This window comes from Streptomyces sp. NPDC014861 (genome assembly GCF_043081625.1).
In the GTDB taxonomy this organism is placed as follows: domain Bacteria; phylum Actinomycetota; class Actinomycetes; order Streptomycetales; family Streptomycetaceae; genus Streptomyces.
In genome coordinates this window covers 281,530-512,215 of the sequence record NZ_JBIBWV010000002.1, presented here as the reverse complement: position 1 = coordinate 512,215, position 230,686 = coordinate 281,530, and the positions used below count along the sequence as shown (strand labels likewise).

The window sequence follows — 230,686 nt, the reverse complement described above, 5'->3', positions numbered from 1 at the left end:
GCCCTGCCGCTCGTCGCGCTGGGCGCGTTCCTCGCGCTGAACGCCCCCCGGGGCCCCTACGCGGCGGTGTTCTGGCTCCTGACCCTGGCGGCCGCCGCCGGGGGCGGCTTCCTGGCGTACAGGGCGCGGCGGAGGCCCTGACGGCCCCGGCGCCGGGGCCTCCGGGGCGGGGCGGGCCGGGGGCGCGGAGCCTCGGGAAGGGACTGACGCCGGCGCAGGGCCGCCCGTACGATCATGCACATGTCGAGACCACTCCCCTCCTTCCCCGTCCTCCGGGGCCGCGACGGCGCCGTCCTGACCGCCGAGGACGCCTACCTGGTCCTCGACCTCCCCGTCGAGCAGATCACCTTCACGGCCGACGGGCTCGGGCGGCTGCGGGCGGAGGGGCGGACGCTCCTCATCGAGCTGCGGGCCAGGACGGGGACGACGCCGATCGTCCACCGGATCGACGACGTCGACGAGGAGGACGCGCGCCGCTTCGCCGACCGGATGAACGAGGCGCTGGCGAGGCGGGTGGACGACGACGACGTCGACGGGGCCCGGTTCGCCGTCATCCGCCACCTGGGCCCGACCTGGCGGAAGGGCTTCCACCGGCGGCTCGGGCGGGGCCTGCTCGCCCACCTGCTGGCCCTGCTCGCCCTGGGGGTGGCCGGCGCCGTGACCGGCCACGGGGACGTGGTCGCCGCGGCGGTCGTGCTGGGCGGCTTCGGCTGGCTGTGCCTCGCCATGGGCTGGTACGGGGCCGCGCGCAGCCGGCGCGAGAGGTGGCTGCGCCGGCACGGCGTCCTGGCGACCGCCGTCCGGACCACCGGCCGGGGCGGATACATGTACCCCGACGGGACCGGCGCCTACCGCGGCTTCCTGCACGGCGACGACGACCCGGCCCTCACGGTGGGGTTCCCGGCGGACGCCCCGGAGGACGTGCTGGTGCTGTCCAAGCCGTTCACCGATCTGGTGAACTCCCTGGCCGGCCCCTTCCTCGTGTTCGCCGCGGCCGTGCTGACGATCGCCCTCGGGGCGCTGTCGGCCGCCCTCTTCTCAGGAGCGCTTTGAGAAGTCATAAGTCTGCCTTATGGGGGCATAGACCGGGGTCGGGTACCACTCTTCGCCGGATGTTAATTAGGGTGGCCTAAGTGTCGGCGGCTCCGCCGCACGCCGTATGCGAAGGGAACCCAGTCATGCCCCGCCCCCTCCGGGTCGCGATCGTCGGCGCCGGCCCCGCCGGCATCTACGCCGCCGACGCGCTGCTGAAGTCCGACACGGCCACCGAGCCGGGCGTGTCCATCGACATCTTCGAGCGGATGCCGGCCCCCTTCGGCCTCATCCGGTACGGCGTCGCCCCCGACCACCCGCGGATCAAGGGCATCATCACCGCCCTCCACCAGGTCCTCGACAAGCCGCAGGTCCGCCTCTTCGGCAATGTGAACTACGGCACCGACATACACCTCGACGACCTGCGCTCGTTCTACGACGCCGTGGTCTTCTCGACCGGCGCCATGTTCGACCGCGAGCTGAAGATCCCCGGCGTGGACCTGGACGGCTCCTTCGGCGCCGCCGACTTCGCCTCCTGGTACGACGGCCACCCGGACGTCCCGCGCACCTGGGACCTCTCCGCCGAGAAGGTCGCCGTCCTCGGCGTCGGCAACGTCGCCCTCGACGTCGCCCGCATCCTCGCGAAGACCGCCGAGGAGCTGCTGCCGACCGAGATCCCGGCCAACGTCCACGAGGGCCTGAAGGCCAACAAGGCCGTCGAGATCCACGTCTTCGGCCGCCGCGGCCCCGCCCAGGCCAAGTTCAGCCCCATGGAGCTGCGCGAGCTGGACCACTCGCCCACCATCGAGGTCATCGTCAACCCCGAGGACATCGACTACGACGAGGGCTCGATCGCCGAGCGCCGCAAGAACAAGCAGACCGACATGGTCGCCAAGACCCTGGAGAACTGGGCGATCCGCGACATCGGCGACCGCCCGCACAAGCTCTTCCTGCACTTCTTCGAGTCCCCCGTCGAGATCCTCGGCGAGAACGGCGAGGTCGTCGGCCTGCGCACCGAGCGCACCGAGCTCGACGGCACCGGGAACGTGAAGGGCACCGGCGTCACCACCGACTGGGACGTCACGTCCGTCTACCGCGCCGTCGGCTACCTCTCCGACGAGCTGCCCAAGCTCCCCTGGGACACCGTCAGCGGCACCGTCCCGGACGAGGGCGGCCGCGTGATGGAGGGCGAGGAGCACATGGCCTCCACCTACGTCACCGGCTGGATCCGCCGCGGCCCGGTCGGCCTCATCGGCCACACCAAGGGCGACGCCAACGAGACCGTCGCGAACCTCCTGGAGGACTTCGCCGCCGGCCGCCTCCTCACCCCCGCCAGCCCCGAGACCGACGCGATCGTCGGCTTCCTGGAGGGCAAGGGCCTCACCTACACGACATGGGAGGGCTGGTACGCCCTCGACGCCGCCGAGAAGGCGCTGGGCGAGCCGCAGGGCCGCGAGCGCGTGAAGATCGTCGAGCGCGAGGACATGCTCCGGGCGAGCGGCGCCATCGGCTGACACGGCGCGACACCGCGAAGCGGGAAGGGGGCATCCACCGGGTGCCCCCTTCCCGTGTCCGGTCCTGGGCCGGAAGGACGGGACGAGTCCGGCTCGACCGGGACGTCGCGCCTGAGGCCCCGGCTCAGGAGACCGTCCGGGCGGAGGCCAGCAGCCGCAGGACGTCCTCGGGCGGGAGGCCGAGCGCCGTCCCGACGGTGCCCAGGACCTCCTGCTCGGCCGGGCTGTAGCCGCCGTCGGCCAGGGCGATCCGGGCCGCCTGGAGCAGCAGCGCCTCGCGTCCGGCGGGCTCCAGGTGCGGGCTGAGCGGGGCGACGGCCTCGTGGATCTCGATGGCGAGGAGGGCGCCCTCGGGGTTGATCTCCGGCATGAAGCGGCCGGTGTCGGCCTCCAGCGCCTCGACCAGGTCGACGAGCTGGACGGCCGTGCAGTCGGCGTAGCCGGCGGACCGGACGGCGCGCACGGCCCGGTCGAGGACCTCGCGGGAGCCGGTGCCGCCCGCCGCCAGCACGGCGAGGGCGACGGTGTGGACGGCGTCCCGCAGCATCCCGGAGAAGCGGCCGGTGGTCGGCCGCTCCAGCACCTCGGTGCCGAAGTGGGTGTGGCAGGCGGCGCACTCCACGACCGGCCCGGTACAGCCCCGGGGCAGCAGCGGTACGCCGAGGACGGCGAACCGGCGGCGGCCGGTGCGCCGCCGGTAGCCGCGGTCCCCGCCGCACTCCTCGCAGAAGAACTCGCCGTCGCCGATGGTGTTCCAGGAGGTGCGGATCCCGCAGACGGTCAGCTTCCCACCACGTGTTTTCCTGGCAGAACGCACGCGCACCTCCTCAACGGCCCGGCTGCACTGCCGGTGCGTTGGCGTGATGTTAGCCACATCCATGATGTGACGTCAGCACCTCGTCCGTACTTCGCACCGGAGATGGCCGAGACACGACACCGGGGTTTCAGGCCCGGCGGCGGCGCTTGGCGAAGGCCAGGAACCCTCCGCCGAGCAGCAGGGCGCCGACGGCGGCCCCGATGACACCGGGCCCGATGGCCGAACCGGTCGTCGCGAGATCACCCTCCGGGGTGGTCGCGGAGGGGGCCGGCGTCGGCGCGGTCCCGTCCGGGGTCCCGGCGGGCGCGGTGCTTGCGGACGGGGTGCCGGAGGGCTCCTCCGAGGGCGCCTGGGAGCCCGTCTCGGAGGGCGCCGGGGCGGTGGTCTCCGGGGTGCCGGGGGCCGAGGTGGTGGGCGCCGGGGCCGAGGTGGTGGGGGCGGGCGGCTCGGTGGTGGCCGGCGGGGTCGGGACGGGGGTGTCGGTCGGCTTCGGGGTCTCCGGGGTGACGACCGGGCCGGGGGTGGTCGTCCCGGGGAGGCAGCCGGCGAAGGTCATCTGGTGGGTCTCGGCGCCGGGCACGGTGACGAGGTTCTTCGCGATGACGGCGCCGTTGACGTGGCCGGGGCCGACGCCGGGGCCGCCCATGTGGACGGTGGCGCCGGGCGCCAGGATCGTGCCGGGCCAGGAGGTGTAGTTCTTCTTCACCGTGGTGGCCTGCGGGAAGTTCCACAGCAGCTTGGAGCGGATGGTCCGGTAGGCCTGGTCCGGCACGTTGTAGTCGTCGACGACGGGCAGCCCGCCGGCGAGGTTCTTGTAGTAGACGCCGTAGGTGGCGTTCGCGTTCATGTCGTACGTGGCGCCGAGCACGTTCACCAGGGTCGAGGCGCCGACCGGCACGTCGAAGGTGATCGCGCGGGCCTTCTGGAGGTCGGCGGCGTCGACGGCGAAGACGTTGAGCGTGGCGTCGGTGCCGGTGAGGAAGAGGCCGTCGCCGGAGGCGGAGACCGAGCCGTTGGGCTTCTCGCCCGCCCAGCCGGCGGAGAGGGTCCGCAGGTTCGCGAACTCCTTGCCGAAGTCGACCGGGGAGGCGCCCTCGGTGATCGGGCCGTCGACGCCGAAGTTCTTGCCGCCGGAGGCGTTGACCACCTTGCCGGCTGTACCGGTGCCCTTGGTGATGACGACCTGGTTGGCGGAGAGGGTGCCGCCGACGACGAGGCTGTGACCGCCGGGGAGCTTCCCGAGGTCGCCGGGGGTGAGCTGGTAGCCGACGGAGAAGCCGGAGGACAGCGCCGGGTCGCCGAAGGTCGCGTCGCCGCCGACCGCCACCGCGCCCTCGGAGTCCGAGTGCCGCACCGAGTCGCCCTCGACGAACTCGGCGTAGAGACCGGCGGTGCCGAGCGGGTTCGGCGCGCACTGCGCGGGGGCGGCGGAAGCGGCGGGGGCCCAGGCGAGGGCGGCTCCGGTCACCGCGAGGACGGTGGCGACGGCAGCGGACGTGCGCATGCGGAACTCCAGGTCAGGGAGTACGGGGGAGGATGGTCCGTACCATCCGTCAGACCTTGATGTGCCGTCAACTGCCCTCATATGGCAAGGATTCCGGCATGTCCCCATGATCTTCCTTAAGTGCATCTGAAACCGTGACGCACTTCACAAAAAGACGGCGCCCCGCCCCCCTCTCGGAGGGGCGGGGCGCCGGGAGCGCGCGAGGTCAGCGGGCCGCGCGGTTGACCGCCGAGATGACCGCCTTCAGGGAGGCGCGGGTGGTGTTGGCGTCGATGCCGATGCCCCACAGCACGCGTCCGTCGATGGCGCACTCGATGTACGAGGCGGCCTGCGCGGAGGCTCCCTCGCTCATGGTGTGCTCCTGGTAGTCCAGCAGGCGGGCGTCCACGCCGACCGACTGCAGGGCGTCGAAGAAGGCGGAGATCGGGCCGTTGCCGGCACCGGTCAGGACGGTCTCGACGCCGTCGACGACCGCCTCGACCTTCAGGGTGTCGGTGCCGTCGGTGTCGGAGGTGGACTGGTTGGCGCGCAGCTGGATGCGGCCCCAGGGGTTCTCCGGGTTGGGCAGGTACTCGTCCTGGAAGACGGACCAGATCGCGGCCGGGGTGACCTCGCCGCCCTCGGCGTCGGTCTTGGCCTGGATGATCCGGGAGAACTCGATCTGCATCCGGCGGGGCAGGTCCAGCTTGTGGTCGTTCTTCAGGACGTAGGCGATGCCGCCCTTGCCGGACTGCGAGTTGACCCGGATGACGGCCTCGTAGGAGCGGCCGACGTCCTTGGGGTCGATGGGCAGGTAGGGGACGGCCCACTCGATGTCGTCGACGGTCTTGCCCCGGGCGGCCGCGTCGGCCTCCATCGCGTCGAAGCCCTTCTTGATGGCGTCCTGGTGGGAGCCGGAGAAGGCGGTGTAGACCAGGTCGCCCGCGTAGGGGTGGCGCGGGTGGACCTCCATCTGGTTGCAGTACTCGCTGGTGCGGCGGATCTCGTCGATCTGCGAGAAGTCGATCTGCGGGTCGACGCCCTGGCTGAAGAGGTTCATGCCCAGGGTGACCAGGTCGACGTTGCCGGTCCGCTCGCCCTGCCCGAACAGGCAGCCCTCGATGCGGTCGGCGCCGGCCATGATGGCCAGCTCGGCGGCGGCGACGGCGGTGCCGCGGTCGTTGTGCGGGTGGACCGACAGGCAGACGTGCTCGCGGCGGGTCAGGTTGCGGGACATCCACTCGAAGCGGTCCGCGTGCGTGGAGGGGGTCGACCGCTCCACGGTGGCCGGCAGGTTCAGGATGATCTCGCGGCCGGGGCCGGGCTGCCAGACGTCGCAGACCGCCTCGCAGACCTCCAGGGCGAAGTCCAGCTCGGTGTCGGTGAAGATCTCGGGGCTGTACTGGTAGCCGAAGGCGGTCTCCGGGCCCAGCAGCTTCTCGGCGTACTCCATCACCAGGCGGGTGCCGTCGACGGCGATCTGCTTGATGTCGTCCTTGGAGCCGCGGAAGACGACCCGGCGGAAGGTCGGCGCGGTGGCGTTGTACAGGTGGACGGTGGCGCGCCTGGCGCCGACCAGGGACTCCACGGTCCGCTCGATCAGGTCCTCGCGGGCCTGGGTCAGGACGGAGATGGTGACGTCGTCCGGGATCGCGCCCTCTTCGATGATGGAGCGGACGAAGGCGAAGTCGGTCTCGCCGGAGGACGGGAAGCCGACCTCGATCTCCTTGTAGCCCAGGCGTACCAGCAGGTCGAACATCTCGCGCTTGCGGGCCGGCGACATCGGGTCGATCAGGGCCTGGTTGCCGTCGCGCAGGTCGGTGGAGAGCCAGCGGGGCGCCCGGGTGATGCGCTGCTCGGGCCAGGTGCGGTCGGGGATCTCGACGGCCTCGTAGCGGCCGTACTTGTGGATCGGCATCCCGGACGGCTTCTGCGTGTGCGTCGCGTTGGTGACGGGCGTGGGCCTGCTGACGAACGGAGACTGGGACATTGCGTAGGGCTCCTCGGGTCCTTCACGGGGGACGGCCGACTGTCGAACGCAACACCGAAACCCGCGGGGAGGGGGTCGGCCTACGACTACAGGCCCTCGCCGCGGCAGCTAAGGAGAAGCAGCCCGAAACGCATGATGTGCGTCACCATAGCCCAGGGCCGGGGAAGGCGGACGTCTGTTTCAGTATGCGGGACGGCGGTGTCGTCAAGGCTGAATGGTGACTCATCACTCCATTTCGCCAATCCTCGTCGCCTCTCGTGACAAGTGCGTCACTCACTGCCACATTTCCGAGTATGACCTCCCCCTTCTGCACGATCGTGCCGCCCCACCTCCTGGAGCACCTGGCGGCCTCCGCGAACCCCGCCGTCGCCGCCGCCGCCCGCCGCACCCTGATCGCCGACGCCTCGGCCCGTACCGCCCGGGTCCTCCCCCGCACGGCCGCCGCGCCGTCCGCCGCGCCGGCGGAGCCCGCGTCCCCGCGCCGGACCGTGTACGACGCCCAGCGCCGTACCGAGCTGCCCGGGGTGAAGGTCCGCGACGAGGGCGGTGAGGCGACCGCCGACGCCACCGTCAACCGGGCCTACGCCGGTCTGGGCGCCACCTTCACGCTCTTCCGGGACGCCTTCGGCCGTGACTCGATGGACGGGGCCGGGCTGCCGCTGCTCGCGACCGTCCACTACGACGAGAAGTACGGCAACGCCTTCTGGAACGGCGAGCAGATGGTGTTCGGCGACGGCGACGACGAGATCTTCCTCGACTTCACCCTGCCGGTGGACGTCATCGCGCACGAGCTGGCGCACGGCTTCACCCAGTACACGGCGAACCTGGAGTACTTCAGCCAGTCCGGCGCGCTCAACGAGTCCGTCTCCGACGTCTTCGGCGCGCTGGTGAAGCAGCACGCGCTCGGCCAGACCGCCGAGCAGGCCGACTGGCTGATCGGCGAGGGCCTCTTCCACCCGGACGTGGAGGGGACGGCGCTGCGCTCGATGAAGGCGCCGGGGACCGCGTACGACGACGACGTGCTCGGCAAGGACCCGCAGCCCGCCCACATGGACGACTACGTGCGCACCGGCCGGGACAACGGCGGTGTGCACATCAACTCCGGCATCCCGAACCACGCCTTCTACCTGGCGGCGACCGAGCTCGGCGGCCACGCCTGGGAGCGGGCCGGACGGATCTGGTACGACGTCATGACGAGCGGAACGCTCGCCCCGGACACCCGCTTCTCCGAGTTCGCGGTGGCCACGGTGGCGGCGGCGCGGGCGCGGTACGGCGACTCGGCGGAGATCCAGGCGGTCACGAAGGCGTGGGCGGCCGTGGGCGTGCCGACCGACTGACCCGGCTGGTAGACAGGGCCCATGCGGATTCGAGTGCGGCGCACGGGTGGTTTCGCGGGCATCGAGCGGTCGGCGGAGGTGGAGGTCTCGGGCCCCGAGTGGGAGTCCCTGGCCTCCGCCGTCCTCGCGGCGCCGGAGGCCACCCGGGTCGTCCCGGACGGCTTCTCGTACGAGATCACCGTCGACGGCCGGACGGTCCGCTGCGCCGACCCCCACCTGTCGGAGGCGCAGCGGACCCTCGTGTCGAGGGTGCTGAGGGAAGGCGCCTGATCCCGGCGCCGGTCCGGAAGGGCTAGAAGCCGAGGCGGCGGAGCTGCTTGGGGTCGCGCTGCCAGTCCTTGGCCACCTTGACGTGCAGGTCGAGGAAGACGGGCGTGCCGAGGAGGGCCTCGATGTGCTTGCGGGACTTCATCCCGACCTCCTTCAGGCGGCTGCCCTTGGGGCCGATGATGATGCCCTTCTGGCTGGGGCGCTCGATGTAGACGTTGGCGTGGATGTCGAGCAGCGGCCGGTCGGCGGGGCGGCCCTCGCGCGGGATCATCTCCTCGACGACGACCGCGATGGAGTGCGGCAGCTCGTCGCGTACGCCTTCGAGCGCGGCCTCGCGGATCAGCTCGGCGACCATGACCTGCTCCGGCTCGTCCGTGAGGTCGCCCTCCGGGTAGAGCGGCGGGGACTTCGGCAGGAGCGGGATGAGCAGGTCGGCGACGAGCTGGACCTGCTTGTCGCCGACGGCCGAGACCGGGACGATCTCGGCCCACTCGATGCCGAGCTCGCGGCCGAGCTGGTCGATGGCGATCAGCTGCTCGGCGAGGGTCTTGGAGTCGACCAGGTCGGTCTTGGTGACGATGGCGACCTTGGGGGTCTTCTTGATCTCGGCGAGCTCCTTGGCGATGAAGCGGTCGCCGGGGCCGAGCTTCTGGTCGGCGGGCAGGCAGAAGCCGATCACGTCGACCTCGGCCCAGGTGGTGCGGACGACGTCGTTGAGCCGCTCGCCGAGGAGGGTGCGCGGCTTGTGGAGGCCGGGGGTGTCCACCAGGATCAGCTGGGCGTCCGGGCGGTGCACGATGCCCCGCACGGTGTGCCGGGTCGTCTGGGGGCGGTTGGAGGTGATCGCCACCTTCTGTCCGACCAGAGCGTTGGTGAGGGTGGACTTGCCCGCGTTGGGGCGCCCGACGAAGCAGGCGAAGCCCGCCCGGTGGGGGGCGGTGTTCTCATCGGTCTCATCACGGCGCACGCTCATGGGGGCCATTGTCCCCGATGAGCGGCCCCGTCACGTACTCAGTGTCCCGGCCGGGCCCGGCGGCGCCGGATCCGCCACCCCGTGAGGCCGCCGGCGGCGCCCAGCGCGAGCACGGAGGCGACCAGCCAGGGCAGGGCGAGGAGGGAGACGCCGGCGCTCTCGCGGACGTCCTGGGCGGTGGCGACGAGGGTCACCTCGGCCCAGTCGAGCTGGGGCGAGCCGATCCACTTCTCGGTCAGCCGGATCCGCTGCCGGGGCAGCAGCTCGGACGGCACCTGGGCGAGGTCGCGGTCGAGCAGGGTCCGTCCGAAGAGCCCCTCGGCGGTGAGGACGACCTTGGGGTTGAGGGTGACGTTGCCGCGGTTGTGCAGGGTGTACGTGACGAGCGCGGTGCTCTCCCGGGTGCCGGGGACGACCGGCCGGTCCTGCTCCAGGGTGACGTCCTCGACGGCGAGCGCGGGCACGGCCGGGCCGTTGACCTTGAGGTAGACGCGGGCGGCGACGGCCCGCTGGATCCCCATGGCGACGGCGCCGCCGCCGGGGGTGATCCGCTCGTCGAGGGCGACGACGGCCCCGGGGTGGTCGCCGGGGTCGGCGTCGGCGGGGACGGTGAGAGTGAAGGGGACGGTGACGGCGGAGCGCGGCGGGACGGTGACCGTGGTGCGCTCGGGCCTGATCCAGGCGCCGGCGCCGGTCCGCGGCTCCTTGAGGGTGCGGACGGCGAAGCCGCCGTCGCGCTCGGTGTTGTAGGCGTCGGCGCCGTAGAGGCGGAAGGTCAGGGGCTCGGCCGTCTTGTTGGCCACGGTGACCTTGTCGCGGAGGGTGGCGCCGGGGTCGGCGGTGAGGAAGTAGTAGGGGCGTTCGCCGAGCCGGGCGGCGGCCGGGTAGACGGCCCACTCGCCGTTCTCGGCGGCCTGGGCGGCCGGGGCCCCGAGGAGCAGCAGGGCGGCGCTCATGAGGAGGACGTACAGCTTGCGTCGCACGGTGCGGAACCCCCGGGTGCGGTGGGAGGGAGGGGAGGCGGCGACGGGCCGGCCGGGTGTGCGCCCGGCCGGCCCGTCGGCCGCTGTCAGGACAGGGTCAGCGTGAGCACGCCCGCGTAGCTGCCGGGCGCGGTGAACGCCGGGACGTCCAGCGAGAGCTGGGCGTCGACGGTGAACTCGCCGCCGGTGAGCGTGCCGTTCGCCGTGGAGGCGAGGGTGGCGCCGGCGCCGACGGGTCCGGCGGTGCCGGCCGTGCAGGCGCTGGGGCTGCCCTCCTTGGCGACGCAGGCCGGGGTCCAGCTGAGCCGGTCGGCGCCGATGGCGCCGCCCGGGCCGGCGAAGTCGGTGACCTTGCCGGTCACGGACCAGCCCGCGGGGCCGCCGCGGAAGTCCTTGACCGTCACCGTCCGGAGGGCTCCGGTGGCCGCGCCGCCCTGGCCGAAGTCGACCGCGGAGAGCGCGACGGCGTCCCCGGCCTGGGTCATGGACAGTTCGCCCGCCGTGACCGCGGCGGTGATCTTCTGGCTGTTCGGCGGGGTCGGGGTGTCGTCGATCACCTGGTACGGGATCGGTCCCGCGCCCTTCTCCGCGTTCCAGGACGCGCCCTCGTAGGCGACGACGCCGGTGGTGGCGAGGTCGTTCACCTTGAGCCGGGCGACGAAGCCGCCCTGGCTGTCGGTGGTGACGGTCATCCGGTCGGCGGTCTCCGCGGCGCCGGCGCGGGCGACCACGGTCACCTCGGCGAGCGGGGTGAACCTGGCGCCGGTGACGGTGACCCGGGCACCGGGGGCGCCGGTGCCGGAGCCGAGTTCGAGGGTCCGCTCGTTGGGCACGGGCTGGTCGCCGGCCTGGACCCGCTGGGAGACGGGCGCGGGCGGGTTGAGCACCGTGCAGGGGGTGTCCAGCTCCATGATGTAGCTGGTGTGGATGTTGTAGTCGCCCGGCGAGAGGGTGATCTCGCCGGCCTTGGTGACCGTGAAGCTGCCGGTCATGGAGAAGCCGGGGAAGGCGCCCTTGCCGGGGACCGGCGGGTTCTTCTTGGGGCCGGTGACGTTCACCGCGCCGGTCTGCGCGCCGCCGAGGACGACCTTCCCGGTGGGGGTGAGGATGTCGGCCGGGAGCGCGAGGTCCACCGGGTTCGAGGCCGCCGGCTTGGTGATCGAGTAGGTCACGCCGACGGTGTCGCCGATCTTCGGGTTGGGCTTGTCGACCGAGATCACGGCCGTGGTGACGCCCTCGATGGGCGGGATCCCGGCGATGGGCGGCGGTACGCAGCGGGTGGGGAATTCCACCGACTGTCCGGCGCCGGTCGCCTGCGCCGGGGCGGCGAGCGCGCCGCCGGCCGCGAACGCGAGGGCGGTGGCGCCGAGGACGGCGGTCCAGCGCCGTCTTCGGGCCGCCGCCCGGGTTCGGGTGAATGCCATGTGAGGTCCCCCTCCTGAGGGTCGAGAGGGCGCCATTGACGGCCGGGGGCCGAGAGAAGTCAAGGGAGACGGGAGCCATCGACTGATGACCCATCAGATCATGGCAAGATCGGTCGATCTGCTGACTTCTCCGGCATGTCCGGGAGCACGGCGGAGACCGGTGCCGCCCTCGGCGGCACCGGTCGTGGAGGGTGCGGTGGATCAGCTGATGACGAACGGCCCCGGGGACTGCGACGTGACCGCGTCGCAGTTCACCGTGACACCGAAGATGACCAGCTTGAGGGCGACGCCCGCGAAGTAGGAGTTGAGACTGTCGCCGGCCACCACGTTGGTGGCGGTCAGCGGACCGAGCTTCGCGGTGCCGCCGGCCGGGATGGCGGGGTTCTTCTTGCCGGTGAAGGTCCGGTCCGGGCCCGTCGCGTTGTCCAGGATCAGCGAGGAGCTGATCGTGTCCGCGCCGACGGCGACCGGGGTGGTGACGGGGGCGGTGATGGAGACCTGGCCCGTGCTCCCGGAGTGGGTCATGGTGAGGGTGGCGGTGCCCCCGCCCCACATGCCGCAGTCGTACGTGGCCGTCGCCGTGCCCGGCGACACCGCGGCGGCGGCCGTGGGGGCGAAGGCGAGCGAGGCTGCGGCGAGGCCTGCGGCGAGCGCTCCGGCCGCGCCCAAGGTGCTTCTTCTCATGGTGAGTTCGTACCCCTTCCGATGAAGAACGCAGGGGTGCGGGCGCTGCGTGGAATGGCGCAGATCTGACGGTCCGTCGGGCCGTCCGCCGCCTATTGACGCGCAGACGGCATGGGAAGGCAAGAGAAGTCGCGGAGATCCTTCACAAACGCGCAAGGGTCCGGCCGCGGCCGGACCCCCGCCCCTCGGGTGCGGTCAGCCCGCCGTGACGGCCGAGCGCAGCTGCCCGTCGGGGCCCGCGAGCAGCACCGGCGTCTCCGGCCCGCCCAGGTCCCGTACGGCCGCCCGGTCCTCGTCGGACGCGGCCTCGGCGGCGGAGACCACGGCCGCCGCCTCCAGCGACTGCGCGCCGCTCGCCACGGCCATCGCCACGGCCGTCCGCAGGGCGCTCAGCTTCAGCGACTCCAGCTCCACCGTGCCCGCCACATAGGTGCGGCCGGTCTCGTCCCGTACCGCCGCGCCCTCGGGCACCCCGTTGCGGGCGCGGGCGCTGCGCGCCAGCGTGATGATCTTGAGGTCCTCGGCGCCGAGATCGCCGTGCTCACTGCTGAGTGTCATGGACCGAGCATAGGTCGGGGCGCCGGACCGGCCCGTCGGCGGGCCCACCGCGCGGCCGGGGACGGAGCGCCGGACCGCGACAGCGGGCCCACCCCGCGACCGGGTCGGCGCACACCAGGAGCCGCCCGGCAGCGGGCGTTCACCCCGCCAGCGGGTACAGCGTCCCCCGCCGGCCCTCCGGCGAGGCCAGCCACTCCAGCTTCTCCGCCGTGCCGGCCTCCGGCATCGGGGTGTGCAGCACGATCACCAGGTCCGGCCGGGCCGGCACCCGCAGCTGGGTGGCCTCCATGACGAGCAGGCCGGCCACCGGGTGGTCCATCTCCTTGCGGTTCTGGCCGCCCGGCCGGATGTCCCGGCGCTCCCACAGCTCCGCGAACTCGGCGCTCACCGCCTTCGCCTCCTCGACCACCGCCCGGAAGCCCTCGTCGTCCGGGCACTCCGAGCAGGCCGACCGGAACTGCGCCACGACCTTCGGCGCCAGCTCCTCCCAGCCCCGCATCCGCGCCCGGTACCGCTCGTCGGTGAAGAAGTCGATCAGGCAGTTCCGGCTGACGTCCGGCCGCATCCCGAGCACCGACGCCGCCGCGTCGTTGTACATCACCGTGTTCCAGTACACGTCCATGATGTGCGCCGGGAACGGCATCCAGGCGTCGATCAGCCGGTGCAGCCCGTGGCAGATCTCCCGGTCCTCCGGGGCCGGTTCGAGCGCCGGCGGGTTGAGCCCCGCCAGGACGTACAGGTGGCGCCGCTCGGCCGGGCTCAGCCTGAGCACCCGCGCCACCGCGTCGAGCACCTGCGGGGAGACCGTGATGTCCCGGCCCTGCTCCAGCCACTGGTACCAGCTGACCCCGACCCCGGCCAGGACGGCGACCTCCTCCCGGCGCAGCCCCGGCGTACGCCGCCGGCCGCCGTCCGGCAGCCCCGCCTCGGCCGGACCGACCCGGGCCCGGCGGCTCATCAGGAACTCGCGCAGCTCCGCCAGCCGGTGCGCCTTGCCGCCGGCGCTCTCCACTGCTGTGCCCACGTGTGCTTCCTCCCCCGGACGCTGGTGGTGCGGCCAACAGGATAAGTTCCCGCTCCCCAGCGTTGTTCCCGGCCGAGGAGAGTCGCGGCCATGGCAACCGTGTCCTCTCCCCCGTCCGTGTCCCCACCGCCCTCCCCCGCCCTCGACGGACGGGCCCGGCTCGTCCTCTTCGTGCTCTGCGCCGCGCAGTTCATCGTGGCGCTCGACTTCTCCGTCCTCAACGTCGCCCTGCCCGTCCTCGGCGCCGACCTCGGCCTCGACCGCTCCGCCCTCCAGTGGGCGGTCACCGCCTTCGCGCTCCCCTCCGGCGGCTTCCTGCTGCTCTTCGGCCGGATCGGCGACCTGTACGGCCGCAAGCGGCTCTTCCTCGGCGGCCTCGGCCTCTTCACCGCCGCCTCCGTCCTCGCCACGGTCGCCTGGGACCCCGCCTCCTTCCTCACCGGCCGCGCCCTCCAGGGCCTCGCCGCCGCCGCGATCGTGCCCACCGGCATGTCGCTGCTGACCACCTCCTTCCCCGAGGGCCCGGCGCGCGACCGGGCGCTCGGCGTCTCCGGCACCCTCATGTCGCTGGGCTTCACCATCGGCATGGTCCTCGGCGGCGTCATGACCGAGACCCTCGGCTGGCGCTCCACCATGGGACTGCTCGCCGTCTTCACCCTGCTGGTGCTGCCGCTCGCCCCCGGCCTGCTCACCGAGTTCCGCACGCCGGACCGGCCGCGTCTGGACGTGCCCGGCGCCGTCACCGTCACCGGCGGCCTGCTCGCCCTGATCTACGCCCTGACGACGGCCGCCGAGCGCGGCTTCGGCGGCGCCGACGTCCTGATCACCCTGGCCGGGGCGCTGGTCCTGCTGACCGCGTTCGTGATCGTCGAGTCCCGGCACCCCGCGCCGCTGGTCTCACTGCCGATGCTGCGCCGCCGCACCGTCGCCTTCGGCAACATCGGCGGGCTCGTCACCTTCTCGATGATGTCGACGATCATCTTCGTCCTGACCCTGTACCTCCAGGAGACGCTGGGCCTGTCGGCCTTCGCCACCGGCATCGTCTTCGGGATCCAGGGCGTCTTCTCGGTCCTCGCCGGGACGCTCACGCCGAAGGTGATCGGGCGGCTCGGCGCCCGCCGCACCCTCGTCGCCGGACTCGCCGGGCAGGCGGTGCTCACCGCCGCGCTGCTCGCCGTGGGCGAGCGCTCGGGCGTGGTCGTGGCGACCGTCGCGGTCACCCTCGCCTCGATGTTCCACCTCGGCGCGATCATCTCGTACGGCCTGACGGTCACCTCGGGCGTCCGGGACGAGGAGCAGGGCCTCGCGACCGGTCTGGTGACCACCACGCAGCAGGCCGGACTCACCGTCGGCATCCCGATGCTGGGCGTGCTGGCCACCACCGGGCCCAGCCTCTACGAGGGGGTGCGCACGGTGATCGCCCTGGACGCGGCGATCGTGCTGGGGGCGGCGGTGCTGGTCGCCGCGGGTCTGCGCCGCGCCCGGTGAGCTACGGCCGGTCCAGGCGGAGCCGTACCGCCTTCGGCAGACCCGCGACGACCAGGTCGTACGAGTCCTCGACGAGCTCCCGGACCATCCGGTCCGGGAGCCCGGCCACCTCGACCGTGTTCCAGTGGCGCTTGTTCATGTGGTAGCCGGGGGTGATCGCCGGGTGCTCCTCGCGGAGCCGTACGGCGTCCTCCGGATCGCACTTCAGATTGACCCGCAGCGGCTCGCCGTCCAGCCAGGAGAGCGCGAACAGCTTCCCCGCCACCTTGAAGACCGAGGTGTCGGGTCCGAAGGGGAACTCCTCGGTGGCGTCGTTGAACTCCAGGCAGAAGGCGCGCAGCTGCTCCGGGGTCATGCCGGGTCCTCTCCCTCCGCGCCGACCGGGGCGACCGGCTCGACGAGCACGGTGACGATCTTGTTCCGGCGGCCGGCCGGGGCCTCGGCGGTCAGCCGCAGCTCCCGTCCGTCGGGCAGGGTGACGGGGGCCGAGGCGCCGGAGATCGGGACCCGGCCGAGGGCCTTCGCCAGCAGACCGCCGACCGTCTCCACGTCCTCGTCGTCGAACTCGTCCGGGCCGAAGCCGTACAGCTCGCCCAGGTCTCCGATGTCGAGGCGGGCGGTGACCCGGTGGCGGTCGTCGCCGAGGTCCTGGACGGGCGGCAGCTCCCGGTCGTACTCGTCGGTGATCTCACCGACGATCTCCTCCAGGATGTCCTCGATCGTGACGATGCCCGCCGTGCCGCCGTACTCGTCGATGACGACGGCGACGTGGTTGCGCTCCTGCTGCATCTCGCGCAGCAGGTCGCCGGCGTTCTTGGTGTCGGGGACGAAGGCCGCCGCCCGCATCGCGGTGGAGACCAGATCGGCCTCGGCGTCGCGGTTGATGTGGGTCTTGCGGACCAGGTCCTTCAGGTACACGATCCCGACGATGTCGTCCTCGTTCTCCCCCGTCACCGGGATCCGGGAGAAGCCGGAGCGCAGCGCGAGGGTGAGGGCCTGCCGGACGGTCTTGTACCGCTCGATGCAGATCAGGTCGGTACGGGGCACCATCACCTCGCGGACCAGGGTGTCGCCCAGCTCGAAGACCGAGTGCACCATGCGGCGCTCGTCGTCCTCGATCAGCGACTCCTGCTCCGCCAGGTCCACCAGGGCCCGCAGCTCGGCCTCCGAGGCGAAGGGGCCCTTGCGGAAGCCCTTGCCGGGGGTGAGCGCGTTGCCGATGAGGATCAGCAGCTGCGGGATCGGGCCCATGATCCGGGCCAGCGGGACGAGGACGTACGCGGCGGCGGTCGCCGTGCTCAGCGGGTGCTGGCGGCCGATGGTGCGCGGCGAGACGCCGACGGCCACGTAGCTGACCAGGACCATCACGCCGATCGCGACGAGCAGCGCCTCCCAGGTCTCGGGGAAGTACTCCAGGCAGGCGTAGGTGACGAGGACGCCGGCCGCCATCTCGCAGGCGACGCGGACGAGCAGCGCCACGTTGAGGTAGCGGGTGGGGTCGGCGGCGACCTGGGCGAGCTTCTCGGCCCCGCGCCGCCCGGAGCGGACGGCCTCGGCGGCGCGGAAGCTGGAGACGCGGGCGAGTCCGGCCTCGGCGCAGGCGGCGAGCCAGGCGACGACGACCAGGGCGACGGCGCCGAGGATCAGCTGGATGCTCATCGGGCGCGCGGGCTCAGTTGACGGTGGGGGCCGGGGACGGGCCGGTGAGGCCCCTCTCGGCGCGCCAGCCGTCGACGATGGCCGCCTGGAGGCCGAACATCTCGGCCTTCTCCTCCGGCTCCTCGTGGTCGTAGCCGAGGAGGTGGAGGACGCCGTGGACGGTGAGGAGCTGGAGCTCCTCGTCCATGGAGTGCCCGGTCTCGGCGTCCTCGCCCTGCTTCTTGGCGACCTCGGGGCAGAGCACGATGTCGCCGAGGAGCCCCTGCGGGGGCTCCTCGTCGTCCTTGGCCGGCGGGCGCAGCTCGTCCATCGGGAAGGACATGACGTCCGTCGGTCCGGGGAGGTCCATCCACTGGATGTGGAGCTGCTCCATCGCCTCCGCGTCCACCACGATCACCGAGAGCTCGGAGAGCGGGTGGATGCGCATGCGGCCGAGGGCGTAGCGGGCGATGTCCAGGATCGCCTGCTCGTCGACCCCGGTTCCGGACTCGTTGTTGACGTCGATCGACATGTGCGGTGCTTCTACTTCCCGTTGCGGCCGGTGCGCTGCTCGTTGGCGCTGTCGTACTTCTCGTACGCGTCGACGATACGGCCGACGAGCTTGTGCCGGACGACATCCTGGGACGTGAGCGTCGAGAAGTGGACGTCGGGGACCCCGTCGAGGATGTCCCGGACCTGCCGCAGACCGCTCTTCGTCCCGTTCGGCAGGTCGACCTGGGTCACGTCACCGGTGATGACGATCTTCGAGTCGAAGCCGAGGCGGGTGAGGAACATCTTCATCTGCTCGGGGTTCGTGTTCTGCGCCTCGTCGAGGATGATGAACGCGTCGTTGAGCGTCCTTCCGCGCATGTACGCCAGCGGCGCGACCTCGATCGTCCCGCTCGCCATGAGCTTGGGGATGGAGTCGGGGTCGAGCATGTCGTGCAGGGCGTCGTAGAGCGGGCGCAGGTACGGGTCGATCTTCTCGTAGAGGGTGCCGGGGAGGAAGCCCAGGCGCTCGCCGGCCTCGACCGCCGGGCGGGTCAGGATGATCCGGGTGACCTGCTTGGACTGCAGGGCCTGGACCGCCTTGGCCATCGCCAGGTAGGTCTTGCCGGTGCCGGCGGGGCCGATGCCGAAGACGATGGTGTGCTTGTCGATGGCGTCGACGTACCGCTTCTGGTTGAGCGTCTTGGGGCGGATGGTGCGGCCGCGGCTGGAGAGGATGTTCTGGGTGAGCACCTCGGCCGGGGTCTCTTCGGCGCCCGCGCCGTCCTCGCTCGCCTTGAGCATGGCGATGGAGCGTTCCACTGCGTCCTCCGTCATCGGCTGTCCGGTGCGGAGCACCAGCATCATCTCGTCGAACAGGCGCTGGATGAGGGCGACTTCCGCGGGGTCGCCGACCGCGCTGACCTGATTGCCCCGGACGTGGATGTCCGCCCGGGGGAAAGCCTGCTCGATCACGCGGAGCAGGGAGTCGCCGGAACCGAGGAGGGTCACCATCGGGTGCTTGGCGGGCACCACGAAGTGTGCGCGGGCCTCGCCCGGCGTTCCGTTGGGTGCTGTGGGTGTCTGCGTCATGGGCCGGCCCTCTGGCCTGCGCATACCTCCTGCTGCGGGGTTCTCGCTGCTCGACAACCTCTCGTCCCCAGCCTACGACCTGGTACCGGTGTGCCCGAAGCGGTTTACGGGACGGAAGATCGGAAGCCGATGGTGGGCACCGCGCGGCGGGGCGGCCAGGGACGGGCGGGCGCCGGGAGGAGGTCCTCCAGGAAGGCGTAGCGGGCCCGCAGGGCCTCGGGGTCCTGGCGGTCGTCGTGCTGGACGTGCTGCCACCAGGCGGCGATCTCGGCCCAGGTGGGGGCGGAGAGGGAGCCGCCGAACTCCTGGACGGAGAGGGCGGCGGTGAGGCCCGCGAAGGCGAGCCGGTCGGCGAGCGGCCAGTCGGCGAGGGTGCCGGTGACGAAGCCGGCGACGAAGACGTCGCCGGCGCCGGTGGGGTCCAGTGCCTCGACGCGGATGGCGGGGACCTCGGCGGTCTCGCCGGTGGCGCCGTCCACGGCGTAGGCGCCCTCGGCGCCGAGGGTGACCACGGCGTAGCGGACCCTGTCGGCGAGCGCGCGGGCGGCGGCGCGGGGGCACTCGGTGCGGGTGTAGCGCATCGCCTCGGCGGCGTTGGGCAGGAAGGCCTCGCAGTGGTCGAGGTCGGGCAGGGCCGCCAGGTCCCAGCGGCCGGTGTCGTCCCAGCCGACGTCGGCGAAGACCCGGGCGCCGTCGCGGGCGGCGCGGGCGACCCACTCCTCGGTGCGGCCGGGGGCGAGGGAGGCGACGGCGGCGCGGGCGAGCGGCGGGTGGACCGCGGTCCCGTCGGGGTGGGGGGCCTCGTGGCCGTGGGAGACCATCGTGCGCTCGCCCTCGTAGGCCATGGAGACGGTGACCGGGGAGTGCCAGCCCTCGACGGTGCGGGAGAGCGCGAGGTCGATGCCCTCGCCCTGTTCGAGGGCGTCCCAGCAGTACTCGCCGTAGTGGTCGTCGCCGAAGGCGGCGGCGAGGGAGGTGCGCAGGCCGAGCCGGGCGAGGGCGGTGGCCATGTTGGCGACGCCTCCGGGGCTGGAGCCCATGCCGCGGGCCCAGGACTCGGTGCCGCGGACGGGGGCGCTGTCGAGGCCGGTGAAGACGATGTCGAGGAAGACGGTGCCGGTGAGGAAGACGTCGCAGGCCGGGTCGGCGGGTTCGCGGACGGTCTCCAGCGGGTCGATGCCGGCGTCGGGGCGGGAATCGGGCCGGGCGTCGGGGCGGGCGTCGGGCCGGGCCGTGTCCGGGGACGGCGTCGCGCGCCGGTCCTCGTACGCGTCCGCGGACCGCTCTGCGCGGTGGCCGTCCGCGGACCGCTCTGCGCGGTGGCCGTCCGCTGACCGCTCTGCGCGGTAGCCGTCCGCTGACCGCTCTTCGCGCTGGTCTCCGCTGGCTGTGCTCACGGCGAACTCCCCGGTCGTGGTGCGGCGGGATCGGCACCGGGTGCCGATCCGGACAGTGTGCCCGATGGGGTCGGGGGGACGGCGGTGACGCGACGGACCGGCGCTGGTTACCCCGCCTCACCCACTCCAAACCGATTGTGTCCTGAATCACAGGATGAATCGGGGGAGAGTACCTTCTCCGCCCATTCGGTTGCTTGATACACATGGTGCCGCGACCCCGTGGATCACCGGGCGCCGTCTCATTCCCCCGTTCATTTCCTGGAACGCCCATGCCGTCGCGCCCGCGCGCCCGTGGGGCGCTCGTCGCCCTCGTCGCCCTCTTCACGGCCGGATACCTCGCCCCGTACCTGCTGCCGACCGTCGTCGGCCGGCTCGCCGCCGGACTCGGGCTCGGCCCGTCCCAGGCCGGACTGGTCGGCTCGGTGCTGCTGCTCGGCTCCGCCTCCGCCGGATTCACGCTCGCCGCCCGCGTGGAGCGGATCGGCCCGCGCCGCGCGGCCCGGCTCGGGCTGCTCGCGATGGCCCTGGGGTACGGCTCCGCCGCCTCGACCGGCACCCTGCCGCTGGTGGTGGCCGGAGTGGTGCTCGGCGGCTTCGGCTCGGGCACGGCGACGGCGGTGGCCGCCTCCGGCATCGCCGGGCAGCCGGACCCTCAGCGGGCGTCGACACTGGGCCTGCTGTCGGTCTCGGCCACGGCCGGCGCCCTGTACCTGACGCTGCCCCGGCTCGGCGGCGGCCACTCCCTGCCGCTCCTGGCACTCGCCGGGGCCGCGGTCCTGGTGTGGCCGGTGACGGGCCGGCTGCCGGGCGCCACGCGCGCGTGGCGGGGTGCCTCCGCCGCCGAGCCCTCCGGACCGCTGCCGTACCGCCGGGCGGGGGCCGTCCTCGCCGGCTGCATCCTGTGCTGGTCCCTCGCCCAGAACGCCCTCTGGGGCGTGAGCGGCCGGATCGGCACCGGGCAGGCCGGGCTCTCCGAGGTGACCGTCGGCGCGGTCTTCGCCCTGGCGCTCGGCGCGGGCCTCGCGGGGGTCACCGCCGCCGGGGCGCTCGGCTCGCGGCTCGGCCGGGCGGTGCCGATCGGCGCGGGCACGGTCCTGATCGCGGCCTGCGTGCTGCTCAGTTCGGCCGCGGGCGGCCTGGCGTCCTTCGCGACCGGCGAGATCCTCTGGAACACCGTCTACCCGGTGGTCCTCTCGTACCTCCTGGGCCTCGCCGCCTCCCTCGACCCGCGCGGCCGCTGGGCCGTCCTGGTCGGCTCGGCGTCCTCCCTGGGCACGGCCTGCGGCCCGCTGGCCGGCAGCGTCCTCTCGGAGACCGCCGGCTACCCGGGCATGGGCGCGGTCCTCGCCGCGCTCCTGCTGCTGGTGGCCGCCCCGATGACGGCGGTGGCGCGGCACTCCTCCGGCCGTCCCCTGGTCCCCGGCTCGATCCGCCGCCGGGGCGGCGCGCCCGCGGCCTTCATGGCGGGCGCGGCCCCCGCGACGACGGCGCTCGTCCCCCAGGTCGGCGCCCCCGAGCAGGAGATCGCCCCGATCCCGGCGCCCGCCCTCCGGCGCCCGACCCGGTCCGCCTTCCGCCTGGCCCGCCCGTCGGACCGGGGCTGAGCGGGTCGCGGACGACCGGCCCGGGGCTGGCGGGGCAGGGCTGTGCGCTGTGCGGGTCAGGCGGGGAAGTCGTACGCCTCGACCTCGGCCAGGTACCGCTCCCGACGCGGCTCGTCGTCCTCCAGGAAGGAGGCCTCGAAGGACTGGCGGGCCAGCGTGCGCAGCTGCTCGGGGTCGAGCGACAGCGCCTCGCGCACCGCGTCGTAGTTGTCGCCGGCGTAGCCCCCGAAGTACGCGGGGTCGTCGGAGTTCACGGTGACCAGGAGCCCCGCGTCCAGCATGGCCCGCAGCGGATGGTCGGCGAGGGTGTCGATGACCCGGAGCCGCACGTTCGACAGCGGGCAGAGCGTGAGCGGGATCCGCTCGCGGACGAGGCGTGCGACCAGCTCCGGGTCCTCCATGGAGCGCAGTCCGTGGTCGATCCGCTCCACGCCGAGGACGTCCAGCGCCTCGCGGACGTACGCCGCCGGCCCTTCCTCGCCCGCGTGCGCGACGCGCCGCAGACCGAGCCTCGCGGCCTCCTCGTACACCGCGCGGAACTTGGCCGGCGGGTGGCCGACCTCGGCGGAGTCGAGGCCGACTCCGGTGATCCGGTCCAGGTACGGCTTGGCCGACTCCAGCGTGGCGAGCGCCGACTCGGCGGACTCGTCGCGCAGGAAGCACATGATGAGCCGGGTGGAGATCCCGTACCGCTCCTCGGAGCGGTCGAGGGAGGCGCCCAGCCCCTCGATGACGGTGGCGAAGGGGACGCCGCGCGCCGTGTGCGCCTGCGGGTCGAAGAAGATCTCGGCGTGCCGGACGCCCTGCGCGGCGGCCCGCTCCAGGTAGGCGTCGGCGAGCGCGGTGAAGTCCTCGGGGGTGCGCAGGACCGCCATCAGGGCGTAGTAGAGGTCCAGGAAGGACTGGAGGTCGCCGAAGCGGTAGGCGGCGCGCAGCTCCTCGGTGTCGGCGAAGGGCAGGACGACGCCGTTGCGGGCGGCGAGCGCGAAGGCCAGCTCGGGTTCGAGGGTGCCCTCGATGTGGAGGTGCAGCTCAGCCTTGGGAAGGGGCATGGGTGGTGCTCTGTCTCTTCGGTACGGGGACCCTCATCAGGTCCTGGGCAATGCTCAGCTCGCCCGCGAATCCGGCGGCGCGGGCCTGCCGTTCGAACTCCGACGGGTCGGAGTAGCGCTGCGAGAAGTGGGTGAGGACGAGGTGCCGGACGCCCGCGTCGCGGGCGACGGCGGCGGCCTGTCCGGCGGTCAGGTGGCCGTGGTCCTCGGCGAGCCGGACGTCCTCGTCGAGGAAGGTCGACTCGATGACCAGCATGTCGGTGCCCTCCGCGAGGGCGTGCACGCCGTCGCAGAGACGGGTGTCCATGACGAAGGCGAAGCTCTGGCCGCGCCGGACCTCGCTCACCTCCTCCAGACCGACCCCGCCGAGGCTGCCCTCGCGCTGGATGCGGCCGACGTCCGGTCCCGTGATGCCGTGGGCGGCGAGCCGCTCGGGGAGCAGCCGGCGTCCGTCGGGCTCGACGAGCCGGTAGCCGAAGGACTCGACGGGGTGGGACAGCCGGCGGGCCTCCAGGGTGAAGGCGTCGGTGACGGCGAGGACGCCGTCGTCCGCGACCGGCGCCTCGGTCAGCTCGACGGACTCGCGGTAGGCGGTGGCGTACCGGAGCCGTTCGAAGAAGTGCCGTCCGCTCGCGGGGAAGTGCGCGGTGACCTGATGCGGGACCTGGTCGAGGTTGATCCGCTGGATCACCCCGGCCAGGCCCAGCGAGTGGTCGCCGTGGAAGTGCGTGACGCAGATCCGGTTCAGGTCGTGCGCGGCGACCCCGGCCCGCAGCATCTGGCGCTGGGTGCCCTCGCCGGGGTCGAAGAGGAGGCCGTGGCCGTCCCAGCGCAGCAGGTACCCGTTGTGGTTGCGGTGCCGGGTCGGGACCTGGCTTGCGGTGCCGAGGACGACCAGTTCGCGGACGGACACGTGCTTATCCGGGGGGCCAGTTGAGACCGCGGCCGCCCAGCACGTGCGCGTGCGCGTGGAAGACGGTCTGGCCGGCGCCGGCGCCGGTGTTGAGGATGATCCGGTACCCGCTGCCGTCCACCTTCTCCTGCTCGGCGACCTCGCCCGCCTCGCGCAGCACGTCGGCGGCGACGCCCGGCTCGGCGGCGGCGAGCGAGGCGGCGTCCGGGTAGTGGAGACGCGGGATGACGAGCACGTGGGTGGGCGCCTGCGGGTTGATGTCGCGGAAGGCCAGCGTGGTCTCGGTCTCGCGGACGAGCGTCGCCGGCACCTCCCCCGCCACGATCTTGCAGAACAGGCAGTCGCTCTGCGGCTCTCCGGCCATGCTGCGGGCCTCCTCGCCCTCGGTGGTCAGTACTTGCGCATGCTATCCGGCGGCCCCGGTCAGTCCTTGGGCATCCGCCGGTTGAGAGCCGAGCGACTCACCCAGTACGTGATGACGACGGCCCAGAAGAGCGTGATCCCGAGGAACCCGGTGTCGTAGGTCCACAGCGCCAGGGTGACGGCCGAGTACAGGCCGAGGAGCCCGACGGCGGCGGCCATCGCGAGCACCGGCCGGCAGGTGCGGGCGACGAGCAGCAGCGGGCGGCGCAGCCGCCGCGGGACCCGGCGGGCCATCCACACGGCCCAGCCGCCCCAGGCGCCGACGAGCACGCCGGCCCCGATGACGAAGGGCACGACCGCGTCCGCGCCGGTCGCGCCGGTGCGGACCGGGGCGGCGCCGAGCGTGACGGCGAGGAAGCCGAGCAGGGCGACCCAGCGGGCGCCCGCGGCGGTGCCCCAGGCCATCGCCTCCAGGTTGTAGCGGGCCTTGCGGTCGTCGAGGTCGAGCGCGGCGGAGGCGACGAAGCCCTCGGCGGCCTGCGTCCAGGCCCCGCGCCGGAACCAGCGGCGGCGCAGTCTCAGCAGGGAGAGGTTGTTGTGGGCCTCGCTGCTCTGCGGGTTGAGCCGCAGAGTCGTCTCGTAGGCCTGCCGGGCGGTGGCGTGGTCGCCGCGCCGCTGGGCGGTGAGGCCGACGAGGAAGTGGGCGGCGTCCTCCTCCGGGCCGAGGGCGACGGCCGTTCTGGCGGCCTCGTAGGCGGCGGCGCGGCGGGCCCGGTCGCGGCCGCCGCCGGCCTCGGCCGACTCGGCGAGGGCGGTGCCGAGCGCGTAGTGGCTGCCCCAGAAGTCCGGGGCGAGTTCGACCGTGCGCCGGGCGGCGGCCTCGGCCTCGGCGTACCGCTTGAGGGCGAGCAGGACCTGGGTGCGCATCAGGTGCGCCATGACCAGTTCGGGCTCGGCGCGCAGGGCCTGCTCGACGGCGACGAGGGCGGTGGGATGGTCGCCCGCCCGGTGCCGGCACCGGGCGAGCAGGGTGAGGGCGTCGGCGTCCTCAGGGTCGTCGGCGAGGTGCCGGGCGGCCAGCGTCCCGGCCTGTTCGTACCGGCCGGCCTCGTACAGCGCCTCGGCCCGGGCGAGCGCGGAGGGCGCTGCCGGGGTGGAGGGCGTGGCGGGGGTGGAGGGCCCGCCCGGGGTGCCGGGGGTGCCGGGGATGCCTGGGGTGGTCACAGCTTGCGCTTCCGCTTCAGGTAGGCGAGCAGGTCGTCGTAGAGACCGCCCTCGTTGGCGAACATGGCGACGTTCCTGGCGGAGGCGAACCAGGGTTCGGTGGAGGGCCGGAGCTGCTTGGCGGCGGCGAGCAGGTCCTTGGTGGTGATGAGCCGGACGGAGCCGCTGCGGGCGGAGTCGAGGAGGGTGGCCTCGGCCGCGGTCTCGCACAGGTGGGCTAGGTCGGCGCCGGAGAAGTCCTCGGTGACCTTGACGAGCTTGCCGAGGTCGACGGCCTCGATCGGCCGGTCGCGCAGGTGGTAGCGGAGGATCGCCTCGCGGGCGGGGGCGTCCGGCGGGAGGACGAGCAGGGTGCGGTCGAGGCGGCCGGGACGGCGCAGCGCGAGGTCGACGTCCCAGGGCACGTTGGTGGCGGCGAGGACGAAGACGCCCTCGTTGCCCGCACCGGAGGCGATGCCGTCGAGCTCGGTGAGGAGCTGGTTGACGACGTTGCGGAGGCCGTTGCTGTGGGTGCGGGAGCGCTTGCCGCCGAGGGCGTCCAGCTCGTCGAGGAAGACGACGCAGGGGGCCTGCCGGCGGGCGGTCTCGAAGATGTCGTGGATGTTCTTCTCGGAGGCCCCGATCCACATGTCGAGGACGTCGGAGAGCGAGACGGTGAGGAAGTTCGCGCCGAGTTCGCCGGCGACGGCCCGGGCGATGAAGGTCTTGCCGCAGCCGGGAGGACCGTAGAGGAGGAGTCCGCCGCGGAGCGACTTGCCGTAGAGGCGGCGGAGTTCGGGATTGCGCATGGGGGCGAGGAAGGCGGCTTCGAGCCGGTCCTTGACGTCCGTCATGCCGCCGACGTCGGCGAGGCGCACGGCCCCGGGCGCGTCCACGTCCCAGGCGGCGGCGTCCCCGGCGAGCCCGTCCCCGCCCTCGGCCTGCGGCTCCTCAAGGAACCGCGGCCCGACCACGTCCGACACCTGCTCCTCGGCGGCGGCCCAGTCGAAGAACGGCTTCGGCTCGCCCGACGCCTGCGGGGCCTGAGGGGCCTGAGGGGCCTGAGGGGCCTGAGGGGCCTGCGGAGTCTGCGGGGTCTGCTGTACGGGGGCGGGCGCGGGGGCCTGCGGAGCCTCGGGCCGTACGACCGGGGGCTCCGGCGCGGGCGCGGGCGACGCCATCCCCATGGCGCGGACCATCAGCGCCCGGGCGTCGGCGTCCCCCGGCGCGTGCTGGAGGGCGACGGCCGCCTCCGTGACGGCATCGTCGTTCCGCCCCTCCGCGAGGAGGAGTTCGGCGAAGTGGAGGCGCAGGGGCACGTCGCCGGGCGCGGCGGCGATCGCGGCGCGCAGACTGCGGAGGAGGGGGGACTCGTCGGCCATACGGATCAGCCTAGAAAAGACCTCGGACACATGGACACCGGGTCCCCCACTCTGTGGACAACCGCCTCCGCCGCCCACCCTGTGGACAACCGTTCCCCTCGGGACCCGGGCCCCATGGGGCCCGAGGCCTGCCCCCGGTCCGCCGGACCACCGGACCACCGGTATGCCGGACGGACCACCGGTATGCCGAACCGCCCAACCGCCGGACCGGGAAGGAGTCGGCCTAGCTCCAGCGGCCGGTGCGGCCGAGGACGAGGGCGGTGGCGGCCGTGCCCGCCGTGGAGGTGCGCAGGACGCTGCGGCCGAGCCGGTACGGCTTCGCCCCCGCCGCCTCGAAGGCGGCCAGCTCCTCCGGGGACACCCCGCCCTCGGGGCCGACGACGAGCACGATCGAGCCGGTCGCGGGGAGTTCGGCGGTGGCGAGGGCCCCGCTGGGGTGGTCGCGGTCCTCGTGCAGCACGGCCGCCAGGTCGGCGGTGGCGAGGAGCCCGGCGACCTGCTTGGTGGACATGAGGTCGGCGACCTCGGGGAAGCGGGTGCGGCGGGACTGCTTGCCGGCCTCGCGGGCGGTGGAGCGCCACTTGGCGAGCGCCTTGAGGCCGCGGTCGCCGCGCCACTGGGTGATGCAGCGGGAGGCCGCCCACGGCACGATCGCGTCGACGCCGGTCTCGGTCATGGTCTCGACGGCGAGTTCGCCGCGGTCGCCCTTGGGGAGGGCCTGGACGACGGTGATCCGGGGCTGCTCCGGCGGGTCCTCGTGGTCCGCGGTCACCTCCACGGTGAGCCGGTCCTTGCCCTCGGTCTCCCGGGCCACGCACTCCGCCCAGCGGCCCCGGCCGTCGGTGAGGACGAGTTCCTCGCCGGCCTGGAGCCGCTTCACGGAGACGGCGTGCCGCCCCTCGGGCCCCTCCAGGACGAAGGTGCCGGCGCCGGGGACGGCGTCGACGACGAAGACGGGGGCGGTCATGAGGCACTCCTGGTGGCCGGGTCGGCGAGTTCGGTGAGGGCGGTGTCGAGTTCGGCGGCGAGCACCTCGACGAGTTCCCCGGCGGGCAGCTCACGGGCCAGCCGGTGACCCTGGCCCGCCCACAGGGCCATGCCCTGGGCGTCGCCCGCGGTGGCGGCGGCCTTCCGCAGCGGGGCGGTGAGGTGGTGGATCTCGGGGTAGCCGGCCGGGGCGTACGGGCCGTGCTCGCGCATGAAGCGGTTGACGAGCCCGCGGGCCGGCCGGCCCGAGAACGCCCGGGTGAGGGCGGTGCGGTTGAAGAGCGGGTCGGTCAGGGCCCGCTTGTGCAGCGGGTGCGCGCCGGACTCGGGGCAGACGAGGAAGGCGGTGCCGAACTGGGCGGCGGTGGCCCCGGCCGCGAGGACCGCGGCGATCTGCGCCCCGCGCATCAGGCCGCCCGCGGCGACGAGCGGCAGCGCGGTGGCCTCCCGGACCAGGGTGAGGAGGGCGAGGAGGCCGATGCCGGGCTGCTCGTCGGCCGGGTCGTCGCGGTACGTGCCCTGGTGGCCGCCCGCCTCCACGCCCTGGACGCACAGCGCGTCGGCGCCGGCCGCCTGCGCCGTACGGGCCTCCGCGGCCGAGGTGACGGTGACGATCGTGTACGTACCGGCGCGGGCGAACGCCTGGAGGGTCTCCTGCTTCGGGCAGCCGAAGGTGAACGAGACGACGGGGACCGGGTCGTCCAGGAGGATCGCCAGCTTGGACTCGTACCCGTCGTCGCGGGAGTCGTCGGTCTCGCCGAGCGGCGTCTCGTACCAGCCGGCCTCCCCGGCGAGCTGGTGGCGGTAGACCTCGACGGCCGCGGGGTCCACCGAGGGGCCGGTCTGGGGCATGAAGACGTTGACGCCGAAGGGCTGTCCGGTCAGTCCGCGGACCTGCTTGATCTCCTGATAGAGGCTGCCGGCCGTCTTGTACCCGGCGGCGAGGAAGCCGAGCGCGCCCGCCTCGCAGACGGCTCCGACGAGCGCGGGACTGGAAGCGCCACCGGCCATGGGGGCCTGCACGATCGGGTACCGGAAGAGATCGTTCAGCGCGGTGGTGGACATATGGGCATCGTGTCATGCCCCCTCCCGCACACGGGAAAGGGGCGGCACTCAGAGTGCCGCCCCTCTCACACAGGGGTCATGCCCCTCCAAGGCTCAGCGCCCGTCGAACGCGTCCTTCAGCCGCGAGAACAGTCCCTGCCGGCCCGGCTGACTGTGCCGACCCGGGGGACCACGCCCGGACCCCCGGCACACGGACCACCCGCTCAGCGCCCGTTGAACGCGTCCTTCAGCCGCGAGAACAGCCCCTGCTGGCCCGGCTGACTGTGCCGACCCGGGGGACCACCCCCGGACCCCCGGCACACGGACCACCCGCTCAGCGCCCGTTGAACGCGTCCTTCAGCCGCGAGAACAGTCCCTGCTGGCCCGGCTGGAACTGGCCCGTGGGCCGCTCCTCGCCGCGCAGCTTGGCCAGTTCGCGCAGGAGGCGCTCCTGCTCGGGGTCGAGCTTGCCCGGGGTCTGGACCTCGACGTGGACGATCAGGTCGCCGCGGCCGTTGCCCCGCAGGTGCGTGATGCCCCGGCCGTGCAGCGGGACCGACTGGCCCGACTGGGTGCCCGGGCGGATGTCGATCTCCTCCAGCCCGTCGAGCGTCTGGAGCTGCACCTTCGTGCCGAGCGCCGCCGCCGTCATCGGGAGGGTGACCGTGCAGTGCAGGTCGTCGCCCCGCCGCTGGAAGACCTCGTGCGGGGTCTCCTGGATCTCGACGTACAGGTCGCCGGCGGGGCCGCCGCCGGGGCCGACCTCGCCCTCGCCCGCGAGCTGGATCCGGGTGCCGTTGTCGACGCCGGCCGGGATCTTCACCGTCAGCGTGCGGCGCGACCGCACCCGCCCGTCGCCCGCGCACTCGGGGCACGGGGTCGGGACGACGGTGCCGAAGCCCTGGCACTGGGGGCAGGGTCGGGAGGTCATGACCTGGCCGAGGAACGACCGGGTGACCTGGGAGACCTCGCCGCGGCCGTGACACATGTCGCACGTCTGCGCGGAGGTGCCGGGGGCGGCACCCTCACCCGAACAGGTGGTGCAGACGACGGCCGTGTCGACCTGGATGTCCTTGGTGGTGCCGAAGGCCGCCTCGTTGAGGTCGATCTCCAGGCGGATCATGGCGTCCTGGCCGCGCCGGGTCCGCGAGCGCGGCCCGCGCTGCCCGGCCGCGCCGAAGAAGGCGTCCATGATGTCGGAGAAGTTGCCGAAGCCGCCGGCTCCGAAGCCTCCCCCGGCACCCATGCCGCCGGAGGCGGAGAGCGGGTCGCCGCCGAGGTCGTAGACCTGCTTCTTCTGCGGGTCCGACAGCACCTCGTAGGCGGCGTTGATCTCCTTGAACCGCTCCTGCGTCTTCGGGTCCGGATTGACGTCCGGGTGAAGCTCGCGGGCGAGGCGCCGGAAGGCCTTCTTGATCTCGTCCTGGGACGCGTCGCGGCGTACGCCGAGTGTGGCGTAGTAGTCCGTGGCCACTTACGACTCCGCCAGGATCTGTCCGACGTAACGTGCCACTGCGCGTACCGCTCCCATCGTTCCGGGGTAGTCCATGCGGGTCGGTCCGACCACGCCGAGTTTGGCGACTGCCTCGCCGCCCGAACCGTAGCCGACCGAGACGACGGACGTGGAGTTCAGCCCCTCGTAGGCGTTCTCGTGCCCGATGCGTACGGTCATGCCCGATTCCTTGACCTCGCCGAGGAGCTTGAGGAGCACGACCTGCTCCTCGAGTGCCTCCAGGACGGGCCTGATCGTCAGGGGGAAGTCGTGTCCGAAGCGGGTGAGATTGGCGGTGCCGCCGATCATCAGCCGCTCCTCGTGCTCCTCCACGAGCGTCTCCAGGAGGGTCGCGAGCACGGTCGAGACCGTGGCGCGGTCCTCGGGCTCCTCGAAGGACTCGGGGAGGTCCTGCACCAGCTGCGGCACGTCGGCGAAGCGACGGCCGCCGACCCGGCTGAGGAGCCGGGCCCGCAGATCGGCGAGGGAGGTCTCGCCGAACGGCGCGGGACAGTCGATCACCCGCTGCTCGACCCGCCCGGTGTCCGTGATCAGGACGAGCATCAGCCGGGCCGGGGCCAGCGACAGCAGCTCGACGTGCCGGATCGAGGAGCGGGTGAGCGACGGGTACTGCACGACGGCGACCTGCCGGGTCAGCTGCGCGAGCAGCCGCACCGTGCGGCCCACGACGTCGTCGAGGTCCACGGCGCCGTCGAGGAAGTTGTGGATGGCGCGCCGCTCGGGGGTCGAGAGCGGCTTGACGCCGGCCAGCCGGTCGACGAAGAGCCGGTAGCCCTTGTCGGTGGGGATCCGGCCCGCGCTGGTGTGGGGCTGGGCGATGTACCCCTCCTCCTCCAGCACCGCCATGTCGTTGCGCACGGTGGCGGGTGACACGCCGAGCTTGTGGCGCTCGGTGAGCGCCTTGGAACCGACCGGTTCCTCCGTCCCGACGTAGTCCTGGACGATGGCGCGCAGCACCTCGAGTCTGCGTTCGCTCAGCACGCGCACACCTCCCGCTCCAGCCGTTCCGGTTGCTCCGCTTTTGGCACTCACCCTGTCCGAGTGCCAGGAAACCCCCGGCCAGTGTACGGCCGGGCCCGTCGCTCCTGGCAAGGAGGCGGACCCGCTAGCGTCGGTCGCATGGACATCGAACAGGCGGTCTGGGCGGCTCAGGGGTGGGAACGACTGGCGGCCGGGGTGGGCCGGCGACGGCTTCCCGGCTGGGACGCGACCACGGGACTGGTCGTGGGGGACGGGGCCGTGCTGCTCTACGACACCGGTGCCACGCTCGCCGAGGGAGCCGAGATCCGCGCCCAGGCGGAGGCGATCACCGGCGGCCGGCGCGTGACGCACATCGCACTCGGCCACCCCCACTTCGACCACGTCCTCGGCACCGCCGCCTTCGCCGGCGCGGAGGTCTTCGGCGCGGTCGGCACGGACGAACTCCTCGGCTCCGCCCGGACCCGCGAGGAGCTGTACGAGGACGCCGTGCGCCAGGGCGTCGAGGAGTCGGCGGCGGCCGAGGCGACGGAGGCCCTGGTGGCCCCGCGCCACACCGTCACCGGCGAGCGGACCCTCGACCTGGGCGGCCGGCAGGTCCTCCTGGCCAACGTCGGCCCCGGCCACACCGGCCACGACCTGGTCCTGCTGGTCCCCGGTGAGCGCGAGACGGTCTTCTGCGGCGACCTGGTGGAGGAGTCCGGCGAACCCCAGGCGGGACCCGACGCGATCGGCACCCGCTGGCCCGACGCCCTCGACCGCCTCCTCGCCCTCGGCGGCGAGGACGCGCTCTACGTGCCCGGCCACGGCGCGGTCGTCGACGCGGCTTTCGTCCGACGCCAGCGCGATGAACTGGCACGCCGCTTCCTGGTGTCGTAGCGTCCCCGAAATGCGCAGCTACGACCCGGACCTGACGCCCCGATGGAAGAAGCAGGCCCCCGCCCCCGAGGTTCCCGCCGAGCCGGACCTGGTGGTCGAGGAGGTCTCGACGGGCTTCTGCGGGGCCGTGATCCGCTGCGAGGCGGGCACGGTGACGCTGGAGGACCGCTTCGGCAAGCACCGCGTCTTCCCGATGGACCCGCGCGGCTTCCTCCTGGAGGGGCGTGTGGTGACCCTGGTCCGCCCCGCGTCCGGCGGACCGGCACGCCCGGCCCGTACGGCCTCCGGTTCGGTCGCCGTCCCCGGCGCACGCGCGCGCGTGGCACGGGCGAGCCGGATCTACGTGGAGGGCCGCCACGACGCCGAGCTGGTCGAGCGGGTCTGGGGCGACGACCTGCGTGTCGAGGGCGTGGTGGTGGAGTACCTGGAGGGCGTCGACCACCTCCCGGAGATCGCCGCCGACTTCGCGCCCGGCCCGGACGCCCGCCTCGGCGTCCTCGTCGACCATCTGGTGCCGGGCTCCAAGGAGTCCCGCATCGCCGAGCGGGTCGCCTCCCCCGACGTCCTGGTGGTGGGGCACCCGTACATCGACATCTGGCAGGCGGTGAAGCCGTCCGTCCTCGGCATCCGCGCCTGGCCGGAGGTCCCCCGCGGGCAGGACTGGAAGACGGGCACCTGCCGGGCCCTGGGCTGGCCCGCCGACAACACGGGCGCGATCTGGCAGGCCATCCTGAAGCGGGTCACGTCGTACAAGGACCTGGAGCCGGAGCTGCTCGGCAAGGTCGAGCATCTGATCGACTTCGTGACGGCGGAGTAGCACCCCCGCAGGCCCGAGCCCCGCCGGCCCGGGCTACGTGCGCCTGTGCCCCGCCGGCCCGGCTCCGTGCGCCCGGGCTCCGCCCGCCCCCGGCCCCGGGCTTCGCGCACCCGGGCTCCGTGCACGGCGGGCTTCGTCCGCCCCGACGGACGGAGTCCGCCCCGCCGCTCAGTCCACGAGGTCCCGCACCACCGCGTCCGCGAGCAGCCGCCCGCGAAGCGTCAGCACGGCCCGCCCGGCGGCGTAGGGCTCCGCGTCGAGCAGCCCGTCGGCCAGCGCCCGGCGCGACGCGGCGAGCCCCCGCTCCCGCAGCAGCTCCAGCGGGCAGCCCTCCCGGAGCCGCAGCTCCAGCAGGATCCGCTCGACCCGCCGGTCCTCGTCCGACAGCAGCTCCCGCCCGGCCCCCGGCGACCTGCCGGCGCCGAGCGCGGCGGCGTACGCGCCGGGATGCTTGACGTTCCACCACCGCACCCCGCCCACGTGCGAGTGGGCGCCGGGCCCGGCGCCCCACCAGTCGGCGCCGCGCCAGTACAGCTCGTTGTGGAGGCAGCGACCCGCCTCGGAGGTGGCCCAGTTGGACACCTCGTACCAGGCGTACCCGGCCTTCTCGAAGGCCTCGTCGGCGATCAGGTACCGGTCCGCGTGCACGTCGTCGTCGGTCATCGGCACCTCGCCGCGCCGGATCCGGCGCGCCAGCTGGGTGCCCTCCTCGACGATCAGGGCGTAGGCGCTGACGTGGTCGGGCCCGGCCCCGATGGCCGCGTCCAGCGAGGCCCGCCAGTCGTCGTCGCTCTCGCCGGGGGTGCCGTAGATCAGGTCGAGGTTCACGTGCTCGAAGCCGGCCGCCCGCGCCTCCGCGACGCACGCCTCGGGCCGTCCCGGCGTGTGGGTGCGGTCGAGGATCTGCAGGACGTGCGGCCGGGCGCTCTGCATGCCGAAGGAGACGCGGTTGAACCCGCCGGCCCGCAGCTCCGCGAGGTAGGCGGGATCCACGGAGTCCGGGTTCGCCTCGGTGGTCACCTCGGCGTCGTCGGCGAGCCCGAACTCGTCCCGGATCGCCGCCAGCATCCGTACGAGGTCACCGGCGGCCAGCAGCGTCGGCGTGCCGCCGCCGACGAAGACCGTCCGCACCGGCCGCGGGTCGTCGCCGAGCACCTTCCGGGCGAGCCGGACCTCCTCGACGACCTGCCCCGCGTAGTTGTCCCGCGAGGCGAGTGCTCCGCCGGCACCGCGCAGCTCGCTCGCGGTGTAGGTGTTGAAGTCGCAGTAGCCGCACCGCGTGGCGCAGTACGGCACGTGCAGATAGAAACCGAGCGGTCGCTCCCCGGCCCCTTCCAGGGCGCGCGCGGGCAGCGCCCCGTCCTCGGGCATGGGCTCACCATCGGGCAGTACGGAAGGCATGGGGTCCATTGTCCCGCACCGCCCGCGGTGAGGGGTTCCGCGCCGGTCAGGCCTCGCGGGACCCGGCGTACATCTCCTCGATGAGCTCCTTGTAGCTGCGCTCGACGACGGGGCGCTTCAGCTTCAGCGAGGGGGTGAGCTCGCCGTGCTCGATGTCGAGGTCGCGCGGGAGCAGGCGGAACTTCTTGATCGTCTGCCAGCGCTGGAGGCCCTCGTTGAGCCGGTCGACGTACCCCTGGATCATCTTCTGGGTCTGCGGGGCGGCGACGACCTCGGCGTACGGCTTGCCGGCGAGGTCGTGGTCGGCGGCCCAGCCGAGGATGGCGGGCTCGTCGAGGGCGATGAGCGCGGTGCAGTAGTTCCGGTCGGCGCCGTGGACGAGGATGTTCGACACGAACGGGCAGACGGCCTTGAACTGGCCCTCGACCTCGGCCGGGGCGATGTACTTGCCGCCGGAGGTCTTGATCAGGTCCTTCTTGCGGTCGGTGATCTTGAGGTAGCCGTCGGCGGAGAGCTCGCCGATGTCGCCGGTGTGGAACCAGCCGTCGGCCTCCAGGACCTCGGCGGTCTTCTCGGGGAGGCCGTGGTAGCCCTCCATGATGCCGGGGCCGCGGAGCAGGATCTCGCCGTCGTCGGCGATCCGGACCTCGGTGCCGGGGAGCGGCTTGCCGACGGTGCCGGTGCGGTAGGCCTCGCCGGGGTTGACGAAGGAGGCGGCGGAGGACTCGGTCAGGCCGTATCCCTCCAGGATGTGGATGCCGGCGCCGGCGAAGAAGTAGCCGATCTCGGGGGCGAGGGCGGCGGAGCCGGAGACGCAGGCGCGCAGCCGGCCGCCGAAGGCCTCGCGGATCTTGGCGAAGACGAGGGTGTCGGCGACCTTGTGCTTGGCGGTGAGGCCGAAGGGCGCGGAGGCGGTGCCGGTGCGGCGGAAGTTGTCCTGGGTGACCTTGGCGTACTCGCGGCCGACGCCGGCGGCCCACTGGAAGATCTTGTACTTGGCGCCGCCGGCGGCGCGGGCCTTGGCGGCGACCCCGTTGTAGACCTTCTCGAAGATGCGCGGGACGGCCGCCATGTAGGTCGGCCGGACCACCGGCAGGTTCTCGATGATCTTGTCGACGCGGCCGTCGACGGCGGTCACGTGGCCCACCTCGATCTGGCCGGAGGTGAGGACCTTGCCGAAGACGTGGGCGAGCGGCAGCCACAGGTACTGGACGTCGTCCTGGGTGACGAGGCCGGTGGCGGCGATGGCCTTGGCCATGTACGACCAGTTGTCGTGCGGCAGGCGGACGCCCTTGGGGCGGCCGGTGGTGCCGGAGGTGTAGATGAGGGTGGCGAGCTGCTCGGCGGTGATCGCGGAGACCCGCTCCTTGACCGCCTCGGGGTGCTTCTCCAGGTACGCCGCTCCGCGCGCCTCCAGGTCGGCGAGGGTGAGGACCCACTCCTCGGAGGTGTCCGCGCCCTCGGCGTCGATGACGACGACGTGGTGGAGGCCGGGCAGGTCGGCGCGGCGCTCGACCGCCTTGGCGAGCTGGGTGGCGTCCTCGGCGATGAGCACCTTGGACTCGGAGTCCGAGAGGATGAAGGCGGACTCGTCGGCGTTGGTCTGCGGGTAGACCGTGGTGGTGGCGGCGCCGGCGCACATCACGCCGAGGTCGGCGAGGATCCACTCGACCCGGGTGGCGGAGGCGAGGGCGACCCGCTCCTCGGAGCGGATGCCGAGGTCGATCAGACCGGCGGCGATGGCGAAGACGCGCTGCGCGGCCTGACCCCAGCTGAGCGACTTCCAGTCGTCCGGCCCCGTGCCGGAGGCGGCGGGCACCGGATGGCGGTACGCCTCGGCGTCGGGGGTGCGCTCGACTCGTTCGAGGAAGAGCGCCGCGACGGAGGGCGGCCGGTTGTCGATCTGGGTCTGGTTGTCGCTCACGTCGTCCTCCGGGCGGCGGCAGTGCCTGTTGGCGGTGCGGTGGTCGGTGCAACTACGACTGGGCGCGAGTTCGGGTACGACGACTGCTGAAGCGTAACTAACTCGCGAGTAACCTTCGGGGGGCTTCAGATTAGAGCGCCGAGGTCCGGTACGTAAGGGCCTGTGGATAACGAACGGGTCCGCGCGCCGATGGCACACGGACCCGTTCACTTCGGCCGGGATGGCTACTTCTTGCTCTTGCCGCCGGACTCGTCGCTCGACAGCACGGCGATGAAGGCCTCCTGCGGGACCTCCACGGAGCCGACCATCTTCATCCGCTTCTTGCCTTCCTTCTGCTTCTCCAGCAGCTTCCGCTTACGGGAGATGTCACCGCCGTAGCACTTGGCGAGGACGTCCTTGCGGATGGCGCGGATGGTCTCGCGGGCGATGACCCGCGAACCGATGGCGGCCTGGATCGGCACCTCGAACGCCTGCCGCGGGATGAGCTCGCGCAGCTTGGCGACGAGCCGCACGCCGTACGCGTAGGCGGCGTCCTTGTGGGTGACGGCGGAGAAGGCGTCGACCTTGTCGCCGTGCAGCAGGATGTCGACCTTGACCAGGCTGGAGGCCTGCTCGCCGGTGGGCTCGTAGTCCAGCGAGGCGTACCCGCGTGTCTTCGACTTCAGCTGGTCGAAGAAGTCGAAGACGATCTCGGCGAGGGGCAGGGTGTAGCGGATCTCGACCCGGTCCTCGGAGAGGTAGTCCATGCCGATGAGCGTGCCGCGGCGGGTCTGGCAGAGCTCCATGATCGCGCCGATGAACTCGCTGGGCGCGAGGATCGTGGCGCGCACGACGGGCTCGTACACGTCGTCGATCTTGCCCTCGGGGAACTCGCTCGGGTTGGTGACCGTGTGCTCGCTGCCGTCCTCCATGACCACGCGGTAGACCACGTTGGGGGCGGTGGCGATGAGGTCGAGCCCGAACTCGCGCTCCAGGCGCTCCCGGATCACGTCCAGGTGGAGCAGGCCCAGGAAGCCGACGCGGAAGCCGAAGCCGAGGGCCGCGGAGGTCTCCGGCTCGTAGACGAGCGCGGCGTCGTTGAGCTGGAGCTTGTCCAGGGCCTCGCGGAGGTCGGGGTACTCGGAGCCGTCCAGCGGGTAGAGGCCCGAGAAGACCATCGGCTTCGGGTCCTTGTACCCGCCGAGGGCCTCGGTTGCACCCTTCGACTGCGAGGTGATCGTGTCACCGACCTTGGACTGGCGGACGTCCTTCACACCGGTGATGAGGTAGCCCACCTCGCCGACGCCGAGACCGTCGGAGGCCGTCATCTCGGGGGACGAGACGCCGATCTCCAGCAGCTCGTGAGTGGCGCCGGTCGACATCATCCTGATGCGCTCGCGCTTGTTGAGCTGCCCGTCGACGACACGCACGTAGGTCACGACGCCCCGGTACGAGTCGTACACGGAGTCGAAGATCATCGCGCGGGCGGGCGCGTCGGCGACACCGACCGGCGCCGGCACGTCCTTGACGACCCGGTCGAGCAGCGCCTCGACGCCGAGGCCGGTCTTGGCGGAGACCTTGAGCACGTCCTCCGGCTGGCAGCCGATGAGGTTGGCCAGCTCCTCGGCGAACTTCTCCGGCTGGGCGGCCGGGAGGTCGATCTTGTTGAGGACCGGGACGATCGTGAGGTCGTTCTCCATCGCCAGGTACAGGTTGGCGAGGGTCTGCGCCTCGATGCCCTGGGCGGCGTCGACCAGCAGGATCGTGCCCTCGCAGGCGGCCAGCGACCGCGACACCTCGTACGTGAAGTCGACGTGCCCGGGGGTGTCGATCATGTTGAGGATGTGCGTGCGTCCCTGCTCCGGCCCCTCCGTGGGGGCCCAGGGCAGCCGGACCGCCTGGGACTTGATCGTGATGCCGCGCTCACGCTCGATGTCCATCCGGTCGAGGTACTGGGCGCGCATCTGCCGCTGGTCGACCACACCGGTCAGCTGGAGCATCCGGTCGGCGAGCGTGGACTTGCCGTGGTCGATGTGCGCGATGATGCAGAAGTTGCGGATCAGAGCCGGGTCGGTACGGCTCGGCTCGGGCACGTTGGTAGGAGTCGCGGGCACGCAGGGTTCTCGTCTCGGGCGATGTTCGGAACGGATACGTAGCCCCCATCGTCCCATGCCCACGGCCAGGCGTCCGGTTCGGGCGGCCCGGGCCCCCGTTTGGGCCGCCGCGCGGGCGCCTGATAACGTGGACGGCTGTGTCTCGTGTGCCCTCTCAGCTGCGTGGCACATACCTGAAGAAACATCGAACCTGTAAAGGCTCTCTCAGTGGCGAACATCAAGTCCCAGATCAAGCGGAACAAGACCAACGAGAAGGCGCGCCTGCGCAACAAGGCCGTCAAGTCGTCGCTCAAGACCGCGATCCGCAAGGCCCGTGAGGCTGTCGCCGCCGGCGACCTCGAGAAGGCCACCGTGGCCACCCGTGCCGCCTCGCGTCAGCTCGACAAGGCCGTCTCGAAGGGCGTCATCCACAAGAACGCCGCCGCCAACAAGAAGTCGGCGCTGGCGATCAAGGTTGCCTCCCTCCAGGGCTGAGTCCGGATCTCCTGATCTCAGGCTGTACCCCGGCCGCACGGGACCCAGCGGACCCTCTCTTCCGCTCCCGTCCGGCCACCCGGCCCGTACGCGAGACGCGTTCGCCACGCGTGTACGGGACCACGAGCAGTGACCCGAAGGCCCCGGCCGCTCCTTCCCCAGGACGCCGGGGCCTTCGTGCTGCCCGGCTCAGGGCGAGCGGGTTCCGCACCTCGGCCGGGGGCGGGTTGCGGGGCGCCCGGGGGCGGGGGCGGGGTACGGGGGCGACCTCGGCCGCCGCCCGAGGTGCGGCGCCTGTACGACCTCCGCGCGACGCCGGCCGGAGGCGGCCTCCCGGGTACGGCCGCTGGGGCGCGGCCGCCGGGCCATGCCCGGCGGGAGGGAACCTCGGTGTGGCCCCTGCGGCCTGCCCTGCGGGAGGGGCCCTAAGGGCAGCCCCCGCACCATGCCGACCGGAAGCGACCCCGGGTATGGCCTTCGCGTCCTGCCCACCGGGGACCCCGCGTACGGTCTCCGCGCCATACCCGCCGGGGGCAGCTCGGGTACGGCCTCCGCGCCATGCCCGCCGGGGGGACCTGGCGGCTTGCGCGGCGCCGGACGCCTGGCGCGGGGCCGGACGTCGTAGGCTCGCCGGCATGGCCGAGTTCCTGCCGCTGCTCGTGATCGGCGCCGCGATCGCCGGGGTCCTGGCTCTGCTGACCCGACTGGCGGTGGTGGCGCGCCGCCGTGGCGGCGCCGGTGCGGCCATGGCCGCGGCGATGGCCGCCCACGACGAGGCGTTCCGCGTCACGGCCCACGAGTCCTACGTGGAGATCCAGGCGCAGGTCACCCGCAAGGCGCCACTGCTCTCCCCCGACGGCCCGTGGCACTCCCCGTACCCGGCCGGCCCCCGCGACGGCCGCACGGCCGCGACGCGGATCCGCCGCCGCTCAGGCCTCCGCGGCTCCGGGCTCCGCACCCTGCGGCGCCTGCGCCGAGGGCGCTGACGCGCGCGGATTCATGGCGGCCCGTGATCAGGAGGCCCGCCCCGCACCGCGCGCCCCCGACGGGAACGCCCGCCCGGCCACCACCCGCGCCCCCGGACCGCCCGACGGACGCCGCTTCAGTTCCGCCGCAGCCGCGCGGCTCGCGCCACCGCGACGACCGCCTTCTCCAGGGCGTACTCGGGGTCGTCCCCGCCGCCCTTCACCCCCGCGTCCGCCTCCGCGACGGCCCGCAGGGCCAGGGCGACGCCGTCCGGGGTCCAGCCCCGCATCTGCTGCCGCACCCGGTCGATCTTCCACGGCGGCATGCCCAGCTCGCGCGCGAGGTCGGCGGGCCGCCCGCCTCGCGCGGACGACAGCTTCCCGATCGCCCGTACTCCCTGGGCGAGCGCACTCGTGATGAGGACCGGCGCGACCCCGGTCGAGAGCGACCAGCGCAAGGCCTCCAGGGCCTCCGCCGCCCGCCCCTCCACGGCCCGGTCGGCCACGTTGAAGGACGACGCCTCGGCCCTGCCCGTGTAGTACCGGCCGACGACAGCCTCGTCGATCGTCCCGTCGACGTCCGCCGTCAGCTGGGTGACCGCGGAGGCCAGCTCCCGCAGATCGCTGCCGATGGAGTCGACGAGGGCCTGGCACGCCTCGGGCGTGGCGGAGCGCCCGAGCGTCCGGAACTCCTGCCGGACGAAGGTCAGCCGCTCCGCCGGTTTCGTCGTCTTCGGGCAGGCCACCTCCCGCGCCCCCGCCTTGCGCGCCGCGTCGAGGAGGCCCTTGCCCTTGGCTCCGCCCGCGTGCAGCAGGACGAGCGTGATGTCCTCGACGGGCGCGTCGAGGTAGCCCTTGACGTCCTTGACGGTCTCCGCCGAGAGGTCCTGCGCGTTGCGCACGACCAGCACCTTGCGCTCGGCGAAGAGCGAGGGGCTGGTGAGTTCGGCGAGCGTCCCGGTCTGGAGCTGGTCGGGGGTGAGGTCCCGTACGTCCGTGTCGGCGTCGGCGGCGCGCGCGGCCGCCACCACCTCCCGGACGGCGCGGTCGAGGAGCAGGTCCTCCTGGCCCACGGCGAGCGTGACGGGGCCGAGGAGGTCGTCGCTGGAAGTCTTTCTGGTGGCCATCGCGATCCAGCATCCCACGGCCCACCGACAGCGGACCCCGGCGAGGCTCCCGCTCGGCCCGGGCGAGAATGGGCGGGTGAGCGAACGACACGTACTGGTGCTCCCCGACCGCGACGCCGCCGAGGAGGTGGCCGAGGAGCTGGCCGGCCGCTTCGGGGTGGCCGAGGAGCCGCAGCTGGTCAGGGACGCGCTGGCCGGCGAGGACGACGCCGAGGACGCGCAGTGGCTGGTGGTGGTCGAGGATCCGGACGGCCGGCTCGACCCGTCGGCACTGGACTCCTTCGCCGCCGAGTACGAGGGCTGGCTGGAGGCCCCTTGACCGGCTCCGCCCGCTAGCGGGCTGCCTTCGGCACGATCTGGACGTCCAGGTCGATGGAGATGCTGGAGCCGACGGCCGCGATGCCCCGCGCGAGCAGGGTCTGCCAGGTGAGGGTGAAGTCCTCGCGGTGGAGTTCGGTGGTGGCCCGGCAGGCGCAGCGCGGCTCGCCCTCCAGTCCGCTGCCGAGGCCGAGGTACTGGGTGTCCAGCGTGACCGTGCGGCTGACGCCGTGGAGGCTGAGCGCTCCGGTGACGTTCCAGCGGGCGCCGCCCCGGTGGGTGAAGCGCTCGCTGAAGAACTCGATGGTCGGGTGGACGCCGATGTCGAGGAAGTCGCTCGACCGCAGGTGGTCGTCGCGCATCTGGACGCCGGTGTCGATGGAGGCGGCGTCGATGACGACGTGCATCGCGGAATGCTCCATGCGGTCGGCGATCCGGACCGCGCCGGCGAAGCTGTTGAAGCGGCCGTGGATCCGCGCCAGCCCGATGTGCCGGGCGGTGAAGCCGATCTGGGAGTGGGTGGGGTCGATCTCCCAGTCGCCCGGCTCGGGCAGCGGCGGCTGCGGGGCGACCTGGAGCATGACGTCCCCGAGGTCGGCGTGGGCGCCCTGCTCCACCACGGCGGCGGCGTGGTGCGGGGTGTACCCGTCGGAGGTGACGGCGATCCGGTACTCGCCGGCCGGAACCGTGGCGAGGAGGGTGCCGTACGGGTCGGTCTCCCCGCCCAGCACCTTGCGGCCCGCCGTGTCGGTGAGCGCGAACTCCGCCTGCCGCAGCGGCTCGTGCACGGGGTCGAGCACCCGGCAGCTCAGCACCCCGGCGGAGGCGGGCACGGTGACCCCGGCGAGGGCACCGCCCCGCCCGCCCCCGACGCCGTTCCCGCGCTTCCCGAAGAGACCACCGAACATCCTCAACGCACCCCCGTGCGACTCGTTCACTATGCAACGAGTTCGCATTCGATCACCCTTGAGGTGTTCGAGGCAAACGCACTCTTCCTGTCGACGCGTCCGAATTACGGATTCTGCTTGCCGGGCACCGGTACGACCGGCAGTTCGTCGAGCACGATGCCGAAGAGCGCCCGGTACGCCTCGCGCAGCTCCTCGTCCGTGCCGAACTCCCGCTCGGTGCGCTCGCCGGCCACGGTCCGGTACAGCTTCCGGCCGCCGATGCTGACCCGGCCGTCCTCGGTGAGCAGCGAGCAGATCACCCCGCGGGTGAAGTGGGAATCCGGCGAGGTCCGGTGGTACCAGGCGCCGGCGGTGAAGTCCGCGAGCTCCCGCGGCCGCTGCTCCAGCCGGTACTGCGGCTTGCCGTCCCGCACCACGTCGAGGTCCCCGCCCGCCCCCGGGACCTCGACGATCACGAAGGTCCCCGAGGGGTCGGGCTGCTCCCCGCGCTCGTCGAAGGCGAGCGGATGGTGGCTGTGGTCCCCGAAGCCCACGTCCGCCAGCCACCGCTCCCCGTCCGCGGTCTCCACCCGCAGGGCCATGTGGTCGTACGGGATCCCCACCCGGCCGTCCGGACCGAGGACCCGGGCCTGGAGCAGCTCGACCCGGTAGCCGAGCGCTCGGAGCAGCGCGGCGAAGGCGACGTTCAGCTCGTAACAGAACCCGCCCCGCCGGGCCGCGACCACCTTGGCGACCAGCGCCTTCTCGTCGAGGACGATGTCCTGCCCGAGGTGGATGGAAAGGTTCTCGAAGGGCACGGCGAGCAGGTGCCTCAGGTGGAGGTCCCGCAGCGCCTCGGCGTCGGCCCGGTCCGGCCGTCGGGCACCGATGCGCTCCAGGTAGTGCCGCACGGAGGCGTCCGGCAGTCCCGCGGTCTCTTCATGATCGGTCATACGGGCAGTCTGCCCGGGCGGGCGGCGTCAGGGGGTGGCGGTGGTCGCTTCCGTCTCCCGGGTGGGTAGTTCACGCATCCGCCGGAGTGGTGAGGGCAGCAGCCACAGGACCGCGAAGACGGCACCGACGGTGGCGACCCACAGGGTGGGGCGCACGCCGATCGCCGTGCCCAGCACACCGCCGACGAGGGCGCCGACCGGGCGGAAGCCGTGGTTGAGGGTGCGGAAGGCGCCCATGACCCGGGCCCGCATGGTCTCGGGTATGAGGGCCATCTGGAGGGACCCGGCGGCCACGTCGACGATCATCACTCCGGCGCAGGACAGGAACTCGGCGGCGAAGAGCACCCCCACCACGAGCGGCAGCGGCCCGTCGGCGGCGGGTATGAGGACCAGGGGCAGGGTGAAGCCCAGGGTGCCGGCGACGAGGGAGCCGCCGATGCCGATCCGGCGGACGACCGCTCCGCTGCACGCCGCCCCGAGCAGGCCGCCGACGGCCCCGGTGCCGAGCACCAGACCGAGCAGTCCCGCGCCCAGACCGAGGCCCTTGGTGACGTGGAGGACGAAGAGGGTGTGGAACATGAAGTTGAAGAACTGGATGTGGCCGGCAGCGGCGAAGAGCGCCCGCATCGACGGCTCTCTCACCACCCAGCGGATCCCCTCCGTGAAGTGCCCCTTCGCCACGGGCGCCGGGGCGGGCTCGTCGGGCCGGCGTTTCTTTACAAGCGATTCCTCATAAGCACTGCACCAGCGCGTCCCCGCGGAAGCTGCCCCCAGGGGCTTCCGCACCGGCGGGGCACCGCTCACCACCCCCGCGCCACGGCCACCAGACCGCTCCCCGCACCCGCCACCGCGATCGCCCCGTCCCGGTCGGTCCGCAGCACCCTCGCCCCGCCCGCCCGCAACGCCGCCAGCGTCCGCGGCGACGGATGGCCGTACGGGTTGTCCCGCCCCGCCGACACGAGCGCGAGGCGCGGCCGTACCCTCGCGGTCAGCCCCGGGTCCTGGTGCGCGGACCCGTGGTGCGCCACCTTCAGCACGTCCACCGCGCCCAGCTCCGGATGGGCCTGCCACAGGGCGCGCTGCGCCGGCGGCTCCAGATCCCCGAGGAGCAGCACACTCACTCCGCCCGGGCCCCGGACGAGGAGCGTGACACTGACGTCGTTCGGCCCACCGTCGGGCGGCCCCGGACCGGCCGGCGGCCACAGCACCCGCCACTCCAACGCCCCGACCCGCCGCCGCTCCCCCGTCTCCGCCCGCACCACCGGCACCCCCGCCGCCCCCGCCACCCGCCGGACGAACTCCGCCTGCCCGGGCGGCTCGTCGAGTCCCGTGACCTGGATGGCCCCCACGGACCGCCCCTTCAACACCCCAGGCAGACCGGCCACATGGTCGGCATGGAAGTGGGTCAGCACCAGCAACGGCACCTTCCTCACCCCGAGTTCGCGCAGACAGCCGTCCACCGCCGCCGGATCCGGCCCGGCGTCCACGACCACCCCCGCGCCTCCGCCCGCCGCGAGCACCACGGCGTCGCCCTGCCCCACCTGGCACATCGCGAACACCCAGCCCGGCGGTGGCCATCCGGTCACCCACCGCACCAGCGGCACCGGCCGCACCACCACAAGCACCAGCAGCACCGCCACCCCGACGACCAGCCAGGTCCGGTGCCGCAGCCGCCGCACCCCCGACACCACCCCGCACGTGAGCAGCGCCAGCGCCGCCCCGCCCCACCAGCCTCCGGGCCACGCCACCTCCGCACCCGGCAGCTCCGCTCCCGCCCGGGCCACCCAGGCGATCCACCCGGCCGGCCAGCCCGCCACCCAGGCCGCCGCGCTCGCGCCCCCGGCCCACACCGGCGCCACCGCGAGCGCCACGAACCCGAACACCGTCGCGGGCGCCACCGCCAGCTCCGCGAAGAGGTTCGCCGGGATCGCCACCAGGCTCGTCCGGCCCGCGAAGACCACCACGACCGGCGCGGTCACCGCCTGCGCCGCCAGCGCGGCGGCCAGCGCCTCCGCGACCCGCCCCGGCACCCCGCGCCGCCGCAGCCCGTCGCTCCACCCCGGTGCCACCACCAGCAGCGCCCCGGTGGCCAGCACCGACAACAGGAAGCCGTAACTCCGCGCCAGCCAAGGGTCGTACAGCACCAGGAGCAGCACCACCCCGGCCAGCGCCGGGATCAGCGACCGCCTGCGGCCGGTGGCGATCGCCAGCAGCGCCACCAGCCCGCAGGCCGCCGCCCGCAGCACGCTCGGCTCCGGCCGGCACACCACCACGAACGCCAGCGTGAGCCCCGCTCCCGCCACCGCGGTCCCCCGCAGCGAGAGCCCGATCCGCGGGGCGAGCCCGCCCCGCTCGACCTGCCGAGCCCGCCCCGGCGGCCCCACGAGCAGGAGCAACACGATCGAGAGGTTGCTGCCCGACACAGCCAAAAGGTGCGTGAGGTCGGTGGCCGTGAAGGCGTCCCGCAGTTCGGTGCCGATCCGGGAGGTGTCCCCGACGACCAGGCCGGGGAGCAGCGCCCGCGCGTCGGGGGCGAGCCCGTCGGTCGCCGCCCTGAGCCCGGCCCTGAGCTCCCCCGCGGTCCGCTGGAGCGCGCTCGGCGGCCCCACGATCCGCGGCGGACCCGCCCGGGCCTTGAGCACGGCCGCGTACGGGTCCCCCGGGTCCCCGGGCGGCGCAAAGCGGGCGCCGACCCGCAGCCGGGTGGACGGCAGCAGCCCCAGCCACGCGTCCCGCCCCTCCCCCGGCGGCACGATCAGCAGCACCGGCGCCCGGGTCCGCACGGCCGAACCGCCCTTCACCTCCACCCGCACCACCTCCGCGTCCATCACCACCGACACCGGCACCATCGCCCTACCGCTCACCCGGGGTCGGGTCAGCCTCGGGTCCGAGGTCACCGTGACCTCCACCCAGGCCCTGCCGTACTCCTGGGCCAGGACCGGCACCGGCCCCCGCCGAAGGTCCGCCGCGTGCAGCCCCGCCGAAGCCGCCCCCGCCGCGGCGCACAGCAGCACCCCGGCCCAGGCGGTGGCCCTCAACCGCCATCCGGGCACCCTCGCCCGACCCCGACCCAGGCCCCGAACGTCACCCGGCCCCTCGCCCGAAGCGGCGGGATCCCGGCCCCCGGTCAGCCGTCGCGCCACGGCAGGCGTCAGCACCGCCACCGCCCCGGCCAGGCACAGCCCGACGCCCGCGACCGTCCACCAGCCGGCCACGCCCAGGGCCGCGGCCGCTGCCGCCCAGGCCGCGAGCGCGGGCGGAACGAGCCTCAGATCGACTTCCTCCTCGAACCGCGCCCCCTCCCCGTGCCGCGTCCCCTCTCCAGGCTGCCGAGTCCCGTCGTCCGGCCGCGTCTCGTCCTCGCGGAGCCCGTCCGCCACCGGCCCGGCCCGGTTCACGGCCGCACCAGCGGCTGAAGGTCCGCGTAACGCCGCTCGCCGATGCCGTCGACCTCGCGCAGCTCCTCCACCGCACGGAATCCCCCGCGTTCCGTGCGGTGGTCGACGATCCGCCGGGCCAGCACCGGCCCCACGCCCGGCAGTCCGTCGAACTGCTCGGCCGTCGCCGTGTTGAGGCTCAACGGCACACCACTCGCGCCCAGCCCGACCCCCGATCCTCCACCGCCCGAAGCCCCGGCGGCCCCCGCACCCGGGGCTCCCGCGCCCGGAATCCCGACGAGCACCTGCTCCCCGTCGAAGAGGACCCGGGCCCGGTTGAGCCCCGTCAGATCCGCGCCCGCCCGCACCCCTCCGGCGGCCCGCAGCGCGTCCGCGACCCGCGACCCGGCCGGCAACGTCAGCACCCCCGGCCTGCGGACCTTCCCTCCCACGTCCACGACGACCTCCGCCGTGGGGGACGGAGCGCCGGACGCGGCCTTCGTCCCTGATCCCGGCGTCGAAGGCGAGACGGCGACCGGCGCGGCGCCCACCATCTCCGGGGCGCGCACCGGCTCCGGCCGACCCGCCCAGAAGAAGCCGCCGGCAGCGCAGACGGCCACCACCAGGACCACGCCGAGCGCCGCCAGTGACCTCGGTTCGAGCCCGCACCGCGTCTGCACCCACAGCGGCAACCGCTCACGCACCGCGGCCCGCCACCGCCGCTCCCCCGCGCCGACGGGCGCCCTCTCCTCGACCACCACCACCGGATCCGGCGCGGCGGGCACGGCAGGCGGGAACAGCGCGTCCCCCCGCTCCCGTACGACGCCTGCCCCGCCCCCGCCGGGCCCCGGCGGCACGGGAACCCGCCGGACCCGTACCCGCCGCCGGGCCCGTCCCGGCGGGGCACCCCGACGGGGCGCCCCGGATTCGGGCCCGGTCCGCGAGGAGGCGGAGGACGAGGACAAGGACAAGGACAAGGACGAGGAACGCGAACGCGACGCGGCCGGAGAGGAGGAAGAAACCGATGAAGGCGAAGAAGCCGTACGAAGATCCATGTCAGCGACGGTAGAGACCGGGACGACCCCGTGCCGTCGCCCTCCGGCTTCCGTGGAGAACGACGCGTCTGTGGACAACTCCCTCACCCACAAGGGTGAGAGCTCCTGGCTCAGCGCGGCGAGACGACCACCGCGAGCAGCCCTGGCCCGGTGTGCGCGCCGATGACCGCGCCGACCTCGCTGACGTGCAGCTCGGCGAGGCCGGGCACCCGTTCCCTGAGGCGTTCGGCGAGCGTTTCTGCCCGCTCGGGCGCGGAGAGGTGGTGGACGGCGACGTCGACGGGACCGGAGCCGGCCTGTTCCACCGCCAGTTCCTCCAGCCGCGCGATCGCCTTCGAGGCGGTGCGTACCTTCTCCCGCAGTTCGATGCGGCCGCCGTCGAGTTCGAGGAGCGGCTTCACCGCGAGCGCGGAGCCGAGCAGCGCCTGGGCGGTCCCGATCCGTCCGCCCCGGCGCAGGTAGTCGAGCGTGTCGACGTAGAAGTAGGCGGAGGTGTTCCCGGCGCGCTTCTCGGCCGCCGCCACGGCCTCGTCGAGCGAGCCGCCGGCCTCCACGACCTCAGCCGCCGCGAGGGCGCAGAATCCGAGGGCCATGCCGATCATGCGCGTGTCCACGACCCGTACGGGTACGGGGGCGTCCTTCGCCGCGAGCACGGCGGCGTCGTAGGTGCCGGAGACCTCGGCGGAGAGGTGGAGGGAGACGATCCCGCGCGCACCGGCCTCCGCGGCCTCGCGGTAGGTGGCGGCGAAGACCTCGGGGCTGGGCCGGGAGGTGGTGACGGACCGCCGCTTCTGCAGCGCCTCGGCGAGCGATCTGGCGGAGATCTCGGTGCCCTCCAGGAGGGCGCGGTCGCCGATGACGACGGTCAGCGGGACCGCGGTGATGGCGTGCCGCTCCATCGTCTGGGGTGGCAGGTAGGCCGTGGAATCGGTGACGATCGCGACATGCCGGGACATGAGCGGGAGGTTACCCGCCACGACCGCCGCTCGGCAGCCCGGCCCCGGTCACACCCGGTCCGAAGATCCCACAGAAGCCCCGAAGAAGCCCCGCGAACACCTCACCCCGGCCCCGTACACCCCTCACCCCGGCCCGCAAACGAGACACCCCGACCCCGCAAGCACGCCACCCCGGCCCCGCAGACGCCGAGCCCCGACCCCGCAAACAGGTCACCCCGGCCCCGCAGACGCCTCGGCCGGCAGACCTGGGGACAGCCCGCCGTCGGCCCCGCACAGGGTCGGCGCACAAGGTCGGCGGACAGGGTCGGCGGCCGAGTCCCGGCCGTCAGCCGGCGGACTCCGGGCGGGCCGTCTTCTCCCACGGGTACGCCGCCGCGCGGGGGTCGGGCGCGGTGATCGCCTGCGGTCCCTCAGCGGCCTGGGGCTGCTCCTCGGACCGCGCCTGCGGCCGGCTCGCCGGCCCGGGCGCCGACTCGTACCAGGCCGGCTGCGCGGGGTCCTGCGCGGTCGTGTCCGGGTCGGTGGTGGTCCAGTGGCGCAGCGCGCCCGCCTCCACGTCGATCTGGGCGCTCAGGGTGTCCAGGTCGTCCTCGGCGAAGCGCCGGGCCCGGTCGCGGGCGGCCCGCCGCAGTGCTTCCGCCGAGCCGGTGATCCGCTCGGTCCGCTCGGTCAGCGCGGGCAGCTGCCCGGACACGTACGCCTTGTCCGGCTCCCGCTCCAGGCGCTTGAGGTCCTCGTCCAGCTCGCGGCCGTGCGCGCTGAGCCGGGCGAAGAGGTCGAGCGACTCGCGCAGCGAGGCGTCCTCCACGGCCCCCGCCTGGAGGGCGTCCTGGGTGGCGCGCATCGAGGTGCGGAGCGAGAGCCGCAGCTTGGCCAGCTCGGCGGCGACTCCGGCCTGGCCGAAGCTCTTGGCCCGCAGGGTCGTGTCCTCGACCGTGCGGCGGGCCTGGTCGAGGGTGCGGTCGACTCCGCGCTTGGTGGCCTTGGCCACCTTCACGGTGGCGTAGACCCCGAGCGCCACGAAGGAAAGGATGAGAAGCGCCAGGATCGTGACAATCGCGGCTTCCATGTGCGTCGCTCCTCAGGCTCCGGCGGCGTCCCACGGCTGTGGTCCTTCCACCGTAAACGGAAAGGGCAGGCCGGAGGTTCCATCGGAACCCCCAACCTGCCCGTAGGGGAAACCCCTCATCCCGCCGCGGCACTCAGGCCACGATGTTCACCAGCTTCGGCGCGCGCACGATCACCTTGCGGATCTCGGCGCCGCCGAGGGCCGTGACGACGTGCGGGTCGGCCAGCGCCAGCGCCTCCAGATCGGCGTCGGAGATCGACGGGGAGACCTCCAGGCGGGCCTTGACCTTGCCCTTGATCTGCACGACGCAGGTCACGGTCTCGTCCACCACGTAGGCCGGGTCGGCGACCGGGAAGTCCTGGTGGACGACCGAGTCGGTGTGGCCGAGGCGGTGCCACAGCTCCTCCGCGATGTGCGGGGCGAGCGGGGCGACCAGCAGGACAAGCTGTTCGGCGACCGGGCGGGGGAGCGAGCCGCCGCCCTTGGTGAGGTGGTTGTTCAGCTCGGTGATCTTGGCGATGGCGGTGTTGAAGCGCATCGCGGCCATGTCCTGGGAGACGCCGTCGATCGCCTTGTGCAGGGCGCGCAGGGTGTCGTCGTCGGGCGTGGTGTCGGCGACGGTGACCTCGCCGGTCGCCTCGTCGACGATGTTCCGCCACAGCCGCTGGAGCAGGCGGTACTGGCCGACGACGGCGCGGGTGTCCCACGGGCGGGAGACGTCCAGCGGGCCCATCGCCATCTCGTAGAGGCGCAGGGTGTCGGCGCCGTACTCGCCGCAGATTTCGTCCGGCGTGACGGCGTTCTTCAGGGACTTGCCCATCTTGCCGAGGACGCGGCTGACCTTCTCGCCCTCGTACCAGTAGGCGCCGTCGCGCTCCTCGACCTCGGCGGCCGGCACGGCGATGCCGCGGGCGTCGCGGTAGACGAAGGCCTGGATCATGCCCTGGTTGTAGAGCTTGTGGAAGGGCTCGGCCGAGGACACGTGGCCCAGGTCGAAGAGGACCTTCGACCAGAAGCGGGCGTACAGCAGGTGCAGCACGGCATGCTCGGCGCCGCCGACGTAGAGGTCGACACCGCCGGTGGGCATGCCCTCGCGCGGGCCCATCCAGTACTGCTCGATGGCCGGGTCGACGAGCTTCTCGTCGTTGTGCGGGTCCAGGTAGCGCAGCTCGTACCAGCAGGAACCGGCCCAGTTGGGCATGGTGTTGGTCTCGCGGCGGTACTTCTTCGGCCCGTCGCCCAGGTCGAGGGTGACGTGGACCCACTCGTCGTTGCGGGAGAGCGGGGTCTCGGGCTGGGTGTCGGCGTCGTCCGGGTCGAAGGTCCGCGGCGAGTAGTCCTCGACCTCGGGCAGCTCCAGCGGGAGCATCGACTCCGGCAGCGCGTGGGCGACGCCGTCCTCGTCGTAGACGATCGGGAAGGGCTCGCCCCAGTACCGCTGACGGCTGAACAGCCAGTCGCGGAGGCGGAAGTTGACGGTGCCCTCGCCGATGCCGCGGGCGGCCAGCCAGTCGGTGATCTTCGCCTTCGCCTCGACGACGCCCAGGCCGTCCAGGGAGATCTCGTCGTTGGCGGAGCCGACCAGCTTCGCCTCGTACGAGGAGAAGGCGTCGTCCCAGGTGGACGGGTCGGTGCCGCGGTCGTCGCTCGGCTCGACGACGCAGCGCATCGGCAGCTCGAAGGCGCGGGCGAAGGCGAAGTCGCGGGCGTCGTGGGCGGGGACGGCCATGATGGCGCCGGTCCCGTAGCCCATGAGGACATAGTCCGCGATGAAGACGGGGACCCGGTCGCCGCTGACCGGGTTGGTCGCGTACGCGCCGGTGAAGACGCCGGTCTTCTCCTTGGCGTCGGCCTGCCGCTCGACGTCGGACTTGGAGGCGGCCTGCTTGCGGTAGGCGTCGACGGCCTCGGCGGGAGTGGCGTGCCCGCCGGTCCACACCGCGTGGGTGCCCTCGGGCCACTCGGCCGGGACGATCTTCTCGACCAGGTCGTGCTCGGGGGCCAGGACCATGTAGGTGGCGCCGAACAGGGTGTCCTGGCGGGTGGTGAAGACGGTGATGGCGCCGGTGTCGCCGACCTGGAAGTCGACGCGGGCGCCCTCGGAGCGGCCGATCCAGTTGCGCTGCTGCAGCTTGATGGCCTCGGGCCAGTCCAGGCCGTCGAGGTCGTCCAGCAGGCGGTCCGCGTAGGCGGTGATGCGCATGTTCCACTGGCGCAGCTTGGCCTTGAAGACGGGGAAGTTGCCGCGCTCGGAGCGGCCGTCGGCGGTGACCTCCTCGTTGGCGAGGACGGTGCCCAGGCCGGGACACCAGTTGACCGGGGCGTCGGAGGCGTACGCCAGGCGGTACTCGCCCAGGACGTCGGCGCGCTCGGCGGAGCTCAGCTCGCCCCACGCGCGCGTGGCGCCCGGAATCTCACGGGTGCCGTTCTCAAACTGCTCGATCAGCTCGGCGATCGGGCGGGCCTTCGCGGCCTCGGTGTCGTACCAGGAGTTGTAGATCTGCAGGAAGATCCACTGGGTCCACTTGTAGTAGTCCGGGTCGATCGTGGCGAAGGACCGGCGCTTGTCGTGGCCGAGGCCCAGCCGGCGCAGCTGGGCCTTCATGTTCTCCATGTTGGCCTCGGTGGACACGCGGGGGTGCGTGCCGGTCTGCACGGCGTACTGCTCGGCGGGCAGGCCGAAGGCGTCGAAGCCGAGGGTGTGGAGCACGTTGTGACCGCTCATGCGCGCGTGGCGGGCGAAGACGTCCGTGGCGATGTAGCCGAGCGGGTGGCCGACGTGGAGGCCCGCACCCGAGGGGTACGGGAACATGTCCATGATGAACTTCTTGGGCCGGGCGGCGAGCTCGGGGTCGCCCGCCAGGTCACCGGAGGGGTTCGGCGCCTCGTAGGTGCCCTCGGCGTCCCATACGTCCTGCCAGCGTGCCTCGATGTCGGCGGCCATGGCCGCCGTGTAGCGATGCGGGGCCGCCGTCTCGGCGGCCGTGTTGATCTCGGTCATGGTCCTAGAAGCTCCATCGATCGTCTCTGCCCACTGCCACGAACTGCCACGAAATGAAAAATCCCCTCGCACAGGAGGGGACGCCGCGCCGACTCCGACGGGGTCTCTTCCGCCCGTCGGGACTGATCAGCGCGGCTCGATAAGCAGGAGGCGTACGGCACGCATGGCGCCAGGGTACCGCAGCGCCCACAGGGGCCGCGTCGATGTCCAGGGGGTGGCGGGAACGACGAAGCGGGCCATCCGATGTGGATGACCCGCTTCTTCTGTGGAGCTAAGGAGAATTGAACTCCTGACCTCCTGCATGCCATGCAGGCGCTCTACCAACTGAGCTATAGCCCCTCGTGTGCGGCGTTCAGCTTACCGCAGAAGTGCGGAGAGCCATCCGGTCATGGATGGCCCGTCTGCCTTCTGTGGAGCTAAGGAGAATTGAACTCCTGACCTCCTGCATGCCATGCAGGCGCTCTACCAACTGAGCTATAGCCCCTCAAGATCGTCTCCGCCCGGCTCCCTCTCAGGGCTTCCTCGCGGCGACGGACAGAACAGTAACCGGCCGTCGGGCAGAACTCCAAATCCGTTTCTCGGGTGCTGTCGGAGGCTCCGGGTAGGGTCGCCCCCTGTGTCCCCCTCCGCGCCTTCCCCGTCCCGCGCCCGGCCGTGGCCCCTGGTCGCCGCCGCGGCGACCTGCCTGATCTCGTTCGCCGCCTTCTGGGTGGCGCAGCGCGTAGCCCACGTGAACATGCTCGACGTGATGGTCTACCGGGCCGAGGCGGAGACGCTGCGGGCCGGCGGCGATCTGTACGCGATGCGCGCCACCTCGGCGAACCTGGCGATGACCTATCCGCCGTTCGCCGCCGCGCTGTTCCTGCCGCTGACCCTGGTGGACGTCCCGCTCATGCGGACGCTCTCCACGGCCGGGAACCTGCTGCTCGTCGTGGCCCTGGTGCGGCTGTCGCTCCAGCTGGTCCGCCCGGCGCTCGCCGCGCCGGGGCGCCGGGCCGACCTGTGGCGTACGGCACTGTGGGTGGCGGCGGTGCTCGTCTGGTGCGAACCGGTGTGGACGACCCTGCGGTACGGGCAGATCAACCTGCTGGTCGCGGTGGCTGTGCTGTGGGACCTCACGCGCCGCGAGGGCAGCCGGTGGGCCGGCCTCGGCATCGGCCTGGCGACCGCGGTGAAACTCACACCCGGACTCTTCGTGGTGCTGCTCCTCGCCGCGGGCCTGCTGCTGTGGCGGCGCGACCGGGGGATGAACCAGTGGCTGCGCACCGCGCTGACCGCGACCGGCGCCTTCCTGGTCACGACGCTGGCCATGGTGGTGGCGCTGCCGGCGGACTCGAAGACCTTCTGGACCCGGACGCTGTTCGAGACCGGCCGGGTGGGCCACAAGGAGGAGACGGCGAACCAGTCGCTCAGCGGGGTGCTCGCCCGGCTGATGCACACGGACGCGCCCGGGCTGTGGTGGCTGGCCGCGGCGGTGCTGCTGGGCGGCGCGGCGATGGCGCTCGCGATCCGGGCGGCGGTGCGCGGCGACAAGGCGGTGGCCGTGGTCGTCACCGCGTTCACGGCGCTGATGGTCTCCCCGATCTCCTGGTCCCACCACTGGGTCTGGTGCGTGCCGCTGCTGATCCTGCTGCACGACCGCGCCACGCGCGCGTGGCTCACGACGGGCGCCGTGGGGCTGGCCTTCGCCTCGTTCGCGCTGTGGTGGGTGCCGCACGACCCGGGCCGTCCCGAACTCGACCAGAACGCGGGTCAGATGCTGCTGTCGGCGGTCTACCCGCTCACGGCCATGGCGGTCCTCACCGGCTATGCGCTGACGCGGTGGCGGGCGACGAGCCGGCCCCACATCCCGAACCCGCGGCGGGAGGCCGTCGTGGTCCGGGAGCCTCAGGCCGTGGCGAAGGAGTAGAACCGCTTGAGGGTGCAGTGCTCGTCGAGGAGCCGGCCGTAGATCGGCTCCCCCTCGAGTTCGCGGTAGGTCTCGATCGGGTCGCCCTTTATGATCAGCGCCCGCGCGCACTCCTCGCACCAGTACTGGAAGTCGGGGTTGACGGGGTCCATGTCCCGCACGATGGGCGTGCCGCTGCCGCACCAGTCGCACTTCCGCCTGTGCGCACCCAAAGGCCACCCTCCCGTCCGGACCTGGTTCCCCCTCCGGCCGTCCGATTCTGCCATGGCCGGGCGGCCGCCCAGAAGTGACAAAACAACAGATCCCGCCCTCCTGTGCAGGAGGACGGGATCCGGTGACTGTGGAGCTAAGGAGAATTGAACTCCTGACCTCCTGCATGCCATGCAGGCGCTCTACCAACTGAGCTATAGCCCCTCGTGTTCTTCGCGCTCGGCGCTGCGAACAAGAAGAACTTTAGCCGGTGACCTGCCGGAAAGTGAAATCCGGGCCCCGGGCGGACGCCCGGGGTGTGTCAGGTGTCGTCGCCGAGAACCGGCTCGGGCAGCGAGCCGGCGTTGTGCTCCATCAGGCGCCAGCCGCGCGCGCCCTGGCCGAGGACGGACCAGGAGCAGTTCGAGAGGCCGCCGAGGCCCTCCCAGTGGTGCGGCTCCAGGCCGAGGAGGCGGCCGATGGCGGTCCTGATGGTGCCGCCGTGGCTGACCACGACCAGGGTGCCGTCCTGCGGGAGCTTGTCGGCGTGCTCCAGGATCACCGGAGCGGCCCGGTCGGCCACCTCGGTCTCCAGCTCGCCGCCGCCCCTGCGCACGGGCTCGCCGCGCTTCCAGGCGGCGTACTGGTCGCCGAAGCGCGCGACGATCTCGTCGTGCGTGAGCCCCTGCCACTCCCCCGCGTACGTCTCGCGCAGCGCGGCGTCGTGGGCGACGGCCAGTCCGGTCAGCGCGGCCAGCTCGGCGGCCGTGGCCGCCGTCCGCTTCAGGTCGGAGGCGACGATCGCGTCGGGCCGGAGGGCGGCGAGCAGCCGGGCGGCCCGGCGGGCCTGGTGGACGCCGGCTTCCGTGAGCTCGATGTCGGTCGAGCCCTGGAAGCGGCGCTCCAGGTTCCAGGACGTCTGGCCGTGGCGCCACAGGACGATACGGCGGCCGGTGCCGCCCTTGGCGGCGCTCAGCTCAGCTCACCGTCCGCCCTGTCGGCGCCGGTCAGCTCGGCGTGCTCGGCGGCCTTGCCGCGGGTCTTGACGGCGTCCTCGGGCAGCGGGAGCTCGGGGCAGTCCTTCCACAGCCGCTCGAGGGCGTAGAAGACCCGCTCCTCGCTGTGCTGCACGTGGACGACAATGTCGACGTAGTCCAGGAGGATCCAGCGGGCGTCCCGGTCGCCCTCGCGGCGCACCGGCTTGGCGCCGAGCTCCTTCTGGAGCCGCTCCTCGATCTCGTCGACGATCGACTTGACCTGGCGGTCGTTGGGCGCGGAGGCGAGCAGGAAGGCGTCGGTGATCGACAGCACGTCGCTGACGTCGTACGCGATGATGTCGTGCGCGAGCCGGTCGGCCGCCGCCTGGGCGGCGGCGTTGACGAGCTCGATGGAGCGATCCGTGGCGGTCACAAGCAGGCTTTCGTCGGCGGTCAGGTACCCCTCCAGGGTCTCACGGACCGCCGACGGTCCCGCAAACGATTACGAGGCGCCCGGAATCTCGTAGTCCCGGCCGAGGACGACGGTGACCGCGGCGGTGCCGGCGGGCTTGCCCTTGGTCACCGAGTCCTCTGGCAGACCGAGGGTCTTGGCGACCTCGACGGCCGTGGCCTTCTGCGCGTCGTCGCCGTAGACGATCTCGGACTTCGCCCGGCTCTCGGCCTTGGTCCCGCCGACGAAGGCGTAGCCGCCGTTGATCAGGACGATCTTGGCCGCCTCGACGGCGTCCTCGCCGGTTCCGTCCTTGATCGAGACGCGCGGCACTCCGCCGGCGTCGAGGGCCGTGACCTTGCCGCCGAGGATGTCCTTGACCACGCTGTCGCCTGCGCCGTCGGCGAGCGAGCCGTCCTCGCCGACCGGGAGCAGCGCCGTCTTGAAGGCGCCGGTCTTGGCGTGCTCGGCGAGCTTGGCGAGGGAGGCGGCGAGGTCCTTCTCGGGGAGGGACGGGTCGGCGATCTGCTGGAGGTACTCGATGGCGGCCGCGGCGTTCGCCGCGTCGCTGGGCATCTTGCGGAGCATGCCGCCGACGACCTGGCCGAAGCGCTGGAGCTGCTTGGCCTCGGCCTCGCCGGAGGCCCTGTGGGTGGCGTAGGCGACGGCGGCGCGGCCGTTGAGGGTCTGCTGCTCGCCCTTGGCGACGAGCGGGTCGGCGCCCTTCTTGCCCTTGGGGTCGGGGACGGTCGCGTCGGTGTCGACCTCGATGCCGCCGAGGTACTCGACGAGGTTCTCCAGGTACGGCGTGTCCAGGCGCCAGGTGCCGGCGATCTTGGCGCCGAGGAGGGTGTCGAGGGCTTCGCGGGTCCCGCTGGAGCCGTCCTCCTCGACGGACTTGCCGAGGGTGGTGGCGGCGCCTTCGCTGTCGGCGACGGCGAGCGCGTTGGGCAGCAGGACGGTGGTGCCCTGCTTGGTGGTGGAGTTGTCCACGAGGAGGGCGGTGGAGGTGCCGCCGCCCTTGAGGTCGTGGAGGTGGAGCACGATGGTGGCGCGCTGCTGCGGTCCGGTGGCGGCGTTCTGGCCCGGCTTCCCGGTGTCGCCGGTGCCGGGGAGCAGACCGGCCGACCACAGGTAGCCCACACCGCCCACGACGGCGAGGACGAGGACGACGACGAGGGCGATCACCCGGTTGCGGCCGCGGCGGCGGGCCTCCTCACGGCGCTCCGACCGGCTCTCGGTGAACTTGAGCCAGTCGATGACGTCCTCGGAGTCCTCGTCGGGCTCCTCGATGAAGGAGAACTGCTCGGTCCGGTAGTCCTTGGCGTCGTCGGCGCCGACGTCGGGCCGGCGGGGCGTCCTGGGGGTGGCGGGCGGCTCGGGGGCGGGCCGCTGGCCGGGGACCCCGGCGGGGGCCGCGGCGACGGGCGCCGCGGGCTCTGCGGCCTGCCACTGCTGCTGCCCGGCACCGCCGTAGGTGTCGTACGGGTCGTAGGAGGGCTGGGCGTAGCCGCCCTGGGGCTGCCCGCCCTGGTAGGCGTCGTACGAGGGCTGCTGGGGGGGCTGGGGCTGCTGCGGGGCCTGGGGCTGGGCGTAGGGGTCGTAGCCGTACGCCTGCTGCTGTCCCGCGTACGGGTCGTACGCGGCCTGCTGCGGGGCCTGGGCCTGCTGCTGGTACACCGGCTGCCCGTACGCGTCGTAGCCGATGATCTGCGGCTGCGGCTGGTACGGGTCGTACGGGTTCTGCTGATCGTTCACCGGTGCCCCTCCCCGGGACTCACTCGCCGCGGTACAGCTGGCGCTTGTCGATGTAGCGGACCACGCCGTCCGGGACGAGGTACCAGACGGGGTCGCCCTTCGCGACCCGGGCGCGGCAGTCGGTGGACGAGATGGCGAGGGCGGGGATCTCGACGAGGGAGACTCCGCCCTTGGGCAGCCCGTCGTCGGTGAGGTCGTGGCCCGGTCGGGTGACGCCGATGAAGTGGGCGAGGGCGAAGAGCTCCTCCGCGTCGCGCCAGGTGAGGATCTGCGAGAGCGCGTCGGCCCCGGTGATGAAGAACAGGTCGGCGTCGGCGTTGAGGGAGCTCAGGTCCCTCAGGGTGTCGATGGTGTAGGTGGCGCCGCCGCGGTCGATGTCGATGCGGCTGACCGAGAACTGCGGGTTGGAGGCGGTGGCGATGACCGTCATCAGGTAGCGGTCCTCGGCGGGCGAGACGGCCTTGTGGCTCTTCTGCCACGGTTCACCGGTCGGTACGAACACCACCTCGTCCAGGTGGAACAGGGCGGCGACCTCGCTGGCCGCCACCAGGTGTCCGTGGTGGATCGGGTCGAACGTCCCGCCCATCACGCCGAGGCGGCGCTTGCCGCGGCCGCCGGTAGGCACTTCCTGCTCTCCCATGCGTGCAGAGCCTACTGGCACGGCGGCGGGCGCCGGATCAGCGGCCTCCCGGTCGGCGTCCGGCTCAGCGGTCGCGGTTGAAGCGGGTGGTGATCCAGAGCAGGAGCATCAGCGCGATGAAGGCGCCGCCGCCCGTGACGTACGGGTTGAGGCTGTCGTGGTTGCCACCGTGCTCGGCGCCCTCGGAAGCAAGCGTGACGAGGTTGGCGGCGGTGCTGTGGAGGCTCATCTTCGGCAGACCTATCCGATCGGGGGTGGGAGCGGAGACTTCGCGCACATCGTATGCGGGCGGTCCCGGCTCTCTCACGCCGACTCAGGCGTTGGCGTCCCCGGCGTCCCCTGACGCCCCTCGCGCGGCGGCGCCGGCGGGCCGGCCGGCCGTCCCGGCGGCGGCCTCTCCGGGGGTCCCGTCGGAGGTCTCTCCGGTGGCCTTGCCGGCGCTCTCGGCGGTGGCGTCGTCCGGGGTCCCGCCGCCGTAGCCGCGGAGCAGGAACCAGGCGAGGAGGGCGCCGCCGACCATGGAGACCAGCAGGACGATGCGGAGGGTGTCGCCCGGGCCCTGCTGCGCCGCCGCGGCGGTCGCGGTGAGGGCGGCGGTGGCCGTGGCGATGTCCGGCATGAGGTCGTACTCCCTCGTTGTCCACAGGGCCCGAGTTGTCCACAGGCCCCCGGCACACGGTAGCGCCCTCGCCTAGGGTGGGTCGTGTCAGGGGGACGAGTACCGACTCGTAAGGATGGACAGGGGGCGTTCATGACCGACAACCACGGCGGGGACCAGCGGGGCGGCGTGCCGAGCAGGCAGCGCAAGCGGTTCCCCGGCATCTCCTCCCGGGCGTACGAGCACCCGGCGGACCGTTCGGCGCTGGTGGCGCTGCGGAAGCTGACCGGGTTCGACACGGTGTTCAAGGCGCTCAGCGGACTGCTGCCCGAGCGCAGCCTGCGACTGCTCTACCTCTCGGACTCCGTCCGGGTGAGCGACGCGCAGTTCTCCCACCTCCACGACATGCTGCGGGACGCCTGCTACATCCTCGACCTGGACAAGGTCCCGCCGATGTACGTCACGCAGAACCCGGTGCCGAACGCGATGTGCGTGGGCCTGGACGAGCCGGTGATCGTGCTGACCACGGGGCTCGTCGAGCTGCTCGACGAGGAGGAGATGCGGGCGGTGGTCGGCCACGAGGTCGGTCACGCCCTGTCGGGGCACGCGGTCTACCGGACGGTGCTGCTCTTCCTCACGAACGTGGCGCTGAAGGTGGCGTGGATCCCGCTGGGGAACGTGGCGGTGACGGCGATCGTGACCGCGCTGCGCGAGTGGTTCCGCAAGTCGGAGCTGTCGGCCGACCGGGCCGGCCTGCTGGTGGGACAGGACCTGCACGCCTCGATGCGGGGGCTGATGAAGCTCGCCGGCGGCAACCACCTGCACGAGATGAACGTGGACGCCTTCCTCGCCCAGGCGGACGAGTACGAGAAGGCCGGTGACCTGCGGGACTCGGTCCTGAAGATCCTCAACGTGCTGCCGCGCTCGCACCCGTTCACCACAGTCCGGGCGGCCGAGCTGAAGAAGTGGTCGGAGAGCCGGGACCACCAGCGGCTGATGGACGGCCACTACCCGAAGCGCTCGGAGGATAAAGACACCTCGGTCACGGACTCCTTCCGTGAGTCGGCCGGGCACTACGCGCAGACGGTGAGGGACAGCAAGGATCCGCTGGTCAAGCTCGTCGGTGACATAGCCGGCGGGGCCGGTGACCTCGCCGGGGACCTGGGCGGACGCCTGCGGACCGTGTTCGGCGGCGGCGCGGCGAAGGACCGGGGCGAGGAGGGCGGCAAGAGCGGCTCCGGTCAGGACTCCGCGGAGTAGTCGGAGGTCCTCGATCGGCCGGCGCCCGGGCCGGACCGGCTCTCGCGGCGGGGATGCGTCAGGGCCTGGGCTGCGCGGCGGGGGCGAGGGCTCCGCAGAGCGCGGGGGCCGCGGGGCGGCGGGTGGCGTACGGGTCGGTGAGGGCCGGTCCGGTCCTGGCCGGGGCCTCGGCTCCGGCCAGGAGCGGGCTGAGTCCGCCTCCGGTGTCGGTGCCGCACGCCTGTGGCCCTGCCTCGACGGTGCTGGTCAGCAGCTCGGCCCGGTGCATGCGCAGGTCCTCGCGGTCGAAGCGGAGGTGCAGGGTGCGGTGGACCGTGAAGAGGGAGGCGGCGGTGGCGTCGCCCGGGGCCCGGTCGGCGGGGCGCAGCGCGTAGGTGAAGGTGTGGTCGGCGGTGACGTCCAGGGTGTCCGGGGTGCTCTCGGCGAAGCGGAGGGTGCCCTGCACGCGGGGCGCGGCGCCGGCGGGGCTCACGCGGGCGGGGTCGAAGCGGATCACCCAGGCGGCGACGGCGTGCCGGCCGTCGTCGGCGGGTGAGGCCACGCTCCGGTCGAACTGGGCGAGCTGGTCGGGATCGAGCAGCAGGCGGGCGGGCCGGACGGTCCGGCTCGCGAGGACGTCGGGCTCCAGGGAGGAGGCGACGAGGTAGTCCTTGGCGATGCTGAGGGCGGTGACGACCTGGCCCTCGGAGAAGTGGGTGGTGCGGGCGGCGACGGGGAGGTTGATGCCGGCGGCGCCGGCGCGGTACTCGGCGGCGGGGCTGCGGGCGAGGAGCCTGGCGGGGTCGCCGCCGGGCACGGGGCCCTGCGGGGCGAGCGGGACGACGGTGGTGCGGAGCGGCTCGGCGCGCTGGTCGGGCGGCGGCTGGTAGGGGTTGCGGAGGCCGAGGTAGACGGCCATGCCGAAGGCGAGGACGATCAGCAGGACCAGCAGGAGGGCCTGGCCCGAACCACGGCGGCGGCCGGTGCCGCCGGGGCGGCTGCGGACGGCGAGCGCATGCTCCCCCATCCGTTCCTGGGCCGAGAACTCCTGGAGGCGGGCAGCGCGGACGAACGCCTCGTCGAAGACGACGGCTCGGTACTCGTCCTCACCGCCGGGGAGTCCCTCGGGAGTCCCCTCAGGCGGGTCGCCACGCCCTGCCATACCTTCAGGGTAGGTCGGCGGGGGCTTCGGTAAACGCCCAGGTACACGACAAGTTCGGAAGAATTCCGCCGTCGGGGTGGTGGTTCGGGGCAGGCGGGCGCGGCCGTCCGGGTGGTGTCAGGGGGTGAGGGGTGCGGCGGGGGCCGGCGGAGTCGTGCGGCGGCCGTCGGCCGCGGGGGCGGTCGCCCTCGGGGCGGCCGCGGTGGCCGGGGTGCCGGTGAGCACCGGCACCGGGGGCGCGGCGGCCGGCGAGGCGGCGGGCGGAGCCGGATTGGGCTGGTCGACGCCGGTGGAGGCCGGGGGGAGCTGGTCCTGCCGGTTGGCGACGGCGCCCCGGTAGACGGCGGTGAAGGCGAGGGCGACCATGCCGATGCCCATCAGCAGGGCGAGGAGCCAGGCGACGGGGCGGTGCCAGCGGGCGCTGCCCCGGTAGGGGCGCAGGGCGCCGCCGTGGCGGCCGTAGGGGCTGGCGTCGTCGCCGATGTCGTCGGGTTCGTAGGTGAGGCCGACGGGGTCGCGGCCCTCGTCGTAGAGGTCGTCGTCCCCGGCTGCCCGGAGGGCCCGGGCGCGGGCGGACTCGGCTTCGGCACGGGCCTGGGCCGCGGCGAGGAGGCGTTCGACGGCGGAGGGTTCGTGGACCGCGGCGGCCCGGACGAACTCCTCGTCGAAGACCACGTCCCAGCGGCCCTCGTCGGCGCCTCCGCGCTCGTCGTCGGGCTCCCAGCCGTTCGGGGACCTGCCCCCCACGTCGTCCGGCACGGATTCAGAGTAGACCGGCTCCGTGGATTTGGGCAGGGAGAGTGCGAAGTCTCCCCGCCCGTACCGAAAGGAGGTGTGCGGGATGGTGTTACCGGATGTGACCGTCGCCGGTGACGATGTACTTGGTGGAGGTGAGCTCCGGAAGGCCCATGGGGCCTCGGGCGTGGAGCTTCTGGGTGGAGATGCCGATCTCCGCGCCGAAGCCGAACTGTCCGCCGTCCGTGAAGCGGGTGGAGGCGTTCACGGCGACCGTGGTGGAGTCGACCAGCTGGGTGAAGCGGCGTGCGGCGGCCTGCGAGGTGGTGACGATGGCCTCGGTGTGGCCGGAGGTCCACATGCGGATGTGCTCGACGGCCTTGTCGAGGGAATCGACCACGGCGGCGGCGATGTCGTGGGAGAGGTACTCGGTCTCCCAGTCCTCGGTGGTGGCCGGGACGACGGTGGCCTTGGTGCCCTCGGCGCGGGCGAGGACCCGCTCGTCGGCGTGTACGGTGACGCCGGCCTCGGCCAGCGCGTCGAGGGCGCGGGGCAGGAAGGCGTCGGCGATGTCCTGGTGGACGAGGAGGGTCTCGGCGGCGTTGCAGACGCTGACCCGCTGGGCCTTGGAGTTGATCAGGATGTCGACGGCCATGTCGAGGTCGGCGGTGGCGTCGACGTAGACGTGGCAGTTGCCGGTGCCGGTCTCGATGACCGGGACGGTGGACTCCTCGACGACCGTGCGGATGAGGGAGGCTCCGCCGCGCGGGATGAGGACGTCGACGAGGCCGCGGGCGCGCATCAGCTCGCGGACGGAGTCGCGGGACTCGCCGGGGACGAGCTGGACGGCGTCGGCGGGCAGGCCCGCGCCGCCGACCGCGTCGCGGAGGACCGTGACGAGGGCGGTGTTGGAAGCGTAGGCGGAGGAGGAGCCGCGGAGCAGGACGGCGTTGCCGGCCTTGAGGCAGAGGGCGGCGGCGTCCACGGTGACGTTGGGCCGGGCCTCGTAGATGATGCCGACGACGCCGAGGGGGACCCGGACCTGGCGGAGGTCGATCCCGTTGGGGAGCGTCGAGCCGCGGACGACCTCACCGACGGGGTCGGGCAGGGCGGCGACGTGGCGGACGTCGGCGGCGATGGCGCGGACCCGCTCCGGGGTCAGCGTGAGCCGGTCGATGATCGACTCGCTGGTGCCGGCCTCGCGGGCCTTCGCGATGTCCTCGGCGTTGGCCTCGACGATCTCGGCGGTGCGGACCTCGAGGGCGTCCGCGATCGCGAGGAGGGCTTCGTCCTTGGCCGAGCGCGGCAGTGGCGCGATCTGTGCGGCGGCGCCACGGGCCCGGTAGGCGGCCCGGGTGACCGGGGTGAGGTTGTCGAGGGGCGTGAGCGAGGTCATGCCCGCAGGGTACTGGCACGGGCCGGTCCCGCCCGCACGTACGACGGGCGCATCCCGCAGTGCGAGACGCGCCCGTGCCACCGTACGGACGGCGGGGACCCGGCCCGTCAGGTCCCGGGCCCCCGGCCGGTCAGTAGGGGTGGACTCCGACCGGGGCGGCGGGCGGCGGGCCGTAGCCCTCCGCGATCCGCTGGTGGTAGGTCTCCCGGTCGATGACCTCGAGGCCGACGATCTCCCACGGGGGGAGCTTCGCCGTCTGCCGGTGCTCGCCCCAGAGCCGGAGGGCGACGGCGGCCGCGTCGTGCAGGTCGCGGGCCTCCTCCCAGTACCGGATCTCGGCGTGGTCGTTGGCGTAGCGGCTGGTCAGCAGGAAGGGGTGGTCGTGAGCCAGCTGTTCGAGCCCGCGGCGCACCTCCTGCAGCGGTGACTCGACGCCGGACACGCTGAGCGTGACGTGCCACAGCTTGGACAGCGGGCGCTCCCCCGCGCCGCCGTCCCGTGTGCCCGTCTCGGCTGCTGTGCTCTCGCCTTCCGTGGCCGTGTCCTGTGCCGCGTCGAAGTCGGCTCCGGCCCCGACACTCGTCAGGGCGCGTTCGGCCGTCCCGCGGGGCGATGCCCCTGGGCGCGCTCGTCTCACCGGCGGCCTCCTGTGTGATGCGTGTGGTGCTGTACCCCGCGTTGCTCATTACCCCCGGGACAAAGTTGACCAGTCCGAGCCGTCGCATGGGGCGGTTTTGGTAAAGGTCCCTTCCGGATGGCAGGAGTTTCAGCCGTTTCGGCGGGGGTTTCGCAAGGGCTTCCGCACGGGGTTCCGGACACTGTCTCGGACGGTGTCAGCCGAGGACGACGAGGTCGTCGCGGTGGACGACCTCGCGCTCGTACTCCGGGCCGAGCTCCCGGGCGAGTTCGTGTGTGGAGCGGCCCAGCATCCGGGGGAGTTCCTTGGCGTCGAAGTTGACGAGGCCGCGGGCGACGGGGCGGCCGGCGCCGTCGCGGAGCTCGACCGGGTCACCGGCGACGAAGTCGCCCTCGACGGCGGCGACACCGGCGGCGAGCAGCGATTTCTTGCCTTCGACGACGGCCCGGACGGCTCCGTCGTCCAGGGCGAGGGAGCCCTGCGGGGTGGAGGCGTGGGCGAGCCAGAGGAGGCGGTCGGCGGAGCGGCGCCCGGTGCGCTGGAAGTACGTGCCGGTGTCGCGTCCGGCGAGGGCGTCGGCGGCGCGGCTGGCGGAGGTGAGGACGACGGGGATGCCGGCGGCGGCCGCGATCCGGGCGGCCTCGACCTTGGTGACCATGCCGCCGGTGCCGACGCCGGCCTTGCCGGCGGAGCCGATCTCGACGTGGGCGATGGACTGCGGGCCGGTGACCTCGGCGATCCGGGAGGTGCCGGGCTTGGCGGGGTCGCCGTCGTAGAGGCCGTCGACGTCGGAGAGGAGGACGAGGAGGTCGGCGCGGACGAGGTGGGCGACGAGGGCGGCGAGCCGGTCGTTGTCGCCGAAGCGGATCTCGTCGGTGGCGACGGTGTCGTTCTCGTTGACGACCGGCAGCGCGCCCATGGCGAGGAGCTGGTCGAGGGTGCGGTAGGCGTTGCGGTAGTGGGCGCGGCGGCTGGTGTCGTCGGTGGTGAGCAGCACCTGGCCGACGCGGACGCCGTAGCGGGCGAAGGAGGCGGTGTAGCGGGCGACGAGGAGGCCCTGGCCGACGCTGGCGGCGGCCTGCTGGCGGGCCAGGTCCTTGGGGCGGCGGGTGAGGCCGAGCGGGGCGAGGCCGGCGGCGATGGCACCGGAGGAGACCAGGACGACCTCCTTCTCGCCGCCGCTGCGGACCTTGGCGAGGACGTCGACGAGGGCGTCGACCCGGTCGGCGTCGAGGCCGCCGGCGGCGGTGGTGAGGGAGGAGGAGCCGACCTTGACGACGATCCGGCGGGCCTCGGTGACGAACGGGCGGGTCACGGACGGCGGGGTCGAGGTCCGCGGAGTCGCGTCCTGTCGGTTCATGTCCTGCTGCACCGTCGCCATCTCCGTCGCCACCTGGGCCGTCCTCGCTCGCTGTTACGGCGCCGTGCGCTCCCGGCACGGTCGCGAGGGGCAATCTACGCGAGCCGGGACGGCCGCCGCTCCTCCATTCCGCCCTCCGGACCGCCGAGCCCGGGCCCGCCTCGCCGTGGAGCGCCGTCGTGCTCGGGCCCGCCTCCCCTCGGAGCCCGGTCGGCCTCCGGCGACCCGGCCCGCCCCGCCGGTCCGCCGCCCTCCGGTGCCACGGTCCCGGCCGCGCCCGCCGCCGCCTCCGCCTCCGTCTCCGGTGCGGGGACCCGGGTGACGAGGATCCGGCGGGAGATGACGTAGGTGAAGGGGATGGCGACGACGGCGGCCACGAGTGGCGCGATCCGGTCGTCCATTCCGGCCCAGGTGACGAGCGCGTACAGGCCGGCGCTCTGCACCACGTAGTTGGTGACGTTGGTGAGCGGGAAGAGGGCGAACTTCTTCCAGGTGGGGCGGGTGCGGTAGGTGAAGTACGTGTTGAGGAAGAAGGAGCCCACCATGCTGAGCAGGAAGGCGAGGGTGTACGCGGCGAAGTACGGCATCCAGGGGTGGAGCAGCAGGTAGCAGCCGAAGAAGGTGCCGGTGTTGATCCCGCCCACCACGCCGAAGCGGATGATCTGGCCGAGCTGGTCTCGCATGGGCCCATCAGATCGCCGCGAGATGAACGGCGCATGCCGAGGGGGCGACGCCCGCACGGCGAACGGCCCCCTCGTACGCCGGGTACGAGAGGGCCGTGCGGGGTCCGGTCGGGTCAGACGTTCGCGCCTCGGCGGGCGGTCTGGTCGGGTCAGACGTTCGCGCCGCGGCGGGCGGTCCAGCCGGTCCAGGCGGAGCCGATCATGTCGCGGACGTCGTAGCGGGCCTTCCAGCCGAGCTCGGCGGCGATGCGGTCGGCGGAGGCGACGACACGGGCCGGGTCGCCGGGGCGGCGCGGGGTGACGACGGGCTCGGTGGTGTGCTCGGTGATCTCGTTGATCAGGGCGACCATCTCGGTGACGGAGACGCCCTCGCCGCGGCCGATGTTCACGGTGAGGTCGCGCGGCTCGCCGGCCTCGGCCCACTCGGCGAGCTTACGGGCGGCGACGAGGTGGGCGTCGGCGAGGTCCTCGACGTGGATGTAGTCGCGGATGCAGGTGCCGTCCGGGGTGGCGTAGTCGTCGCCGAAGACGCGCGGCGCCTCGCCGGCGTCGAGCCGCTCGAAGACCATCGGCACCAGGTTGAAGACGCCGGTGTCGGCGAGCTCGGGGGTGGCGGCGCCGGCCACGTTGAAGTAGCGCAGGCAGGCCGTCGCGATGCCGTGCGCCCGGCCGGCCGCGCGGACCAGCCACTCGCCCGCGAGCTTGGTCTCGCCGTACGGGCTGAGCGGGGCGCAGAGGGTGTCCTCGGTGACGAGGTCGACGTCCGGCATGCCGTACACGGCGGCGGAGGAGGAGAAGAGGAAGTTGCGCACGCCGGCGGCGGCGACCGCCTCCAGGAGGACGGTGAGGCCGACGACGTTCTCGCGGTAGTAGTGCAGCGGCAGCTCGACGGACTCGCCGACCTGCTTCTTCGCGGCGAGGTGGACGACGCCGGTGACGCCGTGCTCGGCGAGCGTCCGGTCGAGCAGCTCGCGGTCGAGGGTGGATCCGACGACCAGCGGTACGCCTTCGGGCACCCGGTGCGCGTAGCCGGTCGACAGGTCGTCGAGGACGACCACCCGCTCCCCCGCCGCCGTCATGGCCCGGACCACGTGCGCGCCGATGTAACCGGCACCACCGGTGATCAGGTACGTCATGCTCTCCCCACATCCCTTGTCGCTGAGCATCGCGGACATCCACCGCGGAAACACACCGTACCTGCTGGCCGCCGGAGCGTCGAAACGCCTGCGTCCCGACGCAGGCGCACGGCGCCGCGAGGGGGCGCGTGAGCAGTGCTCGCGCGCCCTGGGGGCAGCCCTCGGAGGCTGCATACTGGTGCTGCTCACTCTCCGCATATGCCTGTGTTCGAGGAGTAAACAGCAGTGCGAAATCCCGAGTCACCCCGGCTGCTGGGGGTCTACCGCCGAGCCGTTCCCGACCGCGTGCGACGGGCCGTCGTCGCGCAGCTGGACGCCGATGTGCGCCGCCGCGTGAAGCTGCGCATCGCCGGCGGGACGGCCGCCGCCGAACGGCTCCGCCTGAACCGGCTGGCCCGGCGGTACGCGGCACTCACCGCCGGCCCCGACCGCGCGGTGATCAGCGTCGGCCGCGAGCCGAAGGTGGCGCTCGTCGCCGAGGGGATCACCCCGCTGCGGGCCCGCCGGGCCAATCTGGACGCGGTGCTCGGCGCCCTCGCCACGGCCGGCGTCCCGCACTTCTGCGTCCCCGGCAAGTCGGACACCTCCTCCGCGGTGGCCGTGCGCGAGGAGGACCGGGCCGCCGTGCTCGCCGCCCTCGCCGCCGCGTGCGAGCGCGAGCCCGGCTACGCGAGCCCGGTGAGCGGGAACGGCGCGGTCGGCGGCGGCTCCCGGCCCGGCTTCGCCGCGGCGACCTGGCACCGGCTGCGTACCGCCGCCGTCCTGCGGCTGACCTGGTACCGCGCCGACCCCACCCACCAGCTCAAGCTCGGCGAGCCGTACGGCTGCGACGTGGAGTTCTGGCGCCGGGAGGGCCGCGAGCTGACCGCGCCCCGCCCCGGCCGGATCACCGCCTGCCTCCCCTGCGAGGGCACGCTGGTCGACGCCCCGGAGTCCTGCTTCACCGACTTCACCGACGTCCGGCCCGGCGCCAGGACCGCCCCCGACGGCGCTCCGCTCGTGCCGGCCCGCGCCGAGACCGCCGTCGTCCGCAGCGACCAGGTCACCTTCCCCGTCGACGTCGTCTACACCTGGGTGGACGGGGCGGACCCGGAGTGGCTGCGGCGGCGCGCCGAGTACACCGGTGAGGGCTACCACGCGGAGGCGGCGAACGCGGCCCGCTACCTCAGCCGCGACGAGCTGCGCTACTCGCTCCGCTCGCTCCACCTCTACGCGCCCTGGGTGCGGACCGTCTTCCTGGTCACCGACGACCAGACGCCGGCCTGGCTGGACACCACCGTCCCCGGTCTGCGGGTCGTCTCGCACAAGGAGATCTTCCGCTCGCCCGAGGTGCTGCCGACCTTCAACTCGCACGCGATCGAGTCGCAGCTGCACCACATCGACGGTCTGGCCGAGCACTTCCTCTACCTCAACGACGACGTCATGCTCAGCCGCGAGGTGACCCCCCGGGACTTCTTCCACTCCAGCGGGCTCACCAAGTTCTTCCCCTCCCCCGCGCTGGTGCCGCTGGGCGAGCGGAGCGTCGACGACCCGCCGGTGGCCGCCGCGGGCAAGAACAACCGGCGGCTGATCGAGCAGCGGTACGGCTCCGTCCTGGTGCAGAAGATGAAGCACATGCCGCATCCGCTGCGGCGCAGCGTGCTGGCCGAGATCGAGACGGAGTTCGCCGCCGAGTACCGGCGCACCGAGTCGAACCGCTTCCGCAGCGTGGACGACATCTCGATCGCCTCCTCGCTCCACCACTACTACGCCTTCCACACCGGCCGGGCGGTCCCCTCGAACGACCTGCCGTACGCATACCTGGACCTGACCCACCCCTGGACGGAGACCCGGCTCGGCCGGCTCCTCGCCCAGCGCGACCGGGCGGTCTTCTGCGTCAACGACACGGTCTCGACGGAGCAGGACGCGGGCGGCCAGAAGGACCTCATCACCCCGTTCCTGGAGGCGTACTTCCCGGTCCCGAGCCCGTACGAGAAGCGCTAGCGGTACGCGGGACGAGGGGGGTGCCCGAGCCGGGCGCCCCCCTCACGCGTACGCGCCCACGCCACACACCCCCGCCCCCTCCACGCGTACGCGGCTCCCTCAGCCCTTCTCGTACGGCGAGCGCACCGGGAAATACGCCTCCAGGAAGGCGCGCAGCACCCGGTCCTGCTCGTCCAGCGGCACCTCCGCCTCCGCGGACTCGCCGATGCAGATGACGTCCCGGTGGCGGGCGGCGAGGAGGCGGCTCAGCGCCACGTGGTGCTTGTAGTCGCCGATGTTGGTGTAGGCGGCGGAGATGCCGCCGGGGGACGCCTTGCCCGTCAGATAGCCGTAGTGGTGGTGGAGCGAGGAGGTGATCGACAGGTCGTCCCGGCCGCGGAACGGCGTCGCGGCGGTCCGCGCGGTCTCCTCCGGCCAGCGCTCGGCGATCTCCGCGAGGACGCTGCGCCGCAGCGGGTGCGGGGTGTGCAGGAAGCCGTGGGTGGCGACCCGGCCGAAGGCCTCCTCCAGGAGCGTCTGGTTGTTCTTGGCGGCGACGAAGTAGCCCTCGGTCTCCTCCGTGACGTCGCCGGGCGGGACGGCGGTCGGCGAGCGGAAGAAGAGCGAGTTGCCGTTCGACTGGAAGAACTTGTTCGGGGCGAGCGGGCGGCCGAAGAAGACGTCGTCGTTGACGTAGAGGAAGTGCTCCGCCAGGCCCTCGACGCGGTGGAGCTGCGACTCGATGGCGTGCGAGTTGAAGCTGGGCAGCCATGCCGGGTCGGCGAAGAGCTCCCGGTGGTCGACCACCTCGATCGACGGGTGGGAGGTGTCCAGCCAGGACGGCGTCTGGTCGTCGGTGACGAGGAAGATCCGCCGGATCCAGGGGGCGTGCGCGGCGAGGGAGCGCAGCGAGTAGCGCAGCTCGTCGCGGTTGCGGAAGCGGACGTCGCCGGACTGGGCGTCGTCCGCGGCGAGTCCCCGCTCCCGGCGGGCGGCGTCGCGCTTGGCCCGCCACACGGGGTCGGTGTCGTCGACCCAGGTGTAGACGGCGTCGACGGGGAAGTCGACGTTCCACATGAGCTTCTTGGTGAAGACCCGCAGGGTCGGGTACTCCCGGCCGGCCACGGAGACCCGGGCGTCCCCGTCGAGGGAGGGCAGGCGGGGGCCGACCAGGGTGGTGCCGCGGGGGGCGGTGTACCAGCCGGTGCCGTCCTCCTCCTCGGTCCAGAACTCGACGCCGCAGCCGTACACCGGCCCGTACCTGAGGGTCCGGCTGTCGCTGACGAGCGGCTTGAAGATCCGGACGCCGGCGACGTCGGGGGCGTGGGTGAGGGTCTCGGCGAGCCGGGCGCCGGGAGCGGCGGTACGGGGGGCGACCAGCTCGGCGTAGACGGCCCGCCCGTGCAGCTCGGTGCCGAGGGCGCGCAGCGCGCGCTCCCGGTCGGGCTCGCGGACGGCGAGGCGGTGGCCGACGGTGGTGGGGTCGTGGAGCAGGACGAAGGGGACGCCGTGCCGCTCCAGGGCCTGGGCGGTGAGCTCCAGGTTGATCTCGCCCATCCGCCAGGACGGCACGTCGTCGCGGACCTCGGCGAGCCGGCCGGCCGAACGGACCAGGGACTTGGGGTCCTTGGCCTGGAGGATGACCTCGCGGGCCTTCTGCTCGTCGGCGGAGGGCGAGAGCCTGCTGATCGGCGCGGAGACGGCGAAGCTGCGGCTGCCGCCGGCGGCGACCCGGTGGGCGGCGCGGTCGGCGCGGGCGGCGGCGCGGGTGGCCGGACCCTCGGCGTGCAGCGCGCCGAAGAGCTCGTCCCAGCGGGCGGTGACGAGCTCCGGGGCGAAGCGCTCGCGGGCCCCGGCGCGGGCGGCGGCGCCGTAGCCGGCGCGCAGTGCGTCGTCGCCCATCAGCCGGGAGAGGGCCGCGCCGAGCGAGGCGATGTCGTCGGCGGGGACGAGGAGGCCGTCCACCTCGTGGCGGACGATCTGGGAGGGCCCGGTGAGGGTGTCGTACGCGACGACCGGGACGCCCGCGGTGAACGCCTCCAGCATCACCAGGCCGAAGGACTCGACGCGCGAGGGCATCAGGCAGACCGCGGCCGTGGCCCACTCCTCGGCCATCCGGCGGCTGCGGCCCACGAGCTCGACCCGGTCGTGCACGCCGAGGCCCTCGACGAGCCGGCGCAGGGCGGCCAGCTGGGGGCCGTCTCCGAAGATCCGCAGCGTCCAGCCGGGGTGGTCGCCCGCGATGTCGGAGAAGGCCTGGATGGCGTGGTCGAGTTGCTTCTCCGGGACCAGCCGGCCGGCCACCACGACGGTCTTCGAACCGAGGTCGGAGCGCGGCCGGTACCCCTCGGGCATGGCGTTGGGGATGGTGGCGAGACGCGGGGCGGCGGTGCCGAGCGACTCGGCGAACCAGTCGGTGGTGAGCTCGGTGAGCGACACCAGGGCGTCGAGCCGGGGCGCGTGGGTGAGGAGCGGTTCGCCGGTGGCGCCGCGCAGCTGGGAGACCCGGTGCTCCTGGTGGACGACGGCGACCCGGGCGGGGGCGAGGGTCACGGCGGCGGCCATCAGGGCGGGGGTGGTGGTGACGAGGACGTCCGCGTCGAGACCGGAGAGGGCGGCGGTCATCTCGATGTCGGAGAGCCGGTCGAAGGTGGGCTCCCAGGCGGTCGCGATCAGCTCACTGGGCAGCTTGGCGAGCGCCTCGCACTCCCCCGCGGTGAGCGTGGAGGGGCGGACCGGGCGTGGCGAGCGGCCGGTGCGGTCGACCAGATAGCGGATCCGCACCCCCTTCGCCTCCGGCAGGAACGGCTCCTCCTCCGTCCTGAACACGCTGAGGATCTCCACCTCGTGACGCGGCATCAGCTGGGCGGCCTGGGTGTAGGCGGCCATCTCGGTGCCGCCCATGGCGTCGCCCCAGGTGAGCAGGATGGTGATCTTCATACGCGTTCCTCCGCGCCGTCGGGGGCGCCTTCGAACCCGACGCAGGAGACGGCGAGCGCCCCGGCCGAGGTGATGTAGGCATGCACTCGGAGGAGCGAGCCGTCTTCCAGGGCGATGATCCGGAACGAGGTGCGGATCACCTGGTTGCGCCGGCGCAGGTCGGTGAGCCGGCGGCCGATCTTGAGGCCGGTGCGTCCCTGCTGGAGCTGGATGTCCCAGCGGAGGGCCTTGCGCCCGGAGACCATGCCGGCGAGCGGGAGGTCGAAGGCGAAGGCGTCGCCGTCCCACTCCAGCGGGGCCTGGACGACGGCGCCGCCGCCCCGGCGGACCGCCTGGGCGGTGTACGCGGCGGGCGGGGCCTGCGGGGCGACGACCCGGCCGCGGACCGTGATCCGGTCCCAGCGGAGGGCGAAGGTGTCCAGTTCGGCCTGGTGGGCGGGGGCGCGGATCTTGAGGACGGCGAAGCCGTCGACCGAGCGCATCAGCCGGAAGTGCGCGCCGCCGGCCGGGTCGGGCGAGACGGGGGCGATGGGGCCGTCGGTCGCGGGGAGCGGCACGGCGGCGACGCCGGCGCGCTGCTCCTGCCCGTCGGGGCGGGTGAGGACGGCGCCAACACGCCACAGACCGGGGGTGAGGGCGAGGCCGGTGTCGGCTCCGGCGCCCGGGCCGGTGCCGGCGTCCGTGTCGGCGGGGGTGGGGGCGTCGGCGAAGCGGAGGGCCGTGGTCACGGTGAGCAGGAGCGTGCCGTCGGGCTGCGGTTCGAGCTCCAGGGGCAGCCGGTGGACGCGGCCGCCGCGGGTGAGTTCGAGCCGGGCGGAGGCGACCTCGGTGCCGGGCGGCGGGACCAGGGCGGCGTTGAGGGTGCGGCCGCCGAGGACGGAGAGGTGGAGCGGACGGAGCGCGGGCCGGGGCGGGATCCCCCCGCCGAACGCCGGCGCGGTGTGCAGGCGCTCGACCCGGCGGCGCATCCGCACCGCCACCCGCCGGGCTCGTTTCGCGGCACCCACCGCGTAGGGCAGCAAGGCGTCACTCACGACAATCCCGGCTTCCGTTCTGGGGGTTGACAGTCGGGCGCCACATAGTGGCAAGGCCCCCCATCGAAGGCAAATCACCTTCGGCGCGCGGGAAGGGGTGCGGAAGCCCTGTCGAGGCGGCGGATCCGGGGGCCCGTCCGTGGCCGCGGAGGGGACGGCCGTACGGGCTCCGCCGCCGGTCACCGTCCGGCTCCCGGCGGAGCCGTCACCGGGTCGGGGACCGGGCCCCGCCCATGACCTCGGCGTTCGCCGCCCGGGCCGGGTCCGCCGGGCGGGCCGCGCCGACGCCCGTCGAAGCCGCTCACGGCGGGCGGGGAGCGGTGGGCCCGGGCGCGGGCCGGGGTGCGCGCGGGCGCGTGCGTCGACGCGCCCCGCGCGGTGAGTCTCACCCGTTCGTGGGACGGACCGACCGCCCCCGGCGGCGAGGGTCCGGACACGCCGGGACCCCCGGCGGCCGAAGCCGCCGGGGGTCCCGGCACGGTCGAGGTCCCGCTGGAACGGGGTGGACTCGTCGTCCTCGCGCTCCGCGTCGCGGGGTCCCGCCGGAACGGGGCGTCCGCCCGTTCCGCGTCGCGGGGTCCCGCTAGAACGGGTTGAACTCGTCGTACTCGCGCTCAGCGTCGTCCCGCTCCGCGTCGCGGTCGCGGCGGCGCTGCACGGCGGGGCGGGGGGCGTCGAGGCGGTGGTCCTCGCCTCGGCGGCCGAGCATCTCGGCGCCGGCCATGACGGTGGGCTCCCAGTCGAAGACGACCGCGTTCTCCTCGGAGCCGATGGCGACGCCGTCGCCGGCGCGGGCGCCGGCCTTCATCAGCGCGTCCTCGACGCCGAGGCGGTTGAGGCGGTCGGCGAGGTAGCCGACGGCCTCGTCGTTGTTGAAGTCGGTCTGGCGGACCCAGCGCTCCGGCTTCTCGCCGCGCACCCGGTAGACGTCCTCGTGCTCCTCGTACGTGACGGTGAAGCCGGCGTCGTCGACGGCCTTCGGGCGGATGACGATGCGGGTCGCCTCCTCCTTCGGCTTCGCGGCGCGGGCCTTGCCGACGATGTCGGCGAGGGCGAAGGAGAGCTCCTTCAGGCCGGTGCGGGCGACCGCGGAGACCTCGAAGACGCGGTAGCCGCGCTCCTCCAGGTCCGGGCGGATCATGTCCGCGAGGTCCTGGCCGTCCGGGATGTCGATCTTGTTGAGGACGACGATGCGCGGACGGTCGTCGAGGCCGCCGTACTGCTTCAGCTCCTCCTCGATGACGTCGAGGTCGGTGACCGGGTCGCGGTCGGACTCCAGCGTCGCCGTGTCGAGGACGTGGACGAGGACCGAGCAGCGCTCGACGTGGCGCAGGAACTCCAGGCCGAGGCCGCGGCCCTGGCTGGCGCCGGGGATGAGGCCGGGGACGTCGGCGATCGTGTAGACGGTCGAGCCGGCCGTCACCACGCCCAGGTTCGGGACCAGGGTCGTGAAGGGGTAGTCCGCGATCTTCGGCTTGGCGGCCGAGAGCACCGAGATGAGGGAGGACTTGCCAGCGCTGGGGTAGCCGACGAGCGCCACGTCGGCGACGGTCTTCAGCTCCAGGACGATGTCCTGGAGGTCGCCGGGCACGCCGAGCAGCGCGAAGCCGGGGGCCTTGCGGCGGGCGGAGGAGAGCGCGGCGTTGCCGAGGCCGCCCCGGCCGCCCTCGGCGGCGACGTACGTCGTGCCGTGGCCGACGAGGTCGGCGAGGACCTCGCCCTTCTTGTCGAGGACGACGGTGCCGTCGGGCACGTACAGGACGAGGTCCTGGCCGTCCTTGCCCGCGCGGTTGCCGCCCTCGCCGGGCTTGCCGTTGGTGGCCTTGCGGTGCGGCGAGTGGTGGTACTCGAGGAGCGTGGTGACGGACTGGTCGACGACCAGGATCACGTCGCCGCCGCGGCCGCCGTTGCCGCCGTCGGGGCCGCCGAGCGGCTTGAACTTCTCCCGGTGAACGGAGGCGCAGCCGTGGCCCCCGTTACCCGCGGCGACGTGCAGCTCGACGCGGTCCACGAAGGTGGTCATGGTTCTGTGCCTCCAGAAGAGCGAAGTACGGGAAAGCTATGTACGGGAATGTCTATCTAGTAACACGCGAAAGGCGGACCCTCTTCCCAGCCGGGAAGTGAGGTCCGCCTCCGCAAAGCGTCCGATCAGGCGACCGGAACGATGTTCACGACCTTGCGGCCACGGAAGGTGCCGAACTGCACCGAACCGGCCTGCAGGGCGAACAGCGTGTCGTCGCCACCGCGACCGACACCCGAGCCCGGGTGGAAGTGGGTGCCGCGCTGGCGGACCAGGATCTCACCGGCGTTGACGACCTGACCGCCGAAGCGCTTCACGCCGAGCCGCTGGGCGTTGGAATCGCGACCGTTCCGGGTGGACGATGCGCCCTTCTTGTGTGCCATTGCTCAGTCCCTCTTTACTTCGCGGCCGACGGGATGGACGTGACCTTGATCGCCGTGTACTGCTGACGGTGACCCTGGCGACGGCGGTAGCCGGTCTTGTTCTTGTAGCGCAGGATGTCGATCTTGGCGCCCTTGGTGTGGTCCACGACCTCGGCCTCGACCTTGATGCCCGCCAGGACCCACGGGTCGCTGGTCACGGCGTCGCCGTCGACGACGAGCAGGGTCGAGAGCTCGACCGTGTCGCCGATCTTGGCGGTGGAAATCTTGTCAACCTCAACGATGTCGCCGACAGCAACCTTGTGCTGGCGACCACCGCTGCGCACGATGGCGTACACGCGGATCTCTCTCTCACTCGGAAACGGGACCTCTGACGCCAGCCACCCACGCGCGGGCCCGGGGGCCCACGACGATCCGGATCGGACGAGCGGCCTCTCCCGGCGGGCGGGAGGGGGGTGCTCAGAGGAGCGGCGCGTCATAGACACGCCGACGGTCTAGGTTACGGGCGCCTGCCACAGGGGGTCAAATTCGCCCGTCCGGGTGCGGACCGCCCCGGTGGCCCCCCTCGGGAGGGGGGCCACCGGGGCGGGACCGGCTCAGTCCTGGGCCGGGGCCGCGGTCTTCTCCGCGGCCTTCTTGGCCGTGGTCTTCTTGGCGACGGTCTTCTTCGCCGCCGTCTTCTTGGCCGCCGTCTTCTTGGTGGCGGCCTTCTTGGCGGTGGCCTTCTTCGCCGTCTTCCGGGCGGCCTTCTTGGCCGCCGGCGCGGCCTCGGCCTCCGGCTCGGTGTCCGCCTGCGGCTCCTCGGCCGGGGCGGCCGAGGCCACCACGATCTCGGCGGCCTCGGCACCGGCGGGGGCGCCGGCCGGGGCGGTGGCCTTGCGGACCACCCGGCGGCGGGCCCGCGGCGCGGCGGCCGCGGGGGCCTCCTCGGCGACGGGCTCGGTGACGGGCTCGACGACCGGCTCGACGACCGGCTCGGGCGCGGTCTCCACGACCGGCTCCGGCGCGGCCTCCGGCCCCGCGGCGACGGCCTCGGCGGCCGTCGACACGACCGGGGAGGTCGCGCGGCGGGTCGCGCGGCGGCGGGTACGGGGCGCGGGCGCCGCCTCCACCGTCTCGGCGGCCTCCACGACCGGCTCCGGCGCGGCCTCGGCCACGACGGGCTCCGGCGCGACGGGCTCCGGCTCCGCGATCGGGGTCGGGGCGGGGGCGGGGGTCGGGGTCACCGGCGCGGTCACCTTGCGGGTGACCCGGCGGCGGCCACGGCCCCGGGTCGCGGCGGCCTCGGCCTCGGCGACGCTGCCGTACAGCTCCTCGTCCGGTGCGATCGGGACCGGCACGGCCACCGGGGCGGCCAGCTCGGCCGCGACCTCGGCCTCGGTCTCCGCGGAGGCCTCGGCCTCGTGCGTCTCGTGGTCGTGGGCGTGGTCGTGGCCCTCTCCGCCGCGGCCGCGCTTCTTCGAGCGCTTGCCGCCACCGCCGCCGCCGTGCGTGGCCGGCTGCTCCATGTGGACGATGACACCGCGGCCGTTGCAGTGGACGCAGGTCTCGGAGAAGGACTCCAGGAGGCCCTGGCCGACCCGCTTGCGGGTCATCTGGACCAGGCCCAGCGAGGTGACCTCGGCCACCTGGTGCTTGGTCCGGTCGCGGCCCAGGCACTCCAGGAGGCGGCGGAGCACCAGGTCGCGGTTGGACTCCAGGACCATGTCGATGAAGTCGATGACGACGATGCCGCCGAGGTCGCGCAGGCGCAGCTGGCGCACGATCTCCTCGGCCGCCTCCAGGTTGTTCCTGGTGACGGTCTCCTCCAGGTTGCCGCCCTGGCCGGTGAACTTGCCGGTGTTGACGTCGACGACGATCATCGCCTCGGTCTTGTCGATCACCAGCGAGCCGCCGGACGGCAGCCAGACCTTCCGGTCGAGCGCCTTCATCAGCTGCTCGTCGATCCGGTAGGTGGCGAAGACGTCGACCTCGCTGGTCCAGCGCTGGAGGCGGTCGGCCAGGTCGGGCGCGACGTGCGAGACGTAGCCGTGGATGGTCTCCCAGGCGTCGTCACCGCTCACGATGACCTTGGAGAAGTCCTCGTTGAAGATGTCGCGGACGACCCGGACGGTCATGTCCGGCTCGCCGTAGAGCAGGCTCGGCGCGGACGTCGAGATCTGGCTCGCCTTCTTCTGGATGTCGGCCCACTGCGCCTGGAGGCGCTCGACGTCGCGGCGCAGCTCGTCCTCGCTCGCGCCCTCGGCGGCGGTGCGCACGATGACGCCCGCGTCCTCGGGGACGATCTTCTTGAGGATGGTCTTCAGACGGGCGCGCTCGGTGTCCGGGAGCTTGCGGCTGATGCCGGTCATCGAGCCCTCGGGGACGTACACGAGGTAGCGGCCGGGCAGGGAGACCTGGCTGGTGAGGCGGGCGCCCTTGTGGCCGATCGGGTCCTTGGTGACCTGCACCAGGACGGACTGGCCGGACTTGAGGGCGGACTCGATGCGGCGCGGGCCGTGGCCCATGCCGAGCGCCTCGAAGTTGACCTCGCCGGCGTACAGGACGGCGTTGCGGCCCTTGCCGATGTCGACGAAGGCGGCCTCCATCGACGGCAGCACGTTCTGGACCTTGCCCAGGTAGACGTTGCCGACGTACGAGGTGGCCTGCTCCTTGTTGACGTAGTGCTCGACGAGCACGTTGTCTTCCAGGACGCCGATCTGGGTGCGCTCGCCGTTCTGGCGGACGACCATCACGCGCTCGACGGCCTCGCGGCGGGCGAGGAACTCGGCCTCGGTGATGATCGGGACGCGGCGGCGGCCCTGCTCGCGGCCCTCGCGGCGGCGCTGCTTCTTGGCCTCCAGGCGGGTGGAGCCCTTGATGGACTGGACCTCGTCCGCACCGGTGCCGGGCTCGGCCTTCTCGCGGGCCGGGCGGGGCTCGCGGACCTTGACGACCGTGCGGACGCCGTCCTCTTCGGTGGTCTCGGCCTCGCCGGAGGCGTCACCGCTGCGGCGGCGACGGCGGCGACGGCGACGGGAGCTGCTGGAGCCGCCGAAGCCGGACTCGTCGTCGGCGTCCTCGGCCTCCGCCTCGTCCTCGGCGTGCGGCTCGTCGGACTCGTCGCCCTCCTCGGCGTCCTCCGCCTCGGCGGACTCGCCGCGGCGGCGGCGACGGCCGCCCCGACGGCGGCGGCGGGAGGGACGGTCGCCGTACTCGTCGGCGTCGTCGCCCTCCTCGGTGTCCTCGGCCTCGGCCTCGGTCTCGTCGGCGACGTGCTCGACCTCGGGCTCGTCGGCGACGGTCGACGGGACGGGCTCGACCGCGACGGGCTCGCCGCGACGGCGGCGACGGCGGCGGGTGCCGGTCTCGGCGGGCTCGACGGCCTCGACCGTCTCGACGACGGTCTCCTCGGCCTCCTCCGGCTCCTCCTCGACCTCGGCCTCGACCGCGGCGGCGGCGAAGGCGGCGGTCTCCGGCGTCTGGAACATCGGCTCGGCGAAGACGGGGGCCTGGAAGACGGCGAGGGCCGGGCGCTCGGCGCGGCGGCGGCGCGGGGCCTCCTCGGCCGTGGGCGGCTCGGAGGTGAACTGCGGCGTGCTGACGCGGCGACGGCCGCGGCCGCGGGTGGCGGCGGCCTCGGCGGCGGCGACGTCGGCGGCGTGGGAGGCGATCTCCTCGACGGTGTCCTGGGGCAGCTCCTCGCCGGAGGTGGGCGCGGCGAGCTCGGCCGCCACGTCCGGGGTGACCTCGGGGGCGGTGGAGCGACGGGTGGCGCGGCGGCGGGTGCGGGCCGGGGCGGCCTCGGCGGGCTGCTCCGCCTCGATGGCGGGCTCGGCTGCCGGGGCCTCGGCGGCGGGCTCCTCGACCGGGGCCGGGGAGGTGGCCGGGGCGCTGGCGCGTCGGGTGGCGCGGCGGCGCGGGCGTGCCGGGGCGGCCTCGGGCTCGGCCGGGGCCTCGGCGGGGACGGGCTCGGCGGTCTCCTCGGCGGGCGCCTCGTCGGCGGCCGGGGCGGTCGCGGACGCGGTGGCCTTGCGGGTGGCGCGGCGGCGGGTGCGGGCCGGGGCGGCCTCGGCGGGCTGCTCCGCCCCGACGGCGGGCTCGGCTGCCGGGGCCTCGGCGGCGGGCTCCTCGACCGGGGCCTCGGGGGCCTCCGGGGCGGCGGTCTTGCGGGTGGCGCGGCGGCGGGTCCGGGCCGGGGCGGCCTCGGCGGCCGGCTCCTCGGCGGCCGGGGCCGCGGTGGGCTCCACGACCTCGGCGGCGGCCTCGGCGGTCTCGCCGACGGCCTTCACCGGCGGGCCGGCGGGCCGGGAGGCGGCGCGGCGCCTGCGGCGCGGCGGCAGCTTGTCGCCGGGTGCGTCGCTGTCGTTGTTCTCGGTGGTCTCGTTGGTGTTTTCGAGCATGCGGGCGGTTCTCCCGTCACGCTCCCGGGCGCCGCGTCGGATTCCGGTGGGCGGCACGGACGCGCTTCGTGCGCGGTGCCGCCGTCCGGGGCGCGGGCGCCGCACGGGAGCTGAATGTCTGGCTCGCCGGTTCCGTACGCCCGATGCGTACGGCCTGGCGAAAGTCTTCTGGTCAGTGCGCTGCCCGACCCAGGTGGCTCCCGAGTGCCAGGGCTGCGCTCGACGTCGTCCCCTACGCGGGGCCTGCCTCCGGCGCCGTCGCCGGGGCGGTCGCGGCGGCCGTGGATGGGGCGGCCGTGACTGCCTCGCGGTCGGGCGCGAGCGGGTCGGTCACCGTGCCGGACTCCTCGTCGAAGAGCCCCTGCGCCAGCCTGGTCACCGCTGCGGGGACCGGCGGCGCCAGGTCGGCCACAGCTCGGAGACCGGACAGGACGTCGTCGGGTCGCACGGCAGGTGTCACGTGCCGAACAACCAGCCGCAGTATCGCACAGGCATCGGTGGCGGGCCTATCACCCTGGGGATCGCCCTGGGGACGGTCCGCGACGAGGCCGGCGACCGCGGAGCGGGTGTCGAAGGTACGGATGCCGTTCTTGGTCTTGCGCTGCACCTCCACCGTCTCGGCGGCGAGGAAGGCGTCGACGGCCTTGCGGGCGTCGTCGACGGCGACGCCGTCGAGCCGGAGCTCCCACACGGAGGCGGTGAGCCGGTCGGCGAGCCCGGAGGTGCGGGCCTCCACGGCGTCGGTGATGTCGAGCCCGGCCGGGAGGGACTCGTCGAGCAGGGCCCGCAGGATCTCGGGGTCGCGGTGCTCGGTGAGGGCGATCTCCAGGAACTCGGCCTCGGAGCCCGTACCCGTGGGGGCGGCGTTGGCGTACGACACCTTGGGGTGCGGGGTGAAGCCGGCCGAGTACGCCATGGGCACCTCGGCGCGGCGCAGGGCGCGCTCGAAGGCGCGCTGGAAGTCGCGGTGGCTGGTGAACCGGAGGCGGCCGCGCTTGGTGTAGCGCAGACGGATGCGCTGCACCGCCGGTGCGGGCGGCGGGCCTTCGGGCTGTCGCTTGCCCAGTGGTTCTTCTCCTCGGTGCGGGGCGGGCGCGGGTGGCGCTCCGCCCGGAAGCTCTCGGGACGTCCCGTGGGCTCCCGCCCGGACCACCCCCGCCCGGGGCGGGGAGATCTCGGGGGCGGGCGCCGCGCCGTGGACGTTCGTTGTACTACCCAGAGTACGCGCCCGGGCCACCTCGGGTTCCCGGGCGGGGCGTCCGGGAGGCGGGCGGGCGGGTCAGCGGGGGCCGCCGAAGAGGGCGGTCCACACGTCGCGGGTGGCGGTGCGGACGGCGCGCCCGAGGGAGGCGAGCGGCGCCCACACCCAGGTGCGCAGCCAGTGGCCCACCGGAGTGAGGACCACCCGGTACGCCCAGGCGAAGGGGAGGCCGATCGCGATCCACAGCGACCGGCGGATCACCCGGCCGACGGCCCGCGAGATCCGCCCGGCGATCCGCCAGGCCCAGGCGAGGGCGGCGCCGACGAAGCGGCAGACGGGGCCGAGCACGTACCGCCAGAGCAGGCGGAGCGGGGTGACGACGAGGAGGTCGACGACCCACCAGAGGGCCTTGCCGACGGGGAGGAGGACCCATTCCCACAGCCATTGGAGGGGAATGACGACCAGATGGTGGAGGAGCCACCCCAGCGCGCGGCCGACCGGGACGAGGACCCACTCCCAGAGCCATCCGAGGGGGATGACGACCAGATGGCGCAGGAGCCACCCCAGCGCGCGGCCGACCGGGGCGAGGATCCAGCGCCACAGCTGCCGGAAACACCAGGCGAGGGCGTCCCAGACCAGCCGGAGGGGCAGGACGACGACGAGGGCGATGGCGCGCGCCACCCCCGTGAGACAGCCCGGGTTTTCCGTGTTCATGCCCAGAACGACGAGCCGGGCCGACCATCGGGTTCCGGTCGCGGCGGCCGATACCAAGGCGTTACGGGACGGCGGCCCCTGGGCATCCGTACGGTGGCGGACGGACCGGCCCCGCTTCCGGGTCACGGCCCCGTAACCTAAGGTGCGTCACCTCCGTGCTCGACGCACGTCCCGCATGCCCCTCCCCCCGGGGCCCCTCCACCCGTAGACATCGAGGCTCGGCGTGAAAATATCCTTCATCCTGGTGGACCGCTGTCACATCGGCGGCGTAGTGAGCGCCATCCACAACCTGGCCAAGGCCCTCGTGGAGGACCACGAGGTCGAGCTGGTGGCGCTCCGCCGCAACCGCGACCAGGCGTTCTTCCCGCTCGACCCCCGGGTGAAGACCATCGCCCTGACCGACTACCGGAAGCACTCCCACACCTACGACGGCGACGACCCGCAGATCGACGTCTTCCCGCACATCTACCCGAACGAACCCACGGACAAGAAGCCGTGGATCAGCCGTCTGGGCGAGAAGCGGCTGATGGAGTACCTGGCCACCACCGACGCCGACGTCGTGGTCAGCAACAACCCCAAGATCACCATCATGCTGGCCCACTCGGACCGCGACTTCCTCAAGGTCGCGATGGAGCACTCGCGCCCCGCGCGGTACGGCCCGCACATCCGGGACGCCCTCTTCCGGGACGCCTACCCGCAGATGGACGCGATCACCGCGCCGACGCCGGACGAGTGCCGCACCATCGCCGGCGTCGTCCCCGCCGTGACCCACCTGCTCTCGCCGATGCCCAACTGCATCCCGGCGCACGAGGGCCAGATGTCCACCGGCGACAACAAGATCGTCGTCACGGCCGGCCTGCTCAAGCCGCACAAGGGCTTCGCCGACCTCATCGAGGCCTTCTCCTCGGTCGCGCCGCGCCACCCGGACTGGAGCCTGCGGATCTACGGCTCCGGCCCCGAGCGCGCCAACCTGCGCAAGAAGATCGACGAGAGCGACAGCAACAACCAGGTCTTCCTGATGGGCCCGGCCACCCCGGTCACCCCCGAGTTCGCCAAGGGCTCCATCTTCGTCCTCCCCTCCCACCTGGAGGCCTTCGGCAACGTCACCGTCGAGGCGATGGCGGCCGGCCTGCCCGCGGTCTGCTACGACGCCCCGCACGGCCCGCGCAACATCATCAAGCAGGGCGAGGACGGCTACGTCGTGCCGCTCGGCGACAAGAAGGCGCTCGCCGAGCACATCGAGAAGCTGATCGCCGACGAGGACCTGCGCCGGAAGATGGCGGCCGCCGCGGTGGCCAACGTCGTCCGCTTCCACGAGGCCGCGACGGCCGCCCGCTTCGAGGAGCTCGTGGAGACCATGCGGGCCCGCCGGGCGATCCCCCGCACGGCCGCCGCCGTGGTCACCCCGCAGGGCGACGTCCGGGTGACGGTCGAGGGCCTGCCCGCCGACAGCGGCGCCCAGCTGGTCTGCAAGGACGTCCGCAAGAAGGCCGACGAGGTCGTCGTCCCCTTCGTCGGCGACGAGGCCGTGGTCCCCTCGCTCGGCAGGCTCGTCGAGGGCGACTGGCAGCTGCAGATCCGCGCCGCGGGCTTCGACATGCCGCTGCGCTCCTCCGGCTGCGACACCCTCCAGCTCCTGTCGCTGAAGCTCCCCCGCACCGAGGGCCCCGCCCTCTCGCTGCTGCTGCCGCACGCCCACACGGACGGCACCCTGCGGGTGCAGAGCCGGGTGCGCGCCCAGCACGTGGAGGTCGCGGCCCTGAAGGCCGGCTCCACCTCGATCACCGTCGACGCCGCCGCCTGGGGCGTCGCGCCCGGCGCGAAGAGCGTGATCGAGGCCGTCCACCGCCAGGACGCCGACAAGAACTTCACCTTCCCGGTGAAGGCCGGCGCCGACGGACGCTTCACCGCCACCCTGGACAACGCCGCCGCGGCCCGTCTCCACCAGCCCGGCACCGAGGACGTCTGGGACATGTGGCTCCTGCCCGACCAGGACTCCCCGCGGATCCGGGTCTGCAAGCTGGCCACCGACGTGCTCGTCCCGATGGACGTCTTCACCTACCCGTACCCGGTGGTGAAGCAGTCCGGCGCCCCCGTCCCCGCCTCCGTGGAGACCAAGCCGAAGAGCGGCTGGCGCAACCGGCTGTCCTCCGTGCCCACCGCCGTCGCCGGCGCCCGGCACGAGCTGCGTCCCTACTTCGCCAGCAACGGACAGCTGTCGCTGAAGATCATCGACAAGAAGTAGCCGGACCGCCCGGCATACGAAGGAGCCCCGGTCCGCCGCTGCGGACCGGGGCTCCTTCGTCCGCGTGCTACAGCGGCGCGCCCTCCTGGGCGATCTTGAACATCAGATCGGCGACACGGCCGGCGGCGTGGCCGTCGTCCAGGTCGCAGAACTGGTGGTGGAACTCGTCGTACTTCTCCTGGTACTCGGCCGCGACCTCGTCGATCTCCCGGATGGCCTGGAGCAGGTCGTCCGAGGTCTCCACCAGCGGGCCCGGGGCGTCGTTCTCGAAGTCGAAGTAGAAGCCCCGCAGACGGTCCCGGTAGTGCTCCAGGTCGTACGTGAAGAAGAGCATCGGGCGGCGCAGGTGCGCGTAGTCGAACATGACCGACGAGTAGTCCGTGATCATGATGTCGGCCGCCAGGTACAGGTCCGCGATGTCCGGGTACTCCGAGACGTCGTGGACGAAGCCGTTCCCGGCGCCCGGGATGCTGTCCACGATGTTGGAGTGGCGCCGGATCAGGAAGACGTGGTCGTCGCCGAGGCGGCGGCGGGCGTCCTCCAGGTCCACCCGGAGGTCGAACTTGAACTGGCCGCGGGCGTGCGACAGGTCGTCGCGCCAGGTCGGCGCGTACAGCACGACCTTCTTGTCCGCGGGCAGGCCCAGCTTCGCCTTCACCTCGGCCGCGCGCTCCTCGCGGTCCTCGGCGTACAGGTAGTCGTTGCGCGGGTAGCCCGTCTCCGCGATCAGGCCGTTGTAGCCCATGGCCCGCTTGAGGATCGGGGTGGAGAAGCGGTTCGACGAGACCAGGACGTTCCAGCTCTCGGCTTCCTTGACCAGACGCTCGTGGTAGTTCGGGTCGAACTTCGGCGCGTCGATGTCCAGGCCGATCTTCTTCAGCATCGTGCCGTGCCACGTCTGCACGATCACCTGGCCCGCCCGGCGGCGGATCCAGTGCGGCAGGTGGGCGTTGGTGATGATGTAGCGCGAACGGGCCAGCGCCTCGTACCACTCGCGGCCCTGGAAGCGGACCGGCTGCACCGTGTCCGGCAGCTCGACCTGGCCGTCGCGGACCAGCCACAGGTGCTCGACGTCGGCACCCCGGCGCAGCAGCTCCTCGTGGATCGCGCGCGGGCTGTCCGAGTACTGCTTGCCGTTGTAGCTGATGTACAGCACCGAGTCGCGCAGCGGCAGCTCGCGGCCCTTCTCGTACACCTCCTGGCGCAGCTGGTACTGGCGGTTGTCACCGCGCTCCAGCGGGCTCAGGTCGGGCAGGCAGTTGAGCTGCGGGTGGTCCTGCCAGTGGACCTCCAGCCAGTTCTCGCGCCCGTTGTGGACGCCCTGGAGCGGGAACTGGTCCACGGCGGTCCGGTCGACGACCAGCGGCAGCTGCGGCGCGTCCTCACCGGCCTCCAGGCGGAAGACCCAGCGGCCCGCCTTCAGCGGCAGACCGCCGCCCGTGCCGGACATGGTGGACGGACGGAAGGTCGCCTCGAAGGTGCCGTCGGCGCCGGCGTTCAGCGGGACGGTCCGCTCGTCGAAGCGGTTCTTGGCGCTGACCACCAGGTGGTAGTCGGTCAGGTCCAGCGGCGCGGTGCCGCGGATCAGGAAGGTGCCGTCGGCCGTGGCGACGCCGGTGATCCGGCCGCGCAGCGGACGGCCGGAGAACTTCAGGTAGCCGTTGGTGCCGGAGAGGACCGCCACCTCGTTGAGCGGGGCGTCCTCGCCGAAGGCCTCGGGGAGGCGCACCTGGAGGTCGGCCACGCCGTCCCGGACGACGGCCTTGTAGCGGCGCCACTTCTCGCCCTCGGGCTGGAGCTGGAGCTGGGTGCTCCAGTTGCGGCGCATGTTCTTGGCCGGGTCGGCGCCCGCCGTCTCGGTCTCCAGGTGCTCCGGGAGCAGGGCCACGTCCTTGAGCGGGACGCGGACCCGGATCTCGGTGTGGGCACCGGCCGGGGTCACCGCGTCGGCGGGGACGAAGAACGCCTCGCCGCTGCTCTGGTTGATGATCCGCAGGGAGACCTCGACGCCCGGGTCGACCGTCTCGCGCAGCAGACCGTCGACGACGATCGCGTCCCCGTCCGGCGCGAAACCGGTGATCGTGAACGGCACCTTCTCCACGCGCAGCTTCAGCGCGGCGCGACGCAGCTCGGGGACGATCCGGTGGGACTCGTCCAGCCAGTGCGGCGAGGGGTAGGCGGTGCGGTCGGAGCCGTACGAGTGGACCGAGCGGGAGCGCACCAGACCACCGGAGAGCACGCGCATGCCGACGTGCCAGAGGCCCTCCTGCCACTGGCCGCCCTTGCGGAAGCGGCTCAGGTCGATCTCGGTCTCCCAGCCGGCCCAGTCGAAGCTGTGGCCGCGGTTCTTCCAGCCGGCCGCCGTGGTGGCGTCGTCGGTCTGGAGGTTCTTCAGCGGGATCAGCATCCGCCGCTGGGTGCCGTCCTTCTTCAGCTGGAGCAGCTTCACGACGCTCCGCCTGCTGCCCTGGTCGACCCGGTCGATCCAGGCGTTGCCGGCCAGCCGCAGCTTCCCGCCCGGCAGCCACTCCAGCTCCTTCAGCGGCGAGCGCAGCTGGAGGTCCTGGTCCATGCGGAGGACCTTCTTGGGCAGCTGGGTGCTCTCCAGCGCCGGGTAGACCGCGTAGCGGCGGAAGGCGCCGTCGAGCTCGACCGGCTCGCCGAGGCGCTCGGCCTCGATGAAGGACAGCAGCTCGGCCAGGGCGTGCTTGCGGACCAGCAGCCACTTGACGCGCAGCGCGGTGGGCAGCGTCTTGACCGTCTTCAGGTCGATCTGGTCGAGGAACTTGTTGGCCGCGGCCATGAACTCCGCGCGGTACTCGTCGTCGCCGTCGGGCAGCACGTTGAGGAAGATGCGCAGGTCACCGGTGAGCACGGTCTTGTCGTACTCGCGCTTGAGCTCCTCGGCGCCCGGCTCGGTGCGCGCGGCGAGGAAGCGGCTGACGCTCTCGACCGCGGAGGCGCGGTCGCGGGCGGCCTTGGGCTCGGTACGGCGCTGGGTGATCGACGGGGCGGCCTCGCCCTCGCGCAGACGCCAGTAGTACGTGGTCTCGCTGATGATGTCGACGGACTCGGCGAGGTACTGCGCCGGGACGATCACCGGGGTGTCCTCGTACAGGACGCCCTCCGGGAAGCGGAAGCCGTGCCGCTCCCAGAAGTCGCGGCGGAAGACCTTGTTGCAGGCGATGCGGTCGGTGAGCAGCGCGCGCTTGCGGCTGACGTGGGTCTTCTTGACCGCGCCCCGGGAGAGGAAGCGGTGCATCGGGGACTGCCAGATGCGGGTGGAGTTGATGTGCTCCACGTTGCCGGTGGCGAAGGAGGAGCCCGTCTCGTCGAGGGTCTCGACCATCAGCCGGTAGGCGTCCGGCGGGATCAGGTCGTCGCTGTCGACGAAGGCGACGAATTCGCTCTCCGGCGCCAGGCTGTCCAGACCGGTGTTGCGGGCGGCGCCCAGGCCGGCGTTCTCCTTCCGGATGAGCCGGAAGCGGTCGTCCTTCGCCGCGAACTCCGCCGCGATCTCGTGGGACTCGTCGGTCGACCCGTCGTCCACCATGATCACTTCCAGGTCCTGGAAGGTCTGCACGGCGAGCGAGTTCAGGCAGGCGGGCAGGTAGTACGCCACGTTGTATATCGGGACGATGACGCTGAGCCTGGGAGCCATGTAGTTCTGCGTTCCTTTCCGGTTCAGACCCGCTCGACAGGCTCGAGCGTCTGAGGGGGTGACGGGGCGTGCTTTCGGTTGTTCCAGCGGACCGATGGGGGGTGTCTCCCCTCCGAGAAAGACCCGCCTGCCGGCCCGTCCGCCCCGGCGCCGGAGCGCAGCACCGCCGCAGCTCTTCAGAATAGACGATGGGCTTCTCGGCCGTTCGAACCCGATTGGTCTCCGCCTCACCTGCCGGGAACCCGCCGTTCACCCGCCCGGATGCCCGTACAGGCGCCCGCCGCCCCCGAGAGGCGTTCGAGTACTCCTGTCATACTGCGCTTGAGCGGTTCGACTGAGGAGAGACACACGGCATGCCGTCTGCAGCTACCCCCCGTTTCAGCGTGATCATCCCTGTCTACGGGGTCGAGGGCTACATACGCGAATGCCTCGAATCGATCACCTCGCAGAGCTACCCGGACTTCGAGATCATCGCCGTCGACGACTGCTCCCAGGACAGCAGCGGCGCCATCATCGACGAGTTCGCCGCCCGCGACGCGCGCGTCCGCGCCGTCCACCGCGAGCGGAACGGCGGCATCGGCGCCGCCCGCAACACCGGCGTGTCCCACGCCCGCGGCGACTACCTGCTCTTCCTCGACGGCGACGACTCCATCCGCCCCGGCTCGCTGCGGGCCCTCGCCGACCGGCTCGCCGAGACCGACGACCCCGAGATCCTCCTCTTCGACTACGTCCGCACCCACGTGGACGGCACCGTCGAGCCCAGCAAGTCCGCCCGGCACATCGCCCCGATCGGCGACCGGGTGGTCCGCCCCGTCGACCACCTCGAACTGCTGCGGGTCTTCGCCGTGGTCTGGAACCGCGTCTACCGCCGCGACTTCTTCACCACCGGCGGCCTCACCGGCGACGGCGACGGCTTCCGCTTCACCGACGGCCTCTACGAGGACGCGCTCATGGTCTACACGACCATGGCCGCCGCCCGGCGCGTCGCCGGCCTGGAGTACGTCGTCGTCGAGTACCGCCAGCGCCGCCAGGGCAGCTCCATGCGGAGCAGCTCCCCGCGCAAGCACTTCGTGATCTTCGAGCAGTACCAGCGGGTCTTCGACCAGCTCGAAGGCCGCCCCGGCCTCGACGAGTACCGCAAGATCGTCTTCGAGCGGATGGTCAGCCACTTCCTCTACACCCTCGCCCGCGGCTTCCGAATACCGCGCAGCCACCGCCGCGCCTACGTCCGCGAGGCCGGCAAGGCGTACCGCAGGAACGAGCCCAGGGGCTTCACCCCGCCGCCCGGCATCGTCGGCCTGAAGTTCAAGGTCCTCAGGACCGGCTCGTACGCGGCCTTCGAGTCGCTCAAGGCGGCCAACGGCACCCGCGAGACCGCCTCCCGCGCGCTGGGCCGTTCGAAGCGCTGGGGCGGCCGCAAGGCCCTGAAGACGTACTACGCGGTGCAGCGCCGGCTCCCCGTGGACGAGAACCTCGCCGTCTACTCCGCCTACTGGGGCCGCACCCCCGGCTGCAACCCGCTCGCCGTCCACGACGCCGCCAGGAAGGTCGCGCCGAAGCTGCGCGGGGTCTGGGTGGTCAACCAGGCGTACGCGGGCAAGCTGCCCGCGGGCATCACCCGGGTGGCCCCCGCCACCTTCGGCTACTGGAAGGCCATGGCCCGGGCGAAGTACCTGGTCAACAACGTGAACTTCCCGGACTCGGTGGTCAAGCGCCCCGGCCAGGTCCACCTCCAGACCCACCACGGCACCCCGCTGAAGCGGATGGGCCTGGACCAGCAGTACTACCCGGCCGTCGCCAAGAGCATGGACTTCGACAAGCTCATGGAGCGGGTGGACCGCTGGGACTGGAGCGTCTCCTCCAACCAGCACTCCACCGAGCAGTGGGAGCGGGTCTACCCGGCGCCCTTCCGCACCCTCAATGCCGGCTACCCGCGCAACGACGTCTACTACCGGGCCGGCGCCGAGGACGTGCGCCGGATCCGCGGCGCGCTGGGCATCGCCCCCGGCAAGAAGGCGATCCTGTACGCGCCCACCGTCCGCGACCACCAGAAGGACGCCTTCGTCTCCCGCCTGGACCTCGCCCGCTTCGCCCGCGAGCTCGGCCCCGACTACGTCCTCCTGGTCCGCGCCCACTACTTCTACGGCGCCGACCGCGAGCTGAGCGCGCTCGCCGAGCGGGGCGCCCTGGTGGACGTCTCCCGCCACCCGTCGGTGGAGGAGCTGTGCCTGGCGGCGGACGCGCTGATCACGGACTACTCGTCGATCATGTTCGACTACGCCAACCTCGACCGGCCGATCGTCACCTACGCCGACGACTGGGAGATGTACCGCACCTGCCGCGGTGTGACCTTCGACCTGCTCTCCGGCGAGCCCGGTGACACCCCCGGCGTGGTCGCCACCACCGAGGACGAGCTGATCGAGGCCTTCCGCGGCGGCGCCTGGGCCGCCGAGCCCGCCGCCGCGCTGCGCCGGGCCTTCCGGGAGCGCTTCTGCGCCTGGGACGACGGCCACGCCGCCGAGCGCGTCGCCCGCGCCGTGTTCCTGGCGGAGACGTCCCCGAACCCGCCGGTGGTCCCGGTCGCCGAGCGCACCCCCGCCCCCACCCCCGAAGCGGCCGAGGCGGCCACCACCCGCCCGGAGCACGTCACGAACTGACCCCGGCACCCACACACGACAGGGGCGCCCGGACGGATACCGTCCGGGCGCCCCTGTCGTGTGTGCGGGGAGCTACTTGACCACGGAGAGCGGCAGCAGCTTCTTGCCCGTGGGACCGATCTGGATGTGCGTGTCCATCTGGGGACAGACACCGCAGTCGAAGCACGGGGTCCAGCGGCAGTCCTCGACCTCGGTCTCGTCGAGGGCGTCCTGCCAGTCCTCCCAGAGCCAGTCCTTGTCGAGACCGGAGTCCAGGTGGTCCCAGGGCAGGACCTCCTCGTAGGAGCGCTCGCGGGTGGTGTACCAGGCGACGTCCACGCCGAACTCGGGGAGGGTCTTCCCGGCGCACTCCATCCAGCGGTCGTACGAGAAGTGCTCGCGCCAGCCGTCGAAGCGGCCGCCGTCCTCGTAGACCGCGCGGATGACGGCGCCGATGCGGCGGTCGCCGCGGGAGAGCAGGCCTTCGACGATGCCGGGCTTGCCGTCGTGGTAGCGGAAGCCGATCGAGCGGCCGTACTTCTTGTCGCCGCGGATCTTGTCGCGGAGCTTGCGCAGGCGCTCGTCCGTCTCCTCCGCCGAGAGCTGCGGGGCCCACTGGAAGGGGGTGTGCGGCTTGGGGACGAAGCCGCCGATGGAGACGGTGCAGCGGATGTCGTTCTGGCCGGAGACCTTGCGGCCCTCGGCGATCACGTTCATCGCCATGTCGGCGATCTGGAGGACGTCCTCGTCGGTCTCCGTCGGCAGGCCGCACATGAAGTACAGCTTCACCTGGCGCCAGCCGTTGCCGTACGCCGTGGAGACGGTCCGGATCAGGTCCTCCTCCGAGACCATCTTGTTGATGACCTTGCGCATGCGCTCGGAGCCGCCCTCGGGGGCGAAGGTGAGACCGGAGCGGCGGCCGTTCCGGGTCAGCTCGTTGGCGAGGTCCACGTTGAAGGCGTCGACGCGGGTCGAGGGGAGGGACAGGCCCACCTTGTCCTCGGTGTACCGGTCGGCGAGGCCCTTGGCGATGTCGCCGATCTCCGAGTGGTCCGCGGAGGACAGGGAGAGCAGGCCGACCTCCTCGAAGCCCGTCGCCTTGAGGCCCTTCTCGACCATCTCGCCGATGCCGGTGATGCTTCGCTCCCGCACGGGGCGCGTGATCATGCCGGCCTGGCAGAAGCGGCAGCCGCGGGTGCAGCCGCGGAAGATCTCGACGGACATGCGCTCGTGGACGGTCTCCGCGAGCGGCACGAGGGGCTGCTTGGGGTACGGCCACTCGTCGAGGTCCATGACGGTGTGCTTGGAGACCCGCCACGGCACGCCGGACCGGTTGGGCACGACACGGCCGATGCGGCCGTCCGGCAGGTACTCGACGTCGTAGAACCGCGGGATGTAGACGGAGCCCGTCCGTGCGAGGCGGAAGAGGACCTCCTCGCGGCCGCCCGGCCTGCCCTCGGCCTTCCAGGCGCGGATGATCTCGGTCATGTCGAGGACGGCCTGCTCGCCGTCGCCGATGATCGCCGCGTCGATGAACTCCGCGATCGGCTCGGGGTTGAAGGCCGCGTGGCCGCCCGCGAGCACGATGGGGTGGTCGACGGTGCGGTCCTTCGCCTCCAGCGGGATGCCCGCCAGGTCCAGGGCGGTGAGCATGTTCGTGTAGCCGAGCTCCGTGGAGAAGCTCAGGCCGAACACGTCGAACGCGCCGACCGGGCGGTGGCTGTCGACCGTGAACTGCGGGACCTTGTGCTCCCGCATCAGCTCCTCGAGGTCCGGCCACACGCTGTAGGTGCGCTCGGCGAGGACGCCCTCGCGCTCGTTCAGCACCTCGTAGAGGATCATGACGCCCTGGTTGGGCAGACCGACCTCGTACGCGTCCGGGTACATCAGCGCCCAGCGGACGTCGGCGGACTCCCACGGCTTGACCGTGGAGTTCAGCTCTCCACCGACGTACTGAATCGGCTTCTGCACGTGCGGGAGCAGAGCTTCGAGCTGCGGGAAGACAGACTCGGCAGCAGACATCTCGAACCTTCGTGAGCTGGCAGGGGGGCGACTCTCCAGCGTACCCCGTCGCTCAGCGGCTCAGCGCCGCCCGGAGTCCGGGGGCCGCGGCCCGCTCCCACACCTCCGGCAGCCTCCGCTCCTGGGCCTCGGCGGCGCCCTCCTGGCGGGCGTGGAGAACGCCCCAGGTGAAGGAGGGTTCGCCGGCCGATTCGGCCTGGTGGGCGAGGTCGTCCAGGGCGGCTCGGGCGACGACGATGTCCTGGTGGTCGCCGAGGAGGCTCTGGACGGCCTTCACCTTTTTGGCGAACCGTTTCGCGGGCTTGCCGAGGGCGGGTACGGCGGCGTCGGCGGCGTAGCGGGCCCGTTTGGCGGCCTTGCGGGCCTCGTGGAGGGCGAGGTCGCGCTCGTGGCCGGGGCCGAGGCCGAGCGCGGGGCCCATCCGGTCGGCGAGGCGGCGGTGGTCGCGGCGGATCGCCTTCGGCAGGACCTTGCCGGCCTTCTTCCGGGCGGCGGGCCGCAGCGGCGGGTCGGCGAGCAGTCCGTCGAGGGCGTCGAGGAGCGCGAGGTGGCGGGGCGAGTCGAGGGCGTCGAGGGCGCGGTGCCGGGCGCCGCGGGAGCGGGCGTTGCTCCAGGTGCGGAGCCGGCCGCGGACGGGGCCGTGGCGCAGGTCGCGGGGCAGCGCGTCGACCGCGTCGCCCAGCCGGGCGTCCAGGACCTCCTGGTCGCGGGCGTGGCCGAGTTCGCCGGCGAGCCACTTCAGCTCGGCGCCGACGGGGTCGGTGACGTCCCGGTCGAGGACCTTGCGGTAGGTCTTGAAGGCGCTGCGGAGGCGGCGGCAGGCGACCCGCAGCTGGTGGACGGAGTCGGGGAGGTCGCGGCGGACGGCGGGGTCGAGCCGGACGACGGCCTCGACCTGTTCCCGTACGTAGGCGAGGACGGCGGCGCCCGCCGTGGAGTCGCCGGTCGCCTCCGCGGGGTCGCGGGGCTCGGGGGCGAGGCCGGTCTCGTCGAGCGCGCGGGCCAGTTTGGAGGGGGCGTCGGAGGGGTGGATGCCGGCCTTCCTGAGCCGTTTCTCGACGGCGTCGAGGACCTCGGGGTCGGTGTCGCCGGCGAGCTCGACCTCGATCTCGGTCCAGGCGGCCGAGCCCTCGCCGTCGAGGAGGCGGTCGGCGTGGACGGTGTCCACGGAGAGCTCGGCGAGGATCGTGCCGTCGGCGTCCCTCAGGTGCCTCACGTCGCGGGAGGAGCGGAGCCGGACGACGGGGACGACCTCGGCGTGGCGGAGCCGGGAGCGCAGGAGCTCGGCCAGGGAGGGCGGGAGCGTCTCCGAGAGCGGGGCCCTGATCTCGTCGCGGACGCCGACGGCGACGGGGAACTTGACGTGCCAGCCGGCGTCCTTCCCGCCGGTGCGGCGCCGCAGGGTGAGGGAGGCGGCCGCGAGTCTCAGGTCGGCCGTGTCGTAGTAGACGGCGTCGAGTTCCGTGACGCCCTCGCCGGTGACCGCCGCGACGCCGTCGGCGCGGGTGAGGTCCGGCAGCCGGGTCTCCGCGGTGGCTTCGTACTTCCGCTCGATCTCGCGTGTGGTCTCCGCCATAGGTCGAATCTAACCGCCGGGGCGGCACTCCATGCGTCCTCGCGCCGGAGAGCCTGCCGTGGCGGTGGCGGTGGCGGTCGCGGTGGCGGGTCAGGCGGTCATCGGGCGTTGCACCCGGATCGACTGGAGGAGTCCGATGGCGACCCAGACGGCGAACATGGAGGAGCCGCCGTAGGAGACGAAGGGGAGCGGCAGACCGGCGACGGGCATGATGCCGAGGTTCATGCCGATGTTCTCGAAGGCCTGGAAGGCGAACCAGGCGACGATGCCGGCGGCGACGATCGTGCCGTACAGCTCGGTGGTCTCGCGGGCGATCCGGCAGGCCCGCCAGAGGACGATGCCGAGCAGCAGCAGGATGAAGCCGGAGCCGACGAAGCCCAGCTCCTCGCCGGCGACGGTGAAGACGAAGTCGGTCTGCTGCTCGGGGACGAACTGGCCGCTGGTCTGGTGGCCGTTGAAGAGGCCGGCTCCGTAGAGGCCGCCGGAGCCGATCGCGATGCGGGCCTGGTTGGTGTTGTAGCCGACGCCGGAGGGGTCGAGGTCGGGGTTGGCGAAGGCGGCGAAGCGGTTGATCTGGTACTCGTCGAGCATGCCGAGGGCGGTGACGAGGACCGCGCCGGCGATGCCGGAGAAGATCAGGCCGAGGACCCAGCGGTTGGAGGCGCCGGAGGCGAGCAGGACGCCGAGCACGATCACGATCATCACCATGACCGAGCCGAGGTCGGGCATGAGCATGATGATGCCCATGGGGAGGGCCGCGAGCACCAGGCATTTGGCGACGGTGCCGTGGTCCGGGTGGAGCTGGTCGCCCGCGTCCACCTTCGAGGCGAGCAGCATCGCCATCACCAGGATGATGGTGATCTTGACGAATTCGCTGGGCTGGAGCGAGAAGCCGCCGCCGACCACGATCCACGCGTGGGCGCCGTTGATGGTGGCGCCGAGCGGGGTGAGGACGGCGAGGATCAGCACGATCGACAGGCCGTAGAGGACCGGGACGGCGCCGCGCAGGGTGCGGTGGCCGAGCCAGACCGTGCCGATCATCAGCGCCACGCCGATGCCGGTGTTGAGCAGGTGCCGGAAGAGGAAGTAGTACGGGTCGCCGTTGTTCAGCTCGGTACGGCCCCGGGTCGCCGACCACACCAGCAGCGAGCCGATGAGCGAGAGCGCCAGGGCCGAGAGCAGGATCGGCCAGTCGAGCCGGCGCAGCACCGAGTCGCGGGCGGTCAGCCGGGCGACGGTGCCGCGCTCGGGGGCGTAGCGGGAGACGGAGAAGCTCGTCCGCGTCGGCATCGGGTCAGTCCCTCCTGTTGGGGGGCGTGCCCGCGAGCGGCGGCGGCGCGGCGCCGTCCTGCCCGTTCGGGTCGACCAGCTGGGACTTGGGGTCGTACGCCTTGATCGTCGGCGCGTCGATGGTGCCGTCGGCGTCGACCTTCGGCAGCGTCTTCTGCGGCCCGGGGAGCAGGGCGCGCTTGAGGTCCTGGTTGCCGGCGTCGTCGAGGCCGTAGAGGGCGTCGTAGATGTTGCGGACGGCGGGGCCGGAGGCGCCGGAGCCGGTGCCGCCCTGGGAGATGGTCATGACGATGGTGAAGTCGTCGGTGTAGGTCGCGAGCCAGGAGGTGGTCTGCTTGCCGTAGACCTGGGCGGTGCCGGTCTTGGCGCGCATGGGGATCTTGTCCTGGGGCCAGCCGCCGAAGCGCCAGGCGGCGGTGCCGCCGGGTTCGACGACGGAGCGCAGGCCCTTGTCGAGGTCGCGGACGGTCTCGGCGTCGACCGGCAGCTTGCCGTGGGCCTTGGGCTTGATCTCGCGGACCTGCTTGCCGTCGGGGCTGATGATCGCCTTGCCGACGGAGGGGTCGTAGAGGGTGCCGCCGTTGCTGATGGCCGCGTAGATGGTGGCCATCTGGATGGGGGTGACGAGGACGTCGCCCTGCCCGATGGCGAAGTTGATGCTGTCGTACGCCTTCAGCTGGTTGCCTTCGAGGCAGTTCTCGTACGCGATCTGCTCGACGTAGCTGCCGCCCTTCTTGCCCTGCTTGCACCAGGCGTCCTTGTTGGCCTCCCAGAACGCCTGCTTCCACTGGCGGTCCGGGATCCGGCCCTTGACCTCGTTGGGCAGGTCGACGCCGGTCTCGGAGCCGAGGCCGAAGTCGCGGGCGGTCACGTAGAACCAGTCCTTGGAGTCCTTGTTCGCCGTGATGCCGCCGTCCTTCTGCCACTCCTTGTGGCCGAGGGCGTAGAAGACGGTGTTGCAGGAGTACTTGAGGGCGTCGCCGAGGGTGATCGGGCCGTGCCCCTGGGACTCGAAGTTGGCGAAGCTGCGGCTGCCGAGGCTGTAGGAGGCGCTGCAGTTGTACGTGTCGTTGAAGTCGTAGCCGGCCCGGACGGCGGCGCTCGCGGAGATCACCTTGAAGATGGAGCCGGCGGGGGCCTGGCCCTGGATGCCCCGGTTGAGCAGCGGGTAGTTGGAGTTCTTGCTGGTGAGGGAGGCGTAGTCCTTGGCGGAGATGCCGCCGATCCAGACGTTGGGGTCGTAGTCGGGCTGGGAGGCCATGGCGACGACCCGCCCGGTCCTGGTCTCCATGACGACGACGGCGCCGGAGTCGGCCTCGTACTTGCGGCCGGTGATCTTGTCGGTCTCGCCGCGGACCGTCTTCATGGCCTGTGCGAGCTCGTACTCGGCGACGGACTGGACGCGGGCGTCGATGCTGGTGACGAGGGTGGAGCCGGCCACGCCGGGGTCGGACTTGGTCTGGCCCATGACGCGTCCGAGGTTGTCGACCTCGTAGCGGGTGACGCCGGCCTTGCCGCGCAGCTCCTTGTCGTAGGTGCGCTCGATGCCGGAGCGGCCGACCTGGTCGGAGCGGAGGAAGGGCGAGTCGCTGTCCTTGGCCTTGGTGATCTCGTCGTCGGTGACGGGCGAGAGGTAGCCGAGGACCTGGGCGGTGCGGGCCTTGCCGGGGGCCGGGTAGCGGCGGACGGCGGTGAGCTCGGCGGTGATGCCGGGGAAGTCCTCGGTGCTCTCGCGGATGGTGAGCGCCTGCTGGACGGTGGCCTCGTCGGTGACCGGGATCGGCTGGTAGGGGGAGCCGTTCCAGCAGGGCTTGGGCGTCTTGGAGTCGCAGAGCCGGATCTTGTTGACGACGTCCTCGGGCTTCATGTTCAGGACGCCGGCGAGACGGGTGAGGACCTCCTTGCCGTCGTCCTTCATCTTCATGAGCTCGGTGCGGGAGGCGGAGACCACGAGCCGGGTCTCGTTGTCGGCGAGCGGGACGCCGCGGGCGTCGAGGATGGAGCCGCGGACGGCCGGCGTGACGACCTGCTGGATGTTGTTGCTCTTGGCCTCGTCGGCGTACTCCTTGCCGTTGCGGATCTGGAGGTACCAGAGCCGGCCGCCCAGGGTGAGCAGCAGCGAGAAGACGAGGACCTGGATGACGATGAGCCGGGTCTGGACCCGTGGGGTCCGTCCGGTCTCGGGGATGTTGCTCATGCTGCCGGTGCCCCCTCGGTCACAGTCGCTTGACTCCCTTGATACGTCCGGCGCGTCCGGCGCGGGTGCGGGCGGCCTTGACGCGGAGGCCGCCGCGCTGGGTGCCGATCCTCAGGCCGGTGCCGGAGGAGAGCCAGCCGGAGGCGACGTCTCCCGCGCCGGCCCCCGTGGCGTCCGCGACCGGGTCGTTCTCGGCGCGGCGGGCCAGCGCCATGATGAGCGGCACGGTGAAGGGCGCGAGCAGCAGGTCGTAGACGACGGCGGTGAAGAGCAGGGGGACGAGGCCGACGTGGCGGGCGGCGGTGTCGCCGACGAGGGCGCCGACGCCCGCGTAGAGCAGGGTCGAGCCGACGGCTGCGCCGACGACGGCGGCCATCGGGCCGATCGCGGAGGTGAAGCGGCCGTTCTCGGGCCGGGCGAGGCCGACGAGGTAGCCGACGACGCAGAGGACGAGGGCGTAGCGGCCGGCGGCGTGGTCGGCGGGCGGGGCCAGGTCGGCGAGGAGGCCGGCGGAGAAGCCGACGAGCGAGCCGGTGACGGGGCCGTGGACGAGCGCGAGGGCGACGACGGTGAGGAGGACGAGGTCGGGTACGGCGCCGGGGAGCTGGAGCCGGGCGAGGACGGAGACCTGGACGACGAGGGCGACCACGATCAGGGTCGCGGAGAGGAGGATGCGGTTGAACTTCACGGTGTCGCGTCCTCCTGGTCGTTCGGGTTCGCCGCCCGGCCGTCGGGCTTCCGGGCCTGGTCCCCCGGGGCCTGTTCCCGGGCCGGGTCCTGGATCGGCTGTTCGGCCTGGCCCTGGGGCCGGGTGTTCGCCTGCTCGCCGTCGGCGGGCGGCTCGGCGGTGACCGTGACGGTGACGGTCGGCGCGGGCTTCGGCTTCTGCGGCAGCACCGTGTCGCGCGGGTCGGAGCGGGGGGCCTGGACGACGACGCCGACGATGTCGAGCTTGCTGAAGCCGACGTACGGGCGGACGTGGACGTTGCGGGTCAGGCCGCCGCCGAGGGGGTCGACGCGGACGATCTCGCCGACGGGCACGCCGGGGACGAAGGGCCGGTCGCCGGCCGAGCCGAAGGTGACGAGGCGGTCGCCCGCCTTCACCTTGGCCTTGCCGTTGAGGAGCTGGACGAGGAGCGGCCGGTCGCCCTGGCCGGTGGCGAAGCCGAGTTCGTCGGACTTCTCCATCCGGGTGCCGACGGTGAAGTCGGGGTCGTTGGCGAGGAGGACGGTGGAGGTGGACGGGCCGACGGTGGTGACCCGGCCGACGAGTCCGGCGCCGTTGAGGACGGTCATGTCGCGCTGGATGCCGTCGCGGGCGCCGACGTCGAGGGTGACGGTCCAGGAGAAGCCCTGGGCCGACCCTATGGCGATGACCTGGGCGCCCTTGATGCCGTACTGGCCGGCGCCGGCGGTCTTGAGGAGGGCGTCGAGTTCGCGCAGCCGGTTGCGGTTGCGGTCGTCGCTGCCGAGCTCGGCCTTGAGCGCGGCGTTCTCCTTCTCCAGGGCGGCGATGCGGTTGTGGCGCTCCCCGGAGTCGCGGACGGCGCCTATGGCGTTGCCGATGGGGTCGACCGCGGCCGCGACGCCGTTCTCGACCGGGCCGAAGACGGCGGCGGCGGCCTGCCGGGCGCCGTCGACCGGCGACTCCTGGCCGCCGCGGATGTCCACCGTGATCAGCGCGAACGCGACGGCGACCAGCAGCACCAGGAGCAGCCGGCTCTCTCGTGTGTCCCTCACGTGCGGCGGCCGTGCCCTTCCTCGTGGTTCGTTGTGCAGATGTTCGTACCGTACGGGCTCGCGCCCGGCCGTTGGGTCAGCGGCGCGGCTGGGCGTCCAGGACCTGCTGGAGGGCCTCGAACTCCTCGACGCACTTGCCGGATCCGAGGGCGACCGAGTCCAGCGGGTCCTCGGCGATGTGGATCGGCATGCCGGTCTCCCGGCGGAGCCGCTCGTCGAGGCCGCGCAGCAGGGCGCCGCCACCCGTGAGAACGATGCCGCGGTCCATCACGTCACCGGAGAGCTCCGGCGGGCACTTGTCGAGGGTGGTCTTCACGGCGTCGACGATCGCGTTGACCGGCTCCTCGATGGCCTTGCGGACCTCGGCGGCCGAGATGACGACGGTCTTGGGGAGGCCGGAGACGAGGTCGCGGCCGCGGATCTCGGTGTGCTCGTCCTGCTCCAGGTCGTAGGCCGAACCGATGGTGATCTTGATCTGTTCGGCGGTGCGCTCACCGAGGAGGAGCGAGTACTCCTTCTTGATGTGCTGGATGATCGCGTTGTCCAGCTCGTCGCCGGCCACCCGGATCGACTGTGCCGTGACGATTCCTCCGAGGGAGATGACCGCGACCTCGGTGGTGCCGCCGCCGATGTCGACGACCATGTTGCCGGTGGCCTCGTGGACGGGGAGGCCGGATCCGATGGCGGCGGCCATGGGCTCCTCGATGATGTGCACCTGGCGGGCGCCCGCCTGGGTGGACGCCTCGATGACGGCGCGGCGCTCGACTCCGGTGATGCCGGAGGGCACGCAGACGACGACCCGGGGGCGGGCGAGGTAGCGCCGCTTGTGGATCTTGAGGATGAAGTAGCGGAGCATCCGCTCGGTGATCTCGAAGTCGGCGATGACGCCGTCCTTCAGCGGGCGCACGGCGACGATGTTGCCGGGGGTCCTGCCGATCATCTTCTTCGCCTCGGCACCCACCGCGAGGATTCCGCCGGTGTTGGTGTTGATCGCGACGACGGACGGCTCGTTGAGGACGATGCCTCGACCCCTGACGTACACCAGCGTGTTGGCGGTCCCGAGGTCGACAGCCATGTCACGGCCGATGAACGACATGAAGTTCCCCTTGTTTCCCATGGCTGAGGGTGGTGCGGCGAAGAGTTTTCATCGTAGTGCCGCTCACGCGGATGGCGCGCGCTGGTCCACCTCTGTACTAGGTGACGGTAGGACGCGGCGATCCGTTCCCGGGATTGGCGTTCATATGCCTGGGGGCGGCCGAATTCCTTCGGTCGCCCCACAACTGGCTGCCGTTCGGCTGACGGCGGGTCAGCCGGAGCTCGCACGGCCGAACGGGTCGGGCCCGACCCGTACGCGGCGAACGGGTCAGGCGAGACCCGGGAAGAAGATCTTCAGCTCGCGCGCGGCGGACTCCTCGGAGTCCGAGGCGTGGATGAGGTTCTCGCGGACGATGGTGCCGAAGTCGCCGCGGATGGAGCCCGGGGCGGCGGCGATCGGGTCGGTCGGGCCGGCCAGCTGCCGGACGCCCTCGATGACCCGCTCGCCCTCGACGACGAGCGCGACGACCGGGCCGGAGGACATGAAGCCCATCAGCGGCTCGTAGAAGGGCTTGCCCTTGTGCTCGCCGTAGTGCTGCTCCAGCGTCTCCTGGTCCAGCTCGCGCAGCTCCAGGGCCGCGAGGGTCCAGCCGGCCTTGCGCTCGATGCGGCCGATGATCTCGCCGATCAGACCGCGGCGGACCGCGTCGGGCTTGAGCAGGACGAGCGTGCGCTGGCTCACGGGGGGAACTCCTTCGGGAGGGATGTGCGGGCCTATGAATCTACAGGGCCCGCACCGCCCTCCGTCACGCAGCGTCAGGCCCTGCGGAGCCCTGGGCGGCGGTGTTCGAGGCGGCCCAGCGGGCCTTGATCTCGTCCACCTTGCGTCCGTAGTGCACCGAGCACCACCACAGCACGGCGAAGACGGCGCCGAGGAAGAACATCACGGGGACGAAGAAGCCGCTGAGGATCAGCCCGATCTGGAGGGCCCAGCCGAGCTGCACGCCACCGGGACGGGTGATCATCCCGCAGAGCAGCACGGAGAGGACCATGGCGACGCCGCACACCCACCACACGGTGGAGGTGGTGAGCGAGTCGTCCTTCATGGCGACGAGACCGGCGAAGCCGATGACGAAGAACTCGCCGACGAGGGTGGAGGAGCAGAGCGTGCGCATGCCGGGTCAGCCCCTCTTGAGCAGCAGTCGGGCATCCCCGACCGTGAAGATCGAACCGGTCACCAGGACGCCGGCGCCGCCGTACTCGGCCTCCTCCTCGGCGAGCGTGATCGCCGCCTCCAGGGCGTCGGGCAGCCGGGGCTCCACGACGACCCGGTCCTCGCCGAAGACCTCGACGGCGACCGCGGCGAGCGCGTCGGCGTCGGTGGCGCGGGGGGTGGAGTTCTGGGTGACGACGATCTCGGCGAAGATCGGCTCGAAGGCCTCCAGGAGCCCGCGGGCGTCCTTGTCGCCGCTGGTGGAGACGACGCCGACGAGCCGGGAGAAGCCGAAGGCCTCGGAGACGGCCTCGGCGGTGGCGCGGGCGCCGTGCGGATTGTGCGCGGCGTCGAGGATGACCGTCGGGGAGGAGCGGACGACCTCCAGGCGGCCGGGCGAGGAGGTCTGCGCGAAGGCGCGCCGGACCGTGTCGAGGTCGAGGCTGCGGGCCTGCTCGGCGCCGATGCCGAAGAACGCCTCGACGGCGGCGAGCGCCACGGCCGCGTTGTGCGCCTGGTGGGCGCCGTGCAGCGGGAGGAAGACCTCCTCGTACTCGCCGCCGAGGCCGCGCAGGGTCAGGAGCTGGCCGCCGACGGCCACCTCGCGGGAGACGACGCCGAACTCCATGCCCTCGCGGGCCACGGTCGCGTCGACGTCGACGGCCTTCTTGAGGAGCACCTGGGCGGCGTCGACCGGCTGCTGGGCCAGGACGACGGTGGCGCCCCGCTTGATGATCCCGGACTTCTCGCCGGCGATCTCGCCGGTGGTTTCGCCGAGCCGGTCGGTGTGGTCCAGGTCGATCGGGGTGACGACGGCGACGGAGCCGTCGATCACGTTGGTCGCGTCCCAGGTGCCGCCCATGCCGACCTCGACGACGGCCACGTCGACCGGGGCGTCCGCGAAGGCCGCGTAGGCCATTGCGGTGAGGACCTCGAAGAAGGAGAGGCGGTACTCCTCCCGGGCGTCGACCAGCTCCACGTACGGCTTCACGTCCTGGTACGTCTCGATGAACCGCTCGGCGGAGATCGGGGCGCCGTCCAGGCTGATGCGCTCGGTGATGGTCTGCACGTGCGGCGAGGTGTAGCGGCCGGTGCGCAGCTCGAAGGCGGTCAGCAGGGACTCGATCATGCGGGCCGTCGACGTCTTGCCGTTGGTGCCCGTGATGTGGATCGAGGGGTACGCGCGCTGCGGCTCGCCCAGCACGTCCATGAGCGCCGCGATCCGGGTGACCGAGGGCTCCAGCTTGGTCTCGCCCCAGCGGGTCGAGAGCTCCGTCTCGACCTCGCGCAGCGCCTTGTCCAGCTCCGGGTCCTCGGGGCGGGTCGGCACGGGGTCGCCCGTCGGCGGTCCGGCCTGGGTGCGCAGGGTGCGGCTGCCGGCCTCGATCACCGCCAGGTCGGGGTCTCGGCTCGTCGCTTCGTCGACGAGTTCGTCGAAGTCGTCGGCGGTCTCGTCGGCGTGGTCGCGCGGGTCGCTCGGGTCACTCACGGACCCAAGTCTACGGAGGCCCACCGACAGGACCATGGACCCACCCCTTTCGGGACCTTCGGCCCGCCGTCCGCGGGGGCGGCCCGGCAAACTTGGCGATCATGGACATAGGCATCGATCTCGGCACGGCCAACACCCTCCTCTACGCGCGCGGGCAGGGCATCGTGCTCAACGAGCCGTCCGTGGTGGCGGTCCAGGAGGGCTCCCGGCACGCGCTCGCGGTCGGCGCGGCGGCGAAGGAGACGATCGGCCGGACGCCGGGGTCGATCACCGCGATCCGGCCGCTCCGGGACGGGGTGATCAGCGACTACGAGGCCGCCGAGGAGATGATCCGGCACTTCGTCCGCAAGGCGCTGCCCGGGCGGCGCCGGCCGCGCACCCGGATGGTCGTGTGCGTGCCGAGCGGGGTGACGCCGGTCGAGCGGCGGGCGATCGTGCACGCGTCGATCTCGGCGGGCGCGCGGGCCGTCCACCTCATCGAGGAGCCGATGGCGGCGGCGATCGGGGCGGGGCTCCCGGTCGCCGACCCGCGCGGCTCGATGGTCGTGGACATCGGCGGCGGGACGACCGAGGTGGCGGTGATCTCGCTGGGAGGGATCGTGACCGCGCAGTCCCTGCGGGTCGGCGGCGACCGCTTCGACACGGCGATCACCGACCACGTCCGCAAGCGGCACTCGCTGCTGATCGGCGAGCGGACGGCGGAGGACGTGAAGGTGGCGATCGGCTCGGCGTGGCCGGTGCCGGGCGGCGAGGAGTTCGAGCGGCGCGGCTTCACCGTGCGCGGCCGGGAGAGGGTCAGCGGGCTGCCGCGGACGGTGGAGCTGACCGTGCCGGAGGTGCGGGAGGCCTTGGACGAGCCGGTGGAGGCGGTCATCGCGGCGGTGCGGGTGACGCTGGAGGAGTGCCCGCCGGAGCTGTCCGGCGACGTGATGGAGCACGGCATCGTGCTGACCGGCGGCGGGGCGCTGCTGCCGGGCCTCGACCTCAGGATGGCGTCGGCCACGGGCATCCCGGTCTTCGTCGCCGACGCCCCGCTCGACTGCGTGGCCCTCGGCTCCGGCCGCTGCGTGGAGGACTTCGACGGCCTCCAGCGGGTGCTGGGGAAGGCGGAGTCGGCGCGGTAGGCGGGGGCGTACGGGAGGAGAGCGGGGGCGCGGCTTGGGGGGCTGGGGCCTGGGGGCCTGGGGATCTCGGGGTGTACGGGGTGTACGGGGCGGCCGGGGAGCGCGGCGGGGGGGGCGGGCCTGGGGGGTGTACGGGTCGACCAGGGAGCGCGGGGGCGGGGCCGGAGGCACGGGCGGTGCGGGGCGGGGGCGTGTGGGCTCAGGGGCGGAGACCCGACGGGAGGGTGGCGCGGACGGTGTAGGTGCCGTCGTGGGCGCCGGCGGTGAGGGTGCCGCCCATGCTGGCGACCCGTTCGTCCATCGAGACGAGGCCGGTGCCGGTGGAGACGGGGGCGCGGTCCGGCGGGGTCTTCGGCAGCGGGTTGCGGACCTCGATCCACAGGTCGGGGCCCTCGACGCCGATCGCGATCCGTACCGCCAGCCCCGGCGCGTGCTTCGCGGCGTTCGTCAGGCACTCCTGGACCACCCGGTGGACGGCGGTCTGCCGCAGCGGCGAGAGCGCCTTGACCTCCTCGGCCACCTCCAGGTCCACCGGGCTGCCCATCCGCTCGCTCTCGGCGGCCAGGTCGGCCAGGCCCTCCAGGCCAGGTGTGGCGCCCTCCCGGTCGGCGCGCCGCACGATCGTCTCGTTCAGCATGAGGTGGGCGCGCCGGGCGGTGTCGGCCAGCTCCTCGAAGTCCTTCCGGTGGGCCTCCCCGCGGGCGCGCACCGCGAGCACCTCGGCGCGTACCGCGAGCACCGTCAGCTCCCGGCCGACCAGGTCGTGCACGTCCCGCCCCACCTGGATGCGCTCCTCCTGGACGGCCTGCCGGGCGGCGGCCTCGCGCCGCTGGACCTCCAAGGCGCGGACGAGGTCGTGGCGGTGGGCGGCGATGCCGACGCCGGCCGCGAGCACCCCGATGGGGATGACGAGGCTGAGGAAGTCGCTCAGCGTGGCGCCGTGCCGGACGGGCCAGCCGGGCGTAAGGAAGTACCCGTACGCCACCCCGATGTAGAACAGGGTGGCGGCGACGGCGGCCCGCCGGCCACGGAAGCGGCCGATCGAGTACAGCGCGAACTGGATCAGGGTCACCTCGTGCAGCCAGCCCATCAGGGCGAGCGCCACGAGGTACGGCACCCAGGGGGCCCGCCGGCGCAGGACCAGGGTGGCCGCGCCGGCGGCGAGGACGAGGGTGGCGGTGACGCCGGTGAGCGAGTTGTCGGCGCGGGCGAGGCCGGGCACGTCGAGGAGCATGAGCGCGAAGGCGCTGAGCGCGGCGACGACGTCCAGGGCGCGCGGCGAGGCGGCCCACCGGTCCGCGCGGCGGCGCAGCGCGGGGACGGTGGGGAGGCGGACCATGTCTCCATCATCCAGGGTCCTTGGTCCCGACGCCGTGGACCTGAAGTCCCGTCTGCTGTGAGATCAGGCACTTCGTCCTGATTCCTGTTTGACTCGGAGGCGTGCCCGATTCCTCTCCCGCCGCGGAACCCGCGGTCGCGGACCTCCTCGACGCCCTGCCCCAGGCCGCTGCCGTCGTCGGGGACGGTCCCCGGGTCCTGGGGGCGAACCGGCGCTTCCGCGCCCTGCTCCGGCTGCCGGACGGCCTGGACCCGACCGGGCGGGACGGCGGCGAGCTGCTCCTCGCCCACGTCGCCGCGCTCCTCGCCCGTCCGGAGGAACGCGCCCGCTTCCTCGCCGCGGCCCGCTCCCACGGCCCCGTCACCCGGACCGCCGACTACCACCTGGAGGACGGGCGGATCCTGCGCCGCCGCCGCTCCCCCGCGGGCGCCGGCGCCCATCTGCTCCTGATCGAGGACGTCACCCGCGCGTACGAGGCCCGGGACGAGCTCGACCTGCGGGTACGCCGGCTGGCGGAGCTCACCGACGAGCGCACCGCCTTCGCCGGCCGCGCCCTGCACGAGCTGCGCACCCCGCTCGCCACGGTCCTCAGCTTCACCGAGCTGCTGCTCGACCCGGCGAGCGGCCCGCTCGGCCCCGAGCAGACCGCCTATCTGGAGGCGATCCTGCGCAACGCCCGCCGGATGACCTCGATCGCCGAGAACCTCCCCCGGGCCGCGGGCGAGGACCCCGCCGACCCCCGGCACGCCGCGCCCCGCCGCGACCGGGTCCTCGTCCCCGAGCTGGTCCGGCGGGTGGCCCTGGAAGCGCTCCAGCGGACCGGCGGGACGGGGCCCTACCTCTCCGTCGACGTGCCCGCCGGGGGGCCGCCGCTGGCCGCCGACGGCTGGCTGCTGACCGGAGCGCTGGAGGAGCTGGTCGCCAACGCGCTGCGGTTCACCCCGGCCGGCGGGCGGGTGGAGATCGGGGCGCGGGCCGGGGACGGGCACTGGACCGTCCAGGTGAGGGACACCGGGATCGGCGTCCCGCTGGAGTACCAGGACGAGGTCTTCACGCCGTACGTCCGCGCCCCCAACGCCCGGCGCGGCGGCCACCCCGGCACCGGCCTCGGCCTGGCGAGCGCTCTGGAGGCGGTCCGGCTGCACGGCGGGACCCTCACCGTCCGGGACCGGCGCGACGGACCGGGCGCGGTCTTCACCGTACGGCTGCCGCTGACCGGACCGGACGGGACGGGCGGACGCGTGGCGGAGGGCGGCTCCGGCCCGTGACCCGGCTGCTCGTCGTCGAGGACGACCCCGACCTCGCGCTCGCCCTGCGGGTGCTGCTGACCCGCAGCGGGTACGACGTCTCGCTCGCCGCCGACGGGCGCGAGGGGCTGCGGCTGCTCTTCGCCGAGCGGCCCGCCCTGATGGTGCTCGATCTCGTCCTGCCCGCGCTCGACGGCTGGGAGGTGCTGGACCGCACCCGGGACATGAGCGACCTGCCGGTCCTCGTCCTCTCCGGACTCGGCGAGCTCGACGACCGGGTCCGGGGGCTGCGCTCGGGCGCCGACGACTACCTGGTGAAACCGTTCGCCCAGGCCGAGCTGCTGGCCCGGATCGAGGCCCTGCTCCGCCGTACCGGGCCGGGCTCCTGGGCCGGCGAGACGGTCGAGGAGGACCTGCGGCTGGTCCCCGAGCGCCGCTCCGCGCTCTGGCTCGGCTCCGAGATCCGGCTCAGCGACATCGAGTACCGCCTCCTGCAGCTCCTGGTCCGCAACCGGGGCCGGGTGGTCACCACCGAGCAGCTCCTGGACCAGGTGTGGGACGACGCCTCGGCCGTCGGCCGCGACCGGGTCAAGTTCGGCGTGCTGCGGCTGCGCCGGAAGCTGCGCTACGCGGGCGGGCCGCACTCCCGCGACCCGATCGAGTCCGTCCGGGGCCTCGGCTACCGGTACGAGCCGGGGTGACGGAGAGCACCCCCTTCCCGGGACCAAGGTCCCGGGCCCACCGTCACGAACCCGAGCGAATCGCCCATGACAACCGTCCGGCAACCAAGTGCCACCGGAGCGCGCCACCGGCCGCCGTCATCGTCGGCTCCATGCACAGCCTTCCCGCCCACAGTGTCGCCGTCGTCCTCGGTACCCGCCCCGAGCTGGTCAAACTCGCCGAGCTCATCAGGGTGCTCGGCCCCGCCGCCCGGGTCGTCCACACCGGCCAGCACTACGACGAGGAGCTGTCGGGCGGCTTCCTGACCGAACTGGGCCTGCCCGAACCGGAGTACCTCACCGGCGTCGGCGGCCGCCCCCGCGCCGTCCAGGTCGCCGCCGCGCTCTCCGCCCTCGACGAGCTCTTCGCCGCCGAACCGCCGCTCGCGGTGATCGTCCAGGGCGACACCAACGCCGCCCTCGCCGGCGCGCTCGCCGCCAACGCCCGCGACCTGCCCCTGGTCCACGTCGAGGCCGGACTGCGCAGCCACGACCGGGCGATGCCCGAGGAGCACAACCGCGTCCTCATCGACCGCCTCGCCGACCTGCTCTGCGCCGCCACCCCCGACAACCGCGCGCTGCTGCTCGCCGAGGGCCTGCCGCAGGAGCGGATCGCCGTCACCGGAAACCCGGTCGTCGAAGCCGTACGCGACCACCTGCCGCCCGCCGGGGACCGGGCCGCGCTGCTCGCCGCGCACGGCCTCGCGCCCGACTCCTACCTGCTGGCCACCGTGCACCGGCCCGAGAACACCGACGACCCGGCCGCCCTGCGCGCCGTCCTCACCGAGCTCGCCGGCCTCGCCTCCGAGCTCCCCGTCGTCCTCCCCCTGCACCCGCGCACCCGGGCCCGGATCGAGGCCGCGGGACTGACCGGACTCCTCGACCGCCTCACCGTCCTGCCGCCCGCCGGCTACGGCACCTTCCTCGCGCTCGCCCGGCACGCAGCCGTCCTCGTCTCCGACTCCGGCGGCGTCCAGGAGGAGACGACGGTCCTCGGCCGCCCGCTGGTCGTGGTCCGCCGCTCCACCGAACGCCCCGAGGCCATGGCCGACTTCGCCGAGCTCGTCGCCCCCGGCCCGCGGATCGGCGCCGCCGTCCGCCGCCGCCTCGCCGAGGGGACGCCCGGCCTCGACCGGCTGGCCTCGCTCCCCAGTCCGTACGGCGACGGGACCGCGTCCCGCCGGATCGCCACCCTCACCGCCCGCCTGGCCGTCGCGCGCGCCGTCCCCGACCGGGCCCCCGCGCTGGCCGCCTGAGCCGGACCGCGCCCTCCCGCCCTCCTGCCCTCCACCCAGCGGAGCCCGTTCCCCATGACTCTCCCCCTCCTCCTCTACGTCTTCCCGTTCGCCCTCCTCGGCTGCTTCCTCGTGTACTGGGCCGGCGCCCGGCACGCGTACGCCCGGCGCCGCCCCACCCGGACCGGCGACCCGGCCGCGTACGACTGGCACTTCTTCGTGCCCTGCCGCGACGAGGAGGCCGTGATCGCCACCACCGTCGCCCGGCTGCGGGCCGACTTCCCGCTCGGCCACGTCTGGGTGATCGACGACGCCAGCGACGACCTGACCGCCCCGATCACCGCCTCGCTCGCCGCCCGCGACCCACGGGTCCACCTCGTCCGGCGGCACCGCCCGGACGCCCGGATCGGCAAGGGCGCCGCCCTCAACGCCGCCTACGACGCGCTCGGCGAGCACCTGCCCGCCGGCACCGACCGCGCCCGGGTGGTCGTCTGCGTCGTCGACGCCGACGGGCAGCTCTCCCCCGACGCCCTGGCCCTGGTCAGCGGCCCGGAGGCGTTCGGCGACCCGGACATGGGCGGGGTGCAGATCGGCGTCCGGATGCGGAACGTCGACGACGAGCGCCCGCTGCCCGACCGGGGCCGCGCCGCCAACGCGTACGCCCGGCTCCTGATCCGCATGCAGGACGCGGAGTTCGCCGTCTCCAACACCGCGATGCAACTGCTGCGCCGCCGCACCGGCTCCGTCGGCCTGGGCGGCAACGGGCAGTTCACCCGCCTCACCGCGCTCGACCGCATCGCCGCCGCCGAACGCCGCCCGTGGCAGCGGGACGCGCTCCTGGAGGACTACGAACTCGGCCTGCACATGCGGCTCGCCGGCTACCGCGTCACCCACGTCCACGACGCCTGGGTCAGCCAGGAGGCGCTGCCGTACACCCGCCGCTTCCTCACCCAGCGCACCCGCTGGGCACAGGGCAACATCGCCTGCGTCCGCTACGCCGGCCGGATCGTCTCCTCCCGCCACTACAGGGCCCGCGGCGTCCTGGAGTCGCTCTACACCTTCTTCCAGCCGATCGCGCACCTCGCGACGCTGCTGCTGACCGCCGTCATGTTCCTCGCGCTCCTCGCCGGGGGCAGCGCCGCCGCGGTCGTCCTCGCCGCCTGGCCGCTCGCCCTGGCCCTCGCCCTGGTCTCGATCGTCCCCTTCGTCCTCTGGGGCCCGGTCTACCGCCGCGAGTTCGCCGCCGACCGCTCCCGGCTGAAGGGCGTCCTGTGGGGCCTCGCCCTCTGGCTGTACGCCTACCACCTCTTCGTCGTCTCGGCCCGCGGCTTCGTCCGCCTGGTCCGCGGCCGCACCGGCTGGGCCAAGACCCGCCGCAACGCGGAGAGCGCGGGCGTCGGGCCGGTGGCCACGGAGTCCTGACGGAGCGGGACGGGGAGACGCGGAAGGGCCCGGAACCATGACGGTTCCGGGCCCTTCCCTCGTACGCGCTACGCCTGCGGCAGCTTCTCCAGCTGGGACTGGATGCGGGCGATGTCCTCGTCCGCCTTGGCCAGCCGGCCCTTGATCTTGTCCACGACGTTGTCGGGCGCCTTCGCCAGGAACGCCTCGTTCCCGAGCTTGGCCTCGGCCTGCGCCCGCTCCTTCTCGGCGGCGGCCAGGTCCTTGGCGAGCCGCTTCCGCTCGGCGGCCACGTCGATCGTGCCCGACAGGTCGAGCGCGACCTCGGCCCCGGCGACCGGCAGCGACGCGGTCGCCGCGAACGCCTCGCCCTCCGGCTGGAGCCGCAGGATCTGGCGGATGGCGGCCTCGTGCGCGACGAGCGGGGTGCCCGTCAGGGTGAGGCGGGCGGGCACCTTCTGGGCGTCCTGGAGACCCTGCTCCTTGCGGAAGCGGCGGACCTCGGTGACGACCCGCTGGACCAGCTCGATCTCCCGCTCGGCGGCCGTGTCACGGAAGCCCGAGTCCTTCGGCCAGTCCGCGATCACCAGCGACTCGCCGCCGGTCAGCGTGGTCCACAGGGTGTCGGTGACGAACGGGACGATCGGGTGCAGCAGCCGCAGCATGACGTCCAGGACCTCGCCGAGGACCCGGCCGGAGACCTTGGCGCCCTCGCCGCCCGCGAAGAACGTCGTCTTCGACAGCTCGACATACCAGGCGAAGACCTCGTCCCACGCGAAGTGGTAGAGCGACTCGCTCAGCTTCGCGAACTGGAAGTCGTCGTAGTACGCGTCGACCTGCGCGACCGTCTCGTTGAGACGCGACAGGATCCACCGGTCGGTCGCCGACATCTCGGAGGCGTCCGGCAGCGGGCCCTCGATGGTGGCGCCGTTCATCATCGCGAAACGGGTCGCGTTCCAGATCTTGTTGGCGAAGTTCCGGGACGCCTGGACCCAGTCCTCGCCGATCGGGACGTCGACGCCCGGGTTGGCGCCCTTGGCCAGGGTGAAGCGCAGGGCGTCGGAGCCGTACTTGTCCATCCAGTCGAGCGGGTTGACGGTGTTGCCGAACGACTTCGACATCTTCTTGCCGAACTCGTCGCGGACCATGCCGTGGAACGCGATCGTGCGGAACGGCGGCTGGCCGTCCATCGCGTACAGGCCGAACATCATCATCCGGGCGACCCAGAAGAACATGAGGTCGTAACCGGTGACCAGGACGGAGTTCGGGTAGAACTTCTCCAGGTCCGGCGTCCGCTCCGGCCAGCCCATCGTCGAGAACGGCCACAGGCCCGACGAGAACCACGTGTCGAGGACGTCGGTGTCCTGCGTCCAGCCCTCGCCCGTGGGGGGCTGCTCGTCGGGACCGACGCAGACCAGCTCGCCGTTCGGCCCGTGCCAGACGGGGATGCGGTGGCCCCACCACAGCTGGCGCGAGATGCACCAGTCGTTGAGGTTGTCGACCCAGTCGAAGTAGCGCTGCGACATGTCGGCCGGGTGGATGTCGACCCGGCCGTCGCGGACCGCGTCACCGGCGGCCTTGGCGAGCGTCTCGACCTTGACCCACCACTGCATCGACAGACGCGGCTCCAGCGTCGTCTTGCAGCGCGAGCAGTGGCCCACGGAGTGGACGTACGGGCGCTTCTCGGCGACGATCCGGCCTTCGGCGCGCAGGGCGGCGACGATCGCCGAGCGGGCCTCGAAGCGGTCCAGACCCTGGAAGGGGCCGTGGGTGGTGATCACGCCGCGCTCGTCGAGGACCTCGATGGACTCGAGGTCGTGGCGCTGGCCGATCGCGAAGTCGTTCGGGTCGTGCGCCGGGGTCACCTTGACGGCGCCGGTGCCGAACTCCGGGTCGACGTGCGTGTCCGCGACGACCGGGATCGTGCGGTCGGTCAGCGGCAGCTTGATCCGCTTGCCGATCAGGTGCGCGTAGCGCTCGTCGTCGGGGTGGACGGCGACGGCGGTGTCGCCGAGCATCGTCTCGGCGCGGGTCGTGGCGACGACGATGGTCTCGTCCCCGTCGCCGTACTTCATGGAGACGAGCTCGCCGTCGTCCTCCTGGTAGTCCACCTCGATGTCCGAGATGGCGGTCAGGCAGCGCGGGCACCAGTTGATGATGCGCTCGGCGCGGTAGATCAGGTCGTCGTCGAACATCTTCTTGAAGATGGTCTGGACGGCGCGGGACAGACCCTCGTCCATGGTGAAGCGGTCCCGGCTCCAGGCCAGGCCCTCACCGAGACGGCGCATCTGCCCGGCGATCTGCCCGCCGGACTCGGCCTTCCACTCCCAGACGCGCTCGACGAAGGCCTCGCGGCCCAGGTCGTGGCGGGACTTGCCCTCCTTGGCGAGCTCGCGCTCGACGACGTTCTGGGTGGCGATGCCGGCGTGGTCCATGCCGGGCTGCCACAGCGCCTCGAAGCCCTGCATGCGCTTGCGGCGGGTGAGCGCGTCGATCAGCGTGTGCTCGAAGGCGTGGCCCAGGTGGAGCTGGCCGGTGACGTTCGGCGGCGGGATGACGATGGTGTACGCCGGCTTCTCGCTCTTCGCGTCCGCCTCGAAGTACCCGCGCTCCACCCAGCGCTCGTACAGCGGCCCCTCTACCTCGGCCGGCGCGTACTGGGTCGGCAGTTCGGTCGTGGGCGCTGTCTGCTGCTGAGTGTTCTCGGTCACGGGGTCAGTTTAGGGGGGTCTCGGCCTTGTCCCGAAACGCGATTGTTCCGTAACGGTGTGACCCCCACCGCTCCACCGCCCCTCGGCTTCCGACAGGATGTTCGCTACGCATAAACGTCCTGTGAGGGGAAGCAGTAGATGAGCTACAACCAGCCGGGTCCGTACGGGGGCCAGCAGCCTCAGCAGCCCGGGCCCTACGGCCAGCAGCCCGGCCCGTACGGCCAGCCGCCGCAGGGGCAGCCCGGTTACGGCTACCCCCAGCAGGCCCCGCAGGGCGTGCCGCCGCAGCCCGGCTACGGCTACCCGCAGCAGCCCGGCCCCTACGGCCAGCAGCCCCAGTACGGCGCCCCCCAGGGCCCCGGCGGCTACGTGCCCCACCCGCCGGCCCCGAAGAAGTCCAAGACCCCGCTGATCATCGGCGCGGTGGCCGTCGTGGCGGCGATCGCGGTCGGCGCGTACTTCCTGATCGGCGGCGGTGGCGGCGCCGACGTCGCGAACGACGGCCCGCACAAGCTGGTGACGCCGGAGACGGTGCTGACCGAGTACAAGAAGGCGCCGGGCGAGGGCAAGCAGTCGAACGACGACGACTTCATCAAGGACGCGGAGAAGTACGGGGTCAAGAACCCCCAGCGGGCCAACGCCAGCTACCAGGTCAAGGACACCAGCAACCCGCTCGCCGGCAAGATGCTGATGTTCGGCGGCGCCTACGGCGAGATCGACGACCCGGAGAAGACCCTCGACAACGTCTTCGCCAGCATGAAGGCCGAGGCCGAAGCGGAGAAGGACAAGAGCGAGGGCGAGTTCATCGGTGACCCCAAGGCGGTCACGCCGGAGGGTCTCGACGGCGCCGTGATGAAGTGCCAGGAGGTCAAGTCCAAGACGGGTGAGGAGTCCGGGGGCCTCGGCCCCAAGGAGGTCACCATGCCCGTGTGCATCTGGGCCGACCACAGCACGCTCGGCTACGTGATGCACTTCAACCTGGCCGACATGATGGCCGGCAAGGGCGGCACCGTCGACGAGGTCGCCGGGATCGCCGCCAAGCTCCGCAAGGAGGTCCGCGTCAAGATCTGACGCGCCCGGCACACGTGAAGGGGCGCCCCACCGGTCCGGTGGGGCGCCCCTTCGGCGTTCGTGCCCGCCGCTACGCGGACTTCTCGTGGCGGCCGTCGTTCTTGACGATCCTGGGGACCAGGGTCGGGTTCACGTTGTTGCGGACGACGTCCGCGGTGATGACGACGCGGGCCACGTCCTTGCGGGAGGGGACCTCGTACATCACCGACTGGAGGACCTCCTCCATGATGGCGCGCAGGCCGCGCGCGCCGGTGCCGCGGAGGATGGCCTGGTCGGCGATGGCCTCCAGGGCCGGGCGGTCGAAGTCCAGCTCCACGCCGTCGAGTTCGAAGAGGCGCTGGTACTGCTTCACCAGCGCGTTGCGCGGCTCGACGAGGATCTTGAGGAGGGCCTCGCGGTCCAGGTTGTGGACCGAGGTGATGACGGGGAGACGGCCGATGAACTCGGGGATCATCCCGAACTTCACCAGGTCCTCCGGCATGACCTCCTGGAACTGGTCGCTCGCCTCGATCTCGCGCTTGGAGCGGATGGTCGCCCCGAAGCCGATGCCCTTGGCGCCCGCGCGCGACTCGATGATCTTCTCCAGGCCGGCGAAGGCGCCGCCCACGATGAAGAGCACGTTCGTCGTGTCGATCTGGATGAACTCCTGGTGCGGGTGCTTCCGGCCGCCCTGCGGCGGGACGGAGGCCGTGGTGCCCTCCAGGATCTTCAGCAGGGCCTGCTGCACGCCCTCGCCGCTCACGTCGCGCGTGATCGACGGGTTTTCGCTCTTACGGGCGACCTTGTCGATCTCGTCGATGTAGATGATCCCGGTCTCGGCCTTCTTGACGTCGTAGTCGGCCGCCTGGATCAGCTTGAGCAGGATGTTCTCGACGTCCTCGCCGACATAGCCGGCCTCCGTCAGCGCGGTCGCGTCGGCGATGGCGAACGGGACGTTGAGCATCCGGGCCAGCGTCTGCGCGAGGAGCGTCTTGCCGGAGCCCGTGGGGCCCAGCAGCAGGATGTTGGACTTCGCCAGCTCGATGGCGTCGTCACGGCCCGCCCCGCCGCCGTTCTCGCCGGCCTGGACGCGCTTGTAGTGGTTGTACACGGCGACGGAGAGGGCCTTCTTCGCCGGCTCCTGGCCGACGACGTACCCCTCCAGGAACTCGTAGATCTCGCGGGGCTTGGGGAGTTCCTCCCAGCGCACCTCGCTCGTCTCCGCGAGTTCCTCTTCGATGATCTCGTTGCAGAGGTCGATGCACTCGTCGCAGATGTACACACCGGGTCCCGCGATGAGCTTCTTCACCTGCTTCTGGCTCTTTCCGCAGAACGAGCACTTGAGCAGATCGCCGCCATCACCGATGCGTGCCACGAGGTGCTTCCCCTTCGCCTGGGAGCGCCTGGTTCAGCGACTCCTGGTGCCTCATATTCGACGGTACCTTGCCGGGCCCCCCGTTCGGGCCCCCCTTGGCACGGTTCACATGGTCGCGATTCGGCCACGCGAGCCTGTGGAGACCGTGCCAGGGGAAGGTCGGGCGTCAGTGCGCCGCGGCGGCCGTGCTCTTGCGGGTCGAGACGATCTGGTCGACCAAGCCGTACGCGAGGGCGTCCTCGGCCGTGAGGATCTTGTCGCGCTCGATGTCCTCGCGGATCTTCTCGATCGGCGTGGTGGAGTGCTTGGCCAGCATGGTCTCCAGCTGGTCGCGCATCCGCAGGATCTCCTTGGCCGCGATCTCCAGGTCGGAGAGCTGCTCACGGCCGGTGCCGCCGGAGGGCTGGTGGATCAGCACACGGGCGTTCGGCAGGGCCATCCGCTTGCCGGGGGTGCCGGCGGCGAGCAGCACGGCCGCGGCGGAGGCCGCCTGGCCCATGCAGACCGTCTGGATGTCCGGCTTCACGAACTGCATCGTGTCGTAGATCGCCGTCAGCGCCGTGAAGGAGCCTCCGGGGCTGTTGATGTAGATCGAGATGTCGCGGTCCGGGTCCATCGACTCCAGGCACAGCAGCTGCGCCATGACGTCGTTGGCGGAGGCATCGTCGATCTGCACGCCGAGGAAGATCACGCGCTCCTCGAAGAGCTTCGCGTACGGGTCGTACTCGCGGATGCCCTGCGAGGTGCGCTCGACGAAGCGCGGGACGACGTAGCGGTTGTCCATCGGCGCGCCGGTGTACAGGCCGCTCGGGGAGAGGTTGTTCTGCATGTGGGTGTTCACCGTCCTGGTGGCGTTCGGCGGGGGGCTGGGGCTCTGGGGCTGGCTGCCGGCGCTCAGGCGCCCGTGCCGCCGCCGCCCGGAACGCCCGCGGCGTGCGTGATGATGTCGTCGATGAGGCCGTAGTCCTTGGCCTCCTCCGCGGTGAACCAGCGGTCGCGGTCGCCGTCGCGGATGATCGCCTCGACGGTCTGGCCGGAGTGGTGCGCGGTGATCTCGGCCATGCGCTTCTTCGTGCGAAGGAGGTACTCGGCCTGGATCTTGATGTCGGAGGCGGTGCCGCCGATGCCGGCGGAGCCCTGGTGCATCAGGATGTCGGTGTTCGGCAGCGCGAAGCGCTTGCCGGGGGTGCCGCCGGTGAGCAGGAACTGGCCCATCGACGCCGCCATGCCCATACCGATGGTGACGACGTCGTTCGGGATGTACTGCATGGTGTCGTAGACGGCCATGCCGGCCGTCACGGAGCCACCGGGGCTGTTGATGTACAGGAAGATGTCCTTCTCCGGGTCGGCGGCCAGGAGGAGCATCTGGGCGGTGATCTTGTTGGCGATCTCGTCGTCGACCTGCTGGCCGAGGAAGATGATGCGCTCGCCGAGCAGCCGGTTGTAGACATGGTCGCCGAGGCCACCACCGATGGACGGCTCACCCGCGGCGTAAGGCTTCAGATTCGTCACGTATCCACCTGCTCGTCTCCGACGGCCCCCAGGCCGTCTCAGCGTCTCGTTCAGAGGGCAGTGCCCCCGTATTCATGGACCCTAACGCGCAGGTGGGACAACGCCATCCCGGTTCCCGAACTGTTCGCTGGGAGCGCAAGGTAGTTGGGGGCGCATAAAAGGTCCGCGTACGTCCACGGGCCCGGCCGCACTGCTGTGCGTCCGGGCCCGTGGCGCGATACGGAGCGCGCGGGGCGGGGCCCCGGCGGTCGGCCTGGTGGGGCCTACTTCTCCTCGGCGACCTCGGCCTCGCCGGTGACGGCCTCGACCGTCTCGGCGGCGGCCTCGACCTCGTCCTCGTCGTCGGAGAGGTCCACGACCTCGCCATTGGTGTCGACGACCTTGGCGGCCTCGACGACGACCGCGAGGGCCTTGCCGCGGGCGACCTCGCCGACCAGCATCGGCACCTGGCCGCCCTGGACGACGGCCTGGGCGAACTGGTCGGGGGACATGCCGGAGGAGGCGGCACGGCGGAACAGGTGCTCGGTGAGCTCGTCCTGCTCGACGTTCAGCTCCTCCTTGGAGACGAGCTCGTCGAGGAGGAACTGGGTCTTGATGCCCTTGACCGCCTGCTCCTTGGTCTCGGTCTCGAACTCCTCGACCGTCTTGCCCTGGAGCTCCAGGTACTTCTCCAGGCTCAGGCCCATCTGGCCGAGCTGGTGGTGCTCCAGGTTGTGCTTGCGGGTGTTGACCTCGTCCTCGAGGAGCTTCTCGGGAACGGGGATCTCCGCCAGCTCCAGGAACTTCTCCAGGACGCGCTCCTGGGCCTGGGTGGCCTGGTCGAACTGCTTCATGTTCTCGAGGCGCTTGCGGCTGTCGGCCTTGAGCTCGTCGAGGGTGTCGAACTCCGACGCCATCTGCGCGAACTCGTCGTCCAGCTCGGGGAGCTCGCGGGCGGCGACGGCGGTGACCTTGACGGTGACCTGGGCGTCCTTGCCCGCGGCGGAGCCGCCCTTCAGCTGCGAGGTGAAGGTGGCCTCGCCGCCGGCCTCCAGGCCGGTGACGGCGGCGTCGATGCCGTCGAGCAGCTCGCCGGAGCCGATGGTGTACGAGACGCCGTCGGCGACACCGTCGGGCAGGACCTCGCCGTCGACCTCGGCGGTCAGGTCGAGGGTGACGACGTCGCCCTCGGCGGCGGCGCGCTCGACCGGGTTGGTGGAGGCGAAGCGCTCGCGGAGCTGCTCCACCGACTTCTCGATGTCCTCGTCGGTGACCTCGATGGCGTCGACCTCGACCTCGATGCCGGAGTAGTCCGGGATCTCGATGGCCGGGCGGATGTCGACCTCGGCGGTGAAGGACAGCAGCTCGCCGTCCTTCAGCTCCTTGATGTCGACCTCGGGCTGGCCCAGCGGGTTGACCTCGGCCTCGTTCACGGCCTCGGTGTAGAACTTCGGGAGCGCGTCGTTGACGGCCTCCTCCAGCACGGCGCCGCGGCCGAAGCGCTGGTCGATGACGCGCGCGGGGATCTTGCCCTTGCGGAAGCCCTTGACCGTGACCTGCTGGTTGATCTTCTTGTACGCCGCGTCGAGGCTGTCCTTGAGCTCCTCGAAGGGCACCTCGACAGTGAGCCGAACCCGAGTCGGGTTCAGGGTCTCCACGGCGCTCTTCACGGTTCGGTCTCCTTGTGGCTGATTCCTGGATTCCGGCGGAGCCGCGCGGGGCGGTTCCGGCCGATGGGCCCGGTCAGAAAGACACACGGGCACGCAGCTTGCATAGTAACCGCACGTGGGATCAGGCCCACAACGTGATCAAGAACCCGCGAGGTCGGGGACCGCGGCGGATCGTGAGGATCATGCTGGTCGGGGTGGCGGGATTTGAACCCACGGCCTTCCGCTCCCAAAGCGGACGCGCTACCAAGCTGCGCCACACCCCGTCGGTGCGACACGTAGGGTACATGCACGGAGACGCTGCGACGCCCCCTCTTTTCACGGGCGTGCACGGACGGCTCCGGACCGGCTACGATGCTGTCCGTGCCGCGGCCTTTCCGGCCTGTGGCGCCGCCTGTGCGGGCGTAGCTCAATGGTAGAGCCCTAGTCTTCCAAACTAGCTACGCGGGTTCGATTCCCGTCGCCCGCTCTGTGTACGGCTCCGGCCCGGTCCCTCGTCGAGGGACCGGGCCGGAGCCGTTTTCCGTCGGCTCTCCGTCAGAACTTGATGGAGCCGACGGTCTGGGTTATCGAGTCCAGGAAGCGCTGGATGTCGTCCGCCATGCCCGTGGAGGCGAGGAAGAAGCCGAAGAGGACGGCGACCACGGCCGGCCCCGCCTTGAGGCTTCCGCCGCGGATCAGCACCACGAGGACTATCGCCAACAGCAACACCACAGACAGCGAAATGGCCACAACTGATCACACCCTCGGTCGGTACCTGCCCAGCCCGGGGTATGCATCCGGACACCCCCGCGCCTCCATCGTGCCACCAACCCCTTTGCCCTCGGCAGGGAGTGACGAATCGTGGGACGCGCCACAGCTCCGAAAGGTTCAGGCGGGGCGGGAGATGAGGAGGAGGGCGCGGTCGTCGTTGACGTCCTTGGCCACCGCCTCGATGAGGTGCCAGGCGACGCCCTCGAAGCCGCCGGAGACGCAGCGGTCGGCCTCTCCGGTGAGGCGGTCGATGCCTTCGGCGAGATCGCGGTCGGCGGCCTCGACGAGGCCGTCGGTGAAGAGCATGAGGACGTCGCCGGCGTGCAGGGTGCCCTTGACCGGGTGGAACTCGGCGCCGTCGTAGACGCCGAGGAGGGGGCCCTCGCCGTCCTTCTCCTCCCAGCGGCCGGTGCCGGAGTGGAGCTGGAGCGCGGGGAGATGGCCGGCGGAGAAGAGCTCGTAGTCGCCGGAGTCCAGGTCGAGGACGAGGTGGATGGAGGTGGCGAAGCCCTCGTCCCAGTTCTGCCGGAGCAGGTAGCCGTTGGCCGCGGGCAGGAAGCCGTGCGGCGGGAGCGAGCCGAGCAGGCCGCCGAAGGCGCCGGAGAGCAGCAGGGAGCGGGAGGCGGCGTCCATGCCCTTGCCGGAGACGTCGGTGAGGACGACCTCCAGGGTGCGGCCGCCGTGGGTACGGGCGGCGACGACGAAGTCGCCGGAGAAGGACTGGCCGCCGGCCGGGCGGAGCGCCATCTCGCGGTGCCAGCCGTGCGGCAGCCGGGGCAGCGCGCTCTGCACGCGGAGCCGCTCGCGCAGGTCGAAGAGCATGGTGCCGCCGCGCCGCCAGGGCACGCCGACCCGGGCGCGGAACTGGGCGATGAGCAGGCCGAAGAGGCCGCAGGCGGCGACCACCAGGACGATGCCGGGGGTGACGCGGGCGGGGCCCTCGCCGTACGGGCCGAGGATCGCGGACTCGACGATCAGGCCGCCGGCCGCCGCCGCGTACAGGCCGAGGAGGCTGGCGGGCCGGAGCAGCAGGCCGCCGGCGACGATCGGCAGGACGAGGGCGGCGGGCGAGCACCAGACCGGGTCGAGGACGGTGCCGCAGACGATGGCGGGGACGGTGAGGAGGAGACCGGCGAGGGCGAGCCGGTCGGAGGCGCCGCCGCGGAAGTAGTCGACGCCGGTCCGGCGCAGCGCGACGCGGGCCCGGTGGGCGCGTCTGCGCAACCGGGCCGCGAACGTGTTCACTCCGTGGTGGGCCATTGGCCTGGACCCTATCCACCCGGGCTGTGTCCGTGCAGGGGTGCCCCGGTGACAAGGTGCCTGAAATCGGGTCGCCCCGGGCACGGGACGCTGATATCGATGGCATATGACGACTGAACTGCGGGTCCTCGACCCGTCGGAGTGGGATCGCTGGTTCGCGGCTCTGGAGCTCGCCTTCGGCGGGATTCCGGAGGAGCCGGAGGAGCGGACGCTGTGGCGGGACCTGACCGAGTGCGAGCGGTCGCTGGCGATCTGGGACGGCGGGCGGGCGGTGGCGACGGCGGGGGCGTTCTCGTTCCGGCTGACCGTTCCGGGCGGGGCCTCGGTGCCGGCCGCCGGCGTCACGATGGTGAGCGTGGCCGGAACGCATCGCCGGCGGGGGATCCTGACGTCGATGATGCGGCGGCAGCTCGACGACGTGCGGGCGCTGGGCGAGCCGCTGGCGGTGCTGACGGCCTCGGAGCCGGTGATCTACGGGCGGTTCGGCTACGGGGCGGCGAGCTGGTCGCAGCGGGCGGTGATCGACACGACCCGGGTGCGTCTCGACGTGCCGGCGGGGGCGGACGCGGTGGCGCTGCGGGCGGTGCCGGCGGCGGAGTCGTCGGCGGCGACGGAGGCGGTGTACGCGCGGATGGTGCCGCGCCGGCCCGGGATGGTGGCGCGGGCGCCCGGCTGGGAGCGGCTGCCGCTGCTGGACCCGCCGGGGGCCCGGAACGGCGCCTCTCCGAAGCAGTGCGTGCTGGCCGAGCGCGACGGGGAGGTCGTCGGGTACGCCTACTACACGATCAAGCCGGAGTGGAGCTGGGCCGGTGCGGACGGCGCGGTGAACGCGCAGGAGGTGATGGCGCTCGACGGGGCGGCGGAGGCGGCGCTGTGGCGGTTCCTCTGCTCGGTGGACCTGACGGCGAAGGTGCGGCTGGACAGTTCGCCGGTGGACGCGGCCTGGCAGCATCTGGTCTCGGACGTGCGGCGGTGCGAACCGGTGCTGCGGGAGGCGCTGTTCGTCCGGCCGGTGGAGGTGGGGGCGGCGCTGGAGGCGCGGACGTACCGGGCGCCGGTGGACGTGGTGTTCGAGGTCGAGGACGCCTTCTGTCCGTGGAACGCGGGTCGGTGGCGGCTCTCCGGGGACGCGAAGGGCGCGGAGTGCTCACGGACCTCCGACGCGGCTGATCTCGCCCTGTCCGTAAGGGAGTTGGGCTCCGCCTATCTGGGCGGTACGTCGCTCGCGGCGCTGGCGGGCGCGGGGCGGGTCACCGAGCTGCGGGAGGGCGCGCTGGCGGAGGCGTCGCTCGCGTTCGGCTCCGAGGTCGCGCCCTGGCTGCCGCACGGGTTCTGAGGGATCCGGGCGCGGGCGACGGGACGGCGGCGCGGGTCGGTGCCGCCGGCCGGTGGGGCAGTGGCCGGCCGCCCGGGTCAGCGCCGCTGGCAGGTGGGGCACCAGAAGAGGTTCCTGGCGGCCAGGCCGGCGGTGCGGATCTCGGTGCCGCAGAGGTGGCAGGGCAGGTGTGCGCGGCGGTAGACGTAGACCTCGCCGCCGTGGTCGTCGACGCGGGGCGGGCGGTTCATCGCCTCGGGGGTGTGCTCGGGCCGGACCGTGTCGATGCGGTTGAGGCGGACGCCTTCGCGCATGAGGGCCTTCAGGTCGTCCCAGATCGCGGTCCACTCCCCCGCCGTGAGGTCCTTGCCGGCGCGGTACGGGTCGATGCCGTGGCGGAAGAGGACCTCGGCCCGGTAGACGTTGCCGACGCCGGCGATGACCTTCTGGTCCATCAGCAGGGCGGCGATCGTGGTGCGGGACTTCGCGATCCGGGCCCGGGCGCGGTCGGGGTCGCCGTCCGGGCGGAGGGGGTCGGGGCCGAGGCGGTCGTGCACCGCCCGCTTCTCCGCGTCGGTGATCAGCGCGCAGGTGGTGGGGCCGCGGAGGTCGACGTACGCCTCGGGGGTGGCGAGGCGCAGGCGGACCGTGTCGGTCGGCGGGGGCGCGGGGGCGTCGCCGAAGGCGACCTTGCCGAAGAGGCCGAGGTGGATGTGGATCCACTCGTCGCGGGGGAAGCCGAGGAAGAGGTGCTTGCCGTGCGCCTCGGTGGTCTCCAGGGTGGCGCCGTCGAGGAGGGCGGCGGAGTCGGAGAACTTGCCCTGGGGGCTGGAGACGCGCACGGGCCGGCCGCCGAACCGCTCGCGGTGGTCGGCGGCCAGCCGGTGGATGGTGTGCCCCTCGGGCATCAGGCGGTGGGCTCCTGCGGGTGGTGGGCCGGGATCGCGGGGAGCTCGCCGGTGGTCTCGTACGCGCTCAGCATCTCGATGCGGCGGGTGTGGCGCTCGTCACCGGAGTACGGGGTGGCGAGGAAGATCTCGACGAACTTGGTCGCCTCCTCCTCGCTGTGCATGCGGGCGCCGACGGCGACGACGTTGGCGTTGTTGTGCTCGCGGCCGAGGGCGGCGGTCTGCTCGCTCCAGGCGAGGGCGGCACGGACGCCCTTGACCTTGTTGGCGGCGATCTGCTCGCCGTTGCCGGAGCCGCCGATGACGATGCCGAGGCTGCCGGCGTCGGCGGCCGTCCGCTCGGCGGCGCGGAGGCAGAACGGCGGGTAGTCGTCGAGGGCGTCGTAGATGTGGGGGCCGCAGTCGACGGGCTCGTGGCCGTGGGCGGTGAGCCACTCCACGAGGTGGTTCTTGAGTTCGTAGCCGGCGTGGTCGGAACCGAGGTAGACGCGCATGGCCTCGAGTGTGGCACGGCCGGGACGGGGCAGGGGTCAGCGGGGTCGGGACCTTGGTCCCGGCGGGTCATGGACCTCCGCCCCTGGCTGGTCCGGACCTTTTGTCCTGTACGTGGCTCGAATCACGATCCGGAATTAGCTCTTCCGTACCGGCCCGTCGCCAGGTTTCATATCTCAGGCTCGTGACCCGAGCCACCCCCGGATTCGAAGGAAGCGTTCATGAACACGCAGCCGACCCTCGTCAAGGAAGGCAGCGGCACCGGTGACCCCGGTCAGACCCCGCCCTCCGACGGCCTCAAGGCCGGACTCAAGAACCGCCACCTGTCGATGATCGCGATCGGCGGCGTCATCGGCGCCGGCCTCTTCGTCGGCTCCGGCGGCGGCATCGCCAAGGCGGGCCCCGCGATCCTGATCTCGTACGCCCTCGTCGGCGCGATGGTCGTCTTCGTGATGCGGATGCTCGGCGAGATGGCCGCGGCCCGTCCGAACTCCGGCTCCTTCTCCACCTACGCCGACCAGGCGCTCGGCCGCTGGGCCGGTTTCTCCATCGGCTGGCTGTACTGGTTCTTCTGGGTCGTGGTGCTGGCCGTGGAGGCCACCGCCGGCGCGGTGATCCTGGAGAACTGGATCCCGGCCGTACCCCAGTGGGCGTGGGCGCTGATCGTGACGGCGCTGCTCACGGCCACCAACCTGGGTTCGGTCGCCTCCTACGGCGAGTTCGAGTTCTGGTTCGCGGGCATCAAGGTCGTGGCGATCGGCGCCTTCGTCGTGATCGGCCTGCTGGCCGTCTTCGGCGTGCTGCCGGGCTCCGACAACCCGGGGGTGGGCTTCGCGCACCTGACCGACACCGGGGGCTTCTTCCCCAACGGCTACGGCGCGGTGCTGACCGGTGTGCTGATGGTCGTCTTCTCCTTCATGGGCAGCGAGATCGTCACGCTGGCGGCCGGCGAGTCCGAGGACCCGCGCCGCGCGGTGACCAAGGCGACCAACTCCGTGATCTGGCGGATCGGCGTCTTCTACCTGGGTTCCATCTTCGTGGTGCTGACCCTGCTGCCGTGGAACGACAAGTCGATCACCGAGAAGGGCTCGTACGTCGCCGCCCTGGACTCGATCGGCATCGCGAACGCGGGCACGATCATGGAGGTCATCGTCCTGACCGCCGTGCTGTCCTGCCTGAACTCGGGTCTGTACACCGCCTCCCGGATGGCCTTCTCGCTCGGTGAGCGCGGGGACGCCCCGAAGTCCTTCGCCAAGGTCAACGCCAAGGGCGTGCCGGCCGTCGCGATCCTGAGCTCGGTGGTCTTCGGCTTCGTCGCCGTCTACTTCAACTACGCGTTCAAGGACACCGTCTTCAACTTCCTGCTGAACTCCTCGGGCGCGATCGCGCTCTTCGTGTGGCTGGTGATCTGCTTCACCCAGCTGCGGATGCGCGGGATCCTGCTCCGCGAGTCGCCGGAGAAGCTGACCGTCAAGATGTGGCTGTTCCCGTACCTGACCTGGGCCACCGCCGGCCTGATCATGTTCGTGATCGGCTACATGTTCTTCGACGACGCCAACCGGGAGATCGTGCTCCTCTCCACCCTGGTCGCGGCGCTCGTGGTCGCGGTCGGCCTGGTGAAGGAACGCCTGAAGCGGCGGAAGCCGACCGTCTCGGCCTAGCCCCCACAGGGCATCGCCCGCACGCCGCACACGCCGGAGCCCGGCCCGCCCCTCTCGGGCGGGCCGGGCTCCGGCGTGTGCGGCGGACGGTCAGCCCTTGCGGCCGGCGAGCTTCCAGGCGGCCGGGAGGGCGCCCATGGCGAGCGCGGCCTTGAGGGCGTCGCCGATGAGGAAGGGGGTCAGGCCGGCGGCGACGGCCTGACCGAGACTCATGCCGGTGGCGAGGGCCAGGTAGGGCACGCCGACCGCGTAGATGATCGCGGAGCCGAGGACCATGGTGCCGGCGGTGCGCAGGACCGAGCGGTCGGCGCCGCGGCGGGCGAGGGCGCCGACGACGGTGGCGGCGAGCAGCATGCCCAGGATGTAGCCGAAGGACGGCATCGCGTAGCCCGAGGAGCCCTGGGCGAACCACGGGACGCCCGCCATGCCCACGACGGCGTAGAGGGCGAGGGAGAGGAAGCCGCGGCGGGCGCCGAGGGCGGTGCCGACGAGCAGGGCGGCGAAGGTCTGGCCGGAGACCGGGACCGGGGAGCCGGGGACCGGGAGGGAGATCTGCGCGGCCAGGCCGGTGAGGGCGGCGCCGCCGACGACGAGCGCGACGTCGCGGACGCGGCTCGACGGCAGGAGGTCGGCCAGGACGGTGCCCGTACGGAGGGTGCGGACGGGGGCGGCGGCGGTGCTACTCATCGGTACTCCGCGAGGGTGAGGGGTCGGGACAGGTTGACGGTATGCCAGGAGTGAACGCTCGATCACCGTCAGCCGCCGACAAAGCCGACGGGCGGGGCTTCATGGGATTCCGACAAAGGAGAGTCCGGGCGCCGGGCGCCACGTGACGCTGGTCACTGGGGAGTCGGTACGTGTCGCCCCTTTTGCGTCCGGGGTCGCTCAGCGGAGAGACTGTGGGGTCTCCATAAAGTGTCCCTGTACGTGCCCCTCCTTCCAGAGCGCGAGTCCCCCACCATGCGCGACGACGCACCGCCCACCTCCCTGGCCGAACCCGAGCCCCTGCCCCACGGCCTGAAGCAGCGTCACCTGACGATGCTCGGGCTCGGCGGGGTCATCGGCGCCGGCCTCTTCGTCGGCTCGGGCGCGGGCATCGCGGTCGCCGGGCCCGGCATCGTGCTCTCGTACCTGATCGCGGGCGCGCTCGCGATGCTGGTGATGCGGATGCTCGGCGAGATGTCGGCGGCCATGCCGGCTTCCGGCGCCTTCTCGGTGCACGCGGAGCGGGCGCTGGGCCGCTGGGCCGGTTTCTCGGTGGGCTGGCTGTACTGGTTCCTGCTGGTCGTCGTCCTCGCGGTGGAGGCGACGGGCGCGGCGCGGATCGCGCACGGCTGGGTGCCGGGGGTCCCGCAGTGGGGCTGGGTGCTGCTCTTCATGGTGGTCTTCACCCTCGCCAACCTGGCGGCGGTGAAGAACTTCGGCGAGTTCGAGTTCTGGTTCGCCGCGCTGAAGGTCGGCGCGATCGTCCTCTTCCTGGTCCTCGGCACGCTGGCGATCGTCGGCTGGCTGCCGGACACCGATCCGGTGGGCCTCGCGAACCTGACCGGACAGGGCGGCTTCCTGCCCAACGGCTGGTCCGGGGTGGTCTCCGGGGTGCTCGCGGTGGTCTTCGCGTTCGGCGGTCTGGAGGTCGTCACCATCGCGGCGGCCGAGTCGGAGGACCCGGCGCGGAACGTGGCACGGGCGGTGCGCAGCGCCGTGTGGCGGATCCTGCTCTTCTACGTGGGCTCGATGCTGGTGATCGTGACCCTCCTGCCGTGGACGTCGATGGTGCCGGGCGAGTCGCCGTACGTGGCGGTGCTCGACGCGATCGGGGTGCCGGGCGCGGGCCAGATCATGAACGTGGTGGTCTTCGTGGCGCTGCTGTCGGCGCTCAACGCGAATCTGTACGGATCCTCCCGGATGGTCTTCTCGCTGGCGGAGCGGGGCGAGGCGCCGCGGGGGCTGCTGAAGGTGTCGGGCGGAGGGGTGCCGCGGCGGGCGGTGCTCGCGTCGGTGGCCTTCGGGTTCGTCTCGGTGCTGCTCAATCTGAAGTGGCCGGACTCCGTCTTCCTCTACATGCTCAACGCGGTCGGCGCGGTGCTGCTCTTCGTGTGGGCGCTGATCGCGGTGTCGCAGCTGCGGCTGCGGCCGCGGATCGAGCGGGAGGCCCCGGAGACGCTGACGCTGCGGATGTGGGGGTTCCCCTGGCTGACGTGGACGGCGCTGGCGGCGATGGGCGCGGTGCTGGTGCTGATGCTGACCGACGACGGGGCGCGGCCGCAGGTGCTGTGGTCGGCGGGCGCGACGGCGGCCGTGCTGGTGGTGGCGTGGCTGCGGGAGGCGCGCGCGTCACGGGCGGCGTCGGGGGAAGACCGCACGTCCACGACGAAACGGAATTGAATCTTCACCTTGTGTGAAGGTGGTGACCGTATAGCGGACACCCGTTCCCTCTGAGCGGTGCGGGCACCCAGACTGTGGGCTTCCCTCCCCCGTCTCAGCCTATGAACAGGGTTGCCCATGTCTCGGACCACCGCGCCCGCGCAGGCCGACCGCCAGGACGGCGGCGCCGCGCCCGCCGAGGGCCTCTCCCACGGTCTCAAGCAGCGCCATCTGTCGATGATCGCCCTCGGCGGCGTCATCGGCGCCGGCCTCTTCGTCGGCTCCGGCGCCGGCATCGCCGCCGCCGGCCCCTCGATCGTCGTCGCCTACGCGATCTCCGGCGTGCTCGTCATGCTGGTGATGCGGATGCTCGGCGAGATGTCGGCGGCGAACCCGGCCTCCGGCTCCTTCTCCGTCCACGCCGAGCGCGCCTTCGGCCCCTGGGCCGGCTTCACCGCCGGCTGGGCCTTCTGGTTCCTGCTCTGCGTGGCCGTCGGCCTGGAGGGCATCGGCGCCGCCAACATCATGACCGGCTGGTTCCCGGGCACCCCCGAATGGGCCTGGGTGGCGCTCTTCATGCTGGTCTTCTGCGGCACCAACCTGGCGGCGGTGAAGAACTTCGGCGAGTTCGAGTTCTGGTTCGCCGCGCTGAAGGTCGGCGCGATCGTCCTCTTCCTCGGCATCGGCGTGCTCGCCATCACCGGCCTGCTGCCCGGCTCGGACGCCCCCGGCACCGCCAACCTGACCGGGGACGGCGGCTTCTTCCCGCACGGCTCCGAGGGCCTGATCGTCGGCCTCCTCGCCTCCGTCTTCGCGTACGGCGGCCTGGAGACGGTCACCATCGCGGCGGCCGAGTCCGAGCACCCGGTGCAGGGCGTCGCCAAGGCGGTCCGTACGGCGATGTGGCGGATCGCGCTCTTCTACATCGGCTCGATGGCGGTCATCGTCACCCTCGTCCCCTGGGACGACAAGGCGGTCGTCGAGAAGGGCCCGTACGTCGCCACCCTCGACCACCTGGGCATCCCGGCGGCCGGCCAGATCATGAACGTGGTCGTCCTGGTCGCCCTGCTCTCGGCGATGAACGCCAACATCTACGGCGCCTCCCGCATGGCCCGCTCGCTGGTCGCCCGCGGTCAGGGCCCGCAGGCGCTCGGCCGCACCTCCGGCGGCGTGCCGCGCGCGGCGGTGCTGGCCTCGTCGGTCGTCGGCTTCGGCTGCGTCCTGCTCAGCTACTGGTCGCCGGACAAGGCGTTCATCTGGCTGCTCAACACGATCGGCGCGATCATCCTCGTCGTCTGGTTCTTCATCGCCGCCTCGCAGCTGGTGCTGCGCCGCCGCACCGAGCGCGAGGCGCCGGAGAAGCTGGTCGTGCGCATGTGGGCGTTCCCGGTGCTGACGTGGGTGGCGCTGGCCGGCATGGCGGCCATCTTCTTCCTGATGGCCCGCGAGGAGGGGACCAGGGTGCAGCTGTACGCGACGGGCACGCTGACGCTGATCCTCGCGGCGGTCGGCTTCGGCCTCCAGAAGGCGCGCGGGACGGCGGCCGAGAAGGCCTGACCCCCCGCCCCCGTACCCCTCGTCACGACGCCCCGCCGGGCCCCGCCCGGCGGGGCGTCCGCGTGCCCGGGGCCGGCTCCCGCGGCAGGGCGGCGAGGGGGGCGACAGGCCTAGGTCCAAGGGCTGATCAACAAGATGTGCACGTGCTGTTAGCCTGCACCTGCATATAGGTTGCAATAACCAGTCAGTCGAAGGGCTCGGCACACATGGCGATCTACACACTTCCGGAGCTGCCGTACGACTACGCGGCGCTGGAGCCGGTGATCAACCCGCAGATCATCGAGCTGCACCACGACAAGCACCACGCCGCTTACGTCAAGGGCGCGAACGACACCCTGGAGCAGCTGGAGGAGGCCCGCGACAAGGAGCAGTGGGGCTCCATCAACGGCCTGGAGAAGAACCTGGCCTTCCACCTCTCCGGCCACATCCTCCACTCCATCTACTGGAACAACATGGCCAGCCCGAAGGCCGGTGACGGCGGCGGCGAGCCGCTCGCGGCCGACGGCGTGGGCGAGCTCGCGGACGCGATCACCGAGTCCTTCGGCTCCTTCGCCAAGTTCAAGTCCCAGCTGACCAAGGCCTCGGCGACCACCCAGGGCTCCGGCTGGGGCGTCCTCGCCTACGAGCCGATCAGCGGCCGCCTCATCGTCGAGCAGGTCTACGACCACCAGGGCAACGTCGGCCAGGGCTCCATCCCGGTCCTCGTCTTCGACGCCTGGGAGCACGCCTTCTACCTGCAGTACAAGAACCAGAAGGTCGACTTCATCGACGCCATGTGGCAGGTCGTCAACTGGCAGGACGTGAACAAGCGCTACCAGGCCGCCAAGGCCAGCGTGCCGCTGATCTCGTTCTGACCGCCCGGCCGGCGGCCCCCCGCTCGTCCTGCTCGTGATCGTCTTCTCAACCTTCACCAGCGGGCGGATGAAAGAAGAACCCCCGCGATGACGTGAATCGCGGGGGTTCTTCCATGCGCCGGGGGGACTACTCGAAGCTGGGCGCCGCCGTCCGGGTGCGCTTGATCTCGTAGAAGCCCGGGGTGGAGGCGACGAGAAGGGTGCCGTCCCACAGCCGGGCCGCGGCGTCGCCGCGCGGGGTGGGGGTGACGACCGGGCCGAAGAAGGCGACCTCGTCACCGTCCGGGCCGGGGACCGCGATCACCGGGGTGCCGACGTCCTGGCCGACCTTGTCGATGCCCTCCGCGTGGGAGGCGCGCAGCTCGGCGTCGTAGGTGTCCTTGTCGGCGTACTCCGCCAGGTCCTCCGGGAGGCCGACGTCCCGCAGGGCGCCCGCGATGGCCTCGCGGGTGGGGCCCTCGCCGTCGTTGTGGAAGCGGGTGCCGAGCGCCGTGTAGAGCTTGCCGACGACCTCGTCGCCGTGCAGCTGCTGGGCCGCTATGACGACACGGACCGGGCCCCACGCCTTGGTCTCCAGCATCTCGCGGTACTCGGCGGGGAGCTCGTCCAGCCGGTTCTCGTTCAGGACGGCGAGGCTCATCACCTTCCAGCGCACGTCCACGGGGCGCACCTTCTCCACCTCCAGCATCCACCGGGAGGTCATCCAGGCCCAGGGGCACAGCGGGTCGAAGAAGAACTCGGCGGTGGTCCTGCTCTCGGACATGTCACTCCTCGGATGCGGACGTGCGGTACGGATGTGCCGACCTGTCGCAACACCACGCGCCCGTGTCGGCATTCCCGTGCGCCGGGTGAAAGGTGCGCATGGGAGGATCGGTGCTGTTTCGAACACGCCACGAAGGAGTGACCGTGCCCGGTGAGAACCTGTCCCGCGACGAGGCCCACGAGCGGGCGGCCCTGCTGTCCGTCGACGGCTACGAGGTCGCCCTCGACCTGCGCTCCGCGGTCGGCGAGTCCACGGAGGCGGTACGCACCTTCCGCTCGGTGACCACGATCCGCTTCCGCCGCACCGGCGAGGGCGACGCGACCTTCGCGGATCTGCTCGCGCCGTCGGTGACCTCCGTGACCCTCAACGGGCGGGCGCTCGACCCGGCGGTCGTCTTCGACGGCACCCGGATCGCCCTGGACGGCCTCGCCGACGAGAACGTGCTGGTCGTCGACGCCCGGTGCGCGTACAGCCGCACCGGCGAGGGCATGCACCGCTTCGTCGACCCCGAGGACGGCGAGGTGTACCTGTACACCCAGTACGAGCCGGCCGACGCCCGCCGGGTCTACGCCAACTTCGAGCAGCCCGACCTCAAGGCCCCGTACCGCTTCGAGGTCACCGCGCCCGACGGCTGGAACGTGTGGAGCAACGGCGCGGGCGAGCGCGACCCCGACGGGGTGTGGCGGTTCGCCGAGACGGCGCCGATCTCCACGTACATCACCTGCGTGGTGGCCGGGCCGTACCACTACGTCACCGACACCTACCGGCGCGGCGACCTGGAGATCCCGCTCGGCGCGATGTGCCGCAAGGGGCTCGCGAAGCACTTCGACGCGGACGACGTCTTCCTCGTCACCAAGCAGGGCTTCGACTTCTTCCACGACAACTTCGACTACCCGTACCCCTTCGGCAAGTACGACCAGGCCTTCGTGCCCGAGTACAACCTCGGCGCCATGGAGAACCCCGGCATGGTCACCTTCATGGAGGAGTACATCTACCGGGGCAAGGTCACGCGGGCGGCGTACGAGCGGCGCTCGAACACGATCCTGCACGAGATGGCCCACATGTGGTTCGGCGACCTCGTCACCATGGTCTGGTGGGACGACCTGTGGCTGAAGGAGTCCTTCGCCGACTTCATGGGCTCCTTCTCGCTCGCCGAGGCCACCCGCTTCACCGACAGCTGGGTCACCTTCGCCAACAACCGCAAGGCGTGGGCCTACCGGGCCGACCAGCTGCCGTCCACCCACCCGATCACGGCCGACATCCGTGACCTGGAGGACGCCAAGCTCAACTTCGACGGCATCACGTACGCCAAGGGCGCCTCGGTCCTCAAGCAGCTCGTCGCCTACGTGGGCCGGGACGCCTTCCTGGAGGGCGCGCGCCGCTACTTCAAGCGCCACGCCTACGGCAACACCCGCCTCGCCGACCTGCTCACCGTCCTGGAGGAGACCTCCGGCCGGGACATGCGGAGCTGGTCGAAGTCCTGGCTCCAGACCTCCGGCGTCAACGTGCTCGCCCCCGAGCTGACCTACGACGCCGAGGGCCGGATCACCGAGCTCGCCGTCCTCCAGGAGGGCGACGAGCCGCGCCCGCACCGGGTCGCGGTCGGCCTCTACCGGCTGACCGACGGCGCGCTCGTCCGGTACGCGCGCGTGGAGGCCGACGTCGCCGGGGCCCGGACCGTCGTCGGGGAACTGGCCGGGAGCGAGCGGCCCGCGCTCGTCCTCGTCAACGACGACGACCTCACCTACTGCAAGGTCCGCTTCGACGAGGGCTCCCTCGACACCCTCCGCGAGCACCTCGGCGACATCACCGACCCGCTGGCGCGCGCCCTGTGCTGGTCGGCGCTGTGGAACCTGACCCGGGACGGGCTGATGCCGGCCCGCGAGTTCGTCGCCGCCGTGCTCGCCTTCGCGGGCCGCGAGACCGACATCGGCGTCCTCCAGATGGTGCACACCTGGGCGCGGACGGCCCTCACCCACTACGCGTCCCCGGCGTGGCGCGCCGAGGGCGGCCGGCTGCTCGCCGAGGGCGGGCTGCGCGAGCTGCGGCTCGCCGAGCCGGGCAGCGAGCACCAGCTGACCTGGGCCCGCTTCTTCGCCGCGGCCGCCTCGTCGGACGCCGACCTCCAGCTCCTGGAGGGGCTGCTCGCCGGCACCGCCCGGATCGACGGCCTCGACGTCGACCAGGAGCTGCGCTGGGCGCTGCTCTCGACGCTCGCCGAGGAGGGTCGGGCCGACGAGACGCGGATCGGCGAGGAGCTGGCCAGGGACGACACCGCCAGCGGCAAGCGCCACCAGGTGCGCCTCCTCGCCTCGCGCCCCTCGGCGGCGGTCAAGGCGCAGGCGTGGGCGCAGGTCGTCGAGTCGGACGCGCTGTCGAACGCGCTGGCCGGCGCGGTGATCGCGGGGTTCGCGCAGCCTTCGCGGCGGGAGCTGACCGCGCCGTACGCGGAGAAGTACTTCGCGGTGATCGAGCGGATCTGGGCCGAGCGGTCGATCCAGATCGGCATGGACGTGGTGCGGGGCCTCTACCCGGCGCTCCAGGACCGTCCGGAGACGCTCGCGGCGACCGACGCCTGGCTGGCGGAGCACGCGGACGCGGCTCCGGCGCTGCGGCGGCTCGTCCTGGAGGCCCGCGACGACCTGGCCCGCGCGCTGCGGGCGCAGGAGTGCGACGCGCTGGAGGACTGACCGGCGGTACGGAGGGGCCCGCGGGTGCGGGCCCCTCCGCGCGTCCGCGGCCGGAGGCGGAGGCGGGGCCGGTCCGCGCGGCCTTTCTCGGCAGTCGAACGTGCGTACTTTAGCCCCGTCTTGTGCTGGTTCGGCCACTGCCTTGTAACAGGCCGTTAGGACCGGGCCGGGGAGCGGAAGACCCCCGGCATGAACCAGAACACCCCCATCACCCCCCGCCCCCGCCCCCTCTCCTCCCCCGCGGGCCTCACGCAACGCCTCGCCTCCACCGGCCAGTTGCGCGCCATGGGCGTGCCCGCCGCGGAGGTCGCCGGGCGGGCCGCGGCGGGCGGCGACTGGCAGCAGCTGCTGCCGGGCGTCTTCCTGCTCAGCTCCGGGGCGCCGACCGGCGACGACCGGCTCCGGGCCGCGCTGCTGTACGCCCGGGGGGACGGCGAGGCGCCGCTGCACGGCCCGGGCGCGATGGTCACCGGTCTCGCCGCGCTCGCCCTGCACGGGCTCTCCGCCGCTCCCCCGCTGACGGACCTGGAGCGGATCGACGTCCTGGTGGGCCGGACCCGGCGGCTGCGGTCGACCGGTTTCGCGCGGGTGGTGCGGACGCCGGAGTCGCCGGAGCCGGTGGAGCTGACCGGGCTTCCGGTGGCGCCGGTCGCGCGGGCGGTCGTCGACGCCGTCTCCGGGATCCAGGACGCCGACGCGGTGCGCCGGCTGCTCACCGAGGCGGTGCGCGGCGGCCACTGCGAACCGGCGGTGCTGGTGCGCGAGTTGAGCCGGGCCCGGCTGCTGACCCGGCCGCACGTGGTGGACGCGGTGGACTCGCTGCTGGTGGAGGGGCGGGCGCTGTCGGAGGAGCGGCTGTACGAGATGGTGCGGGACTTCGCGCTGCCGGACCCGCTGTGGAACGTGGACCTGCGGCTGCCGGGCGGTCCGCACCTGGGCGGGGTCGACGCCTACTGGCCGGACCAGGCGGTGGCGGTGGAGCTGGACACCCGGGCGCCCCGGCAGGACGAGGACGCCCTGTGGTCCGAGTACACCCGCAAGCGGGAGCACCTGGAGCGGCTGGGGATCACGGTGGTCCACCTGACCCCCCGCAAGCTGCGGGAGGCCATGGACCAGCAGGCCACCGTGGTCCGTACGGCGCTGATGGCCGCGTCGGAGCGGCAGCCCGCCGCGTACGTCGTCGTGCTGCCCCGGTGAGGGCTACTTCTTCGGCGGGAGCGTGCCGCAGAACTCGGCCTCGATGACGGCCTGGGTGTCGCCGGTCCAGTCGGCGTTGATGTTGGCGGCGAGGGTGTGCCGGCCGTCGCGGGTGGTGTACGCCTCCGAGAGGGAGCCGTGGATGCCGCCGCCGTGGCCCCAGACCTCGGTGCCGCAGCTCAGCTTCTGCGAGGAGATGCCGAGGCCGTAGCGGAAGTCGGGGTGCTGGGGGGAGACCGGCACGGTGGTGGTCAGTTCGCGCAGCTCGGCCTTCGGGAGGAGCCGGCCCTTGAGGAGGGCGCGGTAGAAGGTCTGGAGGTCGGCGGAGTCGGAGATCATCTCGCCGGCGGCGTGGGCGAGGGAGGGGTTGAGCCGGGTGACGTCGTGGACGGGGGCGGACGCGTCGGGGACGAGGGTGGAGTAGGCCCGGCTGCTGGGCCGGGGGATGTTGACCTCGGTGCCGGGGACGCTGGTGGCGCGGAGCTTGAGCGGCTTGATGATCCGGTTCTCTACGGCCTTGCCGTAGGGGCGGCCGGTGACCTTCTCGATCACCAGGCCGGCCAGGACGAAGTTGGTGTTGGAGTAGCTCCAGGAGGTGCCGGGGGCGAAGGCGGGGGCGTGCTCCATGGCGACGCCGACCAGATCGCGCGGCTTCCAGGTGTCGTAGCGGTGCTTCAGGAAGCCGGGGCCGAAGGTCTTCTCCTGGAAGGCGGGGTCCTCCGTGTAGCTGTAGACGCCGCTGGTGTGGTTGAGGAGCTGCCGGACGGTCATCTTCCGTCCGTCGTGGCCGTTGCCCCGGACCAGCTTGGGCAGCCACTTCTCGACCGGGTCGTCCAGGTCGATCCGGCCCTCGGCCTGGAGCTGGAGGAGGACGGTGGCGGTGAAGGTCTTGGTGATGGAGCCGACGCGGTAGCGGTCGTCGCCGCCGCGCTCGCCGGCGGTGCCGGTCCAGGAGCGGCCGTCCACCCGGGCCTGGGCGACGGCGCCGGGGACGCCGGCGGCGACGTTCGCGTCGAGCGCCGCCTGGGTGGCCGCGTGGTCCTTCTTCACGGGGGCGGGGGGCGCCGCAGGGCCCGCGGCGAGGGCGGGGGCGGCGAGCGCGGTGACGGTGAGGCCGGCGGCGAGGGTCGCGGCGACGACGGTGCGGGTGGCGCGGGTGACGGTCATATGGGTCCCCTGTGTCCCTGGTGATCCGGTACTGCGGTCGGCCGGGAGGACGGGGGGCGGGACGGGAGGGTTGAGCGGTCGCGTGACGGTTGAGCCGTTTTCAGCCGTTCGGAGGAGGTCACGGAAGGAGGGTCACGGGCCGGGCCCTCGGGGTGCGGCGGGGGGCTCGGGCGATGGGGGTGACGGCGGGCCGGTCAGAACCAGTAGGCGGGGTAGCGGCGGCGGGCGGCACGGGCGGCGAGCAGGCCGACCGCGACGAGCAGGAGGCAGGAGGCGAGGAGGAGGCCGGTGAAGGTCCGGAACGGCGGGGCCTCCAGGGCGACGATCACGGCGGTGGCGGCGGCCGGGGAGTGCGGGGTGCGGGCGAGCATCATCACGCCGAGGGCGAGTCCGCCGGCGACGGCGGCGCTCCACAGGCCGGGGCCCGCGACCGCGAGGACGGCGAAGCCGACGAGGGCGGAGAGGAGCTGGCCGCCGATCACCGAGCGGGGCTGGGAGAGCGGCAGGTCGGGGGAGGCGGCGACCAGGGCCATGCTCGCGGCGAGTGGCGGGATGAGCAGCGGGTGGTGCAGGACGGTGCCGAGCGCGACCAGGAGGAGCAGGGCGGCGGTGCTGGCGCCGGTGGCGGCGAGGACCGCGAGCGGGCGGGGGCGGGGCGGCGGGCCCGGGCGGGCGGGAGCGGGGACGGCGGAGGGAGCGGGGGTCGGGACGGCGGCGGTGGCGGTCGTGGTGGCGGTGGGCGCGGACGGCGCGGGCACGGTGGCCTCGGGAGCCGGGGTGGTGGTCACGGGTTCCTCGGGATCGTGGATCGGGAGTCCGCGTGCGGGCGGCAGGTGCGGTGGGGCGGTGCGGCGGTGGGCCGGGGTCACGGGGGTGGTCGGATCGGCCGGGTTCGGGGGGCGGATCGGCCGGCCGGGTTCAGGGGGTGGTCGGATCGGCCGGGTTCAGGGGGTGGTCGGGTTGGCCGGGGAGTACTCGGGCGCGGACCAGCGCAGGGGGCTGGCGGCCGGGGTCTCGACGACGCTGTCGACCCGGAGGCGGACGAACCGCTCCTCCAAACGGTATACCGTTTCCGCCCGGCCGCTGATCTGGAGGGTGGTGCCGTTCTCCCAGTCCAGGAAGAGGAGACCGGCCCTGTCGTCGGTCTCCAGGTTTCCGAGTGTGAGGAACATCGCGTTGCCCGGGTAGTCCCGCCACTCCAGGGTGCGGGGGTCCTCGGTCCGGACGAAGCCGGGGTTGCCGCCCCGGTGGCTGACGTCGGCCCCGTCCGGCCCCGTGGTGGCGACGAAGAAGGTGTCGGCCGCGCGGACGGCGGCCGACTGGGCCTCGGTAAGGGCCTCGCCCCGGCGCGCCGGGGAGGAGCCGGGGCCCGCCGGTTCGGAGCCGTACAGCTCGCGTCTCTGGAGGTACTTGGGGCAGTTGGCGAAGACCTGCTCGACCTCGATCACCATGCCGCGGGCGCTGGGGCGGGCGGTGCCGTTGAGGCGCATGCGGCGGCGGGTGCGGGGGTCGAGGGCGATCGTGCCGACGCGGGCCTCGCGGGACAGCGCCGCCGCCAGCGGGTCGTCGGGGCGGGGGCGGGCCGCGACCGAGACCGTGTGGGGGCCGGTCGCCCGGGCGAAGCCGGGGGCGCCGGTGAGGAGGGTCGCCCGGACGTGACCGTCCGGGGCCGCCGCGCCCAGCACCAGCATGGGCTGGAGCTCCAGGAACGCGGCGGCGACCGGGCGGATCCCGGGGCGGATCGAGGGGGCGATGCGGGCGGCCGCGTGCCGGACGCCGAGCCTGGCCTGCACGGCGAGCGAGCCGTGGTGGTACGCGGTGGTCATGACCGGCCTCCGGGGGGTGCGGGCGGGCGTCTCGGCGCGGCGGGCGCCGCGCGGGCCGGCTAGAAGAAGCCGCAGGTGGGGGCCGCGGCGTTCGGGACCGGGGCGTCCTCGGCTCCCTCGGGGACGGAGATCTCCAGGCGGGTGCCGTCGGGGTCGTGGAAGAAGATGCCGCCGGAGGGGGTGCCTTCGCCGTGGGCCACCACGCCGTCGTGGGCGAAGGTGACGCCCCGGGCCTTGAGGGCGGCCTCGGCCGCGCGGACCTGCTCGATGGAGGCGGCCTCGAAGGCCAGGTGGTGCAGGCCGGCGCGGGTGGGTTCGTAAGCGCCCTCGGCCTGCTGCCAGAGGGTGACGGCGAGCCGGCCGTCCTGGCCGAGGAAGGCGTGGCGGCGCCCCTCGGCTTCGCCGGATCCGATCACCGCGAAGCCGAGGACCTCGCCGTAGAAGCGGAGCGAGCGGTCCAGGTCGGTGACGTTGATGCCGATGTGCGCCGTGCGCAGCGTGCCGATCGCGGACATGACGGTCCCCTCGTCGTCGGTCGCCCCGTTCGGGCTAACCGCTTAATTCGACTTTAGAGGTTAGAAGTCATGGGGTGCAACCCGTCACGTACGCTTGAGGGGTTAGATCGCCCGGGGTCGAGGAGGATGCCCGCCATGCCCGTCACCGATCCGCGGCCGCACACCGGCGAGCCGGTCTCCCTGGACCTGCTGAACACCCGGTGGATGGAGGAGGGCGAGCGCCAGGACCTGCTCACCGACACCGGCGGCCTCGCGATCTGGCTGGCGGCCAACGGGCTCGACGGGGCGTTCGCCGCCGACGAGGCCACGCTCGACCGCACCCTCACCGCCCGCGAGGCGCTGAAGGCCTTGGTCGAGCGGCCCGGCGACCCGGACGCGGTCGCACGGCTCGACGCCGTCCTGGAGCACGGCCGGATCCGCGCCCTGCTCACCGCCGAAGGCCCTGGCGAGCGCGCCGAGTTCGCCGACCCGGCGTGGGGGCCGGCCTGGACGGCCGCCCGCGACTACCTGGACCTGCTGCGTACCGCCCCGGACCGGATCAGGACCTGCGCGCACGAGGCGTGCATCCTCCACTTCTTCGACACCTCGCGGAACGGCACCCGGCGCTGGCACTCGATGGCGAGCTGCGGCAACCGGGCGAAGGCCTCCCGGCACTACGCCCGCGCGAAGGAGCAGTGATCCACAACTGGCGGTCGAATCGCCCTCGTTGAGGGCGATTCGTCGCGTGTGGCGGAGGAAGCGCGGTGGCGGATGTACGCCACGGAGCCAACCCGCTCTCCGCGAACTCTCCACAAAGCCTGGTCATTTACGAAAGGCTGAGCGGTCATCCGGTACCGGATTCCGGACCCTCTTCTTTCACAAACAGGGATGTAAATGACCACCCCCGAAACGCAGAGCTCCATACCCGGGCGCTCCACCGGGACCAGACGAGCGGCCCGGATCGCCGCCGCCGCCGGCCTGGTGACCGCGCTCGTCGCGGCCGGTGCCGCCCCGGTCCTCGCCGCCGACGACCCGGTGACGACTCCCCCGGTGAAGACCGCGGAGCCCGCCGACAAGCTCGGCGCCACCGACGCGCAGCGCCTCGCCGAGGCCGAGGCCGCCGGCGAGCCGCACGTCACCATCCTGGTCGCCACCGCTCCCGGCGCGACCGAGCAGGTCGCCGACCAGCTCGACGCCGTCCCCGGCGGCTCGGTCGGCAACCGCAACGACGAGCTCGGCTACGTCCGCGCCACCCTGCCGACCGGCAAGGCCGAGGCCGCGATCAAGGCCGCCACCAAGCTCTCCGCCGTCCAGTCGGTCGACCTCAGGGCCGAGATCCAGCTGGACGACCCGCGCCCCGACGCCGGCGTCGCCGGCGGCGTGGACGGCACCACGGTGAACCGGACCTACCCGGCGCCGTCGAAGCGCACCCCGGCGAAGAACCCGTACAACCCGTCCCACGAGACGGGCGCCGTCGAGTTCGTCGAGGACCACTCCCGCGCCGACGGCCGCGGCGTGACCATCGGCATCCTCGACTCGGGCGTCGACCTGGGCCACCCGGCCCTCCAGAAGACCACCACCGGCGAGCGCAAGATCGTCGACTGGGTGACCGCCACCGACCCGATCACCGAGGGCGACGCCACCTGGCGCCCGCAGGTGACCCCGGTCGCGGGCCCGGTCTTTACCGCCGGCACCCAGTCCTGGAAGGCCCCCGAGGGCGCCTACCAGTGGAGCCGCTTCAGCGAGTCCGTCACGGCGGGCGGCGACCCGGCCGGTGACATCAACCGCGACGGCGACACCACCGACGTCTTCGGCATGCTGTACGACCCCGCCTCCGGCACCGTCCGCGTCGACACCGACCAGGACAACGACTTCACGGACAACGCGCCGCTGAAGCCGTACAAGGACGGCCACGGCATCGGCTACTTCGGCACCGACGACCCGGCCACCGAGGTCGTCGAGCGCACCCCGTTCGTCGTGGAGATCCGCAAGGACGTCCCGATGGACCCGTACGGCGGCACCTGGGTCGGCCAGAAGCGCGACTTCGTCAACATCGGCATCGTCGAGTCCTCGCACGGCACCCACGTCGCCGGCATCACCGCCGCCAAGGGCCTCTTCGGCGGCAGGATGAACGGCGCCGCGCCCGGCGCGAAGCTCGTCTCCTCCCGCGCCTGCACCTGGGACGGCGGCTGCACCAACGTCGCCCTCACCGAGGGCATGGTCGACCTCGTCGTCAACCGCGGCGTCGACATCGTCAACATGTCGATCGGCGGCCTGCCCGCGCTGAACGACGGCGACAACGTCCGCGCCCGCCTCTACACCCGTCTCATCGACGAGTACGGCGTGCAGCTGGTGATCTCGGCCGGCAACTCCGGCCCCGGCACCAACACGATCGGCGACCCGAGCCTGGCCGAGAAGGTCGTCTCGGTCGGCGCGGCCGTCTCCCAGTCGACCTGGGCCGCCAACTACGGCTCGGCCGTCGAGAAGAAGTACGCCATGTTCCCCTTCTCCTCGCGCGGTCCGCGTGAGGACGGCGGCGCCACCCCGACCATCACCGGTCCGGGTTCGGCCGTGAACACCATCCCGACCTGGCAGGCCGGCGCCGGCGTCGCCGAGGCGGGCTACAGCCTCCCGGCCGGCTACGGCATGCTGAACGGCACCTCGATGTCGTCCCCGCAGGTCGCCGGCGCGAGCGCGCTGCTGCTCTCCGCCGCCAAGCAGCGCGGCATCGAGCTCTCCCCGCTGACCCTGCGCACCGCCCTCACCTCGACCGCGCAGCGGATCCCGGGCGTCGGTGCCCACGAGCAGGGCGCCGGCCTCATCGACATCAACGAGGCCTGGGAGTCGATCAAGGACGGGGCCACCGCCCACTCCTACAAGGTCGAGGCCCCGGTCGACACCGTGATCTTCCCGGCCCCGCACACCGGCACCGGTGTGTACGACCGCGAGGGCGACCTCAAGGTCGGCCAGAAGAAGGTCTACGACGTCACCGTCACCCGCACCAGCGGCCCGGACCGCGCCATCGAGCACGAGCTGGACCTCAAGCACAACGACGGCACCTTCCGGATCCTCGGCGACGACGAGGTCCGCCTGCCGCTGAACAAGCCGGTCACCGTCAAGCTGGAGGCCCGCCCGAAGACCGCCGGCGTGCACAGCGTGCTCCTGGAGGCCGACGACGAGCGCACCGAGGGCGTCGACAAGCAGATCCTCGCCACCTCGGTCGTCGCGAGCGACCTGGTCTCCCCCGGCTACTCCTTCTCGGCCTCGGGCTCGGTCCAGCGCAACAGCACGAAGTCGTACTTCGTGACCGTGCCGCAGGGCGCCACCTCCCTGGAGGTCGCCATCGGCGGCCTGAAGGAGAAGAGCCAGACCCGGTTCATCGCCATCCACCCGTACGGCGTCCCGGTCGACCCGACCGCGACCACGGGCTGCTACCCGCACTACAACCCGGCGAACACCTGCCGCCCGGACCTCCGCTCCTACACCAACCCGCAGGCCGGTGTCTGGGAGATCGAGGTCGAGGCGCGCCGCACCTCGCCGAACCTGGACAACCCGTACAAGCTCGGCGTCTCCGTGCTCGGCGCCTCCTTCGACCCGGCCGTCCAGACGGTCGCCGAGGCGAAGGTCGGCACCCCGTCCGCCGTCGAGTGGACCGTCACCAACAAGTTCGCCGGCATCGACGGCAAGCTGAAGGGCGGCTCGCTGGGCTCGGCCAAGGTCGAGACCCCGACCATCCAGCACCACGAGCAGCAGACGAAGACCGTCACCATCGGTGAGGGCGTCGAGCGGCTCGACATCGGGATCGGCAACACCTCCGACAAGGCCGCCGACCTCGACCTGAGCGTGCTCCTCGACGGCGTCCGCGTGGCCCAGTCGGCCGACGGCGACTCCGAGGAGAGCGTCTCGCTCGTCAAGCCGAAGGCCGGCACGTACACCGTCGTCATCGACGGCTACGCGGTCCACGCCGAGGGCGGCACGACCTACGACTACAAGGACGTCTACTACTCCGCGGCGCTCGGCTCCGTGAAGGTGGACGAGGCCAAGACCTACCCGCTCGCCAACGGCGCGAGCGCCAAGGTCCCGGCCCAGGTCGTCGTCGGCGGTCCGGCCCCCGAGGGACGCCAGTTCTTCGGCCAGGTCCAGCTGCTCAACGCGCGCGGCACCGTCGCGGGCACCGGCAGCGTCCTGATCGGCAGCGTCACCCCGTAACACCCCGGGCGGTACGAGGGGCGGGCATCCACCGGGATGCCCGCCCCTTCCGCGTACGGCCCCGCCGACGGCCCGCGTACGGCCCCTCGCGCGGCCCCCGGTCCGCGCCGCGTCCGCCCCTCGGACAATCGATTGGACAAGGCGGGCACGGACATACGCATCATGGACAGCAGCAGCAGCCTGCACAAACGTACGGAGGAGTCCCCGTGAAGGTCGGAATCGTCGGAGCCACCGGTCAGGTCGGCACAGTCATGCGCAAGATCCTGGCCGAGCGGAACTTCCCCGTGGACGAGCTGCGGCTCTTCGCCTCCGCCCGGTCCGCCGGCACGGTCGTGGACGGCGTGACCGTCGAGGACGCCTCGACCGCCGACTACACCGGCCTGGACATCGTGCTCTTCTCCGCCGGCGGCGCCACCTCCAAGGCACTCGCCGAGAAGGTCGCCTCCCAGGGCGCCGTGGTGATCGACAACTCCTCCGCCTGGCGCCGCGACCCCGAGGTCCCCCTCGTCGTCTCCGAGGTCAACCCGCACGCGATCAAGGACCGCCCCAAGGGCATCATCGCCAACCCGAACTGCACCACGATGGCCGCCATGCCGGTCCTCAAGCCGCTCCACCAGGAGGCCGGCCTCGCCGCGCTGATCGCCACCACCTACCAGGCCGTCTCCGGCTCGGGCGTGGCCGGTGTCGCCGAGCTGCGCACCCAGGCCTGCGCGGTGGCCGAGCGGGCCGACCAGCTCGCCTTCGACGGCGAGGCCGTCGAGTTCCCCGAGCCGGCCGTCTACCAGCGCCCGATCGCGTTCAACGTGGTCCCGCTGGCCGGCTCCCTCGTCGACGACGGCTCCTTCGAGACCGACGAGGAGCAGAAGCTCCGCAACGAGTCCCGCAAGATCCTGGAGATCCCGGAGCTGAAGGTCTCCGGGACCTGCGTCCGCGTCCCGGTCTTCTCCGGCCACTCGCTCCAGGTGAACGTCCGCTTCGAGCGCCCGATCAGCGTCGAGCGCGCCTACGAGCTGCTGAAGGACGCCGAGGGCGTCGTGCTGTCCGAGATCCCGACCCCGCTCCAGGCGGCCGGCAAGGACGCCTCGTACGTGGGCCGCATCCGCGTCGACGAGACCGTGGACAACGGCCTCGCGCTCTTCCTCTCCAACGACAACCTCCGCAAGGGCGCCGCGCTGAACGCGGTGCAGATCGCGGAGCTGGTGGCGGCCGAGCTCCAGGGCTGAGCCCGATCCTCCCCGCGAGGGGGCGGCCGTCCGCGGGACGGCCGCCCCCTCGTCGTGTTCGCCCTGGGAAATGTTCGATGCGCGGGCCGAGCGCCCCGTGGAAGGATGGCCCAAACGTCACGAAACCGAGGAGTTGACCGGGTGCCTGGTACGAACCTGACCCGTGAAGAGGCCCAGCAGCGGGCGGCGCTGCTGACCGTGGACGCGTACGAGGTCGAACTGGACCTCTCCGGTGCGCAGGAGGGCGGCACCTACCGGTCCGTCACCACCGTCCGCTTCGATTCCGCCGAGGGAGGCGTCGAGAGCTTCATCGACCTCGTCGCCGACGCCGTCCACGAGGTCGACCTGAACGGGCGCTCGCTGGACGTGGCCGCCGTCTTCCGCGACGCGCGGATCGCGCTGCCCCACCTGAAGCAGGGCCGCAACGAGCTGCGGGTGGTCGCGGACTGCGCGTACACCAACACCGGTGAGGGTCTGCACCGCTTCGTCGACCCGGTCGACGGCCAGGCGTACCTCTACACCCAGTTCGAGGTGCCGGACGCGCGCCGGGTCTTCGCCTCCTTCGAGCAGCCGGACCTGAAGGCGACCTTCCAGTTCACGGTGAAGGCCCCGGAGGGCTGGAGCGTCATCTCCAACTCGCCGACGCCGGAGCCGAAGGACGGGGTGTGGGCCTTCGAGCCGACCCCGCGGATCTCCACGTACATCACGGCCCTGATCGTCGGCCCGTACCACGCGGTGCACTCGACGTACGAGGGCCCGGACGGGCAGGTCGTGCCGCTGGGCATCTACTGCCGTCCGTCGCTGGCCGAGTTCCTGGACGCGGACCACATCTTCGACGTGACCCGCCAGGGCTTCGGCTGGTTCCAGGAGAAGTTCGCGTACGCCTACCCGTTCGCCAAGTACGACCAGCTGTTCGTGCCGGAGTTCAACGCGGGCGCGATGGAGAACGCCGGCGCGGTCACCATCCGCGACCAGTACGTCTTCCGGTCGAAGGTGACGGACGCGGCCTACGAGCGGCGCGCCGAGACCATCCTGCACGAGCTGGCCCACATGTGGTTCGGCGACCTCGTGACCATGGAGTGGTGGAACGACCTCTGGCTGAACGAGTCGTTCGCCACCTACACCTCCGTCGCCTGCCAGGCGGCCGTCGAGGGCACCCGCTGGCCGCACGCCTGGACGACCTTCGCCAACGCGGAGAAGACCTGGGCCTACCGCCAGGACCAGCTGCCGTCTACGCACCCGATCATGGCCGAGATCAACGACCTGGAGGACGTGCTCGTCAACTTCGACGGCATCACGTACGCCAAGGGCGCCTCGGTCCTCAAGCAGCTCGTCGCCTACGTCGGCCAGGACGAGTTCTTCAAGGGCGTGCAGGCGTACTTCCAGCGCCACGCCTTCGGCAACACCCGCCTGAGCGACCTGCTCGGCGCGCTGGAGGAGACCTCCGGGCGCGACCTGAAGACCTGGTCGAAGGCGTGGCTGGAGACCGCCGGCATCAACATCCTGCGCCCCGAGATCGAGACCGACGAGAACGGCTCGATCACCGCCTTCGCTGTGAAGCAGGAGGCTCCGGCGCTGCCCGCCGGCGCCAAGGGCGAGGCCGTGCTCCGCCCGCACCGCATCGCGATCGGCTTCTACGACCTCGACGCGGCCGGCAAGCTGGTCCGCACCGAGCGCCTGGAGCTGGACATCGACGCGGCCGGGCTGACCCCGGTGCCGGCGCTCGTGGGCAAGTCCCGCCCGGCGGTCGTCCTGCTCAACGACGACGACCTGTCGTACGCCAAGGTCCGCCTCGACGAGGTGTCCCTGCAGAACGTCACCGCGCACCTCGGCGACTTCACCGAGTCGCTGCCGCGCGCCCTGTGCTGGTCCGCCGCCTGGGACATGACCCGGGACGGCGAGCTGGCCACCCGCGACTACCTGGAGCTGGTGCTGTCCGGCATCGCCAAGGAGTCGGACATCGGCGTGGTGCAGTCGCTCCAGGGCCAGGTCAAGGCCGCCCTGGAGCTGTACGCGGCGCCGGAGTGGCGGGACGCGGGTCTGACCCGCTGGACCGAGGCGGCCCTCACCCACCTGAAGGCGGCCGAGCCGGCGAGCGACCACCAGCTGGCGTGGGCGCGGGCCTTCGCCGCGACCGCCAGGACGCCGCAGCAGCTCGACCTGCTCGCCGCGCTCCTGGAGGGCCGGGAGACGATCGAGGGCCTGGCCGTCGACACCGAGCTGCGCTGGGCGTTCGTGCAGCGGCTCGCCGCGACCGGCGTCTTCGACGAGCCGGAGATCGCGGCCGAGCTGGAGCGGGACCGCACGGCGGCCGGTGAGCGGCACGCGGCGACGGCCCGTGCGGCGCGTCCGACCGAGGCGGCGAAGGCCGAGGCGTGGGCGGCGGTCGTCGAGGACGACAAGCTGGCCAACGCGGTGCAGGAGGCGGTGATCGGCGGCTTCGTCCAGGCCGACCAGCGCGAGCTGCTGGCCCCGTACACGGAGAAGTACTTCGCGTCGATCAAGCGCGTGTCGGAGACCCGCAGCCACGAGATGATCCAGCAGATCGTGGTCGGCCTCTACCCGACGCTCCAGGTCTCGCAGGAGACGCTGGACGCGACGGACGCGTGGATCGCGGCCACCGACCCGGTCCCGGCGCTGCGGCGCCTGGTGACGGAGTCGCGGGCGGGCGTCGAGCGGGCCCTGCGGGCCCGCGCGGCGGACGCGGCGGCCGCCGGCTAGGAACCGGTGCTCTCCGCCGGTGGGCACCCGCGGTGCCCACCGGCGGAGAGCCGCGACGGCTGTACGACGAAGGGGCGCCTCCCCCACAGAGGCGCCCCTTCGCCGGTTCCCGGTGCTGGAGCCTGTCTGACAATTGGCGTCGGATCAGGCCGGGTCGGACCCGGCGGGAATTGTCAGACAGGGCTCTAGCGGCTCGCGCGGTCGAAGCGGGCGCGCAGGTCGGCGGCGCCCTCCTCGGTCAGCGCGCCGTGCAGGCGCATGCGGGCGACGCCGCCGTCGGGGAAGGCGTCGAGGCGGACGTGGGTGACGACCGCGTGGGCGGGGAGCCTGAAGCGGTGCAGGGTGTCGGGCTGGAGGCGGGTGCGCGGGATGATCTCGAACCACTCGCCGGACTCGCCGTTGCGGCCCTGGAGGGCGATCCAGCCGGCGGAGTTGCCCTTGAGGTAGGCGGTGTCGATCTCGACGGCGCGGACGGCGCCCTGGGCGGGGAGGCGGAAGCGGACCCAGTCGTTGGTGCCCCGGACGCGGCGGCGGCGGTTCTCCCAGCCGTCGTCCATCTTGCGGGAGGTGCCGGGCAGGATGATCTGGGTCGGCGAGGAGTAGAACTTGTCGGAGGCGTCCTCGTACGACCCGCCGTTGAGGACGGAGAGCAGGTCGACGGTGCCGAGGAGGTCCAGCCACTCGGGGTCGGGCAGGACCTCGCCGTGGACGCGGAGGCGGGCGATGCCGCCGTCCGGGTGCTGGCAGAGGCGTACGTGGGTCCAGCGGCGGTCGCTGTCGATCGTGAAGCCGTTGGCGGCGTGGCCGCGGACGGGGGTGGGCGGGACCAGCTCCTCCCACGTGGCGTCGAGGAGTTCGGCGGGGGCGGGGCTGCCCTCGACGGCGGTGGCCTGGACGCTGACCTTCTGCGGGTAGTTGCCCCGGAAGTGGGCGGTGTCGACGATCAGGCCCTTGATGACGCCGGGGGCGCCCAGGCGGACGATCGCCCAGTCGTGGTCCTCGGGTGCGGGGAAGACGTTCTCGGCGTCGGCGCCGCGGCGGCGGCGGGTCTCCCAGCCGTCCATGATCTTGCCCTTGTGGCCGAAGTGCTCCGGGTCGAAGACGGCCCGCTCGCGGACGAGGAGGTTCTCGCGCTCGGCGAAGAACTCGTCGTCGGCGGCGACGACGCCGGCGCCGAGGCGGCGGTCGGCGAGGTCGACCAGCTCGGTGAAGGGGAAGTCACCGGTGCGGTAGTCGGCGTAGGGGTCGCCTCCGCCGTAGGGGGCGGCGTCGTTGGCGTGCGGGTCCTGGGCGTCTTCGAGAGCGGTCATGCTTCGACTCTCCTCCGCGGGAGGTCCGCGGTCCATCGAATGTTTTCGATGGTGTCGTTCAGTTCTGCTGAAAGGTCTCGCGGGCGGCGGCGGCCTGCCGGAGGGCGGCGAGCACCCGGGCCACCGCGGGCCCGTCCTCGGCCCCGCGCCGGACGGCGGCGACGACGTGGCGGCGCGGCTGGTCGGCGGAGAGGACCCGCATGACGACCCCGGTGCCGCCGCGCCGTTCCGCGGAGGCCATCCGGGGGACGAGCGCGATCCCGAGCCCCGCCTCGACCATGGCGAGGATGGCGGTCCAGCCGGAGGCGCTGTGGGCCTGCTCGGGGACGAAGCCGGCGGCCTCGCAGGCGGCGGTGGTGATCTCGGACCAGGGGCCGGAGCCGCCGAAGATCCAGGGCTCGGCGGCGAGGTCCGCGAGGCGCAGGCCGGGCGCGTCGGCGAGCGGGTGTCCGGCGGGCAGGGCGACGTCGAGGGGGTCGGCGAGCAGCGGCACCCGGCTGAACTTGGGGTCGCGCGCGGTGGGAGCGTGGGCGGCGAGGGAGAGGGCCAGGTCGACCTCGCCGGCGGTGAGGAGTTCGTACGCCTCCCCCGCCTCGGCCTCGCGGACGCGGACGTCGAGGCCGGGGTGGGCGGTGCGGAGCCGGCGTACGGCGGGGACGAGGAGCGCGGGGACGGAGGTGGAGAAGGCGGCGACGCGCACCTGGCCCGCCTCGCCCCGGAGGTAGCCGTCGAGTTCGGCGTCGGCGCGCTCCAGCTGCGCGAACACCGCCTCGGCGTGGCGGAGCACGAGGTGGGCGGCGTCGGTGAGCCGGACGCGCCGGCCGTGGGCCTCCAGGAGCGGCACGCCGAGCTGCCTGGCGAGGTTGGTGAGTTGCTGGGAGACGGCCGAGGGGGTCATGAGCAGGGTCTCCGCGGTGGCGGTGACGGTGCCCCGGTCGCGCAGGGTGCGCAGGATGTGCAGCTTCTTGATGTCCCACTCGGTCATGGGCGCAACCTACCTGGGGGTCCGCCCCCGACTGTCCGGGGCCGGGCGTCCGGCGGCGGAGCTGAGCGCCACGCCACCGAGGATGAGCGCCATGCAGGCGCCGCCGGCGAGGCCGAGCCGCTCGCCGAGGAGGGCGTACGAGAGCAGGGCGACGCAGACGGGCTGGAGGTAGTAGACGACTCCGGCGCGGGCGGCGCCGATCAGGGAGATCGCCTTGTTCCAGGCGAAGAAGGCGACGGCGGAGGAGAACACGCCGATGTAGAGCAGCGGGCCGACGGTGCCGGGGACGACGGGGAAGCCGCCCTGGACGGCGAGGGAGACGGCGTGGACGGGGGCGAGCATGAGGGCGCCGAGCACGAAGGTGGCGAGGAGGAAGACGAGTCCGTCGAGCTCCGCGGGCCTGCGCCGGAGGAGCGCGCTGTACGAGGCGAAGGAGAGGGCCGCCGCGAACATCCAGAGGTCGCCGGCGGCGAGGTCGACGGTGAGGGAGCCCTTGCCGACGAGCAGCAGCACGCCGAGGACGGCGACGGCCGTGCCCAGGAGGCGGCGGGCGCCGAGGCGTTCGCCGCCGAGCCGGGCGTAGAGGGCCATGATCACCGGGGAGGCGGCCATGATCATGCCCATGTTGGTGGCGGAGGTGGTGAGGCCGGCCTGGTGGACGAGGGTGTTGTAGAGCGCGACCCCGAACAGCGAGGCGAGGGCGGTGAATCCGAGGTGGCGGCGGAGGATCGCGCGCTGTCTCCAGAGCCGGCGGGCGGCGAAGGGGGCGACCACGAGGAGGGCGATGATCCAGCGCCAGAACACCGCCTGGACGGGCGGCACGGAGTCGGCCATGTCGCGGGTGGCGACGAAGCTGCCGGACCAGACGACGGTGGCGAGGAGGGCGAGGAGCAGACCGAGACCGGCACCCTTGGCGGGCGCCGGTCGCGGGGGTTCGTCGGGGGCCGTGGCCGAGGTCGGGTGGGTGTCGGGGGTGGTGGTCGGGGCCGGGTGGCGGGGGGACGTGAGGGGCATGCCGCCTACCGTCGCACTCCCGAAACCTCCAGGTCCATCGAAACTTCCTGACCGTTCTTTTCAGCAGAACTGAACGATGTGAGGGCGGGCGCGGGCTTCGCGGGGGCCGTCTGGCCCACGAGGGTGGCGCCGAAGGCGATCACCATGCCGACCACCTGCACCGGGCCGAGCGCCTGGCCGAGCGCGACCCAGCCGATGACGGCGGCGGTGATCGGGGAGAGCGGACCGAGGAGCGTGACGGAGGAGGCGCCCAGCCGCTCGATGCCGCGGAACCAGAGGAAGTACGAGACCGCGGTGTTGCCGACGGCGAGGTAGGCGTAGCCGGCGAGGTGCGTGCCGGTGAGGGCGGGCGGGGCGCCCTCGATCAGGAAGGCGACGGGCAGGATGACCAGGCCGCCCGCGGTGAGCTGCCAGCCGGTGAGCGCGAGGGAGCCGACACCCTCGGGGCGGCCCCAGCGCTTGGTGAGGACGACGCCGGCGGACATCGACAGGGAGGAGAGCAGTCCGGCGCCCACGCCGATCAGGTCGAAGGCGGCCCCGGCCTTCAGGACCACGAGGCTGACGCCGAAGGCGGCGGCGACGGCGGTGAGCAGGGTCCGCGCGGCGGGCTTCTCCCCGAGGAGGAGGGCGGCGAGGCCGACGACGAAGAGCGGGCCGACGGAGCCCACGACGGCGGCGACACCGCCGGGCAGCCGGTAGGCGGCGAGGAAGAGGAGCGGGAAGAAGGCGCCGATGTTGAGCGCGCCGAGGACCGCCGACTTCCACCACCAGGCGCCTCGCGGGAGCTTGCGGGTGAGCGCCAGGAGCAGGAGGCCGGCCGGCAGGGCCCGCATGAGGCCGGTGAAGAGGGGGCGGTCGGCCGGCAGGAACTCGGTGGTCACGAAGTAGGTCGAGCCCCAGGAGATCGGGGCGAGGGCGGTGAGCGCGACGGTGGCCGCTTTGCGGGACATGGCAGGACTCCCCCTGAGCGTTGCGGCTCCGGTGATCCGGAGCGGCGCCTTGCTTGGCGGTAATTAACTTAGCACTAAGCTACTTACTTGCAAGTGGCTTTCTTGCCACCGACCGGAAGGAGGCGGAACACTGAGGTCATGAACACGCAGCCGCTCGCGCCCGACCCCGTCGACGCCATCGCCGCCCAGTGGGCGGTCGTCCGCCCCGACCTGGACACGCTCCCCATGGCGGTCTTCGGGCGGATCTACCGGCTGGCCGCCGCCATGCGCGGACGGGTCGACAAGGCGTACGCGCCCTACGGGATGGCGCTCGGGGAGTTCGACGTCCTGGCGACGCTGCGCCGCTCGGGAGCGCCGTACACGCTCTCGCCGCGCGAGCTGACCGCCACGCTGATGATCACCACCGGCGGCATGACCGGCAGGCTGGACAAGCTGGAGAAGGCCGGGCTGCTCTCCCGCAGCCCCGATCCGAACGACCGGCGCGGGCTGCGCGTCACGCTCACCGAGCGCGGCCGGGAACTGGTGGACCAGGCGGTCGGCGCCGGCCTGGAGCGGCAGCGGGAGGCCCTGGAGGCGGCGCTGACCGAGGAGGAGGCGGAGCAGCTGGCCGGACTGCTGCGGAAGCTGCTCGCGACGACCGCGTGAGCGGGTCGGGAACGCGCGAGGGCGCCGCACGGCCGGTGTCGGCCGTGCGGCGCCCTCGGAGACGGACGGGGGAGGCGGTTACGCCTTCTTGCGGGACTTGTCGAGGACCATCACCAGGCCGGCGATGACCAGGAACAGCACCACCGGGGCCACCACGAAGAGACCGAGGGTCTCGATGACCTCCAGCTTGGGGGCCGGGTCGTCACCGTCGTCGCGGGTCAGCGCGAGCGCGGGGGACGACATGAGCAGCATCATCAGCGTCGTACCGGCCGCGACGGCGCCGGCGCGCAGGGCGTTCTTCTTGTCCACGGTGCAAAAGTAGCGAACACCTAAACGGCCCGCGCGCCCGGGGGTGCCGTACGGGCTCCGACGCCCTCGGCGGCGGTCCTCAGAAGGGCGTGCGCGCGGGGCGAGGCGGCGATCCGTTCCAGGGTCAGCGGCTGCCCGTCGGGGCCCGCGACCGGCAGCCGCCAGTTGGGGTACTCGTCCCAGGTGCCCGGCAGGTTCTGCGGCCGGCGGTCCCCCACCAGGTCCGGCAGCCACACGCCGACCATCCGGGCCGGGGTGCGGGCCAGGAAGCGGTGGACGGCCCGGATCTCGGCCTCCTCGTCGCCCGGCCCCTCCGGCAGCAGCCCGAGCCGCTGGAGGACCCCGCGCCACTCGGCGGTCTCCGCCGCGTCGGACGCGCGCTCGCGGGTCAGGTCGCCGCCGAGCAGGCCGAGCCGGTGACGCAGCAGCACGTGGTCGCCGGAGAGCCGGGCGGCGGTGGACGGCAGGTCGTGGGTGGTGGCGGTGGCCACGCAGCCGGACCGCCACGCCTCGGGCGGCAGCGGGGCGCCGCCGCCGTCCCAGTCCCGCTCGAACCAGAGCACGGAGGTGCCGAACACCCCGCGCGCGGCCAGCGCTTCGCGGACGCCCGGCTCGACCGTGCCCAGGTCCTCGCCGACGACGAGGGCGCCGGCCCGGTGCGCCTCCAGGACGAGGACGGCGAGCATCGCCTCGGCGTCGTAGCGGACGTAGGTGCCCTCGGTGGGCTCCCGGCCCTCCGGCACCCACCAGAGGCGGAAGAGGCCCATCACGTGGTCGATCCGGAGGGCTCCCGCGTGCCGCAGGAGCTCGCGGAGGAGTCCGCGGTACGGGGCGTACCCGGCGGCGGCGAGGGCGTCGGGGCGCCATGGCGGCAGGCCCCAGTCCTGGCCGCGGGAGTTGAAGGCGTCGGGCGGGGCGCCGACCGACATCCCGGTGGCGAAGTCGCCCTGCCGGGCCCAGACGTCGGAGCCCTCCGGGTGCACGCCGACGGCGAGGTCGTGGACGATGCCGACCGCCATCCCCGCCTCCCGGGCCGCGTCGGCGGCCTCGCCGAGCTGCCGGTCCGTCAGCCAGGCGAGCCGGCAGTGGAAGTCGACCCGGGCGGTGAGCGCGGCGTCGGCGCGGACGGCCGCCCCGGCGCCGTCCGGGGTGCGCAGCTCCTCGGGCCAGGCGCGCCAGTGGGGGCCGTGGCGCTCGGCGAGGGCCTGGTAGGTGGCGTGGTCCTCCAGGGCGCGGCCGCGCTCGGCGAGGAAGTCGTGGTAGTCGGCGCGCCGCCCGGGGGTCTGCTCGACGGCGGCGATCAGCTCCAGGGCGCGCAGTTTGAGCGCCCAGACGGCGTCCCGGTCGATGGCGGTGCCCTTGCCGAGGACGCGCTCGCGCAGTTCGGCGGCGGCGGCGAGGATCCGGTCCAGTTCCTCGCGCCGGCCGGGGCCCAGATGGGCATATTCGGGGATCTGTTCGATGCGGAGGTGGACGGGGTCGGGGAAGCGGCGGGAGGAGGGGCGGTACGGGGACGGGTCGGAGGGCGCCCCGGGCACGCCCGCGTGCAGCGGGTTGACCTGGACGAACCCGGCACCGTGCGCGCGGCCCGCCCAGGAGACGAGGTCGCGCAGGTCGCCGAGGTCGCCCATGCCCCAGGAGCGTTCGGAGAGCAGCGAGTAGAGCTGGACGAGCAGGCCGTACGCGCGCGTGGCGGGGGCCGGGACCCGCGCGGGGGCGACGACGAGGGTGGCGCGGGCGGTGCGGCCGTCGGGTGCCTCGGCGTCCACGGTGTGCACGCCGAGCGGCAGCCGCTCCCAGTCGCCGCCGGTGCGAACGTCGCCGTCCTCGGTGGTGACCCGGAGCAGGGTCCCCTCGGGCAGCCCGGCGGGCGGGGCGGGCGGACCGTCCCCGGTGTGCCGGACGAGCGTGGGCGGGAGCAGGCGCTCCCGGTCGGCCCGCTCCGCCGCGCCGAGGGCGGCGGCGACCGCCTCCGGGGTGGTCGCGTCCACCCCGAGGGCGCCGAGCACGGCGACCACGGTGGCCTCGGGCACGGGCACGGTGACGCCCTCGGACGGGCTGAACGCGGTGGCGACGCCGTGACGGGCGGCGAGGCGGGCCAGGGTCACTTCACACTCCGGTTGACTCCGTGCCGCACCGGTTTCCGGGGGCGGTGGGTTCGCTGGTGAGGGGTGCGGCGCCGGTGAGGGGCGGCTCGCTGGTGAGGGGCGGGGCGCCGGCCAGGGGCGGCTCGCTGGTCAGCGGCGCGACCGCCGCCCACGAGGGCTCGCTGGTCAGCGGCGCGGTGTCGGCGGGCGCGGGCGCGGCGGCCGGCGGGGCGCCGCCGGGGGCGGTCTGGCGCGGAATCCGTATCCGTCCGTTCTGGGGGCGGGCGGTCGTGGTCACGGGGGTCTCCCGGTTCGTCTCGACGTGGTGGCCGGCCGTACGGCTGGTGGCCGGGGCCGTGGGTGCGACGAGTGATAGCCCTACCCACCGCGCCTCGCTTTGCCCCTTTTACCGGGGGAAGGCGGCGAAAGGGCGACAGCTCGCCGGAGGTTCACCGGGCAAAGCCGACACTTCGCCCTGTCGCATTGACACCCCCGTGCGAAGGGTGGTGGGGTCGTAACCCGCTCGTGACCAACCGGTCGGGCGGGGACCGCGTCTGACGATCCGGCGGGTCTCCGTCCCGGTGAAGGGAGACCCCGTGACCCCCGCGCGTCCGGGCCGCGGCCCCCGTACGGCGACCGCGGTCGCCGCCGCCGTGATCGGCGGGTTCCTCGGCGGTGCCGTGCCGGGCTCGGCGGGCGCCGCCCCGCTCCCCGCCTCGGCGCCCGACCTGGCCGCCGCCCCCGCGGCCCCCTCCGGTCCGTCCGCCGCCCCGGCCGCGCCCGCGCCCCGGACCGGCTCCGCCCGCGCGCGCACGCCTTCCGTGTGGCCCCGGCCGCAGTCGCTGACGGCCGCCGGGCCCGCCGTGCGCCTCGGGGAGCGGGTGACCCTCGTCGCGGACGGGGACGCCGACCGGTACGCCCTGCGGGCGCTGCGGGAGCTGCTCGCCGACGCCGGGGTGCGGACGGTCCACGAGGGGCTGCCGGGCGCGGGCCCGGTGCTCCGCGTCTCGGGTCCCTCCGGGGAGGCGGCGCAGGAGGCGCTGGCCTCCTTCGGGGTGGCCGAGCGGGACGATCTGCCGCCCGGCGGCTACCGGCTCGCCACCGGCCGGTTCGGCGGGCGGGACACCGTGGTGCTGGACGGGACGGGCGAGGACGGCCTGTTCCACGCGGTGCAGACGCTCCGCCAGCTGCTCGGCGCGGGGCCGGACGGCGTCGGCGGCGAGGTGCCGGGCGTCGTCGTCCGGGACTGGCCCGGCACCGCCGAGCGGGGGCTCGCCGAGGGCTTCTACGGCACGCCGTGGACGACGGAGCAGCGCCTGGCGATGATCGACTTCCTGGGCCGCACCAAGCAGAACCGCTATCTCTACGCGCCCGGCGACGACCCCTACCGCGCGGCGCAGTGGCGCGAGCCCTACCCGGAGGCGCAGCGGGCCGGCTTCCGCGCGCTGGCCGAGCGGGCCAGGGCCCGGCACGTGACGCTGGGCTGGGCGGTGGCCCCGGCCCAGTCGATGTGCCTGTCCTCGGACGCGGACCTGGCGGTGCTGACGCGGAAGCTGGACGCGATGCGGGAGCTCGGCTTCCGGTCCTTCCAGATCCAGTTCCCGGACGCCGGGTTCGGCGAGTGGACCTGCGACGAGGACGCCGACGCCTTCGGGCGGGACGCGGCGGGCGCGGCCCGGGCGCACGCGCGCGTGGCGAACGCGGTGGCCCGGCACCTCGCCGAGCGGCATCCGGGCCTGGAGCCCCTGACGGTGCTGCCGACGGAGTACTACCAGGAGGGCACCAGCGAGTACCGTTCGGCGCTCGCGCGGGCGCTGGACGGGCGCGTGCGGGTGGCGTGGACGGGCGTCGGCGTGGTGCCGCGCACCATCACTGGCACCGAACTGGCCGGGGTGCGGGCGGCCCTGGGGCAGCGGCCGCTGGTCACCATGGACAACTACCCGGTGAACGACTACGCGCAGGACCGGCTCTTCCTGGGTCCCTCCACGGGCCGTGAGCCGGCCGTGGCGGCCGGTTCCGCCGCCTATCTGGCGCACGCGATGGAGCAGCCCTCGGCCTCCCGGATCCCGCTCTTCACCACCGCCGACTTCGCGTGGAACCCGCGCGGCTACCGGCCCGCGGAGTCCTGGCGGGCGGCCGTCGACGAACTGGCCGGCCCCGAGCCCGCCGCGCGGGAGGCGCTCGGCGCGCTGGCGGGGAACGCGGCCTCGTCGCTCCTGGCGCCGGACGCCGAATCTGCCGGTCTGAAGCCGCTGATGAGGGCCTTCTGGTCGGCCCGGGCGTCGGGCACGGCGGCGGCGCGGGAGCGGGCGGGGCGTGAGCTGCGGGACGCCTTCACCGTGATGCGGGAGGCGCCGGAGCGGCTGGCCGGCACGGCGGGCGGCGCCCTGCGCGCCGAGTCGGAGCCGTGGCTGGAGCAGCTGTCGCGGTACGGGGCGGCGGGCGCGGCGGCGGTCGACATGCTCCTCGCCCAGGGGCGCGGCGACGGACCGGCGGCCTGGCGGGCGCAGTTGCGCCTGGAGCCGCTGCGGCCGCGGATCGCGGCGAGCGGGGCGACGGTCGGCGACGGGGTCCTGGACCCGTTCCTGGACCGGGCCGCGAAGGAGGCGGCGGCCTGGACGGGCACCGACCGGGATCCGGAGCGCGAGGTGGACCGGTCCACCGGTTCGTACACGGTGAGGCTGGACCGGGAGCGTCCGGTGGAGGCGGTGACGGTCCTCGCGGGTCCCCCGGCGGACCCGAAGGACGCCGGGAGGCCGCCGGAGGGCGGGAAGCCCGGGAAGGGCGTCCCGGCGCACGCGCGCGTGGAGGCGTACGTGGCGGGCGAGGGCTGGCGGGCGCTGGGCCCGCTGTCCTCCTCCGGCTGGACGCAGACCGACTTGAAGGGGCTGCGGGCCGAGGCGCTGCGGATCGTCTGGGACGTCGGGGGCCCGGCCCCCGACGTGCGGTCGCTGGTGCCGTGGTTCGCGGACGGTCCCGAGGCGGGTCTCGAACTGGCCCGGACGGGGGCGGACCTGGAGATCGGCGGCGCGGCGGGCCGGGTGGACGTGGAGCTGACGGGCCGCCGGGCGGCCGGGGTGCGGGGCCCGCTGACGGCGAGGGCGCCGAAGGGGATCACCGTACGGCTGCCGCGGGAGGTCTCGGTGGAGCGCGGCGGCACGACGACGGTGCCGATGGAGGTGTCGGTGGCGCCGGGCACGGCGTCCGGGGAGTACCGGGTGCCGGTGTCGTTCGCGGGCGAGGAGCGGGTGCTGACGGTACGGGCGTTCCCGCGTGCCGGCGGCCCGGACCTGGCCCGTTCGGCCACGGCCTCCTCCTCGGGCGACGAGACGGCGGACTTCCCGGCCGCGCTGGCGGTGGACGGCGATCCGGAGACCCGCTGGTCCTCGCCGGCGGAGGACGGGGCCTGGTTCCAGCTGGAGCTGGCGGAGCCGGCCCGGATAGGGCGGCTGGTCCTGCACTGGCAGGACGCGCACGCCTCCCGCTACCGGGTGCAGGTCTCGGCCGACGGCCGCAACTGGCGGACCGCGGCGACCGTCACGGACGGGCGGGGCGGGCGGGAGTCGGTCCGGATGGACGCGGCGGACACCCGCTTCCTGCGGGTGCAGGGCGAGAAGCGGGCGACCCCGTACGGCTACTCGCTCTGGTCGGTGGAGACGTACGCGGTGACCCCGGAGCGGACCCCGGACGCCCCCGGCACCCCGAAGGCCCCGAAGACGCCGGGGGGCCCGGAGACGCCGACGGCGCCGAGGAGGAGCCCCGGCGCTCCGGAGGCCTCCGCGACCCCCGCGGCGCCGAGCGGGACGCCGGCCGCACCGGAGCGGGACGCGCCGGAGGAGGGCACCGCTCCCTGAGCGGCACCCTCCTCCGTCCGGCGCGTTCCCCGGCCGGCCGGGAACGCGAGAGGCCCGGATCTCAGCCGGTCGTCAACGCCCCCGCGGGGGTGTCGGCGACGGAGTCGATCCGGGCCATCGCGTCCTCGGCGCCGTACGGCGTGAGGTAGGGCAGCCACCGTGGGTCCCGGTGGCCGGTCCCGATGATCCGCCAGGCCAGGCCGGTCGGCGGCGCGGGTTGGTGGCGCAGCCGCCAGCCGAGCTCGCGCAGGTGCCGGTCCGCCTTGACGTGGTTGCAGCGGCGGCAGGCGGCCACCACGTTCTCCCACGCGTGCGTCCCGCCCCGGCTGCGCGGGATGACGTGGTCGACGCTGGTCGCCACTCCCCCGCAGTACATGCAGCGCCCGCCGTCGCGGGCGAAGAGGGCCCGGCGGGTCAAGGGAACGGGCCCCCGGTAGGGGACCCGCACGAAGCGCTTCAGCCGTACCACGCTGGGCGCGGGGACGATCTGATGCTCGCTGTGCAGGAAGGCGCCGGACTCCTCGATGCAGAGGGCCTTGTTCTCGAGCACGAGGACGAGTGCGCGGCGGAGCGGTACGACGCCCAGGGGCTCGTACGACGCGTTGAGGACCAGGACATGCGGCACGGATGCCTCCTATGGCGCCGGCGGCGCGTGGCTCGCGCCGGGACGAACTGCTCTCAGTCTCTCCTCATGCCTGGTCGGAGCGCCACCACGTTCCCGCGATCGCGTGGGGCGGGCCGGACGTGTTCTCGACCACATCGGCATGTCTCCCGGGTATCTGCCCGGGTGAGGTCGGTCTCTCCCTCGAACACAGGCAACGGTTCGGTGTCCTGGGCCCCGTAGGGTGGATGGCCTGCGTACGCGAAGCCTGGAGGTTGTCCCGTGTCCTGGTCCGTCCTGGCGGCCGCCAACGACCCCGAGTCCATCCCGGTGACTCTGGACGAGGCGGCGGAGAAGGCCACCAACGCGGCGAGCTGGGTGGAACAGAACTGGTCCACCTGGCTGAACACCGGTCTGCGGATCCTGCTGATCGTGGTGGTCGCCCTGTTGCTGCGGTGGGCCGTCCGCCGCGCCCTGACGAAGCTGATCGAGCGGATGAACCGCTCCGCCCAGGCGGTGCAGGGGACGGCGCTCGGCGGCCTGCTCGTCAACGCGGAGCGGAGGCGGCAGCGGTCCGAGGCGATCGGTTCGGTGCTGCGCTCGGTGGCGTCCTTCCTGATCCTGGGCACGGCCGGGCTGATGGTCCTGGGCGCCTTCGCCATCGACCTGGCGCCGCTGCTCGCCTCGGCCGGTGTGGCCGGTGTGGCGATCGGCTTCGGCGCGCGGAACCTGGTGACGGACTTCCTCTCCGGCGTCTTCATGATCCTGGAGGACCAGTACGGCGTCGGTGACTCGGTCGACGCGGGCGTGGCCTCCGGCGAGGTCGTCGAGGTCGGGCTGCGGGTGACCAAGCTGCGCGGCATCGACGGCGAGGTCTGGTACGTGCGCAACGGCGAGATCAAGCGGATAGGGAACCTCAGCCAGGGCTGGGCGACGGCCTCGGTGGACGTGACGGTGCGGCCGACGGAGGACCTGGACCGGGTGCAGTCCGTGATCACCGCGGCGGGCGAGGCGATGGCCAAGGACGAGCCGTGGAACGAGCGGCTGTGGGGTCCGGTGGAGATCCTCGGACTGACCGAGGTGCTGCTGGACTCGATGACGGTCCGGGTCTCGGCGAAGACGATGCCCGGGAAGAAGCTGGGCGTCGAGCGCGAGCTGCGGTGGCGGATCAAGCGGGGTCTCGACGAGGCCGGCATCCGGATCGTCGGCGGACTGCCCGCTCCGGCGGAGGAGGCGGCGCCCGATCCGACGGCGGGCATGGCGGCCCCCTCGGCGTTCTCCAGCGCGACCTCGCCGCAGTCGACGGCGGCCACCCCGCTGCCGAAGCCGGACCTCGGCAAGCACTGACCCGGGGACCCGTCCCCGCGGCTCTCCTCCACGACACCCCCGCCGGTAACGCTTCGGTTGCCGTCGGGGGTGTCGTGCGTGTGGGGGTATTGACGCCCCGCCGACGCCCGTCCTACCGTCCTCCCACCGGATAGGAAACTTTCCTAACAGTGTGGTGGAGGAAGCGGCGGCCGTCAGGCCCCACCATGGCCTCCCGACGTCGAAGGGCAGGTGCGACCGTCATGGCAGGTACCCAGGGAACCCCGGGCACCCCGCGCGTCCTGCGGGCCATGAACGACCGCGCGGCGCTCGACCTCCTCCTGGAGCACGGCACCCTCTCGCGGACCCGGATCGGCAAGCTCACCGGCCTCTCCAAGCCGACCGCGTCCCAGCTCCTCGCCCGCCTCGAAGCCGCGGGACTGGTCCGCGTCACCGGCACCACCGAGGGCCGTCCGGGCCCCAGCGCCCAGCTGTACGCGCTCGCGCCGGACGCCGGGTACGCCGCCGGGCTCGACGTCAACCAGCACCGCATCCGCGCCGCCGTCGCCGACATCACCGGCGCCGTCACCGGCGAGTACGAGCTCCGCACCTCGGGCCGCGCCGGGCACGGCGTGGTCCGCCAGGTCACCGACGCCCTCGACGGTGCCGTCAAGGCCGCCGGGCTCACCCGCTCCGACGTCCGCCGCCTGGTCATCGGCACCCCCGGCGCCTTCGACCCGGCCACCGGACGGCTCCGGTACGCCTCCCACCTGCCCGGCTGGCACTCCCCCACCCTCCTGGAGGAGCTGGCCGCGGTCCTGCCCATGCCCTTCGAGTACGAGAACGACGTCAATCTGGTGGCCGTCGCCGAGCGGGCCCTCGGCGCCGCCCGCGGCCACGAGGACTTCGTCCTGCTGTGGAACGAGGAGGGCCTCGGCGCCGCCCTCGTCCTCGGCGGCCGGCTGCACCGCGGCTTCACCGGCGGCGCCGGCGAGGTCGGCTTCCTGCCCGTCCCCGGCACCCCGCTGGTCCGCCAGGTCACCAAGGCCAACTCCGGCGGTTTCCAGGAGCTCGCCGGCGTCCAGTCGGTGCCCCGGATCGCCCGCGCGGCCGGCATCGACACCCCCGACCACCCCTATGTGCCGGTGGCGTCCGGTCTGCTGGCCCGCGCCGCCGAGACGCCCGACGAGGGCCCGTACGCGGAACTGCTCGACCGGTACGCCGAACGGGTCGCCACCGGGCTCGCCTCGCTCACCGCCGTCCTCGACCCCGAACTGATCGTCCTCTCCGGCGACGTCCTCGTCGCCGGCGGCGAACCGCTGCGCGCCCGCGTCCAGGCCGAGCTCGCCGATCTCGCGGCCTCCCGGCCGCGGCTCGTCCTCGCCGCCGTCCCCCGTGAACCCGTGCTGCGCGGGGCGCTGGAGAGCGCCCTCGCCACCACCCGCGACGAGGTCTTCGACACCTCGCGCTGACCCGCCGACCGCGCCCTTCCGCCCCCTCGTACGCCTTCCCCGATCCCGTACGACCGTCCCGTACGCCCGTCCCGACCGCCCGTACGACCGTCCCGGCCGCCCCGCGCGCCCGGGGCCGGCCCGCCACGCCCTCCACCCCTCCAGGGAGACACCGCCATGCCCGTACGCACCCGCAGAGCGGCCGCCGCGCTCGCCGCCACCGCCTCGCTCGCCCTCTTCGCCACCGCCTGTACCGGCTCCGCCGGGAACACCGCGAGCGACGACCCGAAGGCGGAGACCACCCTCACCTTCTGGCACGGCTGGTCGGCCCCGTCCGAGGTCAAGGCGATCGAGGAGAACGTCGCCCGCTTCACGAAGGCCCACCCGAACATCAAGGTGAAGGTCGTCGGCAACATCAACGACGACAAGCTCGGCCAGGCGCTCCGCGCCGGCGGCTCCAACGGCCCGGACGTGGTCGCCTCCTTCACCACGGCCAACGTCGGCAAGTTCTGCCACACGGGCGCGCTCGCCGACCTCAAGCCCTTCGTCGAGAAGGACAAGCTGGACCTCGACAAGATCTTCCCGAAGGTCCTCCAGGAGTACACCCAGTTCGAGGGGAAGCGCTGCACGCTGCCGCTGCTCTCCGACGCGTACGGGCTCTTCTACAACAAGGACGCCTTCAAGGCCGCCGGCCTCGACCCGGAGGCGCCGCCGAAGACCTGGAGCGAGTTCACCGAGGTCGCCAAGAAGCTGACGAAGGCCAAGGGCGACTCGTACGAGCGGCTCGGCTTCATGCCGAACTACCTCGGCTACGAGACGGTCGTCTCGCACTACATGTCGCAGTGGAGCCACGACGGGTACTTCGGCGCCGACGGCAGGTCGACCGTGGCCACCGACCCCGGCTTCGCCGAGATGATGACCTACCAGAAGTCGCTGGTGGACGCGCTCGGCGGCTTCCAGAAGCTCGACAAGTACCGCACCACCTTCGGTGACGAGTGGGGCGCCAAGCACCCCTTCCAGACCGGCCAGGTCGCCATGCAGCTGGACGGCGAGTGGCGGCTGAACTTCGTCAAGGAGGCCAAGGTGCCCTTCGAGGTCGGCGTGGCGCCGCTGCCGGTCGCCGACGACGAGGTCGCCGAGTACGGCAAGGGCTACCTCTCCGGCACGATCATGGGCATCGCGCCGCAGAGCCAGAAGCAGAACGCCGCCTGGGAACTGGTCAAGTACATGACCACGGACACCGAGGCCGTGGTGAGCTTCGCCAACTCCATCGGGAACGTCCCCTCCACCCTGGAGGCCCTGAAGTCCCCGAAGCTGGCCTTCGACCCGCGCTTCAAGACCTTCCTGGACATCGCCCAGCACCCGAAGTCCACCACCTCGGACGGCGCGGTGAACGGCTCCGCCTACCAGGACACCCTCCAGAAGTTCGCCCAGCAGTACGAGAAGGGCCAGGTCACCGACCTGAAGAAGGGCCTCGCGGACACCGCCGCCCAGATCGACCGCGACATCGCCGCGGCGAAGTGACGGCCGGATCCCGCCCATGAGCACGGACACCCTGCCCGCGACGGAGGCGGCCGCCCCGGCCGCCTCCGCCCCCGGGGGACGGAACACGCTCCGGTCGAAGCGCCGGCGGAACGCGCTCCGCACCCTGGCCTTCATGTCGCCCTGGCTGATCGGCTTCGGCTTCTTCTTCGTCTACCCCCTCGTCTCGACCGTCTACTTCTCGCTGATGAAGTACGACGGCCTCAACCCGCCGGAGTGGCGGGGCCTCGCCAACTGGGAGTACGTCTTCACGTCCTTCCCGCAGTTCTGGCCGGCCCTCCAGAACACCCTCTGGCTCTGCGTCGTCATGGTGAGCTGCCGGGTCGTCTTCGGCCTCGGCATCGGCCTCCTCATCACGAAGATCAAGACGGGTGCGGGGGTCTTCCGGACCTTCTTCTACCTGCCGTACCTGGCCCCGCCGGTGGCGGCGACGCTCGCCTTCGTCTTCCTGCTCAACCCCGGCACCGGACCGGTCAACTCGCTCCTGGAGGCGGTCGGCCTGCCCGCCCCCGCCTGGTTCAACGACGCGGCCTGGGCCAAGCCCGCCCTCACCGTCCTCGCCGTCTGGGGCATCGGCGACCTCATGGTCATCTTCATGGCCGCCCTGCTCGACGTGCCGAAGGAGCAGTACGAGGCCGCCGAACTGGACGGCGCGGGCCCCTGGCAGCGGTTCCGCCACATCACCCTGCCGAACATCTCGCCGATCATCCTCTTCGCGCTGGTCACCGGCGTCATCGGCGCGATGCAGTACTACACGCAGCCGATCGTGGCCTCCAAGGTCGCCTCGGGTGTGATGGGCGGCTCCGGCGTCACCTTCGTCCCGGGCTATCCGGACGACTCCACGCTCACCCTGCCGCAGCTCGTCTACAGCCTCGGCTTCAGCCAGTTCAACTACGGCGCGGCCTGCGTGGTGGCGCTCGTGCTCTTCGCCTTCTCCATGGCCTTCACCGCCCTGCTCATGCGCCGGCGCGGCGGCCTGATCGGCTCGGGTGACTGAACCATGACCCTCACCGCTCCCTCCCCCGCCCCCGCGACCCCCGCGGCCCGGCTGGCCCGCCGCAAGGCGCTGCTGCACTGGATCGCCGTGCACTCGCTCGGGATCGCCGCGGCGCTCTTCTTCGTCCTGCCGTTCGTCTTCGTCGTCCTCACCTCGCTGATGAGCGACCAGCAGGCGCTGACCCGCGACCTCACCCCGAACTCCTGGCACTTCGAGAACTACGTCAAGGTCTTCGAGACCCCCGGCTTCCTCACCTGGTGGAAGAACTCGCTGCTGTACGCGGGGCTCGGCACCGTCCTCGTCGTCGTCTCGTCGATCCCCGTCGCCTACGCGCTCGCCAAGTTCCGCTTCCGCGGCCGGCACCTGTCGATGCTGCTCGTCATCTCGATGATGATGCTGCCGCCGCAGGTCGTGATCATCCCGATGTACCTGTTCTGGGCCAAGCAGGCGGACCTGTCCGGTTCGCTCTGGCCGCTGATCATCCCGCTGGCCTTCGGCGACGCCTTCGCCGTCTTCCTGCTGCGCCAGTTCCTCCTCACCATCCCCGACGAGTACGTCGAGGCGGCCCGGATCGACGGCTGCGGCGAACTGCGCACGCTGCTGCGGATCGTGCTGCCGATGGCGAAGCCCGGCATCGCCGCCGTCGCCCTCTTCCAGTTCTTCTACTGCTGGAACGACTACTTCGGGCCGCAGATCTACGCCTCCGAGAACCCGGCCGCCTGGACGCTCAGTTACGGCCTGGAGTCCTTCAAGGGCGCGCACCACACCGACTGGAACCTGACCATGGCCGCGACCGTCCTGGTCATGGCCCCCGTGATCCTCGTGTTCTTCTTCGCGCAGAAGGCGTTCGTCGAGGGAGTCACCCTGACCGGAGTGAAGGGCTGAGACACATGAAGCTCGCTGTCGTGGGGGGCGGATCGACCTACACCCCCGAACTGATCGACGGATTCGCGCGCTTGCGCGACACCCTGCCCATCACCGAACTCGTCCTCGTCGACCCGGCCGCCGACCGGCTCGACCTCGTCGGCGGCCTCGCCCGGCGGATCTTCGCCAAGCAGGACCACGACGGGCGGATCACCACCACCACCGACCTCGACGCCGCCGTCGAGGGCGCCGACGCCGTCCTCCTCCAGCTCCGCGTCGGCGGCCAGGCCGCCCGGAACCAGGACGAGACCTGGCCGCTGGAGTGCGGCTGCGTCGGCCAGGAGACCACCGGCGCCGGCGGTCTCGCCAAGGCGCTGCGCACGGTCCCGGTCGTCCTCGACATCGCCGAGCGGGTCCGGCGCGCCAACCCGGACGCCTGGATCATCGACTTCACCAACCCCGTCGGCATCGTCACCCGCGCCCTGCTGCGGGCCGGGCACAAGGCCGTCGGCCTGTGCAACGTGGCCATCGGCTTCCAGCGCAAGTTCGCCCGCCTCCTCGACGTGGCCCCCTCCGAGATCCACCTCGACCACGTCGGACTCAACCACCTCACCTGGGAGACGGGCGTCCGGCTCGGCGGCCCGGACGGCGAGGACATGCTGCCCCGGCTGCTCGCCGAGCACGGCGACACCATCGCCGGCGACCTGCACCTGCCGCGCCTGGTGATGGACCGCTTCGGCGTCGTCCCCTCGTACTACCTGCGCTACTACTACGCGCACGACGAGGTCGTGGAGGAGCTGCGCACCAAGCCGTCGCGGGCCGCGGAGGTCGCCGCGATGGAGAAGGAGCTCCTGGAGATGTACGGCGACCCGGCGCTCGACGAGAAGCCGGCGCTGCTCGGGAAGCGCGGCGGCGCCTTCTACTCGGAGGCGGCCGTGGACCTGGCGGCCTCGCTGCTGGGCGGGGCGGGCTCGCCGTACCAGGTGGTCAACACCCGCAACGGCGGCACGCTGCCGTTCCTGCCCGACGACGCCGTGATCGAGACGCAGGCGGCGGTCGGCCCCGGCGGGGCGGTGCCGCTGCCGGTCGCGCCGGTGGACCCGCTGTACGCCGGTCTGATCGCGAACGTGACGGCGTACGAGGACCTGGCGCTCGACGCGGCCCTGCGCGGCGGCCGGGAGCGGGTCTTCAAGGCCCTGCTCGCCCACCCGCTGGTCGGCCAGTACGCGTACGCCGAGCAGCTCACCGACCGGCTGATCGCCCACAACCGGGAGCACCTCGCGTGGGCGTGAACGAGGTACTGCTCGCGGTCGACGCGGGCAACAGCAAGACCGACGCGGCGGTCCTCGCCGCGGACGGCACGGTGCTGGGCACCGCGCGCGGCGGAGGCTTCCAGCCGCCGGTGGTGGGAGTGCCGACGGCGGTCGACGGGCTGGCGGAGATCGTGGGAAGGGCGGCCGCGGACGCGGGCGTCCCCCTCGGCTTCGCCCATGTCACCGCCTGCCTCGCCAACGCCGACCTGCCGGTCGAGGAGGCCGCGCTGGAGCAGGAACTCCTCGAACGGGGCTGGAGCCCTTCGGTGCGGGTCCACAACGACACCTTCGCGATCCTGCGGGCCGGGCTCGACGAGCCGCGCGGGGTGGCGGTGGTCTGCGGCGCCGGCGTGAACTGCGTGGGCATGACCCCGGACGGGCGGACCGCCCGCTTCCCGGCGATCGGGAAGATCTCCGGGGACTGGGGCGGGGGCGGGGGCCTCTCCGACGAGGCCCTGTGGTTCGCGGCCCGCGCCGAGGACGGCCGGGGCGAGCCGACCGAGCTGGCCGCGGCGCTGCCCGCGCACTTCGGACGGAAGACCATGTACGCGCTGATCGAGGCGCTGCACCTGGGCATGATCCCGCAGGCGCGGCGGCACGAGCTGGTGCCGGTGCTGTTCCGGGTGGCGACGGAGGGCGACGCGGTGGCGCTCTCCCTCGTGCACCGGATGGCCGAGGAGGTCGTGGCGCTGTCGACGGTGGCGCTGCGGCGGCTCGGACTGCTCGACGAGGAGGCGCCGGTGGTGCTCGGCGGCAGCGTGCTGGCCGCCCGGCACCCGCAGTTGGAGGACCGGCTGCGCGAACTCCTCGCGGAGCGGGCCCCAAAGGCGGTCGTCCGCTTCGTGACGGCGCCGCCGGTGCTGGGCGCGGGGCTGCTCGCCCTGGACGAGACGGGGGCGGGCGCCTGGGCGGCGGAACGGCTGCGGGGGCACTACGCGGGCTGACGACGGGGTCGCGCGCGCCGGTCCGCCGCGGGTCCGCCCGCGCCGGGGGTCCCATGGGTCCGCCCGTGCCGGTCCGTTCGTGCCGGTTCGTTCTTGTCGGTCCGTTCGTGCCGGTCCGTCCGTTCGTGCCGGTCCGCTCTTGTCGTGGTGGGGCGCCTTCCTTCACGGGAGGCGCCCCACCGGCATGTTCACCTGTTCGAGCGACGCCCGGGGCGGAACCGGTCGGGGCCGGCCGGCGTATACAGAGGGAAGGGTGTTCGAGGAGAGTTCGAGGAGGGTTCGAGAAGAGCCCGGGGAGGGCGTGCGGAGGTCCGGGGCGGCGGCGGGAGGGGGCTCGCCCGCGGAACTCCCTTGGGAGTGCGGCACGATAGGCACAAGATCGTGCCATTCCCGGTGTGCGGGCGGGCCGCCTGCGGCCATACTGCTCGCCGGGGTCGATCGACGTCGAGACCGAGGGGGAGGTCACGTGACACAGCCGCCGAGCGCGCCCGCCGCGGCGCAGGGCCCGGCATCCGCGCCCGCCCGGCCGACGGTGCCGGGGCAGGTCTCGCGCGCCGCCGCGGTCGGCGCCGCTCCGCCGCCCGCGCGCGGCGCGTGGGCGACCGGGCGCGAGCTGCTGCGCGAGGCCGCGACGACCGAGCCGGGCCGGCTGCGGATCCTGGGCGCCGTGCTGGCGCTGCTGGTCCTCGCGCTGGGCGCGGTCGCCGGACTGGAGGCGGCCGACCGGGCCGGCTCCGCCGAGGACGTCGTCGGGCGCAGCCAGCCGCTGAGCGCCGACGCCGCCGCGATCTACCGCTCCCTGGCCGACGCCGACTCGACGGCCGCGGCCGGCTTCCTCGCCGGGATACTCGAACCGGCCGAGTCCCGGGCCCGCTACGACCGGGACATCGCGACCGCCTCCCGCCTCCTGGTCAAGGCGGCGGCGAACACGGACGGTGCGGGCGAGGCGGCCCGCGAGATCGCCACCCTGAACGAACTGCTGCCGCGCTACACCGGACTGATCGAGCGGGCCAGGGCCGCGAACCGGCAGGGTCTGCCGCTCGGCGGCGCCTACCTGCGCTACGCCAACCAGGAGATGACGACCCGGCTGCTCCCCGCGGCGGAGAGGCTCTACGGGGCGGAGACGGCCCGGCTCCACCAGGACGACGAGGACGCCCGCGCCTGGCCGTACCTGGCGCTCGGCGCCGGGGTGCTCACCCTCGGCGTCCTGGTGTGGGCGCAGCGGCGGGAGTACCGGCGCACCAACCGGGTGTTCAGCCGGGGGCTGCTCGCGGCCGGCGCCGCCGCCGTGCTGGCGCTGCTGTGGCTGGCCGGGGCGCACACCGTGGCCCGGGCGGGGCTGGGCGCCGCGCAGTCCGAGGGCCAGCAGTCGCTCCAGCTGCTCAACGAGGCGCGGATCAGCTCCCTCAAGGCCCGCGCCAACGAGAACCTGACCCAGGTCGCCCGGGGCGCGGTGCTCACCGAGGACGGGCAGAACGACAAGTACGAGGCGGAGTACGCGACCGGTATGACCGCGCTCACCGACGCGCTCGCCCGGGCGACGCGGCTCGCCGACGACGAGGCGGGCCAGGTGCCGCTGCGGGAGGCCGCGGCCAGTGCCGGCGAGTGGCAGAAGCGGCACGCGGCGGCGCGGGAGCTGGGCGAGGGCGGCGAGTACCGGGACGCCCTCGACCTGATCATCGGTCCCAAGGGCGAGGCGGAGCCGAAGGAGTCGGCGGGCTGGTGCTTCGACAAGGTCGACGCGGCCCTGGAGCGTGCCCTCGCACACGAGCAGGCCGAGTTCACCCGTTCCGCGGGCGGGGCGGTGGACGCGCTGACCGGGCTTCCGCTGGGGGCGGCGGCGCTCGGCGCGCTGGGCGCCCTGGGTGCGGTGCTCGGCATCAACCGAAGACTGTCGGAGTACCGGTGAGAGGGGGCGGAGGACCGGTGGGAGGGGGCGGAATGGCACACGACGACGCGTCGGCGGCACGGCGGGCGGCCCGACGGCTGCGGGGCTGGGGCGGCGTGGCCGCGATGGGCGCGGCCTGCGCGCTGACCGCCTCGCTCACCCTGCTGCCGCTCGCCCGGGACGCGGGCGGCACCGCCCCCTCCGGCCCCCTGGGGCCGGGTCCCGGCGTGGGCACCGGCGTCCAGGTGAAGGCCGACACCTGTGAGGACCCGCAGGCGTCGCTGCGGCCCTCCGCGGTGGACGGGCCCTCGGTCGCCGCGATCAGGAAGCGGGGGAAGCTGATCGTCGGCGTCGACCAGTCCAGCTATCGCTGGGGGTTCCGGAACCCGGAGACCGGCACCCTGGAGGGGTTCGACATCACCCTGGCGCGGGCGATCGCCAAGGACCTGCTGGGCGACGAGGAGGCGATCGTCCTCCGCGCGGTGCCCACGAACCAGCGGATCGCGGCCCTGGACAGCGGCCAGGTGGACCTGGTGGTCCGCACGATGACGATCAACTGCAAGCGGATCAAGCAGGTGGCGTTCTCCACCGCCTACTTCCGGGCCGGGCAGCAGGTGCTGGCCCCGAAGGACTCCCCGGTCACCGGCTACGACGCCACGCTGAAGGACCGGCGGGTCTGCACCGCCGAGGGCTCCACGGCCTACGAGGCGCTGGAGGAGAAGTCCTTCGGGGCGGTATTCCGGGACGAGGACGACGGCACCCCCGCCGACCGGAACCTGCTGACCGTCCCCAACCAGCTCGACTGCCTGGCCCGGCTCCAGATGGGCGAGGTCGACGCGGTCGTCACCGACAACGCGCTCGCGGCCGGGCAGGCCGCGCAGGACCCGGCGGTGGAGCTGAAGGGGGAGCCGTTCACCGAGGAGTACTACGGGGTGGCGGCCAGGCTCGGCAACGACGACCTGGTGCGCCGGGTCAACAAGGTGCTGGAGGAGTACCGGAAGGGCCCCTGGCAGGACGCGTACAGGACCTGGCTGGAGGCCGGGCTCGGCAAGGCCGAGCCGCCCCTCCCGCTGTACAAGTAGAAGGAGTTGAGGAGAGCGATGGGCGTCACGGGACCCCCTGGGCCGGTGATGGACCGGGACGAGGTGGACCGTGCGCTGGCGCGCCTCGGCGCGGAGCACAAGGCGGTCGAGGACTCGCTCCTCGCCCTCCAGGACCACGCCGGGCGGCGGCTCCTCGAAGGCGCCGGCCTGACCGGCACCACGCGGGAGCGGTGGGCGTCGACCGAGCGGACCATCACCGCGCTCTGGAGCTGCTTCGACGCGTACACGGCGGCGCTGCGGGCCGCCCGGGAGGTCCGGTCGCGGCACAAGTGGCCGAGCCGGGAGGAGCTGGCGGAGCTGACCGAGCGGCTGCGCGGCGACTCGGTGCATGTGCCGGGCGGAGCGGGCGAACAGGCTCTGCTGGCTGAGCGGTTCACCCTCGACGGCCTGGTGCGGCGGATGAACGCGCTGTACGCGGACTCGCTCGACGTGGTGGTCACGGCGGACGCGGTGTGGTCGGCGCTGCCCGCGCGGATAGACCTGCTCGCGGCCGAGCTGGGCCGGACCCGTTCGCTGGCGCACTCGGTCGGAGTGCGGCCCGGTGAGCATCCGGCCGGGGACGAGCTGGAGTCGATCACGGCCGAGCTGACCGAGCTGCGGTCCCGGGTGGTGACCGACCCGCTGGCGTTCTGGCGCCCCGCGGAGGGCAGTTCGGCCCCGGGCGGCGGCCGGCCGGACACCGCGCGGTACGACCGGGCGGCGCTCGCCCTGGAGGACGTGCGGCGGGAGATCGAGGCGGTCCTCGCCGTGCGGCAGGACTCCGAGGAGCGGCTGCTGCGGCTGCGGGACGTGCTGTCCCGGGCGGACCGCACCCTCGCGGAGGCCCGGGTGGCGCGCGGCGAGGTGCTGGCGAAGATCGCCGCCTCCGAGGTGCCGGCCGTGAGCGGGCCGCCGACGGCGCTCCAGGAGCGGCTCCAGGCCGCCGCGGAGCATCGCAGGCACGCCCGGTGGCACCGGCTGTCGCCGCTGCTCGACGCGCTGGAGCGGGAGGCCGAGGAGGAGTTGCTGCGGGCCCGCGACTCGCTGACGGCGGTGACGGCTCCGCTCGCGGTGCGGGCGGAGCTGCGCGGCCGGCTGGACGCGTACCGGGCGAAGGCGGCCCGGCTCGGCGGGGCGGAGGACCCCTTCCTGACCGAGCGGTACGACACGGCGCGCCGGATGCTGTGGAGCGCGCCCTGCGACCTGCGGGCGGCGGAGCAGGCCGTGCTCCGCTTCCAGCGGGCGGTGGCGGACCTGCTGTCCGGTCCGTCGGAATCGGGAGGACGACAGTGGTGAGCGGTCTCAGAGCGCCGGGGAGCTGCCAGCGGCCCAGCTGCGAGGGCGCGTACGAGGACGTGGGCGGCGGCGAGCTGTACTGCGACACGTGCGGGCTCGCGCCGGTGGTGGCGCCCAGCGGGCACCTCCAGGCCAATCCGACCGGGGTCGCGGTGCCGGGGAGGCACGGCGGCGACCGGGGCTCCGGGACGGGCGCGGGCTTCGGCACGCCGTCCGAGGCGGCGCCCTGGGGGCCCGACTCGGCGTCCGCGCGCAGCGGTTCGCGGGCCTCGTCGCGCTCCGCGTCCTCGCGCCGCTCGGTCTCCGGGCGCCTGTCGCGGGCACTGTCGGGGCAGGCCACGGGGCGTTCGGTGTCGGTGCGCAGCTCCGGCGCGTCCACCGAGCGGTCGGCCAGGAAGCGGCTGGGCGCGGGGCTCGTCGCGATCCCGGAGGTGCCGCGCCCGGATCCGCGCGCGGCGGTGATGGCGGACCCCGAGGTGCCGGAGCGGAAGCGGTTCTGCTCGCGCTCCGACTGCGGTGCGCCGGTGGGGCGTGCGCGCGGTGACCGGCCGGGGCGCACCGAGGGGTTCTGCACCTCGTGCGGGCACCCGTACTCCTTCGTGCCGAAGCTGCGCGGCGGTGACGTGGTGCACGGCCAGTACGAGGTGGCGGGGTGCCTCGCGCACGGCGGTCTGGGCTGGATCTACCTGGCCGTGGACCGGGCGGTGGCGGACCGGTGGGTGGTCCTGAAGGGCCTGCTCGACACCGGCGACCAGGACGCCATGGCGGCGGCGATCTCGGAGCGCCGCTTCCTCGCGGAGATCGAGCACTCCAACATCGTCCGGATCTACAACTTCGTCGAGCACCTGGATCCGCGCACCGGCTCCCTGGACGGCTACATCGTCATGGAGTACGTGGGCGGCAAGTCGCTCAAGGAGATCGCCAACGACCGGCGGACCCGGGAGGGCCGGCGCGACCCGCTGCCGGTGGAGCAGGCGTGCGCGTACGGCATCGAGGCGCTGGAGGCCCTGGGCCACCTGCACAGCCGCAACCTGCTGTACTGCGACTTCAAGGTGGACAACGCCCTCCAGACCGAGGACCAGCTGAAGCTCATCGACATGGGCGCGGTCCGGCGGATGGACGACGACGAGTCGGCGATCTACGGCACGGTCGGCTACCAGGCGCCGGAGGTGGCGGAGGTCGGCCCTTCGGTCGCCAGCGACCTGTACACGGTGGCCCGCACGCTCGCCGTGCTCACCTTCGACTTCCAGGGCTACACCAACGTCTTCGCGAGCTCGCTGCCGGAGCCGCAGCACATCGAGGTCTTCCAGCGGTACGAGTCCTTCTACCGGTTCCTGGTGCGGGCGACCGACCCGGACCCGGCGCGCCGGTTCTCGTCCGCGGAGGAGATGGCGGAGCAGCTGACGGGGGTGCTGCGGGAGGTCGTGGCCCTCCAGTCGGGGCGGCCCCGGCCGGCGCTCTCGACGCTCTTCGGCGCGGAGACCCGGGTCACCGACACCGTGCTCTTCGGCGAGCTGACCGAGGACGTGTCGGTGCTGGGGGCGCGTCGCACCGGCCGGTCCCGGCGCTCCGCCCCGCCGGCCGCGGCGGGCCTCCCCGCCGGTCAGGGGCTGGGTTCACTGCTCGCGCCGCTCGACGTGGCGGCCACCGCGCTGGCGCTGCCGGCGCCCCGGGTGGACCCGGCGGACGCCAACGCCGGCTTCCTCGCCGGGCTGCTGGCCGCCGCCCCCGCCGAGCTCCTCGGGGCGCTGCGGGCCGCGCCCGCCGACACTCCGGAGCTGCGGCTGCGGGCCCTGCGGGCCCAGCTCGACCTGCGGGACCTGGTCTCGGCCGGGCAGACGCTCGGCGCGCTGGAGCAGTGGGACGCGGACGACTGGCGGGTGGTGTGGCACCGGGGCGTGGCCTCGCTGGTGGGCGGCGACCTGACGCACGCGGCCCTCGCCTTCGACGCGGTCTACGACGCCTTCCCCGGCGAGCCCGCGCCCAAGCTGGCGCTCGGCGTCTGCGCGGAGGTGCTGGGCCAGCTCGACAACGCGGCCGAGTACTACCACCTGGTGTGGACGACCGACCCCGGTTTCGTCAGCGCCGCCTTCGGGCTGGCCCGGGTGCGGCTCGCCGCCGGGGACCGTACGGGCGCGGTCGCCGCGCTGGAATCCGTACCGGAGTCCTCGATCCACTACACGGCGGCCCGGGTCGCGGCCGTCCGCGCCCGGCTGCGCCGCCGGCCGCCGCGGGAGCCGCTCGGCGCCGACCTGACGGCGGCCGCCGGGCAGGTGTCGGCACTGGGCGGCTTCGGCCTGGACCCGGTGCGGCGGGAGCGGCTGGCGACCGAGGTGCTCGGCACGGCGCTCGACTGGGTACTCTCCGGTAGTCCCGGTGCCGCGCCGGGTGGCGGGGAGCCGCTGCTCGGCAGCGCTCTGGACGAGAGCGGACTCCGCTTCGGTCTGGAGCGCGCCTACCGGGTGCTGGCCCGGCTCGCCCAGCGGGGCGAGGAGAGGATCGAACTGGTGGAGCGGGCCAACCGCTACCGCCCGAGGACGTGGGTGTGAGGATGTCCCAGAAGCCCCAGCCGCCGTCGCACGGCCTCGCCGTCTGCCCGGCCCCGGAGTGCGGCGAGCCCGTGGATCCGCGGGACCGCTTCTGCGGGGCCTGCGGTCACGACCTGTCGGCCGTCGTGGAGCCGCCCGCCGGGCAGGACCGGCCGACCGTGCCGATCGCCGCGCCCGTCTGGCCCGAGGCGCCGCCCCGGGACCCGGGCTCGCTGTCGACGATGACCCAGCACCCCGGCGAGCTGCCCGGCACCGACTCGGGCGGCCAGGATCTGTCGACGGCGCCGACCGTGCCACCGGCCGCGCCGCAGGCCGCGCCACCGGTCGTCCCACCGGCCGCGCCGCCGGTCGTCCCACCGGCCGTCCCACCGGCCGCGCCTCCGACCGCGCCGCCGGTCGTCCCTCCGGCCGCGCCGGCGGTCACGCCTCCGGCGGGGTCCGGCGGTGGGGCGGGCGTACGGGCCGACGGGGCCGTCCGGACGGACGGGCCGGTGCCGCCGCGCGGGGAGACCGTGCGCGGCGGGGGCGACTTCGAGCTGGCCGCGCCCGATCCGCGGACCGCCGTGCGGGCGGAGCCCGCGGCAGCTGCCGAGAGCGGGGCCGAGGGCGCGGGGGACGTGCCCGACGGGGTCTGCGTGGCCTGCCGGGCCGGGCGGGTCGACGGCGACGGCTACTGCGAGAACTGCGGGCACGCCCAGCCCCGCGAGCGGGACCACATGGAGCGCGAGCTCGGCACGGTCGCCGCGGTCAGCGACCGCGGACTGCGCCACCACCGCAACGAGGACTCGTTCGCGATCACCGAGAGCACGCTGCCGGACGGGCGGCCGGCCACCGTCGCGATCGTCTGCGACGGCGTCTCCTCCGCCCACCGGCCCGACGAGGCCTCCGCCGCCGCGGCCCGCGCCGCCGGCCGCGTGCTCGGCGAGGCCCTGCCCCGCGGCACCCACCCGCAGCAGGCCATGCACGAGGCGATCGTCGCCGCCGCCGAGGCCGTCACCGCCCTGGCCCGCGACAACGGCCCGGAGGGCGCCGGCCCCGACTCCTCGCACGGCGGCAACTCCCCCGCCTGCACCATCGTCGGCTCCGTCGTCGCGGACGGACTGCTCGTCGTCGGCTGGGTCGGCGACAGCCGCGCCTACTGGGTGCCCGACGACCGCTCCGCGCCCGCCGCCCGGCTCACCGAGGACGACTCGTGGGCCGCGCAGATGGTCAAGGCGGGCCTGATGAACGAGGAGCAGGCGTACGCGGACGAGCGCGCCCACGCCATCACCGGCTGGCTCGGCGCCGACGCGTACGAACTGGAGCCGCACACCGCCGCGTTCAAGCCGGACCGGCCCGGCGTGGTGCTGGTCTGCACGGACGGGCTGTGGAACTACGCGGAGGCCGCCGACGCGCTGGCCCGGGTCGTCCCGGCCGACGCGGCGGTCCGGCCGCTGCACGCGGCGCGGGTCCTCGTCGGGCACGCGCTCGACGGCGGCGGACACGACAACATCACGGTCGCGCTGACGCCGTTCGCCCCGCCGGCCCCGGGGGCAGGCTCTTCCTGACCCCCCGTCACCATCCGCGTCCGCACCCCCGCCGAGGAGCCGAAACCAGATGGCGAACTTCGCCAAGCCGTCCCTGCCGCAGTTCTCGGTGGACGTCTACCAGAACGAGTACCTGCCGGCCGGCGGGCGGGACGTCGACGCGATCGTCACGGTCACCGCGACCGGCGGCGGCACCAGCGGCGCCGGGGGCGTCACGGCGGGCGGACCGGCCGGCTTGGTGATCATGGTCGACTGCTCGGGCTCGATGGACTACCCGCCGACCAAGATGGAGGGCGCCCGGGCCGCCACCGCCGCCGCGATCGACACCCTCCGCGACGGCACCTCCTTCGCCGTCGTCGCCGGAAACCACGTCGCCACCCCCCTCTACCCGGAGCGCGGGCGGCTCGCCGTCGCCGGCGGCCGGACCCGCGCCGAGGCCAAGGCCTCCCTCGCCCGGCTCACCGCCGACGGCGGCACCGCGATCGGCACCTGGCTGCGGCTCGCCGACAGCCTCCTCGGCGACGAGGACCTGGCCATCCGGCACGCCGTGCTGCTCACCGACGGACGCAACGAGCACGAGTCCCCCGAGGCGCTGCGGACCGCGCTCGACGCCTGCGCGGGCCGCTTCACCTGCGACGCGCGGGGGGTCGGCACCGACTGGGAGGTCAAGGAGGTCACCGGGATCGCCTCGGCGCTGCTCGGCACCGCCGACATCGTCGCCGATCCGGCCGGACTCACCGCCGACTTCACCGCCATGATGGAGAACGTCATGGGCAAGGGCGTCGCCGACGTGGCACTGCGGCTGTGGACGCCGGTCGGCGCGGAGCTCGTCTTCGTGAAGCAGGTCGCCCCCTCGGTCGCCGACCTGACCACCCGGCGCGCCGACACCGGGCCGCGCGCCGGGGAGTACCCGACCGGCTCCTGGGGCGACGAGTCCCGCGACTACCACGTGCGCGTGCGGGTCCCGGCGAACGCGGTCGGGCAGGAGATGCTCGCCGCGCGGGTCTCGCTGATCCTGCCCGACCCGGCGGGCGGGGACGCCCGGCCGGTGTCCCAAGGGCTGATACGAGCGGTCTGGTCGCACGACGTGGCGATGACCACCGCGATCAACCCGCAGGTCGCCCACTACACGGGCCAGGCGGAGCTCGCGGACGCCATCCAGGAGGGCCTGGACGCCCGCAAATCGGGCGATCAGGACGGAGCGACCGCGAAACTGGGCCGCGCGGTGCAGCTCGCGGCGGCCTCCGGCAACGCCGATACGGCGAAACTCCTTTCGAAGGTGGTGGACGTGGTCGATGCGGCGGCGGGTACTGTGCGGTTGAAGGCGAAGGTCGCGGAGGCGGACGAGATGACACTCGAGACCCGCTCCACCAAGACCGTTCGCGTCAAGAGGTAGCCCGGCCCACCGGGCCGGACGACGAGAGGGGGAAGCACCGACATGCCGACCTGCCCGAACGGACACCAGTCGGTCTCCGACGACTGGTGCGAGGTCTGCGGCCATCGCATGGCCGGGGCGGGCGCGCCTGCGGGTGCCGTACCGCCCCCTCCCCCGGGCCCTCCCGGCCCCCCGCCGCCGCCCCCGGCCTACGGCTACCCCCACCCGAACCCCCCGGGCGGCCCCGACGGCCCGCCTCCCCCCGGCTTCCCCGGCGGCCCGGGTGCGCCCGGTGGCTCTGACTTCTCCGGCGCGCCTGGCGGCCCGCGCGGCGCGGGTGGCCCCGGCGGCGCGGGGGGTCCGGGTGCGCCCGGCGGCCCTGACTTCCCCGGCGCGCCTGGCGGCCCCGGCTTCCCCGGCGGACCGGGTGCGCCCGGCAGCCCTGACTTCCCTGGCGCGCCTGGTGGCCCCGGCGGCCCTGGCTTCCCCGGTGGACCGGGTGCGCCCGGCGGCGCCGGCGGTCCCGGTGGCCCTGGCTTCCCCGGAGGCCCGGGAGCCCCTGACGGTCCCCGCGGTCCCGGCTTCCCCGGTGGTCCGGGTGCGCCCGGCGGCGCGGGCGGTCCCGGCGGTCCTGGCTTCCCCGGCGGCCCGGGGTCTCCCGACGGGCCCCGCAGCTCCGGCGGTCCCGGCGGCCCTGGTGGGCCTGGTGCTCCCGGAGGCCCGGGGGCGCCCGGCGGCCCCGGCTTCCCCGGTGGACCGGGGGCGCCCGGCGGTCCCGGTGGACCCGGTTTCCCCAATGGACCGGGCGCTTCCGACGGCCCCGGCTTCCCCGGAGGCCCGGGAGCCCCTGACGGTCCCCGCGGTCCCGGCTTCCCCGGTGCGCCCGGCGGTGCGGGCGGTCCCGGCTTCCCCGGCGGTCCTGGTGCGCCCGGCGGTCCGGGTGCGGGCGGTCCCGGCTTCCCCGGCGGTCCGGGTGCGCCCGGCGGTCCGGGTGCGCCCGACGCGCCCCATGGCTACGGCTTTCCCGGGAGCCCGGGTGCGCCCGGTGGTCCCGGCGCCGAAGGCCCCGGCTTCCCCGGTGGTCCGGGTGCCCCGGCGGGCGGTGGCCGGCCCGGCTCACCTGAAGGCCCCGGCTTCCCCGGCGGACCGGGGTCACCGGCCGACGCCGGTCGTTCCGGTTTCCCGGGCGGTCCCGGTGCTCCGGCCGGTGCCGGCGGTCCCGGCTTCCCGCCCCCGCCGGGCGGTCCCGGTTTCCCGGGCGGATCCGGTGCACCCGGCTTCCCGCCCGGCGCTCCGGCCGGTGCCGGCGGGCCCGGTTTCCCCGGTGCGCCCGGCGGCCCTGCGGGCCCCGGCGGTCCCGGGTTCCCTGAGGGTCCGGGCGGGCCGGGTGGTCACGGTGGCCCCGGCGTACCCGGTGGTGCGCCCGGTGGCCCCGGTGCGCCCGGGTTCCCTGACGGCCCGGGTGGGCACGGCGGGCCGGGTGGGCACGGCGCGTCCGCGTTCTCCGGTGGGCCCGGTGGGTCTCCGGCCGCCTTCCGGGGCGGGGTCGGCGGGGATCCGAACGCCACCGCGCAGGCGGAGCTGTGCCCGCAGTGCCGTACGCCGCGCGAGCACATGGCGCCGTACTGCGAGGAGTGCCGCTGGAACTTCCTGACCGGCACCGCGACCTCGTACACACCGATCGCTCCCGCCAACCGGCCCGCCGGGCCGCCGCCGGCCGCTCCCGGCGCCCCCGGCGCGCCCGGCGCGCCCGGCGCCCCCGGCGCGCCGCGGGATCCGTTCGGGTACCACGATTCTCGGCCGTCGCAGGTGAACCGGCCGGCCGAGCCGTTGGGGGCCGAGCCGACCCACCAGCAGGCGCCGCCCCCGTACGCCCAGGCGCAGGCTCAGGCCCCGGCCCCGCCGGCTCCGCCGCAGCCGCGTGCCGACGACGACTGGGTTCTCTCCCCGCCGTCCCAGGCGCAGCCGCCGGAGCAGCGGCGCCCCCAGGGGTGGACCGCCCACATCGGGCCGGACCGCGACTACTTCCTGGCGATGATGCGCCGCAGCGGCCCGGAGGCGTCGGGGCTCAACCTGCCCGCGTACGCGCCGCCGAAGCAGCTGCCGCTCCAGGGCAACCAGGTCTCCATCGGGCGCCGCCGGCACTCCACCGGCGAGTCCCCCGACATCGACCTGGCCGTGCCGCCGGAGGACCCGGGAGTCTCGCACCAGCACGCCGTGCTGGTGCAGCAGCCCGACGGTTCGTGGGCGGTGGTGGACCAGAACTCCACCAACGGCACCACGGTCAACGGCGGCGAGGAGCCGATCCAGCCGTACGTCCCCGTCCAGCTCCAGGACGGCGACCGGGTCCACGTCGGCGCCTGGACGACGATCACCGTCCGCCGCGGCTGACGCCCGACGACCGGTGGGCGGAGGAGCGGAGGTCCTAGACCTCCGGTCCTCCGCCGCACGGTCTGAGACGATGGAACGGTGAACGAGATTCCCGGGGACGGCACGGTGCAGGAGCAGACCTTCTACGAGCAGGTCGGCGGCGAGGAGACGTTCCGCCGCCTCGTCCGGCGCTTCTACGAGGGCGTCGCCGAGGACCCGCTGCTCCGCCCGATGTACCCGGAGGAGGACCTCGGCCCCGCCGAGGAGCGGTTCGCGCTCTTCCTGATGCAGTACTGGGGCGGCCCCGGCACGTACAGCGAGCGCCGCGGCCACCCGCGCCTGCGCATGCGGCACGCCCCCTTCGCCGTCGACCGGGCCGCGCACGACGCCTGGCTCCGGCACATGCGGGACGCGATCGACAGCCTGGAGCTCGCGCCGGAGCACGAGGCCCAGTTGTGGAAGTACATGACGTACGCGGCGGCATCGATGGTGAACACCGCCGGCTGAGACCGCGGGGCGGACTCCTCCCCGCCGACAGGTTCAGACCACTCCACGCCACCGGATGAACACATTCCGGGGAACGCCGACCGGATAACGGTCACGATCCCATCAAGGTCGGTGCGCAAGCGGTTTCCAGCGACCTGTGGCCGATGAAAGCATTCCCCGAACGTTTCGAGACGTTTCGAGACCCCGACAGGCGTTCAGTGGCCTGCGGGGCGCGTGGGGCGGCCAGGGGGATGGGTGACGGGGTTCGTACTTCTGCGCGTCAGGGCACACCGGCTGCTGCTCGGCGCGGCACTGCTCGCCGTCGTCCTGACGACCACGGTCCTCGCGACCCTCGCCGGCTTCTCCGGCTCCATCGGGAACGCCGCGCTCCAGGCCGTCCTGCGTGACCGCTCCGCGGCCGCCGCCACCCTGCTCGTCTCCGGACAGGTGCCCGCCGAGCAGCGGGCCGCCGCCGACCGGGCCGTCGGCGAGAGCGCCCGGCGCGCCTTCGACGGACTGCCCGTCACCGTGCGGCGCCTGGAGAGCTCCGGGCCGTACGCGCTGCCCCGCTCGCTCCAGCCGCCCGCGGCCCGCGGGGGCGAACCCGACCTGACCCACTTCGCGGCGCTCGACCGCACCCGCCTCACCCTCGTCCGCGGTGCCTGGCCGAAGACCGCCGGCGAGGGAGTGGTGGAGGCGGCGCTGCCCCAGGAGGCGGCGAAGCGGCTCGGGACCGGCCCCGGCGCCGTCCTCGAACTCACCGACCGCCTCACCGAGCAGCGCCTGCGGGTCCGGATCACCGGCGTCTACGCGCCGGCCGACCCGACCGACCCGTACTGGCTGCTCGACCCTGCCGGCGGCCGCGGCGTGCGGACGGTCTCCTTCACCACGTACGGGCCGCTGCTCGCCGACCCGTCGGTGCTCGCCTCCGGTTCCGTCAGCGTCGGCGGCACGTCCTGGCTCGGCACCGCCGACTTCACCCGCCTCGACACCGACGGGATCGCGGCGCTGCGCGAGGCGGCGACCCGGGAGCCGGAGGCGATGATCTCCGACACCGACTCCTTCGGCACCACGATCAACGCCACCACCGGCCTGCCGACCCTCCTCGCGCAGACCGAACGCGCCCTCACCGTCTCCCGCTCCACCCTCCTCGTCGTCGCCGTCCAGCTGGTGCTGCTCGCCGCGTACGCGCTGCTGCTCGTCGCCCGGCTGCTGAGCGCCGAACGCTCCGGCGAGACCGCGCTGCTCCGCGCCCGCGGCGGCTCCCGGCGCCGGGTCGCGGGACTCGCCGCCGCCGAGGCGCTGCTCCTCGCGCTGCCCGCCGCCCTCGTCGCCCCGCTGCTCGCCGGACCGCTGACCCGCCTCTTCACCGAGCGGTCCGCGCTCACCTCGCTCGGCGTCCGGCTCGACACCTCGCCCTCCGCGGCCGTCTGGCTGGTCGCCGCCGGGGTCGCCCTGGCCTGCGCGGCGGCGGTCGTCGCCCCCGCGCTCGCCGCCCGGGACGGCGACGCCGTCTCGCTCCGCGGGGCGCGGGGCGGCGGCCTCCCCCGGTCGGTGCGGGCGGGCGCGGACCTCGCTCTGCTGCTCGTCGCCGGCATCGCGCTCTGGCAGCTCCAGCGGAATCCGGAGGGCGCCGCCGACGGCGCCTCGGTCGATCCGGTCCTCGTCGCCGCGCCCGCCCTCGCGCTGCTCGCCGGCACCGTCCTGACGCTGCGTCTGCTGCCGCCCGCCGCCAGGCTGGCCGAGCGGCGCGCGGCCGGCGGCCGGGGCCTGTCGGCGGCGCTCGCCGGCTGGCAGTTCAGCCGCCGTCCGCTGCGCGGCGCCGGACCGGTCCTGCTCCTGGTCCTCGCCGTGGCGATGGGCATGCTGGCGATCGGCCAGAGCAGTTCCTGGGAGCGGTCGCAGCACGACCAGGCCGACTTCCGGTCCGGCACGCCCGTGCGGGTGACGGGTGTCGGATCCGGCGATCCGACCCGGACCCCGCGGCTCGCCGCCGTCCCCGGGGTACGCGAGGTCGCGCCGGTCCACCGGGCCTCCATGGACGTGGCCGGCCGCACCGCCACCGTGCTCGCCGCCGGCACCGACCGGCTCGCCGGCGGCCTGCTGCTGCGCGAGGACCTGGCGGGCGGCCCGGCGGACGGACTGCTCGCCCCGCTGCGGCCGAAGGGCGCCGGGCGGCAGGGGCTCAGCCTGCCGGAGGACAGCCGGACGCTCACCGTCGACCTGCGCAGCGAGGCGCCGCGCGGCACCGGCGCCGGCCGGATCGTCCTCACCCTGGAGGACGCGTACGGGGTCCCGTACCGGCAGGCCGCGGGCACCCTGCCCGCCGACGGCCGCACCCACCGGCTCACGCTCGCCCTCTCCCCGCCGGCCTCCGGCGGTGCCCGTCCCGGCGGGCGGCTCAGCCTCACCGGCATCGAACTCGGCGCCGACTTCACCGAGGGCGCCCACCGCGCCCAGTCCCTCCACGTGGACCGCGTCGCCACGACCGGGGCGGACGGGAAGCCGCGCCCCGTCGACCCGGGGCGCGCGCTCGCCCCCTGGACCGCCGTCGCCCGGCAGACCGTCGACGGCGAGCTCGACGACCCGAAGCCGCTGTCCGGCGCGGCCGGCCGGCCCGCGGCCGGAGGCACGGCCCCGTACTCCGTCCCGTACACGCTCAGCGGTCGGTTCGACGAGCTCACCGGGCCCCTCGCGGAGGACTACACCGTGCGGCTGACCGCGCCCATGGCCGCGCGGCCGAAGCAGCTGCCCGCGATCGCGTCCGAGGCGTTCATGGCGGCGTCCAGGGCGCGGCCGGGCGACGTCGTCCAGCTCCCCCTCGGCGGCAGCCGGATCGATGTGGTCATCACCCGGGTCGTGGAAGGCCTGCCGACCACCGGGACCGGCGGCGCGGAGGCGGCGGGACCGGTGGAGACGGACGGCGGCGGCGTGCTGGTCGACCTGACGGCCGTCAACCGGGTCCTGGCCGGCGGCGACCCCGCGGTGCCCCTGGCGCCCACCGAGTGGTGGCTGACCCCCGAACCGGGCCGGGCGGACGCCGTCGCACAGGCGCTGCGCGCCGCCGCCGACGACGAGCCCGGCGAGATCGTCGTCCGTGACGCGATCGCCGAGGGCCTGCTCGGCGACCCGCTCGGCGCGGGCCCCCACACCGCCCTGATGGCGGTGGCCGCCGCCGCGGTGGCGCTGGCCGCGGTCGGCTTCGCCGTCGGCGCGGCCGGCTCCGTACGGGAACGGGCCGCCGAGTTCGCGGTGCTGCGGGCCCTCGGCGCGCCCCGCCGCCGGCTCGCCCGGCTCCTCGCCGCCGAGCAGGGCCTCCTGATCGGCGTGGGGCTCCTCGTGGGCGTCGCCCTCGGCACCCTGCTGGCCCGGGTCGTCGTCCCGCTGGTGGTGCTCACAAGCGGCGCCACCCGGCCCGTGCCGCCCGTCCTGGTCGAACTGCCCCTCGGCCAGGTCGCCCTGCTCCTCGCCGGAGTCGCCGCCCTGCCGCTCGCGGTGGTCGCGGCGATCGCCCTGCGCCGCAACGACCCGGCGGTGTCCCTGCGCCACCAGGGAGACAACTGATGTCCGACGTCCCGCGCGAGGAGTCCCGCCCGATGCAGCCCGCAGGCGAGTCCGAGAAGGCCGAGGCCCGGCGGGCGAACGAGCCTGGGCAGCCCGAGGCCCGGGGGCCGGGCGGGTCCGGGCCGGCGCCGCATCTCACCGAGACCCGCGTCCGGGCCGTCGCGCCCTGGGTGCGGACCCGGCTGCGGGCCGCGCCGGGCGCCTCCGCCGGTCTGGCGCTGCTGGTGTTCGTCACCGCGCTGCTCGCCGCCGCGCTGCCGCGGGTGGTCGACGCGTACGAGACGGAGGGGCTGCGGCACGGCGTCCGTACCGCGCCCGCCCACGTCTCCCAGGTCGAGGTCACCGTCCCGCTGGAGCAGGGCGCCACGATCTCGCCGGAGACGCTGCGGGAGAACCAGGAGCAGCTGCGGGGCCTGATACCTCCGCCGCTGCTCACCGACCCGGGGCAGACCGTCCACGGAATCCGGACGATGGCCCTGATCCCGGGGCTCGACCCGTGGCTGCCCCGGCCGAGCAACGTGGCCCCGGAGTTCGTCCTCGCCTCGCCCTCCGGTCTCGCCGACCACTCGACGCTGCTCCAGGGCCGGATGCCCGCCGGCAGCACCGTCCGGCCGGAGGCCGCGGTGACGGCGCGGACCGCCGAGGTCCTCAAGATCAAGCCCGGATCCGTCGTGCACGTGCCCGGCATCACCCCCGAGCCGGTCGCCGTCACCGTGACCGGCATCGTGGAGCCGCGCGGACCCGAACGTCCCTACTGGGCCGTGGAGCCGCTGCTGCGGACCCCGGTGCTGGCCACGAAGCCGGATCCGACGCAGATCATCTACTTCTGGCAGGCGGCCCTCCTCGTCTCCCCGCAGGCCGGGTCCGCACTGACCTCGACCACGGGCAGCCCGGAGGTGTACTGGCGCTTCCCGCCGGTCTCCGGGCATCTCACCGCGCGGGACGCCGGACCGCTCGCCGCCTCCGTCGACTCGCTGTCCGGCGGCCCCGCCCTGGCGAGGATCCACGAGCTCGCCGGTCCCACCGGCCGGCTCGCCACCGGCCTCGGCACCGTCCTCGGCACCCACGGCGCCACCGGCGCCGCGATCGCCCCGGTGGTCGCCGTCGCCGTATTCGGCGTCGGCGCGGTCGGGGCGGTGGTCGTCGCCATGACCGGCGGGCTCCTCCTCTCCCGCCGCGACAGCGAACTGACGCTGCTGCGTGCCCGCGGCGCCTCCCTGCCGGGGATCGGTCTCCGGCTGCTCGGCGAGACCTCGGCGGTCGCCGTCCCGGCCGCCGTGCTCGGCCTGGTGGCCGCGGTCGCCCTGGTCCGCGGCCCCGACACCCCCGGCGCCCCGGCCCTCACGGGCTCCGCGCCGCTCCTCCCGTCCGTCCTCGGCGCCGCCCTGGTCGCCCTGGTCACCGCGCTCGTGCTGCCCGTCCGGGCCGTGCTGCGGCACCGGGCGCCCCGGCTCCACGCGGCCCGCGAGGATCTGGTCGACGCCCGGCCGTCCCGCCGCCGCACCGTCGTCGAACTCACCCTCCTCGTCCTCGCGGCGGGCGCGATCGCCTCGCTGCGGCTGCGCGGCACCGCCGACGCGGGCGACCATCTGGTCAGCGCCGCACCGGTGTTCGTCGGCGTGATCGCCGCCCTCGTGCTCGTACGGCTCCAGCCGCTGCCGCTGCGCGTGCTGGCCCGCCGGGCCCGCCGGATGCGCGGTGTCGTCGCGCCCCTGGCGATCGCCCGGGCCGGGCGTTCCCCGGCCGGCGGCGTGCTGCCGCTGCTCGCGCTCGTCCTGTCGCTGACCACGGCCGCGTTCGGAGGTTCGGTCCTCGCCGGGGTCACCGAGGCCCGTGAGCGGGCGTCCCTGCTCGTCACCGGTGCCGACGCCCGGGTCGAGGCCCCCAGGAGCGGCCTCCCCGCCGGGCTCACGGAGGCGGTGCGCGGCACGAAGGGCGTCCGCGAGGCGCAGTCCGTGCAGATCGAGTACGGGGTGGCGCTGCCGTCCCCGCTCAGCGCCGCCCCGCCGATGAGTGCCCCGCTCGTCGCCGTCGACCCGGCTGCCTACGCCGGGCTCGCCCGGCGGACCGACAACGGCGGCTTCCCCGCGAAGCTCCTCGCCTCGACCGGGAGGGGCGGCCGGGAGGCCGCCCTCGACACGTCCCGGGTGCTGCCGGCGATCGCCTCCCCCGCGGTCGCCGCGCGCCTCGGCGACCAGCCGCAGCGGATCGACTCCGACGCCGGCGGCTTCCGGGTGCGGGTGGTCGCGGTCCGCGACTCCACGCCCGGTGTCCGCGGCGAGAACTTCCTCGTCGTCAACGCCGCCGACATCACCCTCCGGCGGCCGACCGCCGTGCTGGTCAGCGGGAAGGTCGACGGCCCCGCGCTGCGGAAGGCCGTCGCCTCGAAGTCCCGGGACGCCGAGGTGACGCTCAGCGCGGAGACCCGCGCCGCGTACGTGGACTCGCCGCTCCAGTCCGGCGCCGAGAGGCTCTACGCGGCGGCGATCGGCGCGGGCGCCGCCTACGCGGTGGTCGCCGTGCTGCTGTCGCTGACGCGGAGCGGCCCGGAGCGGGCGACGCTGCTGTCCCGGCTGCGGACGATGGGCCTGACCCGGCGGCAGGGACGGCGGCTGCTCGCCCTGGAGGCGCTGCCGCCCGCGGTCTTCGCCGCGCTCGGCGGGGCGCTCGCCGGGTGGGCGACGGTGCCGCTGCTCGCGCCGGGCGTGGACCTGCGCCGGCTGGCGCTGGCCGCGGCGGAGGGCGGGGCGGCGCTGACCGGCACACCGCTGCGGGCCGACCCGTGGTCGCTGGTGCTGCCGGCCGTGGCCGTGGTCCTCCTGACGGGGGTGGCGGCCGGCGTCCAGGCGTGGTGGACGGGGCGGAGGAGCTCGGTGAAGGAACTCAGGGCAGGAGACGCACGATGACGACGACCGCGAACGCGACCCTGGAGGAGCTGGAGCGGCGGGCCAACGCGCACCGCGAACGCCCCTCGTACGGCCACGACGCACTGATCGCCTGCGACCGCCTGGTGCGGATCTTCACCACCGACGGGGTGGAGGTGCAGGCGCTCCAGGGGCTCGACCTCCTGGTGAAGGAGGGCGAGCTGATGGCGCTGGTCGGGGCGTCCGGCTCGGGCAAGTCGACCCTGATGAACATCCTCGCCGGCCTCGACGTGCCGACCGCCGGCGCGGCCCGGGTCGCGGGCTGCGACCTGCTCGCGATGACCGGCAAGGACCGGCTGCGCTACCGGCGCGAGGTGGTCGGCTTCGTCTGGCAGCAGACGGCCCGCAACCTCCTCCCCTACCTGACGGCAGCTCAGAACGTCTCCCTGCCCATGCAGTTGGCGGGCAGCAAGGCGAAGAAGGCGGAGCGGGCCGAGGAACTGCTCGCGATGATGGACATCGCGCACTGCCGGGACCGGCGCCCGCACCAGCTCTCCGGCGGGCAGCAGCAGCGGGTCGCCATCGCCGTCGCCCTGGCCAACGACCCGAAGGTGCTCCTCGCCGACGAGCCGACCGGCGAGCTGGACTCGGCCACCGGCGAGCAGGTCTTCGCCGCCTTCCGGCGGGCCAACGAGGAGCTGGGCACCACGATCGTGATCGTCACCCACGACCAGGCGGTCGCCACCGAGGTGCGCCGCACGGTCGCCATCCGCGACGGCCGCACCTCCTCCGAGGTGCTGCGCCGCACCGAGGTCGACGAGGCGGGCCGGGAGTCGCTGGTGGCGCGGGAGTACGCGATGCTCGACCGCGCGGGCCGGCTCCAGCTGCCCGCGGACTACACCGAGGTGCTGGGCATGGAGCACCGCGTGGCACTGGAGCTGGAGCGGGACCACATCGGGGTGTGGCCGGACGACGCCGAGGGCTGAGGAACCGCCGCGCGGGCCGGCGCGTCCCCGTCCCGGGGTGGTCGGGATGGTGAGGGACAGGGCCCTGTCGTACGCGGGCGCGGTGGCCGTGCCGCTCGGCGCGGGCGTGCTGCTGCACCTGTGGACGGGCTGGGCGACGCGGAGCCCGCTCGGCCTGCCGAACGCGCTCGTGGACGGCGTCGGGCTGCTCCTCGCCGCGCTGGCGGTGGTGGCGCTCGACGGGCTCTTCCGGGCGGGCGGCAGCATCCTGGCCCTGGTCGTGCTGCTGGCCGGGCTCGGCGCGGTGTGGGTCGAGGCCCGGGACTCCCGGGTGCGCGGCGCGACGGCGGAGTGCGTGGTGGTGGGGAAGGTACGGGTCACCGAACATCCCACCTTCGGGGAGGGCGCCCCGCGGCCGAAGCGGCTCCACCACCACACCCTGGACTGCCCGGGCGGCTACCCGGCGGAGTTCTCCTGGGAACGGAAGCTGGGCGAGCCGGGGAAGCCGGTCAGGATCGCGTACGACCCGGCGCGGCGGACGGACCCGGTCCCGGCCGAGGAGAACGTCGCCCGGGGCGCGCCCTTCGTCCCGGCGGCCCTGCTGCTGCTCGCGGCGGCACTCGCGGCCGCCTCGCTCCGGCACGAGTTCACGGGAAGGGGGACGCGGATCTGGTGACCCCACCCGGCCGCGGCGTCCCTCCCCGACCCGGCGCGGCGGCGCCTCCCGCCGGTCCGGACCCGCGGCGCCTCCCGCGTGCCCGGACCGGCGGCGCCTCCGCTCGGCACAGGCCGGTCGCGCCTCCTGTCGGCTCAGGCCGGCTGCTCCGGTCGGACCGGGCGTGCCTCTCGCCGGCTCAGGCCGGGCCTCCGGTCGGACCGGGCGCGCCTCTCGCCGGCTCAGGCCGGGGTGAAGGTGAGCGCGGTGGGCGCGGTGCGCAGGGCGACGGAGCCGTACGGGGTGCGCAGCCGCAGCCACGGTCCGGCGGCCATCAGGGCGACCGGCGCGTCCAGCGGGGGCAGGAAGCCCAGCGACTGGGCGGCGTGCACGGCCCGCAGGGGCAGGCCGGTGGCGCCGAGGGTGCGGGACCAGATCTCGCGGCCGATGCGGTCGCGCTCGGCCCGGGTGCGCCGCTCCTCGGACAGTTCCTCGTCACGGCGCCGGAACTCGGCGACGGCCGCGGCGACCGCCCCGCGCAGCTCCCCCGCGCCGGGCAGGCCCTCGACGGGGCGCCAGCCGGAGCGCGGCGGGAGGACTCCGGCCCAGGGCGGGCCGGTGACGGCGCCGGGGACGACGGCCTTGCCGGCCGACTCCTCCACGCCGTCGAGGAGCTCTCCGGCGGAGACGGTGACGTCGAGGTCGACGTCGTCCACCAGACGGGCCGTACGGATCGCCAGCACCTCGAAGGACGGCGGGCGTCCGAACACGGCGAGCGCGCCGCCCCCGGCCTGGAGGCGGACGGCGGCGGCGCGGTCGTAGTGCACGAGCCGGGTCAGGAAGGCGGCGAGGGCCGCCGCCTCCCTGGGGTCGGCGAAGTGCAGCGGGGCGAGCACGGTCATGCGGCGGACGTCATCCCGTCGTCGACGTACTCCTGGAGGAAGCGGCGCTCCTCCTCGGAGATGCGCCGCGGTCGCTGCGCCTCCAGGTCGAAGGGCACGACGACCGTCGAGGCCCGTACGTAGGTGACCTCGGGGTCCTTGATCTCGTACGCGATCGTCAGCGACGCCGCGCCGATCTTCGTGACCCACGACTCGATGGTCACCGGCTCGTGCCGGTGGACCAGCGGGCGGAGGTAGTCGATCTCGTGGCGGGCCACGACGGACCCGCCGGAGAAGGACGGGCTGCCGTCCCCCGGCGCCAGCCGGAACATGAAGTCGATCCGGGCCTCCTCCAGGTAGCGGAGGAAGACCACGTTGTTGACGTGCCCGAAGGCGTCCATGTCCGACCAGCGCAGGGGGCAGCTGTAGATGTGTCTCGCCACGACGACCTCAGCCCCGGGTGAGCTTCTTGTACGTGGCGCGGTGCGGACGGGTGGCGTCCGGGCCGAGCCGCTCGACCTTGTTCTTCTCGTACGACTCGAAGTTGCCCTCGAACCAGAACCACTTGGAGTCGCCCTCGTACGCCAGGATGTGCGTGGCGACCCGGTCGAGGAACCAGCGGTCGTGGGAGACGACCACGGCGCAGCCGGGGAAGTCGAGGAGCGCGTTCTCCAGCGAGGACAGGGTCTCGACGTCGAGGTCGTTGGTGGGCTCGTCGAGGAGCAGCAGGTTGCCGCCCTGCTTGAGGGTGAGCGCGAGGTTGAGGCGGTTGCGCTCACCGCCGGAGAGCACGCCGGCCGGCTTCTGCTGGTCCGGGCCCTTGAAGCCGAACGCGGAGACGTAGGCGCGGGACGGCATCTCGACCTGGCCGACGTTGATGTAGTCCAGCTCGTCCGAGACGACGGCCCAGAGGGTCTTCTTCGGGTCGATGTTGGCACGGCCCTGGTCGACGTAGGAGATCTTGACCGTGTCGCCGATCCTGATCTCGCCGGAGTCCGGCTTCTCCAGGCCCTGGATCATCTTGAAGAGCGTGGTCTTGCCGGCGCCGTTCGGGCCGATGATGCCGACGATGCCGTTGCGGGGCAGCGTGAAGGAGAGGTCGTCGATGAGGACCTTGTCGCCGAAGGCCTTGTTGAGGTTGTTGACCTCGACGACGACGGAGCCCAGGCGCGGGCCCGGCGGGATCTGGATCTCCTCGAAGTCCAGCTTCCGCATCTTGTCGGCCTCGGCGGCCATCTCCTCGTAGCGCGCGAGACGCGCCTTGGACTTGGCCTGACGCCCCTTGGCGTTCGACCGCACCCACTCGAGCTCTTCCTTGAGGCGCTTGGCGCGCTTCTCGTCCTTCTTGCCCTCGACCTTGAGGCGCTCGGCCTTCTTCTGGAGGTAGGTCGAGTAGTTGCCCTCGTACGGGATGGCGCGGCCGCGGTCGAGCTCCAGGATCCACTCGGCCACGTTGTCGAGGAAGTACCGGTCGTGGGTGATGGCCACGACGGTGCCCTTGTACTTGGCGAGGTGCTGCTCCAGCCAGTTCACCGACTCGGCGTCGAGGTGGTTGGTGGGCTCGTCGAGGAGCAGCAGGTCGGGGGCCTCGAGGAGGAGCTTGCAGAGCGCCACGCGGCGCTTCTCGCCACCGGAGAGGTTGTTGACCGGCCAGTCGCCGGGCGGGCAGCCCAGGGCGTCCATGGCCTGCTCCAGCTGGGTGTCGAGGTCCCACGCCTCGGCGTGGTCCAGGTCCTCCTGGAGCTTGCCCATCTCCTCCATGAGCGCGTCCGTGTAGTTCGTGGCCATCTCCTCGGCGATGGCGTTGAACCGGTCGAGCTTGCCCTTGATCTCCGCGACGCCGTCCTCGACGTTCTGCAGGACGGTCTTGGACTCGTCGAGCTTCGGCTCCTGCATGAGGATGCCGACCGAGTAGCCGGGGCTCAGGAACGCGTCGCCGTTGGACGGCTGCTCCAGACCGGCCATGATCTTGAGAACGGTGGACTTACCGGCACCGTTCGGGCCGACCACACCGATCTTCGCACCGGGCAGGAAGCTCAGCGTCACGTCATCGAGGATGACCTTGTCGCCGTGCGCCTTGCGCGTCTTGCGCATCGTGTAGATGTACTCAGCCAAAGGAAACCGTCCGGCAAAGAGTGAGTGGGCAGATACACCCATCTTGCCGCACCGCCACCCCCGGGCGGAAACCAGTACCGTCCGACGCCGCCCCCGGAGCCCCCCGGCGTCCCTGTGCATCACCTCGGTGTCCGTGCCCGGCGCCCGCCGGTGGAGGCCGGTGAGGCCGGTGGACGTGCGACGGCCCCGGACGCGGGTGCGTCCGGGGCCGTCCGTCACCGGGTGCGTTCACCCCGTGACGTCATGCCGTGCCGTGCTTACTGACCGGCGGCCTTGCGCTTGCGGAGGAAGAAGACCGCGCCGCCGCCGGCCAGGACGAGCGCGACGGCGATGCCGGCGATCATCGGGGTGGCGTTGGAGCTGCCGGTCTCGGCCAGGTCACCGCCGGTGGTACCGGTGGTGCCGGTGGAGGCGTCCGTGGTGGTGCTGGGCGCCGGGGTGGACGGGCTCGCCGAAGCGGTCTCGGACGGGGTGCCGGTGGACGGCGTCTGCGAGGGGGTCTCCGACGGGGTCTCGGACGGCGTCTCCGACGGGGTGCCGGTGGACGGCTCCGGGCTCGGAGCGGTCTTGCAGTCCAGGACGCCCTGGAACGACTTCGAGAAGCCGTTCGGGCCGGTGATGGTGAAGTCGTACGCCTCGTCCTCGCCGACCGGGACGGTCACGGTCTTGGACTCGCCGGCGGCGATGGTGACGGAGACGCCCTTGACCTCGAAGGTCCAGTCCTCGTCGCCCTCGTTGGAGGCGGTGATGTCGAGGCCGCCCTTGGCGCAGTTCTCGGCGACGGTGACGGCCGGGACCGCACCCTTCTTCGCCCAGGCCGCGGTGACCTCGGCGCCGACGGAGGACTTGCTGCTGCCGGCCAGGATCAGGGTCTGCTCGTGACCCTCGACGCTGCCGAAGACGCGGCCGATGGCGACCTCGGTCTCGGCCTGGAGGCTGATCTTGGTCGTGCCGTCGGGGGTGCCGGCCGGGACGTCCAGGAAGAGCTCGCTGTTGTTGCTCGCGGCGGAGACGGCCTGGCCGTCCTTGTCCACGACCTTGACGTTCGCCGGGGCGTCGGCGGGCAGGGAGACCTTGACGGTGCCGTCGGCGGCCGTCGTCGTCACCTTGACCGGGCCGAGCTTGTCGCCGGCCTTGCCCGCGACGGAGGCCGGGGCGGCGGCCAGGGAGACCTTCGGCTCCTCCTGGTCGGGGGCCTTGGCGGCCTCGGCGACCAGGTAGTCGGAGAGCGCCTTGGCCTCCGGGTCCAGCGGGGTGGCCGTGACGTTGTCCGAGTACTTCCAGATCGCGGCCTGGGTCGCGGTGGCGGCCTCGTCACCCGTCAGGGCGCCGACGCCGGCCTTGCCGGCGAGCGCGTTGAGGTCGTTCACCTCGGGGTAGGAGTTCTGCAGGATCCAGCGGATCTTGCCCGCGTTGGGGTTGTCGCTCAGGGTCGACTTGTCCCAGTCGGTCTCGCGGTACTTCGTGCCCGGGTCGGTCGACGTCCACAGGTCGATGCAGTAGGCGGTGAGCGTGCCGCCGCCGTCGACGGTCAGCTCGAAGAGACCGCCGTGCTGCGTCGAGTTGCCCCGGTCGCTCTCGATCTTGATCTTGCCGGACTCGGTGAGTCCACCCAGCGTGGCGGCGGCGCCGGCGCCGTCCTCGGCCATCGCCGGAGCCGCGAGCGCTATCGCGCTGGACGCGACCAGGCCCGAGACCAGGGTCGCTGCGGCCAAACGGGCAGCACCACGCCCGCGAACTGAAATCATTGCATTCCCCTCCGGGCGAGTCGCTCCGCGAACGTGATGATTCGCGTGGGGGGAGCGCCCGCCAGCAGACTCACTGACTCGATGGGCTCATGTGCCTCATGAGTATTCAGGGATCCTAGGGAGGCGGAAGACCTCCGTCCCCGGTCATACGACGAGATAACCATTCCGTCTCGGAATCGTTATACCCCCGGCGAGTTGGTCGACAAATCACCACAACACAAGGTCAAGGGGCGGTTACCAGCTGGTGCGCCGCGGCCGTCCAGGGGTCCTTCCCGTCCGCCGGGACGAGTTCGGGAGCCCCCTCGCGATCCGTCAGGTCGCCCTCCCCGACGCCCGGTGGAGCCTGCGCCCCGGGGCTCGCCTCGGGCCGCGCGGTGCGGCGGAAGGCCGAGGTGCCGCGGGTCAGGTCGTGGCCGACGGCGAGGGCGTCGATGTCGACGAAGGTCTTGCGCTGCCCGTCGCGCTCGTCCTCACGGACCTTCAGCCGGCCGTGCACCACGAGCGGTTCCCCCACCGAGACCGAGGCCGCCAGATTGGCGCCGAGCGACCGCCAGGCCGAGACCGTGTAGAAGCTGGTGGGCCCGTCGGCCCAGACCGCCCGCTCGCGGTCCCACCGCCGGGCGGACACCGCGAACCGGAACCGGGCGACCGCCCCGGCGACCGTGTCCCGGTACTCCACCGCCGTCGCCACGTTCCCCACCAGCGTCACCGTCGTGTCGTTCATGTGCGTGCTCCTTCGCGCCGTCGTCCTCCTGGTCGTCACCATGCTGTCGGGGCGACGGAAAGCCCGCCGGCGCCTGTGGACGACCGACGGGCTGTGGACAACTCGTCCACCTGGGAGGGTGAATTGCGGCTGTTCGAGCGCTCTGTCCGCGGAGCTGGGTCCCGGATACGCGCAGCCCCGGCGCTTGCAGCCTGGCTTGCGCAGCCCCGGAGCCCGCAGCCCGGAGCCCGCAGCCGGCGTGCGCAGCCCGGAGCCCGGCGCCCGCCGCCCAGGGCGCCCGCCCCGGCGGGCCGGACCGGGCGGGCAGCGGGCGGGCGGGGAGCGGTCGGGCGGGGAGCGGTCGGGCGGGCCGGACCCGGCGGGAAATGTCAGACAGGCTCTAGCGGAGCCGGGCCCCCGTCCGGGTCGCCCCCAGCCGGGGGACGGTCCCCCGCGGGCCCGCCCCGACGATCCTGGGCGAGGGCCGGGGGCCGGCCACCTTCGCGTACTGCTCGCGCACCTCGCGGTACCGCAGCAGTTCGGCCGAGACGGGGTCGAGGACCCGGGCCCGGCCGCAGGCCGCCGCCGCTTCCGCGAGCTTGCGTTCGGCCTCCTGGCCGTACCTCCGGGCCGGTCCCTTCACGGCGCTCTCGCAGGCCCACTCGACCAGCGGCCCGCCGGCGATCCCGCCCACCATGATCAGGACCGGCAGCAGCAGCCCCGGCTCCACCACGCCCACGATCTGGGCGACCAGCCAGAGCGCGCCGAAGAGCTGAAGGAGCGTCATCAGGGCCTGGACGAGGACGGCGGCCGGCCACCAGGCGGGGCGCGGCGGCCGGGCGGCCGGGTCGCCGAGGGTCACCGTCAGCTCGTCCAGCGCCTCGGGCAGCCCCTCGGCACCGCGCGCCGCGGCCTCCCGCACGGCGTGGGCCCAGGGTGCGGGAAGGCCCCGCGACGCCTCGTCGGCCACGATCCGCACCGCCTGTTCGACGCGCTGGCGGGCGGTCAGTTCGTCCTCGACGGGCGCTTCGAGCCGCGGGTCGGTGGAGCCGTGCGCGCGCCTGCGTTCGTACCAGCGGTGCATCCGCAGCCACGGCGAGCCGCAGGCGCGGATGGCGCCGCGCCGCCAGACCCGCTCGGCGGCCTCGCCCGCCGCCTGCGCGCCGACCGCGACGGCGAGCCGCCCCGCGAACTCCTCGCGGCTCCGCTCCCCGAGCCCCGACCGCCCGTCGGCGAGGTACGCGGGCCGCAGCCTGGCCGCGGCGGCGTCGATGTCGGCGGCGAGGCGCCGCTCGGGGGCGGTGCGTTCCTGGACGAACCGGGCGAGGAGTTCGCGGAGTTCGGGCACGCCCTCGCCGGTGAGGGCGGAGACGGGCAGCACGGTGGCGCCGGGCTCGCCGTGCTCGCCGAGGGCCATGCCGTCCTCGTCGAGCAGGCGGCGCAGGTCGTCGAGGACCAGCTCGGCGGCCTCGGCCCCGAGCCGGTCCACCTGGTTGAGCACGACGAAGGTGACCTCGGCGTGCCCGGCGAGCGGCCGCAGGTACCGCTCGTGGAGGGCCGCGTCGGCGTACTTCTCCGGGTCGACGACCCAGATGACGGCGTCGACCAGGCCGAGCGCCCGGTCGACCTGGTCGCGGTGGGCGGTGACCGCCGAGTCGTGGTCGGGCAGGTCGATGAGGACGAGCGACTGGAGACCGGCGTCCGCGGTCCCGCCCGCGAGGGGGCGCCGCCGCAGGCGGCCGGGCACGCCCAGCCGGTCGAGGAGCCCGGCGGCCCCCTCCGACCAGGTGAGGGCCAGCGGCGCGGAGGTGGTCGGCCGGCGCAGCCCGGTCTCGGAGACGGCGACCCCGGCCAGGGCGTTGAAGAGGGTGGACTTGCCGCTGCCGGTGGCGCCGGCGAGGGCGACGACGGTGTGCCGGGAGGAGAGCCGCTGCCGTGCGGCGGCCTCGTCGAGCACCCGGCCGGCCTCGGCGAGCGCGGTGCTCTCGACCCGCGTACGGGAGAGGCCGACGAGCTCGTGGAGCGCGTCGAGCCGGGCCCTCAGCCCGCCGCCGTAACTCCCCCCGAAGCCCCGCAGGTCCTCCGCGCCGGCGTCCGCCGCGGCGGGCTCCTCGGGGGCGGCGGCCCGCTCGGCGGCCCGCCGGGCGATCAGCCCGTCGTCCCACCGCGCGCGTCCGCCCGCTTCCGTCGGATTCTCGGCCACGTCACTTCTCCTTCTGCAGTACGGAGAGCGCGGCGATCAGCTCCGCCTGCGGCTCGGGGGTGACGCCGAGGGCGTCGAGGGGCGCGAGGCGGCGGTCGCGCTCGGTGTGCAGGACGCGGTCGACGTGGGTGAGGACGAGGTCGCCGCCCTTGTCGCGCAGGCGCAGGGCGGCCTGGGCGCCGAGGAGTTCGGCGAGCCGCTCGCCGGCGGGCCGGGCGCGCCGGCCGCCGAGCAGGGACGCGGCGAGCAGGGCGGCGACGGTCTCGGCGTCGGGTACGGCGGCGCGGGCGGCGCCGCGCCCGGCCGGCTTCTCCACGGCCCGCACCTCGTCCTCGGCGAGTTCCTCCAGGATCCGCCGCCAGCGCCGCACCTCCAGGCCGATCCGCTCGGCCACTTCACGATCGGTGCCCGCCGGGACGCCCCGGAGGGCGCCCGCCGCGGGTTCGCGGCGATGGACCTCGCGGATCGCCTCCTCCGCGGCCGAGACGGCGCAGTGGAGGAGGGCGGCGAGGGATTCGGTGAGGGCGTCGAGGAGTTCGTCGGCGGTGCTGTCACGGGGGTAGGCGCGCCAGCGGGCCCGCGCGTCCCCGGCGAGGACGGCCCCCCTGCCGAGCTCCTTGCGCACCCGCGCGCCCTGCCGGCCGTAGGCGCCCTCGACGGCTCCGCCGAGGCGTACGGCGGCGGCGTACTGCGCGGCGACGGCGCCGGCCAGTTCGGGAAGGCGGGTGTCGAGGGAGTCGATGACGCCGGAGGCGGTCCGGGAGACGGCCTGCTGGCGCGCGGCGGGATCCTCGGCCCGGTGCGCCAGCCACCCCCGGAGCGCGGCGACGGCGCTCTCGGGCAGCAGCCCGCTCCCACCGCCGGTGGACTCGGGAAGCTCGGGGATGGTGAAGCGGGGTACGTCCCCGAGCCCGGCCTTGTCGAGCAGCGCCTCGAACTGCCGGGAGACCTCGCCGATCACCTGGTGGGGCACCCGGTCGAGGACGGTGACGAGGGTGGCGTCGTACTCCTTGGCGGTACGGAGCAGGTGCCAGGGGACGGCGTCGGCGTACCGGGACGCGGTGGTGACCATCACCCAGATGTCGGCGGCGCACATCAACTCGGCGGCGAGCAGCCGGTTCTCGACGATGAGCGAGTCGATGTCGGGGGCGTCGAGGAGGGCGAGCCCGCGGGGCACGGTGGCGGAGGTCTCGACCCGGAGGGCGTTGTCCTCGGCGTCACCCGGCTCGGCCGCGCGGTCCTCGCCGGCCTGCGGCAGCCAGACGCGGGTGAGCTGCGGCAGCACCCGGAGCCCCGCGAACCAGTGCTGGTCCTCGGGGTGGCAGACCAGCACCGGCGTACGCGTCGTCGGCCGCAGTACCCCCGCCTCGCTCACCCGCCGCCCGACGAGCGAGTTCACCAGCGTGGACTTCCCGGCCCCCGTCGACCCACCGACGACGGCGAGCAGCGGCGCGTCGGGGTCCTTCAGCCGCGGCACCAGGTAGTCGTCGAGCTGCGCGAGCAGTTCGGCCCGGGTCTGCCGGGCGCGCGGCACGTCGGGAAGAGGGAGGGGAAGACGCACGGCCGCGACTCGGTCGCGCAGGGCGGAGAGTGCGTCGATCAGCTGAGGCCGTTCGTCCAAGGTCACCACATGCGAAGAATGCCCAATTTATGAGCGTTTTTGAAGCGTATTGCGGCCCTACGCGCCGAAGAAAGGAAGGGTGACCCGCAGCCCGGGCATAACGAGTGCACAACACCCGCCCCGAGTGGCGTGAAAAGCGCTGCGCGAATCGCACCTGCCTGCGATTATCGGTTCGCTTCACCGAACCTCCACATCGTGCCACGCAGGTGAAGCACCAGGGCCGAGCCGCCAGGACCCCTATCCTTGTCCCGGCAGCCCCACCCCACCCACCAGGGCCACCAGGCCCGAGGCCACCACCGGCCCCCGTAGCTCAGCGGATAGAGCAGGTGCCTTCTAAGCACTTGGCCGCAGGTTCGAGTCCTGCCGGGGGCGCACAGTGAGACCCCTCCTTCGGGAGGGGTCTTTTTGCTGTTCAGAGCAGGTTTCCGGAGAACGGAGCGGAGCCGGATACGTCCCCTGGCGGGCAGCGGACGTATCCGGCTGGCTCCGGCTCATCCTGCGTTTCTGCGGGTGGCCTCGGTGAATACGCGGTGGAGTTTTCAGACCCCCGCCGCGGCGGGGTCGGGCAGCTCCCCCGCTCCCTCGATCCGCTGCTTCAGGTCGTCGAGCTGGCCGTCGATGCACCGGGCGTAGGTGGCGAGGAGGACGGGAACGCTGTTGCCCGCCCACTCGGCCACGGTCGCGGCCGGGACGCCGGCGTTGAGCCAGTTCGTCAGGCAGGTGTGGCGGAGGTCGTACACGCGTCGACCGAGCGGGGAGCCGAACTCGTACGGTGTGAGTACCTCCTTCCGGGCCCGCCGCCACGCTCGCCGGATCACGGACCCGGCGAGGTCCCCGCCCTTCTCCCCCTGCATCAGCAGCTCGCCGGGCTTCAGCCCCTCCCTCTCGATGTGAGCCCGGAAGATTCGCGTCAGGGCGGGGCGGCAGGGCACCGTCCGGGTGTCGTCGGCGGCCCGCCCCTTGAGGCCGCGCTGCTCGCGCACCTCCCCCGTGTTCGTCCACTGCCTGCCGACCTCGGGGTGGGCGGTGTGGAGCAGCAGCTCGCCCCACTGGTCGTCGGCGTCGGTGTCGGGGAGGCGGACGTCGCCGACGTCGAGCGCCACGACTTCCTCGGGCCGGGCGGCGGCGTAGTACATCGTGGCGAAGAAGGTGTGCAGCCGAGGGCCGCCCCGCGGCCGGGCGTAGACCCAGCCAAGGAGCTTCGCGGCCTGCTCCTTGTTGAGCAGGGAGCGCTTGTCGACGGCCGAGGAGGTCTTGGACGCGGCGGCGCCGGCGCCCTTCCCCTTCGGGAGCGGGTTCTCCTTGAGCACCGTCTTCTTGATGGCGTGCTCGCGGAGGGCCCGCCGCACGTCGACGCCCTTGAACGCGGTGGGCTGGGACCGGAGCAGGGCGATCGTGACGGGCGTGAGCGCTTTCGCCACGTTCCGCCGGTTGTTCGCGGAGGTCCGCGCCCAGAGCTGGTCCACGAACTGGATCGCGAGGGCGTACCACGTCACGCCAGCCGCCTGGGAGATGTGCGAGACGGGGAGCCCGGTGGAGAGGCTGAACGCCTCCCCCTTCCGCGCCGCAGAGACCAACCCGGCGCGGAAGGACTCGGCGAGGGCCGCCGTGACGAACGTCTGACGGTGCTCCCGGCCGTTCAACTCCCAGCGCACGGTGTGGGTGGTCTTCCGCTTGCCCACGTTGACGCCGGTCTTCCAGAACTTCACGTTGTACGTCGTGTCCATCAAGCGGCGTCCTCGTGCTCGTTCAGCCAGAGCTCCAGGTCGACCCGGCGCACGCGGAGGGCACCGTTCGGGAGCTTGATGCAGCGGGGGGGCGCGTCGCTTCAGGCGCCAGTCGTAGAAGGTCGAGCTGTTGATGCCGAGTTCCTCGCAGATCTCGGGGACAGTGAGCATGGCGCGCATCTTGGGCGTGCTGGCCATTTGAGTCCTTTTTTAGGGGACAAGGGCGTCTCTCGGCAGGAGGCGCCCGGAGGGGCTACGTGTGTCCGAGGTGGGGATTTCTGCGTCATCGCGTCATCAGCACCATTTGGCCCGTTGACCTGCGGGTTTCGGTGACGTAGGGGATGACGGGCTGTGTCACCGGTGACGCGGCTGTCCGTCATGGTGTGACGCAGGTGACGAACGTTGACGCAGAGATTCGCGCTCTGCGTCACCCTTGTTGACGCAGGTCAGGCCCGGGTTTCGGGGCCGTCGTGACGCAGGTGACGCAGCGCTGTCTCCTTAGGAAAAAGAGGGCCTGGGTCCTGTTGTTGTGCGCGCCTTCAGGCGTGAATGGGGAGCCGCAGAGCGGCACGCCCTGTGAGCGGCGGCAAGCCGCCGAAGAGCAAGAGGGGCACCGCCGCGCGGGGCGAGGGTGCTCCTCTTGCCTGTGCGGTGGGTACCGCGTGGCGCGGGGCCCAGAACGCCTGCTGCTGCTCGTCGGTCGGGGGCTTGGGGCGGGCCATCTCGATGTAGCGGGCGGCGCGGGTGCGGCCCCAGTCGACGAGGACGCCGGGCGGCGAGGACGGGCAGGAGGCGCTTGAGGCGGTCAGAGAAAACCTTGCCGGTGGTGGGCCAACCTTTAGGCAGGGGACGGAATTCTCCCTCGCCGATGTAGAGCTGGGTCAGGCCGTGCAGCCACTCGGCCGACGTCATCCGTACGTCGGTGCCAGGTTCGATGCCGGCGGCGTGCTTGTGGACGGTCTGGGCGACGAGGTCGCCCTCGATGACGTCGTCGTTGAGGTCGTCCAGGCTGGCCCGGTAGGCGTCCAGGGCGCCGAAGTTGCGGGCGGTGTCGAGCTGCGCGCACAGGTGGGCGAAGTCGGCCATGCGCAGGTCGGTGGGGTTGTCGGCCTGGGCGGCGCGGATCTCGACGGCGAGGTCGAGGACGGAGCCGAGGATGACGGGCAGGGCCTGGGCGAACTCCCGCCACAGCTCCGCCTCGGTCCGCCGCACCCGGGGGCGTTCGAGCCGGAGAGGGAGGAGGCGTTCGGCGAGGTCGGGGCGGATGACGCCGACGTCGATGCCGGTCAGGAGCATCGGCCGGCGGTAGCGGGAGCGGACGACGTCGCCGTCGGTGAACAGGGCTCGCTTGATGCTTTCTGCGCCGGTGACGATGCAGCACATGAGGTCGGAGAGGTCGGGGCCGAGGTGGGAGAGGTTGTCGAGGCCGGTGACCCAGCCGGCGGCGACGGCGGTGATCAGGTTCTCCTCGTCTTTCGGGGCCCTGCGCAGGTCGCCGCTCATGCCCTCGATGATCCGCACCAGCATCTTCCCGGCGGTGGACTTCCCTGCGCCCTGCGGACCGGTGAGGAACGGGGCGGGTACGGGGACGTCGGGGCCGAGGCAGCCGACGAGCCAGGCGAGGGCCAGGCTTACCGGGCGCCTCTAGACCGGGACGCGAGGATGTGGAGCAAGGCCACGAGCGTGCCGGACCCCATGAGCTTGCCCTCGGCCATGAGCCGCGGGATGTCATCGAGGGGGATCCACGCGATCTCCCCAGCTTCCTCGGCGTCCGTCGGCTCGCCGACCTTCTCGGCGCGCCACGGGCCACGAAGATCTCATGCGGCGAGTCAACCATGCCGATCATCGGCTGGTAGCTCACCACGTGCTCGACGGCGCCGGGGCGCCACCCCGTCTCTTCCTCCGTTTCGCGGGCTGCAGTGGTGGCCGCGTCCTCCCTGGCGTCCACGATCCCGCCGGGCAGCTCCCACCCCCACTACTGCGGCACGAAGCGGTATCGCCACAGCATGAGCACGCGGTCCTGGTCATCGACCACGGCCGTGATCGCCACACGGAAGATGCGGACGACATGGTGCTCGAAGCGCTCGACGCCTGGGGGTTCGACGTCGACCAGATCCAGGCTCACCCACGGGTTCTCGTAGATGTGGCGGGAGCCGTGGATCTTCCACGGCTCCATCTCCGCCGGCGTCGGGACGCTCTCGCCGCCGAGGACGCGGTAGGAGCTTCGGTCGTGAGCCTTAAAGTAGTGCTCGCTCGACAGACGGGCGGGCACCTGACGCAGCGCGGTGCGGCCGACCTCCAACTCGGCGCTCAGGGCCCGCTCGGACGGCAACTCGTCACCGGGGCCGAATCGCCCGGACTCGATCCACGAACGGATCGTCTCGTAGACCCTCTGCGTCTTGGGTCCCATCCTCGGCGCACACTCCGGGATCGTCGGCTGGTGGCAGCCAGCGTAGCCGGGGAGCAGAACGGATGACTCGGCCATGTGAACCTCTCTTCCGGAGATCGCTCGGTCCCGTACGCGGGTTGTGAGCGGACAGCGGTTAGAGCCCTGAGAGGGGGCCGTTTCGGGGTCCCGTGGGCCACGTGCGGGCCAAGACCTCGACACAGCGGCCCGGATACGGGAAAGATGCTGGTCAAGCCGGGTAGGCGAACTGTCCGCCGGGCGGTTTTGGAATCCGCCATGGTGGGCGAGATCAGACTTTCCCTGTCTCATCAAGGCACCCGCCGTGCACGGCGCGGCGGGTGCGTCCCGTCGCCCGGGCCTCCGCTCCCGTCGCTGCCCATGCTGTCAGGCGGGCGGACGGCGGCCGGGTCCTCGTGTCCAGGCCGTTCGCACAGGGGCGCACTCCGCCTGAACGCCAGGACCGGCGCCCGGTCCACGCTGTGTGCGCCGACGGCAGATGGGAGGTAGGTGGCGTCATTTGTGACGCTCACCGACGTCTCGGGCGTTCGCAGGCTCTTTCCCTGCAAACCTGCTGAATGGAATATGTCAAGTCATGAGCATATTCGAGCCATAGCCGGAGACTGCACATGCATTTCAAGCCAGGACTCACGTCGGCACTGGATCTTGTGAATCGCCACGTGTTCAATTCATGGCTGGGGTTACTGGGCCCTGGAGGTTAAATTCCAGAAACTCCCGACTCGAATCCGGGTGTTTCTGCTCGAGGCGAGGAAATTTAGTGCTTACTAAGAATCGCGCTGCCGCGCTGGCAGGAATTATAGCTGCCGGCTCGATTGTTTTCGGAGGGTCTGCCGCCTCCGCGAACACTTACTGCGACTCTGCCGGCTACTGGGGGGGCGGGCACCCCAATTCGCGATGCACGAAGCTGAGTAACGGTGTTCTGAGTCACAGCAAGACGAGCCTTCTCCCCACACGGATCAATACCATCTACTACAAGTCGGGGGGGTCCGCAGTGAGCGTGCGCCTCGGCTACACCTCGGGGGGGGCCACGACCTACTCCTCGAACTTCACCATTAGCTCGGGCCAGACGGTGACCCGCTACTGGGAAAAGCCGGGAGACTACCGCTGCTACAGCACCACGGGCGTTCTCAACTACAGCGGCGGCACATTCCAGACGCCCTCCGCAACCTGCTGATATCCGGCATCTGACAGGGCCTCGTCCATCCGGGCGAGGCCCTGCTCTCATATTGAAAAGTATTTCTTCACAAGGACCTCTTCATGTTTACAGCAGTATTCCACGATCGCTACCTTTATCTAATCTTCAGCATGATCGTCGCCCTCTTGCTTGGCGGAGGCGCCTGGCTGGTCTCTCGCCATCTAAGAAATTCCCGCGGGGTGTGGTGGGCGGGTTTCACTGCTAGTTTCGCGGGAATTCTATCTGTCACCTTCATGGGTAGTGGTACGGCCAGCGGACAGTGCGCGATCAATCGTGATTTGTGGGAACCATTCGGGACAACGCAAGGCCTATGGAATCTAGCTATGACTGTGCCGCTGGGGCTCTTCGCGTTCTTGGCCGTCCGGCGCCCATTTCCTGTGATCGTCGCAGTTACCGGCATCCCTTTGGGGATCGAAGTTGTTCAAGCGAAAGTGGATGGACTAGGTCGAATATGTGACAGTTCAGATGCCCAGATGAACATTATTGGCGGCCTAGTCGGTCTGGCCGCCGCCGCTGTTGTCGTCGCGAGGCGGGATGGCATCCAGTGGAAAATGGGAGCAAAAGGAGCCTTCTACTCTTCCGCACTCCTTGCCATGGTCGGCGCTGGAGTCATAGCTCCCTCTTTGATGTTTACGCATATCGACGGAACCGGACTCTCGGCCGCTACGCCGGAACAGAAGCAGGCCGTTCAGAAAGCGGTGAAGGAAGCCTTTGGTGACCGGTATTTGCTCGGCCCGGTCCAGGATCAGCCGTGCGTTGGAGCTCCTTGCCGAAGTCTCGTATTCTCCTTGATCAGCCGAGATGAAGGCCACCCTGAAGCCTTCGCTAGTGGCACGCTCTCATGGCCGGACCAGAGGAAACTAAATATCCTTCTGAAGGATAGCGACCGGCCGAGCGTTATGGGGTTCCCGATCAAGGGCGCGAAGCCGCCCTCTAACCAGCAGGACGCTCATCAGCTCGCACGGTCTTACATGGAGAGTCACTACTCATGGGCCCAGGATTCCTCGGAGTATAAAACGTACCCCGTGGGAGAGAAGGCGGAGCTGGGATGGATAACTAGTTGGCGCTGGGTGCACAATGAAATCCTGATGCCTCGAATGCTCGACGTTCAGGTTGATCGGACGGGGCAGATTTCACAAATAAGCGTTTCTATGGGCCCAAAGAGTCTAGACCTCCCTGGGGTCGGCGTCAGTTCCGAACAAGCCGAAGAACTTGTACGGAATGCTATACGCGGGCAAATCGACAATACTGACGGGTTGAATGGTATTGAAATTGACGCATTCACCCTCAAGGCATCAGAAAAGGACGGCAATTGGCGACCAATGTGGCTTGTGAGTTTGTCTTTCTCTCGCGATAGCCTGAAAAGTGTGGACCAAGAATCGGGACAACTTTGGCGCGTTGATGCAATTAATGGAACGGTGTATAACGACGCCGACATGCCGGCATAGGCATCACCGACGTGGATCTTATAGGCCTAAGGTTACGGGAAGTGATGCCTCGTTTTCCTGTGACATCCCAAGGGCCAGGTGATCTCGATTGCAGCACCTAAAGAATCGTTCGATTAATTGCCCAGAATTGATTTTCCGAGCTATCGGCTTCTATGCCGAGTTGTCGAGGAACGCTCGGCGCGCTTCTTCGGGACGCCTGCGATTGAATGACGGCTAAACCCGTCAGAGCTGGCTGTTCCGCAACTCAGCGACTAGATCAACCGGGAAGAGGCGATCACACCCTGGTGCAATACTGAAGAGGGTCGCTGCATCAGCAGACTGGGAGAACCTGTACTGAGACGCGATGAGTCGCTTGAGCTGCCATATTCCAGGACGTAGATGGAGCATGATCTGACAGCGTCCGGAATCCGACCCTCCGGTGGCTGCGTGGGGAAGGCTCTCAGCGCATCGGGGAAGACCGAAGTGACTGGTCAGCCACCTAGGACCGCTGCTGCGGCTCAGTCTCTTCTAAGCACTTGGCCGCAGGTTCGAGTCCTGCCGGGGGCGCGTGACGGAAGACCCTCCTTCGGGAGGGTCTTTTTGCTGGTCGGGGAAGTTCGCCGATCGGGGGCGGAGTGGCTTGGGTCGTTCGTTTCGAGGGGGCCTTGACCTCAACCTTGGTCGATGTATGAGAGTCGGGTCATCGGACGGCGAGGCGAGGGGATTTCGATGACACAGCCCAGGATCCTGGTGACCGGCGCGACCGGGAAGGTCGGCGGCGCGGTGGTGGGCCTGCTGCACGCGGCGGGCGTGCCCGTGCGGGCGCTGGTGCGGGGGGAGGCCGACCTCCCGGAGGGGGTGCAGGCGGTGCGTGGCGATCTCGGTGATCCCGGATCGCTGGGCGCCGCCCTGGAGGGCATCGACGCGGTCTTCCTCGTCTGGCCCTTCCTGAGCGCCGAGGGCGCGTCGGACGTGGTCGGGGAGATCGGGAAGCACGCCCGACGGGTGGTGTACCTGTCCTCCGCCGGGGTCGGGAGCGGGGAGGTCGAGCCCGGCGAGGCCATCACCCTGTTCCACTCGGAGCTGGAGCGGCTGATCGAGGCGTCGGGCCTGGAGTGGACGGCGCTGCGGCCCACCGGCTTCGCGGGCAACACGCTGGGCTGGGCGGACGAGGTCCGCGCCACCGGTGCGGTACGGGCCCCGCTGGCGGCGCTGGCGCGTCCGCTGATCCACGAGGCGGACATGGCGGCGGTCGCCGTCCGGGCACTGACGACCGACACCCTGCTCGGCGCCCGCCCCGTGCTCACCGGTCCCGAACTGGTCACCCAGGAACGGCAGGTGGCCCTGATCGGCGAGGCGATCGGGCGGCCGGTGCGGTTCGAGGAGATCACGCTGGACGAGGCCGCCGAGCAGATGCGGGCCGCGGGCTACCCGGCGGAGCTGGTGGAGGCCGTGCTGCCGGCCCAGGCGGGGATGCTCGACGCTCCGGAACCGGTCAACGACGAGGTGGAGCGCATCACAGGCACCCCGGCGCGGTCCTTCCGGGAGTGGGCGGTGGACCACGCGCCGGACTTCCGCTGAGACTCCGCGCGCACGCGGAGGGCGACGGCGACGGGCCGCACCGGTCCCGGGCGGGGGGCGGTGCGGACTGGTGGGCTGGTGGGCTGGTGGGGCGGGGGACGGTGGGGGCCGGGGACGGTGCGGGCCGCTGGGGCGGTGCAGGCCGGGAGCGATGCGGGGCGGTGCGGGTGGGCGGTGCGGGTGGGCGGGTTAGAGTCGCGGGCATGGGGGCTCAGGGGCGTGTGAAGACGTGCAAGTGGTGCAAGCGGCCGGTGGTTCGGCGGTCGTGGTGGCGTTCGCGCCGGTACTGCAACCGGTGGCATCAGACGCGGAAGTGGATCTCGCGGATCATCGAGGTGACCGGAGAGGCGGCCGGCGCCTGACGGCTCCCCCATCTCCGACCTCCCCGTCCTCGAAGCCCCCGTCCCCGACCTCACCGATCGGCGGTCGTCAGCCCGGGGTCGTGTGCAGGGTGCGGAAGCGGGTGGGCGCGGCCGGGTCGCGGTCGGCCACCTGGACCGGGGACCAGGCCCACTGGCGGACCGGGCCGTCGGCCGGGCGGGTGAAGCGGATGGTGCCGCGGGTCCCCTCCACGGAGACGCGGGGCCAGGAGCCGGCGATCGCCTCGCGGTCGGTGCCGTGGGCGCGGAGGGTCTCGGCGAGGACCGCGATCGTGTCGTAGCCCTCGAAGGCCACGAAGGAGGGGGCGGCGCCGAGGCGGGCGCGGAGGGCCGTCTCCACCCGGGCCCCCAGGGGCGTCGGACGCTCGGGGAGGTAGCGGAGGAACGGGATCGCGGTGCCGTCGCCGCCCAGGAGCGTCTCCCACGCGGCGAACTCCGGCTGCCCGGCCGGCGCGCCGATGAGGAGACCCGCGAGGCGGGAGTCCCCGCGGACCGCCCGGACGATGGGGACCGCCGGGTCCGGGAAGCCCGACAGGAGGAGCAGGGCCGTCGCACCGTCGGCGGCCAGCGCGTCGCAGAGCGTTCCGTGGTTCGGGGCGCTCGCGTCGAGCGTCGTGACCGTGCCGCCTCGCGGGGCCAGGTGGTCGCGCAGGATGCGGGTGCCCGCCGCCCAGTAGACGCTCGGTTCGGCGGCGACCGCGACGCGGGTGTGGCCCGCGGCGAGGAGGAAGTCGGCGTAGACGCGCCAGCCGTGGGACTGTGCCGGGGCCAGCCGCGCGACCCGGTCCGTCGGCCGCTCGGTGAGCGCGTCCAGCACCGCCGAGGAGCAGAGGAAAGGCAGGCCGAGCGCGTCGGCACGGGCGGCCGCCGCGCGGGCGGAGACGCTGTGGTACTCGCCGGCCAGGGCGGCTACGCCGAGCCCGGCGAGTTCGTCCACGGCGGTCTCGGCCCTGCGCGGATCGGCGGCGGTGTCCCGGACCACGAGGTCGAGCGGCCTGCCGTCGACGCCGCCGGCCGCGTTGGCCTCCGCCACGGCCAGTTCGAGACCGGCGAGCAGATGCCGGCCGGCCTCCGTCCAGCCGGGGCGGGTCAGCGGGGCGAGGGCGCCGATCCGGACGGGGGGTGCGGACGTCGTCGTGCTCATCGGCGGGCGTCTCCCGGGGGTGATTCCGTACGGTTCACCCCATTCTTGGTACGGGAGAGCGCGTCGGCCCTTTCGGCGCGCCGCCCGGCCCGCGCGACCTCCGCCGCCGCCCCCTCCGGTCGCTGCCGCGTCGCCGGGTCACCGTCGCCGTCGTCGGGTCACCGTCGCCGCCGTACGACCGCCCTCATCTCCGTACGGCCGCCCTCATCTCCGTACGACCGCTCCCGCCATCGTCCGGCCGTCCCCCGACGCCCGCCTCAGTGCGCCGCGCCGCGCTCCGTCGCCGTGTCGCGGACGCCGAGGCGGAGGTGCTCCACGTGGTAGAGCGCCTGGTCGAGGAGTTCGGCGACATGGTTGTCGTACAGGGCGTAGACGATCGAGCGGCCGTGGCGCTCGCCGGTGACCAGGCCGAGGTTGCGGAGCAGGCGCAACTGGTGGGAGCAGGCGGAGGGTTCCATGCCGACGGCCTCGGCGAGGTCGCCGACCGCGCAGGGCCCTTCCTGGAGCCTGGCGAGGATGTACAGGCGCGAGGGAGTGGCGAGGGCCTGGAGGGTGGCGGCGACGTCGGCGGTGCCGACGGCGTCGAGTCGCTCGCGCGGGGTGGCGCCCGTGGCGGCGTCGGTTCCGTGGCCCATGGGGCCATCATACGGATGACACATGAATAGCTGTTCAGGTGTTCCGGTATGGTGACGGGGTCGATGCCGTCCGCCCGCGAAGGGTCGCCCCGCCATGCCTTCATCCCTGGACCAGAGCGACCAGAGCAACCAGCGCGACCAGCACGAACCGGCGGACCAGCAGGAACAGCGCCAGTCGGCCGAGGGGCGCGCGCGAGGCGGACGGCCTGCCGCCCCCGCTCCCCCGCTCCCACCCCACATCCGCACCCGCACCCGCACCCGCACCGGGACCCGCACCCGCACCCGCGCCCTCGCCCTGCCCGAGGTGCGGTGGGCGCTCGCCTCGCTCGGGCTGTTCCTCCTCGCCCTCCCCCCGTACCTGCTCGGCGGTCCCGCCTGGCTGTGGGGGGCGCTCTTCGCCGCCGCCTACGCCACCGGCGGGTGGGAGCCCGGTCGGGAGGGGCTGAAGGCGCTCCGGGAGCGGACCCTCGACGTGGACCTGCTGATGGTCGTCGCCGCGCTCGGCGCCGCCGCGCTCGGCCAGTTCCTCGACGGCGCGCTGCTCATCGTCATCTTCGCGACCTCCGGCGCCCTGGAGGCGGTCGCGACCGCGCGTACCGCCGACTCGGTGCGCGGACTGCTCGACCTCGCGCCCGCCACCGCCACCCGGCTGCTCCCCGACGGCGCGGAGCAGACCGTGGACGCGGAGCGCCTCGCGGTCGGGGACACCGTCCTGGTGCGGCCCGGGGAGCGGATCGGCGCGGACGGGCGGGTCGTCGGCGGAGCCAGTGAGGTCGATCAGGCCACGATCACCGGGGAGTCGCTGCCGGTGGTCAAGGAGGCGGGCGACGAGGTGTTCGCCGGGACCGTCAACGGCACCGGCGCCCTGCGCGTACGGGTCGGGCGCGACCCCTCCGACTCCGTGATCGCCCGGATCGTCCGGATGGTGGAGGAGGCGTCGCGCACCAAGGCCCCGACCCAGTTGTTCATCGAGAAGGTGGAGCAGCGGTACTCGGTCTCCATGGTCCTCGCGACCCTCGCCGTCTTCGGCGTCCCCCTCGCCTTCGGCGACGACCTGGCGTCCGCGCTGCTGCGCGCGATGACCTTCATGATCGTGGCCTCGCCCTGCGCGGTGGTCCTGTCCACCATGCCGCCGCTGCTCGCCGCCATCGCCAACGCCGGCCGGCACGGTGTCCTCGCCAAGTCCGCCGTGGTCATGGAGCGCCTCGGGCAGGTCGACGCCGTCGCCCTCGACAAGACGGGCACCCTCACCGAGGGCACCCCGCGCCTCACCGACGTCCTCCCGCTGCCCGGCAGCGGTCTCGACGCCGACGCCCTGCTGCGGCTCGCCGCCTCGGCCGAGCACGCCGGCGAGCATCCGCTGGCCCGGGCCGTCGTCGGCGCGGCCCGGGAGCGCGGTCTCGCCCTGGCCGCCGCCGACGCCTTCACCGCCACCCCCGGGCGGGGCGTCACCGCCACCGTCGAGGGCCGGGTCGTCGAGGTCGGCTCCCCCGCGCGGCTGCTGCCGCCCGGCGGTCAGGGCGAGCTGGTGGGGGAGCTGGAGGCGTCGGGGCGGACGGCCGTGGCGGTGCTGCGCGACGGCGAGCCGGTCGGCGTCCTCGGCCTCGCCGACCGGCTCCGCCCCGACGCCGCCGCGACCGTCGCCGCGCTGACCCGGCTGACCGGCCGCGCCCCGACCCTGCTGACCGGCGACAACGAGCGCGCCGCGCGGCACGTGGCCGAGCGGGTCGGCATCACCGACGTACGGGCCGGTCTGCTGCCCGCGGGGAAGGTGGCCGCGGTACGGGCCTGGGAGGCGGAGGGGCGGCGGGTGCTGGTCGTCGGCGACGGCGTCAACGACGCGCCGGCACTGGCCGCCGCGCACTGCGGGATCGCGATGGGCCGGGCCGGTTCCGACCTCGCCCTGGAGACCGCCGACGCGATCGTCGTACGCGACGAACTCGCCGCCGTCCCGGCCGTCGTCGCCCTCTCCCGGGCCGCCCACCGGCTGGTCGTGCAGAACCTGCTGATCGCGGGCGCCTTCATCACCGTGCTGGTCGTCTGGGACCTCGCCGGCACCCTGCCGCTCCCCCTCGGCGTCGCCGGACACGAGGGCTCCACCGTCCTCGTCGGCCTCAACGGCCTCCGCCTCCTCCGGACGTCCGCCTGGCCGCGCCCGCGAGAGCGCCGGGGCGAGGAGTGACGGCCGACCGTCCGCGAGGCCCGGTGCTCCACGCCCGCGGCACCGCCGGGGCGGGAAGTGATGCCCGGTCCGGGGGCGCGGGTGGGCACCGACTCGGGGCACGGCGGGTGCCGGGCCCCGATACGGCCACCCGGACCGGGAGTTCGAGGGGATCGGGAGGATCGGGAGCGCGATAAACGGAGAAAGCGGATGCAGCGGGGGAGCGGAGGGGCCGTACGGGCGCGGGTCAGATGCCCATGCCGATGCCGCCGCCCACCGGGAGCACCGCCCCGGTGATGTAGCCGGCGTCCTCGGAGGCGAGGAAGCGGACCGCCGCGGCGACCTCGCGGTCGGTGCCGGGACGGCCGACGGGGGTCATCCGCATCGTGTCCCGCATCCGCCGGTCGCTGAGGTCCTTCGTCATGTCCGTCTCGATGATGCCGGGCGCGACGAGGTTGACCGTGATCCCCCGGGGGCCGAGCTCCCAGGCCAGCGAGCGGGCGAAGCCGAGCAGGGCGGTCTTGGTGGCCGCGTAGTTGGTCTGGCCGGGGGAGCCGAGGAAGCCGAGCGCGGAGGAGAGGAGCACGATCCGGCCGCGCCGCTCGGCCAGCATGACCGAGGCCGCCGCCCGTACCGTGCGGAACACCCCCCGCAGGTTGGTGTCGAGCACCTCGTCGAAGGTGTCGTCGTCCATGCGCAGCAGCAGGGTGTCACGGGTGATGCCGGCGTTGGCGACGAGCACCTCGACGGGGCCCTGCTCGCGGGCGACCGTCTCGAAGGCCTCCTCGACGGACCGCTGGTCGGTGACCTCGCAGCGCACCCCGAGCAGGCCGTCGGGGACGGCGCCGCCGCGGTGGCCGACGGCGACCCGGTCGCCGTCCTCGGCCATCATGCGGGCGACCGCGAGTCCGATGCCCCGGTTGGCTCCGGTGATGAAGACTGATCGTGACACGGCTGTTCCGCCGTCCTTTCCTGGTACGTGCGATGAGGTGGTTCTTCGCCCGGGGCCGGCGCGGGCGGTTCAGCCGACGCGGGCGCTTCAGCCGGCGCGGGCGGTTCAGCGGTCGGGAGCGGTTCAGCAGTCGGACGCGCGGGCGGCTCAGCGGTCGGGGGCCTGGACGACCAGGCAGGACCAGGTGAAGCCGGCGCCCGCGCTGAAGACGAGCGCCGCCTCCCCCGGGGCGAGCGCCCGCTCGCGCAGGAGGTCGGCGAGGCCCGCGACGGCGTCGCCCGCGCCGAGGTGGCCGGTGGTGCGGCCGTATTCCAGCGGTTCGGCGGAGGTGTGCTCGGCGAGTACGGCCCGCCAGGAGTCGCGGAGCGTCTTGCGGCCGAAGCGGGGCAGGACCGCGTAGCGCAGCCGGAGGTCGTACGGGTGCATGCCGGCGTCGAGCAGGGCCTCGCCGACGACGGTGCGGATGCCGCGCAGGTTGGCGGCGACGAACCCCTCGTTGCCGTGCTCCCGCAGGTACGCGCGCTTCGTGACGCGCATGTCGACCCGGTCCCGGACGCCGCGCGGCACGGGGGCGAAGGGGTCGGCGCCCCGGTGCATCTCCTCCAGTTCGGCCGAGGCCGTGCTGGCCACCGACAGGAGCAGGAGCGGGTCGTCCTCCCCGGCGGGCGCGGTCAGCACGACGGCCGTGCCGCCGTCGCCGTACGCCACGCCGTAGTCGCTGGCCCAGCGGTCGAAGCCGGGGGCGACGAAGCGGTCGGCGGTGGTGACGAGGGCCCGCCGCGAGCGGGGGGAGCCGGTGGCGCGGGCCGCGGTCAGATAGGCCGAGGCGAGCTGCACCGCGCTGCTGCCGCCGTTGCACACCTGCTGGATGCCGATGGGCAGGGCCCGTTCGGCGCCGAGGCGGTGGGCGACGTAGTGGGCGGGGGACCACAGGTCGTGGCCCTGGTAGTACATGCTCGCGTGAAAGGTCAGGTCGAGTTCCTTGGGCTCGATCCCGGCGGCCGCCAGCACCTCGGACGCGGCGGAGACGGCCATGTCGGGGGCCGACTCGTCGACGGCCGCGGGGACGTCCTCGTGCCCGAGGTCCCGCGCGTGCCGCGGGGTCAGCCGGCCTTCCGCGACGGCGTCCTCGACGCGGTCCCGGCCGTGCGGGAGCCACAGGGCCGCGGCCGAAATACCGACCGGTTCCGCCAGCTTCATCTCCGTCCCGCCTTTCCTGAGGGATTCGGTGGTGGAGTATGCCGAGCCGCGATAGAAGCAGCGTGGAAGTTATGCGGAAACACCCCTCTCCGATCGACCTCTTCGCAGGTGGGACGGGGTCGTACCTCCTTCGACACACGGCCGGGTACCACTATCGAAACCTTGCCCGAAAGACAGCGCGCGACTTTCATTCCGAACTGCAGAAGAAAACCGAAGCACCGGACACCCGAATTGCGGGACCGCCGGAATTGCGGCGGCGCCGGGAATCCCGAAGGGGACGGCCCGGCCGGTGCGACCAGTTCGAAGGGGAAAGACATGGCCGGCACTCAGCTTCCCGAGGACCTGCGGGCGGACATCCGGGGGATCGTGGCCGAGGTGCTGGAGGTGGACGCCTCCGACCTCGCCGAGGACAGCAGCTTCGTGAACGACTTCGACGCCGACTCGCTGCTGGTGATCGAGATCATCTCCCGCTTCGAGCGCGACCTGCGCATCAAGATCCCGAAGGACGAGCTCGCCGAGCTGGACACCCTGCCGGAGGCGTACGAGCTCGTGGCGAAGTTCTATGTCGCGGGGGCCGTGGGTGCCTAGTCAGCCCACCCGGTACGGCTCCTCCCGCCGTGTCGTCGTCACCGGTCTCGGCGCCGTGAGCAGCCTGGGGCTCGGCGCCCACGAGCTCATCGACTCCGTCCGGTACGGCCGGCACGGCATCGGGCCCGCCGAGCAGTTCGACACGGCGGGCTTCGAGCGCACCCTGGCTGGCGAGGTCCGCGGCTTCGAACCGGGCGTCCATCTGCGGCATACGGCTCCGGAACGCTGGGGCCGCAGCGGGCAGTTCGCCGCCGTCGCCGCCCGCTTCGCAGCGGAGGACGCCGGGCTGGCCGGCACGGCGGACGACGGCCGGGACGGCCTGGGAGCCCATCGGGGCGTCAGCGTCTTCGGCACGACCAACGGCGAGTCCCAGGAGGTCGAGCGGGCCGTCGCCCAGTCGGTCGAGCGGGGACCCGGCGCCATGGACCCCGCGCTCCTCGGCCGCACCTCGCCGGGGAACATCGCGGGCGCGGCCGCCGCCGAACTGGGGCTCACCGGCGAGGCGTTGACCTTCGGCACCGCGTGCGCCGCGGGCAACTACGCGGTCGGCTACGCCTACGACCTGATCAGCTCCGGCGAGGCCGACCTGGCGGTCTGCGGCGGCGCCGACGCGTCGAACCGCGCGACCCACGCGGGCTTCCACGCGCTGGGCGCCCTCGCCGAGTCCGTCCCGCGCCCCTTCGACGAGCACCGCGACGGGATCGTCACGGCCGAGGGCGGTGCCGCGCTGGTCCTCGAACCGCTCGACGCGGCGGTCGCCCGCGGCGCCCGGATCTACGCCGAGGTCCTCGGGCACGGCATGACCTGCGACGCGCGGCACATGACCAATCCGCACGCCGGCACGATCGCCGCCTGTGTCCGCGCCGCGCACGAGCGGGCGGGGATCACGCCGGCGGACGTGGACTACATCTGCGCGCACGGCACCGGGACCCGGGCCAACGACATCACCGAAGTCACCGCCGTACGGGAGGTGTTCGGCGACGCCCTGCCGCCGATCAGCTCCATCAAGTCGATGCTCGGCCACACCATGGGCGCGGCCGCCGCCTTCGGGGCCCTCGTGTCCTGCGCGGCGCTGCACGAGGGGTTCCTGCCGCCGAGCGCGACGCTGCGGGCGGTCGATCCGGAGCTCGGCGAGGTGGACGTCGTCCCCGGCGTCGGCCGGGACGCGAGCCCCCGGATCGTGCAGAACCACGGATTCGCGTTCGGCGGCAACAACGCCGTCGTCCTCTTCGGGAAGGCCGGGGTATGACCACCATCGCAGTCCCCGAACCGGTGATCGACGCGGCGCCCGCGGCGGCGGTTCCCGGGGTCGTCCCGCTCGACATCGTCGGCCACGGCGTGTTCAGCGCGGCGGGCTCCGGCCTCGCCGCCCTCACCGCCCTCGCGGGGCTCACCGGGCTCGCCGGGCTCCCCCGGGAGAGCGGGCACCCGGAGGCGGCGGGCGCGGACGGCGCGTGGCCGCCGCTTCCGGTCCGCGCCGTCTCCGGCTTCGACCCGGAGGCCGTCCTCGGCCGGAAGGGTTTGAGGGGGCTCTCCCGTACCGACCGGCTGGTGATGGCCGCGAGTCTCGCCGCCGCGACGCGGGCTCCCGGCGGCGCCGGGGAGCGGACCGGCATCGTGCTCGGCACCGACGTCGGCAGCGCCGCCGCGCAGGAGGCCTTCCTCCGCGACACGTTCGTGCAGGAGCGGCCCTACCTGGTCAACCCCTCCGCGTTCCCCGGCACGCTGATGAACTCGGCGGCCGGCCGGACCGCGATCCGCCTCGGCCTCACGGGGCTGAACGCGACGGTGTCCGGCGGTGCGCTCGCCTCCCTGCACGCCCTGCGGTACGCGCGCAACGCCCTGGTCAACGGGCACGCCGACCACCTCCTGGTGGGCGGCGTCGAGGAGGCGTCCGCCGCCGGCGCCTGGGCCTGGCACCGCACCGGCGCGCTCCGCCCCGGCGCGGCGCTCGGCGAGGGCTGCGCGGTGTTCGCCCTGCGGCGCGGGGCGGACGCGGGCACCGGGGGCGGCACTCCGCTCGGGCACCTGCTCGCCTGCGAGACCGGCTTCGCCGACCCCGTGGCCGAGGGCCCGGAGGGCGTGGCGCGGCGACTCGCCGACTGCGTCCGTACGGCGCTGCTGCGCAGCGGGCCGATCGGCGCCGGGGACGAGCGGCTCCTCGTGGTGCCGGGCGCGGGTGCCCGGCGCGGCTGGGCGGCGGTCGAACGACGCGCGCTGCGCGGGGTGTTCGGCGCCCTGCCGGCGAGCCGCCTGCTGCGGGTCAACACCGCCCTGGGCGAGACGTACGCGGCGTCCACCGCGCTCCAGCTGGCGGCGGTCCTCGCCCGCTGGCAGGACGGCGCCACCGGTGAGGGGCCGGCTCCGGAGCGGGCCGCCGTCCTCACGGCGGTCGGCCAGGACGGCTCGGTGGGCGCGGCCGTCGTCGCCCGCCCCGCCACCGCCACCGCCACCGCCACCGCCACCGCCACCGCAAGCGACTGACCGCGCCCCTCGTACGCCCCTCTCGCCCGTCCCTCCGCTTCCTCCCGCAACCGATCGACCGACTGGAGACTCACCGTGGAAAGCAGCTCCCTCCTCCTCCCGCACGGCGGGGAGGCCGCGGAGGCCGAGGAGCGGCCCGCACTCACCTACGAGCAGACCGTGCCGCGCGGTCTGGTCCACCGCTGGTCGCTCTCCGAGGTCTTCCTGACCGGTTCGCGCGGCCTGGACGGGCGGCGCTTCGAGGCGGCGGCCCAACTACCGCTCTCCCACGCGTACTTCCGCGATCACCTGGGGCGCGGCGGCCACCATGACGTGCTGCTGGTGCTGGAGGCGTGCCGGCAGTCCGTGACCTGCGCCGCCCATCTCCACCAGGGCGTCCCGGCCGCGACCACCTTCATGGTGACGGCCTGGTCCCTGGAGATCACCGACCCGGAGGCGCTGGCGTGCGGCACCCGGCCGGGCGAGCTGGCCATCGCCGGCGACGTCACCGGGCGGCACGAGCGCGGCGGGCGGCTGCGGAGGCTGGAGTTCGCGATGGACCTGGCGCTCGACGGGCGTCCGCTCGGCCGGCTCACCATGGACGTCCGGTCCACGCCGACGGAGCAGTACCACTCGCTGCGGTACATGCAGCGGGGCGGCGAGGTGCCCACCGCGTTCGGCCTGCCCGCCGAGCCGGCCGGCGAACCGGTCGAGCCCGCCGCGGTCGGCCGGCTGGACCCGGTGAACGCCGTCCTCGACGACGTGCGCGTGGCGGACGGGACCGTGACGGCCGCCCTGAGCCCCCGCAGCTTCCGCAACCGCAGCATGTACGACCACCCCTACGACCACGTCCCGGCGATGGTGTTCAGCGAGGCGGCCCGGCAGTGCGGGCTGCTCCTCTCGGACGGCGGCCCCGGGCAGGCGCGGGTGGTGCGCCTGGACGGTTCCTTCGACCGCTTCGCCGAACTGGACCGGCCGGTACGGCTGTCGGCCGCGCCCGAGCCGGAGCGCGGCGCGGACTCCTGGCTGCTGCGGGCGGAGCAGGACGGGGAGACGGTCGCGTCCGTCTCGTTCTCCCTCGCCTGACCTCCCGCCTCGCACGCGGGCCGCGGGCTCGCGCCGCGGGTGCCGGCCGCGCGCCGGTCGGGACCGCGGGCCGCGCACTCCCTCTTCCTCCTCCCCTCCGAAAGGCATTCCCATGGCTCAGCCCTCCCCCTCCCTGATCTGGTTCGACTTCGGCGGCGTCCTCTCCCCGCCCCTGGAGCGCATCTACGAGGCGTACGAGGTCAAGACCGGCATCACCCCGTCCCAGCTCAAGGCCGCGATCAAGGGGGTGGCCGACGAACTCGGCATGCCCACCATGGCGCCGGTCGAGATCGGCGCGCTCACCGAGCCCGAGTGGGGCACCCGGCTGGCCCGGGTGCTGGCCGCGCAGAACCCCGGGATCGACCTCTCCCGGGCCCGGCTCCGGGCCTTCGGCGAGCAGTGGTTCGACGGCGTCGTGGCGAACCCGGTGATGGTCCGCGCCTACCTGTACCTCCAGGAGAACGGATTCCGCACCGGCGTCCTGTCGAACAACGTCGTCGAGTGGGGCCCGTACTGGAAGGCGATCATCGCCCCGATCGGCGAGGTCGACGTCCTCATCGACTCCTCCGCCGTCGGCTGCCGCAAGCCCGACGCGGAGATCTACGAGATCGCCGCGAAGACCGCCGGCGTCGACCCGTCCGAGTGCCTCCTGATCGACGACGTCGAGGAGAACCTCGCCGCCGCCCGCGCCCAGGGCTGGCGGACGGTCCTCTTCAGCGACGACGAGCGCACGCTGGCCGACCTGCGGACCGCGACGGGCCTGGCCGGCCTGTCCGGCCTGCTGTGACCCCCCTCTCCCGGACGCCCGAAGGAGCCCGAACATGACCATCTCACCGGAAGCGGTGGAGGCGGCGGCAGCCCGCGGAAGCGGCGTCACCGTCGCCGACGTCCCCCGTCTCGACCCCGAACCGCCGTACGTCCCCGTCGCGGAGCGCTCGGCCGGCGGCCTGCCGCAGGTGAAGCTGCCGAGCGGGCACCCCGTGGTGCACCTGACCCGGTACGCCGACGTGCACAAGGTGCTGACCGACTCCACCTTCGGCCGCGCCGAGACCAACGTCGAGGGCGGGCCGACGTTCTTCCCGACGCCGCTGCCGCCCGAGATGCTGATCAACCTGGACGGTCCCGACCACTCCCGGATGCGGCGGTTCGTGACGGCGGACTACAGCGCCAACGCGGTCGCCCGCCTCGCCCCGTTCCTCGACGAGGTCGTCACCCGGCGCTTCGCCGAGCTGCGGGCCCAGGAGCGTCCCGACCTGTACACCGCGGTCCTCGACCCGATCCCGATCGAAGTGACCTGCCGTTTCCTCGGCATACCGGAGGAGGACGCGGCGTACTTCCGCCCGCACTCCCCCACCATCCAGAAGGCCCTGCACGACGACGTCCCGGCCCTGATGGACGAGTTCTTCACCTCGTACGGCTACGTCACCGACCTGGTGACCGGGAAGCGTCCGGTCGTCCCCGGCGGGCTGATCGAGGGCTTCCTCGCCGGCCGCGACGAGGCCACGCCTCCGCTGGAGGACAAGGAGCTGGTCGGGCTGGTCTTCGCCGCCATGGTGGCGATCGACCAGAACGTGCTCTCGGTGCTGGCCAAGGCGGCGCTGGTGCTGCTGACCGCCGACTCGCTGTGGCAGCGGGCCGTCGAGGACCCGGACGTGGTGCCGCAGCTGGTGGAGGAGGTGATCCGGCTGGTGCCGCTGGGCTCCATGTCGACCTTCCCGCGGGTCGCCCACCGCGAGGTGGTGACGAGCGAGGGCACGATCTTCCCGGGCGACGTCGTGTACGCGGACGCGTTCGCGGCCAACCGCGACCCGTCGGTGTACGAGAACCCGCTCGTCATCGACCCGGACCGCAAGGGCAAGCGGCACCTCCAGTTCGGCTACGGCATGCACCACTGCCTGGGTGCCGCCCTGGCCCGGCTGGAGATCAGCGGGATCCTGATCCGGCTGGTCCGCGAGTTCCCCGGGCTCACGCTCGACGCCGACCCGGAGTCGCTGCCGTGGGACGAGGGCGCGCTGCTGCGCCGGCCGGTCTCGCTGCCGGTGCGCTGGTAGCCCGCCCCGGACCGTCCGTGCGGTGCCCCGGCCGGACCGGCGCACCGCACGGACATGCTCCTTTGGACGTACGTCCGATGTCTCCTGGGCGGTAGAGGCATGGAGTCGCGGCCCACCCGCTGGCTAGCGTCGAAACGCGCCTCCGGAAACGGCTTCGGAGCGGGCGCGGAACGGAAGACGGGGGCTCGGGGGCATGGGGGAGAAGGGGATGGGGGCCGACGGCGGGACGCGTCTGGGCGTTCTCGGCGCGCTGCGGCTGTCGGTCGGGGAAAGGGAGTTCACCCTCCGCGGGCCGAAGCTGCGCAAGGTGTTCTCGCTCCTGGCCGTCCGGGCGGACGAGCTGGTGAGCCTCGACGACCTCGTCCGCGAGCTGTGGGCGGGCGATCCGCCGGGCAGCGCGGTCATGACCGCCCGGACGCACGTGTACCACCTGCGGAAGTGGTTCGCCTCGCTGCCGGTCGAGGAGGCCCTGCGGCCCCGGCTGACCGGCCGGCCGCACGGCTATGTGCTGGAGGCCCCCGGGGGCGGCGTGGACGCCGGTCTCTTCCGGGCGGCGCACCTGCGCGGCGGCCGGCTGCTCGCCGAGGGGCGGGTGGCGGAGGGGGCCGCCGTGCTGGGCGAGGCGCTGGCGCTGTGGCGCGGCCCGGTCCTCTCCGACGTACGGATGGGGCCGGTGCTCGAACCGCTCGCCGCGGGGCTGACCGCGCTGCGGGACCAGGCGCTGGACCGCCGCCTGGAGGCGGACATGCGGAGCGGCCGGCACCGGGAGATCGTGGAGGAGCTGCGGGGCCTGGTCGCGCTCCATCCGTTCGACGAGTGGCGGCACGCGCGGCTGATCAGCGCGCTGCACCGGTCCGGACGACGGGCCGAGGCGCTCGCCGCGTACGAGGAACTGCGCGCGCTGCTCAGGCGGGAGCTCGGCATGGAGCCGTCCCGGGAGGTCCTGCGGCTGCGGGACCGGCTGGTCAGCGGGGCGGAGCCGGTACCCGTACCGGAGTGGGTGCCCGAGCCCGCCCCCGCGCTCCGGCCCGCCTCCGTACCCGACCCCGCACTCGGCCCTTCTCCCGTACCCGCCCCCGCACTCGACCCTTCTCCCGTACCCGACCCCGTACCCGACCTTTCTCCCGTGCCCGACCCCGCACTCGGCCCTTCTCGCGTGCCCGAGCCCGCACTCGACCCTTCTCCCGCACCCGAGGCCTCCCCCGCACTCGCACCCGAGGCCTCCCCCGCACTCCGGACTTCCCCCGCCCCGCGGCCCTCCCCCGTACGCACCCCGCCGCGGCTCCCCGTCGCGGAGGGTCCGGCGGGGAGCGGGGAGCGGTCGTGATCCGGGAGCTCTTCGCCGCGCCGGTCGCGGCCTTCGACGGCGTGCGGCTGCCGGAGGAGCCCCGGCTCTTCCCCGAGGAGGAGGCCGCGGCGGCGGCGATGGGAGCGGCCCGGCGGGCCCGGTTCGCCGCGGTCCGCGACTGTGCCCGCCGGGGCATGCGCCGGCTCGGCGAGCCCCCCGCGGCCCTGCCGCGGGGACCGCGCGGGGAGCCCGTGTGGCCGGCCGGGCTGACCGGCAGCATGACGCATACGCGGGGCTACTACGCCGCGGCCGTCGCCCGCTCCCGGGACGTCCTGTCGCTCGGGGTGGACGCGGAGCCGGACGAGCCGCTGCGCCACCCGGGCATGCTGCCGCGGGTCGCGCTGGCGGCGGAACGGGCCTGGGTGGCGCGGCTGTCGGCCGAACGGCCCGGGGTCAACTGGGACCGGCTGCTGTTCAGCGCCAAGGAGTGCGTCTACAAGGCGTGTTCGCCGGTGCTGGGCGAACTGGGCTTCGGGGACGCCCTGATCACGGTGGACCCGGCGGCCGGCACCTTCCGCGCGCGGGTCGCCGCGCCGGGGCGGGGCGACCCGCGCCGGGCTCCCGGGCGGGTGGTCTCCGGCCGGTGGCTCGCCCGGGACGGTCTGCTCGTCACCGCGCTGGTGCTGCGGCCTCCGGATCGGGCTCCGGGTCCGTCCCGGCGCGCCGGGCGAGCGGGTTGGCCTCCAGCAGGGCGAGCAGACCGGGGAAGCGGGCCTCCAGGTCCTCCCGGCGCAGGTGCGCCTTGCGGCTGTTGCCGCGGTTGACCTGCTGCACCAGTCCGGACTCGCGCAGGATCCGGAAGTGGTGACTGAGCGTCGACTTAGAGACCGGGAAGCCGAAGGAGAGGCAGGTCCGCTCGGTCCCGTCCGGGAGCGTCAGGAAGACCTGGATCACCTCGTACCGGAGGGGGTCGGAGAGCGCGTTGAGGACCGTCGACAGGTCCATCTCGCTCCGGGTCGGGTGTCCTTCCTCGTCGGGCATGCGCTGCGGCTCCTTCGCTCGGCTCGACCGCCGTCCGGCGGGGGCGGCCCTCGTCCGGAGGCCGCCAAGCTTGTCAGGTTTCACTTGCATCGTACCTCCACCTCTGCCAACCTAGGTTCGAAAAATTCCGAACCTCTCTCATGTACGCCGCCGGAACGGGAGCTTCCTCCAATGACACAGACCGAGTCCGTCGCCACCGGGCCAGAGGCCGAATCGCCCGGCACCGCCGCACCCCGGCGGCAGACCCTGATCCTGACCGCGGTGCTGCTGGCGATCTTCGTCGTCCCCACCTCGATCTCCGGCACCGGAGTGGCGCTGCCCTCCATCGGAGCCGACATCGGCGCGAGCCTGGTCCCGCTCCAGTGGGTGGTCAACGCCTTCAACGTCGCCTTCGCCTGCCTGACCCTCGCCTGGGGCTCGATCGCCGACATCGTCGGCCGCATCCGCGCCTTCACCATCGGCGCCGCCCTCTACGCCGTCGCCTCGCTCGTCAGCGTCTTCGCCGCCGACATCTACGTCCTGGACGCGGCCCGCGCCCTCGCCGGCATCGGCGGCGCGGCCATCTTCGCCTGCGGCGCGGCCCTGCTCTCCACCGTCTTCGAGGGCCCCGCCCGCGGCCGGGCCTTCGCCCTCTTCGGCACCGTCGCCGGCCTCGGCGTCTCCTTCGGTCCCTCCCTCTCCGGCCTGCTCATCGAGACCGCCGGCTGGCGCTGGGTCTTCGCCCTGCACGCCGTCGTCCTCGGCCTGGTCCTGCTCGCCGTCCCCGCGATGAGCAAGGGCGTCACCGAGACGCGCAACCCGGACGCCCGCATCGACGTCCCCGGCACCGCCCTCTTCGTCGTCGCGATGCTGCTCCTCACCACCGGCATCGCCCAGGGCTCGCAGTGGGGCTGGGCCAGCCCGGGCGTCCTCGGCCTCTTCGCGGGCACGGTCGTGGCGCTGGTCGCCTTCGCCGCCGTCGAGAAGCGGCACGCCCACCCGATGCTCGACCTGGGCGCCGTGGCCGACCGCCGCTTCCTCGCCCTGTGCCTGGTGCCGGTCGCCGGCTCCTTCGCCTTCGTCACCATGCTCACGTACCTGCCGAGCTACCTCACCGCGGCGGGCGGCTACTCCAGCGGCGCGGCCGGCCTGATCATGGTGCTGCTCACCTTCCCGATGCTGGTCTTCCCGCTGATCGCCGCGAAGCTGGTGGCCAAGGGCGTCCCGGCGATGACCATCATCTTCGTCAGTCTGGTCTGCCTGGTGGTCGGCGTCGCCGGACTCTCCCTCTTCTCCCCGGACGTCAACCTCGCGCTGGTCGCCCTGCCGATGCTCATCACCGGTGCCGGCTACGCCCTCGCCGCCGGTCTCGTCGACGGCGAGGCCCTGAGCCTGATCGCCCCGGAGCGGGCCGGCATGGCCGCGGGCTTCCTCAACACCCTGCGCCTCGGCAGCGAGGCCATCGCGGTCGCCGTCTACGGCTCGCTCCTCGCCACCCTCCTCACCGGCCGCACCACCGACGGGATCGCCGCCTTCCCGGGCGCCGGCGACGCCGCCACCGTGGCCGGCACCGCGGCCGCCGGCAACATCAGCGACCCCGCCGAGGCGGTCTCCGCCGCACAGCGCGAGGGCTTCGTCGACTTCCTGGTCGACGCCTACGACGGCTCCTTCCACACCGTCCTCTGGGTGCTCGCCGCGACCTGCCTGGTGCTGCTCGCGGTCATCGCCCTGCTGCTGCGCGGCGGCAAGTCCGCCGCCCCGTCCGCGAGCTGACCCACCGCCGGTCCGCCCGCGGCACCGGCACCCCGAGGCGCCTCTGTATCGGTACGACAGGGGCGCCTCTCGGCGAACTCCCTCCTTGTCCCCTGGAGCAGACCGTGACCGTCACCCCCCACCACGGCCCGTCCGCCGCGGCACCGCCGGCCACCGCCCTGCCCGGGCGGGTGCTCACCGTGGCCCGGCACTGCGTCGCGGAGGCCCGGCCCGTCGTCCAGCTCGTCTTCCTCACCCGCTTCGCGCTCGGCGCCCTGTGCGCCACGGCCGCCGGCGGCGGACGCCCGGCGGCCCGGGACGTCCTGGTCGGCGCGGTGGCGCTGTACGGAGCGGTGCTGGCCACGTACCTGCTCAACGGCGTGATGGACATCGCCGAGGACCGGGTCAACGGGTCGCGGCGGCCCGTCGCGCGCGGCGACCTCCCGGCCCGCACGGCCGCGCGCGTGGTGGCCGGCAGCGCGGTGGTCTCGCTGCTGCTCGCCGCCTCGGTCCCCGGCCTCGTCGGGCTGGTCGCCCTCCTGCTGGTGCTCGGCTGGGCCTACTCGATGCCCCCCTTCACCGCGAAGCGCAAAACCTCGTCCGGCGCGGTCGTGGTGACGGCCGCCGGGCTCGTCGCCTACCTCGCCGGGGCCGTCGCCGCGCACGGCTCCATGGCGACCGGGCCGCTCGTCCTGTGCGGGGTGCTCGCCCTGTGGATGGGCGCGGTCGGCGCCGTCTCCAAGGACCTGAGCGACGTCCCCGGCGACACCGCTGCGGGGCGGGCCACCTTCGCCGTGGTGCGCGGCGAGCGGGCGGCCCGGCACTTCGTGGCGGTCGCCGCCCCCGTGCTGGGGGCGGCCGGTCTCGCCGTCGGCCTCCTGGGCGACCCGGTGGTGCTGGCGGGCGCGGTGCCGCTGGCTGCGGGCGCCGGCGCGGTCGTGTGGCGCTGCCTGCGCCCGCGCCCGGACCACCCGCGCGCCCCGTACCGGGCGTTCATGGTCACGCAGTACGCGGCCAACGCCGGGCTCGCCGCGGGTCTGGTCGCCGCGGGGTGGGTCTGACGGGTGGTCCCGGCGGGCCGCTCAGCGGCCGATGAGGCGGGCGGAGAGCGCCTTGTTGACCGCGTCGAGCCGGGTGGTGGCCTCCAGTTTGGCGAAGATGTTCCGCAGGTGGCGCTTGACCGTCCCCTCGGTGATGCCGAGGCGGCGCCCGATCTGACGGTTGCTCATCGCCTCCGCCACGCATTCGAGCACTTCGCGCTCGCGGGAGGTGAGGACCGGTGGTTCCGGGGCGTCCGCGGGCCGCGGCGGGACGGCGGGCCGCCACGGCGTGAAGACGGTGGTGCCCCCGGCCACCGTGCTGTGGATGGCCGAGAGCAGCATGTCCCGGCTGGCCGACTTGTGGAGGTAGCCCGCGGCCCCGTCGGCGAGCAGCGCCTGCACCAGGTCCCCGTCGTCGTGCATGGTGAGCACGACGACCCGGGCGCCGGGAGCCACGGCCCTCAGGGCCCGCAGGGTCGCCTGGGGGCCGGGGCCCGGCATCTCCAGGTCCAGCAGGACGACATCGGGCTGGAGCCGGCTCGCCAGCCGGACGGTCGTCGGGCCGTCCACGGCCTGCCCGACGACCTCCAGGTCCGGCTCCTTGCCCAGCATCGTGCAGAGCGCGCTGCGCAGCAGGGTGTGGTCGTCGGCGGCGAGGATCCGTACGACTCCGGGGGCGTCCTCGCTCATGCGCTGATCCCGAGCGCGCCCTCGGTGCGGCGGCGCGGGACGTGGAAGCGCACGGAGGTGCCCCGGCCGGCCGGGCCCGAGAGGGTCAGGGTGCCGCCGAGCGCGGCGATCCGCTCCCGCATGGACGCCAGGCCGTTGCCCCGCAGCAGGGCCGCCGCCGGTACGCCGATCCCCCTGCCGTCGTCGGTGACCCGGGCCTCCAGGCCGTGGGGGTCGATGACGACCCGGACGAGCACCTCGGTGGCGCCGGAGTGGGCGAAGCTGTTGCGCAGGCATTCGCGCAGGACGAGGAAGACCTCGTCCTGGTGGAGCGGCGGCAGCAGGTCGACCGGCCCTCTGACCTGGATGTCCACCTCGGTGCCGGCCGGTCGGGAGACGGCCGCGTAGTTCATCAGGTGGGTGCGCAGACCGGCCCCGGTCCTGGGCACCCGCAGGCCGCTGACCAGCTCGCGGACGAAGCCGAAGGTGTCCAGGAGGGCGGCCTTGGCGGCGTCGATCCGGTCCGGTACGTCCTCCTGGCGGCCCTGCTCCAGCTCGTGGAGCTCCAGGTACCGCAGGGCGAGGCCGAGGTTGCTGCCGATCCGGTCGTGGATCTCGCGGGCCAGCCGGGAGCCGTGGGCGGCGGCGAGCGGGTCGTCCCCGGCCATCAGGAAGGCGTCGTAGCCGATCTCGGCCGCCGACACCCGTGCGTCGATGGCCCGGCCGAGCGCCTTCACGGCGGCGAGGCCGCGGGGCAGGGCCTCCTCGGGGGGCAGGCCCTCGAGCAGGGAGGGCAGCGTGTCGAGGACGGTGTCCCGCAGGGTGCGGGCGGCCCTGAGCGACTCGCGGGCGGGGATGTGCTGGACGGCGCGCCGGGCGCCGAGTTCCAGCGAGGCGAACTCCGCGTCGAGTTGTTCGGCGGGCAGTTCGGCGCAGCCGTCGTGGAGGCTGCGCTGGAATTCGGCCACGATGTGCCGGGCCTGCTGTTCGCATTCCGGCCAGACGTCCTCGTCCAGGGCCAGGACGCTGCCGACGGCCCGGAGGCGGTCGGCGAAATCGGCGATGATTGCGTTCGTGACCTGTGGTGAGCAGACACCACATCTCACTGCGGTCATACCAGCTTCCCCCTCAGCGTGATCCGCGACCGCCACGTGGTGGCGGAAGGTCGAGCGGCCCCCACACCTACAGACGATCGACTGATCATCATATAGATGTGTGTCAGCCACTCCACGAATGCATAGCCTTACGGTTACACGCGCCGATCTCCCTCGACAACCCGTTACTTCGCAGGTCATAGCCGTGCGGAGGGTATGCCGACGGACCGTCCGGCCCTGCCGGACGGTCCCCTCGCGAAGCGGCCCGGGACCTCGTCACCCCACCCCTCGAAACACCCCAACAACCGTGCTTCCATGATCGTTCCCGGGGTGCGGGAAGTGCTGCCGGAGGACGCCCGCGGCCTCCGCTCCCGCCGGGACGGGAGGTGTCGGTGCGCTCAGCGTGACGTGTGCGTCAGCAACAGTGTCCGTCGCCCGCCGTCACCAGCGGCTCCCAGCGGTTCCGGGAGCCGTCGGTGACGACCTGTCCGAAGACGACATCGGCGAAATGGCCGCCGAACCCGACCGTGTCGGGCCGGGCCAGCTCCTTCAGGATCCGCAGCCGCGTCTCCACCGCGACGTCCCGGCCCGCGTCGACCAGGACCCGCCACTCCGGCATCTCGATCTGCACGGCGCTGTGCAGCGCGTCGCCGAGGACGAGCATCCTGCGGTCGCCCGAGGTGATCACGTACGAGGTGTGCCCGTCCGTGTGCCCCGGCGTCGCCCAGGCCGTGACGCCGGGGAAGACCTCCTCGCCGTCCACGACCCCGACGGCCCTGCCCCGGAGCGCCCGGCCGAGGGCGTCCGGGAAGGTACCGCTCCAGTGCGCCCACTCGTACCGGGAGGTGACGTACCGCGCCCGGGGGAAGTGGAGTCCGGACCCGTCCGCGGAGGGCGTGAAGGCCCAGCCGACGTGGTCCTCGTGGAGGTGCGTGAAGGCGACCGTGTCGATCGCGTCCGCGCTCACCCCGCACGCCGCCAGGTTCGCGGGCAGCCGGCCGCCCTCCTCGACACCGAGGAAGGGATAGCTCTCGGCCGTCTCGGTCCGCCGCCGCCCGTAGCCCGTGTCGATGAGCAGGGCCCTGCCCCGGTGCTCCACGAGCAGGCCGCCCACCGACGCCATCAGATGCCCGTCACCGTCCAGGTGGGAGGCGTGCCGCGCCCAGGTCTCCCCGGTGGTCCCGGGGAACCACGCGCGCGGGGCGAGCTGGACGAACCCGTCGGCCAGGTAGGTCAGACGGTGGTCGCCGAACTCCAGGGAGCGGACGGGCGAACAGCGGCGGAGCCGCTCGCCGAGTCCGTCCGGCGTGCCGTCCGGCCGCCCCGAGTCATGCGCGTCTGATAACACGCCATCGACGTTACTGGGAAGACGTGTGCGTCGACAAGACGGTCCCCTCCCGCCCTTGCGCAGTCCGTCAGTTCGCCACACGCACGTCGTCCCGCCGTGACACGGCCCGCTGTCGGACCCCCGCGCGACAATCGGGACCATGACCGCGACCCCGCCGCCCGCCCTCACGCCCCGCGCCCTCAACCGTGCCACCCTGAGCCGCCAGTTGCTGCTGGCCAGGGAGCCGGTGGGGATCGAGGAGGCCGTCCGCCGGGTGGTGGCGCTCCAGGCCCAGCAGCCGGGGTCGCCCTACGTGGCGCTGTGGAACCGGGTGGCGGACTTCGACCCGGCCGGGCTCGACACGGCGGTCGAGCGGTTCCGGCTGGTCCGGTCGACGCTGATGCGGATCACCCTGCACCTCGTCCACACCGACGACTACCGGCCGTTCCGGGAGGCGGTGGAGCCGACGCTGCGCGGCAGCCGGCTGCGCGACCGGAGGTTCACCGACACCGGGATCACCCCGGACGACGCGGACTCGCTGCTGCCGGACCTCCTCGCATACGCCTCCCGGCCCCGCACCGGCGAGGAACTGCGGGCGCGCGCCGAGGAGTCCTGGGGCGGCGGGGGCCTCACCCCGGCGGCGGGGCGGATGCTGCGGCAGTACGCACCGCTGTGGCACGTGCCGGGCGGCCCGCCGTGGCAGTACGCGGCCTCCCCCGGTTTCGTCGCGTCGGGACCCGAGCCGGCGCGGACCGGTCCCGAGGCGGCCGCCGCCGGGCTGGAGACGCTGGCGCGCCGCTATCTGGCCGGGTTCGGGCCCGCGTCGGCGGCGGATCTGGCCCAGTTCGGCCTGGTGCAGCGCGGCCGGGCCCGCGCGGCGCTCGACGCGCTCGTCCGGGACGGCGCGGCCGAGGTCCTGGCGGGCCCGGACGGCACGGTGCTGTACGACCTGCCGGGGGCGGACCGGCCGGACGGGGACGCGCCGGCGCCGCCGCGCCTGATGGCGATGTGGGACAGCACGCTGCTGGCGTACGCGGACCGGAGCCGGATCGTCCCGCCCGCCTACCGCGGACAGGTCGTACGGGTCAACGGCGACGTGCTGCCCACCCTGCTCGTCGACGGGTACGTGGCCGGGGCCTGGCGGCCGGTCGCGGGCGGGATCGAGGCGGCCGCCTTCCACCCGCTGACGGCCGCCGACTGGGCCGGGCTCGCCGCCGAGGCGGCGGCCCTGGGCGGGCTCCTGACCGACCGCGATCCGCGGGTGTACGCGCGGTACGACCACTGGTGGGCGAAGGGCCTGCCCGCCGCCGAGACCCGGGTGCTGCCGTACTGAGCCGCCGGGCCGGAGCGGGGCTCCGCGCCGCACCCCCATTGCCAGCCACCTGGAAGGCACTTATCTTCGAGCCACAACCTACGGACCGGGATGCGAGTCAGTCCCGGGGCGGTCCGCCGTTCACGGGCCGGACGGCGGGGAGCGCACGGCCGCGGGACGCGGGCGCGCTGGACGCCGGGCGTACGGGATACCCGTATCCGCGTACCCGCAGGAGTGAACTGCATGAGCAAGCACGTTCTGGCCCAGAACCAGTACGGCAAGGCCGAGAACCGCATCGTCCGGATCGCCCGCAGGGGCGGCGAGGACGGCGCCTGGCACGAGATCCGCGACCTGAACGTGTCGGTGGCGCTGCGGGGCGAGTACCGCGAGGTGCACCTGACCGGCGACAACGGCAACTGCCTGCCGACCGACACCACCAAGAACACGGTCTACGCCTTCGCCAAGGAGCACGGCATCGCCTCCCCCGAGGCGTTCGCGATCCTCCTCGCGAAGCACTTCGTGACCTCCCAGTCGGTGATCCGCGAGGCGCAGATCCGCGTCGAGGAGTACGCCTGGGAGCGGATCCCGGTGCCGACCCGCAAGGAGCAGCACTCCTTCGTCCGCAAGGGCCAGGAGGTGCGCACCGCGCAGGTCACGTACAGCGAGACCACCGGCCTCCAGGTGCTGTCCGGGCTGAAGGACCTCACCGTGATGAACTCGACCAACTCCGAGTTCCACGGCTTCATCAAGGACGAGTACACGACGCTCCAGGAGGCGTACGACCGGATCCTGGCCACCAAGGTCACCGCCCGCTGGGCGAACTCGGCCACGGCGGCGGCCGATCCGGAGCACGACTGGGACCGCTCGTACGAGAAGGCCCGCCGCCACATGCTGGAGGCGTTCGCCGAGACGTACAGCTACTCGCTCCAGCAGACCCTGCACGCGATGGCCTGCCGGGTCCTCGACCACGTGCCGTCCGTCAACGAGGTCCGGCTCAACCTGCCGAACAAGCACCACTTCCTGGTCGACCTGGAGCCCTTCGGCCTGAAGAACGACAACGAGGTGTACTTCGCGGCGGACCGCATGTACGGCCTCATCGAGGGCACCGTCCACCGCGACGGCGTCCAGCCGGTGATCGCCACCTCCGACTGGATCACCGCCTGACCGGTCCCGGTCAGCGGCCGGCCGCCACCCCGAGCCACACGGCTCCGAGCCCGGCGGCCAGGCTGATCAGGACGTAGAGGACGGCGCGGGCCTTCGCGCCGTCCTCGTACAGCCTCAGCACCTCGTACGAGAACGTCGAGTACGTCGTGAGGGCGCCGCACAGCCCGGTGCCCAGGAGCAGCTGCGCCCGCGCCGAGGCCAGGCCCGCCACCAGGCCGAGGACGAAGGACCCGGCGACGTTCGCGGCGAGGGTGCCCCAGGGCAGGCCCGGCCCGAAGCGGGCCCTCGCGGCGAGGTCCGCGTACCAGCGCAGCGGCGCGCCGACGGCCGCTCCGGCGACCACGAGCAGCCAGTTCACCCGGCCTCCCGCCGGTCGCGCACGAGGCCCCGCGCGGCGGCGGTCCCGGCCCAGACGGCGGCCAGGGCGGTGACGAGCGTCCCGCCGAGGCAGAGCAGCCCGCGCGCGGTGTGCCCGCCGGCCAGCAGCCGCTGGGTGTCGAGGGCGTACGTCGAGAAGGTGGTGAAGCCGCCGCAGAAGCCGGTCCCGAGGAACGGCCGCAGCAGGGGGTTCGGCGCGGGGCGGGCGCGGACCTCGGTGAGCAGCACCATGAGCACGCCCAGCAGGGCGCAACCGGAGGCGTTCACGAGGAGGACCGTCCACGGGAACCGGCCGTCCGGGGTGGGCCACAGGAGAACGGCCCCGTACCGCGCGGCAGCGCCGAGCGCGCCGCCGGCGGAGACCACCAGGGCGACCGGGAGCAGACCGCGCGATGTCACGGCCTCAGGGTACGGGGAGGCCGTCGGGGCCGGCGGCTCCGTGGGTACGGGCGGGCCGCCGTCAGGGCGAGGCGCACGGGCGGGGTCCCCGGCCTGGGGCATTAACCGGGCACCCGTGTCGCCTCGCTCTGCGATGGTCCGGCGACGGAGCGCGACGGGTCAAAGCCCGTCCGGAGAGTCTGTCAGTTCCTCCGGAGGGAGGCCGGAAGTGGTCGTCGGAGTGGCTTCGGGGTGGGTGGGGAGGCGGGTGCGGGGCAAGTGCGGGGTGGGTGCGGAGGCGGGTGCGGGGTGGGTGTGGCCGGACCACCGCGGCGGGTCGCGGGAGGGGTGCCGCGGCCCCTCATGACGAGATTCGGACGCCGCTCGGAGCCGCAGAGGCGCAGGTCAGGGGCGGAACGGTGGTCCGGCCACCATCCGGCGGCCGAATCGGGTGCCGGGTCCACCTCGCCGGACGGGGGGCGCTCGGGCGACGGTGATGGGGCAGCGGAAGCCGGCTGCGCATCCTTCGGGCAGGACGGTCAGGAGTGTCGTGAGTACATCCGTCGCAATCAAGTACGGGACCGCCGCCGCGGCCGCTCCGCTGACCGTGCCGCGGCCCCGGGTCCGCGCCGTCCCCCGGGCCGCCGCGCCGCGTCCCGGTGAGGACGTCTTCACCGAGCTGTCCACCGCGCTCTTCTCCGGTTTCGCCCGCCGCGACCAGCGGCTGAAGGCGGAGCAGTACCTGCACGGTCTGCTCACCGCGCAGGGCCGCAAGTCGATCCGGAACATCGCCGCGCAGATCGGCGGTCCCGCCGCCGAGCAGAGCCTGCACCACTTCATCTCCAGCTCCACCTGGGACTGGCAGCCGATGCGGGCCCAGCTCGCGCGGTTCCTGGAGCGCGGCGGGCACCCGCAGGCGTGGGTGGTGCGGCCGATGCCGATCCCGAAGGCCGGCGAGCACTCGGTGGGCGTGGACCGGCGCTTCGACCCGGAGCGCGGGCAGGTCTTCCAGGGCCAGCAGGCGTTCGGCGTGTGGTTCGCCGGCGAGGAGCTCAGCGCGCCGGTCAACTGGCGCCTGTTCCTCCCGGACCCGTGGGTGAAGGACCGCACGCGGCGCGACCGCGCGGAGGTTCCCGTCGAGGCCGGCGAGGAGACCCTGGAGGAGTGCGCGGTCGCCGCGGCCCTCGACACCGCCCGCTGGACCGACGTCGCGCGCAAGCCGGTGCTGCTGGACATACGCGGGGGCGCGGGCCGGGCGGCGCTGACCCGGCTCGCCGCCGCCGGGGTGCCGGTGGTGGCGCGGATCGGGGCCGGTTCCCGGCTGGCGATCGCGGACCGCTCGCTGCCCGGCTTCGGCGCCGGCCCGCTGCCGGCCGCGCAGATACTGGAGTCCCTCAAGGGCCTGCGCAGGCCGGTGAGCTGGGTGGACACGGTCGGCGGCGCGCGGACCTCGCGGACCTCGCTGGCGACCGCGGTCAGGGTCGCGCTGCCCTCCCCCGGCGGGGAGCGGATGCGACCGCTGATGCTGCTCGGCGAGTGGGACGACCCGCGCCGGGGTCCGGCCCGGGTGTGGATCAGCGACCTGACGCAGGCGACGGTCGGTTCGCTGCTGCGGCTGACGAAGCTGGCGCAGCGGGTGGACCGGGACTTCGCGGCGGTGGGCGAGGAGGCGGGGCTCCGGGACTTCGTGGGCCGCTCGTACAAGGGCTGGCACCGGCACATCACGCTGGCCTCGGCCGCGCACACGGCGACCGTGCTCGGCTCCGCGTGGGAGGCGTCGGGGTACGGCACGGGCTACGGCACGCGCCGCGCGGCCGGCTGACACCGCCTGGAGCCTGTCTGACAATTGGCGTCGGATCAGGCCGGGTCGTCCGGTGCGTGCGATCGGCGTGCGGCCGGGGCGCCCGCGTAGCGGAGCTACTCGGGCGTTCCGGCCGTGCGGCGAGCGTGCGTGCCGGACGACCCGGACCCGGCGGGAATTGTCAGACAGGCTCCAGGAGCCTCCTCGGCGGCCGGGTCCCGTCCGGCCGTCCCCCGAGCCCGCCCCAGCGGGCCACCGGGGCGGGTGCCGGGTAAGCGACGCCGGCGCACGCGCGCGTGGGGCGGGTCTCAGTCCGCCGGGCCCGCCGGAGGGCGGGGCGGGGCGGTGGCGGCGCGGCGGCGGGCCAGCACCTCGCGGGTGCGCTGGAGCCGCAGGGCGAGCTGGACCTCCAGGACCTGGCCGGGCTTCTGCCATTCG

At 73.2% G+C, this 230,686-nt stretch carries 180 protein-coding genes, 6 tRNA genes and 4 pseudogenes (2 of these 190 running past the window's edge); 73 read left to right on the top strand and 117 right to left on the bottom strand.

Annotated features, from left to right (window positions below; translation table 11 throughout):
* The 3 genes from ACF1BN_RS05985 to ACF1BN_RS05975 all read left to right on the top strand — a co-directional run.
* A protein-coding gene (locus ACF1BN_RS05985) for a hypothetical protein (RefSeq protein ID WP_392330332.1) crosses the window boundary here: on the top strand, nt 1–141 show its 3' end. It extends 345 nt beyond the left edge of the window; 141 of the gene's 486 nt are visible here — the last part of the coding sequence; the start codon falls outside the window, past its left edge; the stop codon is at nt 139–141.
* Nucleotides 142–240: 99 nt separating this feature from the next.
* Nucleotides 241–1,053, top strand: coding sequence for a hypothetical protein (locus ACF1BN_RS05980; protein WP_392330331.1), 813 nt, complete (start codon nt 241–243; stop codon nt 1,051–1,053).
* A 125-nt stretch (nt 1,054–1,178) separates the two neighbouring features.
* Nucleotides 1,179–2,546, top strand: coding sequence for an FAD-dependent oxidoreductase (locus tag ACF1BN_RS05975; RefSeq protein ID WP_392330330.1), 1,368 nt, complete (start codon nt 1,179–1,181; stop codon nt 2,544–2,546).
* Nucleotides 2,547–2,670: 124 nt separating this feature from the next.
* Here ACF1BN_RS05975 and ACF1BN_RS05970 read toward each other — a convergent pair whose 3' ends face one another.
* The 3 genes from ACF1BN_RS05970 to leuA form a co-directional block, all read right to left on the bottom strand.
* Nucleotides 2,671–3,363 carry a TerB family tellurite resistance protein gene (locus ACF1BN_RS05970; RefSeq protein ID WP_392330329.1) on the bottom strand — a complete coding sequence of 231 codons (693 nt, stop codon included), beginning with the start codon at nt 3,361–3,363 and terminating at the stop codon, nt 2,671–2,673.
* A 127-nt stretch (nt 3,364–3,490) separates the two neighbouring features.
* Nucleotides 3,491–4,867, bottom strand: coding sequence for a choice-of-anchor A family protein (locus ACF1BN_RS05965; RefSeq protein ID WP_392330328.1), 1,377 nt, complete (start codon nt 4,865–4,867; stop codon nt 3,491–3,493).
* Between the two features lie 205 nt (nt 4,868–5,072).
* Nucleotides 5,073–6,836, bottom strand: coding sequence for a 2-isopropylmalate synthase (gene leuA, locus ACF1BN_RS05960; RefSeq protein ID WP_392330327.1), 1,764 nt, complete (start codon nt 6,834–6,836; stop codon nt 5,073–5,075).
* A gap of 293 nt (nt 6,837–7,129) precedes the next feature.
* Between leuA and ACF1BN_RS05955 the strand changes: the two genes are divergently transcribed.
* Both ACF1BN_RS05955 and ACF1BN_RS05950 read left to right on the top strand, forming a co-directional pair.
* Nucleotides 7,130–8,173, top strand: coding sequence for a M4 family metallopeptidase (locus ACF1BN_RS05955; protein ID WP_392330326.1), 1,044 nt, complete (start codon nt 7,130–7,132; stop codon nt 8,171–8,173).
* Between the two features lie 21 nt (nt 8,174–8,194).
* Nucleotides 8,195–8,443 (top strand): protealysin inhibitor emfourin, encoded by a 249-nt coding sequence (locus ACF1BN_RS05950; protein WP_392330325.1) that lies wholly within the window; start codon nt 8,195–8,197, stop codon nt 8,441–8,443.
* Nucleotides 8,444–8,465: 22 nt separating this feature from the next.
* Here the strand turns inward: ACF1BN_RS05950 and era are convergent, their stop codons facing one another.
* The 6 genes from era to ACF1BN_RS05920 all read right to left on the bottom strand — a co-directional run bounded on the left by era (nt 8,466) and on the right by ACF1BN_RS05920 (nt 14,089).
* On the bottom strand, nt 8,466–9,425 hold the full coding sequence (gene era / locus ACF1BN_RS05945) for a GTPase Era (protein ID WP_387270543.1): 960 nt from the start codon (nt 9,423–9,425) through the stop codon (nt 8,466–8,468).
* 29 nt (nt 9,426–9,454) lie between these two features.
* Nucleotides 9,455–10,372 carry a DUF916 domain-containing protein gene (locus ACF1BN_RS05940; RefSeq protein ID WP_392330495.1) on the bottom strand — a complete coding sequence of 306 codons (918 nt, stop codon included), beginning with the start codon at nt 10,370–10,372 and terminating at the stop codon, nt 9,455–9,457.
* Nucleotides 10,373–10,485: 113 nt separating this feature from the next.
* Entirely contained in the window at nt 10,486–11,823 is a 1,338-nt protein-coding gene (locus ACF1BN_RS05935; RefSeq protein WP_392330324.1) for a beta-xylosidase, read from the bottom strand.
* A gap of 201 nt (nt 11,824–12,024) precedes the next feature.
* Complete coding sequence (locus ACF1BN_RS05930; RefSeq protein WP_392330323.1) at nt 12,025–12,507, bottom strand: hypothetical protein; 483 nt, start codon at nt 12,505–12,507, stop codon at nt 12,025–12,027.
* A gap of 195 nt (nt 12,508–12,702) precedes the next feature.
* A complete protein-coding gene (locus ACF1BN_RS05925; protein ID WP_031005048.1) occupies nt 12,703–13,065 on the bottom strand; it encodes a cytidine deaminase in 363 nt (120 codons plus the stop codon).
* Between the two features lie 139 nt (nt 13,066–13,204).
* The gene (locus ACF1BN_RS05920) at nt 13,205–14,089 is read right to left on the bottom strand and encodes a helix-turn-helix transcriptional regulator (RefSeq protein WP_392330322.1); all 885 of its coding nucleotides are present in this window, start codon (nt 14,087–14,089) and stop codon (nt 13,205–13,207) included.
* 90 nt (nt 14,090–14,179) lie between these two features.
* Here ACF1BN_RS05920 and ACF1BN_RS05915 point away from each other — a divergent pair, with 90 nt between their 5' ends.
* Nucleotides 14,180–15,577: an MFS transporter gene (locus ACF1BN_RS05915; protein ID WP_392330321.1), complete on the top strand. Its 1,398-nt coding sequence runs from the start codon at nt 14,180–14,182 to the stop codon at nt 15,575–15,577.
* Nucleotide 15,578: 1 nt separating this feature from the next.
* On the opposite strand, the gene ACF1BN_RS05910 is transcribed toward ACF1BN_RS05915, so the two are convergent.
* The 5 genes from ACF1BN_RS05910 to ACF1BN_RS05890 form a co-directional block, all read right to left on the bottom strand.
* Complete coding sequence (locus tag ACF1BN_RS05910) at nt 15,579–15,932, bottom strand: MmcQ/YjbR family DNA-binding protein (RefSeq protein WP_360307476.1); 354 nt, start codon at nt 15,930–15,932, stop codon at nt 15,579–15,581.
* Nucleotides 15,929–17,236, bottom strand: coding sequence for a hemolysin family protein (locus tag ACF1BN_RS05905; protein ID WP_392330320.1), 1,308 nt, complete (start codon nt 17,234–17,236; stop codon nt 15,929–15,931). Before ACF1BN_RS05905 ends, ACF1BN_RS05910 begins: the two co-directional genes overlap by 4 nt.
* Before the next feature lie 13 nt (nt 17,237–17,249).
* The gene (gene ybeY / locus ACF1BN_RS05900; RefSeq protein WP_392330319.1) at nt 17,250–17,747 is read right to left on the bottom strand and encodes an rRNA maturation RNase YbeY; all 498 of its coding nucleotides are present in this window, start codon (nt 17,745–17,747) and stop codon (nt 17,250–17,252) included.
* Between the two features lie 11 nt (nt 17,748–17,758).
* Nucleotides 17,759–18,796 (bottom strand): PhoH family protein, encoded by a 1,038-nt coding sequence (locus ACF1BN_RS05895; protein WP_392330318.1) that lies wholly within the window; start codon nt 18,794–18,796, stop codon nt 17,759–17,761.
* Between the two features lie 104 nt (nt 18,797–18,900).
* The gene (locus tag ACF1BN_RS05890; protein WP_392330494.1) at nt 18,901–19,974 is read right to left on the bottom strand and encodes a PfkB family carbohydrate kinase; all 1,074 of its coding nucleotides are present in this window, start codon (nt 19,972–19,974) and stop codon (nt 18,901–18,903) included.
* Between the two features lie 488 nt (nt 19,975–20,462).
* Between ACF1BN_RS05890 and ACF1BN_RS05885 the strand changes: the two genes are divergently transcribed.
* Nucleotides 20,463–21,797: an MFS transporter gene (locus ACF1BN_RS05885; RefSeq protein WP_392330317.1), complete on the top strand. Its 1,335-nt coding sequence runs from the start codon at nt 20,463–20,465 to the stop codon at nt 21,795–21,797.
* A gap of 56 nt (nt 21,798–21,853) precedes the next feature.
* Here the strand turns inward: ACF1BN_RS05885 and ACF1BN_RS05880 are convergent, their stop codons facing one another.
* The 9 genes from ACF1BN_RS05880 to hrcA form a co-directional block, all read right to left on the bottom strand.
* On the bottom strand, nt 21,854–22,849 hold the full coding sequence (locus ACF1BN_RS05880; protein WP_392330316.1) for an adenosine deaminase: 996 nt from the start codon (nt 22,847–22,849) through the stop codon (nt 21,854–21,856).
* Nucleotides 22,830–23,762 (bottom strand): ribonuclease Z, encoded by a 933-nt coding sequence (locus tag ACF1BN_RS05875; protein WP_392330315.1) that lies wholly within the window; start codon nt 23,760–23,762, stop codon nt 22,830–22,832. The genes ACF1BN_RS05880 and ACF1BN_RS05875 overlap by 20 nt, the downstream gene beginning before the upstream one ends.
* A gap of 4 nt (nt 23,763–23,766) precedes the next feature.
* Complete coding sequence (locus ACF1BN_RS05870; RefSeq protein ID WP_392330314.1) at nt 23,767–24,126, bottom strand: histidine triad nucleotide-binding protein; 360 nt, start codon at nt 24,124–24,126, stop codon at nt 23,767–23,769.
* A 59-nt stretch (nt 24,127–24,185) separates the two neighbouring features.
* Entirely contained in the window at nt 24,186–25,349 is a 1,164-nt protein-coding gene (locus ACF1BN_RS05865) for a tetratricopeptide repeat protein (RefSeq protein ID WP_392330313.1), read from the bottom strand.
* Nucleotides 25,346–26,710: an AAA family ATPase gene (locus tag ACF1BN_RS05860; RefSeq protein WP_392330312.1), complete on the bottom strand. Its 1,365-nt coding sequence runs from the start codon at nt 26,708–26,710 to the stop codon at nt 25,346–25,348. Before ACF1BN_RS05860 ends, ACF1BN_RS05865 begins: the two co-directional genes overlap by 4 nt.
* A gap of 223 nt (nt 26,711–26,933) precedes the next feature.
* Nucleotides 26,934–27,677 carry a 16S rRNA (uracil(1498)-N(3))-methyltransferase gene (locus ACF1BN_RS05855; RefSeq protein WP_392330311.1) on the bottom strand — a complete coding sequence of 248 codons (744 nt, stop codon included), beginning with the start codon at nt 27,675–27,677 and terminating at the stop codon, nt 26,934–26,936.
* Entirely contained in the window at nt 27,674–28,762 is a 1,089-nt protein-coding gene (locus ACF1BN_RS05850) for a nitronate monooxygenase (protein WP_392330310.1), read from the bottom strand. Before ACF1BN_RS05850 ends, ACF1BN_RS05855 begins: the two co-directional genes overlap by 4 nt.
* Before the next feature lie 313 nt (nt 28,763–29,075).
* Complete coding sequence (gene dnaJ / locus ACF1BN_RS05845) at nt 29,076–30,215, bottom strand: molecular chaperone DnaJ (RefSeq protein ID WP_392330309.1); 1,140 nt, start codon at nt 30,213–30,215, stop codon at nt 29,076–29,078.
* Nucleotides 30,216–31,235, bottom strand: coding sequence for a heat-inducible transcriptional repressor HrcA (gene hrcA / locus ACF1BN_RS05840; protein ID WP_376599124.1), 1,020 nt, complete (start codon nt 31,233–31,235; stop codon nt 30,216–30,218).
* 138 nt (nt 31,236–31,373) lie between these two features.
* On the opposite strand from hrcA, the gene ACF1BN_RS05835 reads away from it, so the two are divergent.
* Both ACF1BN_RS05835 and ACF1BN_RS05830 read left to right on the top strand, forming a co-directional pair.
* A complete protein-coding gene (locus tag ACF1BN_RS05835; RefSeq protein WP_392330308.1) occupies nt 31,374–32,111 on the top strand; it encodes an MBL fold metallo-hydrolase in 738 nt (245 codons plus the stop codon).
* Nucleotides 32,112–32,121: 10 nt separating this feature from the next.
* Nucleotides 32,122–32,928 carry a DUF3097 domain-containing protein gene (locus ACF1BN_RS05830; RefSeq protein WP_392330307.1) on the top strand — a complete coding sequence of 269 codons (807 nt, stop codon included), beginning with the start codon at nt 32,122–32,124 and terminating at the stop codon, nt 32,926–32,928.
* Between the two features lie 168 nt (nt 32,929–33,096).
* Here ACF1BN_RS05830 and hemW read toward each other — a convergent pair whose 3' ends face one another.
* The 3 genes from hemW to lepA form a co-directional block, all read right to left on the bottom strand.
* The gene (gene hemW, locus ACF1BN_RS05825; protein WP_392330306.1) at nt 33,097–34,338 is read right to left on the bottom strand and encodes a radical SAM family heme chaperone HemW; all 1,242 of its coding nucleotides are present in this window, start codon (nt 34,336–34,338) and stop codon (nt 33,097–33,099) included.
* Between the two features lie 37 nt (nt 34,339–34,375).
* Nucleotides 34,376–36,253 (bottom strand): AMP-dependent synthetase/ligase, encoded by a 1,878-nt coding sequence (locus tag ACF1BN_RS05820; RefSeq protein ID WP_392330305.1) that lies wholly within the window; start codon nt 36,251–36,253, stop codon nt 34,376–34,378.
* Nucleotides 36,254–36,477: 224 nt separating this feature from the next.
* Nucleotides 36,478–38,346 carry a translation elongation factor 4 gene (gene lepA, locus ACF1BN_RS05815; RefSeq protein WP_392330304.1) on the bottom strand — a complete coding sequence of 623 codons (1,869 nt, stop codon included), beginning with the start codon at nt 38,344–38,346 and terminating at the stop codon, nt 36,478–36,480.
* 207 nt (nt 38,347–38,553) lie between these two features.
* Here lepA and rpsT point away from each other — a divergent pair, with 207 nt between their 5' ends.
* A complete protein-coding gene (gene rpsT / locus ACF1BN_RS05810) occupies nt 38,554–38,820 on the top strand; it encodes a 30S ribosomal protein S20 (RefSeq protein WP_093876150.1) in 267 nt (88 codons plus the stop codon).
* 635 nt (nt 38,821–39,455) lie between these two features.
* Nucleotides 39,456–39,806: a hypothetical protein gene (locus tag ACF1BN_RS05805; protein ID WP_392330303.1), complete on the top strand. Its 351-nt coding sequence runs from the start codon at nt 39,456–39,458 to the stop codon at nt 39,804–39,806.
* Between the two features lie 116 nt (nt 39,807–39,922).
* Here ACF1BN_RS05805 and holA read toward each other — a convergent pair whose 3' ends face one another.
* Nucleotides 39,923–40,912, bottom strand: coding sequence for a DNA polymerase III subunit delta (gene holA, locus ACF1BN_RS05800; protein ID WP_392330302.1), 990 nt, complete (start codon nt 40,910–40,912; stop codon nt 39,923–39,925).
* Between the two features lie 76 nt (nt 40,913–40,988).
* Here holA and ACF1BN_RS05795 point away from each other — a divergent pair, with 76 nt between their 5' ends.
* Nucleotides 40,989–41,231 carry a hypothetical protein gene (locus ACF1BN_RS05795; protein ID WP_376595671.1) on the top strand — a complete coding sequence of 81 codons (243 nt, stop codon included), beginning with the start codon at nt 40,989–40,991 and terminating at the stop codon, nt 41,229–41,231.
* 13 nt (nt 41,232–41,244) lie between these two features.
* On the opposite strand, the gene ACF1BN_RS05790 is transcribed toward ACF1BN_RS05795, so the two are convergent.
* The 10 genes from ACF1BN_RS05790 to ACF1BN_RS05745 form a co-directional block, all read right to left on the bottom strand.
* Nucleotides 41,245–42,138 carry a YceI family protein gene (locus tag ACF1BN_RS05790; protein ID WP_392330301.1) on the bottom strand — a complete coding sequence of 298 codons (894 nt, stop codon included), beginning with the start codon at nt 42,136–42,138 and terminating at the stop codon, nt 41,245–41,247.
* A gap of 104 nt (nt 42,139–42,242) precedes the next feature.
* Complete coding sequence (locus ACF1BN_RS05785; RefSeq protein WP_392330300.1) at nt 42,243–43,070, bottom strand: arylamine N-acetyltransferase; 828 nt, start codon at nt 43,068–43,070, stop codon at nt 42,243–42,245.
* 27 nt (nt 43,071–43,097) lie between these two features.
* On the bottom strand, nt 43,098–43,715 hold the full coding sequence (locus ACF1BN_RS05780) for an MFS transporter (RefSeq protein WP_392330299.1): 618 nt from the start codon (nt 43,713–43,715) through the stop codon (nt 43,098–43,100).
* 155 nt (nt 43,716–43,870) lie between these two features.
* The gene (locus ACF1BN_RS05775; protein ID WP_392330493.1) at nt 43,871–46,450 is read right to left on the bottom strand and encodes a ComEC/Rec2 family competence protein; all 2,580 of its coding nucleotides are present in this window, start codon (nt 46,448–46,450) and stop codon (nt 43,871–43,873) included.
* Nucleotides 46,451–46,464: 14 nt separating this feature from the next.
* A complete protein-coding gene (locus ACF1BN_RS05770; RefSeq protein ID WP_392330298.1) occupies nt 46,465–47,232 on the bottom strand; it encodes a helix-hairpin-helix domain-containing protein in 768 nt (255 codons plus the stop codon).
* A 380-nt stretch (nt 47,233–47,612) separates the two neighbouring features.
* Nucleotides 47,613–48,458, bottom strand: coding sequence for a DegV family protein (locus ACF1BN_RS05765; protein ID WP_392330297.1), 846 nt, complete (start codon nt 48,456–48,458; stop codon nt 47,613–47,615).
* 325 nt (nt 48,459–48,783) lie between these two features.
* Complete coding sequence (locus tag ACF1BN_RS05760) at nt 48,784–49,527, bottom strand: hypothetical protein (RefSeq protein WP_392330296.1); 744 nt, start codon at nt 49,525–49,527, stop codon at nt 48,784–48,786.
* A gap of 133 nt (nt 49,528–49,660) precedes the next feature.
* Nucleotides 49,661–52,528 carry a leucine--tRNA ligase gene (gene leuS / locus ACF1BN_RS05755; protein WP_392330295.1) on the bottom strand — a complete coding sequence of 956 codons (2,868 nt, stop codon included), beginning with the start codon at nt 52,526–52,528 and terminating at the stop codon, nt 49,661–49,663.
* A gap of 266 nt (nt 52,529–52,794) precedes the next feature.
* Nucleotides 52,795–52,867, bottom strand: a tRNA-Ala gene (locus ACF1BN_RS05750).
* Nucleotides 52,868–52,939: 72 nt separating this feature from the next.
* Nucleotides 52,940–53,012, bottom strand: a tRNA-Ala gene (locus ACF1BN_RS05745).
* A gap of 132 nt (nt 53,013–53,144) precedes the next feature.
* On the opposite strand from ACF1BN_RS05745, the gene ACF1BN_RS05740 reads away from it, so the two are divergent.
* Nucleotides 53,145–54,437 (top strand): glycosyltransferase 87 family protein, encoded by a 1,293-nt coding sequence (locus ACF1BN_RS05740; RefSeq protein ID WP_392330294.1) that lies wholly within the window; start codon nt 53,145–53,147, stop codon nt 54,435–54,437.
* On the opposite strand, the gene ACF1BN_RS05735 is transcribed toward ACF1BN_RS05740, so the two are convergent.
* The 8 genes from ACF1BN_RS05735 to ACF1BN_RS05700 form a co-directional block, all read right to left on the bottom strand.
* Nucleotides 54,416–54,649 (bottom strand): hypothetical protein, encoded by a 234-nt coding sequence (locus ACF1BN_RS05735; RefSeq protein WP_030211122.1) that lies wholly within the window; start codon nt 54,647–54,649, stop codon nt 54,416–54,418. The two genes, ACF1BN_RS05740 and ACF1BN_RS05735, sit on opposite strands and share 22 nt — an antisense overlap.
* A gap of 129 nt (nt 54,650–54,778) precedes the next feature.
* Nucleotides 54,779–54,851 (bottom strand) — tRNA-Ala (locus tag ACF1BN_RS05730).
* A gap of 97 nt (nt 54,852–54,948) precedes the next feature.
* Nucleotides 54,949–55,602, bottom strand: a complete 654-nt coding sequence (locus tag ACF1BN_RS05725; RefSeq protein ID WP_392330492.1) for a histidine phosphatase family protein — start codon at nt 55,600–55,602, stop codon at nt 54,949–54,951.
* Nucleotides 55,599–56,036: a ribosome silencing factor gene (gene rsfS, locus ACF1BN_RS05720; RefSeq protein WP_360307388.1), complete on the bottom strand. Its 438-nt coding sequence runs from the start codon at nt 56,034–56,036 to the stop codon at nt 55,599–55,601. The genes ACF1BN_RS05725 and rsfS overlap by 4 nt, the downstream gene beginning before the upstream one ends.
* Nucleotides 56,037–56,105: 69 nt before the next feature.
* The gene (locus ACF1BN_RS05715; protein ID WP_392330293.1) at nt 56,106–57,812 is read right to left on the bottom strand and encodes an LCP family protein; all 1,707 of its coding nucleotides are present in this window, start codon (nt 57,810–57,812) and stop codon (nt 56,106–56,108) included.
* 19 nt (nt 57,813–57,831) lie between these two features.
* On the bottom strand, nt 57,832–58,452 hold the full coding sequence (gene nadD, locus ACF1BN_RS05710) for a nicotinate-nucleotide adenylyltransferase (protein ID WP_392330292.1): 621 nt from the start codon (nt 58,450–58,452) through the stop codon (nt 57,832–57,834).
* Between the two features lie 64 nt (nt 58,453–58,516).
* The gene (locus ACF1BN_RS05705; RefSeq protein ID WP_189847634.1) at nt 58,517–58,681 is read right to left on the bottom strand and encodes a hypothetical protein; all 165 of its coding nucleotides are present in this window, start codon (nt 58,679–58,681) and stop codon (nt 58,517–58,519) included.
* A gap of 84 nt (nt 58,682–58,765) precedes the next feature.
* The gene (locus ACF1BN_RS05700) at nt 58,766–59,071 is read right to left on the bottom strand and encodes a hypothetical protein (RefSeq protein ID WP_392330504.1); all 306 of its coding nucleotides are present in this window, start codon (nt 59,069–59,071) and stop codon (nt 58,766–58,768) included.
* Between the two features lie 132 nt (nt 59,072–59,203).
* On the opposite strand from ACF1BN_RS05700, the gene ACF1BN_RS05695 reads away from it, so the two are divergent.
* Nucleotides 59,204–60,310, top strand: coding sequence for a M48 family metallopeptidase (locus tag ACF1BN_RS05695; protein WP_392330291.1), 1,107 nt, complete (start codon nt 59,204–59,206; stop codon nt 60,308–60,310).
* Nucleotides 60,311–60,368: 58 nt separating this feature from the next.
* Here ACF1BN_RS05695 and ACF1BN_RS05690 read toward each other — a convergent pair whose 3' ends face one another.
* The 7 genes and pseudogenes from ACF1BN_RS05690 to galE all read right to left on the bottom strand — a co-directional run bounded on the left by ACF1BN_RS05690 (nt 60,369) and on the right by galE (nt 67,398).
* The gene (locus tag ACF1BN_RS05690; protein WP_392330290.1) at nt 60,369–61,451 is read right to left on the bottom strand and encodes a hypothetical protein; all 1,083 of its coding nucleotides are present in this window, start codon (nt 61,449–61,451) and stop codon (nt 60,369–60,371) included.
* A gap of 117 nt (nt 61,452–61,568) precedes the next feature.
* Nucleotides 61,569–62,210 (bottom strand): hypothetical protein, encoded by a 642-nt coding sequence (locus ACF1BN_RS05685; protein WP_392330289.1) that lies wholly within the window; start codon nt 62,208–62,210, stop codon nt 61,569–61,571.
* Nucleotides 62,211–62,298: 88 nt separating this feature from the next.
* Entirely contained in the window at nt 62,299–63,582 is a 1,284-nt protein-coding gene (locus tag ACF1BN_RS05680) for a glutamate-5-semialdehyde dehydrogenase (RefSeq protein WP_392330288.1), read from the bottom strand.
* Between the two features lie 130 nt (nt 63,583–63,712).
* Nucleotides 63,713–64,219 (bottom strand): hypothetical protein, encoded by a 507-nt coding sequence (locus ACF1BN_RS05675; protein WP_392330287.1) that lies wholly within the window; start codon nt 64,217–64,219, stop codon nt 63,713–63,715.
* A gap of 196 nt (nt 64,220–64,415) precedes the next feature.
* On the bottom strand, nt 64,416–65,579 hold the full coding sequence (gene proB / locus ACF1BN_RS05670) for a glutamate 5-kinase (protein WP_392330491.1): 1,164 nt from the start codon (nt 65,577–65,579) through the stop codon (nt 64,416–64,418).
* A 293-nt stretch (nt 65,580–65,872) separates the two neighbouring features.
* Nucleotides 65,873–66,262: pseudogene (locus ACF1BN_RS05665) on the bottom strand (GtrA family protein); the annotation flags it as partial.
* 149 nt (nt 66,263–66,411) lie between these two features.
* Nucleotides 66,412–67,398: a UDP-glucose 4-epimerase GalE gene (gene galE / locus ACF1BN_RS05660; RefSeq protein ID WP_392330286.1), complete on the bottom strand. Its 987-nt coding sequence runs from the start codon at nt 67,396–67,398 to the stop codon at nt 66,412–66,414.
* Nucleotides 67,399–67,623: 225 nt separating this feature from the next.
* On the opposite strand from galE, the gene ACF1BN_RS05655 reads away from it, so the two are divergent.
* The gene (locus tag ACF1BN_RS05655; protein WP_392330285.1) at nt 67,624–69,381 is read left to right on the top strand and encodes a stealth family protein; all 1,758 of its coding nucleotides are present in this window, start codon (nt 67,624–67,626) and stop codon (nt 69,379–69,381) included.
* A gap of 99 nt (nt 69,382–69,480) precedes the next feature.
* On the opposite strand, the gene ACF1BN_RS05650 is transcribed toward ACF1BN_RS05655, so the two are convergent.
* The 8 genes from ACF1BN_RS05650 to ACF1BN_RS05615 form a co-directional block, all read right to left on the bottom strand.
* Entirely contained in the window at nt 69,481–72,300 is a 2,820-nt protein-coding gene (locus ACF1BN_RS05650) for a stealth conserved region 3 domain-containing protein (protein WP_392330284.1), read from the bottom strand.
* Nucleotides 72,297–73,334, bottom strand: coding sequence for a hypothetical protein (locus tag ACF1BN_RS05645; RefSeq protein ID WP_392330283.1), 1,038 nt, complete (start codon nt 73,332–73,334; stop codon nt 72,297–72,299). The genes ACF1BN_RS05650 and ACF1BN_RS05645 overlap by 4 nt, the downstream gene beginning before the upstream one ends.
* A 583-nt stretch (nt 73,335–73,917) precedes the next feature.
* Nucleotides 73,918–75,357, bottom strand: coding sequence for a GTPase ObgE (gene obgE / locus ACF1BN_RS05640; protein ID WP_376605782.1), 1,440 nt, complete (start codon nt 75,355–75,357; stop codon nt 73,918–73,920).
* A 125-nt stretch (nt 75,358–75,482) separates the two neighbouring features.
* Entirely contained in the window at nt 75,483–75,737 is a 255-nt protein-coding gene (gene rpmA, locus ACF1BN_RS05635; RefSeq protein ID WP_030494090.1) for a 50S ribosomal protein L27, read from the bottom strand.
* Between the two features lie 14 nt (nt 75,738–75,751).
* Entirely contained in the window at nt 75,752–76,072 is a 321-nt protein-coding gene (gene rplU, locus ACF1BN_RS05630) for a 50S ribosomal protein L21 (protein WP_392330282.1), read from the bottom strand.
* Between the two features lie 258 nt (nt 76,073–76,330).
* Entirely contained in the window at nt 76,331–80,116 is a 3,786-nt protein-coding gene (locus tag ACF1BN_RS05625; protein ID WP_392330281.1) for a ribonuclease E/G, read from the bottom strand.
* A 232-nt stretch (nt 80,117–80,348) separates the two neighbouring features.
* Nucleotides 80,349–81,140, bottom strand: a complete 792-nt coding sequence (locus ACF1BN_RS05620) for a TIGR03936 family radical SAM-associated protein (RefSeq protein ID WP_392330280.1) — start codon at nt 81,138–81,140, stop codon at nt 80,349–80,351.
* Between the two features lie 255 nt (nt 81,141–81,395).
* Nucleotides 81,396–82,031, bottom strand: a complete 636-nt coding sequence (locus ACF1BN_RS05615; RefSeq protein WP_392330279.1) for a hypothetical protein — start codon at nt 82,029–82,031, stop codon at nt 81,396–81,398.
* A 244-nt stretch (nt 82,032–82,275) separates the two neighbouring features.
* On the opposite strand from ACF1BN_RS05615, the gene ACF1BN_RS05610 reads away from it, so the two are divergent.
* Nucleotides 82,276–84,276 carry a glycosyltransferase gene (locus ACF1BN_RS05610; RefSeq protein WP_392330278.1) on the top strand — a complete coding sequence of 667 codons (2,001 nt, stop codon included), beginning with the start codon at nt 82,276–82,278 and terminating at the stop codon, nt 84,274–84,276.
* A 67-nt stretch (nt 84,277–84,343) separates the two neighbouring features.
* On the opposite strand, the gene ACF1BN_RS05605 is transcribed toward ACF1BN_RS05610, so the two are convergent.
* Nucleotides 84,344–87,937 (bottom strand): CDP-glycerol glycerophosphotransferase family protein, encoded by a 3,594-nt coding sequence (locus ACF1BN_RS05605; RefSeq protein ID WP_392330277.1) that lies wholly within the window; start codon nt 87,935–87,937, stop codon nt 84,344–84,346.
* A 353-nt stretch (nt 87,938–88,290) separates the two neighbouring features.
* Between ACF1BN_RS05605 and ACF1BN_RS05600 the strand changes: the two genes are divergently transcribed.
* Nucleotides 88,291–90,594: a CDP-glycerol glycerophosphotransferase family protein gene (locus ACF1BN_RS05600; protein WP_392330276.1), complete on the top strand. Its 2,304-nt coding sequence runs from the start codon at nt 88,291–88,293 to the stop codon at nt 90,592–90,594.
* 72 nt (nt 90,595–90,666) lie between these two features.
* On the opposite strand, the gene ACF1BN_RS05595 is transcribed toward ACF1BN_RS05600, so the two are convergent.
* From ACF1BN_RS05595 to ACF1BN_RS05550, 10 genes are all read right to left on the bottom strand, one after another.
* Nucleotides 90,667–92,595, bottom strand: coding sequence for a TIGR03960 family B12-binding radical SAM protein (locus tag ACF1BN_RS05595; protein ID WP_392330275.1), 1,929 nt, complete (start codon nt 92,593–92,595; stop codon nt 90,667–90,669).
* A 52-nt stretch (nt 92,596–92,647) separates the two neighbouring features.
* Complete coding sequence (locus ACF1BN_RS05590; protein WP_392330274.1) at nt 92,648–94,171, bottom strand: CHAD domain-containing protein; 1,524 nt, start codon at nt 94,169–94,171, stop codon at nt 92,648–92,650.
* 90 nt (nt 94,172–94,261) lie between these two features.
* Nucleotides 94,262–95,461, bottom strand: coding sequence for a rod shape-determining protein RodA (gene rodA, locus ACF1BN_RS05585; protein ID WP_392330273.1), 1,200 nt, complete (start codon nt 95,459–95,461; stop codon nt 94,262–94,264).
* A 4-nt stretch (nt 95,462–95,465) separates the two neighbouring features.
* Nucleotides 95,466–97,658 (bottom strand): penicillin-binding protein 2, encoded by a 2,193-nt coding sequence (gene mrdA, locus ACF1BN_RS05580; RefSeq protein WP_392330272.1) that lies wholly within the window; start codon nt 97,656–97,658, stop codon nt 95,466–95,468.
* A 19-nt stretch (nt 97,659–97,677) separates the two neighbouring features.
* The gene (gene mreD / locus ACF1BN_RS05575; protein ID WP_392330271.1) at nt 97,678–98,346 is read right to left on the bottom strand and encodes a rod shape-determining protein MreD; all 669 of its coding nucleotides are present in this window, start codon (nt 98,344–98,346) and stop codon (nt 97,678–97,680) included.
* The gene (gene mreC, locus ACF1BN_RS05570) at nt 98,343–99,398 is read right to left on the bottom strand and encodes a rod shape-determining protein MreC (RefSeq protein WP_392330270.1); all 1,056 of its coding nucleotides are present in this window, start codon (nt 99,396–99,398) and stop codon (nt 98,343–98,345) included. The genes mreD and mreC overlap by 4 nt, the downstream gene beginning before the upstream one ends.
* 76 nt (nt 99,399–99,474) lie before the next feature.
* Nucleotides 99,475–100,494 (bottom strand): rod shape-determining protein, encoded by a 1,020-nt coding sequence (locus ACF1BN_RS05565; RefSeq protein WP_019886273.1) that lies wholly within the window; start codon nt 100,492–100,494, stop codon nt 99,475–99,477.
* A 267-nt stretch (nt 100,495–100,761) separates the two neighbouring features.
* Nucleotides 100,762–101,175: a nucleoside-diphosphate kinase gene (gene ndk, locus ACF1BN_RS05560; RefSeq protein ID WP_351107245.1), complete on the bottom strand. Its 414-nt coding sequence runs from the start codon at nt 101,173–101,175 to the stop codon at nt 100,762–100,764.
* A gap of 64 nt (nt 101,176–101,239) precedes the next feature.
* Nucleotides 101,240–101,608: a DUF4233 domain-containing protein gene (locus tag ACF1BN_RS05555; RefSeq protein ID WP_392330269.1), complete on the bottom strand. Its 369-nt coding sequence runs from the start codon at nt 101,606–101,608 to the stop codon at nt 101,240–101,242.
* 6 nt (nt 101,609–101,614) lie between these two features.
* Nucleotides 101,615–103,171: a bifunctional folylpolyglutamate synthase/dihydrofolate synthase gene (locus ACF1BN_RS05550; protein ID WP_392330268.1), complete on the bottom strand. Its 1,557-nt coding sequence runs from the start codon at nt 103,169–103,171 to the stop codon at nt 101,615–101,617.
* Nucleotides 103,172–103,236: 65 nt separating this feature from the next.
* Between ACF1BN_RS05550 and ACF1BN_RS05545 the strand changes: the two genes are divergently transcribed.
* On the top strand, nt 103,237–104,259 hold the full coding sequence (locus tag ACF1BN_RS05545; protein WP_392330267.1) for a rod shape-determining protein: 1,023 nt from the start codon (nt 103,237–103,239) through the stop codon (nt 104,257–104,259).
* 199 nt (nt 104,260–104,458) lie between these two features.
* On the opposite strand, the gene ACF1BN_RS05540 is transcribed toward ACF1BN_RS05545, so the two are convergent.
* Nucleotides 104,459–105,598 carry a sensor histidine kinase gene (locus ACF1BN_RS05540; RefSeq protein WP_392330266.1) on the bottom strand — a complete coding sequence of 380 codons (1,140 nt, stop codon included), beginning with the start codon at nt 105,596–105,598 and terminating at the stop codon, nt 104,459–104,461.
* 101 nt (nt 105,599–105,699) lie between these two features.
* Here ACF1BN_RS05540 and ACF1BN_RS05535 point away from each other — a divergent pair, with 101 nt between their 5' ends.
* The 4 genes from ACF1BN_RS05535 to ACF1BN_RS05520 all read left to right on the top strand — a co-directional run bounded on the left by ACF1BN_RS05535 (nt 105,700) and on the right by ACF1BN_RS05520 (nt 110,221).
* Nucleotides 105,700–106,866 carry an ATP-binding protein gene (locus tag ACF1BN_RS05535; protein ID WP_392330265.1) on the top strand — a complete coding sequence of 389 codons (1,167 nt, stop codon included), beginning with the start codon at nt 105,700–105,702 and terminating at the stop codon, nt 106,864–106,866.
* Nucleotides 106,863–107,546, top strand: coding sequence for a response regulator transcription factor (locus ACF1BN_RS05530; protein ID WP_392330264.1), 684 nt, complete (start codon nt 106,863–106,865; stop codon nt 107,544–107,546). Before ACF1BN_RS05535 ends, ACF1BN_RS05530 begins: the two co-directional genes overlap by 4 nt.
* Nucleotides 107,547–107,677: 131 nt before the next feature.
* Nucleotides 107,678–108,820 carry a non-hydrolyzing UDP-N-acetylglucosamine 2-epimerase gene (wecB, locus tag ACF1BN_RS05525; RefSeq protein ID WP_392330263.1) on the top strand — a complete coding sequence of 381 codons (1,143 nt, stop codon included), beginning with the start codon at nt 107,678–107,680 and terminating at the stop codon, nt 108,818–108,820.
* Between the two features lie 54 nt (nt 108,821–108,874).
* On the top strand, nt 108,875–110,221 hold the full coding sequence (locus tag ACF1BN_RS05520; protein WP_392330262.1) for a glycosyltransferase family 2 protein: 1,347 nt from the start codon (nt 108,875–108,877) through the stop codon (nt 110,219–110,221).
* A 68-nt stretch (nt 110,222–110,289) separates the two neighbouring features.
* Here the strand turns inward: ACF1BN_RS05520 and ACF1BN_RS05515 are convergent, their stop codons facing one another.
* Nucleotides 110,290–112,911, bottom strand: a complete 2,622-nt coding sequence (locus tag ACF1BN_RS05515; RefSeq protein WP_392330261.1) for a valine--tRNA ligase — start codon at nt 112,909–112,911, stop codon at nt 110,290–110,292.
* A gap of 138 nt (nt 112,912–113,049) precedes the next feature.
* Between ACF1BN_RS05515 and ACF1BN_RS05510 the strand changes: the two genes are divergently transcribed.
* The gene (locus tag ACF1BN_RS05510; RefSeq protein ID WP_392330260.1) at nt 113,050–113,982 is read left to right on the top strand and encodes a hypothetical protein; all 933 of its coding nucleotides are present in this window, start codon (nt 113,050–113,052) and stop codon (nt 113,980–113,982) included.
* Nucleotides 113,983–114,052: 70 nt separating this feature from the next.
* Here ACF1BN_RS05510 and clpX read toward each other — a convergent pair whose 3' ends face one another.
* The 5 genes from clpX to ACF1BN_RS05485 all read right to left on the bottom strand — a co-directional run bounded on the left by clpX (nt 114,053) and on the right by ACF1BN_RS05485 (nt 118,760).
* A complete protein-coding gene (clpX, locus tag ACF1BN_RS05505) occupies nt 114,053–115,336 on the bottom strand; it encodes an ATP-dependent Clp protease ATP-binding subunit ClpX (protein ID WP_360309418.1) in 1,284 nt (427 codons plus the stop codon).
* A gap of 166 nt (nt 115,337–115,502) precedes the next feature.
* Nucleotides 115,503–116,165, bottom strand: coding sequence for an ATP-dependent Clp protease proteolytic subunit (locus ACF1BN_RS05500; protein WP_043221639.1), 663 nt, complete (start codon nt 116,163–116,165; stop codon nt 115,503–115,505).
* Between the two features lie 65 nt (nt 116,166–116,230).
* Nucleotides 116,231–116,848, bottom strand: a complete 618-nt coding sequence (locus tag ACF1BN_RS05495) for an ATP-dependent Clp protease proteolytic subunit (RefSeq protein ID WP_043221565.1) — start codon at nt 116,846–116,848, stop codon at nt 116,231–116,233.
* Nucleotides 116,849–117,111: 263 nt separating this feature from the next.
* Nucleotides 117,112–118,497 carry a trigger factor gene (tig, locus tag ACF1BN_RS05490; protein ID WP_392330259.1) on the bottom strand — a complete coding sequence of 462 codons (1,386 nt, stop codon included), beginning with the start codon at nt 118,495–118,497 and terminating at the stop codon, nt 117,112–117,114.
* A 186-nt stretch (nt 118,498–118,683) separates the two neighbouring features.
* Nucleotides 118,684–118,760, bottom strand: a tRNA-Pro gene (locus ACF1BN_RS05485).
* A gap of 132 nt (nt 118,761–118,892) precedes the next feature.
* Here ACF1BN_RS05485 and ACF1BN_RS05480 point away from each other — a divergent pair.
* Nucleotides 118,893–118,963, top strand: a tRNA-Gly gene (locus ACF1BN_RS05480).
* 68 nt (nt 118,964–119,031) lie between these two features.
* Here the strand turns inward: ACF1BN_RS05480 and ACF1BN_RS05475 are convergent.
* Both ACF1BN_RS05475 and ACF1BN_RS05470 read right to left on the bottom strand, forming a co-directional pair.
* Nucleotides 119,032–119,226, bottom strand: coding sequence for a hypothetical protein (locus ACF1BN_RS05475; protein WP_392330258.1), 195 nt, complete (start codon nt 119,224–119,226; stop codon nt 119,032–119,034).
* 138 nt (nt 119,227–119,364) lie between these two features.
* A complete protein-coding gene (locus tag ACF1BN_RS05470; RefSeq protein ID WP_392330257.1) occupies nt 119,365–120,507 on the bottom strand; it encodes a PP2C family protein-serine/threonine phosphatase in 1,143 nt (380 codons plus the stop codon).
* Nucleotides 120,508–120,613: 106 nt separating this feature from the next.
* On the opposite strand from ACF1BN_RS05470, the gene ACF1BN_RS05465 reads away from it, so the two are divergent.
* On the top strand, nt 120,614–121,843 hold the full coding sequence (locus tag ACF1BN_RS05465; RefSeq protein ID WP_392330256.1) for a GNAT family N-acetyltransferase: 1,230 nt from the start codon (nt 120,614–120,616) through the stop codon (nt 121,841–121,843).
* A gap of 77 nt (nt 121,844–121,920) precedes the next feature.
* Here ACF1BN_RS05465 and ACF1BN_RS05460 read toward each other — a convergent pair whose 3' ends face one another.
* Nucleotides 121,921–122,730, bottom strand: coding sequence for an Fpg/Nei family DNA glycosylase (locus ACF1BN_RS05460; protein WP_392330255.1), 810 nt, complete (start codon nt 122,728–122,730; stop codon nt 121,921–121,923).
* Nucleotides 122,730–123,224, bottom strand: coding sequence for a ribose-5-phosphate isomerase (locus tag ACF1BN_RS05455; protein WP_392330254.1), 495 nt, complete (start codon nt 123,222–123,224; stop codon nt 122,730–122,732). The genes ACF1BN_RS05460 and ACF1BN_RS05455 overlap by 1 nt, the downstream gene beginning before the upstream one ends.
* A gap of 219 nt (nt 123,225–123,443) precedes the next feature.
* Between ACF1BN_RS05455 and ACF1BN_RS05450 the strand changes: the two genes are divergently transcribed.
* Entirely contained in the window at nt 123,444–124,883 is a 1,440-nt protein-coding gene (locus ACF1BN_RS05450; RefSeq protein ID WP_392330253.1) for an amino acid permease, read from the top strand.
* A gap of 90 nt (nt 124,884–124,973) precedes the next feature.
* Here ACF1BN_RS05450 and ACF1BN_RS05445 read toward each other — a convergent pair whose 3' ends face one another.
* Nucleotides 124,974–125,570 carry a biotin transporter BioY gene (locus tag ACF1BN_RS05445; RefSeq protein WP_392330252.1) on the bottom strand — a complete coding sequence of 199 codons (597 nt, stop codon included), beginning with the start codon at nt 125,568–125,570 and terminating at the stop codon, nt 124,974–124,976.
* A 273-nt stretch (nt 125,571–125,843) separates the two neighbouring features.
* Here ACF1BN_RS05445 and ACF1BN_RS05440 point away from each other — a divergent pair, with 273 nt between their 5' ends.
* From ACF1BN_RS05440 to ACF1BN_RS05430, 3 genes are all read left to right on the top strand, one after another.
* Nucleotides 125,844–127,268 (top strand): amino acid permease, encoded by a 1,425-nt coding sequence (locus ACF1BN_RS05440; RefSeq protein ID WP_392330490.1) that lies wholly within the window; start codon nt 125,844–125,846, stop codon nt 127,266–127,268.
* 117 nt (nt 127,269–127,385) lie between these two features.
* A complete protein-coding gene (locus ACF1BN_RS05435; RefSeq protein ID WP_392330251.1) occupies nt 127,386–128,804 on the top strand; it encodes an amino acid permease in 1,419 nt (472 codons plus the stop codon).
* A 206-nt stretch (nt 128,805–129,010) separates the two neighbouring features.
* Nucleotides 129,011–129,658: a superoxide dismutase gene (locus ACF1BN_RS05430; RefSeq protein ID WP_376604135.1), complete on the top strand. Its 648-nt coding sequence runs from the start codon at nt 129,011–129,013 to the stop codon at nt 129,656–129,658.
* 127 nt (nt 129,659–129,785) lie between these two features.
* Here the strand turns inward: ACF1BN_RS05430 and ACF1BN_RS05425 are convergent, their stop codons facing one another.
* Nucleotides 129,786–130,421 carry a DsbA family protein gene (locus ACF1BN_RS05425; RefSeq protein WP_392330250.1) on the bottom strand — a complete coding sequence of 212 codons (636 nt, stop codon included), beginning with the start codon at nt 130,419–130,421 and terminating at the stop codon, nt 129,786–129,788.
* 143 nt (nt 130,422–130,564) lie between these two features.
* Between ACF1BN_RS05425 and pepN (ACF1BN_RS05420) the strand changes: the two genes are divergently transcribed.
* Nucleotides 130,565–133,111 (top strand): aminopeptidase N, encoded by a 2,547-nt coding sequence (gene pepN, locus ACF1BN_RS05420; RefSeq protein ID WP_392330249.1) that lies wholly within the window; start codon nt 130,565–130,567, stop codon nt 133,109–133,111.
* A 189-nt stretch (nt 133,112–133,300) separates the two neighbouring features.
* Nucleotides 133,301–134,308, top strand: coding sequence for a hypothetical protein (locus tag ACF1BN_RS05415; RefSeq protein ID WP_392330248.1), 1,008 nt, complete (start codon nt 133,301–133,303; stop codon nt 134,306–134,308).
* Nucleotides 134,309–134,311: 3 nt separating this feature from the next.
* Here ACF1BN_RS05415 and ACF1BN_RS05410 read toward each other — a convergent pair whose 3' ends face one another.
* The 4 genes from ACF1BN_RS05410 to ACF1BN_RS05395 form a co-directional block, all read right to left on the bottom strand.
* Nucleotides 134,312–135,475: a serine hydrolase domain-containing protein gene (locus ACF1BN_RS05410; protein ID WP_392330247.1), complete on the bottom strand. Its 1,164-nt coding sequence runs from the start codon at nt 135,473–135,475 to the stop codon at nt 134,312–134,314.
* A gap of 194 nt (nt 135,476–135,669) precedes the next feature.
* Entirely contained in the window at nt 135,670–136,263 is a 594-nt protein-coding gene (locus tag ACF1BN_RS05405; RefSeq protein ID WP_392330246.1) for an HPP family protein, read from the bottom strand.
* A 156-nt stretch (nt 136,264–136,419) separates the two neighbouring features.
* A complete protein-coding gene (locus ACF1BN_RS05400; protein ID WP_392330245.1) occupies nt 136,420–137,301 on the bottom strand; it encodes a pyridoxamine 5'-phosphate oxidase family protein in 882 nt (293 codons plus the stop codon).
* 59 nt (nt 137,302–137,360) lie between these two features.
* A complete protein-coding gene (locus ACF1BN_RS05395) occupies nt 137,361–137,816 on the bottom strand; it encodes a VOC family protein (protein ID WP_392330244.1) in 456 nt (151 codons plus the stop codon).
* Between the two features lie 135 nt (nt 137,817–137,951).
* Between ACF1BN_RS05395 and ACF1BN_RS05390 the strand changes: the two genes are divergently transcribed.
* The 4 genes from ACF1BN_RS05390 (at nt 137,952) to pepN (ACF1BN_RS05375) (ending at nt 145,948) form a co-directional block, all read left to right on the top strand.
* On the top strand, nt 137,952–138,494 hold the full coding sequence (locus tag ACF1BN_RS05390; RefSeq protein WP_392330243.1) for a CGNR zinc finger domain-containing protein: 543 nt from the start codon (nt 137,952–137,954) through the stop codon (nt 138,492–138,494).
* A 195-nt stretch (nt 138,495–138,689) separates the two neighbouring features.
* On the top strand, nt 138,690–142,004 hold the full coding sequence (locus ACF1BN_RS05385) for a S8 family serine peptidase (protein WP_392330242.1): 3,315 nt from the start codon (nt 138,690–138,692) through the stop codon (nt 142,002–142,004).
* 206 nt (nt 142,005–142,210) lie between these two features.
* Complete coding sequence (locus ACF1BN_RS05380) at nt 142,211–143,227, top strand: aspartate-semialdehyde dehydrogenase (protein ID WP_392330241.1); 1,017 nt, start codon at nt 142,211–142,213, stop codon at nt 143,225–143,227.
* A 141-nt stretch (nt 143,228–143,368) separates the two neighbouring features.
* The gene (gene pepN, locus ACF1BN_RS05375) at nt 143,369–145,948 is read left to right on the top strand and encodes an aminopeptidase N (RefSeq protein ID WP_392330240.1); all 2,580 of its coding nucleotides are present in this window, start codon (nt 143,369–143,371) and stop codon (nt 145,946–145,948) included.
* A 185-nt stretch (nt 145,949–146,133) separates the two neighbouring features.
* Here the strand turns inward: pepN (ACF1BN_RS05375) and alc are convergent, their stop codons facing one another.
* From alc to ACF1BN_RS05355, 4 genes are read right to left on the bottom strand one after another with little or no spacing between them, the layout of a single operon-like run.
* Complete coding sequence (gene alc, locus ACF1BN_RS05370; protein WP_392330239.1) at nt 146,134–147,258, bottom strand: allantoicase; 1,125 nt, start codon at nt 147,256–147,258, stop codon at nt 146,134–146,136.
* Between the two features lie 58 nt (nt 147,259–147,316).
* Complete coding sequence (locus tag ACF1BN_RS05365) at nt 147,317–148,243, bottom strand: LysR family transcriptional regulator (RefSeq protein WP_392330238.1); 927 nt, start codon at nt 148,241–148,243, stop codon at nt 147,317–147,319.
* Between the two features lie 9 nt (nt 148,244–148,252).
* A complete protein-coding gene (locus ACF1BN_RS05360) occupies nt 148,253–149,257 on the bottom strand; it encodes a DMT family transporter (protein WP_392330237.1) in 1,005 nt (334 codons plus the stop codon).
* Between the two features lie 5 nt (nt 149,258–149,262).
* The gene (locus ACF1BN_RS05355) at nt 149,263–150,207 is read right to left on the bottom strand and encodes an EamA family transporter (RefSeq protein ID WP_392330236.1); all 945 of its coding nucleotides are present in this window, start codon (nt 150,205–150,207) and stop codon (nt 149,263–149,265) included.
* Nucleotides 150,208–150,345: 138 nt separating this feature from the next.
* On the opposite strand from ACF1BN_RS05355, the gene ACF1BN_RS05350 reads away from it, so the two are divergent.
* Complete coding sequence (locus ACF1BN_RS05350) at nt 150,346–150,852, top strand: MarR family winged helix-turn-helix transcriptional regulator (protein ID WP_392330235.1); 507 nt, start codon at nt 150,346–150,348, stop codon at nt 150,850–150,852.
* 78 nt (nt 150,853–150,930) lie between these two features.
* Here ACF1BN_RS05350 and ACF1BN_RS05345 read toward each other — a convergent pair whose 3' ends face one another.
* From ACF1BN_RS05345 to ACF1BN_RS05335, 3 genes are read right to left on the bottom strand one after another with little or no spacing between them, the layout of a single operon-like run.
* Nucleotides 150,931–151,161 (bottom strand): hypothetical protein, encoded by a 231-nt coding sequence (locus ACF1BN_RS05345; RefSeq protein ID WP_360309473.1) that lies wholly within the window; start codon nt 151,159–151,161, stop codon nt 150,931–150,933.
* 20 nt (nt 151,162–151,181) lie between these two features.
* Nucleotides 151,182–153,269: a 4-alpha-glucanotransferase gene (gene malQ, locus ACF1BN_RS05340; protein WP_392330234.1), complete on the bottom strand. Its 2,088-nt coding sequence runs from the start codon at nt 153,267–153,269 to the stop codon at nt 151,182–151,184.
* A gap of 1 nt (nt 153,270) precedes the next feature.
* Complete coding sequence (locus ACF1BN_RS05335) at nt 153,271–153,513, bottom strand: hypothetical protein (RefSeq protein WP_392330489.1); 243 nt, start codon at nt 153,511–153,513, stop codon at nt 153,271–153,273.
* Between the two features lie 331 nt (nt 153,514–153,844).
* On the opposite strand from ACF1BN_RS05335, the gene ACF1BN_RS05330 reads away from it, so the two are divergent.
* On the top strand, nt 153,845–157,102 hold the full coding sequence (locus ACF1BN_RS05330; protein ID WP_392330233.1) for a beta-N-acetylglucosaminidase domain-containing protein: 3,258 nt from the start codon (nt 153,845–153,847) through the stop codon (nt 157,100–157,102).
* Nucleotides 157,103–157,163: 61 nt separating this feature from the next.
* Here ACF1BN_RS05330 and ACF1BN_RS05325 read toward each other — a convergent pair whose 3' ends face one another.
* On the bottom strand, nt 157,164–157,727 hold the full coding sequence (locus ACF1BN_RS05325; protein ID WP_360309477.1) for an HNH endonuclease: 564 nt from the start codon (nt 157,725–157,727) through the stop codon (nt 157,164–157,166).
* A 258-nt stretch (nt 157,728–157,985) separates the two neighbouring features.
* On the opposite strand from ACF1BN_RS05325, the gene ACF1BN_RS05320 reads away from it, so the two are divergent.
* From ACF1BN_RS05320 to ACF1BN_RS05230, 19 genes are all read left to right on the top strand, one after another.
* A complete protein-coding gene (locus tag ACF1BN_RS05320) occupies nt 157,986–159,050 on the top strand; it encodes a mechanosensitive ion channel domain-containing protein (protein WP_392330232.1) in 1,065 nt (354 codons plus the stop codon).
* 221 nt (nt 159,051–159,271) lie between these two features.
* Nucleotides 159,272–160,480 (top strand): ROK family protein, encoded by a 1,209-nt coding sequence (locus tag ACF1BN_RS05315; protein WP_392330231.1) that lies wholly within the window; start codon nt 159,272–159,274, stop codon nt 160,478–160,480.
* A 156-nt stretch (nt 160,481–160,636) separates the two neighbouring features.
* Nucleotides 160,637–161,983 carry an ABC transporter substrate-binding protein gene (locus ACF1BN_RS05310; protein ID WP_392330230.1) on the top strand — a complete coding sequence of 449 codons (1,347 nt, stop codon included), beginning with the start codon at nt 160,637–160,639 and terminating at the stop codon, nt 161,981–161,983.
* Between the two features lie 133 nt (nt 161,984–162,116).
* Nucleotides 162,117–162,998, top strand: a complete 882-nt coding sequence (locus ACF1BN_RS05305) for a carbohydrate ABC transporter permease (RefSeq protein WP_392330488.1) — start codon at nt 162,117–162,119, stop codon at nt 162,996–162,998.
* A gap of 3 nt (nt 162,999–163,001) precedes the next feature.
* Nucleotides 163,002–163,883, top strand: a complete 882-nt coding sequence (locus ACF1BN_RS05300; RefSeq protein WP_392330229.1) for a carbohydrate ABC transporter permease — start codon at nt 163,002–163,004, stop codon at nt 163,881–163,883.
* A gap of 5 nt (nt 163,884–163,888) precedes the next feature.
* Nucleotides 163,889–165,154 (top strand): 6-phospho-beta-glucosidase, encoded by a 1,266-nt coding sequence (locus ACF1BN_RS05295; RefSeq protein WP_392330228.1) that lies wholly within the window; start codon nt 163,889–163,891, stop codon nt 165,152–165,154.
* Nucleotides 165,145–166,119 (top strand): N-acetylglucosamine kinase, encoded by a 975-nt coding sequence (locus tag ACF1BN_RS05290; RefSeq protein ID WP_392330227.1) that lies wholly within the window; start codon nt 165,145–165,147, stop codon nt 166,117–166,119. Before ACF1BN_RS05295 ends, ACF1BN_RS05290 begins: the two co-directional genes overlap by 10 nt.
* Nucleotides 166,120–166,585: 466 nt before the next feature.
* On the top strand, nt 166,586–168,028 hold the full coding sequence (locus tag ACF1BN_RS05285; RefSeq protein WP_392330226.1) for a hypothetical protein: 1,443 nt from the start codon (nt 166,586–166,588) through the stop codon (nt 168,026–168,028).
* Between the two features lie 32 nt (nt 168,029–168,060).
* Nucleotides 168,061–169,089, top strand: a complete 1,029-nt coding sequence (locus tag ACF1BN_RS05280; RefSeq protein WP_392330225.1) for a glutamate ABC transporter substrate-binding protein — start codon at nt 168,061–168,063, stop codon at nt 169,087–169,089.
* A gap of 18 nt (nt 169,090–169,107) precedes the next feature.
* Nucleotides 169,108–170,385 carry a hypothetical protein gene (locus tag ACF1BN_RS05275; protein WP_392330224.1) on the top strand — a complete coding sequence of 426 codons (1,278 nt, stop codon included), beginning with the start codon at nt 169,108–169,110 and terminating at the stop codon, nt 170,383–170,385.
* The gene (locus ACF1BN_RS05270; RefSeq protein ID WP_392330223.1) at nt 170,382–172,934 is read left to right on the top strand and encodes a tetratricopeptide repeat protein; all 2,553 of its coding nucleotides are present in this window, start codon (nt 170,382–170,384) and stop codon (nt 172,932–172,934) included. Before ACF1BN_RS05275 ends, ACF1BN_RS05270 begins: the two co-directional genes overlap by 4 nt.
* 2 nt (nt 172,935–172,936) lie before the next feature.
* The gene (locus ACF1BN_RS05265) at nt 172,937–174,481 is read left to right on the top strand and encodes a PP2C family serine/threonine-protein phosphatase (RefSeq protein ID WP_392330222.1); all 1,545 of its coding nucleotides are present in this window, start codon (nt 172,937–172,939) and stop codon (nt 174,479–174,481) included.
* Nucleotides 174,482–174,530: 49 nt separating this feature from the next.
* Nucleotides 174,531–175,856, top strand: a complete 1,326-nt coding sequence (locus tag ACF1BN_RS05260) for a VWA domain-containing protein (protein ID WP_392330221.1) — start codon at nt 174,531–174,533, stop codon at nt 175,854–175,856.
* Nucleotides 175,857–177,449: 1,593 nt separating this feature from the next.
* Entirely contained in the window at nt 177,450–178,226 is a 777-nt protein-coding gene (locus ACF1BN_RS05255) for an FHA domain-containing protein (protein WP_392330220.1), read from the top strand.
* A gap of 78 nt (nt 178,227–178,304) precedes the next feature.
* Complete coding sequence (locus ACF1BN_RS05250) at nt 178,305–178,712, top strand: globin (protein ID WP_392330219.1); 408 nt, start codon at nt 178,305–178,307, stop codon at nt 178,710–178,712.
* A gap of 234 nt (nt 178,713–178,946) precedes the next feature.
* Nucleotides 178,947–182,255, top strand: a complete 3,309-nt coding sequence (locus tag ACF1BN_RS05245; RefSeq protein ID WP_392330218.1) for an FtsX-like permease family protein — start codon at nt 178,947–178,949, stop codon at nt 182,253–182,255.
* Complete coding sequence (locus tag ACF1BN_RS05240; protein ID WP_392330217.1) at nt 182,255–185,161, top strand: FtsX-like permease family protein; 2,907 nt, start codon at nt 182,255–182,257, stop codon at nt 185,159–185,161. Before ACF1BN_RS05245 ends, ACF1BN_RS05240 begins: the two co-directional genes overlap by 1 nt.
* Nucleotides 185,158–186,105: an ABC transporter ATP-binding protein gene (locus ACF1BN_RS05235; RefSeq protein WP_392330216.1), complete on the top strand. Its 948-nt coding sequence runs from the start codon at nt 185,158–185,160 to the stop codon at nt 186,103–186,105. Before ACF1BN_RS05240 ends, ACF1BN_RS05235 begins: the two co-directional genes overlap by 4 nt.
* A 46-nt stretch (nt 186,106–186,151) precedes the next feature.
* Nucleotides 186,152–186,760, top strand: coding sequence for a hypothetical protein (locus ACF1BN_RS05230; protein WP_392330215.1), 609 nt, complete (start codon nt 186,152–186,154; stop codon nt 186,758–186,760).
* A 221-nt stretch (nt 186,761–186,981) separates the two neighbouring features.
* Here the strand turns inward: ACF1BN_RS05230 and ACF1BN_RS05225 are convergent, their stop codons facing one another.
* The 7 genes from ACF1BN_RS05225 to ACF1BN_RS05195 all read right to left on the bottom strand — a co-directional run bounded on the left by ACF1BN_RS05225 (nt 186,982) and on the right by ACF1BN_RS05195 (nt 196,010).
* Entirely contained in the window at nt 186,982–187,641 is a 660-nt protein-coding gene (locus ACF1BN_RS05225) for a hypothetical protein (protein ID WP_392330214.1), read from the bottom strand.
* Nucleotides 187,638–188,063: an acyl-CoA thioesterase gene (locus ACF1BN_RS05220; RefSeq protein WP_392330213.1), complete on the bottom strand. Its 426-nt coding sequence runs from the start codon at nt 188,061–188,063 to the stop codon at nt 187,638–187,640. The genes ACF1BN_RS05225 and ACF1BN_RS05220 overlap by 4 nt, the downstream gene beginning before the upstream one ends.
* 7 nt (nt 188,064–188,070) lie before the next feature.
* Nucleotides 188,071–189,735, bottom strand: a complete 1,665-nt coding sequence (ettA, locus tag ACF1BN_RS05215) for an energy-dependent translational throttle protein EttA (protein ID WP_392330212.1) — start codon at nt 189,733–189,735, stop codon at nt 188,071–188,073.
* Between the two features lie 257 nt (nt 189,736–189,992).
* Nucleotides 189,993–191,450 carry a Cys-Gln thioester bond-forming surface protein gene (locus tag ACF1BN_RS05210; RefSeq protein ID WP_392330211.1) on the bottom strand — a complete coding sequence of 486 codons (1,458 nt, stop codon included), beginning with the start codon at nt 191,448–191,450 and terminating at the stop codon, nt 189,993–189,995.
* A gap of 256 nt (nt 191,451–191,706) precedes the next feature.
* Complete coding sequence (locus ACF1BN_RS05205) at nt 191,707–192,207, bottom strand: single-stranded DNA-binding protein (protein ID WP_392330210.1); 501 nt, start codon at nt 192,205–192,207, stop codon at nt 191,707–191,709.
* Between the two features lie 379 nt (nt 192,208–192,586).
* Nucleotides 192,587–194,389, bottom strand: a complete 1,803-nt coding sequence (locus ACF1BN_RS05200; RefSeq protein ID WP_392330209.1) for a GTP-binding protein — start codon at nt 194,387–194,389, stop codon at nt 192,587–192,589.
* A gap of 1 nt (nt 194,390) precedes the next feature.
* Nucleotides 194,391–196,010, bottom strand: coding sequence for a dynamin family protein (locus ACF1BN_RS05195; protein ID WP_392330208.1), 1,620 nt, complete (start codon nt 196,008–196,010; stop codon nt 194,391–194,393).
* Nucleotides 196,011–196,309: 299 nt separating this feature from the next.
* On the opposite strand from ACF1BN_RS05195, the gene ACF1BN_RS05190 reads away from it, so the two are divergent.
* Nucleotides 196,310–196,382, top strand: a tRNA-Arg gene (locus ACF1BN_RS05190).
* 167 nt (nt 196,383–196,549) lie between these two features.
* Here ACF1BN_RS05190 and ACF1BN_RS05185 read toward each other — a convergent pair.
* The 3 genes and pseudogenes from ACF1BN_RS05185 to ACF1BN_RS05175 form a co-directional block, all read right to left on the bottom strand.
* Nucleotides 196,550–197,737, bottom strand: coding sequence for a tyrosine-type recombinase/integrase (locus tag ACF1BN_RS05185; protein ID WP_392330207.1), 1,188 nt, complete (start codon nt 197,735–197,737; stop codon nt 196,550–196,552).
* 677 nt (nt 197,738–198,414) lie between these two features.
* Nucleotides 198,415–199,366 (bottom strand): annotated as a pseudogene (locus ACF1BN_RS05180) (ATP-binding protein); the annotation flags it as partial.
* A 2-nt stretch (nt 199,367–199,368) separates the two neighbouring features.
* A pseudogene (locus ACF1BN_RS05175) lies at nt 199,369–200,147 on the bottom strand (NUDIX domain-containing protein).
* Nucleotides 200,148–201,419: 1,272 nt separating this feature from the next.
* Here ACF1BN_RS05175 and ACF1BN_RS05170 point away from each other — a divergent pair.
* Together ACF1BN_RS05170 and ACF1BN_RS05165 are read left to right on the top strand one after the other, a co-directional pair.
* Entirely contained in the window at nt 201,420–202,805 is a 1,386-nt protein-coding gene (locus ACF1BN_RS05170) for a VanZ family protein (protein ID WP_392330206.1), read from the top strand.
* 708 nt (nt 202,806–203,513) lie between these two features.
* Complete coding sequence (locus tag ACF1BN_RS05165) at nt 203,514–204,365, top strand: NAD(P)H-binding protein (RefSeq protein WP_392330205.1); 852 nt, start codon at nt 203,514–203,516, stop codon at nt 204,363–204,365.
* Between the two features lie 429 nt (nt 204,366–204,794).
* Here the strand turns inward: ACF1BN_RS05165 and ACF1BN_RS05160 are convergent, their stop codons facing one another.
* Both ACF1BN_RS05160 and ACF1BN_RS05155 read right to left on the bottom strand, forming a co-directional pair.
* On the bottom strand, nt 204,795–205,889 hold the full coding sequence (locus ACF1BN_RS05160) for an ABC transporter substrate-binding protein (protein WP_392330204.1): 1,095 nt from the start codon (nt 205,887–205,889) through the stop codon (nt 204,795–204,797).
* Between the two features lie 257 nt (nt 205,890–206,146).
* Nucleotides 206,147–206,524, bottom strand: a complete 378-nt coding sequence (locus tag ACF1BN_RS05155; protein WP_392330203.1) for an ArsR/SmtB family transcription factor — start codon at nt 206,522–206,524, stop codon at nt 206,147–206,149.
* 94 nt (nt 206,525–206,618) lie between these two features.
* Here ACF1BN_RS05155 and ACF1BN_RS05150 point away from each other — a divergent pair, with 94 nt between their 5' ends.
* Entirely contained in the window at nt 206,619–208,706 is a 2,088-nt protein-coding gene (locus ACF1BN_RS05150; protein ID WP_392330202.1) for a heavy metal translocating P-type ATPase, read from the top strand.
* 226 nt (nt 208,707–208,932) lie between these two features.
* Here the strand turns inward: ACF1BN_RS05150 and ACF1BN_RS05145 are convergent, their stop codons facing one another.
* Together ACF1BN_RS05145 and ACF1BN_RS05140 are read right to left on the bottom strand one after the other, a co-directional pair.
* On the bottom strand, nt 208,933–209,637 hold the full coding sequence (locus tag ACF1BN_RS05145; protein WP_392330201.1) for an SDR family oxidoreductase: 705 nt from the start codon (nt 209,635–209,637) through the stop codon (nt 208,933–208,935).
* A 147-nt stretch (nt 209,638–209,784) separates the two neighbouring features.
* Complete coding sequence (locus tag ACF1BN_RS05140; protein ID WP_392330200.1) at nt 209,785–210,837, bottom strand: ketoacyl-ACP synthase III family protein; 1,053 nt, start codon at nt 210,835–210,837, stop codon at nt 209,785–209,787.
* 315 nt (nt 210,838–211,152) lie between these two features.
* On the opposite strand from ACF1BN_RS05140, the gene ACF1BN_RS05135 reads away from it, so the two are divergent.
* From ACF1BN_RS05135 to ACF1BN_RS05100, 8 genes and pseudogenes are all read left to right on the top strand, one after another.
* Nucleotides 211,153–211,425, top strand: coding sequence for an acyl carrier protein (locus ACF1BN_RS05135; protein ID WP_392330199.1), 273 nt, complete (start codon nt 211,153–211,155; stop codon nt 211,423–211,425).
* Nucleotides 211,418–212,674, top strand: coding sequence for a beta-ketoacyl-[acyl-carrier-protein] synthase family protein (locus tag ACF1BN_RS05130; protein ID WP_392330198.1), 1,257 nt, complete (start codon nt 211,418–211,420; stop codon nt 212,672–212,674). Before ACF1BN_RS05135 ends, ACF1BN_RS05130 begins: the two co-directional genes overlap by 8 nt.
* Complete coding sequence (locus ACF1BN_RS05125; protein WP_392330197.1) at nt 212,671–213,909, top strand: beta-ketoacyl synthase N-terminal-like domain-containing protein; 1,239 nt, start codon at nt 212,671–212,673, stop codon at nt 213,907–213,909. The genes ACF1BN_RS05130 and ACF1BN_RS05125 overlap by 4 nt, the downstream gene beginning before the upstream one ends.
* Nucleotides 213,910–213,984: 75 nt before the next feature.
* A complete protein-coding gene (locus ACF1BN_RS05120) occupies nt 213,985–214,974 on the top strand; it encodes a ScbA/BarX family gamma-butyrolactone biosynthesis protein (RefSeq protein WP_392330196.1) in 990 nt (329 codons plus the stop codon).
* A gap of 112 nt (nt 214,975–215,086) precedes the next feature.
* A complete protein-coding gene (locus tag ACF1BN_RS05115; RefSeq protein ID WP_392330195.1) occupies nt 215,087–215,761 on the top strand; it encodes an HAD family hydrolase in 675 nt (224 codons plus the stop codon).
* A 34-nt stretch (nt 215,762–215,795) separates the two neighbouring features.
* Nucleotides 215,796–217,025, top strand: a complete 1,230-nt coding sequence (locus tag ACF1BN_RS05110) for a cytochrome P450 (protein ID WP_392330194.1) — start codon at nt 215,796–215,798, stop codon at nt 217,023–217,025.
* Between the two features lie 208 nt (nt 217,026–217,233).
* Entirely contained in the window at nt 217,234–218,352 is a 1,119-nt protein-coding gene (locus ACF1BN_RS05105; RefSeq protein WP_392330193.1) for a BTAD domain-containing putative transcriptional regulator, read from the top strand.
* Nucleotides 218,349–218,858, top strand: a pseudogene (locus ACF1BN_RS05100) (4'-phosphopantetheinyl transferase); the annotation flags it as partial. The gene ACF1BN_RS05105 and the pseudogene ACF1BN_RS05100, both read left to right, overlap by 4 nt.
* Nucleotides 218,859–218,982: 124 nt before the next feature.
* Here ACF1BN_RS05100 and ACF1BN_RS05095 read toward each other — a convergent pair.
* Complete coding sequence (locus ACF1BN_RS05095; RefSeq protein ID WP_392330192.1) at nt 218,983–219,354, bottom strand: ArsR/SmtB family transcription factor; 372 nt, start codon at nt 219,352–219,354, stop codon at nt 218,983–218,985.
* Nucleotides 219,355–219,525: 171 nt separating this feature from the next.
* Here ACF1BN_RS05095 and ACF1BN_RS05090 point away from each other — a divergent pair, with 171 nt between their 5' ends.
* On the top strand, nt 219,526–221,106 hold the full coding sequence (locus tag ACF1BN_RS05090) for an MFS transporter (RefSeq protein WP_392330191.1): 1,581 nt from the start codon (nt 219,526–219,528) through the stop codon (nt 221,104–221,106).
* Nucleotides 221,107–221,210: 104 nt separating this feature from the next.
* Nucleotides 221,211–222,146, top strand: a complete 936-nt coding sequence (locus ACF1BN_RS05085) for a UbiA family prenyltransferase (protein ID WP_392330190.1) — start codon at nt 221,211–221,213, stop codon at nt 222,144–222,146.
* Between the two features lie 21 nt (nt 222,147–222,167).
* Here the strand turns inward: ACF1BN_RS05085 and ACF1BN_RS05080 are convergent, their stop codons facing one another.
* The 3 genes from ACF1BN_RS05080 to ACF1BN_RS05070 form a co-directional block, all read right to left on the bottom strand.
* Nucleotides 222,168–222,815, bottom strand: a complete 648-nt coding sequence (locus tag ACF1BN_RS05080; protein WP_392330189.1) for a response regulator — start codon at nt 222,813–222,815, stop codon at nt 222,168–222,170.
* Nucleotides 222,812–223,909 carry a sensor histidine kinase gene (locus ACF1BN_RS05075; protein WP_392330188.1) on the bottom strand — a complete coding sequence of 366 codons (1,098 nt, stop codon included), beginning with the start codon at nt 223,907–223,909 and terminating at the stop codon, nt 222,812–222,814. The genes ACF1BN_RS05080 and ACF1BN_RS05075 overlap by 4 nt, the downstream gene beginning before the upstream one ends.
* Nucleotides 223,910–224,303: 394 nt before the next feature.
* Nucleotides 224,304–225,236, bottom strand: a complete 933-nt coding sequence (locus ACF1BN_RS05070) for an MBL fold metallo-hydrolase (protein WP_392330187.1) — start codon at nt 225,234–225,236, stop codon at nt 224,304–224,306.
* 139 nt (nt 225,237–225,375) lie between these two features.
* On the opposite strand from ACF1BN_RS05070, the gene ACF1BN_RS05065 reads away from it, so the two are divergent.
* Together ACF1BN_RS05065 and pucL are read left to right on the top strand one after the other, a co-directional pair.
* Nucleotides 225,376–226,548 carry a winged helix DNA-binding domain-containing protein gene (locus ACF1BN_RS05065; RefSeq protein WP_392330186.1) on the top strand — a complete coding sequence of 391 codons (1,173 nt, stop codon included), beginning with the start codon at nt 225,376–225,378 and terminating at the stop codon, nt 226,546–226,548.
* Nucleotides 226,549–226,770: 222 nt separating this feature from the next.
* Nucleotides 226,771–227,691, top strand: coding sequence for a factor-independent urate hydroxylase (gene pucL / locus ACF1BN_RS05060; protein ID WP_392330185.1), 921 nt, complete (start codon nt 226,771–226,773; stop codon nt 227,689–227,691).
* 10 nt (nt 227,692–227,701) lie between these two features.
* Here the strand turns inward: pucL and crcB are convergent, their stop codons facing one another.
* Nucleotides 227,702–228,049 carry a fluoride efflux transporter CrcB gene (gene crcB, locus ACF1BN_RS05055; protein WP_392330184.1) on the bottom strand — a complete coding sequence of 116 codons (348 nt, stop codon included), beginning with the start codon at nt 228,047–228,049 and terminating at the stop codon, nt 227,702–227,704.
* Nucleotides 228,046–228,468, bottom strand: coding sequence for a CrcB family protein (locus ACF1BN_RS05050; RefSeq protein ID WP_392330183.1), 423 nt, complete (start codon nt 228,466–228,468; stop codon nt 228,046–228,048). The genes crcB and ACF1BN_RS05050 overlap by 4 nt, the downstream gene beginning before the upstream one ends.
* 529 nt (nt 228,469–228,997) lie before the next feature.
* On the opposite strand from ACF1BN_RS05050, the gene ACF1BN_RS05045 reads away from it, so the two are divergent.
* Nucleotides 228,998–230,269, top strand: coding sequence for an IS701 family transposase (locus tag ACF1BN_RS05045; protein ID WP_392330182.1), 1,272 nt, complete (start codon nt 228,998–229,000; stop codon nt 230,267–230,269).
* Between the two features lie 287 nt (nt 230,270–230,556).
* Here ACF1BN_RS05045 and ACF1BN_RS05040 read toward each other — a convergent pair whose 3' ends face one another.
* On the bottom strand, nt 230,557–230,686 hold the end of the coding sequence (locus tag ACF1BN_RS05040; protein ID WP_392330181.1) for a GAF domain-containing protein. Its footprint extends 1,922 nt past the window's final position; only the last 130 of its 2,052 coding nucleotides appear in the window; its start codon lies beyond the right edge, outside the window; the stop codon is at nt 230,557–230,559.

Coding starts and splice junctions, on each gene's coding strand:
- ACF1BN_RS05980 (WP_392330331.1), top strand. CDS start 241: ATGTCGAGACCACTCCCCTCCTTCCCCGTCCTCCGGGGCCGCGACGGC.
- ACF1BN_RS05975 (WP_392330330.1), top strand. CDS start 1,179: ATGCCCCGCCCCCTCCGGGTCGCGATCGTCGGCGCCGGCCCCGCCGGC.
- ACF1BN_RS05965 (WP_392330328.1), bottom strand. CDS start 4,867: ATGCGCACGTCCGCTGCCGTCGCCACCGTCCTCGCGGTGACCGGAGCC.
- leuA (WP_392330327.1), bottom strand. CDS start 6,836: ATGTCCCAGTCTCCGTTCGTCAGCAGGCCCACGCCCGTCACCAACGCG.
- ACF1BN_RS05955 (WP_392330326.1), top strand. CDS start 7,130: ATGACCTCCCCCTTCTGCACGATCGTGCCGCCCCACCTCCTGGAGCAC.
- ACF1BN_RS05950 (WP_392330325.1), top strand. CDS start 8,195: ATGCGGATTCGAGTGCGGCGCACGGGTGGTTTCGCGGGCATCGAGCGG.
- era (WP_387270543.1), bottom strand. CDS start 9,425: ATGGCCCCCATGAGCGTGCGCCGTGATGAGACCGATGAGAACACCGCC.
- ACF1BN_RS05940 (WP_392330495.1), bottom strand. CDS start 10,372: ATGAGCGCCGCCCTGCTGCTCCTCGGGGCCCCGGCCGCCCAGGCCGCC.
- ACF1BN_RS05935 (WP_392330324.1), bottom strand. CDS start 11,823: ATGGCATTCACCCGAACCCGGGCGGCGGCCCGAAGACGGCGCTGGACC.
- ACF1BN_RS05930 (WP_392330323.1), bottom strand. CDS start 12,507: ATGAGAAGAAGCACCTTGGGCGCGGCCGGAGCGCTCGCCGCAGGCCTC.
- ACF1BN_RS05925 (WP_031005048.1), bottom strand. CDS start 13,065: ATGACACTCAGCAGTGAGCACGGCGATCTCGGCGCCGAGGACCTCAAG.
- ACF1BN_RS05915 (WP_392330321.1), top strand. CDS start 14,180: ATGGCAACCGTGTCCTCTCCCCCGTCCGTGTCCCCACCGCCCTCCCCC.
- ACF1BN_RS05910 (WP_360307476.1), bottom strand. CDS start 15,932: ATGACCCCGGAGCAGCTGCGCGCCTTCTGCCTGGAGTTCAACGACGCC.
- ACF1BN_RS05905 (WP_392330320.1), bottom strand. CDS start 17,236: ATGAGCATCCAGCTGATCCTCGGCGCCGTCGCCCTGGTCGTCGTCGCC.
- ybeY (WP_392330319.1), bottom strand. CDS start 17,747: ATGTCGATCGACGTCAACAACGAGTCCGGAACCGGGGTCGACGAGCAG.
- ACF1BN_RS05895 (WP_392330318.1), bottom strand. CDS start 18,796: ATGACGCAGACACCCACAGCACCCAACGGAACGCCGGGCGAGGCCCGC.
- ACF1BN_RS05885 (WP_392330317.1), top strand. CDS start 20,463: ATGCCGTCGCGCCCGCGCGCCCGTGGGGCGCTCGTCGCCCTCGTCGCC.
- ACF1BN_RS05880 (WP_392330316.1), bottom strand. CDS start 22,849: ATGCCCCTTCCCAAGGCTGAGCTGCACCTCCACATCGAGGGCACCCTC.
- ACF1BN_RS05870 (WP_392330314.1), bottom strand. CDS start 24,126: ATGGCCGGAGAGCCGCAGAGCGACTGCCTGTTCTGCAAGATCGTGGCG.
- ACF1BN_RS05860 (WP_392330312.1), bottom strand. CDS start 26,710: ATGGCCGACGAGTCCCCCCTCCTCCGCAGTCTGCGCGCCGCGATCGCC.
- ACF1BN_RS05855 (WP_392330311.1), bottom strand. CDS start 27,677: ATGACCGCCCCCGTCTTCGTCGTCGACGCCGTCCCCGGCGCCGGCACC.
- ACF1BN_RS05850 (WP_392330310.1), bottom strand. CDS start 28,762: ATGTCCACCACCGCGCTGAACGATCTCTTCCGGTACCCGATCGTGCAG.
- ACF1BN_RS05835 (WP_392330308.1), top strand. CDS start 31,374: ATGGACATCGAACAGGCGGTCTGGGCGGCTCAGGGGTGGGAACGACTG.
- ACF1BN_RS05830 (WP_392330307.1), top strand. CDS start 32,122: ATGCGCAGCTACGACCCGGACCTGACGCCCCGATGGAAGAAGCAGGCC.
- hemW (WP_392330306.1), bottom strand. CDS start 34,338: ATGGACCCCATGCCTTCCGTACTGCCCGATGGTGAGCCCATGCCCGAG.
- ACF1BN_RS05805 (WP_392330303.1), top strand. CDS start 39,456: ATGGCCGAGTTCCTGCCGCTGCTCGTGATCGGCGCCGCGATCGCCGGG.
- holA (WP_392330302.1), bottom strand. CDS start 40,912: ATGGCCACCAGAAAGACTTCCAGCGACGACCTCCTCGGCCCCGTCACG.
- ACF1BN_RS05790 (WP_392330301.1), bottom strand. CDS start 42,138: ATGTTCGGTGGTCTCTTCGGGAAGCGCGGGAACGGCGTCGGGGGCGGG.
- ACF1BN_RS05785 (WP_392330300.1), bottom strand. CDS start 43,070: ATGACCGATCATGAAGAGACCGCGGGACTGCCGGACGCCTCCGTGCGG.
- ACF1BN_RS05765 (WP_392330297.1), bottom strand. CDS start 48,458: ATGTCCCGGCATGTCGCGATCGTCACCGATTCCACGGCCTACCTGCCA.
- ACF1BN_RS05760 (WP_392330296.1), bottom strand. CDS start 49,527: ATGGAAGCCGCGATTGTCACGATCCTGGCGCTTCTCATCCTTTCCTTC.
- leuS (WP_392330295.1), bottom strand. CDS start 52,528: ATGACCGAGATCAACACGGCCGCCGAGACGGCGGCCCCGCATCGCTAC.
- nadD (WP_392330292.1), bottom strand. CDS start 58,452: ATGGGAGAGCAGGAAGTGCCTACCGGCGGCCGCGGCAAGCGCCGCCTC.
- ACF1BN_RS05705 (WP_189847634.1), bottom strand. CDS start 58,681: ATGAGCCTCCACAGCACCGCCGCCAACCTCGTCACGCTTGCTTCCGAG.
- ACF1BN_RS05700 (WP_392330504.1), bottom strand. CDS start 59,071: ATGCCGGACATCGCCACGGCCACCGCCGCCCTCACCGCGACCGCCGCG.
- ACF1BN_RS05695 (WP_392330291.1), top strand. CDS start 59,204: ATGACCGACAACCACGGCGGGGACCAGCGGGGCGGCGTGCCGAGCAGG.
- ACF1BN_RS05690 (WP_392330290.1), bottom strand. CDS start 61,451: ATGGCAGGGCGTGGCGACCCGCCTGAGGGGACTCCCGAGGGACTCCCC.
- ACF1BN_RS05680 (WP_392330288.1), bottom strand. CDS start 63,582: ATGACCTCGCTCACGCCCCTCGACAACCTCACCCCGGTCACCCGGGCC.
- proB (WP_392330491.1), bottom strand. CDS start 65,579: ATGAACCGACAGGACGCGACTCCGCGGACCTCGACCCCGCCGTCCGTG.
- galE (WP_392330286.1), bottom strand. CDS start 67,398: ATGACGTACCTGATCACCGGTGGTGCCGGTTACATCGGCGCGCACGTG.
- ACF1BN_RS05650 (WP_392330284.1), bottom strand. CDS start 72,300: ATGAAGATCACCATCCTGCTCACCTGGGGCGACGCCATGGGCGGCACC.
- obgE (WP_376605782.1), bottom strand. CDS start 75,357: ATGACCACCTTCGTGGACCGCGTCGAGCTGCACGTCGCCGCGGGTAAC.
- rpmA (WP_030494090.1), bottom strand. CDS start 75,737: ATGGCACACAAGAAGGGCGCATCGTCCACCCGGAACGGTCGCGATTCC.
- ACF1BN_RS05625 (WP_392330281.1), bottom strand. CDS start 80,116: ATGCTCGAAAACACCAACGAGACCACCGAGAACAACGACAGCGACGCA.
- ACF1BN_RS05615 (WP_392330279.1), bottom strand. CDS start 82,031: ATGAACACGGAAAACCCGGGCTGTCTCACGGGGGTGGCGCGCGCCATC.
- ACF1BN_RS05605 (WP_392330277.1), bottom strand. CDS start 87,937: ATGGCTCCCAGGCTCAGCGTCATCGTCCCGATATACAACGTGGCGTAC.
- ACF1BN_RS05600 (WP_392330276.1), top strand. CDS start 88,291: ATGCCGTCTGCAGCTACCCCCCGTTTCAGCGTGATCATCCCTGTCTAC.
- ACF1BN_RS05595 (WP_392330275.1), bottom strand. CDS start 92,595: ATGTCTGCTGCCGAGTCTGTCTTCCCGCAGCTCGAAGCTCTGCTCCCG.
- ACF1BN_RS05590 (WP_392330274.1), bottom strand. CDS start 94,171: ATGGCGGAGACCACACGCGAGATCGAGCGGAAGTACGAAGCCACCGCG.
- rodA (WP_392330273.1), bottom strand. CDS start 95,461: ATGCCGACGCGGACGAGCTTCTCCGTCTCCCGCTACGCCCCCGAGCGC.
- mrdA (WP_392330272.1), bottom strand. CDS start 97,658: ATGAGCAACATCCCCGAGACCGGACGGACCCCACGGGTCCAGACCCGG.
- ACF1BN_RS05565 (WP_019886273.1), bottom strand. CDS start 100,494: ATGTCGTTCATCGGCCGTGACATGGCTGTCGACCTCGGGACCGCCAAC.
- ACF1BN_RS05555 (WP_392330269.1), bottom strand. CDS start 101,608: ATGCGCACGCTCTGCTCCTCCACCCTCGTCGGCGAGTTCTTCGTCATC.
- ACF1BN_RS05550 (WP_392330268.1), bottom strand. CDS start 103,171: ATGGTCCTGTCGGTGGGCCTCCGTAGACTTGGGTCCGTGAGTGACCCG.
- ACF1BN_RS05545 (WP_392330267.1), top strand. CDS start 103,237: ATGGACATAGGCATCGATCTCGGCACGGCCAACACCCTCCTCTACGCG.
- ACF1BN_RS05540 (WP_392330266.1), bottom strand. CDS start 105,598: ATGGTCCGCCTCCCCACCGTCCCCGCGCTGCGCCGCCGCGCGGACCGG.
- wecB (WP_392330263.1), top strand. CDS start 107,678: ATGCACAGCCTTCCCGCCCACAGTGTCGCCGTCGTCCTCGGTACCCGC.
- ACF1BN_RS05520 (WP_392330262.1), top strand. CDS start 108,875: ATGACTCTCCCCCTCCTCCTCTACGTCTTCCCGTTCGCCCTCCTCGGC.
- ACF1BN_RS05510 (WP_392330260.1), top strand. CDS start 113,050: ATGAGCTACAACCAGCCGGGTCCGTACGGGGGCCAGCAGCCTCAGCAG.
- ACF1BN_RS05500 (WP_043221639.1), bottom strand. CDS start 116,165: ATGCAGAACAACCTCTCCCCGAGCGGCCTGTACACCGGCGCGCCGATG.
- ACF1BN_RS05470 (WP_392330257.1), bottom strand. CDS start 120,507: ATGGCCCACCACGGAGTGAACACGTTCGCGGCCCGGTTGCGCAGACGC.
- ACF1BN_RS05465 (WP_392330256.1), top strand. CDS start 120,614: ATGACGACTGAACTGCGGGTCCTCGACCCGTCGGAGTGGGATCGCTGG.
- ACF1BN_RS05460 (WP_392330255.1), bottom strand. CDS start 122,730: ATGCCCGAGGGGCACACCATCCACCGGCTGGCCGCCGACCACCGCGAG.
- ACF1BN_RS05455 (WP_392330254.1), bottom strand. CDS start 123,224: ATGCGCGTCTACCTCGGTTCCGACCACGCCGGCTACGAACTCAAGAAC.
- ACF1BN_RS05450 (WP_392330253.1), top strand. CDS start 123,444: ATGAACACGCAGCCGACCCTCGTCAAGGAAGGCAGCGGCACCGGTGAC.
- ACF1BN_RS05445 (WP_392330252.1), bottom strand. CDS start 125,570: ATGAGTAGCACCGCCGCCGCCCCCGTCCGCACCCTCCGTACGGGCACC.
- ACF1BN_RS05440 (WP_392330490.1), top strand. CDS start 125,844: ATGCGCGACGACGCACCGCCCACCTCCCTGGCCGAACCCGAGCCCCTG.
- ACF1BN_RS05435 (WP_392330251.1), top strand. CDS start 127,386: ATGTCTCGGACCACCGCGCCCGCGCAGGCCGACCGCCAGGACGGCGGC.
- ACF1BN_RS05430 (WP_376604135.1), top strand. CDS start 129,011: ATGGCGATCTACACACTTCCGGAGCTGCCGTACGACTACGCGGCGCTG.
- ACF1BN_RS05425 (WP_392330250.1), bottom strand. CDS start 130,421: ATGTCCGAGAGCAGGACCACCGCCGAGTTCTTCTTCGACCCGCTGTGC.
- ACF1BN_RS05415 (WP_392330248.1), top strand. CDS start 133,301: ATGAACCAGAACACCCCCATCACCCCCCGCCCCCGCCCCCTCTCCTCC.
- ACF1BN_RS05410 (WP_392330247.1), bottom strand. CDS start 135,475: ATGACCGTCACCCGCGCCACCCGCACCGTCGTCGCCGCGACCCTCGCC.
- ACF1BN_RS05400 (WP_392330245.1), bottom strand. CDS start 137,301: ATGACCACCGCGTACCACCACGGCTCGCTCGCCGTGCAGGCCAGGCTC.
- ACF1BN_RS05395 (WP_392330244.1), bottom strand. CDS start 137,816: ATGTCCGCGATCGGCACGCTGCGCACGGCGCACATCGGCATCAACGTC.
- ACF1BN_RS05390 (WP_392330243.1), top strand. CDS start 137,952: ATGCCCGTCACCGATCCGCGGCCGCACACCGGCGAGCCGGTCTCCCTG.
- ACF1BN_RS05385 (WP_392330242.1), top strand. CDS start 138,690: ATGACCACCCCCGAAACGCAGAGCTCCATACCCGGGCGCTCCACCGGG.
- alc (WP_392330239.1), bottom strand. CDS start 147,258: ATGACCGCTCTCGAAGACGCCCAGGACCCGCACGCCAACGACGCCGCC.
- ACF1BN_RS05365 (WP_392330238.1), bottom strand. CDS start 148,243: ATGACCGAGTGGGACATCAAGAAGCTGCACATCCTGCGCACCCTGCGC.
- ACF1BN_RS05360 (WP_392330237.1), bottom strand. CDS start 149,257: ATGCCCCTCACGTCCCCCCGCCACCCGGCCCCGACCACCACCCCCGAC.
- ACF1BN_RS05355 (WP_392330236.1), bottom strand. CDS start 150,207: ATGTCCCGCAAAGCGGCCACCGTCGCGCTCACCGCCCTCGCCCCGATC.
- ACF1BN_RS05350 (WP_392330235.1), top strand. CDS start 150,346: ATGAACACGCAGCCGCTCGCGCCCGACCCCGTCGACGCCATCGCCGCC.
- ACF1BN_RS05315 (WP_392330231.1), top strand. CDS start 159,272: ATGGCAGGTACCCAGGGAACCCCGGGCACCCCGCGCGTCCTGCGGGCC.
- ACF1BN_RS05310 (WP_392330230.1), top strand. CDS start 160,637: ATGCCCGTACGCACCCGCAGAGCGGCCGCCGCGCTCGCCGCCACCGCC.
- ACF1BN_RS05305 (WP_392330488.1), top strand. CDS start 162,117: ATGTCGCCCTGGCTGATCGGCTTCGGCTTCTTCTTCGTCTACCCCCTC.
- ACF1BN_RS05300 (WP_392330229.1), top strand. CDS start 163,002: ATGACCCTCACCGCTCCCTCCCCCGCCCCCGCGACCCCCGCGGCCCGG.
- ACF1BN_RS05295 (WP_392330228.1), top strand. CDS start 163,889: ATGAAGCTCGCTGTCGTGGGGGGCGGATCGACCTACACCCCCGAACTG.
- ACF1BN_RS05280 (WP_392330225.1), top strand. CDS start 168,061: ATGGCACACGACGACGCGTCGGCGGCACGGCGGGCGGCCCGACGGCTG.
- ACF1BN_RS05275 (WP_392330224.1), top strand. CDS start 169,108: ATGGGCGTCACGGGACCCCCTGGGCCGGTGATGGACCGGGACGAGGTG.
- ACF1BN_RS05265 (WP_392330222.1), top strand. CDS start 172,937: ATGTCCCAGAAGCCCCAGCCGCCGTCGCACGGCCTCGCCGTCTGCCCG.
- ACF1BN_RS05260 (WP_392330221.1), top strand. CDS start 174,531: ATGGCGAACTTCGCCAAGCCGTCCCTGCCGCAGTTCTCGGTGGACGTC.
- ACF1BN_RS05255 (WP_392330220.1), top strand. CDS start 177,450: ATGGCGCCGTACTGCGAGGAGTGCCGCTGGAACTTCCTGACCGGCACC.
- ACF1BN_RS05240 (WP_392330217.1), top strand. CDS start 182,255: ATGTCCGACGTCCCGCGCGAGGAGTCCCGCCCGATGCAGCCCGCAGGC.
- ACF1BN_RS05235 (WP_392330216.1), top strand. CDS start 185,158: ATGACGACGACCGCGAACGCGACCCTGGAGGAGCTGGAGCGGCGGGCC.
- ACF1BN_RS05230 (WP_392330215.1), top strand. CDS start 186,152: ATGGTGAGGGACAGGGCCCTGTCGTACGCGGGCGCGGTGGCCGTGCCG.
- ACF1BN_RS05225 (WP_392330214.1), bottom strand. CDS start 187,641: ATGACCGTGCTCGCCCCGCTGCACTTCGCCGACCCCAGGGAGGCGGCG.
- ACF1BN_RS05205 (WP_392330210.1), bottom strand. CDS start 192,207: ATGAACGACACGACGGTGACGCTGGTGGGGAACGTGGCGACGGCGGTG.
- ACF1BN_RS05185 (WP_392330207.1), bottom strand. CDS start 197,737: ATGGACACGACGTACAACGTGAAGTTCTGGAAGACCGGCGTCAACGTG.
- ACF1BN_RS05170 (WP_392330206.1), top strand. CDS start 201,420: ATGTTTACAGCAGTATTCCACGATCGCTACCTTTATCTAATCTTCAGC.
- ACF1BN_RS05165 (WP_392330205.1), top strand. CDS start 203,514: ATGACACAGCCCAGGATCCTGGTGACCGGCGCGACCGGGAAGGTCGGC.
- ACF1BN_RS05160 (WP_392330204.1), bottom strand. CDS start 205,889: ATGAGCACGACGACGTCCGCACCCCCCGTCCGGATCGGCGCCCTCGCC.
- ACF1BN_RS05155 (WP_392330203.1), bottom strand. CDS start 206,524: ATGGGCCACGGAACCGACGCCGCCACGGGCGCCACCCCGCGCGAGCGA.
- ACF1BN_RS05150 (WP_392330202.1), top strand. CDS start 206,619: ATGCCTTCATCCCTGGACCAGAGCGACCAGAGCAACCAGCGCGACCAG.
- ACF1BN_RS05140 (WP_392330200.1), bottom strand. CDS start 210,837: ATGAAGCTGGCGGAACCGGTCGGTATTTCGGCCGCGGCCCTGTGGCTC.
- ACF1BN_RS05135 (WP_392330199.1), top strand. CDS start 211,153: ATGGCCGGCACTCAGCTTCCCGAGGACCTGCGGGCGGACATCCGGGGG.
- ACF1BN_RS05125 (WP_392330197.1), top strand. CDS start 212,671: ATGACCACCATCGCAGTCCCCGAACCGGTGATCGACGCGGCGCCCGCG.
- ACF1BN_RS05115 (WP_392330195.1), top strand. CDS start 215,087: ATGGCTCAGCCCTCCCCCTCCCTGATCTGGTTCGACTTCGGCGGCGTC.
- ACF1BN_RS05110 (WP_392330194.1), top strand. CDS start 215,796: ATGACCATCTCACCGGAAGCGGTGGAGGCGGCGGCAGCCCGCGGAAGC.
- ACF1BN_RS05105 (WP_392330193.1), top strand. CDS start 217,234: ATGGGGGCCGACGGCGGGACGCGTCTGGGCGTTCTCGGCGCGCTGCGG.
- ACF1BN_RS05095 (WP_392330192.1), bottom strand. CDS start 219,354: ATGCCCGACGAGGAAGGACACCCGACCCGGAGCGAGATGGACCTGTCG.
- ACF1BN_RS05090 (WP_392330191.1), top strand. CDS start 219,526: ATGACACAGACCGAGTCCGTCGCCACCGGGCCAGAGGCCGAATCGCCC.
- ACF1BN_RS05080 (WP_392330189.1), bottom strand. CDS start 222,815: ATGAGCGAGGACGCCCCCGGAGTCGTACGGATCCTCGCCGCCGACGAC.
- ACF1BN_RS05075 (WP_392330188.1), bottom strand. CDS start 223,909: ATGACCGCAGTGAGATGTGGTGTCTGCTCACCACAGGTCACGAACGCA.
- ACF1BN_RS05065 (WP_392330186.1), top strand. CDS start 225,376: ATGACCGCGACCCCGCCGCCCGCCCTCACGCCCCGCGCCCTCAACCGT.
- pucL (WP_392330185.1), top strand. CDS start 226,771: ATGAGCAAGCACGTTCTGGCCCAGAACCAGTACGGCAAGGCCGAGAAC.